Annotated in this window: 229 protein-coding genes, 4 tRNA genes and 2 pseudogenes (1 of these 235 running past the window's edge); 170 read left to right on the forward strand and 65 right to left on the reverse strand. The window is 71.9% G+C overall.

Going from position 1 to position 223,211, the window contains the following annotated elements; genetic code table 11:
- The first annotated feature begins 107 nt into the window (after positions 1-107).
- The 8 genes from ACZ7LK_RS05875 to ACZ7LK_RS05910 all read left to right on the forward strand — a co-directional run bounded on the left by ACZ7LK_RS05875 (position 108) and on the right by ACZ7LK_RS05910 (position 6,998).
- On the forward strand, positions 108-752 hold the full coding sequence (locus ACZ7LK_RS05875; protein ID WP_392272659.1) for an HAD family hydrolase: 645 nt from the start codon (positions 108-110) through the stop codon (positions 750-752).
- Positions 753-796: 44 nt separating this feature from the next.
- Positions 797-1,963: an MFS transporter gene (locus ACZ7LK_RS05880; RefSeq protein ID WP_469464089.1), complete on the forward strand. Its 1,167-nt coding sequence runs from the start codon at positions 797-799 to the stop codon at positions 1,961-1,963.
- Complete coding sequence (locus tag ACZ7LK_RS05885) at positions 1,932-3,107, forward strand: acetoin utilization protein AcuC (protein ID WP_392272657.1); 1,176 nt, start codon at positions 1,932-1,934, stop codon at positions 3,105-3,107. Before ACZ7LK_RS05880 ends, ACZ7LK_RS05885 begins: the two co-directional genes overlap by 32 nt.
- A 135-nt stretch (positions 3,108-3,242) precedes the next feature.
- Complete coding sequence (locus ACZ7LK_RS05890; RefSeq protein ID WP_469464088.1) at positions 3,243-4,058, forward strand: phosphatase; 816 nt, start codon at positions 3,243-3,245, stop codon at positions 4,056-4,058.
- Between the two features lie 128 nt (positions 4,059-4,186).
- Positions 4,187-4,399, forward strand: a complete 213-nt coding sequence (locus ACZ7LK_RS05895) for a helix-turn-helix domain-containing protein (RefSeq protein WP_064070100.1) — start codon at positions 4,187-4,189, stop codon at positions 4,397-4,399.
- A gap of 152 nt (positions 4,400-4,551) precedes the next feature.
- A complete protein-coding gene (locus ACZ7LK_RS05900) occupies positions 4,552-4,650 on the forward strand; it encodes a 30S ribosomal protein bS22 (RefSeq protein ID WP_003948845.1) in 99 nt (32 codons plus the stop codon).
- Between the two features lie 168 nt (positions 4,651-4,818).
- Positions 4,819-5,895, forward strand: coding sequence for an NAD-dependent epimerase/dehydratase family protein (locus ACZ7LK_RS05905; RefSeq protein ID WP_469464087.1), 1,077 nt, complete (start codon positions 4,819-4,821; stop codon positions 5,893-5,895).
- 17 nt (positions 5,896-5,912) lie between these two features.
- Positions 5,913-6,998 (forward strand): lysophospholipid acyltransferase family protein, encoded by a 1,086-nt coding sequence (locus ACZ7LK_RS05910; protein ID WP_471138649.1) that lies wholly within the window; start codon positions 5,913-5,915, stop codon positions 6,996-6,998.
- 73 nt (positions 6,999-7,071) lie between these two features.
- Here the strand turns inward: ACZ7LK_RS05910 and ACZ7LK_RS05915 are convergent, their stop codons facing one another.
- From ACZ7LK_RS05915 to ACZ7LK_RS05925, 3 genes are all read right to left on the reverse strand, one after another.
- Complete coding sequence (locus ACZ7LK_RS05915) at positions 7,072-8,268, reverse strand: DUF5667 domain-containing protein (protein ID WP_469464085.1); 1,197 nt, start codon at positions 8,266-8,268, stop codon at positions 7,072-7,074.
- A 224-nt stretch (positions 8,269-8,492) separates the two neighbouring features.
- Positions 8,493-9,272 carry an ECF subfamily RNA polymerase sigma factor, BldN family gene (locus ACZ7LK_RS05920; protein ID WP_392272652.1) on the reverse strand — a complete coding sequence of 260 codons (780 nt, stop codon included), beginning with the start codon at positions 9,270-9,272 and terminating at the stop codon, positions 8,493-8,495.
- 343 nt (positions 9,273-9,615) lie between these two features.
- On the reverse strand, positions 9,616-10,521 hold the full coding sequence (locus ACZ7LK_RS05925; RefSeq protein ID WP_392272651.1) for an HAD family hydrolase: 906 nt from the start codon (positions 10,519-10,521) through the stop codon (positions 9,616-9,618).
- A 95-nt stretch (positions 10,522-10,616) separates the two neighbouring features.
- On the opposite strand from ACZ7LK_RS05925, the gene ACZ7LK_RS05930 reads away from it, so the two are divergent.
- From ACZ7LK_RS05930 to ACZ7LK_RS05950, 5 genes are all read left to right on the forward strand, one after another.
- Positions 10,617-10,892, forward strand: a complete 276-nt coding sequence (locus ACZ7LK_RS05930) for a glutaredoxin family protein (protein WP_392272650.1) — start codon at positions 10,617-10,619, stop codon at positions 10,890-10,892.
- A gap of 288 nt (positions 10,893-11,180) precedes the next feature.
- Positions 11,181-11,972 carry a redox-sensing transcriptional repressor Rex gene (locus tag ACZ7LK_RS05935; RefSeq protein WP_469464084.1) on the forward strand — a complete coding sequence of 264 codons (792 nt, stop codon included), beginning with the start codon at positions 11,181-11,183 and terminating at the stop codon, positions 11,970-11,972.
- Positions 11,969-13,324 carry a glutamyl-tRNA reductase gene (locus ACZ7LK_RS05940; RefSeq protein ID WP_471138653.1) on the forward strand — a complete coding sequence of 452 codons (1,356 nt, stop codon included), beginning with the start codon at positions 11,969-11,971 and terminating at the stop codon, positions 13,322-13,324. The genes ACZ7LK_RS05935 and ACZ7LK_RS05940 overlap by 4 nt, the downstream gene beginning before the upstream one ends.
- Positions 13,321-14,334, forward strand: a complete 1,014-nt coding sequence (hemC, locus tag ACZ7LK_RS05945) for a hydroxymethylbilane synthase (RefSeq protein WP_392272647.1) — start codon at positions 13,321-13,323, stop codon at positions 14,332-14,334. Before ACZ7LK_RS05940 ends, hemC begins: the two co-directional genes overlap by 4 nt.
- Entirely contained in the window at positions 14,331-15,995 is a 1,665-nt protein-coding gene (locus ACZ7LK_RS05950) for a bifunctional uroporphyrinogen-III C-methyltransferase/uroporphyrinogen-III synthase (RefSeq protein ID WP_392272646.1), read from the forward strand. Before hemC ends, ACZ7LK_RS05950 begins: the two co-directional genes overlap by 4 nt.
- Positions 15,996-16,167: 172 nt before the next feature.
- Here the strand turns inward: ACZ7LK_RS05950 and ACZ7LK_RS05955 are convergent, their stop codons facing one another.
- Both ACZ7LK_RS05955 and ACZ7LK_RS05960 read right to left on the reverse strand, forming a co-directional pair.
- A complete protein-coding gene (locus ACZ7LK_RS05955; RefSeq protein WP_392272645.1) occupies positions 16,168-16,425 on the reverse strand; it encodes a DUF397 domain-containing protein in 258 nt (85 codons plus the stop codon).
- Positions 16,422-16,517, reverse strand: a pseudogene (locus ACZ7LK_RS05960) (transcriptional regulator); the annotation flags it as partial. The gene ACZ7LK_RS05955 and the pseudogene ACZ7LK_RS05960, both read right to left, overlap by 4 nt.
- Positions 16,518-16,598: 81 nt before the next feature.
- On the opposite strand from ACZ7LK_RS05960, the gene hemB reads away from it, so the two are divergent.
- Entirely contained in the window at positions 16,599-17,597 is a 999-nt protein-coding gene (gene hemB, locus ACZ7LK_RS05965; protein WP_392272644.1) for a porphobilinogen synthase, read from the forward strand.
- A 3-nt stretch (positions 17,598-17,600) separates the two neighbouring features.
- Here the strand turns inward: hemB and ACZ7LK_RS05970 are convergent, their stop codons facing one another.
- From ACZ7LK_RS05970 to ACZ7LK_RS05980, 3 genes are all read right to left on the reverse strand, one after another.
- The gene (locus ACZ7LK_RS05970) at positions 17,601-18,329 is read right to left on the reverse strand and encodes a DUF4253 domain-containing protein (RefSeq protein ID WP_392272643.1); all 729 of its coding nucleotides are present in this window, start codon (positions 18,327-18,329) and stop codon (positions 17,601-17,603) included.
- 32 nt (positions 18,330-18,361) lie between these two features.
- Positions 18,362-19,141: a hypothetical protein gene (locus tag ACZ7LK_RS05975; protein ID WP_471138656.1), complete on the reverse strand. Its 780-nt coding sequence runs from the start codon at positions 19,139-19,141 to the stop codon at positions 18,362-18,364.
- 124 nt (positions 19,142-19,265) lie between these two features.
- Positions 19,266-19,988 carry a DUF4232 domain-containing protein gene (locus ACZ7LK_RS05980; protein WP_471138658.1) on the reverse strand — a complete coding sequence of 241 codons (723 nt, stop codon included), beginning with the start codon at positions 19,986-19,988 and terminating at the stop codon, positions 19,266-19,268.
- A 299-nt stretch (positions 19,989-20,287) separates the two neighbouring features.
- On the opposite strand from ACZ7LK_RS05980, the gene ACZ7LK_RS05985 reads away from it, so the two are divergent.
- The gene (locus ACZ7LK_RS05985; RefSeq protein WP_469464081.1) at positions 20,288-21,652 is read left to right on the forward strand and encodes a helix-turn-helix domain-containing protein; all 1,365 of its coding nucleotides are present in this window, start codon (positions 20,288-20,290) and stop codon (positions 21,650-21,652) included.
- A 57-nt stretch (positions 21,653-21,709) separates the two neighbouring features.
- Here the strand turns inward: ACZ7LK_RS05985 and argS are convergent, their stop codons facing one another.
- Positions 21,710-23,467 (reverse strand): arginine--tRNA ligase, encoded by a 1,758-nt coding sequence (gene argS / locus ACZ7LK_RS05990; RefSeq protein WP_392272639.1) that lies wholly within the window; start codon positions 23,465-23,467, stop codon positions 21,710-21,712.
- A gap of 172 nt (positions 23,468-23,639) precedes the next feature.
- Here argS and lysS point away from each other — a divergent pair, with 172 nt between their 5' ends.
- Positions 23,640-25,382: a lysine--tRNA ligase gene (lysS, locus tag ACZ7LK_RS05995; protein ID WP_392272638.1), complete on the forward strand. Its 1,743-nt coding sequence runs from the start codon at positions 23,640-23,642 to the stop codon at positions 25,380-25,382.
- A 145-nt stretch (positions 25,383-25,527) separates the two neighbouring features.
- The gene (locus ACZ7LK_RS06000) at positions 25,528-25,719 is read left to right on the forward strand and encodes a hypothetical protein (protein WP_469464079.1); all 192 of its coding nucleotides are present in this window, start codon (positions 25,528-25,530) and stop codon (positions 25,717-25,719) included.
- Between the two features lie 86 nt (positions 25,720-25,805).
- Here ACZ7LK_RS06000 and ACZ7LK_RS06005 read toward each other — a convergent pair whose 3' ends face one another.
- From ACZ7LK_RS06005 to ACZ7LK_RS06015, 3 genes are all read right to left on the reverse strand, one after another.
- Positions 25,806-27,248 (reverse strand): DUF2637 domain-containing protein, encoded by a 1,443-nt coding sequence (locus ACZ7LK_RS06005; protein WP_471138661.1) that lies wholly within the window; start codon positions 27,246-27,248, stop codon positions 25,806-25,808.
- A 109-nt stretch (positions 27,249-27,357) separates the two neighbouring features.
- The gene (locus tag ACZ7LK_RS06010) at positions 27,358-28,092 is read right to left on the reverse strand and encodes a DUF3558 domain-containing protein (RefSeq protein WP_392272635.1); all 735 of its coding nucleotides are present in this window, start codon (positions 28,090-28,092) and stop codon (positions 27,358-27,360) included.
- A 153-nt stretch (positions 28,093-28,245) separates the two neighbouring features.
- The gene (locus ACZ7LK_RS06015) at positions 28,246-29,103 is read right to left on the reverse strand and encodes a DUF3558 domain-containing protein (RefSeq protein ID WP_471138663.1); all 858 of its coding nucleotides are present in this window, start codon (positions 29,101-29,103) and stop codon (positions 28,246-28,248) included.
- 231 nt (positions 29,104-29,334) lie between these two features.
- Here ACZ7LK_RS06015 and ACZ7LK_RS06020 point away from each other — a divergent pair, with 231 nt between their 5' ends.
- Complete coding sequence (locus ACZ7LK_RS06020) at positions 29,335-30,528, forward strand: RtcB family protein (RefSeq protein ID WP_392272633.1); 1,194 nt, start codon at positions 29,335-29,337, stop codon at positions 30,526-30,528.
- Between the two features lie 65 nt (positions 30,529-30,593).
- On the opposite strand, the gene ACZ7LK_RS06025 is transcribed toward ACZ7LK_RS06020, so the two are convergent.
- Complete coding sequence (locus ACZ7LK_RS06025) at positions 30,594-31,406, reverse strand: SDR family NAD(P)-dependent oxidoreductase (protein WP_471138666.1); 813 nt, start codon at positions 31,404-31,406, stop codon at positions 30,594-30,596.
- A 123-nt stretch (positions 31,407-31,529) separates the two neighbouring features.
- Between ACZ7LK_RS06025 and ACZ7LK_RS06030 the strand changes: the two genes are divergently transcribed.
- Together ACZ7LK_RS06030 and ACZ7LK_RS06035 are read left to right on the forward strand one after the other, a co-directional pair.
- Positions 31,530-32,003, forward strand: a complete 474-nt coding sequence (locus ACZ7LK_RS06030) for a hypothetical protein (RefSeq protein ID WP_471138668.1) — start codon at positions 31,530-31,532, stop codon at positions 32,001-32,003.
- Between the two features lie 99 nt (positions 32,004-32,102).
- The gene (locus ACZ7LK_RS06035; RefSeq protein WP_392272630.1) at positions 32,103-32,570 is read left to right on the forward strand and encodes a MarR family winged helix-turn-helix transcriptional regulator; all 468 of its coding nucleotides are present in this window, start codon (positions 32,103-32,105) and stop codon (positions 32,568-32,570) included.
- On the opposite strand, the gene ACZ7LK_RS06040 is transcribed toward ACZ7LK_RS06035, so the two are convergent.
- From ACZ7LK_RS06040 to ACZ7LK_RS06055, 4 genes are all read right to left on the reverse strand, one after another.
- Entirely contained in the window at positions 32,527-33,306 is a 780-nt protein-coding gene (locus tag ACZ7LK_RS06040; RefSeq protein WP_392272629.1) for a Mut7-C RNAse domain-containing protein, read from the reverse strand. The two genes, ACZ7LK_RS06035 and ACZ7LK_RS06040, sit on opposite strands and share 44 nt — an antisense overlap.
- Before the next feature lie 186 nt (positions 33,307-33,492).
- Positions 33,493-34,344 carry an NAD(P)H-binding protein gene (locus tag ACZ7LK_RS06045; RefSeq protein ID WP_471138671.1) on the reverse strand — a complete coding sequence of 284 codons (852 nt, stop codon included), beginning with the start codon at positions 34,342-34,344 and terminating at the stop codon, positions 33,493-33,495.
- Positions 34,345-34,509: 165 nt separating this feature from the next.
- On the reverse strand, positions 34,510-35,034 hold the full coding sequence (locus ACZ7LK_RS06050) for a GNAT family N-acetyltransferase (protein WP_392272627.1): 525 nt from the start codon (positions 35,032-35,034) through the stop codon (positions 34,510-34,512).
- A gap of 58 nt (positions 35,035-35,092) precedes the next feature.
- Entirely contained in the window at positions 35,093-35,674 is a 582-nt protein-coding gene (locus ACZ7LK_RS06055; RefSeq protein ID WP_392272626.1) for a hypothetical protein, read from the reverse strand.
- A gap of 301 nt (positions 35,675-35,975) precedes the next feature.
- On the opposite strand from ACZ7LK_RS06055, the gene hemL reads away from it, so the two are divergent.
- The 8 genes from hemL to ACZ7LK_RS06095 all read left to right on the forward strand — a co-directional run bounded on the left by hemL (position 35,976) and on the right by ACZ7LK_RS06095 (position 44,264).
- A complete protein-coding gene (gene hemL, locus ACZ7LK_RS06060; RefSeq protein WP_392272625.1) occupies positions 35,976-37,283 on the forward strand; it encodes a glutamate-1-semialdehyde 2,1-aminomutase in 1,308 nt (435 codons plus the stop codon).
- Complete coding sequence (locus tag ACZ7LK_RS06065; RefSeq protein ID WP_392272624.1) at positions 37,280-37,963, forward strand: histidine phosphatase family protein; 684 nt, start codon at positions 37,280-37,282, stop codon at positions 37,961-37,963. Before hemL ends, ACZ7LK_RS06065 begins: the two co-directional genes overlap by 4 nt.
- Positions 37,964-38,249: 286 nt before the next feature.
- Positions 38,250-39,494 carry a polysaccharide deacetylase family protein gene (locus tag ACZ7LK_RS06070; protein ID WP_392272623.1) on the forward strand — a complete coding sequence of 415 codons (1,245 nt, stop codon included), beginning with the start codon at positions 38,250-38,252 and terminating at the stop codon, positions 39,492-39,494.
- A gap of 67 nt (positions 39,495-39,561) precedes the next feature.
- The gene (locus tag ACZ7LK_RS06075) at positions 39,562-40,179 is read left to right on the forward strand and encodes a TlpA family protein disulfide reductase (RefSeq protein ID WP_392272622.1); all 618 of its coding nucleotides are present in this window, start codon (positions 39,562-39,564) and stop codon (positions 40,177-40,179) included.
- Positions 40,180-40,182: 3 nt separating this feature from the next.
- Positions 40,183-40,923 carry a cytochrome c biogenesis CcdA family protein gene (locus ACZ7LK_RS06080; RefSeq protein ID WP_392272621.1) on the forward strand — a complete coding sequence of 247 codons (741 nt, stop codon included), beginning with the start codon at positions 40,183-40,185 and terminating at the stop codon, positions 40,921-40,923.
- Positions 40,924-40,927: 4 nt separating this feature from the next.
- Positions 40,928-42,607, forward strand: a complete 1,680-nt coding sequence (gene resB / locus ACZ7LK_RS06085; RefSeq protein ID WP_471138676.1) for a cytochrome c biogenesis protein ResB — start codon at positions 40,928-40,930, stop codon at positions 42,605-42,607.
- Positions 42,604-43,680, forward strand: coding sequence for a c-type cytochrome biogenesis protein CcsB (ccsB, locus tag ACZ7LK_RS06090; protein ID WP_471138678.1), 1,077 nt, complete (start codon positions 42,604-42,606; stop codon positions 43,678-43,680). Before resB ends, ccsB begins: the two co-directional genes overlap by 4 nt.
- Before the next feature lie 65 nt (positions 43,681-43,745).
- The gene (locus ACZ7LK_RS06095; protein WP_471138680.1) at positions 43,746-44,264 is read left to right on the forward strand and encodes an SRPBCC family protein; all 519 of its coding nucleotides are present in this window, start codon (positions 43,746-43,748) and stop codon (positions 44,262-44,264) included.
- A gap of 30 nt (positions 44,265-44,294) precedes the next feature.
- Here ACZ7LK_RS06095 and ACZ7LK_RS06100 read toward each other — a convergent pair whose 3' ends face one another.
- The 4 genes from ACZ7LK_RS06100 to ACZ7LK_RS06115 all read right to left on the reverse strand — a co-directional run bounded on the left by ACZ7LK_RS06100 (position 44,295) and on the right by ACZ7LK_RS06115 (position 49,416).
- Positions 44,295-45,842, reverse strand: coding sequence for a type 1 periplasmic-binding domain-containing protein (locus ACZ7LK_RS06100; protein WP_392272617.1), 1,548 nt, complete (start codon positions 45,840-45,842; stop codon positions 44,295-44,297).
- Position 45,843: 1 nt separating this feature from the next.
- Positions 45,844-47,916, reverse strand: coding sequence for a hypothetical protein (locus ACZ7LK_RS06105; RefSeq protein WP_471138682.1), 2,073 nt, complete (start codon positions 47,914-47,916; stop codon positions 45,844-45,846).
- Between the two features lie 69 nt (positions 47,917-47,985).
- Entirely contained in the window at positions 47,986-48,939 is a 954-nt protein-coding gene (locus ACZ7LK_RS06110) for an isopenicillin N synthase family dioxygenase (RefSeq protein WP_392272615.1), read from the reverse strand.
- Positions 48,940-48,984: 45 nt separating this feature from the next.
- The gene (locus ACZ7LK_RS06115) at positions 48,985-49,416 is read right to left on the reverse strand and encodes a PLD nuclease N-terminal domain-containing protein (RefSeq protein WP_469464074.1); all 432 of its coding nucleotides are present in this window, start codon (positions 49,414-49,416) and stop codon (positions 48,985-48,987) included.
- 89 nt (positions 49,417-49,505) lie between these two features.
- Here ACZ7LK_RS06115 and ACZ7LK_RS06120 point away from each other — a divergent pair, with 89 nt between their 5' ends.
- The 3 genes from ACZ7LK_RS06120 to mqnP are packed head-to-tail and all read left to right on the forward strand — an operon-like array spanning position 49,506 to position 52,344.
- A complete protein-coding gene (locus tag ACZ7LK_RS06120) occupies positions 49,506-50,957 on the forward strand; it encodes a menaquinone biosynthesis decarboxylase (protein ID WP_392272613.1) in 1,452 nt (483 codons plus the stop codon).
- Positions 50,954-51,424 carry a hypothetical protein gene (locus ACZ7LK_RS06125; RefSeq protein WP_392272612.1) on the forward strand — a complete coding sequence of 157 codons (471 nt, stop codon included), beginning with the start codon at positions 50,954-50,956 and terminating at the stop codon, positions 51,422-51,424. The genes ACZ7LK_RS06120 and ACZ7LK_RS06125 overlap by 4 nt, the downstream gene beginning before the upstream one ends.
- A complete protein-coding gene (mqnP, locus tag ACZ7LK_RS06130; RefSeq protein WP_392272699.1) occupies positions 51,424-52,344 on the forward strand; it encodes a menaquinone biosynthesis prenyltransferase MqnP in 921 nt (306 codons plus the stop codon). Before ACZ7LK_RS06125 ends, mqnP begins: the two co-directional genes overlap by 1 nt.
- Here mqnP and ACZ7LK_RS06135 read toward each other — a convergent pair.
- Positions 52,334-52,909, reverse strand: a complete 576-nt coding sequence (locus tag ACZ7LK_RS06135) for a rhomboid family intramembrane serine protease (RefSeq protein ID WP_471139545.1) — start codon at positions 52,907-52,909, stop codon at positions 52,334-52,336. The two genes, mqnP and ACZ7LK_RS06135, sit on opposite strands and share 11 nt — an antisense overlap.
- A gap of 197 nt (positions 52,910-53,106) precedes the next feature.
- Here ACZ7LK_RS06135 and ACZ7LK_RS06140 point away from each other — a divergent pair, with 197 nt between their 5' ends.
- On the forward strand, positions 53,107-53,799 hold the full coding sequence (locus tag ACZ7LK_RS06140) for a UbiX family flavin prenyltransferase (protein WP_392272611.1): 693 nt from the start codon (positions 53,107-53,109) through the stop codon (positions 53,797-53,799).
- Positions 53,800-53,887: 88 nt separating this feature from the next.
- Here the strand turns inward: ACZ7LK_RS06140 and ACZ7LK_RS06145 are convergent, their stop codons facing one another.
- Positions 53,888-54,040 carry a hypothetical protein gene (locus ACZ7LK_RS06145; RefSeq protein WP_392272610.1) on the reverse strand — a complete coding sequence of 51 codons (153 nt, stop codon included), beginning with the start codon at positions 54,038-54,040 and terminating at the stop codon, positions 53,888-53,890.
- A gap of 114 nt (positions 54,041-54,154) precedes the next feature.
- Between ACZ7LK_RS06145 and ACZ7LK_RS06150 the strand changes: the two genes are divergently transcribed.
- From ACZ7LK_RS06150 to ACZ7LK_RS06175, 6 genes are all read left to right on the forward strand, one after another.
- Positions 54,155-54,610, forward strand: a complete 456-nt coding sequence (locus ACZ7LK_RS06150) for an Lrp/AsnC family transcriptional regulator (RefSeq protein WP_030495192.1) — start codon at positions 54,155-54,157, stop codon at positions 54,608-54,610.
- A gap of 70 nt (positions 54,611-54,680) precedes the next feature.
- Complete coding sequence (mqnE, locus tag ACZ7LK_RS06155; protein WP_392272609.1) at positions 54,681-55,844, forward strand: aminofutalosine synthase MqnE; 1,164 nt, start codon at positions 54,681-54,683, stop codon at positions 55,842-55,844.
- Positions 55,845-55,896: 52 nt separating this feature from the next.
- Positions 55,897-56,568: a UdgX family uracil-DNA binding protein gene (locus tag ACZ7LK_RS06160; RefSeq protein WP_392272608.1), complete on the forward strand. Its 672-nt coding sequence runs from the start codon at positions 55,897-55,899 to the stop codon at positions 56,566-56,568.
- Positions 56,569-56,587: 19 nt separating this feature from the next.
- Entirely contained in the window at positions 56,588-57,121 is a 534-nt protein-coding gene (locus ACZ7LK_RS06165; protein WP_392272607.1) for a GNAT family N-acetyltransferase, read from the forward strand.
- Between the two features lie 72 nt (positions 57,122-57,193).
- On the forward strand, positions 57,194-57,490 hold the full coding sequence (locus tag ACZ7LK_RS06170) for a DUF4229 domain-containing protein (protein WP_392272606.1): 297 nt from the start codon (positions 57,194-57,196) through the stop codon (positions 57,488-57,490).
- Between the two features lie 329 nt (positions 57,491-57,819).
- Positions 57,820-59,175, forward strand: coding sequence for a dicarboxylate/amino acid:cation symporter (locus ACZ7LK_RS06175; RefSeq protein ID WP_392272605.1), 1,356 nt, complete (start codon positions 57,820-57,822; stop codon positions 59,173-59,175).
- Positions 59,176-59,237: 62 nt separating this feature from the next.
- Here ACZ7LK_RS06175 and ACZ7LK_RS06180 read toward each other — a convergent pair whose 3' ends face one another.
- Positions 59,238-60,455 (reverse strand): S8 family peptidase, encoded by a 1,218-nt coding sequence (locus tag ACZ7LK_RS06180; protein ID WP_471138688.1) that lies wholly within the window; start codon positions 60,453-60,455, stop codon positions 59,238-59,240.
- Positions 60,456-60,688: 233 nt separating this feature from the next.
- On the opposite strand from ACZ7LK_RS06180, the gene ACZ7LK_RS06185 reads away from it, so the two are divergent.
- Positions 60,689-61,321, forward strand: a complete 633-nt coding sequence (locus ACZ7LK_RS06185) for a TetR/AcrR family transcriptional regulator (RefSeq protein WP_392272697.1) — start codon at positions 60,689-60,691, stop codon at positions 61,319-61,321.
- Positions 61,322-61,417: 96 nt separating this feature from the next.
- Positions 61,418-62,032, forward strand: a complete 615-nt coding sequence (locus ACZ7LK_RS06190; RefSeq protein WP_469464070.1) for an antibiotic biosynthesis monooxygenase — start codon at positions 61,418-61,420, stop codon at positions 62,030-62,032.
- 105 nt (positions 62,033-62,137) lie between these two features.
- On the opposite strand, the gene ACZ7LK_RS06195 is transcribed toward ACZ7LK_RS06190, so the two are convergent.
- Entirely contained in the window at positions 62,138-62,944 is an 807-nt protein-coding gene (locus ACZ7LK_RS06195; RefSeq protein WP_469464069.1) for a maleylpyruvate isomerase family mycothiol-dependent enzyme, read from the reverse strand.
- Between the two features lie 141 nt (positions 62,945-63,085).
- Here ACZ7LK_RS06195 and ACZ7LK_RS06200 point away from each other — a divergent pair, with 141 nt between their 5' ends.
- On the forward strand, positions 63,086-64,267 hold the full coding sequence (locus ACZ7LK_RS06200; protein ID WP_471138691.1) for an MFS transporter: 1,182 nt from the start codon (positions 63,086-63,088) through the stop codon (positions 64,265-64,267).
- Positions 64,268-64,333: 66 nt separating this feature from the next.
- Here ACZ7LK_RS06200 and ACZ7LK_RS06205 read toward each other — a convergent pair whose 3' ends face one another.
- Positions 64,334-64,747 carry a DnaJ family domain-containing protein gene (locus ACZ7LK_RS06205; RefSeq protein WP_392272600.1) on the reverse strand — a complete coding sequence of 138 codons (414 nt, stop codon included), beginning with the start codon at positions 64,745-64,747 and terminating at the stop codon, positions 64,334-64,336.
- Positions 64,748-64,892: 145 nt separating this feature from the next.
- Entirely contained in the window at positions 64,893-65,096 is a 204-nt protein-coding gene (locus tag ACZ7LK_RS06210) for a cold-shock protein (protein ID WP_003967102.1), read from the reverse strand.
- 261 nt (positions 65,097-65,357) lie between these two features.
- On the opposite strand from ACZ7LK_RS06210, the gene ACZ7LK_RS06215 reads away from it, so the two are divergent.
- The 6 genes from ACZ7LK_RS06215 to ACZ7LK_RS06240 all read left to right on the forward strand — a co-directional run bounded on the left by ACZ7LK_RS06215 (position 65,358) and on the right by ACZ7LK_RS06240 (position 71,749).
- Positions 65,358-66,224: a menaquinone biosynthetic enzyme MqnA/MqnD family protein gene (locus ACZ7LK_RS06215; protein ID WP_392272599.1), complete on the forward strand. Its 867-nt coding sequence runs from the start codon at positions 65,358-65,360 to the stop codon at positions 66,222-66,224.
- A gap of 115 nt (positions 66,225-66,339) precedes the next feature.
- A complete protein-coding gene (locus tag ACZ7LK_RS06220; RefSeq protein WP_469464067.1) occupies positions 66,340-68,052 on the forward strand; it encodes a serine/threonine-protein kinase in 1,713 nt (570 codons plus the stop codon).
- Between the two features lie 101 nt (positions 68,053-68,153).
- Positions 68,154-69,365, forward strand: a complete 1,212-nt coding sequence (mqnC, locus tag ACZ7LK_RS06225) for a cyclic dehypoxanthinyl futalosine synthase (RefSeq protein WP_392272597.1) — start codon at positions 68,154-68,156, stop codon at positions 69,363-69,365.
- Between the two features lie 7 nt (positions 69,366-69,372).
- Positions 69,373-69,972: an imidazolonepropionase-like domain-containing protein gene (locus tag ACZ7LK_RS06230; protein ID WP_392272596.1), complete on the forward strand. Its 600-nt coding sequence runs from the start codon at positions 69,373-69,375 to the stop codon at positions 69,970-69,972.
- A 31-nt stretch (positions 69,973-70,003) separates the two neighbouring features.
- A complete protein-coding gene (locus ACZ7LK_RS06235; protein WP_392272595.1) occupies positions 70,004-70,699 on the forward strand; it encodes a demethylmenaquinone methyltransferase in 696 nt (231 codons plus the stop codon).
- Positions 70,700-70,774: 75 nt separating this feature from the next.
- Positions 70,775-71,749, forward strand: a complete 975-nt coding sequence (locus ACZ7LK_RS06240; protein ID WP_392272594.1) for a zinc-ribbon domain-containing protein — start codon at positions 70,775-70,777, stop codon at positions 71,747-71,749.
- A gap of 34 nt (positions 71,750-71,783) precedes the next feature.
- Here ACZ7LK_RS06240 and ACZ7LK_RS06245 read toward each other — a convergent pair whose 3' ends face one another.
- A complete protein-coding gene (locus ACZ7LK_RS06245) occupies positions 71,784-72,350 on the reverse strand; it encodes a GNAT family N-acetyltransferase (protein WP_469464065.1) in 567 nt (188 codons plus the stop codon).
- A gap of 98 nt (positions 72,351-72,448) precedes the next feature.
- On the opposite strand from ACZ7LK_RS06245, the gene ACZ7LK_RS06250 reads away from it, so the two are divergent.
- Positions 72,449-73,741, forward strand: coding sequence for a geranylgeranyl reductase family protein (locus tag ACZ7LK_RS06250; protein WP_392272592.1), 1,293 nt, complete (start codon positions 72,449-72,451; stop codon positions 73,739-73,741).
- On the opposite strand, the gene ACZ7LK_RS06255 is transcribed toward ACZ7LK_RS06250, so the two are convergent.
- Positions 73,707-74,708 carry a GlxA family transcriptional regulator gene (locus tag ACZ7LK_RS06255; RefSeq protein ID WP_392272591.1) on the reverse strand — a complete coding sequence of 334 codons (1,002 nt, stop codon included), beginning with the start codon at positions 74,706-74,708 and terminating at the stop codon, positions 73,707-73,709. The genes ACZ7LK_RS06250 and ACZ7LK_RS06255 overlap by 35 nt on opposite strands.
- 105 nt (positions 74,709-74,813) lie before the next feature.
- Between ACZ7LK_RS06255 and ACZ7LK_RS06260 the strand changes: the two genes are divergently transcribed.
- Together ACZ7LK_RS06260 and ACZ7LK_RS06265 are read left to right on the forward strand one after the other, a co-directional pair.
- On the forward strand, positions 74,814-75,704 hold the full coding sequence (locus ACZ7LK_RS06260) for an NAD(P)-dependent oxidoreductase (RefSeq protein WP_392272590.1): 891 nt from the start codon (positions 74,814-74,816) through the stop codon (positions 75,702-75,704).
- 22 nt (positions 75,705-75,726) lie between these two features.
- On the forward strand, positions 75,727-77,013 hold the full coding sequence (locus ACZ7LK_RS06265) for a benzoate/H(+) symporter BenE family transporter (RefSeq protein WP_392272589.1): 1,287 nt from the start codon (positions 75,727-75,729) through the stop codon (positions 77,011-77,013).
- On the opposite strand, the gene ACZ7LK_RS06270 is transcribed toward ACZ7LK_RS06265, so the two are convergent.
- Positions 76,977-77,813 (reverse strand): C40 family peptidase, encoded by an 837-nt coding sequence (locus ACZ7LK_RS06270; protein WP_392272588.1) that lies wholly within the window; start codon positions 77,811-77,813, stop codon positions 76,977-76,979. The genes ACZ7LK_RS06265 and ACZ7LK_RS06270 overlap by 37 nt on opposite strands.
- A gap of 692 nt (positions 77,814-78,505) precedes the next feature.
- Between ACZ7LK_RS06270 and ACZ7LK_RS06275 the strand changes: the two genes are divergently transcribed.
- The 16 genes from ACZ7LK_RS06275 to ACZ7LK_RS06350 all read left to right on the forward strand — a co-directional run bounded on the left by ACZ7LK_RS06275 (position 78,506) and on the right by ACZ7LK_RS06350 (position 96,446).
- Entirely contained in the window at positions 78,506-78,865 is a 360-nt protein-coding gene (locus tag ACZ7LK_RS06275; protein ID WP_392272587.1) for an NADH-quinone oxidoreductase subunit A, read from the forward strand.
- 18 nt (positions 78,866-78,883) lie between these two features.
- A complete protein-coding gene (locus tag ACZ7LK_RS06280; protein ID WP_126885586.1) occupies positions 78,884-79,438 on the forward strand; it encodes a NuoB/complex I 20 kDa subunit family protein in 555 nt (184 codons plus the stop codon).
- Positions 79,435-80,163, forward strand: coding sequence for an NADH-quinone oxidoreductase subunit C (locus ACZ7LK_RS06285; protein WP_392272586.1), 729 nt, complete (start codon positions 79,435-79,437; stop codon positions 80,161-80,163). Before ACZ7LK_RS06280 ends, ACZ7LK_RS06285 begins: the two co-directional genes overlap by 4 nt.
- Positions 80,160-81,482 (forward strand): NADH-quinone oxidoreductase subunit D, encoded by a 1,323-nt coding sequence (locus ACZ7LK_RS06290; protein ID WP_392272585.1) that lies wholly within the window; start codon positions 80,160-80,162, stop codon positions 81,480-81,482. Before ACZ7LK_RS06285 ends, ACZ7LK_RS06290 begins: the two co-directional genes overlap by 4 nt.
- A gap of 20 nt (positions 81,483-81,502) precedes the next feature.
- Positions 81,503-82,318: an NADH-quinone oxidoreductase subunit NuoE gene (nuoE, locus tag ACZ7LK_RS06295; RefSeq protein ID WP_392272696.1), complete on the forward strand. Its 816-nt coding sequence runs from the start codon at positions 81,503-81,505 to the stop codon at positions 82,316-82,318.
- Entirely contained in the window at positions 82,318-83,661 is a 1,344-nt protein-coding gene (nuoF, locus tag ACZ7LK_RS06300) for an NADH-quinone oxidoreductase subunit NuoF (RefSeq protein WP_392272584.1), read from the forward strand. Before nuoE ends, nuoF begins: the two co-directional genes overlap by 1 nt.
- On the forward strand, positions 83,658-86,156 hold the full coding sequence (locus ACZ7LK_RS06305) for an NADH-quinone oxidoreductase subunit G (RefSeq protein ID WP_471138699.1): 2,499 nt from the start codon (positions 83,658-83,660) through the stop codon (positions 86,154-86,156). The genes nuoF and ACZ7LK_RS06305 overlap by 4 nt, the downstream gene beginning before the upstream one ends.
- Complete coding sequence (nuoH, locus tag ACZ7LK_RS06310; RefSeq protein ID WP_471138701.1) at positions 86,153-87,511, forward strand: NADH-quinone oxidoreductase subunit NuoH; 1,359 nt, start codon at positions 86,153-86,155, stop codon at positions 87,509-87,511. The genes ACZ7LK_RS06305 and nuoH overlap by 4 nt, the downstream gene beginning before the upstream one ends.
- A complete protein-coding gene (gene nuoI, locus ACZ7LK_RS06315; RefSeq protein WP_392272581.1) occupies positions 87,504-88,139 on the forward strand; it encodes an NADH-quinone oxidoreductase subunit NuoI in 636 nt (211 codons plus the stop codon). The genes nuoH and nuoI overlap by 8 nt, the downstream gene beginning before the upstream one ends.
- Positions 88,136-88,981, forward strand: coding sequence for an NADH-quinone oxidoreductase subunit J (locus tag ACZ7LK_RS06320; RefSeq protein WP_392272580.1), 846 nt, complete (start codon positions 88,136-88,138; stop codon positions 88,979-88,981). The genes nuoI and ACZ7LK_RS06320 overlap by 4 nt, the downstream gene beginning before the upstream one ends.
- Positions 88,978-89,277 (forward strand): NADH-quinone oxidoreductase subunit NuoK, encoded by a 300-nt coding sequence (gene nuoK, locus ACZ7LK_RS06325; protein WP_069927518.1) that lies wholly within the window; start codon positions 88,978-88,980, stop codon positions 89,275-89,277. Before ACZ7LK_RS06320 ends, nuoK (ACZ7LK_RS06325) begins: the two co-directional genes overlap by 4 nt.
- A gap of 11 nt (positions 89,278-89,288) precedes the next feature.
- Positions 89,289-91,229 carry an NADH-quinone oxidoreductase subunit L gene (nuoL, locus tag ACZ7LK_RS06330; RefSeq protein ID WP_471138704.1) on the forward strand — a complete coding sequence of 647 codons (1,941 nt, stop codon included), beginning with the start codon at positions 89,289-89,291 and terminating at the stop codon, positions 91,227-91,229.
- 4 nt (positions 91,230-91,233) lie between these two features.
- Complete coding sequence (locus ACZ7LK_RS06335; RefSeq protein ID WP_469464061.1) at positions 91,234-92,862, forward strand: NADH-quinone oxidoreductase subunit M; 1,629 nt, start codon at positions 91,234-91,236, stop codon at positions 92,860-92,862.
- Positions 92,859-94,523: an NADH-quinone oxidoreductase subunit NuoN gene (gene nuoN / locus ACZ7LK_RS06340; protein WP_392272577.1), complete on the forward strand. Its 1,665-nt coding sequence runs from the start codon at positions 92,859-92,861 to the stop codon at positions 94,521-94,523. Before ACZ7LK_RS06335 ends, nuoN begins: the two co-directional genes overlap by 4 nt.
- A 119-nt stretch (positions 94,524-94,642) precedes the next feature.
- Positions 94,643-95,587, forward strand: coding sequence for a helix-turn-helix transcriptional regulator (locus tag ACZ7LK_RS06345; RefSeq protein ID WP_392272576.1), 945 nt, complete (start codon positions 94,643-94,645; stop codon positions 95,585-95,587).
- A 43-nt stretch (positions 95,588-95,630) separates the two neighbouring features.
- Positions 95,631-96,446 carry a dioxygenase family protein gene (locus ACZ7LK_RS06350; protein WP_471138706.1) on the forward strand — a complete coding sequence of 272 codons (816 nt, stop codon included), beginning with the start codon at positions 95,631-95,633 and terminating at the stop codon, positions 96,444-96,446.
- Between the two features lie 207 nt (positions 96,447-96,653).
- On the opposite strand, the gene fahA is transcribed toward ACZ7LK_RS06350, so the two are convergent.
- Positions 96,654-97,880 carry a fumarylacetoacetase gene (gene fahA / locus ACZ7LK_RS06355; RefSeq protein ID WP_392272574.1) on the reverse strand — a complete coding sequence of 409 codons (1,227 nt, stop codon included), beginning with the start codon at positions 97,878-97,880 and terminating at the stop codon, positions 96,654-96,656.
- A gap of 43 nt (positions 97,881-97,923) precedes the next feature.
- Positions 97,924-99,885 carry a CocE/NonD family hydrolase gene (locus ACZ7LK_RS06360; protein WP_471138708.1) on the reverse strand — a complete coding sequence of 654 codons (1,962 nt, stop codon included), beginning with the start codon at positions 99,883-99,885 and terminating at the stop codon, positions 97,924-97,926.
- Positions 99,886-100,134: 249 nt separating this feature from the next.
- On the opposite strand from ACZ7LK_RS06360, the gene ACZ7LK_RS06365 reads away from it, so the two are divergent.
- Together ACZ7LK_RS06365 and ACZ7LK_RS06370 are read left to right on the forward strand one after the other, a co-directional pair.
- The gene (locus ACZ7LK_RS06365; protein WP_392272572.1) at positions 100,135-101,145 is read left to right on the forward strand and encodes a polyprenyl synthetase family protein; all 1,011 of its coding nucleotides are present in this window, start codon (positions 100,135-100,137) and stop codon (positions 101,143-101,145) included.
- 130 nt (positions 101,146-101,275) lie between these two features.
- Positions 101,276-102,481, forward strand: a complete 1,206-nt coding sequence (locus tag ACZ7LK_RS06370) for a LolA family protein (protein ID WP_471138710.1) — start codon at positions 101,276-101,278, stop codon at positions 102,479-102,481.
- A 75-nt stretch (positions 102,482-102,556) separates the two neighbouring features.
- Here ACZ7LK_RS06370 and ACZ7LK_RS06375 read toward each other — a convergent pair whose 3' ends face one another.
- Both ACZ7LK_RS06375 and ACZ7LK_RS06380 read right to left on the reverse strand, forming a co-directional pair.
- Complete coding sequence (locus ACZ7LK_RS06375) at positions 102,557-103,936, reverse strand: M28 family peptidase (RefSeq protein WP_392272570.1); 1,380 nt, start codon at positions 103,934-103,936, stop codon at positions 102,557-102,559.
- Between the two features lie 247 nt (positions 103,937-104,183).
- Entirely contained in the window at positions 104,184-104,636 is a 453-nt protein-coding gene (locus ACZ7LK_RS06380) for a VOC family protein (RefSeq protein ID WP_392272569.1), read from the reverse strand.
- Between the two features lie 21 nt (positions 104,637-104,657).
- On the opposite strand from ACZ7LK_RS06380, the gene ACZ7LK_RS06385 reads away from it, so the two are divergent.
- A complete protein-coding gene (locus ACZ7LK_RS06385; RefSeq protein WP_392272568.1) occupies positions 104,658-105,275 on the forward strand; it encodes a CGNR zinc finger domain-containing protein in 618 nt (205 codons plus the stop codon).
- A gap of 78 nt (positions 105,276-105,353) precedes the next feature.
- Here the strand turns inward: ACZ7LK_RS06385 and rarD are convergent, their stop codons facing one another.
- The 6 genes from rarD to ACZ7LK_RS06415 form a co-directional block, all read right to left on the reverse strand.
- Complete coding sequence (gene rarD / locus ACZ7LK_RS06390; protein WP_392272695.1) at positions 105,354-106,409, reverse strand: EamA family transporter RarD; 1,056 nt, start codon at positions 106,407-106,409, stop codon at positions 105,354-105,356.
- A gap of 319 nt (positions 106,410-106,728) precedes the next feature.
- The gene (locus ACZ7LK_RS06395; protein WP_471138713.1) at positions 106,729-107,778 is read right to left on the reverse strand and encodes a 2-oxoacid:ferredoxin oxidoreductase subunit beta; all 1,050 of its coding nucleotides are present in this window, start codon (positions 107,776-107,778) and stop codon (positions 106,729-106,731) included.
- A complete protein-coding gene (locus ACZ7LK_RS06400; protein WP_392272566.1) occupies positions 107,771-109,744 on the reverse strand; it encodes a 2-oxoacid:acceptor oxidoreductase subunit alpha in 1,974 nt (657 codons plus the stop codon). Before ACZ7LK_RS06400 ends, ACZ7LK_RS06395 begins: the two co-directional genes overlap by 8 nt.
- Positions 109,745-110,031: 287 nt before the next feature.
- Positions 110,032-110,703: a response regulator transcription factor gene (locus ACZ7LK_RS06405; RefSeq protein WP_392272694.1), complete on the reverse strand. Its 672-nt coding sequence runs from the start codon at positions 110,701-110,703 to the stop codon at positions 110,032-110,034.
- Positions 110,704-110,984: 281 nt separating this feature from the next.
- A complete protein-coding gene (locus ACZ7LK_RS06410) occupies positions 110,985-112,298 on the reverse strand; it encodes a sensor histidine kinase (RefSeq protein WP_471138715.1) in 1,314 nt (437 codons plus the stop codon).
- Between the two features lie 169 nt (positions 112,299-112,467).
- The gene (locus ACZ7LK_RS06415; RefSeq protein ID WP_471138716.1) at positions 112,468-113,634 is read right to left on the reverse strand and encodes a sensor histidine kinase; all 1,167 of its coding nucleotides are present in this window, start codon (positions 113,632-113,634) and stop codon (positions 112,468-112,470) included.
- A 181-nt stretch (positions 113,635-113,815) separates the two neighbouring features.
- Here ACZ7LK_RS06415 and ACZ7LK_RS06420 point away from each other — a divergent pair, with 181 nt between their 5' ends.
- The 13 genes from ACZ7LK_RS06420 to ACZ7LK_RS06480 all read left to right on the forward strand — a co-directional run bounded on the left by ACZ7LK_RS06420 (position 113,816) and on the right by ACZ7LK_RS06480 (position 125,681).
- The gene (locus ACZ7LK_RS06420; RefSeq protein WP_392272563.1) at positions 113,816-114,226 is read left to right on the forward strand and encodes an NADH-quinone oxidoreductase subunit A; all 411 of its coding nucleotides are present in this window, start codon (positions 113,816-113,818) and stop codon (positions 114,224-114,226) included.
- On the forward strand, positions 114,217-114,795 hold the full coding sequence (locus ACZ7LK_RS06425; RefSeq protein ID WP_392272562.1) for an NADH-quinone oxidoreductase subunit B: 579 nt from the start codon (positions 114,217-114,219) through the stop codon (positions 114,793-114,795). The genes ACZ7LK_RS06420 and ACZ7LK_RS06425 overlap by 10 nt, the downstream gene beginning before the upstream one ends.
- Positions 114,792-116,114, forward strand: a complete 1,323-nt coding sequence (locus tag ACZ7LK_RS06430) for an NADH-quinone oxidoreductase subunit C (protein WP_471138717.1) — start codon at positions 114,792-114,794, stop codon at positions 116,112-116,114. Before ACZ7LK_RS06425 ends, ACZ7LK_RS06430 begins: the two co-directional genes overlap by 4 nt.
- The gene (locus tag ACZ7LK_RS06435; RefSeq protein WP_392272560.1) at positions 116,111-117,079 is read left to right on the forward strand and encodes a complex I subunit 1/NuoH family protein; all 969 of its coding nucleotides are present in this window, start codon (positions 116,111-116,113) and stop codon (positions 117,077-117,079) included. Before ACZ7LK_RS06430 ends, ACZ7LK_RS06435 begins: the two co-directional genes overlap by 4 nt.
- On the forward strand, positions 117,079-117,747 hold the full coding sequence (locus ACZ7LK_RS06440; protein WP_392272559.1) for a NuoI/complex I 23 kDa subunit family protein: 669 nt from the start codon (positions 117,079-117,081) through the stop codon (positions 117,745-117,747). Before ACZ7LK_RS06435 ends, ACZ7LK_RS06440 begins: the two co-directional genes overlap by 1 nt.
- Positions 117,744-118,313 carry an NADH-quinone oxidoreductase subunit J family protein gene (locus ACZ7LK_RS06445; protein ID WP_469464321.1) on the forward strand — a complete coding sequence of 190 codons (570 nt, stop codon included), beginning with the start codon at positions 117,744-117,746 and terminating at the stop codon, positions 118,311-118,313. The genes ACZ7LK_RS06440 and ACZ7LK_RS06445 overlap by 4 nt, the downstream gene beginning before the upstream one ends.
- On the forward strand, positions 118,313-118,687 hold the full coding sequence (gene nuoK / locus ACZ7LK_RS06450) for an NADH-quinone oxidoreductase subunit NuoK (protein ID WP_392272557.1): 375 nt from the start codon (positions 118,313-118,315) through the stop codon (positions 118,685-118,687). The genes ACZ7LK_RS06445 and nuoK (ACZ7LK_RS06450) overlap by 1 nt, the downstream gene beginning before the upstream one ends.
- Entirely contained in the window at positions 118,684-120,684 is a 2,001-nt protein-coding gene (locus ACZ7LK_RS06455) for an NADH-quinone oxidoreductase subunit 5 family protein (RefSeq protein WP_471138718.1), read from the forward strand. The genes nuoK (ACZ7LK_RS06450) and ACZ7LK_RS06455 overlap by 4 nt, the downstream gene beginning before the upstream one ends.
- Before the next feature lie 3 nt (positions 120,685-120,687).
- Positions 120,688-122,265, forward strand: a complete 1,578-nt coding sequence (locus ACZ7LK_RS06460; protein WP_392272555.1) for an NADH-quinone oxidoreductase subunit M — start codon at positions 120,688-120,690, stop codon at positions 122,263-122,265.
- Positions 122,262-123,791, forward strand: a complete 1,530-nt coding sequence (locus tag ACZ7LK_RS06465) for an NADH-quinone oxidoreductase subunit N (RefSeq protein ID WP_392272554.1) — start codon at positions 122,262-122,264, stop codon at positions 123,789-123,791. Before ACZ7LK_RS06460 ends, ACZ7LK_RS06465 begins: the two co-directional genes overlap by 4 nt.
- A gap of 35 nt (positions 123,792-123,826) precedes the next feature.
- A complete protein-coding gene (gene mscL, locus ACZ7LK_RS06470; protein ID WP_392272553.1) occupies positions 123,827-124,282 on the forward strand; it encodes a large conductance mechanosensitive channel protein MscL in 456 nt (151 codons plus the stop codon).
- Positions 124,283-124,428: 146 nt separating this feature from the next.
- Positions 124,429-125,292: a zinc metalloprotease HtpX gene (htpX, locus tag ACZ7LK_RS06475; protein WP_392272552.1), complete on the forward strand. Its 864-nt coding sequence runs from the start codon at positions 124,429-124,431 to the stop codon at positions 125,290-125,292.
- On the forward strand, positions 125,289-125,681 hold the full coding sequence (locus ACZ7LK_RS06480) for a YccF domain-containing protein (protein WP_392272551.1): 393 nt from the start codon (positions 125,289-125,291) through the stop codon (positions 125,679-125,681). The genes htpX and ACZ7LK_RS06480 overlap by 4 nt, the downstream gene beginning before the upstream one ends.
- A gap of 6 nt (positions 125,682-125,687) precedes the next feature.
- On the opposite strand, the pseudogene ACZ7LK_RS06485 reads toward ACZ7LK_RS06480, so the two are convergent.
- Positions 125,688-125,837: pseudogene (locus tag ACZ7LK_RS06485) on the reverse strand (DUF5701 family protein); the annotation flags it as partial.
- A gap of 27 nt (positions 125,838-125,864) precedes the next feature.
- Positions 125,865-127,079: an APC family permease gene (locus ACZ7LK_RS06490; RefSeq protein ID WP_392272550.1), complete on the reverse strand. Its 1,215-nt coding sequence runs from the start codon at positions 127,077-127,079 to the stop codon at positions 125,865-125,867.
- Between the two features lie 86 nt (positions 127,080-127,165).
- Between ACZ7LK_RS06490 and ACZ7LK_RS06495 the strand changes: the two genes are divergently transcribed.
- On the forward strand, positions 127,166-127,435 hold the full coding sequence (locus ACZ7LK_RS06495) for a GlsB/YeaQ/YmgE family stress response membrane protein (RefSeq protein WP_392272549.1): 270 nt from the start codon (positions 127,166-127,168) through the stop codon (positions 127,433-127,435).
- A gap of 46 nt (positions 127,436-127,481) precedes the next feature.
- Here the strand turns inward: ACZ7LK_RS06495 and ACZ7LK_RS06500 are convergent, their stop codons facing one another.
- The 3 genes from ACZ7LK_RS06500 to ACZ7LK_RS06510 all read right to left on the reverse strand — a co-directional run bounded on the left by ACZ7LK_RS06500 (position 127,482) and on the right by ACZ7LK_RS06510 (position 129,355).
- Positions 127,482-128,105: an alpha-ketoglutarate-dependent dioxygenase AlkB family protein gene (locus ACZ7LK_RS06500; protein ID WP_471139550.1), complete on the reverse strand. Its 624-nt coding sequence runs from the start codon at positions 128,103-128,105 to the stop codon at positions 127,482-127,484.
- Between the two features lie 80 nt (positions 128,106-128,185).
- Complete coding sequence (locus tag ACZ7LK_RS06505) at positions 128,186-128,686, reverse strand: methylated-DNA--[protein]-cysteine S-methyltransferase (RefSeq protein WP_471138721.1); 501 nt, start codon at positions 128,684-128,686, stop codon at positions 128,186-128,188.
- Between the two features lie 180 nt (positions 128,687-128,866).
- On the reverse strand, positions 128,867-129,355 hold the full coding sequence (locus tag ACZ7LK_RS06510; RefSeq protein ID WP_471138723.1) for a YajQ family cyclic di-GMP-binding protein: 489 nt from the start codon (positions 129,353-129,355) through the stop codon (positions 128,867-128,869).
- 204 nt (positions 129,356-129,559) lie between these two features.
- Here ACZ7LK_RS06510 and ACZ7LK_RS06515 point away from each other — a divergent pair.
- Positions 129,560-129,641: transfer RNA gene (locus ACZ7LK_RS06515), tRNA-Tyr, on the forward strand.
- Between the two features lie 81 nt (positions 129,642-129,722).
- On the opposite strand, the gene ACZ7LK_RS06520 is transcribed toward ACZ7LK_RS06515, so the two are convergent.
- The 3 genes from ACZ7LK_RS06520 to ACZ7LK_RS06530 are packed head-to-tail and all read right to left on the reverse strand — an operon-like array spanning position 129,723 to position 132,143.
- Positions 129,723-130,223, reverse strand: a complete 501-nt coding sequence (locus ACZ7LK_RS06520) for a GyrI-like domain-containing protein (RefSeq protein ID WP_392272547.1) — start codon at positions 130,221-130,223, stop codon at positions 129,723-129,725.
- Entirely contained in the window at positions 130,220-130,876 is a 657-nt protein-coding gene (locus ACZ7LK_RS06525; protein ID WP_392272546.1) for an SDR family oxidoreductase, read from the reverse strand. Before ACZ7LK_RS06525 ends, ACZ7LK_RS06520 begins: the two co-directional genes overlap by 4 nt.
- Positions 130,877-130,910: 34 nt before the next feature.
- Entirely contained in the window at positions 130,911-132,143 is a 1,233-nt protein-coding gene (locus tag ACZ7LK_RS06530) for an amidohydrolase family protein (RefSeq protein WP_392272545.1), read from the reverse strand.
- A 359-nt stretch (positions 132,144-132,502) separates the two neighbouring features.
- Between ACZ7LK_RS06530 and ACZ7LK_RS06535 the strand changes: the two genes are divergently transcribed.
- The 6 genes from ACZ7LK_RS06535 (at position 132,503) to ACZ7LK_RS06560 (ending at position 135,085) form a co-directional block, all read left to right on the forward strand.
- Positions 132,503-132,575 (forward strand) — tRNA-Thr (locus ACZ7LK_RS06535).
- A gap of 44 nt (positions 132,576-132,619) precedes the next feature.
- Positions 132,620-132,692, forward strand: a tRNA-Met gene (locus ACZ7LK_RS06540).
- An 88-nt stretch (positions 132,693-132,780) separates the two neighbouring features.
- On the forward strand, positions 132,781-132,945 hold the full coding sequence (rpmG, locus tag ACZ7LK_RS06545; RefSeq protein ID WP_003948671.1) for a 50S ribosomal protein L33: 165 nt from the start codon (positions 132,781-132,783) through the stop codon (positions 132,943-132,945).
- A gap of 85 nt (positions 132,946-133,030) precedes the next feature.
- On the forward strand, positions 133,031-133,486 hold the full coding sequence (locus tag ACZ7LK_RS06550) for an FAS1-like dehydratase domain-containing protein (protein ID WP_392272544.1): 456 nt from the start codon (positions 133,031-133,033) through the stop codon (positions 133,484-133,486).
- Positions 133,487-133,490: 4 nt separating this feature from the next.
- A complete protein-coding gene (locus ACZ7LK_RS06555; RefSeq protein WP_392272543.1) occupies positions 133,491-133,919 on the forward strand; it encodes a MaoC family dehydratase in 429 nt (142 codons plus the stop codon).
- 110 nt (positions 133,920-134,029) lie between these two features.
- Positions 134,030-135,085, forward strand: a complete 1,056-nt coding sequence (locus ACZ7LK_RS06560) for a UDP-N-acetylmuramate dehydrogenase (protein ID WP_392272542.1) — start codon at positions 134,030-134,032, stop codon at positions 135,083-135,085.
- 25 nt (positions 135,086-135,110) lie between these two features.
- Here the strand turns inward: ACZ7LK_RS06560 and ACZ7LK_RS06565 are convergent, their stop codons facing one another.
- On the reverse strand, positions 135,111-136,142 hold the full coding sequence (locus tag ACZ7LK_RS06565) for an adenosine deaminase (RefSeq protein WP_392272541.1): 1,032 nt from the start codon (positions 136,140-136,142) through the stop codon (positions 135,111-135,113).
- A gap of 122 nt (positions 136,143-136,264) precedes the next feature.
- Positions 136,265-137,491: a pyridoxal phosphate-dependent aminotransferase gene (locus ACZ7LK_RS06570; RefSeq protein ID WP_392272540.1), complete on the reverse strand. Its 1,227-nt coding sequence runs from the start codon at positions 137,489-137,491 to the stop codon at positions 136,265-136,267.
- 194 nt (positions 137,492-137,685) lie between these two features.
- Between ACZ7LK_RS06570 and ACZ7LK_RS06575 the strand changes: the two genes are divergently transcribed.
- The 13 genes from ACZ7LK_RS06575 (at position 137,686) to tuf (ending at position 155,045) form a co-directional block, all read left to right on the forward strand.
- Positions 137,686-137,758, forward strand: a tRNA-Trp gene (locus ACZ7LK_RS06575).
- Positions 137,759-137,860: 102 nt separating this feature from the next.
- On the forward strand, positions 137,861-138,148 hold the full coding sequence (secE, locus tag ACZ7LK_RS06580) for a preprotein translocase subunit SecE (RefSeq protein ID WP_392272539.1): 288 nt from the start codon (positions 137,861-137,863) through the stop codon (positions 138,146-138,148).
- A 76-nt stretch (positions 138,149-138,224) separates the two neighbouring features.
- The gene (gene nusG / locus ACZ7LK_RS06585) at positions 138,225-139,124 is read left to right on the forward strand and encodes a transcription termination/antitermination protein NusG (RefSeq protein WP_471138729.1); all 900 of its coding nucleotides are present in this window, start codon (positions 138,225-138,227) and stop codon (positions 139,122-139,124) included.
- Positions 139,125-139,283: 159 nt separating this feature from the next.
- Positions 139,284-139,718, forward strand: a complete 435-nt coding sequence (rplK, locus tag ACZ7LK_RS06590; protein ID WP_392272537.1) for a 50S ribosomal protein L11 — start codon at positions 139,284-139,286, stop codon at positions 139,716-139,718.
- Between the two features lie 80 nt (positions 139,719-139,798).
- Positions 139,799-140,527, forward strand: coding sequence for a 50S ribosomal protein L1 (gene rplA, locus ACZ7LK_RS06595; protein ID WP_392272536.1), 729 nt, complete (start codon positions 139,799-139,801; stop codon positions 140,525-140,527).
- Positions 140,528-141,095: 568 nt separating this feature from the next.
- Positions 141,096-141,626: a 50S ribosomal protein L10 gene (gene rplJ, locus ACZ7LK_RS06600; protein WP_064069963.1), complete on the forward strand. Its 531-nt coding sequence runs from the start codon at positions 141,096-141,098 to the stop codon at positions 141,624-141,626.
- Between the two features lie 114 nt (positions 141,627-141,740).
- Positions 141,741-142,127 carry a 50S ribosomal protein L7/L12 gene (rplL, locus tag ACZ7LK_RS06605; protein WP_064069962.1) on the forward strand — a complete coding sequence of 129 codons (387 nt, stop codon included), beginning with the start codon at positions 141,741-141,743 and terminating at the stop codon, positions 142,125-142,127.
- Between the two features lie 538 nt (positions 142,128-142,665).
- Positions 142,666-146,151, forward strand: a complete 3,486-nt coding sequence (rpoB, locus tag ACZ7LK_RS06610) for a DNA-directed RNA polymerase subunit beta (RefSeq protein ID WP_392272535.1) — start codon at positions 142,666-142,668, stop codon at positions 146,149-146,151.
- 96 nt (positions 146,152-146,247) lie between these two features.
- Positions 146,248-150,147, forward strand: a complete 3,900-nt coding sequence (locus ACZ7LK_RS06615) for a DNA-directed RNA polymerase subunit beta' (RefSeq protein ID WP_392272534.1) — start codon at positions 146,248-146,250, stop codon at positions 150,145-150,147.
- Between the two features lie 544 nt (positions 150,148-150,691).
- Positions 150,692-151,063: a 30S ribosomal protein S12 gene (gene rpsL / locus ACZ7LK_RS06620; protein WP_003948652.1), complete on the forward strand. Its 372-nt coding sequence runs from the start codon at positions 150,692-150,694 to the stop codon at positions 151,061-151,063.
- Positions 151,064-151,065: 2 nt separating this feature from the next.
- Positions 151,066-151,536, forward strand: a complete 471-nt coding sequence (rpsG, locus tag ACZ7LK_RS06625) for a 30S ribosomal protein S7 (protein ID WP_031076642.1) — start codon at positions 151,066-151,068, stop codon at positions 151,534-151,536.
- A 39-nt stretch (positions 151,537-151,575) separates the two neighbouring features.
- Positions 151,576-153,702 (forward strand): elongation factor G, encoded by a 2,127-nt coding sequence (gene fusA / locus ACZ7LK_RS06630; RefSeq protein ID WP_392272533.1) that lies wholly within the window; start codon positions 151,576-151,578, stop codon positions 153,700-153,702.
- Positions 153,703-153,851: 149 nt separating this feature from the next.
- Positions 153,852-155,045 (forward strand): elongation factor Tu, encoded by a 1,194-nt coding sequence (gene tuf / locus ACZ7LK_RS06635; protein ID WP_064069958.1) that lies wholly within the window; start codon positions 153,852-153,854, stop codon positions 155,043-155,045.
- 198 nt (positions 155,046-155,243) lie between these two features.
- On the opposite strand, the gene ACZ7LK_RS06640 is transcribed toward tuf, so the two are convergent.
- From ACZ7LK_RS06640 to ACZ7LK_RS06655, 4 genes are all read right to left on the reverse strand, one after another.
- Complete coding sequence (locus ACZ7LK_RS06640) at positions 155,244-157,295, reverse strand: PIG-L family deacetylase (protein ID WP_469464328.1); 2,052 nt, start codon at positions 157,293-157,295, stop codon at positions 155,244-155,246.
- Positions 157,296-157,437: 142 nt separating this feature from the next.
- A complete protein-coding gene (locus ACZ7LK_RS06645; RefSeq protein WP_471138737.1) occupies positions 157,438-157,896 on the reverse strand; it encodes a hypothetical protein in 459 nt (152 codons plus the stop codon).
- A gap of 43 nt (positions 157,897-157,939) precedes the next feature.
- Entirely contained in the window at positions 157,940-158,746 is an 807-nt protein-coding gene (locus tag ACZ7LK_RS06650) for a bleomycin resistance protein (protein WP_471138739.1), read from the reverse strand.
- A 32-nt stretch (positions 158,747-158,778) separates the two neighbouring features.
- Entirely contained in the window at positions 158,779-159,882 is a 1,104-nt protein-coding gene (locus tag ACZ7LK_RS06655; protein WP_471138741.1) for an FAD-dependent monooxygenase, read from the reverse strand.
- 199 nt (positions 159,883-160,081) lie between these two features.
- On the opposite strand from ACZ7LK_RS06655, the gene ACZ7LK_RS06660 reads away from it, so the two are divergent.
- From ACZ7LK_RS06660 to truA, 37 genes are all read left to right on the forward strand, one after another.
- Entirely contained in the window at positions 160,082-161,050 is a 969-nt protein-coding gene (locus ACZ7LK_RS06660) for a TetR/AcrR family transcriptional regulator C-terminal domain-containing protein (protein ID WP_471138743.1), read from the forward strand.
- 439 nt (positions 161,051-161,489) lie between these two features.
- Entirely contained in the window at positions 161,490-161,798 is a 309-nt protein-coding gene (gene rpsJ / locus ACZ7LK_RS06665) for a 30S ribosomal protein S10 (RefSeq protein ID WP_003948644.1), read from the forward strand.
- A gap of 13 nt (positions 161,799-161,811) precedes the next feature.
- On the forward strand, positions 161,812-162,456 hold the full coding sequence (rplC, locus tag ACZ7LK_RS06670; RefSeq protein ID WP_064070111.1) for a 50S ribosomal protein L3: 645 nt from the start codon (positions 161,812-161,814) through the stop codon (positions 162,454-162,456).
- Positions 162,457-162,463: 7 nt separating this feature from the next.
- Positions 162,464-163,114, forward strand: a complete 651-nt coding sequence (gene rplD / locus ACZ7LK_RS06675; protein ID WP_392272529.1) for a 50S ribosomal protein L4 — start codon at positions 162,464-162,466, stop codon at positions 163,112-163,114.
- Positions 163,114-163,431: a 50S ribosomal protein L23 gene (rplW, locus tag ACZ7LK_RS06680; protein WP_064069950.1), complete on the forward strand. Its 318-nt coding sequence runs from the start codon at positions 163,114-163,116 to the stop codon at positions 163,429-163,431. The genes rplD and rplW overlap by 1 nt, the downstream gene beginning before the upstream one ends.
- Positions 163,432-163,472: 41 nt before the next feature.
- Positions 163,473-164,309, forward strand: coding sequence for a 50S ribosomal protein L2 (rplB, locus tag ACZ7LK_RS06685; protein WP_344363073.1), 837 nt, complete (start codon positions 163,473-163,475; stop codon positions 164,307-164,309).
- A 12-nt stretch (positions 164,310-164,321) separates the two neighbouring features.
- Positions 164,322-164,603, forward strand: a complete 282-nt coding sequence (gene rpsS / locus ACZ7LK_RS06690) for a 30S ribosomal protein S19 (protein WP_003974263.1) — start codon at positions 164,322-164,324, stop codon at positions 164,601-164,603.
- 49 nt (positions 164,604-164,652) lie between these two features.
- Positions 164,653-165,000: a 50S ribosomal protein L22 gene (rplV, locus tag ACZ7LK_RS06695; RefSeq protein ID WP_030685471.1), complete on the forward strand. Its 348-nt coding sequence runs from the start codon at positions 164,653-164,655 to the stop codon at positions 164,998-165,000.
- A complete protein-coding gene (gene rpsC, locus ACZ7LK_RS06700; RefSeq protein WP_392272528.1) occupies positions 165,000-165,827 on the forward strand; it encodes a 30S ribosomal protein S3 in 828 nt (275 codons plus the stop codon). Before rplV ends, rpsC begins: the two co-directional genes overlap by 1 nt.
- A 5-nt stretch (positions 165,828-165,832) precedes the next feature.
- Positions 165,833-166,252 (forward strand): 50S ribosomal protein L16, encoded by a 420-nt coding sequence (rplP, locus tag ACZ7LK_RS06705; protein WP_005313579.1) that lies wholly within the window; start codon positions 165,833-165,835, stop codon positions 166,250-166,252.
- Positions 166,252-166,476: a 50S ribosomal protein L29 gene (gene rpmC / locus ACZ7LK_RS06710; protein ID WP_031076670.1), complete on the forward strand. Its 225-nt coding sequence runs from the start codon at positions 166,252-166,254 to the stop codon at positions 166,474-166,476. The genes rplP and rpmC overlap by 1 nt, the downstream gene beginning before the upstream one ends.
- The gene (gene rpsQ / locus ACZ7LK_RS06715; protein WP_039656223.1) at positions 166,476-166,760 is read left to right on the forward strand and encodes a 30S ribosomal protein S17; all 285 of its coding nucleotides are present in this window, start codon (positions 166,476-166,478) and stop codon (positions 166,758-166,760) included. The genes rpmC and rpsQ overlap by 1 nt, the downstream gene beginning before the upstream one ends.
- A 150-nt stretch (positions 166,761-166,910) precedes the next feature.
- A complete protein-coding gene (rplN, locus tag ACZ7LK_RS06720) occupies positions 166,911-167,279 on the forward strand; it encodes a 50S ribosomal protein L14 (RefSeq protein WP_003956455.1) in 369 nt (122 codons plus the stop codon).
- Between the two features lie 2 nt (positions 167,280-167,281).
- On the forward strand, positions 167,282-167,605 hold the full coding sequence (gene rplX / locus ACZ7LK_RS06725) for a 50S ribosomal protein L24 (RefSeq protein ID WP_019888758.1): 324 nt from the start codon (positions 167,282-167,284) through the stop codon (positions 167,603-167,605).
- The gene (gene rplE / locus ACZ7LK_RS06730) at positions 167,605-168,162 is read left to right on the forward strand and encodes a 50S ribosomal protein L5 (protein WP_064069947.1); all 558 of its coding nucleotides are present in this window, start codon (positions 167,605-167,607) and stop codon (positions 168,160-168,162) included. Before rplX ends, rplE begins: the two co-directional genes overlap by 1 nt.
- 5 nt (positions 168,163-168,167) lie before the next feature.
- Positions 168,168-168,353: a type Z 30S ribosomal protein S14 gene (locus tag ACZ7LK_RS06735; RefSeq protein ID WP_003956452.1), complete on the forward strand. Its 186-nt coding sequence runs from the start codon at positions 168,168-168,170 to the stop codon at positions 168,351-168,353.
- 208 nt (positions 168,354-168,561) lie between these two features.
- Complete coding sequence (gene rpsH / locus ACZ7LK_RS06740; RefSeq protein WP_084897853.1) at positions 168,562-168,960, forward strand: 30S ribosomal protein S8; 399 nt, start codon at positions 168,562-168,564, stop codon at positions 168,958-168,960.
- Positions 168,961-168,981: 21 nt separating this feature from the next.
- Positions 168,982-169,521 (forward strand): 50S ribosomal protein L6, encoded by a 540-nt coding sequence (gene rplF, locus ACZ7LK_RS06745; protein ID WP_064069946.1) that lies wholly within the window; start codon positions 168,982-168,984, stop codon positions 169,519-169,521.
- 3 nt (positions 169,522-169,524) lie between these two features.
- Positions 169,525-169,908 (forward strand): 50S ribosomal protein L18, encoded by a 384-nt coding sequence (rplR, locus tag ACZ7LK_RS06750; protein WP_031076680.1) that lies wholly within the window; start codon positions 169,525-169,527, stop codon positions 169,906-169,908.
- Positions 169,909-169,951: 43 nt separating this feature from the next.
- A complete protein-coding gene (gene rpsE / locus ACZ7LK_RS06755) occupies positions 169,952-170,557 on the forward strand; it encodes a 30S ribosomal protein S5 (protein ID WP_006376045.1) in 606 nt (201 codons plus the stop codon).
- Positions 170,557-170,739, forward strand: a complete 183-nt coding sequence (gene rpmD / locus ACZ7LK_RS06760) for a 50S ribosomal protein L30 (protein ID WP_041130781.1) — start codon at positions 170,557-170,559, stop codon at positions 170,737-170,739. Before rpsE ends, rpmD begins: the two co-directional genes overlap by 1 nt.
- A 1-nt stretch (position 170,740) precedes the next feature.
- Entirely contained in the window at positions 170,741-171,196 is a 456-nt protein-coding gene (gene rplO, locus ACZ7LK_RS06765; RefSeq protein ID WP_392272527.1) for a 50S ribosomal protein L15, read from the forward strand.
- A gap of 440 nt (positions 171,197-171,636) precedes the next feature.
- Positions 171,637-171,903 carry a hypothetical protein gene (locus ACZ7LK_RS06770; RefSeq protein ID WP_469464307.1) on the forward strand — a complete coding sequence of 89 codons (267 nt, stop codon included), beginning with the start codon at positions 171,637-171,639 and terminating at the stop codon, positions 171,901-171,903.
- A 115-nt stretch (positions 171,904-172,018) separates the two neighbouring features.
- Positions 172,019-172,912: a hypothetical protein gene (locus tag ACZ7LK_RS06775; protein ID WP_392272525.1), complete on the forward strand. Its 894-nt coding sequence runs from the start codon at positions 172,019-172,021 to the stop codon at positions 172,910-172,912.
- Positions 172,909-173,931, forward strand: coding sequence for an alpha/beta fold hydrolase (locus tag ACZ7LK_RS06780; protein ID WP_471138754.1), 1,023 nt, complete (start codon positions 172,909-172,911; stop codon positions 173,929-173,931). The genes ACZ7LK_RS06775 and ACZ7LK_RS06780 overlap by 4 nt, the downstream gene beginning before the upstream one ends.
- Positions 173,928-174,458 (forward strand): hypothetical protein, encoded by a 531-nt coding sequence (locus ACZ7LK_RS06785; protein ID WP_392272523.1) that lies wholly within the window; start codon positions 173,928-173,930, stop codon positions 174,456-174,458. Before ACZ7LK_RS06780 ends, ACZ7LK_RS06785 begins: the two co-directional genes overlap by 4 nt.
- 20 nt (positions 174,459-174,478) lie before the next feature.
- A complete protein-coding gene (locus ACZ7LK_RS06790) occupies positions 174,479-175,240 on the forward strand; it encodes a class I SAM-dependent methyltransferase (protein WP_392272522.1) in 762 nt (253 codons plus the stop codon).
- 275 nt (positions 175,241-175,515) lie between these two features.
- Positions 175,516-176,835, forward strand: coding sequence for a preprotein translocase subunit SecY (gene secY / locus ACZ7LK_RS06795; RefSeq protein WP_392272521.1), 1,320 nt, complete (start codon positions 175,516-175,518; stop codon positions 176,833-176,835).
- Positions 176,835-177,494: an adenylate kinase gene (locus ACZ7LK_RS06800; RefSeq protein WP_469464306.1), complete on the forward strand. Its 660-nt coding sequence runs from the start codon at positions 176,835-176,837 to the stop codon at positions 177,492-177,494. Before secY ends, ACZ7LK_RS06800 begins: the two co-directional genes overlap by 1 nt.
- 117 nt (positions 177,495-177,611) lie before the next feature.
- On the forward strand, positions 177,612-178,463 hold the full coding sequence (map, locus tag ACZ7LK_RS06805; RefSeq protein WP_392272519.1) for a type I methionyl aminopeptidase: 852 nt from the start codon (positions 177,612-177,614) through the stop codon (positions 178,461-178,463).
- 188 nt (positions 178,464-178,651) lie between these two features.
- Entirely contained in the window at positions 178,652-178,873 is a 222-nt protein-coding gene (gene infA, locus ACZ7LK_RS06810; protein WP_003956442.1) for a translation initiation factor IF-1, read from the forward strand.
- Between the two features lie 58 nt (positions 178,874-178,931).
- A complete protein-coding gene (gene rpmJ / locus ACZ7LK_RS06815) occupies positions 178,932-179,045 on the forward strand; it encodes a 50S ribosomal protein L36 (protein ID WP_003956441.1) in 114 nt (37 codons plus the stop codon).
- Positions 179,046-179,247: 202 nt separating this feature from the next.
- The gene (gene rpsM, locus ACZ7LK_RS06820) at positions 179,248-179,628 is read left to right on the forward strand and encodes a 30S ribosomal protein S13 (protein WP_064069941.1); all 381 of its coding nucleotides are present in this window, start codon (positions 179,248-179,250) and stop codon (positions 179,626-179,628) included.
- Between the two features lie 64 nt (positions 179,629-179,692).
- On the forward strand, positions 179,693-180,097 hold the full coding sequence (gene rpsK, locus ACZ7LK_RS06825; RefSeq protein WP_003956432.1) for a 30S ribosomal protein S11: 405 nt from the start codon (positions 179,693-179,695) through the stop codon (positions 180,095-180,097).
- 139 nt (positions 180,098-180,236) lie between these two features.
- Complete coding sequence (locus ACZ7LK_RS06830) at positions 180,237-181,259, forward strand: DNA-directed RNA polymerase subunit alpha (RefSeq protein WP_003956430.1); 1,023 nt, start codon at positions 180,237-180,239, stop codon at positions 181,257-181,259.
- A gap of 80 nt (positions 181,260-181,339) precedes the next feature.
- On the forward strand, positions 181,340-181,828 hold the full coding sequence (gene rplQ, locus ACZ7LK_RS06835) for a 50S ribosomal protein L17 (RefSeq protein ID WP_392272518.1): 489 nt from the start codon (positions 181,340-181,342) through the stop codon (positions 181,826-181,828).
- A gap of 90 nt (positions 181,829-181,918) precedes the next feature.
- Positions 181,919-182,782, forward strand: coding sequence for a tRNA pseudouridine(38-40) synthase TruA (gene truA, locus ACZ7LK_RS06840; protein ID WP_469464305.1), 864 nt, complete (start codon positions 181,919-181,921; stop codon positions 182,780-182,782).
- Here truA and ACZ7LK_RS06845 read toward each other — a convergent pair.
- Complete coding sequence (locus ACZ7LK_RS06845; protein WP_471138762.1) at positions 182,747-183,670, reverse strand: hypothetical protein; 924 nt, start codon at positions 183,668-183,670, stop codon at positions 182,747-182,749. The genes truA and ACZ7LK_RS06845 overlap by 36 nt on opposite strands.
- 55 nt (positions 183,671-183,725) lie before the next feature.
- Here ACZ7LK_RS06845 and ACZ7LK_RS06850 point away from each other — a divergent pair, with 55 nt between their 5' ends.
- The 5 genes from ACZ7LK_RS06850 (at position 183,726) to glmM (ending at position 189,669) form a co-directional block, all read left to right on the forward strand.
- Entirely contained in the window at positions 183,726-185,348 is a 1,623-nt protein-coding gene (locus tag ACZ7LK_RS06850) for an ATP-binding cassette domain-containing protein (protein ID WP_469464304.1), read from the forward strand.
- A 50-nt stretch (positions 185,349-185,398) separates the two neighbouring features.
- Positions 185,399-186,946, forward strand: coding sequence for a serine/threonine-protein kinase (locus ACZ7LK_RS06855; RefSeq protein ID WP_392272514.1), 1,548 nt, complete (start codon positions 185,399-185,401; stop codon positions 186,944-186,946).
- A 248-nt stretch (positions 186,947-187,194) separates the two neighbouring features.
- Positions 187,195-187,638, forward strand: a complete 444-nt coding sequence (rplM, locus tag ACZ7LK_RS06860; protein ID WP_189550658.1) for a 50S ribosomal protein L13 — start codon at positions 187,195-187,197, stop codon at positions 187,636-187,638.
- A gap of 44 nt (positions 187,639-187,682) precedes the next feature.
- Entirely contained in the window at positions 187,683-188,201 is a 519-nt protein-coding gene (gene rpsI / locus ACZ7LK_RS06865; RefSeq protein ID WP_359653965.1) for a 30S ribosomal protein S9, read from the forward strand.
- 109 nt (positions 188,202-188,310) lie between these two features.
- The gene (gene glmM, locus ACZ7LK_RS06870) at positions 188,311-189,669 is read left to right on the forward strand and encodes a phosphoglucosamine mutase (RefSeq protein ID WP_392272513.1); all 1,359 of its coding nucleotides are present in this window, start codon (positions 188,311-188,313) and stop codon (positions 189,667-189,669) included.
- 76 nt (positions 189,670-189,745) lie between these two features.
- Here the strand turns inward: glmM and ACZ7LK_RS06875 are convergent, their stop codons facing one another.
- Together ACZ7LK_RS06875 and coaA are read right to left on the reverse strand one after the other, a co-directional pair.
- Positions 189,746-190,687 carry a DUF389 domain-containing protein gene (locus ACZ7LK_RS06875; RefSeq protein ID WP_392272512.1) on the reverse strand — a complete coding sequence of 314 codons (942 nt, stop codon included), beginning with the start codon at positions 190,685-190,687 and terminating at the stop codon, positions 189,746-189,748.
- 30 nt (positions 190,688-190,717) lie between these two features.
- Positions 190,718-191,701 (reverse strand): type I pantothenate kinase, encoded by a 984-nt coding sequence (coaA, locus tag ACZ7LK_RS06880; protein ID WP_392272511.1) that lies wholly within the window; start codon positions 191,699-191,701, stop codon positions 190,718-190,720.
- Positions 191,702-191,858: 157 nt separating this feature from the next.
- On the opposite strand from coaA, the gene ACZ7LK_RS06885 reads away from it, so the two are divergent.
- The 9 genes from ACZ7LK_RS06885 (at position 191,859) to ACZ7LK_RS06925 (ending at position 200,746) form a co-directional block, all read left to right on the forward strand.
- Complete coding sequence (locus tag ACZ7LK_RS06885; protein ID WP_471138770.1) at positions 191,859-192,881, forward strand: ATP-binding cassette domain-containing protein; 1,023 nt, start codon at positions 191,859-191,861, stop codon at positions 192,879-192,881.
- Positions 192,878-193,690, forward strand: a complete 813-nt coding sequence (locus ACZ7LK_RS06890) for an ABC transporter permease (protein ID WP_392272509.1) — start codon at positions 192,878-192,880, stop codon at positions 193,688-193,690. Before ACZ7LK_RS06885 ends, ACZ7LK_RS06890 begins: the two co-directional genes overlap by 4 nt.
- An 80-nt stretch (positions 193,691-193,770) precedes the next feature.
- The gene (gene glmS / locus ACZ7LK_RS06895; protein ID WP_471138773.1) at positions 193,771-195,618 is read left to right on the forward strand and encodes a glutamine--fructose-6-phosphate transaminase (isomerizing); all 1,848 of its coding nucleotides are present in this window, start codon (positions 193,771-193,773) and stop codon (positions 195,616-195,618) included.
- Positions 195,615-195,983, forward strand: a complete 369-nt coding sequence (locus ACZ7LK_RS06900) for a holo-ACP synthase (protein WP_392272507.1) — start codon at positions 195,615-195,617, stop codon at positions 195,981-195,983. The genes glmS and ACZ7LK_RS06900 overlap by 4 nt, the downstream gene beginning before the upstream one ends.
- A 4-nt stretch (positions 195,984-195,987) precedes the next feature.
- On the forward strand, positions 195,988-197,406 hold the full coding sequence (locus ACZ7LK_RS06905) for an NAD(P)H-hydrate dehydratase (RefSeq protein WP_471138776.1): 1,419 nt from the start codon (positions 195,988-195,990) through the stop codon (positions 197,404-197,406).
- Between the two features lie 114 nt (positions 197,407-197,520).
- Entirely contained in the window at positions 197,521-198,666 is a 1,146-nt protein-coding gene (gene alr, locus ACZ7LK_RS06910; RefSeq protein WP_471138779.1) for an alanine racemase, read from the forward strand.
- A 24-nt stretch (positions 198,667-198,690) separates the two neighbouring features.
- A complete protein-coding gene (locus tag ACZ7LK_RS06915; protein WP_469463647.1) occupies positions 198,691-199,926 on the forward strand; it encodes an alpha/beta fold hydrolase in 1,236 nt (411 codons plus the stop codon).
- Positions 199,898-200,413: a tRNA (adenosine(37)-N6)-threonylcarbamoyltransferase complex ATPase subunit type 1 TsaE gene (tsaE, locus tag ACZ7LK_RS06920; RefSeq protein WP_392272503.1), complete on the forward strand. Its 516-nt coding sequence runs from the start codon at positions 199,898-199,900 to the stop codon at positions 200,411-200,413. Before ACZ7LK_RS06915 ends, tsaE begins: the two co-directional genes overlap by 29 nt.
- A gap of 153 nt (positions 200,414-200,566) precedes the next feature.
- Positions 200,567-200,746, forward strand: coding sequence for a hypothetical protein (locus tag ACZ7LK_RS06925; protein ID WP_469463649.1), 180 nt, complete (start codon positions 200,567-200,569; stop codon positions 200,744-200,746).
- 203 nt (positions 200,747-200,949) lie between these two features.
- Here the strand turns inward: ACZ7LK_RS06925 and ACZ7LK_RS06930 are convergent, their stop codons facing one another.
- Positions 200,950-201,510, reverse strand: coding sequence for a hypothetical protein (locus ACZ7LK_RS06930; RefSeq protein ID WP_392272501.1), 561 nt, complete (start codon positions 201,508-201,510; stop codon positions 200,950-200,952).
- A gap of 105 nt (positions 201,511-201,615) precedes the next feature.
- Here ACZ7LK_RS06930 and tsaB point away from each other — a divergent pair, with 105 nt between their 5' ends.
- The 6 genes from tsaB (at position 201,616) to ACZ7LK_RS06960 (ending at position 205,910) form a co-directional block, all read left to right on the forward strand.
- Entirely contained in the window at positions 201,616-202,272 is a 657-nt protein-coding gene (gene tsaB, locus ACZ7LK_RS06935) for a tRNA (adenosine(37)-N6)-threonylcarbamoyltransferase complex dimerization subunit type 1 TsaB (RefSeq protein WP_471138784.1), read from the forward strand.
- Positions 202,273-202,307: 35 nt separating this feature from the next.
- A complete protein-coding gene (rimI, locus tag ACZ7LK_RS06940) occupies positions 202,308-202,829 on the forward strand; it encodes a ribosomal protein S18-alanine N-acetyltransferase (RefSeq protein ID WP_392272691.1) in 522 nt (173 codons plus the stop codon).
- Positions 202,822-203,922 carry a tRNA (adenosine(37)-N6)-threonylcarbamoyltransferase complex transferase subunit TsaD gene (gene tsaD, locus ACZ7LK_RS06945; protein WP_392272499.1) on the forward strand — a complete coding sequence of 367 codons (1,101 nt, stop codon included), beginning with the start codon at positions 202,822-202,824 and terminating at the stop codon, positions 203,920-203,922. The genes rimI and tsaD overlap by 8 nt, the downstream gene beginning before the upstream one ends.
- Positions 203,919-204,176, forward strand: a complete 258-nt coding sequence (locus ACZ7LK_RS06950; RefSeq protein WP_469463651.1) for a hypothetical protein — start codon at positions 203,919-203,921, stop codon at positions 204,174-204,176. Before tsaD ends, ACZ7LK_RS06950 begins: the two co-directional genes overlap by 4 nt.
- Before the next feature lie 70 nt (positions 204,177-204,246).
- Positions 204,247-205,095, forward strand: a complete 849-nt coding sequence (locus ACZ7LK_RS06955; RefSeq protein WP_471138788.1) for a polysaccharide deacetylase family protein — start codon at positions 204,247-204,249, stop codon at positions 205,093-205,095.
- 140 nt (positions 205,096-205,235) lie between these two features.
- Positions 205,236-205,910, forward strand: coding sequence for a hypothetical protein (locus tag ACZ7LK_RS06960; protein ID WP_392272496.1), 675 nt, complete (start codon positions 205,236-205,238; stop codon positions 205,908-205,910).
- Positions 205,911-205,919: 9 nt separating this feature from the next.
- Here ACZ7LK_RS06960 and ACZ7LK_RS06965 read toward each other — a convergent pair whose 3' ends face one another.
- Complete coding sequence (locus ACZ7LK_RS06965) at positions 205,920-207,104, reverse strand: THUMP-like domain-containing protein (RefSeq protein ID WP_469463692.1); 1,185 nt, start codon at positions 207,102-207,104, stop codon at positions 205,920-205,922.
- Between the two features lie 82 nt (positions 207,105-207,186).
- On the opposite strand from ACZ7LK_RS06965, the gene ACZ7LK_RS06970 reads away from it, so the two are divergent.
- From ACZ7LK_RS06970 to groL, 4 genes are all read left to right on the forward strand, one after another.
- Positions 207,187-208,167 carry a polysaccharide deacetylase family protein gene (locus tag ACZ7LK_RS06970; protein WP_392272495.1) on the forward strand — a complete coding sequence of 327 codons (981 nt, stop codon included), beginning with the start codon at positions 207,187-207,189 and terminating at the stop codon, positions 208,165-208,167.
- Positions 208,164-208,478 carry a hypothetical protein gene (locus ACZ7LK_RS06975; RefSeq protein ID WP_469463653.1) on the forward strand — a complete coding sequence of 105 codons (315 nt, stop codon included), beginning with the start codon at positions 208,164-208,166 and terminating at the stop codon, positions 208,476-208,478. The genes ACZ7LK_RS06970 and ACZ7LK_RS06975 overlap by 4 nt, the downstream gene beginning before the upstream one ends.
- A 157-nt stretch (positions 208,479-208,635) precedes the next feature.
- Complete coding sequence (groES, locus tag ACZ7LK_RS06980) at positions 208,636-208,944, forward strand: co-chaperone GroES (RefSeq protein ID WP_010471835.1); 309 nt, start codon at positions 208,636-208,638, stop codon at positions 208,942-208,944.
- A gap of 119 nt (positions 208,945-209,063) precedes the next feature.
- The gene (gene groL / locus ACZ7LK_RS06985) at positions 209,064-210,692 is read left to right on the forward strand and encodes a chaperonin GroEL (RefSeq protein WP_392272493.1); all 1,629 of its coding nucleotides are present in this window, start codon (positions 209,064-209,066) and stop codon (positions 210,690-210,692) included.
- A gap of 99 nt (positions 210,693-210,791) precedes the next feature.
- Here groL and ACZ7LK_RS06990 read toward each other — a convergent pair whose 3' ends face one another.
- The 3 genes from ACZ7LK_RS06990 to ACZ7LK_RS07000 all read right to left on the reverse strand — a co-directional run bounded on the left by ACZ7LK_RS06990 (position 210,792) and on the right by ACZ7LK_RS07000 (position 213,571).
- Positions 210,792-211,832, reverse strand: coding sequence for a hydroxyacid dehydrogenase (locus ACZ7LK_RS06990; protein WP_471138793.1), 1,041 nt, complete (start codon positions 211,830-211,832; stop codon positions 210,792-210,794).
- 173 nt (positions 211,833-212,005) lie between these two features.
- Entirely contained in the window at positions 212,006-212,779 is a 774-nt protein-coding gene (locus tag ACZ7LK_RS06995; protein WP_392272491.1) for an SDR family NAD(P)-dependent oxidoreductase, read from the reverse strand.
- A gap of 123 nt (positions 212,780-212,902) precedes the next feature.
- Positions 212,903-213,571, reverse strand: coding sequence for an MOSC domain-containing protein (locus ACZ7LK_RS07000; RefSeq protein WP_392272490.1), 669 nt, complete (start codon positions 213,569-213,571; stop codon positions 212,903-212,905).
- A gap of 80 nt (positions 213,572-213,651) precedes the next feature.
- Here ACZ7LK_RS07000 and ACZ7LK_RS07005 point away from each other — a divergent pair, with 80 nt between their 5' ends.
- The gene (locus ACZ7LK_RS07005; protein ID WP_392272489.1) at positions 213,652-214,545 is read left to right on the forward strand and encodes a LysR family transcriptional regulator; all 894 of its coding nucleotides are present in this window, start codon (positions 213,652-213,654) and stop codon (positions 214,543-214,545) included.
- Positions 214,546-214,652: 107 nt separating this feature from the next.
- Here ACZ7LK_RS07005 and ACZ7LK_RS07010 read toward each other — a convergent pair whose 3' ends face one another.
- Positions 214,653-214,973 (reverse strand): WhiB family transcriptional regulator, encoded by a 321-nt coding sequence (locus tag ACZ7LK_RS07010; RefSeq protein ID WP_392272488.1) that lies wholly within the window; start codon positions 214,971-214,973, stop codon positions 214,653-214,655.
- Between the two features lie 390 nt (positions 214,974-215,363).
- Here ACZ7LK_RS07010 and ACZ7LK_RS07015 point away from each other — a divergent pair, with 390 nt between their 5' ends.
- The 4 genes from ACZ7LK_RS07015 (at position 215,364) to ACZ7LK_RS07030 (ending at position 219,691) form a co-directional block, all read left to right on the forward strand.
- Positions 215,364-215,975, forward strand: a complete 612-nt coding sequence (locus ACZ7LK_RS07015; protein ID WP_003948568.1) for a response regulator transcription factor — start codon at positions 215,364-215,366, stop codon at positions 215,973-215,975.
- Positions 215,976-216,208: 233 nt separating this feature from the next.
- Positions 216,209-216,796: a sigma-70 family RNA polymerase sigma factor gene (locus tag ACZ7LK_RS07020; RefSeq protein ID WP_392272487.1), complete on the forward strand. Its 588-nt coding sequence runs from the start codon at positions 216,209-216,211 to the stop codon at positions 216,794-216,796.
- 161 nt (positions 216,797-216,957) lie between these two features.
- Positions 216,958-218,460 (forward strand): IMP dehydrogenase, encoded by a 1,503-nt coding sequence (gene guaB, locus ACZ7LK_RS07025; protein ID WP_392272486.1) that lies wholly within the window; start codon positions 216,958-216,960, stop codon positions 218,458-218,460.
- 106 nt (positions 218,461-218,566) lie between these two features.
- The gene (locus ACZ7LK_RS07030; RefSeq protein WP_392272485.1) at positions 218,567-219,691 is read left to right on the forward strand and encodes a GuaB3 family IMP dehydrogenase-related protein; all 1,125 of its coding nucleotides are present in this window, start codon (positions 218,567-218,569) and stop codon (positions 219,689-219,691) included.
- Between the two features lie 61 nt (positions 219,692-219,752).
- Here ACZ7LK_RS07030 and ACZ7LK_RS07035 read toward each other — a convergent pair whose 3' ends face one another.
- On the reverse strand, positions 219,753-220,235 hold the full coding sequence (locus ACZ7LK_RS07035) for a hypothetical protein (RefSeq protein ID WP_392272484.1): 483 nt from the start codon (positions 220,233-220,235) through the stop codon (positions 219,753-219,755).
- 150 nt (positions 220,236-220,385) lie between these two features.
- The gene (locus ACZ7LK_RS07040; RefSeq protein ID WP_392272483.1) at positions 220,386-221,627 is read right to left on the reverse strand and encodes a nucleotide sugar dehydrogenase; all 1,242 of its coding nucleotides are present in this window, start codon (positions 221,625-221,627) and stop codon (positions 220,386-220,388) included.
- Positions 221,628-222,021: 394 nt separating this feature from the next.
- Here ACZ7LK_RS07040 and ACZ7LK_RS07045 point away from each other — a divergent pair, with 394 nt between their 5' ends.
- Positions 222,022-223,211, forward strand: the 5' portion of a protein-coding gene (locus ACZ7LK_RS07045) for a glycerol-3-phosphate dehydrogenase/oxidase (RefSeq protein ID WP_392272482.1). The gene runs 517 nt beyond the window's last position; 1,190 of the gene's 1,707 nt are visible here — the first part of the coding sequence; it begins with the start codon at positions 222,022-222,024; the stop codon falls past the right edge of the window.

Raw genomic sequence — 223,211 nt, forward strand, 5'->3', positions numbered from 1 at the left:
GGTACTGCAGGGGGGACCCTGTGGGAGAGTAGGACGCCGCCGAACAATTATTGTGGGAAAGCCCCGCACCTTCTGGTGCGGGGCTTTTCTGCGTTTACAGTCAGGGCATGCGCTATGAACTGGTCATCTTCGACAACGACGGTGTACTCGTCGACAGCGAGCCGCTGTCCAACGCCATCCTGGCCGCGTACCTGACCGAGCTCGGGCATCCCACCTCGTACGAGGACTCCCTCCGGGACTACATGGGGGGTGCCGTGCACCGGGTGCACGACCTGGTGGCGGAGCGGACCGGGCAGCGGTTGCCGGACGACTTCGACGAGGTCTTCCACGCACGGGTGTTCGCCGCTTTCGCGCGGGAGCTGGACGTGGTGGCCGGCGTACCGGAGGTGCTGGAGAAGCTCACCGCCGACGGGGTGCCGTACTGCGTGGCGTCCTCGGGGAGCCATGAGCGGATCCGGGTGGGGCACCGGAAGACCGGGCTGGACCGCTGGTTCCCGGCGGGCGCGGTCTTCAGCGCGGAGGACGTGGGAAGGGGGAAGCCGGCGCCGGACCTCTTCCTGCACGCCGCCGAGAAGATGGGCGTGGCGCCCGAGCGGTGCGTGGTCGTCGAGGACAGCCCGCTCGGCGTACGGGCGGCCCGGGCGGCCGGGATGGACGTGTACGGGTTCACGGCGATGACGCCGGCCGGGAACCTGGCCGGGGTGAACGGCTCCTTCGACGACATGGGCGAGTTGCTCGGTCTGCTCGCGTGAGTGATCTGTCCAGGGGTGGGTGAGCGCCCCTACGCTGTGCCGCCATGACGGATGCGCGGTTGAGGCGTGGGCGGGGTTCGCTGGCGGTCTCCTTCTTCGTGCAGGGGGTGACCTTCGCGGTCCTGGTGACACGCATCCCGGCCGTCCAGGACCGGTACGGGATGTCCGACGCGCTGCTGCCGGTGTTCCTGGCGGCCGTTCCGGTGCTCGCCGGCGTGGGGAGCGTGCTCGCCGGGAAGCTGGTGCGGCGGCTGGCGCCGGGCGTGGTGCTCCGGTGGGCGCAGCCGGTGGTGCTGCTGGCCCTCCTAGGGGTGGGGGCGGGGGAGCGGCTGTGGCACGTGGCCGTGGCGCTGGGCGTGTTCGGTCTGGCCGTGGGGGCGCTCGATGCCTCGATGAACATGCTGGGGGTGAGCCTCCAGCGCGCGTACGGACGCAGCATCATGCTCGGGTTCCACGCCGCGTACAGCCTGGGCGGGATCGTCGGGGCGTCGCTCGCGTGGGCGGCGGTGCACTGGCGGGTGGGGCTGGGGTGGTCGTACCTGTCGGTGGTCGTGGTGGTGCTGCCGGCGGCGCTGCTGGCGAGCCGGTGGTACGTGGCGGGCCCCCAGGGCGTCGAAGGGGGCTCCAGGGGCCGTTCGACGGGGCTGCTGATGCCGCTGTGCCTGGTGATGACCTTCGCGTACATCGGCGACTCCACGGTGTCGAACTGGAGCGCGAAGTACCTGACGGATGTGCTGGGCGGGTCGGAGGAGCTGGCGACCGTTCCGTACAACGCCTATATGGTCACGACCCTGTTGGGGCGGACCGTGGGGGACCTCGGGGTGCGGCGGTTCGGGGCGGGGGCCGTGGTGCGGGGCGGGGCGGTGCTGGCGGCTGCCGGGTTCGGGGTGGTGGCCGGGGCGCCGGGGGCGTGGGCCGGGGTGGCGGGCTTCACCGTGCTGGGGCTCGGGCTGAGCGTGCTGGTGCCGCAGACGTTCGCGGCGGCGCGGGGTGACGCGGAGGTCGCGCGGCTGAACGTCTTCAACTACGTCGGGTTCCTGGTCGGCTCGCCACTGGTGGGCGCGCTCGGGGACGCGTGGAGCTACCGCGGGGCGATGCTGGTGCCGATGGTCCTGGTGCTGGTGACGCTGCGGTACGCCCGGTCGTTCAGCGCTGAACCGGACCGATACGGTGGCGGGCATGAGCGGCCGCGCACTGTTGATGTGGGATGACGCACTGACCGGGTACGACTTCGGGGCCGGGCACCCGATGGACCCGGTGCGCCTGGCACTGACCATGGGGTTGGTGCGGGCGTACGGGCTGGATCGGTCCGTCGAGGTGACCGCCGCCAAGCCGGCCGGGGACTCGACGCTGCGGCTGGTGCACCGCGAGGACTACGTGGCGGCCGTGCGGGCGGCGTCGGCGGATCCGCGGGCGGCGGACCAGGCGTACGGGCTGGGCACGATGGACGACCCGGCGTTCGCGGGGATGCACGAGGCGTCGGCGCTGATCGCGGGGCAGTCCGTGGGCGCCGCGGAGGCGGTGTGGCGCGGCGAGGCCGCGCACGCGGTGAACTTCGCGGGCGGGCTGCACCACGCGATGCCCGGCTCGGCGGCGGGTTTCTGCATCTACAACGACGCCTCGCTGGCGATCGCCCGGCTGCTGGAGCTGGGCGCCGAGCGGGTGGCGTACGTGGACGTGGACGTGCACCACGGGGACGGTGTGCAGGCGGCGTTCTGGGAGGACCCGCGGGTGCTGACCGTCTCGCTGCACGAGCACCCGCGCACGCTGTTCCCGGGGACCGGGTGGCCGGAGGAGACGGGCGCGCCGGGGCCGGCCGAGGGCGGCGCGGTGAACGTGGCACTGCCGGCGGGTACCGGGGACGCGGGCTGGCTGCGGGCGTTCCACGCGGTGGTGCCCGAACTGCTGGCGGACTTCCGGCCCCAGGTGCTGGTGACGCAGCACGGGGCGGACACGCACTTCGAGGACCCGCTGGCCCATCTGGCGGTGTCGCTGGACGCCCAGCGGGCGGTCCAGGCGGCCTGTCACGACCTGGCGCACACGTACGCGGAGGGGCGGTGGGTGGCCCTGGGCGGCGGCGGTTACGCGGTGGTCGACGTCGTACCGCGGTCGTGGACGCACCTGGTGGGCATCGCGGCGGGTGCGCCGGTGGAGCCGGAGTCGGTGGTGCCGTCGTCGTGGCGGGACGAGGTGTACGCGCGGACGCGGCAGCTCGCGCCGGGGCGGATGACCGACGGGCGGTGGCCGGTGTCGTGGCGCGGCTGGGACGAGGGGTACGACCCGGCGGACCGGCTGGACCAGGCGGTGCTGGCGGCGCGCCGGGCGGCGTTCCCGCTGCGGGGGCTGCTGCCATAAGGGGTGTCTCGCCGATCAGGCGAGACACCCCCCAGCGAACCGCCCGGCCGGCTCCGTTGGGCGCGGTTACGCCAACTGTGGGGTGTCCGCCCCGTTCCGGCTCCCCGGGGGGCGGGCTGCGGCAGCATCGGCAGGGTGTTGAGTACCGGTGCGCTGCGCGCGCATTTGCTGGCGGCCGGGCTGGCCGGGCCGGTCGCCACGTCGCGCGAGGCCAGTCTGCGGAGCTATCGCCTGTTCGCGGTCCGGGACCCCCGGGTGACGCTCGGGCTCGATCCCCGGTGGGCGTGGGACGAGCGGGACCTGTTACGGCTGATGGCGGCCAAGTGCGGGGTGTCCGGCGACCCCGCGTACCGCTCGGGACCGGACGCCATCGACCCGGAACGGACGCTGAGCGCGCTGGGCGCGTTCGCCGCGCGGCTGGGCGAGGCGGCCCGGCGGCGGGCCCCGGTGCTGCTCGGGACCGGGCATCCGCACCGGCTGCTCGGCTTCTACGCCGGGCTCGCAGACGCTTTGTCGGCGGCCGGATGTCTCGTTCTCACACCCGCGAAGGGGCGATGTGTCGACATAACGACCCGGTTCGGCGTACGTACGTACAGTCTCGACTACGTACGGGGAGTCGCGTTGGTGCGGGAACCAGGACGTGAAGGCGCCGGTTGTGAGACCGGCGCACACACCCATTCACCCCTCCCGGTGAGGGCCGCCCTGGAGGGTCTCGCGGAGGTCGGCGGGCCGCTCCCGGAGCTCGTCGTGGGGGACCACGGATGGGTCTGCGGAGCAGGTCAGCTCGGTATCGAGGCCGTCGGCCTCGCCGACACGGACGACCCCGCGCTGTTCGTCGGGGAGGCCGAGGGACGGGTGTCCGTGGCCGTCCCGATCGATGACGCTGTGCGGTCCGATTACTACCGACCGCTTACTCGCTATGTACTCAATCGGGCGTGTCTGTCACAGTAGGCGGCCGGTGGTAGCTCCTCTTCCCCACTCGTATCACCCGCCCCTAGTCTGGTGAGTGAGCGCACCGCGACGAAGAGTCACCGGAGGGGAAGCCGGTGGGCGTTGTGGGCGGAAGGTACAGGTGGGTCATGGCTGCTGCTGGCGAGAGGCCTCTCAACGAGGTCAAGTTCCTGACCGTGGCGGAAGTCGCCTCGGTGATGCGAGTGTCGAAGATGACCGTGTACCGCTTGGTGCACAGCGGTCATCTGCCGGCGATCCGGGTGGGCAGGTCGTTCCGGGTTCCGGAGCAAGCGGTTCACGAGTACCTCCGGGAGTCCTTCGTGGGGGTGGAGACCGCCTAGCGGTCCCCGACGGGGTCCCACGTACCCCTCGGATTACAAGCTCGGCGCTCCGGCCGGTAGGCTAGGCCGACGTAGGTCGTGTGGGCCCAGACGCCCCGCACCGAGATCCCCGCTCATAGCGGGGGTGTTCCGAGAAGTGAGCGAGGGTAGTCGTGGGCTCTGTTATCAAGAAGCGGCGCAAGCGGATGGCCAAGAAGAAGCACCGCAAGCTGCTCAAGCGCACCCGCGTGCAGCGTCGCAACAAGAAGTAAGCGGCGGCTGTACGTGCGCAGATCGTGGCCCTCCCACCGGTTTCCGGCGGGAGGGCCACGGTGTTTCCCGGGCACCCGCGCCGCCTCCAGGGGTGCGGCGGTCATTACAGCGCATCATTCACCCGCTACGGTGGCGCAGAGGCGAGGACCGAACGGAAGGCGCTGATCTTGGGGAAGGTCGTGCTCGTCACCGGCGTGGCCCGGCGGCTGGGCGGCAGGTTCGTCCGCCGTGTCCAGCGCGATCCCGGCGTGGAGCGGGTGATCGGCGTGGACGCCGTTCCGCCCCCGCACGGGCTGGGTGACGCGGAGTTCGTCCGTGCCGACATCCGGCAGCCCGCCATAGGGCGGGTCCTGGCGGAGTACGGGGTCGACACGGTCGTCCACATGGACGTCACCGGGACCCCGCTGGGCAGCGGCGGCCGGACGGCGGTCAAGGAGACCAACGTCATCGGCACCATGCAGCTCCTCGGGGCGTGCCAGAAGTCTCCGACGGTCAGCCGCCTGGTGGTGAAGTCCAGTACGAGCGTCTACGGCTCGGCGCCCCGCGACCCGGCCGTCTTCCTGGAGACCACCCCGCCCAAGTCCCTGCCGAGCGGAGGCTTCGCCAAGGACGCCGTCGAGGTGGAGGGGTACGTCCGTGGCTTCGCGCGCCGCAGGCCCGATGTGGCCGTGTGCGTGCTGCGGTTCGCCAACATCCTGGGACCCACCGCGGACTCGCCGCTCGCCGAGTACCTGTCGCTGCCCGTACTGCCGACGGTGTTCGGCTACGACCCGCGGCTCCAGTTCGTGCACGAGGACGACGTGGTCGAGGTGCTGCGGATCGCCGCGCGGGAGCCGCGGCGCGGCACTCTCAACAGCGGCACCTTCAACGTGGCCGGGGACGGGGTGCTGACGCTCTCCCAGTGCTCGCGGCGGCTGGGGCGGCCCACGGTGCCGGTACTGCTGCCGGCGGTCACCTGGGTCGGCACGGCCTTGCGCACGCTCGGTGTGACGGACTTCTCACCCGAGCAGATCCGGCTCCTGACGCACGGTCGGGTGGTCAGCACCGTGCAGATGCGCGAGACGCTCGGGTTCGAGCCGGCATACACGACCGCCGGGGCCTTCGCGGATTTCGCCCGGAGCCGCGGGCCCGGCCTGCTGCCGCCGGAGGTCCTCGCGGGGGCGGTCGACCGGGTCGCCGCGTCCCGGCTGCCGCTCGCGGCCCCCGGCGGCGGCGCGGCGAAGACGACTCACAGCGCCGGATGAGGGAGCGCGATTCAGCGATGGCGGACGCCAAGGTCATTCCGTTCGACGACGACCGGTCACGCGGTGGCGCGGCCACCCCCCGGCCGGGACGCCGGCGGCCCCTCCTGGGCGGCACGCGGCGGCGGAACGGCGAGGGGGCCGTGAGCCCGCTGCCGGCCCCCCAGGCGGCCGGGACGGCCTCCGCAGCGGCCCCGGACGGCCCGGAGGAGGCGCGCGGGGAGACGGCCGGCGTGAGGGGCGGGGAGAGCGGCGGCGCGGCACGCGGCGACTGGGAGCGGCGGATCGCGGGCGGGCTGGCGTTCCTGCGGCGGCGGGTCACCGGCGAGTACGAGGTCGACGAGTTCGGCTACGACGAGGAGCTGACCGACCAGGTCCTGATGTCGCTGCTGCGGCCGCTGTACGAGAACTACTTCCGCGTCGAGGTGAAGGGCATCGAGAACATCCCGTCCGAGGGCGGGGCGCTGGTGGTGGCGAACCACTCGGGCGTGCTGCCGCTGGACGGGCTGATGATGCAGGTCGCCGTGCACGACAACCACCCGGCCGGGCGGCACCTGCGGCTGCTGGCCGCGGACCTCGTGTTCATGCTGCCGGTCGTCAACGAGCTGGCCCGCAAGGCGGGGCACACGCTGGCGTGCGCGGAGGACGCGGAGCGGCTGCTCCAGCGCGGCGAGGTCGTCGGGGTGATGCCGGAGGGCTTCAAGGGCATCGGGAAGCCGTTCAGCGAGCGCTACAAGCTCCAGCGGTTCGGCCGGGGCGGGTTCGTGTCGACCGCGCTGCGGGCCGGCGTGCCGATCGTGCCGTGCTCGATCGTGGGGGCCGAGGAGATCTACCCGATGATCGGCAACCTGAAGACCCTCGCGCGGGTGCTGGGGATCCCGTACTTCCCCGTCACTCCGACGTTCCCCTGGCTGGGGCCGCTCGGGGCGCTGCCGCTGCCGACGAAGTGGACCATCCAGTTCGGTGAGCCCATTCCGACGGACGGGTTCCCGCCGGAGGCGGCGGAGGATCCGATGCTGATGTTCAACCTGACGGACCAGGTGCGGGAGCAGATCCAGCACACGCTGTACAAGCTGCTGGTGCAGCGGCGGTCGGTCTTCTTCTGACAGTGCCGCGCCGGCGGCCGCCGTGGGGACAGGTGGGTGCCCTTCGGAGAGGGGCGCCCACCCGTCCCGCTGTCTAGCCGGCGTCTTCCTCGTCGATGCCCAGGCCCGGGATGATGCCCGGGAGGATCGGCGGGATGGTGACGTCCGGGGCCGGCGACTGCGTCGGCTGGCCGCCGCCACCGCTGCCGGTGGCCGGCGGGGGCGTCGTCGGGTCCGGTTCGAGCAGGCCGCCGGTGTTGCCGCCGAGCAGGCCGTCGTCCTTCGCCGTGCCGCTCCCGGAGCCGGAGGGGCCGGGTTTGCCGCTGCTGCCGGAGGGCCGGCTCTCCGGGCTGGACGGGGCCTGGTGGGACGGCCCGGTGCCGGAGGAGTCCTTGGTGGCGCCGGGGCGGCCGGATCCCCGGCCGTCGCTCCGCTCCGGGGGCTGCGGTAGCTGGGAGCGGAGCGGTCCGACCTCTTCGTCTATGGCGTCGAAGACGTCGCTCACCTCGTCCCGTACGTCGGTGAGCTGGACGGGCAGCCGGTCGCGCAGCCCGTTCCAGGCCTCGCGGTGGCTGCGGGCGAACGAGTTGAGCGTGGCCATCGGGGCGATGGCGCCGTCCCGCTCGTACGCCAGGCGGAGCAGCCGGTGGCCCTCGGCGGCGTCGTGCTTCATACCGTTGAGCGCCCGCCGGATTTCGCCCAGGGACTCGTGGTCCAGTGCCCCGGATCTCCCGCGCTCCATGAGGCGGCGGGCCTCGCTGAGCCGGGTGGAGGCCTGGTCGAGGTAGATCCCGCCCCGGTCGGCGTCGTCGTCGGCCATACCGAGCTTGAGGTCTTCCATCCCGCGCTTCAGCCCGTACAGCGAGTCACCGGGGAGGGCGTCGGAACTGGCAGCGGCCACTCCGCTGAACGCGCCCGCCGCCACCCCGACCGTGAGCCCGCCGGCGGCGAGCCCCTTCGACCAGCGGGAGCGGGGCCGCAACTTCCGGAGCGCGGTGGCGCGGTGGGCGCCCCGCCCGGTCGCCGCCCGCTGCTCCGGCACCGTAGGGCCCGCGGACGCGCTCCCCTCGGCGAACATCGCCTCCATGGCGGCGACGAGCTGCGCTCGCTGCACCACCTTCACCTCGGGGTCCAACTCCGGCTTCGGCAGATCGGCGAGACCGTTCGCCAGGGCCAACAGCCGGCCCTGCTCGGTCGGTTCGACCGATGCCTCGGGCTGCTCGGCCGCCTGCTCTTCCAGGGCCTGGGCGAAGGCGTTCGCCCGCCGGTGCGCCGATACGTTCGCGATCACTGGCGGCACCTCCTCTCGTCATGACGGTCGACTCCCCGGGGGGTCCGGAAGGTTGCACACCTTGAGCACATCCACCCGAATGAGTGAGTGGCTGGGGCCAGGGTGCGACCACAGGGAGCCTGCATCCCGCACAACGAGCGGCTCGGCACTTGGGTTACGCACGAAAGATGATCGGACCAGCGCGTCATCGAGGCGTCACCGACGGTGAGTTGAGGTGGACAGGGTCAGCGGGCGTCTTCGGGGAGCAGACGCGCCAGGGTGCGGACCGCCCGGTACTGGAGGGTCTTGATCGCACCTTCGTTCTTGCCCATGACGCGGGCGGTCTCCGCGACGGACAGGCCCTGGAGGAAGCGCAGGGTCACGCACTCCTGCTGCTGGGGGTTGAGCTTGCGGACCGCCTCCAGCAGGGCCGCGTTGGAGAGGGACTCCAGGACCGAGTCCTCCGGGCTGCGCTCCACCTCGTTGGCGTCGAGCATTTCGCCGGTGGTCACTTCCAGTCGGAACCGGCTCGATTTGAAGTGGTCGGCGACCAGGTTGCGAGCGATGGTGACCAGCCAGGCGCCGAAGTCGCGCCCCTGCCAGGTGAAGGTGGAGATGCGGCGCAGGGCGCGCAGGAACGTCTCACTGGTCAGGTCCTCGGCCGTCGCCTTCCCGCCGACGCGGTAGTAGATGTAGCGGTAGACGGTGTCGCTGTACTGGTCGTACAGACGGCCGAAGGCGTCGGCCTCGCCGGCCTGGGCCCGCTCGACCAGCTCCATCATGCGCGCGCTGTCGCTGTCGGCGGAGGGCCGGCGGGCGGTGGTCGAGGTACCCGAACCGCTCCGGCCGCCGCGTCTCCCGACGGCTGCACCGCCGTCGGCGAGGGCATAGCAAGGACCGGCGGGTGCCGGTGAGGCGAAGGCCGGGACGGCGTACGCGGTGGGGACGAAGCCGCGCAGATGGTCGATGACCGTCGCGCGGAGCGTAGCCAGGCCCGAGGCGTCAACCCCGACGTGTGGGTACACGGGACTCCCAGAGGCAGAGCTTCCATCACGTGCAGTACGGAACCTTTCACCCGTCGTAGCGACGGACGGGGGTCTCGTATGCGTCTGAGGAGAATAACGCTTAGTGCAGGGAGCGCTACGCCGAGTTGCTCAAATCATCGATTCAGTCGCTTCTCTTGCGTCTACGCGGCTGATCAAGTCGCACTTGGTGATCAGGTATTGATCGGATTACTTCGAGAAGTGTTTGGCTGCGGGATCTCTTGTGGCCGAGTGCGCGCGGGGCGACTGGCGCGCGCCGAAGGGGGGTAAGAGGCCCGGTTCGGGCGTGCCGGGGCGGCGGCCGGGCCCGGGGGTGTGCCGTGGGTCAGCGGCGGCGGCGGTGGAGGGCCACCGCGGCGGCCGTGCCGCCGGCCAGGGCGCCGACGCCCGCGGCGGCCGGGATGCCGACCTTGGCGGCCTTGCGGCCGGTGCGGTAGTCGCGCAGCCGCCATTCCCGGTCGCGCGCGTACCTGCGGAGCTTGGCGTCCGGGTTGATGGCGTACGGGTGGCCCACCAGGGACAGCATGGGGATGTCGTTGTGGCTGTCGCTGTAGGCGGCGCAGCGCGACAGGTCCAGGCCCTCGGCGGCGGCCAGCGCGCGGACCGCCTCGGCCTTGGCCGGGCCGTGCAGGGGCTCGCCGACGAGCTTGCCGGTGTAGACGCCGTCCACCGACTCGGCCACCGTGCCGAGCGCCCCGGTCAGGCCCAGGCGGCGGGCGATGATGGTGGCCGTCTCGACGGGGGCGGCGGTGACGAGCCAGACCCGCTGGCCGGCGTCGAGGTGGGCCTGGGCGAGGGCGCGGGTGCCGGGCCAGATGCGGTCGGCCATGTACTCGTCGTAGATCTCCTCGCCGATGGTCATCAGCTCGGACACGCGGTGGCCCTTGACGATGGACAGGGCGCTGTCGCGGGCGTCCTGCATGTGCTCGGGGTCCTCGACGCCGGCGAGCCGGAACCAGGCCTGCTGCCAGGCGAACCGGGCGAGTTCGCGGCGCTGGAAGAACTTCCTCTTGTACAGCCCGCGGCCGAAGTGGAAGATCGCCGCGCCCTGCATCACGGTGTTGTCGAGGTCGAAGAACGCGGCGGCGTGCTCGTCGCCGTGGACGGGGAACTGGGGTTCGGGTGCCGGCTGCGAGGTCTTGCGGGCGGCCTCGGCCGACGCTTCGCCCGCCAGCACGCTGCGCGCGGTGGCGGAACGCCTGTGAGGAGTGAGCCATCCCGGTGCGGCCATGCCGTGAGCATAGCCACTGTGTTCGGTCCTCCCCGACCCGTGGGGGGACGCCATGGCGTGAACTTCATGGGGCGCTCGAGTGACGCGGGCGCAGAATGGGGTGCATGTTCGGACGTACGAAGAAGAAGGCCGGTCCGCGGACGGTGACCCTCATCGGGAAGCCCGGGTGCCACCTGTGCGACGACGCGCGGGCGGTGGTCGAGGAGGTCTGCGCGCAGACGGGCGCGCGGTGGGAGGAGAAGGACATCCTCCAGGACGAGGAACTGCACCGGGCGTACTGGGAGCAGGTCCCGGTGGTCCTGGTGGACGGGGAGCAGCACACGTTCTGGAAGGTGGACGCGGGGCGGCTGCGGCGGGCCCTGGAGGGCTGAGCCGGGTGGGGTGACCGGGAAAGGCGGTTACCATCGTGAGCGTTTTGTTGCGCTTCGGGGGCGTGGTCATGAGGAGTGTGTACCGCTTTGTCCCCTTCGGCACGTGAACGGACCGAGGCGCGCCCCGGTTCCGGGATGGCGCGATCGGTTCGCGTGAGCCCGGTCACTTTGCCCGGACAAAATGGACACCATCTTTGTGCACGCGTTCACAAAGACATAGCCTGCTGTCGACGGGGCGGTCTTGGTACGTATGGCCGCCTACAGCCCCGCTCATCCCGCAGGAGCACCGTGGCAACTGGCCGAACACACCGACCGGCGACCCGTAGCCGAGGAATCCCCGAGGCCACCGTCGCCAGGCTTCCGCTGTACCTGCGGGCGCTCACCGCACTGTCGGAGCGCTCCGTACCCACGGTCTCCTCCGAGGAGCTCGCGGCAGCGGCGGGGGTCAACTCCGCGAAGCTGCGCAAGGACTTCTCGTACCTCGGCTCGTACGGGACCCGTGGCGTGGGCTACGACGTCGAGTACCTCGTCTACCAGATCTCCCGCGAGCTCGGGCTCACCCAGGACTGGCCGATCGTGATGGTCGGCATCGGTAACCTCGGCGCCGCCCTCGCCAACTACGGCGGGTTCGCCTCCCGGGGCTTCCGTGTCGCCGCGCTGATCGACGCCGACCCCTCGATGGTCGGCAGGCCGGTCGCCGGCATGCCCGTCCAGTTCATCGACGACCTCGAGAAGATCGTCGACGAGAACGGCGTCTCCATCGGTGTCATCGCCACGCCCGCCGGCGCCGCCCAGCAGGTCTGCGACCGGCTCGTGGCCGCGGGCGTCACCTCCATCCTGAACTTCGCGCCCACCGTGCTCTCCGTCCCGGACGGCGTGGACGTGCGCAAGGTCGACCTCTCCATCGAGCTCCAGATCCTCGCCTTCCACGAGCAGCGCAAGGCCGGCGAGGAACCCGGCGCGGGCGCCGAGGCGGTCCTGCCGCCCGCCGTGCGCGACGCCGCCGCGGCGGCCGCCGCCGCCGAGGCCGAGAGCCGGAAGGGACCTGACGGGGACATGCCCGCCGTGATGCCGGCATGAGCCTCCTCGTCGTCGGTCTCAGCCACCGCAGCGCCCCCGTCAGCGTGCTGGAGCGGGCCTCCCTCGACGCCGACACGCGCGCCAAGCTGCTCCAGGACACCCTCGCCGCCGAACCGGCCACCGAGGCCGCCGTCCTGGCCACCTGCAACCGCATCGAGCTGTACGCCGACGTGGACAAGTTCCACGCGGGCGTCGCCGAGCTGTCCACCCTGCTCGCCCAGCACAGCGGGGTCGGGCTCGAGGAGCTCACCCCCTACCTGTACGTGCACTACGAGGACCGCGCCGTCCACCACCTGTTCTCGGTGGCCTGCGGGCTCGACTCCATGGTTGTCGGCGAGGGCCAGATCCTCGGGCAGATCAAGGACGCCCTCGCGCGCGGCCAGGAGCTCCACACCGCCGGGCGGCTGCTGAACGACCTCTTCCAGCAGGCGCTGCGGGTCGGCAAGCGGGCCCACACCGAGACCGGGATCGACCGGGCCGGCCAGTCGCTCGTCACCTTCGGGCTGGAGCAGCTCGCCGCCGGCGGCGACGTCGCCGCCTGGGCCGAGGGCAAGCGGGCGCTCGTCATCGGCGCCGGCTCGATGTCCTCGCTGGCGGCCGCCACGCTCGCGCGGGCCGGGGTCGGCGAGATCGTCGTCGCCAACCGGACCCCGGAGCGCGCCGAACGGCTCGTACAGATCCTCACCGAGCCCGGCGGCACCGGCGTGGCCGCGAGCGCGGTGTCCATGACCGCCGTCAGCGAAGAACTGACACGTGCGGACATGGTCGTGTCCTGCACCGGCGCCACCGGGCTGGTCCTGACGGGCGTCGCCGTCGAGAGCGCGATGGCCGGCCGCACCGCGCCGCTGGCGCTGCTCGACCTCGCCATGCCCCGCGACATCGACGCCGCCGCGCACCGGATCGCCGGCGTCCGGCTCGTCGACATCGAGTCGCTCGCCGACGCCTCGGCCGACGCGCCGATGGCCGCCGACGTGGACCAGGTGCGCGGCATCGTCGCCGACGAGGTCGCCGCCTTCGGCGCCGCCCAGCGCGCCGCGCACATCACCCCCACCGTCGTCGCGCTGCGCACCATGGCCGCCGACGTCGTCGCGGGGGAGATGACCCGGCTCGAAGGGCGGCTGCCCGGCCTCGACGACAAGCAGCGCGCCGAGATCACCCAGACCGTGCGCCGCGTCGTGGACAAGCTCCTCCACGCGCCGACTGTACGGGTCAAGCAGCTCGCCAGCGAGCCCGGCGGCGCCGGGTACGCGGACGCGCTGCGCACACTCTTCGACCTCGACCCGGAGACGGTCGCCTCCGTCAGCCGGGCCGACGTGAACGACGCCGATCACAAGAACCGAGGGCGAGTATGACCGAGAGGGCCCAGCAGACCGAGAGGGCTTTGCGGCTCGGGACCAGGCGCAGCAAGCTCGCCATGGCCCAGTCCGGGCACGTCGCCGACGCGGTCGGGCGGCTGACCGGGCGCCCCGTGGAGCTCGTGGAGATCACCACGTACGGTGACACCTCCCGCGAGAACCTCGCGCAGATCGGCGGCACCGGCGTCTTCGTCACGGCGCTGCGCGACGCGCTGCTCGCCGGCGAGGTCGACTTCGCGGTGCACTCGCTGAAGGACCTGCCCACCGCGCAGCCCGACGACCTCGTGCTCGCCGCCATCCCGCGGCGCGAGGACCCGCGCGACGTGCTCGTCGCCCGGGACGGCCTGCGGTTCGAAGAGCTTCCGGCCGGAGCCCGCGTGGGCACCGGCTCGCCGCGGCGCATGGCGCAGCTCAACGCGTACGCCCGCGCCCACGGCATGGAGATCGAGTGCGTCGCCATCCGGGGGAACGTCGACACGCGCATCGGCTACGTCCGCAACGGGGAGCTCGACGCGGTGGTACTCGCCGCCGCCGGGCTCAACCGCATCGGACGGGGTGACGAGGTCACCGACTTCCTGTCGGTCGACACCGTTCTGCCCGCTCCCGGCCAGGGAGCCCTGGCGGTCGAGTGCACGGCGGCCGACGCCGGCCTCGCCGCCGCGCTCGCCGAGCTCGACGACCCGTACACCCGGGCCGCCGTGACCGCCGAGCGGTCCCTGCTCGCCGCCCTGGAGGCCGGCTGCAGCGCACCCGTGGGTGCCCTGGCCGACCTTCTCCCACTCTCGGCTCCGCTCGAGTGGGGGGACCCCCAGGCCGATGGGCAGGTTGTTCATGAGATGCGCCTGCGGGGCGTCGTCGGCACGACCGACGGCTCCACGCTGGTGCAGTTGTCCACCACCGGTCCCGTACCCACGTCGCACGGCGACGCTGTCGCGCTCGGTCGCGAGCTCGCGTCCGAGATGCTCGCCAAGGGTGCGGCCGGTCTTATGGGGGAGCGAGCACTTTGAGCCCCATCACTGCATCCAAGGCTTCCTCCGCGTTCTCCGCGTGCGGGCACGTCACGTTCCTGGGCGCGGGGCCCGGAGATCCGGGGCTGCTGACACTGCGCGCCGTCGAGGCCCTGTCGGGCGCTGACGTCCTCATCGCCGAGCCGCATGTGCTCGACGTCGTACGCGGCCATGCCCGGGCGGGCGTGAGCACGCCGGAGCTGGCGGTCGTTGACGAGGCGTCAATGGCCGCCGGGGTCCCCGTGTTGAGGGATGCGACCAATCTTGTCATGGAGGCCGCGCGGGGCGGCAAGCGGGTCGTCCGTGCGGTCAGCGGCGACCCCGGGCTCGACGGCGACGCGGGCGCCGAGATGCTCGCCTGCGCCGCCGAGGGCATCCCCTTCGAGGTCGTCCCCGGTGTCGCCGCCGCCGTCGGCGTGCCCGCCTACGCGGGTGTGCCGCTGCGGGACGCGCAGGGCGCGGACGTGCGCTTCGTGGACGCGCGGACCGCGAGTGAGCGGTGCTGGGCGGAGGTGGGGGCGTCGGACGGCACGGTGGTCGTGTCGACGTCGCTGGACTCCGTGGCCGCCGCGGCCGGTGAGCTGGTGTCGGCGGGCCGTAAGCCCGACACCCCGCTGACCGTGACGGTGGCCGGCACGACGACCCGGCAGCGTACGTGGTCCGCGACGCTCGGCTCCATCGCGCAGGTGCTCAAGCAGGCGAAGGTGCTGCCGTCGCCGGACGGTCACCAGCCCGTCATAGCCGTGGTCGGTGAGCGCAGTGCCGCCGCCCAGCGCGACCAGCTCGCGTGGTTCGAGTCCAAGCCGCTGTTCGGCTGGAAGGTCCTCGTACCGCGCACCAAGGAGCAGGCGGCGTCGCTCTCCGACCAGCTCCGCTCCTACGGCGCCGTGCCGAGCGAGGTCCCCACCATCGCCGTCGAGCCGCCGCGCACGCCGCAGCAGATGGAGCGGGCCGTCAAGGGGCTCGTCACCGGGCGGTACGAGTGGATCGCCTTCACCTCGGTCAACGCGGTCAAGGCGGTGCGGGAGAAGTTCGAGGAGTACGGGCTCGACGCCCGCGCCTTCGCCGGGATCAAGGTCGCCGCGGTGGGCGAGCAGACCGCCGCCGCGCTGGTCGAGTTCGGTGTGAAGCCGGACCTCGTGCCGAGCGGCGAGCAGTCGGCGGCCGGACTGCTGGAGGACTGGCCCCCGTACGACCCCGTCTTCGACCCGATCGACCGGGTCTTCCTGCCGCGGGCCGACATCGCCACCGAGACGCTGGTGGCCGGTCTCATCGAGCTCGGGTGGGAGGTCGACGACGTCACCGCCTACCGGACCGTGCGCGCGTCGCCGCCGCCGGCCGAGACGCGGGAGGCCATCAAGGGCGGTGGCTTCGACGCCGTGCTGTTCACGTCGTCGTCGACCGTGCGGAACCTGGTGGGCATCGCCGGCAAGCCGCACAACGTGACCGTCATCGCCTGCATCGGGCCCGCCACCGCCAAGACGGCGGAGGAGCACGGGCTGCGGGTGGACGTGCTGTCGCCCGAACCGTCCGTGCACAAGCTCGCGGAGGCGCTCGCCGAGTTCGGGCTCCGGCGCCGGGCGGCCGCCCTGGAGGCCGGTGACCCGGTCACCCGGCCGAGCGAGCGGCGCCCGGGCGCGCGGCGGAGGCGTACGACCTGACCGGATCCTCGTCGGCTCCTGATCGGTTTCGGGGTGGAGGGCATCCAAATGGGTGCGCTCCACCCCGTCGGCGTGTGCCGGAGGCGGTCGGAGACCGCCCCCGTCACCGACTGAACGCGGACTCGGCCCGCACCCCGATCAGCCGGGGGCGGCCGCGGGCGTGCGGAGTGCGTCAGCGCCCGGACGCGTACGGCAGGAAGGCCGCCCAGGCGGTGGGCGCGAGGGTGAGGCGGGGGCCGGTGGGGTTCTTGCAGTCGCGGACGAGGATCCGGTCCGTCATGGCCGCGACCTCGACGCAGTCGGGGCCGTCGTCGGTGCTGTAGCTGCTCTTGATCCAGGCCACTTCGATGCAGTCGGGGCCATCAGCCGTGCTGTAGCTGCTCTTTATCCACTCCGCTGCGGCCCTGGCCTTGGACGGCTTGAGCGTCATGTCCTTGTCTCTCCCAGTACTTTCTCGATGAAGACCAACGACTCCCGTGGGCTGAGAGCCTGCGCGCGGATGGCTCCGTAACGGATGTCGAGGGCTGTTGTTTCCGAAGTGGCGGTGCGCGCTCCGGCAGGGTGTCGGCAAGAGCAGGGGTGGGGCGGGCGTAGCGTGGGCGTATGACTTCGTACGGATCCTTCCCCGGTTCGCGGCCGCGGCGGCTGCGGACGACGCCCGTGATGCGGCGGATGGTCGCGGAGACGCGGCTGCACCCGGCCGACCTGATCCTGCCCGCGTTCGTGCGGGAGGGCGTGAGCGAGCCGGTGCCGATCTCGGCGATGCCCGGCGTGGTGCAGCACACCCGGGACACCCTGCGGAAGGCCGCCGTGGAGGCGGTCGAGGCCGGGGTCTCCGGGATCATGCTCTTCGGGGTGCCGGAGGACGCGAAGAAGGACGCGGCCGGTACGGCCGGGACCGATCCGGACGGCATTCTCCAGGTGGCCATCCGGGACGTGCGGGCCGAAGTCGGCGATGAGCTCGTCGTCATGTCCGATCTGTGCCTCGACGAGTACACCGATCACGGGCACTGCGGTGTGCTGGACGCCGAGGGGCGCGTCGACAACGACGCCACCCTGGAGCGGTACGCCGAGATGGCGCAGGTCCAGGCCGACGCGGGCGTCCATGTGGTGGGCCCCAGCGGGATGATGGACGGCCAGGTCGGGGTGATCCGGGACGCCCTGGACACCATCGGCAAGGAGGACGTGGCGGTGCTCGCCTACACGGCGAAGTACGCCTCGGCGTTCTACGGCCCCTTCCGCGAGGCGGTCGGCTCGTCGCTGAAGGGCGACCGCAAGACGTACCAGCAGGACGCGGCCAACCAGCGGGAGTCGATGCGGGAGCTGGCGCTCGACCTGGAGGAGGGCGCCGACATGGTGATGGTCAAGCCGGCCGGGCCCTACCTGGACGTGCTGGCGAAGGTCGCGGACGCGGTGGACGTGCCGGTCGCGGCGTACCAGATCAGTGGTGAGTACGCGATGATCGAGGCCGCCGCGGAGAAGGGCTGGATCGAGCGGGACAAGGCGATCCTGGAGTCCCTGACCGGCATCAAGCGGGCGGGCGCGCAGATGATCCTCACCTACTGGGCGACCGAGGTCGCCCAGCGGCTCGGAAGGGTCTAGTACCTAGTCCCACCAGAAGGTCCAGTCCTGGCGGTCGAGCACCTCCTCGGCGGCGTAGGCGCGCAGGGTTTCGTAGCCGTCCCAGACGTTGTCGGGGCAGAGCGCGTAGTGCTCCGCGGCCACGGCCAGGGCGTCGGACAGGGTGCGGGGCGGGGCGGCGACCGAGACGGTGAGCAGGTCGTGGCCCAGGCCGACCAGCCGTATGCCGAACCGGTCCTCCCAGGAGCGCAGGACGGTGGAGAGCTGGACGGCGTCCGCGTGGTTGGAGGCGCCGCCCCAGCCGAGGACGGCCGGGACGTCCGCGCCGCGGCGGGCCGGGACCAGGGCGCCGCGCGGGCCCTCCAGCCAGTCGTCGGCGCCGGTGAGCTCGGCGGTGACGCGGGCGGCGGTGTCGTCCGGGTCGGTGCCGCCCTCGCCGGGCGGGGCCAGCCCGGGCCAGGTGGTGGAGAAGGGCGCGAGGGCGGCGAGGTCCTCGTCGTCCTCGGACAGCTCGTGCCACAGGTCGGTCAGGGTCGTGGCGGGGTCGTGGTCGTCGGGGTCGGCCACCTGGCTCGCGTGGAAGTACTGGGTGTCGGTGAGCAGCACCGGTTGCAGGCCGGCGGCTTCCCGGGCGGGCAGGAGACGGGCCCAGGTGTCGGGCGTGGCGGGCTCGTCCGCGTACCAGAGCGACGGCTGGACGCGCAGGGTGCCGGGCGGCAGGTCCAGGCCCAGCGCGTTCGGGTTGATGACCATGGAACGACCTTAGGCGCCGCCACTGACAATGCTCAGGGACGGGACTCGTACAGGACGGCGTGGTAACGGCCGTCCGTTTCCCGGCCGGTGGGGTCCGCACCCGCGAGGCGTACGGCGGAGACGGCGGCGCGCCGCTCCTGGGCGCCGGTGAAGAGACGCTGCGGATAGGTGCGTTCGGGGTCGGAGCGGGTGGTGAGGCCGAAGTCCGCCAGGCAGGACGCGATGGGGGCGTACGGCATCGTGCGGAGGATGAAGGCGCTCACCCACACCGGCTGTCCGGCGCATTCGAGCAGCGCGGTGAAGGTGCGGCGACTGAGGAAGGTCCCGCCGCCGGTGAGCGTGATGAGTCCGACGTCCGCCATCGCCGCCGCCAGGGCCGGGGAGGGGGCGTGCTCCTCCAGGTTGTCGGGGTGGACGGCGTCGAGGAGGCCGACCGACCGGGCGTAGTCGAGGGCGCCGCAGGCGATGTCGAGGCCGACCACGCGGACGGCGTCGGGGCGGCGCCTGGCGGCGTAGAACTCCTTGTCGTGTTCGATGAGTTCGGCGGTCGTCAGGTGCCTGACCCCGGCGCTCGTGTAGTGCGCGTAGAGGTCGGCCAGGGACAGGTCGTGGTTGAGCAGCGCGGCGTTGATGCCGTACGAGCAGCACAGGTCGAGCACGGTGAGGCCGGGGTCGGCGCGTTCAGCGACGGTGCGGCGGAAGACGGCCTGGGCGTGGTGGGGGATCTCGTACGCCAGGGGCGCGAGGCGGGTGAAGTAGGCGCGCGGGTCGGGGCGGTCGTAGATGTCGTCGAAGCCGGTCATGCCCTGCATGCGGTCCTCCTGCCGGACGGGTGGGCGCAGGGCATCCTGTCCCGCCCGGCGCCCCCGGCGCTGGGTGCGAACGGGGGCGCATGGGGGCAGGGGGGTTACAGGTGGCTCATTGCGGTGGGGTGGTTCAGTACATGAGCGCGTCGTCCATGGAGTGCTGCCAGTAGGTGACGTTGGTGGAGCTGTCGGTGTACGTGCCGGAGGGCAGCGCGATCACGGCCGGGGCGGCGTCCGTGGAGCCTTCGCCGCTGCGCGGGGCGAAGTGCACCCTCAGCTCGTGGGCCGTTCGCCCCTCGGCGCCGCTCCCGTCGGCGGCGGCGAGCGTGATCGAGGCGTAGGCGGACTTGCCGGGGGCGAGGGTGACGACCGCCTGCGGCTTGCTGCCCTCGTTGACGGTGGTGACGGACTGCCCGTCGTCGAAGCGGAGCAGTGGCGCGTGGTACGCGTCGCACGGCCGGGAGCCGGTGTTGGTCAGCGTGAGCAGCGCGTGGTTCAGGGGACGGCTCACGGGGGTGTACATGACCTTGACGGCGGTCCCGCACGGCTCGGTGACCGGGGCGTCGCCGGACGGGCCCGTGGTGCCCGCACCCTGCTGTCCGCCGGTGGAGGAGCCCTTCCCGGGGCTCTTGGCGGGCGACCGGGCCGGGTCCGGCGCGGTGCCGGTGGGGTGGGCGGTGGGCGTGCCGGCGGTGCCGCCACCGGCCGGCCGGTCGGGGGTCGCGGTCGCCGGTGCGGCGGAGGACGCGGGGGCGGGGGTGGCGGTGGGGCCGTCGTTCTGGCAGGCGGTGAGCGACAGCGCGGCCAGGAGGGCGGTCGCGGCGGCGGTGGTGCGGGTGCGGAAGGTGCGCATGGTGGTTCGGTCTCCCCCGTAGGCGTGGGTCAGTGACGGTCGATCAGGACGATGACGACGGCCGTGCAGGCGATGAGTACGCCGAGGGCACAGGCGTCGACGAGGTGGAGGCGGCGGTGGGGCCGCATCGGCGCTCCCCTCTCCGGTGGTGCCGGACACACCGTGCCGGGCGGCGTGATCCAGGGGCAATCGGCACGGGACAATGAGGGAAGCTGGAATGCTGAAACGGCTCTGACCAGTGGGTATGTGAGGCGCCTGGAACGCGGTTCCGGGACGGGGTGCGGTGGAGGGACGGCTGGGTGGGGACCGAGACGGAAGGCTTCGCGGAGGTGTTGCGCGGGCTGAAGGAGCGCTCCGGGCTCAGTTACGGCGCGCTCGCCAAGCGGGCGCACCTGAGCACCTCGACGCTGCACCGCTACTGCAACGGGGACGCCGTGCCCACCGAGTTCGCCCCCGTGGAGCGGCTCGCCCGGCTGTGCGGGGCGACCCGGGACGAGACGGTGGCGCTGCACCGGCGCTGGATCGTCGCCGATGACGCCCGCCGCCGGGGGCGGGCCCCGGCGGCGGGCGAGTCGGCGGCCGGGGCCGCGGCGGTGCCGGGGGACGGGCCGGGGGAGAAGAAGGCGGGGGACGGTACGGAGGAGGGGCCCGGTGAGGGTCGGGGCGCCGAGCCGGAGGCCGTGCTCCCGCCCCCGGCCGCCGAGGAGGTACGCAGCCGCCGCTCCCGGCGACGGGTCCGGCTGGTGGGCGCGGCGGCGGCGGTCGTCGTGCTGGCCGCGTCCACCGCGCTCGCCATCGGCCGCGACCCCGAGGCCCCGAAGGACGGCGACGCCGCGGCGGGCCCGGCCGGCCGTCCCGCGGCGACCGTGCCCGCCCGCCACCCGTCCGGCTCCGCGAGCCCATCCGTGAGCCAGGGCACCGGTCCGCGCCCGGGCGCCTCCGCGGTGCCGTCGCCCTCCGCCCCGGCCGCCGGCACGGCCGCGCCGCCGGTGGCCGCGTCCCCGGGGGCGGCCACGCCCGCACGGCGGTCCGGTGCCGTACCGCTGAGCGTCGACGTACGCCCGTACACCTGGCTCGACCCGTGCGGTCAGGTGTACGTGGTGGACCGCCCGCCCACGCAGGTCCCGCCGCCGCCCTCGGAGCAGGACGCCCGGGGCTGGGTGACCGCCCTGGGCGGCGCGCCCGGCGGCGACATGCTGATGGAACTGGCCTTCCAGGGGACCGGAGAGGAGGCGGTGGTGCTCCACGACCTGCACGTCCGGGTGGTCGGGAAGGAGGAGCCGCTGCCCTGGAACGCGTACACCATGGGCGTCGGGTGCGGCGGCGACATGACCCCGCAGAGCTTCGACGTCAACCTGGACGTGGCCCGCCCGCGGGCCGTGCCCGTCGCGGGGCGGCAGGGCGACCGGGAGATCCCGGCGGGGGACTTCCCGTACAAGGTGAGCGCGAGCGATCCCCAACTGCTGCGGGTCACCGCGCACACGGCGGCGCACGCCGTGCGCTGGTACCTGGAGCTGGAGTGGAGCAGCGGGGGCCGGCGGGGCACGCTGCGGATCGACGACAACGGCCGGCCGTTCGCCACGAGCGCCGTCACCGGGCGGCCGGTCTACGACTACCCGCTGGGCGGCAGCGGGTGGCTCCCGCACGTCCCCGACGAGGGCTGAGGGGCCCGGCCGTCGCGGTCGCCGCGCCGTGGGGCGCGGCGACCGGTCGCGGGCCGGTCAGAGGCGCTCGGGGGTGCGGATGCCGAGCAGCGCCATGCCCTGGTGGAGCGTGCGGGCCGTGAGGTCGCACAGGAACAGACGGTTCTCGACCTGCTCGGCGGTGTCCGCCTTGAGGACCGGGCACTCCGAGTAGAAGGCCGTGTAGTGCGAGGCGAGCTGGTACAGGTACGCGGCCAGCTTGTGCGGCTCGTAGGAGGCGGCCACCTCGGCCAGCGTCTCGGCGAACTGGTCCAGGTGCAGGCCCAGCGCGCGCTCGGCCGGGGCCAGGGCGACCTCCGGGTGGGCGGCGGGCCGGGCGTCGCCGGCCTTGCGGAGGATCGACCTGATCCGGGCGTACGCGTACTGGAGGTACACCGAGGTGTCGCCGTTGAGGGACACCATCTGGTCCAGGTCGAACTTGTAGTCGCGGGACGCGGACGTGGACAGGTCCGCGTACTTGATGGCGCCGATGCCGACCTGGGCCGCGCGCTCGGCGATCTCGTCCTCGGTCAGGTCCTGGGCCTTCTCGCGCACCACGGTCGCCGCCCGGTCGATCGCCTCGTCCAGCAGGTCGACCAGCCGGACCGTCTCGCCCTCACGGGTCTTGAACGGCTTGCCGTCCTTGCCGAGGACCGTGCCGAAGGCGAGCTGCACGGCGTGCACCCGGTCGTTCAGCCAGCCGGCCCGGCGGGCGGTCTCGAAGACCATCTTGAAGTGCAGCGACTGGCGGGCGTCCACGACGTACACCAGGGTGTCGGCGCCCAGCTTCTGGACGCGGTCGCGGATCGCGGACAGGTCGGTGGCCGCGTAGCCGTAACCGCCGTTGGACTTCTTGACGATCAGCGGGACCGGGTTGCCGTCCGGGCCCTTGACGTCGTCGAAGAAGACGCACAGGGCGCCCTCCGAGCGCACCGCGACGCCGGACTCCTCCAGCAGGCGGCACGTCTCGTCGAGCATGTCGTTGTACCCGGACTCGCCGACCACGTCCGGGTCGTCGATGTCCATGTCCAGCTTGTTGAAGACCGAGTAGAAGTAGATCTTCGACTCGTCGACGAACCGCTGCCACAGCGCGAGGGTCTCCTCGTCGCCGGACTGGAGGGCCACCACGCGGTCGCGGGAGCGGGCCTTGAACTCCTCGTCGGAGTCGAAGAGCGCGCGGGCCGCCTTGTAGAGGCGGTTGAGGTTGCTCATCGCCTCCTCGCCGGAGACGTCGGCGTCCTTGTGGTCCAGCTCGTGCGGGTGCTCCATCAGGTACTGGATGAGCATGCCGAACTGGGTGCCCCAGTCGCCGATGTGGTGGCGGCGGATCACCTTCTCGCCCGCGAACTCCAAGATCTTCACCATGGCGTCGCCGATGACGGCGGACCGGAGGTGGCCGACGTGCATCTCCTTCGCCACGTTCGGCTGGGCGTAGTCGATGACCGTCGTGCCGGCGCTCGCGGCGAACGGGACGCCCAGGCGGTCGTCCGCGGCGCGGGCGGCGAGGGTCTCGGTGATCGCCCGGTCGGTGACGGTGATGTTGAGGAAGCCGGGGCCGGAGACCTCGATGTCCTGGAGGAGGTCCTCGGTGGGGAGGGCCTCGACGACCTTGGCGGCCAGCTCGCGCGGGTTGCCCTTGAGCTTCTTGGCCAGCGCCAGGATGCCGTTGGCCTGGAAGTCGGCCCGGTCGCTTCGTCGCAGCAGCGGGTCGGCGGAGCCGGCCTCCGGCAGGGCTGCCGAGAGGGCGTCCGCGAGGCGCTGCTGCACGGTCGAAGCGAGGGAAGGGACCGAGGCCATGAGCTTCCGTTCCTGTCGTGGTGGTGAATGCCTATTCCGGTTGTCAAGTGTCCCACGGGTCCGCAAGCTCTTTGTCGGGGCTTTGCCCGGCCTGTGGACAACCTCGGGGGACGTTGTTCCGTCTGGGAGAATGTCTTACGCCAGCCTTCGAGAATCCCAAGCAATCAAGGACGTGCCGATCGTGGCTCAGAGCAGCACCGAGACCGACTGGGTCTCCCGTTTCGCGGACGAGGTCATCGCCGAATCGGAGCGACGTGCGCCTGGGAAACCGGTCGTGGTCGCCTCCGGCCTGTCGCCCTCCGGCCCCATCCACCTGGGCAACCTCCGTGAGGTCATGACCCCGCACCTGGTCGCCGACGAGATCCGGCGCCGGGGGCACGAGTGCCGTCACCTGATCTCCTGGGACGACTACGACCGCTACCGCAAGGTGCCGGCCGGTATCCCGGGCGTGGACGAGTCCTGGGGCGAGCACATCGGCAAGCCGCTGACCTCCGTCCCCGCCCCGGCCGGTTCCGCGCACCCGAACTGGGCGGAGCACTTCAAGGCCGGGATGATCGAGTCGCTGGCCGAGCTGGGCGTCGAGTACGACGGCATCAGCCAGACCGAGCAGTACACCTCCGGCGCGTACCGCGAGCAGATCCTGCACGCGATGCGGCACCGGGGGGCGATCGACGCGGTCCTCGACCGGTACCGGACCAAGGACAAGGCGACCGGCAAGCCGAAGAAGCAGCAGCAGAAGCCGGTCGACGAGGCCGAGCTGGAGGCCGCCGAGGGCTCCGGCGCGGCGAGCGAGGACGACGGCTCCGGCGGCGCCGGGGGCTACTTCCCGTACAAGCCCTACTGCGGGCAGTGCGGCAAGGACCTGACCACGGTCACCTCGTACGACGACGAGACGACCGAGATGGCCTACGGCTGCGCCTGCGGCTTCGCCGAGACGGTGAAGCTGAGCGAGTTCAACCGCGGCAAGCTGGTCTGGAAGGTCGACTGGCCGATGCGCTGGGCGTACGAGGGCGTGATCTTCGAGCCCAGCGGTGTGGACCACTCCTCGCCCGGCTCGTCGTTCGTCGTGGGTGGGCAGATCGTGCGCGAGGTGTTCGACGGCGTCCAGCCGATCGGCCCGATGTACGCGTTCGTCGGCATCTCCGGCATGGCGAAGATGTCGTCCTCCAAGGGCGGCGTGCCGACCCCGGCCGACGCGCTCCAGATCATGGAGGCGCCGCTGCTGCGCTGGCTGTACGCGCGCCGCAAGCCCAACCAGGCCTTCAAGATCGCCTTCGACCAGGAGATCCAGCGGCTGTACGACGAGTGGGACAAGCTGGAGGCCAAGGTCGCCGACGGCAGCGTGCTGCCGGCCGACGCCGCCGCGCACTCCCGCGCGGTGCGCACCGCCGCCGGTGAGCTGCCGCGCACGCCGCGCCCGCTGCCGTACCGGACGCTCGCCTCGGTCGTCGACATCACCGCGGGGCACGACGAGCAGACGCTGCGCATCCTCAGCGAGCTGGACCCGGCGAACCCGCTGTCCTCCCTCGACGAGGCCCGGCCGCGGCTGGACCGCGCCGAGAACTGGATCTCCACCCAGGTCCCGGCCGAGCAGCGCACCATCGTCCGCTCCGAGCCCGACACCGAGCTGCTGGGCTCGCTGGACGACGAGGGGCGCGAGTCGCTGCGCCTGCTGCTGGAGGGCCTGGACAGCCACTGGTCGCTGGACGGGCTGACCACGCTGGTCTACGGCGTGCCGAAGGTGATGGCCGGGCTCGCCCCGGAGGCGAAGCCGACGCCGGAGCTGAAGGTCGCCCAGCGCACCTTCTTCGCCCTGCTCTACCGGCTGCTGGTGGGCCGGGACACCGGCCCGCGACTGCCCACGCTGCTGCTGGCGGTGGGCGCCGACCGGGTGCGCAAGCTGCTCGGCGCGTAACCGCGCCGCGGAACCGACGGAGGGCTCCCACCCGCGGGTGGGAGCCCTCCGGGCGTTTCTGCACCCTTCGGACGACCCCCGTCTCCACCGGACGCAGGACGATTCCGGGCGGCGGGCGCGGGACCGTGGAGCCATGAGGGAGATCGTGGCAATCATCGGTTGGGTGGCCGGCATCCAGGGCGTGCTCGGGTTCGCGGGAGGGACCTTCGGGGACGAGCCGTGGGGACTGCTCCACCAGTGGTGGGAGATCCCCACGGCCGGGTACGCGGTGATCGCCGTCCTCGGCGCGGTCCTCGCGGTGTACGGGGAGACGGCGAAGGGCGGCGCCGGGCGCTGAGCCCGGCGCCGGCGGGTGGGCGCGGGCCGCGGCGCAGGCCCCGGCGCGGGCCGCCGGGGCGGGTGCGGGCGGCCGGGCCGGGTGGGTCAGGCGATGTGGTCGGCGGCGAGCTCCGCCTGGTAGTGGTCCTTGAAGTCGGGCAGCAGACGGCGCAGCAGGACCGCGCTGAGCGGGTGGCGGATGCCGTAGGCGTCGGCGAGGTGGATGTCGAGGGCCTCCACGCTCGGCCAGTCGCTGTTCTCGTCGACGTACTGCTTGAACACCGGGTACGCGAGGCGGCTGAACTCCTCGGCCTCCGGGTCGGCGAACGGGGCGGGCGGTGCCTGCTCGGCGGCCCCGGGACCGTACCCGGCCGGAAGGGGGGCCGGCGCGGGCCGCCCGCCGTGGCCGTCGGTGTCCCCGTGACCGCCGTCGCTGCCGTTGCCGTCGGCGGCACCGCTGCCGGCGGGTTCGTCCCGGCCCTCGGCGAAGGCGGGAGCGGGGGCGGGGCCGTAGGCGCGTCCGTGGGCGTCCTGCGGGAGCTGCGGCGCGGCGAACCAGGGGCTCTCGTGGTTGCCGGGGAGCGGGGGCTCCGGCTCCGGGGCCGGTTCCGGGGACGGCTGGGGCCCGGGCTGCGGCTGGGGTACGGGCGCCGGTGCGGGCCCGGGCCGGGGCTCGGGGTCCGGGGCCGGCGTCCCGGCGCCGGGGCGGGGGCCGGGCTCGGGCCGGGTGTCCACGGCGGGCCCCGGGTGGTCGTGGGCGGGCGGCTGGTCCCGCTCGTCGGCCGCGCCGTTCTGGGGCAGCTCCAGCTCGGGCGTGCCCTTCGCCTGCTCGACGACCGGGCGGGGCGGCAGCAGGACCGGCTCGATGCCCGCCGCCGCCAGGCCCGCCGGGGCCGTCTCGGCGAGCGGCACGCCGTACCGGGCCAGCCGCAGCGGCATCAGCGCCTCCACCGGGGCCTTGCGGCGCCAGGCGCGGCCGAAGCGGGCCTGGAGGCGCGCCTGGTAGATCAGCCGGTCCTGCTCCAGCTTGATGACCTGCTCGTAGGAGCGCAGCTCCCACAGCTTCATCCGGCGCCAGAGCCGGAAGGTGGGCACCGGGGACAGCAGCCACCGGGTGAGGCGTACGCCCTCCATGTGCTTGTCGGCCGTGATGTCGGCGATCCGGCCGATCGCGTGCCGCGCGGCCTCCACCGCCACCACGAACAGCACCGGGATCACGGCGTGCATGCCGACGCCGAGCGGATCCGGCCAGGAGGCCGCGCCGTTGAAGGCGATCGTCGCGGCGGTCAGCAGCCACGCCGTCTGGCGCAGCAGGGGGAACGGGATGCGCAGCCACGTCAGCAGCAGGTCCAGGGCGAGCAGGACGCAGATGCCGGCGTCGATGCCGATGGGGAACACGAGCGAGAAGTCGCCGAAGCCCTTCTTGACGGCGAGCTCGCGCACCGCCGCGTACGAACCGGCGAAACCGATACCGGCGATGATCACCGCACCGGTGATGACGACGCCGATGAGTATGCGGTGGGTGCGTGTCAGTTGCATCGCGGCCACCCGCGATCCCCTCCCCTTGATGTGTTCGAGCGGGGAAAGCCTGGCACACGCGTTCGGAGCCCGGACCTCGGGGGAGGTCCGGGCTCCGTGAGCCGCGCGGGGACGAGGGCTACTTGTTGGCCGCCGCGACCGCGGCCACCGCCTCCTTGGAGGCCTTGACCGCGTCCTCCATCAGGTCCGACGGGGTGGGGGTCGTGGCGCCCGCGTAACCGGCGCCGTTGTAGGAGACGGTGATGAGGACGTTCTCCGTACGGGTCACGATCGCCGCGTACTTGAAGTCCTCCCCCGTCTTCTTCAGGCCGTAGCTGACGGCCGTCGACTCGTTGCCGACGCCCGCGGCCGGGGAGGTCTTGACGGCGGTGGCGCCCTGGGTCGCCTTCACCTTGGCGACCTCCTTGGTGTAGTTCGCCTGGGCGCGCTGCTCACCGCTGCCGAGCGTCGGGTCGGACTCGTACCGCAGCAGCGAGATGTCCAGCCAGCGGTACTGCGAGCCCTTGACGCCCTTGTCGTCCAGGCCGTTCCACGCGCAGCTCCCCCGGCTGTCGGTGTCGCTGGACTTGCCGGGCGTGCCCTTCTCGTTCTTCACCTCCGGCACGAGGTCCTCGACGGTCTTCCCGGTGATCGCCTTGCAGGCGTCGGGCAGCGTCGTGTACTTCGGCGGCGCGACGCTCGGCTTGGGCTTCGCGGCGGCCTGCGGCGAGGAGGCGGCGGACGGCGACTGCGCGGTCGTGCCGCCCGTGCCGCCCTTGCTGTCGGAGTCCGACGAGCAACCGGCGACGACGAGCATCACCGGTACGGCTGCGCAGGCGAGTATGCGGGTGAGTCGCGGGGCTGATCGGTGCATGGTTCCTTCAGTCGCTTGTCGTACGGTCCGGCGGTGCTGCGGTCTGCGGTGCTGCGGTCCCGACACGGTAGCCCGATTCGGTGCGTGCGCGGGGGTGTCCGGCCGCGGCGGAGGGCCGGCCGACGGGTGGCCCGGGGACCCGCCGCGGGCCGGCTACTCCTCGAAGCTCTCGGCGAGGTTCCGGGCCAGACCCTGGGCTTTCTCCTGGAGTTCCTTGCTGTCCGGCACCTCGGTGACGCGAGCGGGCTGCTCGCCGTACCGGATGGTCACGATGACGTTCGATGTGCGGAACACCACGCTCACGGTGCGGTGCTGGGCAGTCGAACCGGCGCGGGTGAGCACGTCGTCGAGGAACGCCGCGTCGGCCAGGTCGGCCAGCACGCGCGGTTCCAGGCCCTCGGCCGCGGGGCTCCCGGTGGCGGTGGGCGCGGCGGCGGACGGGCGGGCCGTCGTCTTCGGGGCCGGGACGGCGGTGGCGCCGGGGGCGGCGGTGGCGGGCGGGGTCCGCCGGGCCGTGCCGGCGGCGGGCGCGGCGGAGAGCGTGGCGGAGGGCGCGGCGAGACCGGCGGCGGCCTCCTTGCCCACGTACACCTGCTGGGCGCGGTCGTCGTCGCTGACGGTCGGGTCGTAGGAGACGACGCGCTCGAAGTCGACGGTGAGCTGGTGGGAGGCGTCCGGGCCGTCGGTCTTCCAACTGCACCCGGCGCGGCGGTCGGTGTCATACGTGACGGCGGCGGTGCCGCGGTAGGCCCGCTCGCGCTGCTCCTCGGGCAACTGGGCGGCGCCGGGCAGCAGGTCCTTGAGCGTGGCGCGCTGGACGGAGCCGCACGGTTCGAGGAGGGTGCGGTACTTGCCCGGCCGGACGGGGCCGCCGGAGGAGCCGCCCGCCTTGGAGTCGGGGGTGGAGCCGTCCGGCCCGGAGCCGGCGCTGCATCCGGTCAGGCCGGTGACGCCGGCGGTGAGCGCCGCGAGGAGTGCGGCCACACCGGATACGTACGCCCTTCGCTGCACGGTCCCGGGCTCCTTTCGCTCTGCTGCCCTGTCCTGCGCGTCCCGGTACGTCCCCGCACGTCAGCGCGGGTCCGTACCGGCCCGAGCGGGGAAAACGGGTTGCCGCTCGCCGCCGGTCGATGGACACAATGTGTATCGCACGCGCCGCCGTCGATGCCGGTCCGCTGTCTCTTTCGCGGACCTTGGAGCCGGTTTTTGCGCTTTCGGAGTTTTCGGGGGAATTGAGGAATCATGTCGTACGTAGAGGTGCCCGGGGCGCAGGTCCCGATCCGGATGTGGACCGATCCTTCGACGGTGGAGGACGGGGCCATGCGCCAGCTGCACAACGTCGCCACCCTGCCGTGGATCAAGGGCCTGGCCGTGATGCCGGACGTGCACTACGGCAAGGGCGCGACGGTCGGCTCGGTGATCGCGATGCACGGGGCGGTCTGCCCGGCGGCGGTCGGGGTGGACATCGGCTGCGGCATGTCGGCGGTGAAGACGTCGCTGACGGCCAACGACCTGCCCGGTGACCTCTCGCGGCTGCGCTCGAAGATCGAGCAGGCCATCCCCGTCGGGCGCGGCATGCACGACGACATGGTCGACCCCGGCCGGCTGCACGGCTTCCCGACGGCGGGCTGGGACGACTTCTGGTCGCGGTTCGACAACGTGGCGGACGCGGTGCGGTTCCGCCGGGACCGGGCGGCGAAGCAGATGGGTTCGCTGGGCTCGGGGAACCACTTCATCGAGGTCTGTGTCGACGAGTCGGGAGCCGTCTGGCTGATGCTGCACTCGGGGTCCCGGAACATCGGCAAGGAGCTGGCCGAGTACCACATCGGCGAGGCGCGGAAGCTGCCGCACAACCAGGGGCTGGTCGATCGTGACCTCGCGGTCTTCGTCGCCGACACCCCGCAGATGGCGGCGTACCGCAACGACCTGTTCTGGGCGCAGGAGTACGCGAAGTACAACCGCGCCATCATGATGGCGCTCTTCCAGGACGTCATCCGCAAGGAGTTCAAGAAGGCGAGGGTGACCTTCGACCGGGTCATCTCCTGCCACCACAACTACGTGGCGGAGGAGCGGTACGACGGGATGGACCTGCTGGTCACACGCAAGGGCGCGATCCGGGCGGGCTCCGGTGACTTCGGGATCATCCCGGGCTCGATGGGCACCGGCTCGTACATCGTCAAGGGCCTCGGCAACGCGGCGTCGTTCAACTCGGCCTCGCACGGCGCGGGCCGGAAGATGAGCCGCAGCGCGGCGAAGCGGCGGTTCTCGACGCGGGACCTGGAGGACCAGACACGGGGCGTGGAGTGCCGGAAGGACTCCGGCGTGGTGGACGAGATCCCGGGCGCGTACAAGCCGATCGAGAAGGTCATCGAGCAGCAGCGCGACCTGGTGGAGGTCGTGGCGAAGCTCAAGCAGGTGGTGTGCGTGAAGGGCTGACGCGCGCCCGGACGCGGAGGGCCCCGGCGGGTTGGCGCCGAGGCCCTCCGTCGTGCCGGCGGTGCTCAGGCCTCGCGGTGGACCTTGGTGTTGGAGGCCTGGGCGCGGGGGCGGACGACCAGGAGGTCGATGTTGACGTGCGGGGGGCGGGTGACCGCCCAGGTGATGGTGTCGGCGACGTCGTCGGCGGACAGCGGGTCGGGGACGCCGGCGTAGACCTTGGCGGCCTTCTCGGTGTCGCCGCGGAAGCGGGTGGTGGCGAACTCGTCGGTCTTGACCATGCCGGGCGCGACCTCGATGACGCGGACCGGGGTGCCGACGATTTCGAGGCGGAGGGTCTCGGCGAGGACGCGCGCGCCGTTCTTGGCGGCCACGTAGCCGGCGCCGCCCTCGTAGGTGCCGTGGCCGGCGGTGGAGGAGACGACGACCACCGTGCCGGCGCCGCTCGCGGTGAGGGCGGGGAGCAGGGCCTGCGTCATGTGCAGGGTGCCGATCACGTTGACCTCGTACATCCGGCGCCAGTCGGCGGGGTCGCCGGTGGCCACCGGGTCGGCGCCGAGGGCGCCGCCCGCGTTGTTGACGAGGACGTCGACGGAGGGGAAGCGGCCGAGGGCCGCCGCGAAGGCGTCCACGGCCGGGCGGTCGGTGACGTCGAGGGCGTACGCCGTGGCCCGGTGGCCGGCCGCGGTGAGCTCGGCGGCGAGGGCCTGGACCCGGTCCTCGCGACGGGCGGTCAGCACCACGTGGTGACCGGCCTCGGCGAGCCGGCGTGCCGTGGCGGCGCCGATCCCGCTGCTCGCCCCGGTGACGACGGCGACGGGGAGGGCGCCCTCGGGGTCGGCGGGGCCGGGTGCGGCGGGCGTGTCGGCGGCGGTCATGTGCGGTGCTCCTCGCGCGGGTGATCGAACGGCCGGTACGCGGTCAGCATAGGCGGGCGCGAAGATGCCGCCCCGGCGGCGGGGGAGGCGAAGGTAATCCGGTCATATAGGTATGTTCAGGGCATGTTGGTGATGCGCAGGGGTCTGCTGGTGATGTCCGTCGCCCTGGCGGCGGCCGTGGGCACGGTCGGCGGTGCGGCGGGGACGACGGCCCCGGAGGCGGACGTGGCGCACCACGGCCACGTCTCGCTCTGGGAGGGGCGGCTCGACGTGGTGCTGCTGAGTGAGAACCGCGGGCCGTCCGTGCTGGAGGACTCGACCGTGCGGCTGGTCTTCTCCGCGCCGCTGGCCGCGGGGCACCCGCTGCCGTCCGGGTGCGTATGGGGCGGTGAGCGGGAGGTGCTGTGCGCCACCGGGCCGCTGCGGGCGGACGGCACCCGGCGCGAGACGGTGCTGAGCTTGCGGACGGCCGGTACGCCGGAGGAGCTGACCGCACGGGTGGCGACCGCGTGGAACGGTGGCGCCACCGACCGGAACCCCGCCGACAACGACCACCGGGTGCTGGTCCTGGCGACCGGGGACCCGTACGTGTTCTGAGGCCGGGCGTAGGCGTTCCGAGGCCGGGCGTACGCGCGGGGCGTACGCGTTCCGGCGTGCGGCGACCGGGAGCCGGTCCCTGTTTCGTACACTCTCTGCATGGTGCAGAGGAACCGGCTGATGGCCGAGATGTCGGGCGAGGCCCGCCGCTACATGGCCGCGTACGCGCTGTTCAACCAGGCCCTCGCCGACCATCTGGGGCTGCACCCCACGGACGTGCAGTGCCTGAGCCTGCTCGGACTGGAGACCGGGCCCGTCACCACCGGGCGGGTCGCCGAGCTGACCGGGCTCACCACGGGGTCCGCGACCCGGCTGGTCGACCGGCTGGAACGGGCCGGGTACCTCACCCGCGAGCGGGACGTCCACGACCGGCGGCGGGTGCTGGTGACCACCGTGCCCGAGCGGATGGCCGAGCTGGGCGCGGTGTGGGAGCGGCTGAACGCACCCTGGGCGGCGATGTTCGACGACTACACCGACGAGCAACTGGCCTTTCTGGCCGCGTACATGCGGCGCACCACCGAGTTCAGTGTCGCCCAGATCCGGCGTCTGCGCGCGGAGACGGACTGACCCGGGCGTCCGCGTCGCCGAACTCGCGGAGGGCGTCCTCGACGATCGCCTCCAGCCGGGCGTGGTGCGCGCCGCGCCAGTACACCCGCTCGCACTCGGTGCACTGCGCGAAGACGTCGTACGTACGCTGCGTGCCCTGCTCCAGCCGGCCGCGCACCGCGTCCTTGTCGGCCTCCGTCAGCGGCCCGTTGCAGGCGGTGCACCGCGTCCAGGGCGCCAGCGGCGGAGCGAACCGCTCCAGCACGTCCCGCACCTGCTCGTCCGGGCGGTCGCTGTAGACGTACGCCCCGGCCCACAGCTCCCGGCGCCGCAGCAGGCCCCGGTCGCGGGACAGCAGCACGCGCCGCTCCCGCGCCGACCACGCGGCCAGCGCCGGGTCGCCGATGTCCTCGCTCTCGTACGCCGCGTCCACGCCGAGCAGCCGCAACCGGCGCGCCAGCGTGCCCAGGTGTACGTCGAGGAGGAACCGCAGTGGCGCGCCCGGTACCGGCTGCGGGCGTTCGACGCCCAGCACCCGGACGTCCTCGCCGGCCGCCGGGACGTGCGCGGGCGTGACCGGCCGGCCGTCGACCAGCAGCCCGCCCGCCTCGGTGAGCGGCACGCCGAGCGACTCGACGACGTGGCCGAGCGTCGAGGCGCCGTCGGTGACGACGGCGGAGCGGCCGTCACGGCGCGCCGGGGCGACGAACAGGCCCAGGCCGGGCGCGAAACTGATGTGGATCTCCGGTCCGTTCACGTCGTCAGCATGCCACCGGGCGCGCCGGACCAGCCAGGCCATTTCCGCCGGGCCGTCCCCGCCGCGCCGCCGCCGGGTCCGCGCCGCCGTCGGGTCCGCACCCCCGGCCGTACGCGCCCCCCGTGACGCGCCCCCGGCCGTGTCGCGCCCCCCGTGACGCGCCCCCGGCCGTGACGCGCCCCGCGCTCAGCCGGTGAACGCGTCGGCGTGGTCGGCCGCCCAGCGGGCGAAGGTGCGGGCCGGCCGCCCGGTCACCTCCTCGACCGTCCGGGTCAGCGCCACGGGCCCGGTCGTGCACGCGCTCCAGTGGTCCAGCAGCGCGTCGGCGAACTCCGCCGGGACGTACTGGGCGACCGACGCCTTCCACTCCTCCGGCGGCACGGGACGGACGGTGATCCCGCGTCCCGTGACCCGCCCGAGGACCTCCAACTGCTCGGTGAACGTGAGCGCCTCGGGCCCGGTCAGGACGAGGGTGGAGCCGCGCAGCCGGTCGTCCGTGAGGGCGGCGTACGCCACCTCGGCCACGTCCTCCTCGTGGATCGGGTCGCCCACGGCCTCCGGGTGGGGCAGGTCCACGACGCCGGTCGACGTGATCGCCGGGGCCCACTGGAGGGCGTTGGTCGCGAACGCGCCCGGCCGGAGGAACGTCACGTCGAACGCGCCGCCGGCGGCTGCGGCTGCCAGGGCGCGCTCGGCCGCGAGGTGCGAGGCGCCGATGGGGTTCACCTCGGCGTCGGGGGACAGGACCGCGCTGGAGGAGAGCAGGACGACGTGCCGGACGCCGGCGGCGCGGGCCTCGGCTGCGAAGGCCTCCGCATGGCTCGGTTCGGCGTACAGGAAGACGGAGTCGACCCCGTCGAGCGCAGCGGGGAACGTCGCCGGGTCGCGGAGGTCGCACCGCACGGCCGCCACGCCGGCGGGGAGGACGAGGCCGGCCGGGCCGGCCGAGGCGGCCCGCACCGGGACGCCCCGGTCGTGCAGCAGCGTGAGGAGGGTGGAGCCGACGCGGCCGCGGCTTCCGGTGACGAGGACGGTCATGGGGGAGGTGCCTTCCAAAGGGGCGCGGTGCCGTGGGCACGGCGCACGAGGGGCTGGACAAAGGAACTGTATAGCGCAGCATCTGCGTGACGCAGATAAATATGCGCAGGGAGGCGCCGCCCCGTCAAACCCTTTGCCCGGCCGCGGCCCCGCAGCCGCTCGCGGTCAGGCGGCTTCGAGGTCGAACCGCCAGTCGCAGGTGCGCAGCGGACGACCGGGCGGGTACTCGAAGTCGCGCTCGCCCAGCAGCTCGAATCCGGCCTTCCGGCACACGGCGTTCGACGCGCCGTTGTCCACGGACGGGAAGGCGTGGAGGTACCGGTGCTTGCGCGCCGCGCGGGCCCGCTCCACCACGGCCGACGTCGCCGCCGTCGCGACGCCCCGCCCCTGGAAGCCCCCCAGCACGGTCCAGCCGGTCTCGTACACCCGCGTCCCGTCCCAGGTCTGCTCCCAGAAGCCGATGACGCCGACCGGGATGCCCTCCGGCTCCAGCACGATCCGGAACATCCGGCCCGCCCCGGTCCGGTCCGCGCTCAGGTCCACGTACCGCTGGTGCCGGGTGACCAGCTTCTCCTCGGACTCGGGCCCGCCGAGGTGGTCCATCAGCTCCGGCGCGTTGACGGCCCGCAGCAGGTCGAGGTCCCGCTCCGTCCACGCCTCGATCCGCACCGGCGATCCGTGACCGGTCATACCGCGGCTCCCCGCCGGGGCTCCGGCGGTGCGTCCCGGTCGCCCGGCGGGATCCGGGTCAGGGCCACACCAGGCAGTACGGCTGGTGCCCGGCCTCGTGCAGCCGTACCGAGAAGTCCTGCCACTCGTGCAGCAACTGGTACACGTTGAAGGCGTCCCGGGGGCCGCCGCGGTCGGGGACGGTCGACCAGATGAAGGCCGCCGCGCCCACGGACTCCTCACCGACGCCGCGCAGCGGGTCGACGACCGTCATGGGCAGCTTGACCACCGCGTAGTCGGGGTGCAGCACCACCAGCTCCAGCGGCGGCACCTTGTGCAGCGGCATCCCCTGGATGCCGGTGAGCACCATGGCGGCTATGGTCTCCGGCTTGATCTTGGTGAACATGCCGCCCATGCCCAGTTCGTCGCCGCCGAGCTCCTCGGGCCGCATCGAGATCGGGACGCGGGCGGCGGTGGCGCCGTTGGGCGCGCCGAAGTACTTGTAGGTCACCCCCATGCCCCGGCCACCCCCGCTTCCGCTCCCGACCGGGCCGACCGGGCCCAGGGCGGCTCTGTCCTGCTCGCGCCGGTGCTTCCCCCGCCGGGCACGCTCAGGACCCAGGTCGTCGGTCCCCTCGCCCAGTCCGCCACCGCGATGCATATCTCCACCCGACTGCTTTTTCGGTAGCACAGCCCCCGCCGCGCAACCCGATCATCGTGACAGTGACCTCCCCCACGAACGTGTGGTGAAACACCTGTCCGCAAGAACGTCGGGGCCTCTGACACCATGGATTCCGTGAGCATTCCCTATGACGCCCCAGTTTCGCAGACACGGAGGTCCGGCGCCTCGTCGTAAACAACGTCGCGGACAGGCGGGCCGTTCAAGGAGGGCCCACTCCCTCGCCCGGCCGCCATGCCCGAGCATTGCTGCCGTCAACTCGTTCTCGCAGGTCAGGACCAACGTGCCGTATTCATACGAAGCCCCAGTCTCACAGACGCTGTTCGACCGCGCGTCCCTCGTGACGCCCGGCGGCGTGAACTCTCCCGTGCGTGCCTTCCGGGCCGTGGGCGGTACGCCCCGGTTCATGGTGTCCGGTACGGGTCCGTACCTCAAGGACGCGGACGGGCGCGAGTACGTCGACCTCGTCTGCTCGTGGGGGCCGATGATCCTCGGCCACGCCCACCCCGAGGTGATCGCCGCCGTCCAGGAGGCGGTCTCCCGCGGCACCTCCTTCGGTACGCCCGGTGAGGGCGAGGTGGCGCTCGCCGAGGAGATCGTGGCCCGGATCGCCCCGGTGGAGCAGGTCCGGCTGGTGTCGTCCGGCACCGAGGCGACGATGTCCGCGATCCGCCTGGCCCGCGGCTTCACCGGCCGCGCCAAGGTGGTCAAGTTCGCCGGCTGCTACCACGGGCACGTGGACGCGCTGCTCGCCGCCGCCGGCTCCGGTGTCGCCACCTTCGGGCTGCCCGACACGCCGGGCGTCACCGGCGCCCAGGCCGGCGACACGATCGTCCTGCCGTACAACGACCTCGACGCCGTGCGCCGGGCCTTCGCCGCGCACCCCGGCGAGATCGCCTGCGTGATCACCGAGGCGTCGCCCGGCAACATGGGCGTGGTCCCCCCGCGCGACGGGTTCAACCAGGGGCTGAAGGACCTGTGCGCCGAGAACGGCGCGCTGTACGTCTCCGACGAGGTGATGACCGGCTTCCGCACGTCGAAGGCCGGCTGGTACGGCGTCGACGGCGTCGCGCCCGACCTGATGACCTTCGGCAAGGTCATGGGCGGCGGCTTCCCGGCCGCCGCGTTCGGCGGCCGCGCCGACGTCATGGCGCACCTGGCCCCGGCCGGCCCCGTCTACCAGGCGGGCACCCTCTCCGGCAATCCCGTCGCCACCGCCGCCGGCCTCGCGCAGCTCCGGCTGCTGGACGACGCCGCGTACGAGAAGGTGGACGCCGTCTCGCGCGAGATCCAGGGGCTGGTGACCACCGCGCTGGCCAAGGAGGGCGTGGCGCACCGCCTCCAGACGGCGAGCAACATGTTCTCCGTCTTCTTCACCGACGCCGAGGTCCTGGACTACGACGACGCGAAGAAGCAGGAGGCGTTCCGCTTCACCGCGTTCTTCCACTCCATGCTGGCGCAGGGCGTCTACCTGCCGCCGTCCGCCTTCGAGTCCTGGTTCGTGTCGACCGCGCACGACGAGCGGGCCCTGGAGCGGATCGCCGCCGCGCTGCCGGCCGCCGCCCGTGCCGCCGCGGAGGCGACCGCATGAGCGCCGGGAACGAGATCACCGTCGTCCACCTGATGCGCCACGGCGAGGTGCACAACCCCGACGGCGTCCTCTACGGACGCCGGGCCGGCTACCACCTGTCCGAGCTGGGCCGGCAGATGGCCGACCGGGTCGCCGAGCACCTGGCGGGCCGGGACGTCACGCACGTGGTGGCGTCGCCGCTGGAGCGCGCGCAGGAGACCGCCGAGCCCATCGCCGCGGCGCACGGGCTGGACCTCGGCACCGACGAGCGGCTGATCGAGGCGGGCAACGTCTTCGAGGGCAAGACCTTCGGGGTCGGCGACGGGGCGCTGCGCCGGCCGTCCAACTGGCGGCACCTGACCAACCCGTTCCGGCCGTCCTGGGGCGAGCCGTACATCGACCAGGTCGTCCGGATGATGGGCGCGCTGAACGCGGCCCGGGACGCGGCCCGCGGGCACGAGGCGGTCTGCGTCAGCCACCAGCTCCCGATCTGGATCGTCCGCAGCTTCGTCGAGCGGCGGCGGCTGTGGCACGACCCGCGGCGCCGGCAGTGCACGCTGGCGTCCCTGACGACGTTCACCTACCGGGGCGACAAGATCGTCTCGGTCGGCTACAGCGAGCCCGCCCGCGACCTCGTCCCGGCGCACCTGCTCGCCGGGGCCAAGCCGGTGAAGGGCGGGTCCAAGGCCTTCGGCGCCTGAACGCGCCCGGGGCCGGCCCGCGTCGGCCCCCGCGCCGCCTCGTCCCCGCCGTGACGCCGGACCGCCGTCCCGCCGGACCCGCGCCCGCCGGGAGCCCCAGGGCCCCCGGCGGGCGCGCGGTCCGCGCGCGGCCGCCCGAAGGGGCCTTGTAGCGGTCCGGTGTAGCGGTCTTGTCACGGAGGGGATTATCCGGTGACCCCGGGAACCGCCCCCTTGCTCCGTCCCTCTCACCCATTGCCGGTTTTGACCGTATGTCCGGCAACGAACGAGCGCGGATGGGGACGATATGCGCGGGATCAGTCGAAGGGGCCTGCTGGGAGCCGGAGTCGGGGCCGCGGCCGCGATCGGGGTCGCCGGCTGCGGGCCGGCCGGGGGGACCGACGACACCGGGAGCCGGCCCGGTAAGGGCGGCGGGAACGGCAAGGGCGATCCGGGCCCCGGAAAGGTGGAGGGGCGCCTCATAGGCGACGGTTCCACGTCCGACACCGGAAAGCAGCCCAACCAGCCCGACAAGCCCGTTCCCCTGGAGCCGGGACAGACCCCGCCGCAGTTCGTGATCTTCTCGTGGGACGGCGCCGGCGAGGTCGGCAACGGCCTCTTCCCGCGCTTTCTGGAACTCGCCAAGAACCATGACGCGGGGATGACCTTCTTCCTCTCCGGGCTCTATCTGCTGCCCGAATCGAAGAAGACGCTCTACCGCCCGCCGAACAACCGCACCGGCGCCTCCGACATCGGTTACCTCACCGACGACCACATCAAGCAGACGCTGAAGTACGTCCGGCAGGCGTGGCTCGACGGGCACGAGATAGGCACCCACTTCAACGGCCACTTCTGCGCCGGCTCCGGATCGGTCGAGAAGTGGACCCCGGCCGACTGGCAGAACGAAATCGACCAGGCGGTGAAATTCGTCACCGAATGGAAGACCATCACCGGCTGGACCGACCTCGACCCGCTGCCCTTCGACTACCGCAAGGAACTCGTCGGCGCCCGCACCCCCTGCCTGCTCGGCCAGGACAATCTGCTGCCCACCGCCAAGAAGCTCGGCTGGCGCTACGACGCCAGCTCGCCCGGCGGACACCAGAAGTGGCCCGTCAAGCGCCGCGGTATCTGGGACCTGCCGCTCCAGCAGATGCCTTTCCCGGGGCACTCCTTCGAAGTCCTGTCCATGGACTACAACATCCTCGCCAATCAGTCGCAGAACACGACCAAGGGCATGCCGTCGCGCTATCCCGGCTGGAAGAAGCAGGCGACCGAGGCCTACCTCGCCGGCTTCAAGCGCGCCTACGAAACGAATCGCGCGCCCTTCTTCATCGGCAACCACTTCGAGCAGTGGAACGGCGGCATCTACATGGACGCCGTCGAAGAGGCGCTCAAGGGCATGGCCGGCAAGAAGGACGTACGGCTGGTGTCGTTCCGGCAGTTCACCGACTGGCTGGACGTCCAGGACCCGCGGATCCTCGACAAGCTCCGTACGCTCGAGGTCGGCCAATCGCCCGCGGGCGGCTGGAACGCCTTCCTTAAGCCCGCCTGACATCGGGCTTTACGGGCACGCAGGGGGGCGCGCAAGATCCCCGAAACGTACATGCGAAACTTTTCACATGAGCCTTAGCCGCGCCCCCCGAGGCATCCTGCTCACCGCCGGCGCCCTGGCGGCCGCGCTCACGCTGACCGCGTGCAGCGGCGACTCCAACGGCACGTCCGGCGGTGGCGGCAACACCAACTTCGTCACCAACACCGGCGGTGTCGACACCGTCGCCAAGGGCGAGCGCAAGGCACCCGGCAAGCTCGCCGGCGAGACCCTGGACGGCGAGCGGCTCGACGTCGCCGACCTCAAGGGCAAGGTCGTCGTGCTGAACGTCTGGGGCTCCTGGTGCGGCCCCTGCCGCGCCGAGGCCAAGCACTTCGCCAAGGCCGCCGGCGACCTCGACGGCAAGGGCGTGGAGTTCGTCGGGATCAACACCCGGGACCACAACAAGCAGCCCGCCCTCGCCTTCGAGAAGGACTACAAGGTCCCATACCCGAGCCTGTACGACCCGGACGGCGAGCTGGTGCTCTACGGCTTCCCGAAGGGCACCCTCAACCCCCAGGGCATCCCCTCCACCGTCGTCCTCGACCGCGACGGGAAGATCGCCGCGCGCTCGCTCACCGCGCTGGACGAGACCCGGCTGCGCAAGATGATCGACCCCCTGGTGGCCGAGAAGGCTTCGGGGAACTAGCCGATGTACAACGAGACGGTCTCCAGCGGGGCCCTTCTGCTAGCCCTGCCCCTCGCTGTACTGGGCGGGCTGGTCTCCTTCTTCTCCCCCTGCGTCCTGCCGCTGGTGCCGGGCTACCTCTCCTACGTGACCGGCGTCACCGGTACCGACCTGGCCGAGGCCCGGCGGGGCAGGATGACCGCCGGGGCCGCCCTCTTCGTCCTCGGCTTCTCCGCCGTCTTCGTCTCCGGCGGCGCCCTGTTCGGCTACTTCGGCTGGACCCTCCAGGCCCACCGCGAGACGCTCACCACCGTCCTCGGCGTCCTGATGGTCCTGATGGGCGTCTTCTTCCTGGGCCTCATGCCCTGGTTCACCCAGCGCGAGTTCCGCCTCCACAAGCGGCCGGTGTCCGGGCTGGCCGGGGCGCCGCTGCTGGGCGCGCTCTTCGGCATCGGCTGGACGCCGTGCATCGGACCGACGCTCGCGTCCGTGCAGGCCCTCGCCGCCAACGAGGCCAGCGCGGGCCGCGGAGCGCTGCTGACCGTCGCGTACTGCCTCGGACTCGGCGTACCGTTCGTGCTCGCCGCGGTCGCGTTCCGCAAGGCGCTCGGCGCGTTCTCCTGGGTCAAGCGGCACTACGCCTGGGTGATGCGGATCGGCGGCGGCATGATGATCCTGACCGGCCTGCTCCTCCTCACGGGGGCGTGGGACACCCTGGTGCAGGAGATGCAAGGGTGGTCCGCAGGCTTCCAGGTGGGGATCTAGATCCATGAGCAAGACCGAAACGACCGAGCAGGACCTGGCGGAGGCGGGCGAGCAGCTCTCCACCGCCCCCAGGGAGGAGTCCGCCCACGGCGGCGGCCCCACGCTCGGGCCCATCGGCTGGATCCGCTGGTTCTGGCGGCAGCTCACGTCCATGCGGGTCGCGCTGATCCTGCTCTTCCTGCTCTCGCTGGGCGCGATCCCCGGCTCGCTGATCCCGCAGAACAGCGTGGACGACCTGAAGGTCCGCTCCTTCAAGGAGCAGCACGACGTCCTGGCCCCGATCTACGACCGGCTCCAGCTCTTCGACGTCTACAGCTCGGTGTGGTTCTCCGCGATCTACATCCTGCTGTTCGTCTCCCTCATCGGCTGCATCGTGCCGCGCACCTGGCAGTTCGCCGGCCAGCTCCGCGGCCGCCCGCCGGCCGCGCCCAAGCGGCTGACCCGGCTGCCCGCGTACGCCACCTGGCGCACCGAGGCCACGCCCGAGGAGGTGCGCGAGGCGGCGCTCGGCATGCTCAGGAAGCGGCGCTTCCGGGCCCATGGGACGGGCGACGCCGTCGCCGCCGAGAAGGGGTACCTGCGCGAGGTCGGCAACCTGCTCTTCCACGTCTCGCTGATCGTGATGCTGGTGGCGTTCGCCGCGGGCCAGTTGTTCAAGTCCGAGGGCGGCAAGCTGATCATCGAGGGCGGGGGCTTCGCCAACACGCTCACCCAGTACGACGACTTCTCGTCCGGGTCGCTGTTCTCCACCGACGAGCTGGCGCCCTTCAGCTTCCGGATGAACCAGTTCACCGGCACGTACGAGACCGGCGGGCCGCAGCGCGGCACGCCCCGCACCTTCGAGGCGGACGTCACGTACTCCGAGAACGGCGGCGACCGGAAGCGGAGCGTCATCCGGGTCAACGAGCCGCTGGAGGTCGGCGGCTCCAAGGTCTACCTGATCTCCCACGGGTACGCGCCCGTCGTCACCGTCAAGGACGGCAAGGGCGCCGTCGTCTTCAAGGGCGCCGTGCCGCTGCTGCCGATCGACAACAACATCACCTCCACCGGTGTGATCAAGGTGATGGACGGCTACCGCGACAGCACCGGCAAGAAGGTGCAGCTCGGCTTCCCGGCCTTCTTCGTGCCGACCTACGCGGGCAAGGGCAGCGGGATGATGTTCAGCAAGTTCCCCGGACTGGCCTTCCCCGCGCTGAACCTCAGCGCCTACCACGGCGACCTGCGCGTGGACGGCGGGCTGCCGCAGAACGTGTACCAGCTCGACACCAGCAAGATGAAGCCCTTCAAGGGACCGAACGGCGACATCCTCAAGCAGACGCTGCTGCCGGGCGAAACGATGAAGCTGCCGGACGGGGCGGGCTCGATCACCTTCGAGAAGGAGATCAAGGAGTGGGCCAGCTTCAAGATCTCCCAGCAGCCGGGCAACGGCCTCGCCCTCGGTGGTGCCGTCGCCGCGATCGCCGGACTCGCCGGGTCGCTGTTCATCCAGCGCCGCCGGGTCTGGGTGCGTGCCGTACGAGGGGACGCCTCCACCGGGGGGCTGACCGTCGTCGAGATGGCGGGGCTGGGGCGGAGCGAGTCCGCGAAGCTCCCTGAGGAACTGGCCGACCTCGCGGCCGTGCTCCACTCCGTGGCGCCGACCGCGCCCGAGGCCGACGAAGCCGATGAAAGGGCTGAGAAGTGAATCTCGCCGCCGCGACCAACGAGAGCCTGGCGCAGACGAGCAACGTGCTCGTCTACTCGTCCATGGCCGTCTACACGCTGGCCTTCCTCGCGCATATCGCCGAGTGGGTCCTCGGCAGCCGCAGCAAGGTCGGCCGGACGGCGGCGGCCCTGACCACCCCGGCGGCACCGGGGGTCCGGGTGCGGACGGCGGGGCAGGGCGGGGGCACCGCCGTGCTGGACCGGCCGCGGGTCGTCACCCGCTCCGCGTCCGGCGCGCGGGACGTGCCGGACGGGCCCGGCGCGGCCGGCGGGGACGAGAAGGGCGACCTGTACGGGCGCATCGCCGTCTCGCTGACCACCCTGGCCTTCCTGGTGGAGGCCGCGGGCGTGGTCGCCCGGGCGCTGTCCGTGCAGCGGGCCCCCTGGGGCAACATGTACGAGTTCTCCCTGACCTTCTCCACGGTGGCGGTCGGCGCGTACCTGGCCTTCCTGGCGGCCGGCCGCAGCGTCCGCTGGATGGGCCTGCTCCTGGTCACCACCGTCCTGCTGGACCTGGGCGTCGCCACCACCTGGCTGTACACCGAGAGCGACCAGCTCGTGCCGGCCCTGCACTCGTACTGGCTGTGGATCCACGTCTCCACCGCGATCTTCTGCGGCGCCGTGTTCTACCTGGGCGCGGTCGCCACGCTGCTGTACCTCTTCCGGGACGCGTACGAGAACAAGGTCGCGTCCGGCGGCACGCCGAGCGGCTTCGCCCGCTCGGTGCTGGAGCGGCTGCCGGCCGCGGCGACCCTGGACAAGTTCGCCTACCGGGTGAACGCGGCGGTCTTCCCGCTGTGGACCTTCACGATCATCGCCGGTGCCATCTGGGCCGGTGACGCGTGGGGCCGCTACTGGGGCTGGGACGCCAAGGAGGTCTGGTCGTTCATCACCTGGGTCGCCTACGCGGCGTACCTGCACGCCCGGGCGACGGCCGGCTGGAAGGGCCGCAAGGCGGCGTACGTGGCGCTGATCGCCTTCGCCTGCTGGCTCTTCAACTACTACGGGGTCAACATCTTCGTGAACAGCCTGCACTCCTACGCGGGAGTCTGAGGCGCGCTCGCCGGTGCCCGGCGCCTGAGGTAGCGCCGGGCAGGGGACCGCGCGACGCTGGATGCATGGCCGATCAGATCCCTCCCGGCATCAGCGACAGCCACGGCGACACCCACACCCTGCGGTTCGTGGTCCCCCTGCCCCACCCCGCCGAACGGGTCTGGCTCGCCCTGACCACCCCCGGCGGCCTGCGGGGCTGGCTCGCCGAGGCCGAGATCCTCCAGTGCCGGCTCGGCGGCGACGTCACGCTGCGCTGGCTCACCACGGAGCCGGCGACCGAGGTGTCGGGGACGGTCACCGCCTGGGACCCGGAGCGGATCGTCGAGTACACCGTGGAGGTGTACGGGCGGATGCGGTTCCACCTGGATCCGGGCGGCGGACGCGGCGGGACCGCGCTGCGGTTCACCGGCGAGCTGCGCGGGACGGACGACTTCCGGCTGGACCGCCTGGCCGGCTGGCACGACCACTTCCTGTACCTCGCCGACTCCCTGGACGGCCACCCGGCCTCCTGGCCCGCCTGGTCCCGCGACCGCTGGCAGGAGCTGCGGGACCAGTACGAGGCCCGCGACTTCGACGCCACGTAGGGCGTGCACCGGGGCCGAGGGGCCCGGACGCTACGGGGTGCGCGGGGGCATGCAGTCGGCGGCCGGCGGCCGGCCGTCCGGCCAGGCGATGGCGACGAACCGGGGCTTGTCGCGGGTGAGCTCCACCACCGGGACCGCCTTGTTGTACGGGTTGCCGTGGTTGTCCAGGCAGATCCAGCCGCTCGCGCCCCGTACCCCCAGGTCCCCGGTCATCTGGGGCCACTGGAGCCCCACGTCCTTCAGGGCCGGCAGCCGCTTGCCCTGCACCGTGGCCCGCCGGACGGCCTGCACGGCGACCGTCATCGCGTCGTACGCGATGATCGCCTGCCCGTCCGAGAGCTCGACCTGCCCGACGGGGCCCGCCTCCGGACCCGACACCGCCTCCGTCATCGCGCGGAACCGCGCGTACGCCTCCGCCGAGCCGCCCGGCGTGGGGGCCTTCCCGCCACGGGGCGGAAGCCATGCGTCGGGGTGTGCCAGGGCCGCGTAGCGGACGGTCAGGCCGGCGCCCAGCGCGCCGCGGTCGAGCTCCCCGTCGGCGCCCAGGTACGAGCCCTCGTCACCGGTCAGCACCGTGAACTTCCGGTGCGTGCAGCCGCGTGACCCCAGCGCGTTGATGAACTGCCGTAGCTGGGTGTGGCGCCCGGCGAAGAACACGGTGTCGGCGCGGGTGGTGCACAGCAGATGGGCGATCTGCTGGAAGGTGTTGGCGGTGGTGCCCTCGTCGTTCGGGTCCTCGGGCGAGGTGAAGAGCTGCGGCTGGTACGGCGACTTCGCCAGCAGCTTCGAGAAGGCGCCCTTCAGGGTGTCCGTGTAGTGGTCGCCGTCCCGGGCGTCGTGCACCAGGATCGCCTTCGCCGCCTCCACCCGGCCGAAGTGGGCGAGGGCGTCCGCCTCGTCGCTGTTGGTGGGGGACACCCGCGCGAGCCCCGGGAACGGCTTCCGGCGGGGGCCGTTGGTCAGGTCGTCGGCGGTGATGGTGGTGCCCACCACCGCGATGTCCGCGGCGGTCAGCTCGGCCACCGCCTGCCGGACGGGGGTGCTGCTGGTCGCTATGCCGGACACCGCCCGCAGGTGGTGGGGCGCGCCGGTCATGCCCTTCAGGGCGGCGACGGTGGTGCGCCAGTGGGCGTTGCCGTTGCCGGTGTTGGCCAGGACCAGCCGGATCTTGGGGACCTGGTTGTTGGACTCGTTGTTGGCCTCGTATTGCTGGGCGAAGGCGCCCTGCACCTCGTGCAGGACCTTGATCCTCATCCCCGGGCTGGTGGAGGTCAGCGGCAGCAGCAGCGCCACCGTGGCGTACTCGCCCGCCTTCAGGCCCGCGTTCTCCCGGGCGATGGCCCGGGAGACGTCCCGCAGGGACGCCACCCCGAAGTCGAAGCCGTCGCCGGAGACGCCGACGCACTCGTCACTGCCCGCCGGGCGGGCGACCCCCGGGGCGCAGGAGCGGTCCTCCGGGGTGGTCAGCCGGCCGACGGCCCAGACGGTGCCCCAGGTGAGCAGCGCGAGCACCAGCGCACTGGTGACGATCTTCTGCCGGGTGGTGTAGAAGACCCGGTAGCGCAGTGGATGGGGCACGTCAGACTCCGTCCTCCCGCCCCGGCGGAACCGTGGGGCTCCGCCAGGCACGGATGTCCTTCGGCCAGTGGGTGGCCGCGTCCCACAGCGTGCTGGTGCCGGTCAGGTGCCGGCCGGACAACTGGCGCAGCTCGTGCACCAGCTTGTCGATCACGTCGTCGTCGGGCAGCGCCAGCGGGTCGGTCAGCAGCCACACCGCGTGCAGCAGCCGCCGCAGCCCCAGGTGCAGTGCCGTCCCGTCGGCGTCCAGGCCCTCCGGCAGCGGGCCGCCCGGGTCCTCGCCCAGCGCCGTCGCCCGGCGCGGGTCGGGCCCGGTGCGCCCCTTCTCCCGGGGGTACGGGGCGGAGGCGATCAGCCGCAGCCGGGCCAGCCAGCCCAGCACGTCCGGGCCGGGGAACTCCAGCCGCAGCGTGGTGACCGCCTCCTCGGTCCGGCCGAGCGCCAGCTCCTGGCGGAGCCGGTACGGGGTGGGCCCGGGGCCGTGGTGGCGGTGCAGCGTCTCGTGGACGGCGCGCCAGGCGGCGTACGCGGGCGCGTCGTCGTCGTGGAAGCGCAGCCGGTGCAGCAGCAGGGCCCGCAGCAGCGGGTCGGCGACGAAGTGCCCGCCGCCCTCGGGCCAGCCGTCCGCCCGCAGCGCGTCGCGCACCAGCAGCGCCATGTCGCCCTCCACCGACGCCCCGCGCAGCCGGGTGCGGGCCAGCACGCGGGCCGACTCCTCGTCGTGGGCGGCGGCCAGCACGGCGGCGGCGTCCGGGCGCAGCCCGGGCGGCAGCAGCTCGCCCAGCAGGGTGTCGGCGACCGGGACGGCGGGGGCGTCCTCGCGCAGCTCCACCGTCAGGTCCAGCAGCGCGCCCGGCGTGAGCGCCCCGCGCCCGGCCGCCGGCACCTCGCCCGCCGCCCGCCCGAGCAGCGCCACGCCCAGCGGCCGTCCGGCCGTCAGCCGGTGGACCGCCCGCGACAGGTCGGCCGGCGCGCGGCCCGCCAGGTCATACCGGTCGAACACCGCCCGCGCGTGCGCGGCGCTCAGCGGGGTGAGCTCCACGGCGAGGATGCCCGAGGTGATGTCCGGGCCCCGGGGGCAGGGCGCCCGGTGCGCGACCTCCGGCAACCGGGCGCGGGTCGCCCGCCGCAGCCCCTCGTGGTCGCGCTCCCGGGACGAGGCGACGAGCACGAGCTGGTCGCGGCGCCCCGCGCTGCGGTCCCGCAGGATCGGCTCGATCAGCCGCCGGCCCAGCGGCAGGTGGGCGTTGTCCAGCAGGACGAGCGGCCGGCCGCGCCGGGTCCCGCGCCGGGTGAGGCCCGTGTAGGCGCGGCGCACGTCCTCCACGAGCGCGCCGACCAGGAACCCCTCGGCCTCCTCCCGGCGCCGTCCGCCCAGCTCGAAGTCGACGGCGAGCTGGTGCAGGCCCAGTTCACCGCGCCCGCCCGCGTTGCGGTACATGCCGTACCAGGCCTTGGACTTGCGCTGGTAGCGGCCGAACACCTCCTCCAGGACGGTCTCCACCGTGGCCTCGGCGAGCAGTCCGGCCACCGGCGCGGTCGTCTCGGCGGCCGTCGCGGCCAGTTTGGCCAGCACCTTGGAGACCCACGTACCGGCCGCGCCCTTGGCCTCGTCGACGGTGGCGAGGACCGGCCCGAGGCGCTGGAGGTCGCGCCGGGCCCGGTCGTCGTCGTCCTGTGACCAGCCGGTGACCGCGACGGCGGCCAGGCCCAGGGCGAGGCGCGGGAACTCCACCGGGCGCGCCGAGTGGATCCTCGGCGACAGTTGCACGGCCAGCTCGGCGAGGGCGCCGGTCAGCGGGTTCCAGCCGGGCCCGTGGTCGAGCGGCGGCTCGATGTGCGCGCAGTCCAGCAGCGCGAGCGGGGTGCCGCCCCGGTAGGCGTTGCGGACCTGTTTGAGCAGGGCGGTCTTGCCCATGCCCCGGCCGCCGGTGAAGACGGTCACGGGCGGGTCGTCGCCGTGCTCGTACCCGGCGGAGGCGAAGCCGTACGGCGTGAGTCCGGTCAGCCGCGCGGCGAGGCCCGACTCGTCCAGGACCGCCTCGCGGCCGTACAGCTCTCTGTCCACCGCCACCCCCCGTGACTCAGCGTCAAGTCAAGGTTACTTTCGAACCGTTGGCTGCGTGGGGGGTCGGGCGAACCGTCATTCAGTCGTGATCGCGTCAAGCTGCGCGCGCAGGTACGCGTGCGAGTCGACGCCCCGGACGTCGGTGCCGGGATCGCACTCGTAGAAGTACACCAGCGACATCAGTTCCTCGGAGGGGACGTCGGCGGGCGGCGGCAGCACCCGGTGTCGGCCCGAGCGCCAGCGCCCGTCCGTCCAGAAGGCCATCAGGTCCCCGATGTTGATGGTGAGGGCGTCCGGGTCGTACGGGGCGTCCTCCCAGCCGCGCCGGTCGGTGAACACCTGGAGCCCGCCCTTCCCGGCCTGCCGGTCGAGCACCGTCACCGTCCCGAAGTCGGTGTGCGCCCCGATGCGGAACTGGCCCGGCTCCGGATCGCCCAGCACGTCCCGCCCCGGGTACCAGTTGATGTTGAAACCCCAGGTCGGCCGGGCGGTGTGCCGCGTGAAGAAGTCCTCGTCCTCGCCCAGGGCCGTGCCCAGCAGCTCCAGCAGCCGGTCCGACAGCTCCCGCATCCGCGCCAGGTACTCCTCGGCCGCCGGCCGCAGTCCCGGCACCTCGGCCGGCCAGGTGTTGGGCAGGAACCACTCCGCGTCCACCGCCGGGTCGCCGGACGGCTCGTCGGCGGCGAACGACAGCGACTCCTTCAGGTCCGGCGGGCCGGCCGCCCCCTCCGCGGACGCGTTGGCCTCCGCGCCCGGGCCGAGCCACCCGCGTCCGCCGACCTTCACGGCGTACCGCCGCTTCAGCCGCGCGTCCAGGTGGAAGAACCGCCGCGCCTCGCGCCGGACCGCCGCCCGCAGTTCCGGCTCCACTCCGTGTCCGGTCACCAGCAGGAACCCGGCGGCGCGCAGCGCCCGGTCCACGGTACGCGCGGTCGCGGCGCGGGCGGCGCGGTCACCCGACAGCCAGGACGCCAGGTCGACGACGGGGATCGTGGGGTCGGGCGGGGTGGCCCGCCGGTCGAGGTCCATGGCGGTACTCTTCCCCGCCCGGGGCCCGCCGGAGCGGAGGCGGGGTCAGGACTTCTCGGGACCCTTGTCCCCGCCGTCCTGCTGCTCGTCCCGCTCGCCGTCCTTGAGGTCCTCGCGGTCCTTGAGCTCCTCCTCGCGGCGGCGCAGGTCGGCCTCCCAGTCCTTGAGCAGCGCCTCGTCCTTCTCGTTCTCCGCGCGCAGCGACTTCAGGAACTCGGGGTTGTCGTCGGGCGCGACCCACTCGGTGCGCGGTGCGCGGCCCGTCGAGAAGGGCGAGGGACGGCCACCGGCCGGGGCGTGGCGCAGCTTGCCGGCGGCCAGCCAGACGATCGGGCCGACGATCCAGAAGAGCAGGATGATGAAGATCCAGGCGACCTTCGGCAGGTGCCGGGTCTCGTCCTCGGGGGTGTTCAGGCAGTCGATGAAGGCGAAGATCGTCAGCGCCAGCGGCAGGATGTACAGCAGTGCCCTGAGCATGTGGGACAGCCCCCTGGAAGCAGCGGCGGAGCGCGTTTCGCCCGCCCCGGTGACAGCTCCAGCCTAGCCGGTGGCCGATACTGGGCCCCATGGCTCACGACGATCTCCGCTCGCTGCTCAGGGCGCTGGAGCGCGAAGGCGACCTCAAGCGCATCAAGGCCGAAGTCGACCCGTATCTGGAGGTCGGGGAGATCGTCGACCGGGTCCAGAAGTCCGGCGGACCGGCGCTCCTCTTCGAGAACGTGCGCGGGTCGTCGATGCCGCTGGCGATGAACGTCTTCGGTACGGACCGGCGGCTGCTGAAGGCCCTGGGGCTGCGGTCGTACGACGAGATCGGCGCCAAGGTGGGCGGGCTGCTGAAGCCCGAGCTGCCGCACGGCTTCGTGGGGGTGCGGGAGGCGTTCGGCAAGCTGGGCGCGATGACCCACGTACCGCCGAAGAAGGTGAAGGACGCCCCGGTGCAGGAGGTCGTCCTCACCGGCGACGACGTGGACCTGGAGCAGCTCCCGGCCCTCTTCACCTGGCCCAAGGACGGCGGCTCGTTCTTCAACCTGGGGCTCACCCACACCCGGCACCCCGAGAACGGCATCCGCAACCTCGGTCTGTACCGGCTCCAGCGCCACGACCGGCGCACCATCGGCATGCACTGGCAGATCCACAAGGACAGCCGCAACCACTACCAGGTCGCCGCCCGGCGCGGGGAGCGGCTGCCGGTCGCGATCGCCTTCGGAGCGCCGCCGGCCGTGACGTACGCCTCCACGGCACCGCTGCCGGAGGACATCGACGAGTACCTGTTCGCGGGCTTCCTCCAGGGCAAGCGGATCGAGATGGTCGACTGCAAGACCGTGCCGCTCCAGGTCCCGGCGCAGGCCGAGGTGGTGCTGGAGGGCTGGCTGGAGCCGGGCGAGATGCTGCCCGAGGGGCCGTTCGGCGACCACACGGGCTTCTACACCCCGCAGGAGCCGTTCCCGGCGCTGACCATCGACTGCGTGACGATGCGGCGGCGGCCGCTGCTCCAGTCGATCGTGGTGGGCCGCCCGCCGACCGAGGACGGTCCGCTGGGCCGGGCGACGGAACGCTTCTTCCTGCCCCTGCTCAAGATCATCGTGCCGGACATCGTGGACTACCACCTGCCGGAGTCGGGCGGCTTCCACAACTGCGCGATCGTCTCGATCGACAAGAAGTACCCCAAGCACGCCCAGAAGGTCATGCACGCCATCTGGGGCGCGCACATGATGTCGCTGACCAAGCTGATCGTGATCGTCGACGCCGACTGCGACGTCCGCAACCTGCACGAGGTGTCCTGGCGGGCGCTGGGCAACACCGACTACGCCCGCGACCTGACGGTCGTCGAGGGCCCGGTCGACCACCTGGACCACGCGTCGTACCAGCAGTTCTGGGGCGGCAAGGCGGGCATCGACGCCACCCGCAAGTGGCCCGAGGAGGGCTACACCCGCGACGGCGGCTGGCCGGACATGGTCGAGTCCGACCCCGCGACGGCGGCCCTGGTGGACCGCCGCTGGAAGGAGTACGGCCTGTGAGCCCCATCGCCGTGGGCGGCCCGGCCCTCTTCATCGGCACCGACACCGACTACGTCGCGCTGGTGCGCCCGGAGCTCGACCCGGACCAGCCGGGGGTGCGGGCGGCCGCCGCCGAGGCGGGCGTGACCCCGGAGGAGTTCGCCGGCCCCGGGGACCTCTGGGCGGTCATGACCGAGACCGGCGGTGAGGGCGACGGCTTCGAGCTGCCCGGTGTGCGCGACGTGGAGCCCGCCCATTTCGCCGAGCGGCTGCGCGACGGGCTGGCGGCGGCGTCCGGGCCGTTCACCGTCGACGGCGGCGCCGTGCTGGTCCTGGACGCCCGCCCGGCGGGCGCGGACGCGTACGCCTTCACGGCCCGTGTCACCCCGCCGGACGACCCCGGCACGACCTGGACGGTGGAGACGGGCCCGGTGCCCGTCGCCGGCCTGCTGGCCGACATCGACGCGTTCCTCGGGAGCCTCGCATGATGACGACCGCCGACGGGGTGGTGGATTCCGGCCCGGCGCCGCGGCCGGGCGGGAAGGTGAAGGCCTTCCTGCGGCTGGTGCTCATCGAGCACTCGGTCTTCGCGCTGCCCTTCGCGTACATCGCCTCGCTCACCGCGATGTACCAGGAGGACCGGACCGTCCACTGGGTGGAGCTGCTGCTGGTCACGGTCGCGATGGTGGGGCTGCGCACCTTCGCGATGGCGTGCAACCGGATCATCGACCGGGAGATCGACGCCCGGAACCCGCGCACGGCCGGCCGGGAGCTGGTCACCGGGGCGGTGTCGGTCCGCTCGGCCTGGACCGGGGCGCTGGTGGCGCTGGCGGCCTTCCTTGGCGCGGCCGCGCTGCTGAACCCGCTGTGCCTGGCGCTCGCGCCGGTCGCCGTCGTCCCGATGGTGGTCTATCCGTACGGGAAGCGGTTCACGAACTTCCCGCACGCGATCCTGGGGCTGGCGCAGGCGATGGGCCCGGTCGGCGCGTGGATCGCGGTCACCGGCGCCTGGTCGTGGGACGCGGTGGTGCTGGGCCTGGCGGTGGGCGTCTGGATCGGCGGCTTCGACCTGATCTTCGCCTGCCAGGACGTCCGGGCCGACCGCGCGCACGGGGTGAAGTCCGTGCCGGCCCGCTTCGGCATCCCGGCGGCGCTGCACGGGGCCCGCGCCGCGCACGTCGTCACCACCGGCCTCCTCGTCTGGTACGCGCTGGCCACCGGCGCCGGGCTGTTCTTCTGGGCCGGCCTGGTGGTCGTCGCCGCCGCGTTCGTCTACGAGCACACGATCGTGCGCCCGCACGACCTGTCGCGCCTGAACCGGGCGTTCTTCACCACCAACGGCTTCATCGGCGTGGCGTTGTTCGTGTGCGCGCTGGCCGACCTGGTGGTGCGCGGCCTCACCCCGTGACGGCGGCCGCCCTGTCCGCGGACGGACGGCGGCGGCGGAAGACGAAGGCCGCGGCCACGCCGGCGAGCAGCCCGAACAGGTGGCCCTGCCAGCTCACGCCCGACTGCGCGGGGGACACGCCCAGCAGGACCGTGCCGCCCCAGACGGCGCCGACCAGCAGGCCGACGGCGACGTCCAGCGGCCTGCGGTCCACGAAGCCGCGTGCCGCCAGGTAGCCGAAGAGGCCGAAGACCAGGCCGGACGCGCCCGCCGTGACGCTGTGCGCGGGCGACACCAGCCACACCCCCAGGCCGTCGAGGACCACGATCAGCGCCGCGACGGCCAGGAAGCGCCGGATGCCGCCGAGCGCGGCGAGGAAGCCGAGGACCAGCAGGGGCACGGTGTTGGCCGCCAGATGCCCGGCGCCGAAGTGCAGGAACGCCGCCGGGACGAGGTCGCGCAGTTCGCCGGCCTCCCGGGGGGAGATGCCGTAGGTGTCGAGGGCGTGGCCGCTCAGCAGGTCGACGGCCTCCAGCAGCCACAGCAGCGCCACCCAGGCGCCCATCAGCGCGGCGGCCGCCGTCATCCGGCCGGCCGCGGTCCCGCCGGCTCCGGTGCGGGCGGTGGCGCCGCCCCTCGTCGTCCTCGCCATGGCGGCCCCCTGTGTGTCGCGCGTCCCGGTCCGCGCGCCCGTGCGCGCGTCCGTCCCGGAAACGTCCGGGGCGCCCGGCCCGGTTCCGTACCGGCCGGTTCGGTACGGGAGTGGCCGGATAGGCTCAGCGCGTGGAGCCGGTACAAGCGCAGCGTCGTCCGTGGGTCGTCGGGGTGTCGGGGGCGTCAGGGACCCCGTACGCCGCCGCCGTGCTGCGAGGTCTGCTCGCCGCCGGGGAGAGCGTCGATCTGGTGGTGTCCCGGGCGTCGCGGCTGACGCTGCTCGACGAGACCGGGATCGGTTTCCGGGACGCCCACTGGCGCGAGGACCTCGCCGAGTGGCTGTCGCGGGGCGCGGACGGGAAGCCCGGGACGTACCGGGTGGACGTGTCGGACGTGCGGCACTGGGCGGCGGGCGACCTCGCGGCCGGGCCGTCGTCGGGGTCGTACCCCGTCAAGGGGATGCTGATCGTGCCCGCGTCCACCGCGTGCGTGGCGGGGGTGGCGCTGGGGCTGTCGAAGGACCTGTTGCAGCGGGCGGCGAGCGTGACGCTGAAGGAGCGGCGGCCGCTGGTCGTGGCCGTCCGGGAGACCCCGCTGAACGGCCAGACCCTCCGGCACCTGGTGGCGCTGGACGAGGCGGGCGCGGTGGTGCTGCCCGCCTCTCCGGCGTTCTACGCGGGTGCGACGCACATCCAGGACCTGGTCGACTTCGTCGCCGGCCGGGTGCTGGACGCCGCGGGCGTGCCCCACGGGCTGTACCGCCGCTGGAAGGGGGAGCTCGGCGGGGGCGCCCCCGGCAGGGCCGAGGGGGAGCTCGGTTGAGGACCCGCGGCCGGCAGGGGCGGTCTTGTCGATCGGGCCGGGTCGGGGGCCGGGCGTCGTGAGCCGGACCCGATCGGCGAGAGGCTTCTCAGCGCTTCCCGGTACGGCGCGGACGAGGCGGCGACACGCGGTCGACCCGGCGCGCGGCGGCCGGCTGGTGGGCACGCGAGCGGTTGGCCAGCTCCTGCAGCGCGCGCATGTGGGCGTAGGCCATCTCGATCGTGTACACGATGAGTGTCATCTCCTGACGGATCGTCTTTGATCTTCTGAAAGATTCACAGGGCGTTGGCTCTGTGTGCCTTTGATTCTACAATCAAAAACGCTGTGTTGCTGAACAATGGAAGGCTTCAGGTATATGGACGCCGTGGATAGGCAGCTCATCCAGGCCCTTCGCGAGAACGGCAGGGCCTCGTACGCCGAGCTCGGCCGGCTCGTCGGGCTCTCCGGGCCCTCCGTGACCGACCGCATCAACCGGCTGGAAGCGGCGGGCGTCATCACCGGCTACCGCGCCACGGTGGACGCCGCCTCCCTCGGCCTCGGCGTCACGGCGCTGATCGGCATCTCCCTCTCCGACGCCGCCGACCACGAGGACGTGGCGCGCCGGCTGAAGGACCTGGCCGAGATCGAGGACTGCTGGTTCATCGCCGGTGACGACTCCTTCATGCTCAAGGTGCGCGCCAGCGACGTCGACGGCCTGGAGAAGACGATCCGCCGGCTGTCCGGGACCAAGGGCGTCTCCCGCACCCGCACCACCATCGTGCTGTCGACGAAGTGGGAGAACCGGGTCGGCGACCTGCCGGAGGAGGGCTGACGGCACCGCGTGTTTCCGGGGGAGTACGGTGGTGGAGCCCGATTGACGCACGTATGGGAGGCGGCCTGCTATGGACGCGGGGCTCAAGCGCGAGCTCGAGGAGAAGGTCCGTTCCGGGGAGCGGCTGACCCGCGAGGACGGCATCGCCCTCTACGAGTCGGACGACCTGGCCTGGCTCGGCGGTCTCGCCCACGAGGTGCGCACGCGCAAGAACGGTGACGTCGTCCACTTCAACGTCAACCGGCACCTGAACATGACGAACGTGTGCACCGCGTCGTGCGCCTACTGCTCGTTCCAGCGCAAGCCGGGCGAGAAGGACGCGTACACCATGCGCATCGAGGAGGCCGTCCGCCTCGCCAAGGCGATGGAGAACGACAACCTCACCGAGCTGCACATCGTCAACGGGCTCCACCCCAACCTGCCGTGGCGCTACTACCCCCGCTCGCTGAGCGAGCTGAAGAAGGCGCTGCCGCACGTCTCCCTGAAGGCCTTCACGGCCACGGAGATCCACCACTTCGAGACGATCTCCGGACTGTCCGCCTCCGAGATCCTCGACGAGCTGATCGAGGCCGGTCTGGAGTCGCTCACCGGTGGCGGCGCGGAGATCTTCGACTGGGAGGTCCGGCAGCACATCGTGGACCACCGCACCCACTGGGAGGACTGGTCCCGCATCCACCGCCTCGCGCACGAGAAGGGTCTGCGGACCCCGTGCACGATGCTGTACGGGCACATCGAGGAGCCCCGCCACCGCGTCGACCACGTGCTGCGGCTGCGTGAGCTCCAGGACGAGACCGGCGGCTTCCAGGTCTTCATCCCGCTGCGCTACCAGCACGACTTCGTGGACATGCGGGACGGCAAGGTCCGCAACCGGCTCCAGGCGCGCACCACGATGGCCACCGGCGCCGAGGCCCTGAAGACCTTCGCGGTCTCCCGGCTGCTCTTCGACAACATCCAGCACGTCAAGGTCTTCTGGGTCATGCACGGCGTCCAGACCGCCCAGCTCGCCCTCCAGCACGGCGCGGACGACATGGACGGCTCGGTCGTCGAGTACAAGATCACGCACGACGCGGACAACTACGGCACGCCCAGCAAGCTGGGCCGCGAGGACCTGCTGGAGCTGATCCGGGACGCCGGCTTCCGCCCCGTGGAGCGCAACACGCGGTACGAGATCATCCGCGAGTACCCGGGCCCCGACGCGGACCGCCGCGAATCGCCCCAGCCCATGCGGGTCTGACCCGCCGGGCCCGGGCGCGTTCGGCCCCGCCCCCGCCGGGTACCCGGGGCGCGTGACCGGCCACGCCGCCGCCCGGGGCGCCGCCCCCGAGGACGCCTACGACGCCGCGCCCTTCGTACCGGAGGGCGCCGGCATCGAGGCGCTGCGCGAGGCGGCCGCCGGGTGCCGGGGCTGCCCGCTGCACCGGGACGCCACACGGACCGTCTTCGGCGCCGGGAACGCCCACGGGCGGGTCCTGCTGGTGGGCGAGCAGCCCGGCGACCAGGAGGACCGGCAGGGCGCGCCGTTCGTCGGGCCGGCCGGCCAGGTGCTCACCCGGGCGCTGGACGAGGCCGGGATCGAGCCGGACGACACGTACGTCACCAACGCCGTCAAGCACTTCAAGTTCACGGTCGTGCCCGAGCGGGGCAAGCGCCGCATCCACAAGTCGCCGAGCCTCCGCGAGGCGGCCGCCTGCCGGCCGTGGCTGGAGGCGGAACTGCGGCTGGTCGCCCCCGAGGTGGTCGTCGCCCTGGGCGCGACCGCCGGGAAGGCCCTGCTCGGTCCGTCGTTCCGGGTCACCGAGCAGCGGGGCACCCTGCTGCCGCTGCCCGGCCACGAGGAACTCGGCGCGTGCCTGGTCGCGACCGTCCACCCCTCCGCCGTGCTGCGCTCCCGCGACCGCGAGGCCCTCTACGCGGGCCTGGTGTCCGACCTGCGGATGGCGGCGCGGGCCCTCGGCTGAGCCGTTTATCGTCGCTCGCATGCCGTTGACCTTCGCACTGGACCCGCCGGTCGGTCCCGCTCTGCGCGACGGCGTCCTCACCCTGTGGGCGGACGTCTCCAACGCGGGCGGCTCCGTCGGCTTCGTCCCGCCCGTCACCCCCGACGACATCCGCCCCGAGTGGGTCAAGCACCTCGCCGCCATGACCGAGGGCCGCACCCGGCTGCTGGTCGGCCACGACGAGGACGGCGCCGTCGCCGCCACCGCCTTCATCACGCACAACACCCACCGCCTGATGCGGCACTGGGTGTGGCTCTACACCGTGATGGTCCACCCCCGTCACCAGGGCAAGGGGTACGGGCGCGACCTGATGGCCGCCACGGAGCGGGCGGTGCGCGGCCTCGACGGCATCGAGGCCGTCCGGCTCACCTGCCGCGGCGGCACCGGCGTCGACCGGTTCTACGCCTCGTGCGGCTACAAGGAGGTCGGCCGGGTCCCGGACGCCATCCGGGTGGCCGACGGCGACGACCGGGACGACATCATCATGCATCTGCCGCTCCACCCCCTGAACTGATCGAATCGGCACGTGCTTCACTGGACGGGCAGGAACGCCGTACCAAGGAATACGAAGGAAGAAGGCCCCGCCGTGTCCGCTGCCCGCACGAGCGCCACGATCCGGTACTCCCTCATGCGCCTGGGCGTCTTCGCCGGCTGCTTCCTCGCCCTGTGGGGGCTGGTGTACGTCGGCGCGCTGCCGCGCGGCCTCGGGGACTCCAACCTGCTGTGGGTGCTCCTCCTGTCCATCGTGATCTCGGCGCCCCTGAGCTTCGTCCTGCTGCGCAAGCAGCGCGACGCGATGTCCGCGCAGATCGTCGAGAAGGTCGACACCGCCAAGGCCCGCCTTGAGGCCAACCGGTCCCGGGAGGACCGGGCCGCCCGGTGAGCTGAGTCACGTACCCCCGCGCACCCCCGTGCCGAAGCAGCGCTTCGCACGGGGGTGTTGGCGTTCTTGGCCCGGCGGACCCAAAGAAGTGCTTTGAGGTCCTCAAAGTTCAAGTGTTAACGTGTTCGACGTGACGACAGCAGTGCGCCCCGAAGCCGACGCCATGAGCATCCCGCTCGTGGCGCGCCTGCACGTCGACCTCTGCCGCTGTATGTCCGCGGTCTGTTGCCGCGAAGTCTGACCCGGCATCATGCAGCGGCGCCGCCGTAAGGCGCGTGCGCCGCACCCCTCGTCCCGTATTCCCCGATACGCCTCACTGGAGTGTGTCCGTGTCCGCGTCCGCGAGCACCGCGAACCCCGATACCCCGCCCGTCCGCCGCATACCGAAGGTGCCCTTCTGGGCCCAGATCGTCGCCGGTCTCGTCCTCGGCGTGGTCCTCGGCTGGGTCACCCGCACCTATGACGTGCAGTGGCTGCACACCACCCTGGACAAGGTCGGCCACATCTTCGTCCAACTGCTGAAGCTGGCCGTCGCGCCGCTCGTCTTCTTCGCGATCCTGGTGTCCATCACCAACCTGCGCAAGGTCAACAACGCCGCCCGGCTGGCCACCCGCACCCTGCTCTGGTTCATGATCACGTCGCTGATCGCCGTCGCCATCGGCCTCGCGATCGGCCTGGTCACCAACCCGGGCGCCGGCACCGGCCTCACGCCCAAGGACGGCGAGAAGCCCGAGAACGCCGGTAGCTGGCTGGACTTCCTCACCGGCATCGTCCCCACGGACGTCATCACGCCGTTCACCGAGCTGAACGTCCTCCAGATCGTCTTCATGGCCGCCGTCGCCGGCATCGCCGCGCTGAAGCTCGGCGAGAAGGCCCAGCCGATCCTCACCCTCAGCGAGTCGGTGCTGGAACTGCTCCAGAAGGCGCTGTGGTGGGTCATCCGCCTGGCCCCGCTCGGCACCGTCGGCCTCATCGGCTACGCCATCGCCGACTACGGCTGGGACCTCATCGGCAAGTACGCCACCTTCACCGCCGACGTCTACATCGGCTGCGCGCTGGTCCTGTTCGGCGTGTACCCGCTGCTGCTGGCGGTCGTCGCCAAGGTCAACCCGGTCCAGTTCTTCAAGGGTGCCTGGCCCGCCATCCAGCTTGCCTTCGTCTCCCGCTCCTCCGTCGGCACCATGCCGGTCACCGTCAAGGTCACCGAGCGCCTCGGCGTGCCGAAGGAGTACACCTCCTTCGCCGTCCCGTTCGGCGCGACCACCAAGATGGACGGCTGCGCCGCGATCTACCCGGCGCTCGCCGCGATCTTCATCGCCCAGATCTTCGACGTCCAGTTGGGTATCGGCGACTACCTGCTGATCGCCTTCGTCTCGGTGATCGGCTCCGCCGCCACGGCCGGCCTGACCGGCGCGACGGTCATGCTGACGCTGACCCTGTCCACGCTGGGCCTGCCGCTGGAGGGCGTCGGCCTGCTGATGGCCATCGACCCGATCCTGGACATGATGCGCACGGCGACCAACGTCGCCGGCCAGGCGCTGGTCCCGGTCGTCGTCGCCGCCCGCGAGAAGATCCTGGACCACGACGCGTACAACGCCGCCTCGGCGTCCCCGATCGACGGCGACGGCGACGCGTACGGCGTGCGCGAGGCCGAGCGGAAGGTGACCGTCCCGGCCACCGCCTGACACCCCCGCACGAACGCGCCCCCACCGGCCGACGGCCGGCGGGGGCGCCTTCGCGCGGGCGGTCAGAGTCCGGCGGTCTGGAGCAGCCGGTTGGGCGAGGACTTCGTCACCGTGAGGATGTCCTTCACCGACTGCTCGACGAGCCAGGTGTACACCTGTGCGGGTGTCGCCGCGGGGTAGCGCGCCTTGAGCAGGGCGGCCACACCCGCGACGTGCGGGCCGGCCATGGAGGTGCCGTTCAGCGCCACGCTCCCGCCGCCGAGCCGGGCGGAGAGGATGGCCGCCCCGGGGGCGTAGAGGTCCAGGCACGCGCCGAAGTTGGAGAAGTCGGTCTCCCGGTCCAGGTAATCGGTGGCCCCGACGGTCAGGACCCGCGCCGCGCTCGCCGGCGAGACGGTGCAGGCGTCGACCGAGTCGTTCCCGGCGGCGACCACCGGCAGGACGCCCTTGTCGGACAGCGCGGTGGCGGCCTGGTTGAGGGCGTCGCTCCGCGGGCCGCCGAGCGAGCCGTTGAGCACCGCGGGCTGCTTGGCGTTCCTCGCCACCCAGTCCATGCCGGCGATCATCCCGGCGTACGAGCCCCTGCCGTCGCAGCCGAGGACCCGCACGCTCACCAGGGTGGCCTGCCGGGCGACACCGAAGGTCGCCCCGCCGACGGTCCCCGCGACGTGCGTGCCGTGGCCGTTGCAGTCCTGGCCGTTGCGGCCGTCGCCCATGGCGTCGAAGCCCGGCACGGCACGGCCGCCGAACTCCGGGTGGTGGTAGTCGATGCCGGTGTCCAGGACGTAGGCCGTCGCGCCGGCCCCGGAGCTGTTGACGTTGAACTGCTGGTTGAGCGGGAGGTAGGGCTGGTCGATGCGGTCCAGGCCCCAACTGGCGGCGTACGCGAGCGGGTTCGGTCCGGCGGGCACGGGGTCGGCGGTGACCACCGCGTCCTGCTCGACGGCCGCCACGTCCGGCAGGCCGCGCACGGTCGTGAGTTGCGAGGCGCTCAGTCCGGCCGTGAAGCCGCGCAGCACGTGCGTGTACTCGTACAGCGGGGTGACGCCGAGCTGCTGGGTGATCCGGACGGCGGACGCCGTGCCGGGCTTCAGGGTGACGATGTACCGGCCGGGCATCGGATCGGCCGTGGTCCGCAGCGGTGCGGGGGTCTCGGCGGCCACCGCGGTGACGGTGGCGGCGACGGGTGCGGCGGTGGCGGTGGCGGCGGTGGCCGGGGTCGCGGCGAGGGGGAGCAGGAGGAGCATCGCGATACGCGAACGGCGGGCGAACAGCCTCATGCAGAACTCCGATCGGGAGTGTCCGAGAAAGGGCGACGTCTGTAGGGAAGCAGTCGCCGGGCTCCAGGCGGCATCACTCACTGGAGTGATGCGGATACTTTGCGTGGCGAACGGCGCACATGACAACGGGCTATGTGCGCGGCACGCGCCCTGCCGACGGGTCGTAGGCTTACCGACTACCCAGGAGTAGGAGGACGGTTGACGTGAAGAGCACGGGCGCGAAGGCCAAGCGCATGCCCCGGGCCGTGCGCGAACAGCAGATGCTGGACGCGGCCGTGCACACCTTCGGACAGCGGGGCTACCGGGCCGCGTCGATGGACGAGATCGCCGAACTGGCCGGTGTGTCCAAGCCGTTGGTGTACCTGTACCTCAACTCCAAGGAAGAGCTGTTCACCGCCTGCATCCGGCGCGAGGCCGCCGCGCTGATCGCCGCCGTCCGCGGCGCGGTGGAGCGGGACGCCACCGAGCCCGGGCCGCCGGCCGACCGGCAGCTCTGGGCGGGCCTCACCGCGTTCTTCGCGCACACCGCCGAGCACCCGGACGGATGGGCGGTGCTGCACCAGCAGGCCCGTACGCACGGCGAGCCGTTCGCCGCCGAAGTGGCGGCCATGCGCGACGAGATGGCGGCCTTCGTGACCGTCCTGATAGGCGCGGCGGCCCGGGACGCGCACCAGGACCCCGCGTTCGCCGACCGGGACGTGTCCGGGCTCGCCCGGGCCCTGGTGGGCGCGGCCGAGTCACTGGCGCAGTGGGCCAACGAGACGCCGGGGGTGTCCGCCAAGGAGGCGGCCGCGACCCTGATGAACTTCGCCTGGACGGGCCTGGGCGGCCTCATGGACGGCCGGCGCTGGTCGCCCTCCCGGTGACCCCGCCCGCTCACCCGAACGCCGGGGCCGCCTTGCCGCCGGGTGGCGGGGCGCGTCGTATGGACAGGGACATCCGGTCCGGCGCGAGAGGTAGCCATGTTCGTACGTACGACCTATGCCACGGGTGAACCCGCGAAGCTCGACGGGGCCGTGGGCGCCCTCACCACCGAGGGCAGGCAGCAGCTCGCGCAGGAGCCGGGGTATCGCGGTGCGGGCGTGTTCGTGGACCGCGAGGTCGGCAAGCTGGTGATCGGCACCTGGTGGGAGGACGAGGAGGCCCTGCGGGCCAGCGCCGACCGCATGAGCGAGGTGCGCGCCCGGATGCTGGCGGGGTTCGCGGCCACGGTGACGGTCGACTCCTGGGAGGCGGCGGTGGTCACCCGGCCGGAGTCGGCCGGTGAGGGCGCCCGGTTCCGGATGGTCCGGATGGAGGTGGCCCCGTCCGACGCCGACTCCCTGGTCGACTCCTACGAGCACGGCGCCCTGCCCAGGCTCCGGGCGATGCCGGGCTTCCTCGGCGGATCGCTGCTGCTCGACCGCGTCGGCGGGCGGGCCACGGTCGGCGCGCTCTACGCGGACCAGGAGAGCCTGGCGGCGTCCCGCGGCCCGGTCGCCGCCGTGCGCGGCGAAGCGACGGCCCGGGCGCGGACGACCGTGCGGTCGCTGGAGGAGTTCGAGGTCGTCATGGTGGAGGCCCGGCCCCCGTCCTGACCCGGCGCCGGTCCTGCCCTCGTCCTGACCCGGCCCCTGTCCCTCACCCGTCCTGACCCGGCGCCGGTCCTGACCCCGGCGCGGTGTGACGCGGGCGCGCGGGGGTCAGAACGGCACCCGGGCCGCGTCCACGGCCGCGGTGGCGGCGGGGTCCCCCTCGCACTCGATGCTGCCGACCGGCGGGCGGCCCGACAGGTGCCGCATCAGCGTCACGGCGTCCGTCTGCACCACCACGGCCGGTGCGCCGCGCCCCAGCGTCCAGCGGCCCCCGGCCGGTCCCGACAGGTCCAGGAACACCGGCGGTCCGCTCCAGCCCAGCGCGAGGTCCAGCAGCACCTGTCCGACGACCTCCTTGTCGTGCTCGCGCAGGACGAGGTCGCGCTCGGTGGCGTCGCAGATGTCCACCCGGTGCATCCAGGTGTCACGGGAGACCAGCACCCTGGCCAGGAAGTCCATGGAGTCCTCGGCCAGCTCCCTGGACTCCGGGAACAGCGGGCTCAGCGGGATCCTGCGCCGCATCCCGGCCGGCACCCGCTCCACCGCCCGCACCCCGCGCGGGCCGAGCCGGGTCAGCAGCCCGATCAGCTCCTGGGGCGGCGCGGAACGCCGGGCCTCGACCTGGCACTGGTTGTGCGCGTGCAGCGGCGACAGTCCCGGGTGGCGCCGGCGGCCCAGCACCGCCCGGCCGACCAGCAGCCAGGGCCGGGCGAGCTCCTCGTACTGCGCCACCACATGGGCCGTCATGTCCCGCACGGTCCAGCCCTCGCACGCCGTGCCGCGCGACCAGTCGCCGGGCGCCAGCCCGTGCAGCAGGGCGAGCATCGCCCGCACCTCGGCGGCGTTCACCGCCCGGGCCCGGAGCGGGTGCGTACGGGGGATGTCGCCGGCGGAGGGCGGGGTGGTGGTGACCATGGCGTCTCCCTGGGCGAGGACGTACTCCCCGAGACACGATTCACGCTACGCCGGTCGCGACGGATTTTCCCGCCGCCGCGTGCCCCCACCCCGGCGCCAAAACGTTTGTGCGAAGGAGGGGTGGGCCGTGATCATGGGGCGGTGCCGACCCGAACCGAGCTCAGCCGCCCGATGGTGCTGCTCCTGGCCGTCGCCTGCGGCGTGGCGGTCGGCAACATCTACTTCCCCCAGGCCGTCAGCCCGCTCGTCGCCACCGGTCTGCGCGTCTCCCCCGACGCGGCCGCCCTGATCGTCACCGCCGCTCAGTTCGGGTACGCGGCCGGGGTCTTCCTCCTCGTACCGCTCGGGGACCGCTTCGCGCACCGCCCGCTCATCGTCACCCTGCTGTCCGTCACCGGCGCCGTCCTGGTCGCGGCGAGCGCCGCGCCCGGTCTGCCGCCGCTCGTCGCGGCCGGCGCGCTGACCGGCCTGACCACGGTGATCGCCCCCCTGGTGGCCCCCATGGCGGCCGGTCTGGTGGCCGACGACCGGCGCGGGGCCGTCACCGGCACCCTGCTGGCCGGGTCCCTCGGCGGCATGCTGCTGTCCCGGGCCGCCGGCGGCACGCTCGGCGAGTGGCTCGGCTGGCGGGCGCCGTACCTGCTGGCGGCGTCGGCCTCCCTGCTGACGGCGGCCGTACTGGCCCGGACGCTGCCGGCGACCACCCCGCCGGCGGCCCAGCCGTACCGGGCGCTGCTCGCCGCCCCGCTGCGGTTGCTGCGCACCGAGCCCGAACTGCGCCGCTCGTGCTTCTACCAGGCGACGGTGTTCGGCGCCTTCACCGCCGTGTGGACCGGCGCCGCCCTCCTGCTGACCGGTCCGGCGTACGGGCTCGGTGCCCAGGCGGTGGGGGCGCTGGCGCTGGTGAACGCCGGCACCATGCTCGCCACCCCGGCCGCCGGCCGGCTCGTCGACCGCCGGGGCCCGGACGCGGTCAACCTCGTCTGTTTTCTCGTGGTCATCGCCTCGGCCATGGTCCTCGCGCTCGGCGGCAGCGGCGGCGTGGCGGGCCTGACCGCCCTGGTGCTGGGCACGCTGCTGCTCGACGTCGCGATGCAGACCGGCATGATCGCCAACCAGGTACGGATCTGGGCGCTGTCCGCCGACGCGCGAAGCCGCCTCAACACCGCGTACATGACCTGTGCGTTCATCGGCGGAGGCATCGGGTCGTGGGCCGCCACGGCCGCGTACGGCCGCTTCGGCTGGCCGGGCGTGTGCGGGCTGATCGCCGCCCTCGCCGCCCTGGCCCTGACCCGCCACGCGGCACGCCCGCGCGGGGTCTGAGGGGCCGGGCCGAGTAGGCGCACACAGCGCGGCGCACCACGCGGTGGCCGGGCCGCTCGCCGTCGCTCAGCCGCCGTCCACGCCGCGCCGCGACCGCCACCGCCGCACCAGCTCGTCCGCGTCCAGCGGCGCGAGGCGCAGCGGCGGGCCGGCCGGCGGACGGCGCAGCGCTTCGGTGATCTTCTCGTTGACCGCGGCGACGATCCGGCGGACCTCCGCCTCGCTCGCCGCCCGCTCCACCGCCTCGAGCGCGTCCTCCGCCTCCTTGCGGAGGGCGAGCGCCGGAGGCAGGACGGGGGCGATGCCCTCGCGGTGCATCTTGCCCTTGACCCACCACGTTTCGTCGTACGGGGCCGAGTCGTCCGCCAGCGGCTTGCCGAACCCCGGCAGGTCCCGGAAGTCACCGCGTTCCGTCGCCTCGCGGATCTGCTTGTCGACGAACGATTCGAAGTCCACGCCGGGCGGTTTGCGTTCGGTCATGCCTTCGAGCGTACGGCCGGTCGCCCTTCGGTGAAGGGAAAAGGCAGGAGCCCTTTCCGTACGGCCGTGCGACCGGACGGAAAAGGCTCCTTGGGTACTGCTCAATCGGGTACTGAAAGTCGTGCGCGATCGCCGACCCGGGCAACTAGGCCGGGGTGACGTTCTCCGCCTGCGGGCCCTTCGGGCCCTGGGTGACGTCGAAGTTCACGACCTGGTTCTCCTCGAGGGAGCGGAAACCAGACGCGTTGATCGCGGAGTAGTGGACGAAGACATCCGGGCCGCCGCCGTCCTGGGCGATGAAGCCGAAGCCCTTTTCAGCGTTGAACCACTTGACGGTTCCGGTAGCCATAAGCCCTCCTATGGGCCAAAGGGTTGCCCTGCTCCAGAACCTGCCAAACAAGTCTGAAAACTACAAAAGCCTGCGGGTCACATGCTCCGCAGGCTCTGTACTGCAAGGGAAACCAAACTGCAACTTGCGTTGAGCCTAGCACGCTGTGTGTGCGCATGGGTAGAGGGAAAGATCACGTCACCCGGATGTTTGACGGAGTTCATCCGCGCTGACGGTGGACCCGGCGATGCCCGCCTTCCAGGACGGGGCTAGCCTCGCGATGTGGACAATTCAACCGACGACCCCCACCCGCTGCGGAGCCGGCCCCGCGTCGGACACATCCAGTTCCTGAACTGCCTCCCCCTTTACTGGGGCCTCGCCCGCACCGGCACGCTCCTCGACCTCGAGCTCACCAAGGACACCCCCGACAAGCTCAGTGAGCAGCTCGTCCGCGGTGATCTCGACATCGCTCCCGTCACCCTCGTCGAGTACCTCCGCAACGCCGACCGGCTCGTCGCCTTCCCCGACCTCGCGGTCGGCTGCGACGGCCCCGTCATGTCCTGCGTGATCGTCTCCCAGCAGCCGCTGGAGCGGCTGGACGGGCAGCGCGTCGCCCTCGGCTCCACCTCCCGCACCTCCGTGCGCCTGGCGCAGCTCCTGCTCGCCGAGCGGTACGGGGTGGCCCCCGACTACTACACCTGCCCGCCCGACCTCGGCGTGATGATGCAGGAGGCCCAGGCGGCGGTCCTGATCGGCGACGCCGCGCTGCGCGCCTCGCTGCACGACGCGCCCCGGCTGGGCCTGGAGGTCCACGACCTGGGCCAGATGTGGAAGGAGTGGACCGGGCTGCCGTTCGTCTTCGCGGTGTGGGCGGTCCGCAAGGACTACCTGGCGCGCGAGCCGCGTGTCGTGCGCCAGGTGCACGAGGCGTTCCTGGCCTCCCGCGACGTGTCGCTGGAGGAGGTCGCCAAGGTCGCCGAGCAGGCGGCGCGCTGGGAGGCGTTCGACGCGGTCGTCCTGGAGAAGTACTTCACCACGCTGGACTTCCGCTTCGGCGCGGACCAGCTCGCCGGGGTACGCGAGTTCGCCCGGCGCACCGGGCCGACGACCGGCTTCCCGGAGGACGTGACGGTCGAACTGCTCGCCTGACGCCCGCCGGCGTCCGGCCGCCGCCCTCCGGGACACCGGTCCGGTCTCCGTCCGGCGGAGCGCGTGGCGCTCGCGGGTCTTCTACGCTGCGGACACGACCTAGGGGGGAAGGCGCATGCAGCCGCTGGAGGGTGACGATCCGCGGGCCGTCGGGCCGTACCGGTTGCTCGGCCGGCTCGGGGCGGGCGGCATGGGCCGGGTCTACCTCGCCCGCAGCGAGGGCGGCCGGACCGTCGCGGTGAAGGTGGTGCACCCGCACTTCGCGCGGGACGAGGAGTTCCGGGCCCGGTTCCGGCGGGAGGTCGAGTCGGCGCGGCGGGTCGGCGGGCGGTGGACGGCCCCGGTGCTCGACGCCGACCCGGGCGCACCGGTCCCATGGGTCGCGACCGGATACGTCACGGGGCCGCCGCTCGCCGCCGCCGTCACCGAGCACGGTCCGCTGCCGGAGCACACGGTACGGGCGCTGGGCGCCGGACTGGCCGAGTCGCTGGCCGCCGTCCACGGGCTCGGACTCGTCCACCGGGACGTCAAGCCGTCGAACGTCCTGCTGGCCCTGGACGGGCCCCGGCTCATCGACTTCGGGATCGCCCGCGCCACGGACGGCACCGCCTCGCTGACGTCCACCGGTGTGTCGGTCGGTTCGCCCGGCTACATGGCGCCCGAGCAGATCCTCGGCACGGGCGTGACCGGCGCCGCCGACGTCTTCTCGCTGGGCGCCGTCCTCGTGTACGCGGCGACCGGCGCGGCGCCCTTCCCCGGTGACTCCTCGGCGGCGCTCCTCTACAAGGTGGTCCACGAGGAGCCGGAGCTGGGCGGTGCCCTGACCGGCGAGCTGCGGGACCTGGTCGCCGCGTGCCTGGCCAAGGACCCGGCCGCCCGCCCCGAACCCGCCGGGGTGGCCGGGCGGCTGGCCCCGGACGGCACGGCCGCGCTGGTGTCGGGCGGCTGGCTGCCGGGCCCCCTGGTGCAGCGGGTCGGCCGGGAGGCGGTCCGGCTCCTGGACCTGGAGCCGGCGTCGGCGACCCCGCCCACCAGCGGCCCGGTCCCGTTCACCACCCCCGCGGTCGTCCCGCCCGCCCCGCCCGGGGGCTTCGGGGCGCCGGGGGTGTTCGGGCCGCCCGTCGAGCCGGGCGGGAGCGACGGGCCGCCCGTCGGAACCGCCGGGACCGGGCCGGGCGGCGCCGCCGCGAGCCCGCCGCGGACGCCCCTGTCGCTGTCCCTCACCACGTCCGCCGAGCCCAGCGGCGCCCGGGGCCGCCGCCTGAGCTGCACCGTCGCCCTCGCCGTGGCGGGCGCCCTGGCCGCGGTGACCGTGGGCGGCGGGTCCCTGCTCGGCCTGTTCGACCGCGGAGGCCACGACGACACGGCCGGACACCGGCCGCCGACGGGGACCGGCAGCAGCTCCCCAAGCCCGGCGGCGCCGGGCACGGGCGGCCCGGACGCCGGGGCGCCCGTCACCTCCGTACCGAAGGAGTTCCTCGGCACCTGGCGAGGCCCGGTCCAGGAGGCGAGCGGCCTGCCGCACGGCGACCTGACGGCCGTCTTCACCCGGGGCACGACGGGGCAGGACGTGGTCAGGATGACGACGACCCTCTCCGCGCTCGGCACCACCGTCGAGTGCCACAGCGTCGGCAGGCTCACCGGGGCCGGGCCGCGCGTGCTGCGGGTCACCGACCGCACCGACCCCACCAAACCCGGCTCGCCCGGCCTGTGCACCGGCGGGTCCGCCGCCCTCACGTTCACCCTGGCCGGGGACGGCACCCTGCGCTACGAGTCCCGGGAGGCCGCGGCGGGCACCCCGAGCGGAACGCTGCGGAGGACCGGGTGAGCCGGGTGCGGCGGCCGGTGCGGAGGGTGCGCCCGAGGGCGGCCGGAACGCTGGCGTAGGCTGGTTCGGTCCGTCCACCACCCTGCCGAAAGGGACACCCGGTGACCGAGAAGGCCGACCTCGTTCCTGATGTCACAGCCGTGCTCGACCGCGCAGCCGAGGGTGGGCGGATCAGCCCCGAGGAGGCGCTGACCCTGTACCGGTCGGCCCCCCTGCACGCGCTGGGCGCGGCGGCGGACGCGGCGCGCCGACGGCGTTACGCCGGTACCGAGCACATCGCGACGTACATCATCGAGCGCAACATCAACTACACCAACGTCTGCGTCACGGCCTGCAAGTTCTGCGCCTTCTACGCCCCGCCCAAGGACACCGCCAAGGGCTGGACCCGGGACCTGGACGACATCCTGCGCCGCTGCGCCGAGACCGTCGAGCTGGGCGGCACGCAGATCATGTTCCAGGGCGGCCACCACCCGGACTTCGGCGTGGAGTACTACGAGAAGCACTTCGCCGCCATCAAGAAGGAGTTCCCCCAGCTCGTCATCCACTCCCTCGGCGCCTCCGAGGTCGAGCACATGGCCCGCATCTCGGGCGTCTCCGTCGAGGAGGCGATCTCCCGCATCCACGCCGCCGGTCTGGACTCCTTCGCGGGCGCCGGTGCCGAGCTGCTCCCCGAGCGGCCGCGCAAGGCCATCGCCCCGCTCAAGGAGTCCGGCGAGCGCTGGCTGGAGATCATGGAGACCGCGCACCGGATGGGCGTCGAGTCGACGTCCACCATGCTGATGGGCACCGGCGAGACCAACGCCGAGCGCATCGAGCACATGCGCATGATCCGTGACGTCCAGGACCGCACGGGCGGCTTCCGCGCCTTCATCCCGTACACGTACCAGCCGGAGAACAACCATCTGAAGGGCCGCACCCAGGCCACCATCTTCGAGTATCTGCGCGTGATCGCCGTCGCGCGGCTGTTCTTCGACAACATCGCCCACATCCAGGGCTCCTGGCTCACCACGGGCAAGGAGATCGGGCAGCTCACCCTGCACTACGGCGCCGACGACCTCGGCTCGATCATGCTGGAGGAGAACGTCGTCTCCTCGGCGGGCGCGAAGCACCGCTCCAACCTGCGCGAGATGATCGACATGATCCGCACCGCCGACCGCGTCCCGGCGCAGCGCACCACGACCTACGAGCACATCGTCGTCCACGACGACCCGGCGAACGACCCGGTCGACGAGCGCGTCGCCTCCCACATCTCCTCCACGGCCATCGAGGGCGGCACCGCCCACCCCGAACTCAAGCTGCTCCCCACCACCTGAGCCGGCCGTGCTGACGATCCACACCGCCGAGGCCTCGCCCGAGGCCGCGGTCCTCGTCGACGGCGCCTCGCTCGCCGCGATCGGCCCGTACGACGACCTGGCCGCCGCGCACCCCACCGCCCGGGTGCGCCGGTGGCCCGGCATCCTCACCCCCGGGCTGCTCAACCCGTACGGACCCGAACTGCTGGAGCAGGCCTACCACCCCGATCCGCGCGAGGCCGACCGGTTCGGCACCGAGCCGATCACCGGGGAGCGGGCGCGGGCCCTCTTCCGCGCCGACCCCGCGCGGCAGGGCGCGAGTGCCCGGCGCGGTGTGCAGCGCATGCTGGCGCACGGCACGGTCGCCGTCGCCGGTGAACTGCGCGGCCGGGCCGCCCTGGACGCGGTCCGCCGGGCCGGGCTCGCCGTCGGGCAGCGCCCGCCGAACCTGCCGGGACCGGCGTCGTTCTCCCCGCGGCCGCTCGTCCTGCTGCCGGGCCTCACGGTCGGCGGGCCGGCCCGGTTCGCGGTGTTCGACGTGCCCGACCGGGCGGCCCTCGTGCGGCTCGGCGCGTCGACGTGCGTGGCCACCGTGCTGGGCGGACGCCTGGTGCACAGGCGGGCGTAGGCGGCCGGGGTCCGCCTGCCACAATGGGCGCGTGACGCGAGCAAACCTGGACAAGCAGCCGCATGAAGTCGCCTCGATGTTCGACGACGTCGCCGCGAACTACGACCTCACCAACGACGTGCTCTCGCTCGGCCAGGACCGGCGGTGGCGCAAGGAGGTCGCCCGGGCGGTCGGCGCGCGGCCGGGGGAGAAGGTCCTCGACCTGGCCGCCGGTACCGGCACCTCGTCGCTGCCGTTCGCGCGGGCCGGGGCGTACGTCGTGCCGTGCGACTTCTCGCTCGGCATGCTCCGCGAGGGCAAGAAGCGTCACCCCTGGCTGCCGCTGACGGCGGGCGACGCGACCCGGCTGCCCTTCCGGGACGGGGCCTTCGACGCGGTGACGATCTCCTTCGGACTGCGCAACGTCCACGACACGGACGCCGCGCTGCGCGAGCTGTACCGGGTGACCCGGCCCGGTGGACGCGTCGTGATCTGCGAGTTCTCGCACCCCACCTGGGCGCCGTTCCGCACCGTGTACGAGGAGTACCTGATGCGCGCGCTGCCGCCGGTCGCGCGCGCCGTGTCGTCCAACCCCGACGCGTACGTGTACCTCGCCGAGTCGATCCAGAGCTGGCCCGACCAGCCGGCGCTCGCCGGGCTGCTCCAGAAGGCCGGCTGGTCCGCGGTGGCGTGGCGGAACCTGACCGGCGGCGTGGTGGCCCTGCACCGGGGGACGAAAGCGGCATAACGCCATTCGGGTTGACGGGGAACGACCACCCGGCAGGATGTGACCGTCCCTCACTTCCCGTCATCCGGAGCATCCATGGCGTCGAACTGCCCGCACTGCGCGACCTCGGCCCCCGAGGGAGCGCGCTTCTGCATGACGTGCGGGCGGGAGATCGACCCGGTGGCACCGCCCGCCTGGGCCACTCCCGCGCCCCCGGCGCCCGCCGTCCCCTCCCCGCCCCCGCCCCCGGCGCCGTACGTGCTCGGGCCCCCGCCGCCCGCGGGACCCGAGTCGCCCGCCGACGCCGCCGACGCCCGGCAGGGGACGCGGGGCGCACTCTTCTGGGGACTCGTCATGGTGGCCGCCGCCGTCCTCGGGGGCGGCGGAACCGCCGGGGTGCTCCTGCTCACGGACCGCGACGAGGCGCCCGCCCCGTCCGCCGGCGGCAGGCCGGCCGTCGTCGTCGCGCCGAGCACCCCCTCCGGCGGCGCCGCCCCGTCGCCGTCCACCGGCTCCGCCCGCAAACCGCCGTCCACCGGGCCGGCCGCGGACGCCACCCCGGGGCCGAGCGCCGCGCCGGACGCCGGCCCGGGCGCGTCCGCCCCGGCGGAACCGGCCGTGCCCGAGGGGTACCGGATGGTCGCCGACCCGGCCGGGTTCTCCTTCGCCGTCCCGTCGGTCTGGCGGCGGGTCGGGGAGGAACCGGCGGGACAGATCACCTACGCCGGGTCCACCGGCATGTCCCACCTGCTCGTCGGCGTCGTCCACGACGCCCCGTACACCTCCCTGGGCAACCTCACCGCCCTGGAGGCCAACTCCCGCGAGAAGAACCCGGACTACCGGCGCGTCCGGCTGGAGGCCAACACCTTCCAGGGCCGGCCCGGAGCCGTCTGGGAGTACACCTACACCGACCGGGCGGGCCGGCTGATCCACGCGATCGACCAGTCGTACGTCGCCCGGGACGGCACCGAGTACGCCGTCTACTTCACCGTGCAGGACGACAGCTGGGACGTCGCCCGCGAGACCTTCGACGTGGCCCTGTCCACGTGGAGGCCGCACGACGCCGGCTAGGACGCAGGAGGCCGGGCGGATCCGGCCGGGCGGATCAGGGCGTCAGGTCCAGGCGGAAGCAGTGCCCTTCCTGCCCGCCGCTGCCGGGGATGGCGTACGTCTCCGCCCGGGTCATCCCGAGCCGCCGCGTCACCGCCACCGACCGCTCGTTGCGGGTGTTCACCATGGCGACCACCCGCTCCACCCCCGCCGCCCGCAGCCGCTCCAGCGTGACCCGGGCGGCGGCCGTGGCGTACCCCTTGCCCCACGCGGACCGGGCCAGCCGCCAGCCGATCTCCACCTCGCCGGCCGGTCCCCAGGCGTGCGGCCACGGCTGCGCGCCCGTGAAGCCGATGACCTCGCCGTCCTCGTCCAGCAGTGTCCACAGACAGAAGCCCAGCTCGGCGTCGTGCCGGCGCTGACGGGCGGTGAACTCGTGGTAGACGGACAGTTCGGCCGGGCCGCCCTGGAAGAACTCCATGACCTCCGGGTCGGCGAAGACCCGGTGCCAGGCGTACGCGTCCTCGTGCGTCGGGACACGCAGCCGGACGACGGGCTGGACGACGGGCCCGACGACGGGCTGGACGACGGGCTGGACGGCGGCGGGGAGCAGCTCGGTCATCGGGGTGGCCCTTCCGGTCGGTGATCGGTACGTCCCCATAGACTGCACACGTCCTGTGCCGTCCGGTACGCAGTTTCGAGTATTCGGGAGACCCCGCCGTGACCGAGCAGCAGCCCCTCTCCGAACACACCGCGGATGTGATCGTCGTCGGGGCCGGTCCGGCCGGTTCGACGACCGCGTACTACCTCGCCAAGGCCGGCCTGGACGTCCTGCTCCTGGAGAAGACCGCGTTCCCGCGCGAGAAGGTCTGCGGCGACGGTCTGACCCCGCGCGCCACCAAGCAGCTCGTGGCGATGGGTATCGACGTCTCCGAGGAGGCGGGCTGGCTGCGCAACAAGGGGCTGCGCATCATCGGCGGCGGGGTGCGCCTCCAGCTCGACTGGCCGGACCTGGCCAGCTACCCGGACTACGGTCTGGTGCGCAAGCGCGACGACTTCGACGAGCAGCTCGCCCGGCAGGCCCAGAAGGCCGGGGCGCGGCTGTACGAGCGGTGCAACGTGGGCGCCCCGGTCGTCGACGACCGCACCGGCCGCATCACCGGCGTGCACGCCAGGCTGGGCGAGGACAAGACGCCCGTCACCTTCCGCGCCCCGCTCGTCGTCGCCGCCGACGGCAACTCCACGCGCCTGTCCCTCGCGATGGGCCTGCACCGGCGCGAGGACCGGCCGATGGGCGTGGCCGTGCGGACGTACTTCACCAGCCCCCGGCACGACGACGACTACCTGGAGTCCTGGCTGGAGCTGTGGGACCGGCGCGGGCCGGGCGAGGACCGGCTGCTGCCCGGCTACGGCTGGATCTTCGGCATGGGCGACGGCACGTCCAACGTCGGTCTCGGCGTCCTCAACACCTCCGGCTCCTTCAAGGAGCTGGACTGGCGCGAGGTGCTCAAGGCCTGGTGCGCCTCGATGCCGGAGGACTGGGGGTACGTCCCCGAGAACATGACCGGCCCGATCCGCGGCGCCGCCCTGCCCATGGCGTTCAACCGCCAGCCGCACTACACGCGCGGGCTGCTGCTGGTCGGCGACGCGGGCGGCCTGGTCAACCCGTTCAACGGCGAGGGCATCGCGTACGCCATGGAGTCCGGGCAGCTCGCCGCCGACGTCATCGTCCAGGCGCACGCCCGCGCGACCCCCGCACAGCGGGAACTGGCCCTGCACAACTACCCGAAGGTCCTCAAGGACACCTACGGCGGCTACTACACGCTGGGCCGCGCCTTCGTGAAACTGATCGGCAACCCGAAGGTCATGAAGATCGCGACCCAGCGCGGTCTGACCCACCCGCTGCTGATGAAGTTCACGCTGAAGATGCTGGCCAACCTGACCGACCCCACGGGCGGGGACGCGATGGACCGCATCATCAACGGCCTGTCGAAGGTGGCCCCGAAGGCCTGAACGCCTTCCGGTAGGCGGTCGGCGGGACGCCGACCGTCCGGGTGAAGTGGCGGCGCAGGTTCGCCGCCGTGCCGAGCCCGCTGCTCTCGCCGATCCGCTCGACGGACAGGCCGGTGGTCTCCAGCAGGAGCTGGGCGTGCGCGATGCGCTGCTGGAGCAGCCACTTCAGGGGCGTGGTCCCGGTGGCCTCCAGCAGGCGCCGGTGAAAGCTGCGCGGGCTCATCCGGGCGCGGCGCGCCAGGTCGTCGACGGTCAGCGGGTCGGCGAGGTGCTCGACGGCCCACTGGAGCACCGGTCCGAGGCCGTCGCCGCCGTCGGCGGGCGGCACCGGCGCGTCGATGAACTGGGCCTGGCCGCCCGCCCGGTGGGCGTGCACCACCAGACGGCGGGCGAGCTGGTTCGCCACCCGCGCGCCGAGGTCGCGCCGGACCAGGTGCAGGCACAGGTCGAGGGCCGCCGTGGCGCCCGCGCTGGTCAGGACGGTGCCCTCGTCGGTGTAGAGGACGGAGTCGTCGACGATGACGGCCGGGTGGCGCTTGGCCAGCGCGGCGGTGTGCTGCCAGTGCGCGGTGGCGCGGCGGCCGTCGAGCAGCCCGGCCGCGGCGAGGGCGAAGGAGCCGGTGCACAGCGACACCATGCGCGCCCCGGCTGCGCCCGCCGCCCGCAGCGCCTCCACCAGGTCGGCGGGAACGTCCTCGCCGTCGTCGACGACCCGTTCGGGGACGGACGGCACGATGACGGTGTCCGCGCCGGCGAGGGCGTCGAGGCCGTGGTCGGTGCGCAGCGCCCAGGGGCCCGCCGTGGTGTCGCCGGTGCCGCACAGGCGCAGCTCGTACCAGGGGGCGGCCAGGTCGTCGTGCGGGATCCCGAAGACCGCCAGGGCGATCGACAGTTCGTACATCTCCCAGGGTGAGATGCCCAGTCGCGTGTCCGGTACGACGGCGATGGCGACGGTCCCGGGGCTCATGGGACCGAGCGTAACCGCGCCCCGCCGGGCGCGCGGCAGGAATTTTGCGGAGCCCGGCAGTCCTGCCGCTGTCGGCGGCGCCGGCGCCCTGCGAGATTGACGATCATGAGCAACGCATTTGTCACCCACACCGAAGCACCGCACGTCACCGTCCTGGGCCTGGGCCGGATGGGCTCGGCCCTGGCCGCCGCCTTCCTCGCCGCGGGCCACCCCACCACTGTCTGGAACCGCACCCCCGCCAAGGCCGACGCCCTCGTCGCGGAGGGCGCGGTCCGCGCGGACACCGTCGCCGACGCCGTCACCGCGAGCGGCCTCGTCGTGGTCTGCGTCCTGGACTACGCGTCCGTGACCGCCCTGCTGGAGCCGGTCGCCGGGTCGCTCGCCGGGCGCACCCTGGTCAACCTGACCTCCGGATCCCCCGAGCAGGCCCGTGAGATGGCCGCCTGGGCCGCCGGCCACGGCGCCGGCTACCTGGACGGCGGGATCATGACGACGCCGGAGGGCGTGGGCCACCGGACCAGCATGATCCTCTACAGCGGTGCGCCCGAGGTGTTCGCCGCCCACCGCGACACCCTCGCCGTCCTCGGCGACCCGATCGACCTGGGCGCCGACGCCGGGCTGGCCTCGCTGTACGACGCGGGACTGCTGGGGCTGATGTGGTCGGTGTTCGGCGGCTGGCTGCACGCCACCGCGCTGGTCGGCGCGGACGGGGTGGCGGCGGGCGCCTTCACCCCGGTCGCGATCCGCTGGCTGACCACGGTGGGCGTCTTCATGGACCGGTACGCCGGCCAGATCGACGCCGGCCACTACCCGGGCGACGACGCCACCATCGACGTCCAACTGGCCGCCGTCGAGCACCTGCTGCACGCCGGCCGGGAGCGCGGCATCGACGGCCGGCTGCCCGAACTGCACCGCGAGCTGATGGCGAAGGCCGTCGCCGAGGGCCACGGCGGCGACAGCTACGCCCGCCTGGTGGACGCCTTCCGCCGGCCCTGAACCGGTACGGCACGATGAGCGCATGACCGATGGATCGCGTGGACCGATACGCACCGGCGGGGCGTTGCCCCTGACCGCGGTGACCGCCGGGACGGTCGCCATGGTCGTCTCCTACGCCGGGCCGCTCGCCCTCGTCCTGGCCGCCGCCTCGGCGGCCGGGCTGTCGGAGGCGGAGGCGTCGTCGTGGGTGTGGGCCGTCTCCGTCGGCGCGGGCGTCACCTGCGTCGGGCTGAGCTGGTGGAGCCGGGCCCCGGTCATCACCGCGTTCTCCACGCCCGGTGCGGCGATCCTGGTCACCGCCCTGCCCCAGCACGGTTACGCCGAGGCCGTCGGCGCGTTCCTCGCGGCGGGCGTGGCGGCCACGGCGCTGACGGCGACCGGGGTCTTCGCGCGGGTGATGGCCCGCATCCCGGCGGGCGTGGTCGCGGCGATGCTCGCCGGGACGCTGTTCTCCTTCGGTACGGCCGTCTTCACCTCGGTGCGGTCCGCCCCGCTGCTCGCCGGCGCCATGCTGCTGGGGTACCTCGTGGCGCGGCGCCTGGTGCCGACGTACGCCGTGGTGTGCGCGCTGGCGGCCGGGCTGGCGGTGGCGGGGGCGACCGGCGGCCTGGCGGTGGACCTGCCGGGGCTGGGCCTGGCCGTCCCGCACCTGACAGTGCCGCGCTTCTCGGTGGGGGCGCTCGTCGGGATCGGTGTGCCGCTGCTGGTGGCGACGCTGGCGGGGCAGTACGCGCCCGGCATGGCGGTGCTGAACGCGGCCGGGTACCGGCCGGACAGCCGGGTGGTGTGCGGGACGACGGGCCTGGTGTCGGTGCTGCTGGCGCCCTTCGGGTCGCACGCCGTCAACCCGGCGGCCATCACGGCGGCGATCTGCACCGGGCCCGACGCGCACCGGGACCCGGCCAAGCGCTGGATCGCCGGGGTGACGTGCGGGGTGGGGTACCTGGTGGTCGGGTGCTTCGGCTCCACGCTGGTCGCCCTGTTCACCGGGCTGCCGAAGGCACTGGTCGCCACGCTGGCCGGGGTGGCGCTGCTCGGCTCGATCGCGGGCAGCCTGGCCCGTACCGTCGCCGACGAACGCGACCGGGAGGCCTCCGTCATCACGTTCCTGGCGACCGCGTCGGGCGTCACGATCGCCGGGATCGGCTCACCGTTCTGGGGCCTGATCGCCGGTGTGGCCGCCCACGTCCTGCTGGGCGGGGGCACGCCGAAGGGCCGTCGCTCCCACCCCGAGCGGGGGAGCGACGGCCCCACGGGCGTCGTGCGGACGCCTCAGAGCACGCGGACCGCGCCGGACGGCGGGTCGTAGTCGAGCGACCGCTCGACGACACCGGTGCCGGGGTTCTGCGCGCCGACGAACATGCCACCGCCCACGTAGATCGCGACGTGGTACGAGTTGCTCCTGCTGCCCCAGTAGAGGATGTCGCCCGGCTGGAGGTTGTCCAGCGAGACGGAGGTGCCGCGGCTCGACTGGTCGCCGGAGACGCGCGGCAGATCGATGCCGGCCTGGCGGTAGGCGGCCTGGACCAGTCCGGAGCAGTCCCAGGAGTTGGGGCCGGTGCTGCCCATGACGTACGCGTCACCGACCTGGGCACGGGCGAAGGCCACGACCGCGGCGGCGGAACCGGTCGCCTGGCCGGCGTCGACGGAGGAGCCGCCGTCGTCGGAGGAGTCGGCGGACGCGGAGAGCGTGGTGCGCTCGGAGGAGCGGGAGGCGCGCTCGGCGGCCTCGGCCTGGGCCTTCGCCTCGGCCTTGCGCTGGGCCTCCTCGGCCTCGGCCTTGCGCTCCGCCTCGGCCTTGGCCTTCTTGGCGTCCTTGGAGGCCTTGAGGGCCGCCGCGTCCTCCTGGGCCTGGAGTTCCTGGTCGAGCGCGATCCGCTGGGTCGTCTCGGCGGAGGCCGCGACGGCGCTCGACAGGTCCGCGGAGAGGTCCGCGTTGAGGGTGGGCATCTCGATGGTCTCGGTCACCGGCTCGGCGTTCGCCGGCCCGGCAGCACCGGCCACCGCGATGGTGCTGAGGACGCCACCGGCAACTCCGGCCCGCAGCGCGAGCTTCGAGGCGCTCCGGCGGGGCTTCCGGTGGCTGGGTATGTGAGCGGTGTGGGACATGAGTACAACCGCTATCAGGGCCACACGGTTCCCTTCAAGAAACGTGTGTTGCGCCACAGTTGCGCGCGGATCGGTTGAATCCGCTTCCGTGTGCTCCTTATTGACGCCGTAACGGACAATGCGGACTCGGGTGATCACGGCCGTGATCATGGGTTTTCCGTGAAACGTCCGAATTGCCGTGCGCTTACCACTCCTTCACGCCGGTGGCCAAGCCCGCTTTTCCCGGCCCCCTCCCGGAGTGACGCACGTCACGAAGAGGTCGCCGACGGGGATGCCCGGAAGATCGTGAAAGCGCGCACGTGTCCACTTCCGTACCTCCGGGCCCCTCGCGTGAGTGAAGCGAGGTCCTTTATCACTCGTGCGAGTCCAGGGCGAATTTGCCCGCAGCGGCCGTAGCTTGATAGGGCGCACCCCTCTTGACCAGCTCCGACCGCAGGAAATGTCACGTCTTGTGAGTGTCTGGACACGGGCGGTATGAAGATCACCTCTGCCGGTGATTCATGATCCTTCGTCGGGTGGTGGAGATCACAAAGGCGTTGCTGTACCCCGTGTCGCAGATCACAGATCGACGGGCATAGGATGCGAAGCAGTCGGGCTTGTGAACTGCCTCACATATGCACGATCTTCGCGAGGCGGCGAGGCGGTGCCCGGTGCGGTCCATCGGTCAAGGACGACTGGAAGGAGCGAGGAGCGTGAATGCCTACGCGCCCATCCTCGTGCTCGGCGCCCTCGGGGCAGGGTTTGCGATCTTTTCCGTGGTCATGGCCACGCTTATCGGCCCAAAGAGGTACAACCGGGCGAAGCTTCAGGCATACGAGTGCGGCATCGAGCCGACCCCCACTCCGGCCGGAGGGGGCCGCTTCCCCATCAAGTACTACCTGACGGCGATGCTCTTCATCGTCTTCGACATCGAGATCGTCTTCCTCTACCCCTGGGCCGTCACCTTCGACGCCCTGGGGCTTTTCGGGCTCGTGGAGATGTTGCTCTTCGTGCTCACCGTCTTCGTCGCCTACGCGTACGTGTGGCGGCGCGGCGGCCTGGAATGGGACTGAGGGGCTGAGGGGCACCACATGGGACTCGAAGAGAAGCTGCCGAGCGGTTTTCTGCTGACGACCGTCGAACAGGCCGCGGGCTGGGTGCGCAAGGCGTCCGTCTTCCCCGCGACCTTCGGCCTCGCCTGCTGCGCCATCGAGATGATGACGACCGGGGCCGGGCGGTACGACCTGGCCCGCTTCGGCATGGAGGTCTTCCGCGGCTCGCCGCGCCAGGCCGACCTGATGATCGTGGCCGGCCGGGTGAGCCAGAAGATGGCACCCGTCCTGCGCCAGGTCTACGACCAGATGCCGAACCCCAAGTGGGTCATCTCCATGGGGGTTTGTGCCTCGTCGGGCGGAATGTTCAACAATTACGCGATCGTCCAGGGCGTGGACCACATCGTCCCCGTCGACATCTACCTGCCGGGCTGCCCGCCGCGTCCGGAGATGCTCATGGACGCGATCCTCAAGCTCCACCAGAAGATCCAGAGCTCCAAGCTCGGCGTCAACGCCCGGGAAGCGGCCCGCGAGGCGGAGGAGGCCGCGCTCAAGGCGCTGCCCACGATCGAGATGAAGGGGCTGCTGCGATGACCGACCGGCCGAACCCCGACCAGGACCCCGGCGCGCAGAACCTGCCCGGGCAGCGCGGGGACAGCGGCGAGGAGGTCCGCGTCCAGCGCGGCATGTTCGGCGCGAACAACGGCGGCGACACCTCCGGCTACGGCGGCCTCGTCCGCTCCGTCCGCCTCCCCGGCCCGGCCACCCGCCCCTACGGCGGATGGTTCGACGAGGTGGCGGACGAGCTGGAGGGCGCCCTGGAGGAGCAGGGCCTCCTGCCTTCGAGCGCCATCGAGAAGACGGTCGTCGACCGCGGCGAGCTGACCTTCCACATCGCCCGCGAGCATCTGGTGCGCGTCGCCCGCACCCTGCGCGACGACCCCGCCCTGCGGTTCGAGCTCTGCACGGGGGTCAGCGGCGTCCACTACCTCGGGGACAAGGGCCGTGAGCTGCACGCCGTGTACCACCTGCGCTCGCTCACCCACGGCCGGCTGATCCGGCTGGAGGTCTCCGCCCCGGACACCGATCCGCACGTCCCCTCGCTCGTCGCGGTCTACCCCACCAACGACTGGCACGAGCGCGAGACGTACGACTTCTTCGGCCTGGTCTTCGACGGCCACCCCGCCCTCACCCGGATCATGATGCCGGACGACTGGCAGGGCTTCCCGCAGCGCAAGGACTACCCCCTCGGCGGCATCCCCGTCGAGTACAAGGGCGCCCAGATCCCGGCTCCGGACCAGCGGAGGTCGTACTCGTGACCACTCCACCTGCCAGCCCCCGCGAGACCACCGAGGGCACCGTCTACACGGTCACCGGCGGCGACTGGGACGAGGTCGCCCGGTCCGCGGCCAAGGCCGACGACGAGCGGATCGTCGTCAACATGGGGCCGCAGCACCCGTCCACCCATGGAGTGCTCCGGCTCATCCTGGAGATCGACGGCGAGACGGTCACCGAGGCCCGCTGCGGCATCGGCTACCTCCACACAGGCATCGAGAAGAACCTCGAGTACCGCACCTGGACGCAGGGCACCACCTTCGTCACGCGCATGGACTACCTGACGCCGTTCTTCAACGAGGCGGCGTACTGCCTGGGGGTGGAGAAGCTCCTCGGCATCGAGGAACAGATCCCCGACCGGGCGACGATCATCCGTGTCCTGCTCATGGAGCTCAACCGGCTCTCCTCCCACCTGGTGTGCATCGCCACCGGCGGGATGGAGCTGGGCGCCACCACGATCATGATCTACGGGTTCCGGGACCGCGAGATGATCCTGGACCTGTACGAACTGATCACCGGACTCCGGATGAACCACGCGTTCATCCGCCCCGGCGGCCTCGCCCAGGACCTGCCGCCCGGCGCCGTCGACCAGCTCCGCGAGTTCGTGAAGACGATGAAGAAGAACATGCCGGAGTACGACAAGCTCGCCACCGGCAACCCCATCTTCAAGGCCCGCATGCAGGACATCGGCTACCTGGACCTGTCCGGCTGCATGGCCCTCGGCGCCACCGGCCCGATCCTCCGCTCCGCCGGCCTGCCGCACGACCTGCGCAAGACCGACCCGTACTGCGGCTACGAGACGTACGACTTCGACGTCCCCACCGCCGACACCTGCGACGCCTACGGCCGCTTCCTCATCCGCCTGGAGGAGATGCGCCAGTCGCTGCGGATCATCGAGCAGTGCCTGGAGCGGCTGGAACCCGGCCCGGTCATGGTCGCCGACAAGAAGATCGCCTGGCCCGCGCAGCTCGCCCTCGGCCCGGACGGGCTCGGCAACTCCCTGGACCACATCAAGAAGATCATGGGCACCTCCATGGAGGCCCTGATCCACCACTTCAAGCTGGTCACCGAGGGCTTCCGGGTCCCGCCCGGCCAGACCTACACGGCGGTCGAGTCGCCCAAGGGCGAACTGGGCGTCCACGTCGTCAGCGACGGCGGCACCCGCCCCTACCGGGTCCACTTCCGCGACCCCTCGTTCACCAACCTTCAGGCCATGGCGGCGATGTGCGAGGGCGGCCAGGTCGCCGACGTCATCGTCGCCGTCGCGTCCATCGACCCCGTGATGGGAGGCGTCGACCGGTAATGACAGACGTCAGCTTGGGGATGCCGCAGCTCCCCGCCCCCGACTATCCGGCCGATGTACGCGCCCGGCTCGAAGCGGACGCCCGACAGGTCGTCGCCCGCTACCCGGACAGCCGGTCCGCGCTGCTCCCGCTGCTGCACCTGGTGCAGTCGGAGGAGGGGTACGTGACCCGCACCGGCATGCGGTTCTGCGCCGAGATGCTCGGCCTGACCACCGCCGAGGTCACCGCCGTCGCGACCTTCTACACCATGTACCGGCGCGAGCCGTCCGGCGACTACCAGGTCGGGGTGTGCACCAACACCCTGTGCGCGGTGATGGGCGGCGACGCGATCTTCGAGGAGCTCCAGGAGCACCTCGGCGTCGGCAACAACGGGACCACGCCCGACGGCAAGGTCACCCTCGAACACATCGAGTGCAACGCCGCCTGCGACTTCGCCCCCGTGGTGATGGTCAACTGGGAGTTCTTCGACAACCAGACGCCCGACTCCGCCAAGCGGCTCGTCGACGACCTCCGCGCCGGGCGCCCCGTCGCACCCACCCGCGGCGCGCCTCTGTGCACGTACAAGGAGACCGCCCGCATCCTGGCCGGCTTTCCCGACGAGCGCCCCGGCGCGGTCGAGGCGACCGGCGGCGCCGGACCCGCCTCCCTGATCGGCCTGAAGCTCGCCAAGGGCGAGGCCGCGCCCGGCGCCCGCGTGGTCCACCCGCGCGGCGAGGCGAAGCGGGACGAGCCCACGCCCGGCTCCGGGCACCTCAGCTCGCACGACGCCCCGCAGCCGACGTCGGCCTCGGACCCCGACCACCCGTCCGGCCCGGTTGCCGAGGAGGGGGAGTGATGACGTTGGCACCCGAGACCACCAGCCCCGAGAAGCTGCTCTCGCCGGTCCTGTCCGCGTTCTGGGACCAGCCGGACTCCTGGACGCTGGACACCTACAAGCGGCACGACGGGTACGAGGGGCTCAAGAAGGCCCTCGCCATGACGCCCGACGACCTCATCGCCTACGTCAAGGACTCCGGCCTGCGCGGCCGCGGCGGCGCCGGCTTCCCCACCGGGATGAAGTGGCAGTTCATCCCCCAGGGCGACGGCAAGCCGCACTACCTCGTCGTCAACGCCGACGAATCGGAACCCGGCACCTGCAAGGACATCCCGCTCCTGTTCGCCAACCCGCACTCCCTCATCGAGGGGATCGTGATCGCCTGCTACGCGATCCGGTCCAGCCACGCCTTCATCTACCTGCGCGGCGAGGTCGTGCCCGTGCTGCGCAGGCTCCACGAGGCCGTCCGCGAGGCCTACGCGGCGGGCTACCTCGGCAAGGACATCCTCGGCAGCGGACTCGACCTCGAACTCACCGTGCACGCCGGCGCCGGCGCGTACATCTGCGGTGAGGAGACCGCGCTGCTCGACTCCCTCGAAGGCCGCCGCGGCCAGCCCCGGCTGCGTCCCCCCTTCCCCGCGGTCGCCGGTCTGTACGCGTGCCCCACCGTGGTGAACAACGTCGAGTCGATCGCCTCGGTTCCCGCGATCCTGCACCGGGGCAAGGACTGGTTCCGGTCGATGGGCAGCGAGAAGTCCCCCGGCTTCACGCTCTACTCGCTCAGCGGCCACGTCGCCTCCCCCGGCCAGTACGAGGCGCCGCTCGGCATCACGCTGCGCCAGCTCCTCGACATGAGCGGCGGGATGCGGCCCGGCCACCGGCTGAAGTTCTGGACCCCCGGCGGCTCGTCCACCCCGATGTTCACCGACGAGCACCTCGACGTCCCCCTCGACTACGAGGGCGTCGGCGCGGCCGGCTCGATGCTCGGCACCAAGGCCCTCCAGTGCTTCGACGAGACGACGTGCGTGGTGCGGGCGGTCACCCGGTGGACCGAGTTCTACGCCCACGAGTCCTGCGGCAAGTGCACGCCCTGCCGGGAGGGCACCTACTGGCTCGTCCAGCTACTGCGCGACATCGAGAGCGGGTCCGGCACCCTCGGCGACCTCGACAAGCTGAACGACATCGCCGACAACATCAACGGCAAGTCGTTCTGCGCCCTCGGCGACGGTGCCGCCTCGCCGATCTTCTCGTCGCTGAAGTACTTCCGCGGCGAGTACGAGCAGCACATCACGGGCAAGGGCTGCCCCTTCGACCCGGCCAGGTCGACCGCCTGGGCGGACAACCACGTGGAGGTGACGGCGTGACCGTCATGGCATCCGGCCCCGCCCAGGGCGGCGGCGCGGCCGTCCCACCCGAAGACCTGGTCACCCTGACCATCGACGGGATCGAGATCTCCGTCCCCAAGGGGACGCTGGTGATCCGCGCCGCCGAACAGCTCGGCATCGAGATCCCCCGGTTCTGCGACCACCCCCTCCTCGACCCGGCCGGCGCCTGCCGGCAGTGCATCGTCGAGGTCGAGGGCCAGCGCAAGCCGATGGCGTCCTGCACCATCACCTGCACCGACGGCATGGTCGTCAAGTCGCAGCTCACCTCGCCCGTCGCCGAGAAGGCCCAGGTGGGGGTGATGGAGCTGCTGCTCATCAACCACCCGCTGGACTGCCCGGTCTGCGACAAGGGCGGGGAGTGCCCGCTCCAGAACCAGGCCGTGTCCCACGGGCAGGCCGAGTCCCGCTTCGACGGGCGCAAGCGGACCTACGAGAAGCCCGTGCCGATCTCCACCCAGGTGCTCCTGGACCGCGAGCGGTGCGTGCTGTGCGCCCGCTGCACCCGCTTCTCCAACCAGGTCGCGGGCGACCCGATGATCGAGCTGATCGAGCGCGGCGCCCTCCAGCAGGTCGGCACCGGCGAGGGCGACCCGTTCGCGTCGTACTTCTCCGGCAACACCATCCAGATCTGCCCGGTCGGCGCGCTGACCTCGGCGGCGTACCGGTTCCGCTCCCGCCCCTTCGACCTGGTCTCCAGCCCGTCGGTCTGCGAGCACTGCGCGGGCGGCTGCGCCACCCGCACCGACCACCGGCGCGGCAAGGTCATGCGCCGGCTCGCCGCCAACGACCCGGAGGTCAACGAGGAGTGGCTGTGCGACAAGGGACGCTTCGCGTTCCGGTACGCGCAAGCGCGCGACCGGCTCACCACGCCGCTGGTGCGGAACGCCGCGACCGGTGAGCTGGAGCCCGCGTCCTGGCCGGAGGCCCTGGAGGCGGCGGCCCGCGGCCTGGTGCGGGGCCGCACCGGTGTCCTCACCGGCGGGCGGCTGACGGTGGAGGACGCCTACGCGTACGCCAAGTTCGCCCGGGTCGCCCTCGACACCAACGACATCGACTTCCGGGCGCGCGTGCACAGCGGCGAGGAGGCCGACTTCCTGGCCGCCCGGATCGCCGGCCACGGCAAGGACCTGGACGGACAGGGGGTCACGTACACCTCCCTGGAGCAGGCGCCGGCCGTGCTGCTGGTCGGCCTGGAGGCGGAGGAGGAGGCGCCGGGCGTCTTCCTGCGGCTGCGCAAGGCGTGGCGCAAGAAGGGGCAGCGGACCTACGCGCTGGCGCCGTACGCGACCCGGGGCCTGGAGAAGGCGGGCGGCACCCTGCTGCCGGCCGCGCCCGGCACGGAGCCCGAGTGGCTGGACGCGCTGACCTCCGGGACGGGCCTGGACGCGGACGGCTCCGCCGCCTCCCGGGCGCTGCGGGAGCCCGGCGCGGTCATCCTGGCCGGTGAGCGGCTGGCGGGAGTGCCGGGCGCGCTGACCGCGGCCGTGCGCGCCGCGGCGGCGACCGGGGCGGAGCTGGTGTGGATCCCGCGCCGGGCCGGTGAGCGGGGCGCGGTGTGGGCGGGCGCGATCCCGTCGCTGCTGCCGGGCGGACGGCCCGCGACCGATCCGCGCGCGCGGGACGAGGTCGCCGCCGCGTGGGGCGTGCGCGAGCTGCCGCACCGGTACGGGCGGGACACCGGCCAGATCCTGGAGGCCGCGGCCACCGGCGAGCTGGGCGCCCTGCTGGTCGCCGGTGTCGAGGTCGCCGACCTGCCGGACGCGGCGCGGGCGCGGGAAGCGCTGGACGCGGCGTTCGTGGTGTCGCTGGAGCTGCGGCCGGGCGAGGTCACCGAGCGGGCTGACGTGGTCCTCCCGGTGGCCGCGGTCGCCGAGAAGTCCGGCACCTTCCTCGACTGGGAGGGCAGGGCCCGGATGTTCGAGGCCGCGCTGAAGCCGGAGCACATGACCCGGACGCTCGCCCCGACGGACGCGCGGGTGCTGCACATGCTGGCCGACACCATGGACACGCACTTCGCCCTGCCGGACGTCAACGCCGTGCGGCGCGAGCTGGACCGGCTCGGCGCCTGGGACGGCACCCGGGCGGGCGACCCCGTGGAGTCCGCCGCGCCCCTGCCCCGCGCGGGCGAGGGCGAGGCGGTGCTGGCCGGCCACCGGATGCTGCTGGACCTGGGCCTCCTCCAGGAGGGCGACGAGGCCCTGGCCGGCACCCGGCACGCCTCGGTGGCCCGGCTGTCGGCGGCCACGGCGGCGGAGACGGGCGTCAAGGACGGCGACCCGCTGACGGTGACGGGCCCGGCCGGGTCCGTCGAACTGCCCCTGGAAGTGACCGTGATGCCCGACCGGGTGGTCTGGCTGCCGCTGCACTCGACCCCCGGCGGCGCCCTGTCCGCCCTGGGTACCGTGCCCGGCCGGCTGGTCCGCCTCGCCCCGACGACCCCGCGCTCCGCGGCCCGCACGGAGGTGGAGGCATGATCCCCTACACCCTGGCGGCGGAGGACCTGTCCCTGTTCGGCCGCGACCCCTGGTGGCTCGTGGCGGTCAAGGCGGTCTTCTGCTTCGCCTTCCTGATGATCACCGTGCTCTTCTCCATCGTGTGGGAGCGCAAGGTCGTCGCCTGGATGCAGTTGCGCATCGGCCCCAACCGGCACGGCCCCTGGGGCCTCCTCCAGTCCCTCGCGGACGGCGTCAAGCTGATGCTGAAGGAGGACGTGATCGTCAAGCGGGCCGACAAGGTCGTCTACGTCCTCGCCCCGGTGATCGCCGCCATCCCCGCCTTCATGGCGATCGCGGTGATCCCCTTCGGCCCGGCCGGCAACGAGGTCTCGATCTTCGGCCAGCGCACCACGATGCAGCTCACCGACCTGCCGATCGCGATGCTCTACGTCCTCGCGGTCGCCTCGGTCGGCATCTACGGCATCGTGCTGGCCGGCTGGTCCTCCGGCTCCACGTACCCGCTGCTGGGCGGTCTGCGCTCGTGCGCGCAGATGATCTCCTACGAGATCGCGATGGGTGCCGCGTTCGCCTCCGTCTTCCTCTACTCCGGGTCGATGTCGACGTCGGCGATCGTCGAGGCGCAGGCGGACCGCTGGTACATCATCCTGCTGCCGGTCTCCTTCATCATCTACATCGTCACGATGGTCGGCGAGACCAACCGCGCCCCGTTCGACATGCCCGAGTCCGAGGGCGACCTGGTCGGCGGCTTCAACACCGAGTACAGCTCCATCAAGTTCGCGATGTTCATGCTCGCCGAGTACGTGAACATGGTGACCGTATCGGCGGTGTCGGTGACGCTCTTCCTGGGCGGCTGGCGGGCCCCGTACCCGGTCTCCACCTTCTGGGAGGGCGCGAACCACGGCTGGTGGCCGATGCTCTGGTTCGTCATCAAGGTGCAGCTACTGCTGTTCTTCTTCATCTGGCTGCGCGGCACCCTGCCCCGCGTCCGCTACGACCAGCTCATGAAGCTCGGCTGGAAGGTCCTCATCCCCGTCTCGGTCGTCTGGCTGATGCTCGTGGCGACGGTGCGGGCGCTGCGCAACGAGAACTACGACTTCCAGGAGATCGTGCTGTACGTGGCGGGCGCGGTCATCGCGGTCCTGCTGCTCTCCTTCGTGGCCGACGTCTTCCGCGGCAGGAAGGCCGGTGACGAGACGGGGACGGGCGCGCCGCCCGCCGAGTTCGACCCGATGGCCGGCGGGTTCCCCGTGCCCCCGCTGCCCGGCCAGACCCTGCCGCCGGTGCCCCGCAGGCGGCCGCGTTCCCAGCGCGAGCTGATCGTCAGTGGCGGCGCCGAAACCGAACGTGACGGAAAGGAGGCCGACGGTGTCTGAGGGCAACTTCCAGAATCCGGTCGCCGGCTTCGGCGTGACCTTCAAGGCCATGTTCAAGAAGCGGCTGACCGAGCAGTACCCGGAGCAGCCGAAGACCACGGCACCCCGCTTCCACGGCCGGCACCAGCTCAACCGGCACCCGGACGGCCTGGAGAAGTGCGTCGGCTGCGAACTGTGCGCGTGGGCCTGCCCGGCCGACGCCATCTACGTGGAGGGCGCGGACAACACCGACGAGGAGCGGTACTCGCCGGGCGAGCGGTACGGCCGCGTCTACCAGATCAACTACGCCCGCTGCATCCTGTGCGGACTGTGCATCGAGGCCTGCCCCACCCGGGCGCTGACGATGACGAACGAGTTCGAACTGGCCGACAGCTCCCGCGAGAACCTGATCTACACCAAGGAGCAGCTCCTCGCGGGTCTGGAGGAGGGCATGGTCGACGCGCCGCACGCGATCTTCCCCGGCATGACCGAACAGGACTACTACCGGGGCCTGGTCACCGAGGCCGCCCCCGGCACGGTCCCGCAGGCGGCCGTGAGCAAGGGCGAGGGCGGGGACGGGAAGCCGCAGGAGGGCGCGTCGGACTTCGGTGACGACGAGCCCGCGTCGAAGAAGGTGATCGGCGCATGAGCGCGCTCGCCGCCGCGGCCTCCACCGGTGAGGCCGTGCAGTTCTGGGTGCTCGGCACCGTCGCCGTCGTCGGCGCGCTGGGCACGATCCTGATGAAGAAGGCCGTCCACAGCGCGCTGAGCCTGGCCGCCACCATGATCATCCTGGCGGTCTTCTACCTCGCCAACGGGGCGTACTTCCTGGGCGTCGTGCAGATCATCGTCTACACCGGCGCGATCATGATGCTGTTCCTCTTCGTCGTCATGCTCGTCGGCGTCACCGCCGCCGACTCGCTGAAGGAGACCCTCAAGGGCCAGCGCTGGCTGGCCGCCGGCTGCGGACTCGGCTTCGGCATCCTGCTGGTCACCGGCATCGGCCGGGCCTCGCTGGACACCTTCGAGGGCCTCGGCACGGCGAACGCCGGCGGCAACGTCGAGGGCCTCGCCGCCCTGATCTTCACCACGTACGTCTTCGCCTTCGAGATCACCGGCGCGCTCCTGATCACCGCCACCGTCGGCGCGATGCTGCTGACGCACCGGGAGCGCACGGAGCCGGCCCGCACCCAGCGGGAGCTCTCCGAGCAGCGGGTGCGGGAGGGCAAGCACCTGCCGCCGCTCCCGGCGCCCGGCGTCTACGCCCGGCACAACGCCGTGGACATCGCCGGCCTGCTCCCCGACGGCACCCCGTCCGACCTCACCGTCAGCAGGACGCTGCGGGATCGCGGCCAGATCCGCGACGTCTCCCGGCAGGCGCTGGAGGACCTCAAGGCGCTGGAGCAGCGCGCGGAGGAGCGCCTGGGCCGCGGCCCGTCGGAGCCCCAGGCGTCGAGGCCGCAGGACCGCAAGGAGGAGAACGCGCAGTGAATCCGGTCAACTACCTGTACCTGGCCGCCCTGTTGTTCACCATCGGCGCGGCCGGGGTGCTGATCCGGCGGAACGCGATCGTCGTGTTCATGTGCGTGGAGCTGATGCTCAACGCCTGCAACCTGGCGTTCGTCGCCTTCTCCCGTATGCACGGCAATCTCGACGGCCAGATCATCGCCTTCTTCACGATGGTCGTCGCCGCCGCGGAGGTCGTGGTCGGCCTCGCGATCATCGTGTCGCTGTTCCGTTCCCGCCACTCGGCCTCGGTCGACGACGCCAGCCTGATGAAGCTGTGAGGGGCTGAATCGTGGAGAATCTGATCGCGCTGCTCGTCGCGGCGCCCCTGCTGGGAGCGGCCGTCCTGTTGTGCGGCGGCCGCCGGCTCGACCGGGCCGGGCACTGGCTCGGCACCCTGCTCGCCGCCGCCTCCTTCGTCATCGGGGCGGTGCTCTTCTTCGACATGCTGGGCAGGGGCGCCGAGGACCGGGCACTGCACCAGTACCTGTTCAGCTGGGTGCCGGTGGAGAGCTTCCGCGCGGACATCGCCTTCCGGCTCGACCAGTTGTCGATGACGTTCGTCCTGCTCATCACCGGCGTCGGCACGCTCATCCATGTGTACTCGATCGGGTACATGGCCCATGACGAGCGCCGGCGCCGCTTCTTCGGCTACCTGAACCTGTTCCTGGCGGCGATGCTGCTGCTGGTCCTCGCCGACAACTACCTGCTGCTGTACTTCGGCTGGGAGGGCGTCGGCCTCGCCTCGTACCTCCTGATCGGCTTCTGGCAGCACAAGCCCAGCGCGGCCACCGCCGCGAAGAAGGCCTTCCTGGTCAACCGGGTCGGCGACATCGGGCTGTCCATCGCCATCATGCTGATGTTCACCACCTTCGGGACGTTCGCCTTCGGCCCGGTGCTGTCGGCGGCGGACGGGGCGGGCGAGGGCGTGCTGACGGCCATCGGGCTGATGCTGCTGCTCGCCGCGTGCGGCAAGTCCGCGCAGGTGCCGCTCCAGTCCTGGCTCGGGGACGCGATGGAGGGCCCGACCCCCGTCTCGGCCCTCATCCACGCGGCCACGATGGTGACCGCCGGCGTCTACCTGATCACCAGGTCGGGCGCCATCTTCAACGCCGCCCCGGACGCGCAAGCGGCGGTCGTGGTGGTCGGCGCGGTCACGCTTCTCTTCGGTGCGATCGTCGGTTGTGCCAAGGACGACATCAAGAAGGCGCTCGCCGGTTCGACGATGTCGCAGATCGGCTACATGATCCTGGCGGCCGGACTCGGCCCGATCGGGTACGCCTTCGCGATCATGCACCTGGTGACGCACGGCTTCTTCAAGGCCGGGCTGTTCCTCGGCGCCGGTTCGGTCATGCACGGCATGAACGACGAGGTCGACATGCGGAAGTACGGCGGCCTCAGGAAGTACATGCCGGTCACCTTCGTCACTTTCGGACTCGGCTACCTGGCGATCATCGGCTTCCCGGGGCTGTCCGGCTTCTGGTCCAAGGACAAGATCATCGAGGCGGCCTTCGCCAAGGGGGGCACCGAGGGCTGGATCCTCGGCGCGGTCACCCTGCTGGGCGCCGGCATCACCGCGTACTACATGACCCGGGTGATGCTCATGACCTTCTTCGGCGAGAAGCGCTGGCAGCCCGCCCCCGACGCCGACGCGGTGCCCAGCGCCGAACCGGCCGCCGAGGGCCACGCCGGCCGGATGCCGCACCCGCACGAGTCCCCGAAGTCCATGACCGTCCCGATGATCGTGCTGGCCTTCGGTTCGGTCTTCGCGGGCGGTCTCTTCTCCCTCAACAGCGCCTTCGTCGACTGGCTGAAGCCGGTGACCGAGTTCGAGCACGGACACCCGCCGATCGGCGCGGGCGCGGTGACCGCCTCCACGGTCGTCGTCCTGCTGATCGGCGTCGGCATCGCGTACGCGCAGTACGGCCGCCGGCCCGTCCCGGTCGTCGCCCCGCGCGGCTCGCTGCTCACCCGCGCCGCCCGGCGCGACCTGCTCCAGGACGACTTCAACCACATCGTCCTGGTGCGCGGCGGCGAGCACCTCACCCGCTCGCTGGTCTACCTGGACCACACCGTGGTCGACGGGGTGGTCAACGGCACCGCCGCGTCGGTCGGCGGACTGTCCGGCCGGCTGCGCAGGATGCAGAACGGCTTCGCCCGCTCCTACGCGGTCTCGATGTTCGGAGGTACGGCGGTGCTGATCGCCGCGACCCTGCTGATGAGGGGGGTGTGACGCCATGTCGTTCCCGCTCCTGACGCTGACGGCGGCCGTCCCGGCCGCCGGCGCGATCCTCACCGCCGCCGTCCCGGCCGAGCGCCGCACGGCCGCCAAGTGGCTGGCCCTGCTGGTCTCGCTGGCCACGCTGGGCCTGGCCGCGGCCGTGGCCGTCCGGTTCGAACCGGGCGGCGCGCGCTACCAGCTCACCGAGTCCCACTCCTGGATCGCGGACTTCGGCGTCCGGTACGAACTGGGTGTGGACGGCATCGGGGTGGCGCTGATCGCGCTCACCGCGCTGCTGATCCCGTTCATCATCCTGGCGGGCTGGCACGACGCCGACCCTTCCCCGAGCTCTCGGCTCCGCTCGAGCGGGGGAGGCCCCGAGGAGACCCGGTCCCCTCTTCACTGGCGTCCGACCCAGGGCTTCTTCGCCCTGATCCTCATGGTCGAGGCGATGGTGATCCTCTCCTTCGAGGCCACCGACGTCTTCCTCTTCTACATCCTCTTCGAAGCCATGCTCATCCCGATGTACTTCCTCATCGGCGGCTTCGGGGACCGCGCCCACACGGGCACGGACGAGAACGCGGCGGCCCAGCGGTCCTACGCCGCCGTCAAGTTCCTGCTCTACAACCTGGTCGGCGGACTGATCATGCTGGCCGCCGTCATCGGGCTGTACGTGGTCGCCGGGAGCTTCTCCCTCACGGAGATCGCCGAGGCCCGGGCGAGCGGGTCGCTGGAGATGGCCACCACCACCGAGCGGCTGCTCTTCCTCGGGTTCTTCTTCGCCTTCGCGGTGAAGGCCCCGCTGTGGCCGCTGCACACCTGGCTGCCCAACGCGATGGGCGAGGCGACCGCGCCGGTGGCGGTGCTCATCACCGCCGTCGTCGACAAGGTCGGCACCTTCGCGATGCTCCGCTTCTGCCTCCAGCTCTTCCCCGAGGCGTCGAAGTGGGCCACCCCGGCGATCATCGTGCTGGCGCTGATCAGCATCGTCTACGGGGCGCTGCTCGCGGTCGGCCAGCGGGACATCAAGCGGCTGGTCGCCTACGCGTCGATCTCCCACTTCGGCTTCATCATCATGGGCATCTTCGCGATGACCAGCCAGGGCCAGTCCGGGGCGACGCTGTACATGGTCAACCACGGGATCTCGACGGCCGCGCTGATGCTGGTGGCCGGCTTCCTGATCACCCGGCGCGGGTCGCGGCTCATCGCGGACTACGGCGGGGTGCAGAAGGTGGCGCCGGTCCTGGCCGGGACGTTCCTCATCGGCGGCCTGGCCACGCTCTCGCTCCCCGGCCTCGCCCCCTTTGTCTCCGAATTCCTGGTGCTGGTCGGCACGTTCGCCCGGTACCCGGTGGCGGGCGTCATCGCCACCACCGGCATCGTGCTCGCCGCGCTCTACACGCTGGTGCTCTACCAGCGCACGATGACGGGCCCGGTGAAGGAGGAGGTGCGGGCGATGCCCGACCTCAAGGCGCGGGAACTGGTGGTGGTCGCCCCGCTGATCGCCCTGCTGCTGCTCCTGGGCGTGTACCCGAAGCCGCTGACCGAGATCGTCGACCCGGCCGTCCGGCACACCATGTCCGACGTGCACCAGAAGGACCCGGAACCGACCGTACCTGCTGAAGATGTGGAGGCGGCCAAGTGAGCGCAACAGCCGCAGCCGCTGTCCACAGCCTGTGGACAGCGGCGGCCGAACCGGCCGCCGCCGACAAGATCGGCGCACCGGCCATCGAGTACGCCCAGCTCGCACCCACGCTGATCGTGGTGGGCGCCGCCGTGGTGGGCGTGCTGCTGGAGGCCTTCGTGCCGCGCCGGGTCCGCTACCACGCCCAGGTGTTCCTCACCGTCGTGGCGCTCGCCGCCTCCTTCGCGGCGGTCGTCGCCCTGGCGGCCGGCGGGCACGCCACCACCAAGGCCGGCATCGTCGCGATGGGCGCCATCGCGGTCGACGGGCCCGCGCTGTTCCTCCAGGGCACCATCCTGCTGGCCTCGCTGGTCGCCGTCTTCACCTTCGCCGAGCGGCGGCTCGACCCCGCCCACCACGGGCACCGGGTCGACTCGTTCGCCGCCGAGGCGGCCGCCGTGCCCGGCAGCGACCACGAGAAGGCCGCCGTCAAGGCCGGGTTCACCACCAGCGAGGTCTTCCCGCTGGTGCTGTTCGCCGTGGGCGGGATGCTCGTCTTCCCGGCGGCCAACGACCTGCTGACGCTGTTCATCGCGCTGGAGGTCTTCTCCCTGCCGCTGTACCTGCTGTGCGCCGTCGCCCGCCGCAAGCGGCTGATGTCGCAGGAGGCCGCGGTCAAGTACTTCCTGCTGGGCGCCTTCTCCTCGGCCTTCCTGCTGTTCGGCATCGCCCTGCTGTACGGCTACGCGGGCTCCGTGTCGTACGCCCGCATCGCCGATGTGGTGGACGGCTCGGTCGGCGACATCACCCCGGCGCTCGCCCAGACCATGGGCAATGACGTCCTGCTGCTCATCGGCTTCGCCATGGTGCTGATGGGGCTGCTGTTCAAGGTCGGCGCGGTGCCGTTCCACATGTGGACCCCGGACGTCTACCAGGGCGCCCCCACACCGGTCACCGGCTTCATGGCGGCCGCGACGAAGGTCGCCGCGTTCGGCGCGATGCTGCGCCTGCTGTACGTGGTCCTCCCCGGGCTCCGCTGGGACTGGCGGCCCGTCATGTGGGGCGTCGCCATCGTCACCATGCTGGGCGGCGCGGTCGTCGCCATCACCCAGACCGACATCAAGCGGCTGCTCGCCTACTCGTCCATCGCCCACGCCGGGTTCATCCTCGCCGGTGTCATCGCGGCCACGCCCGACGGGGTGTCGTCCGTGCTGTTCTACCTGGGCGCCTACTCCTTCGTGACGGTCGGCGCCTTCGCCGTCGTCACCCTGGTGCGGGACGCGGGCGGCGAGGCCACACACCTGTCCAAGTGGGCCGGGCTCGGGCGGCGTTCGCCACTCGTCGCGGCCGTGTTCGCGGTGTTCCTGCTCGCCTTCGCCGGCATCCCGCTCACCTCCGGGTTCTCCGGCAAGTTCGCCGTCTTCAAGGCGGCGGCCGAGGGCGGCGCGGGGACGCTGGTGGTGGTCGGCGTCATCTCGTCGGCGATCGCCGCGTTCTTCTACATCAGGGTCATCGTGCTGATGTTCTTCAGTGAGCCCAAGCCGGAGGGGCCGACGGTCGCCGTGCCGTCGCCGCTGACCATGACGACCATCGCCGTCGGCGTCGCCGTCACGCTGGTGCTGGGCGTCGCACCGCAGTACTTCCTCGATCTGGCCGGCCAGGCGGGCGTCTTCGTCCGCTGAGGTCCGGCCGGCAGGCCGTCGCGCAGGGCCCGGTACCCGAGTGGGGGTGCCGGGCCCTGCGTACGCGTGCCATCGTGACACCACCGGATTGGTCTGGACCATGTGAAGGGGAGCGAACGATGCGCGGCACCACCGTGTTACCCGGCACGCCCTGCACCGCACCCGAGGAGGGCGTCCTGCCCATGCACCGCCTCGAAGTGCCCATGCCCAACGCCCTGCCGTTCGCGATCGGCACCTTCGACACCATCGGGCCGATGTCGAGGGCCGACTTCCCGCACCGGCACACCTTCTACGAGATCGTCCACATCACCGCCGGAACCGGCGCGCACGTGCTGGACCTCGCCCGGTTCGAACTGGACCCGCCCCACCTGTGCGTGATCGCACCGGGGCAGGTCCACCACTGGGAGGACGCGAGGGGGCTCGACGGAACCGTGGTGCTCTTCACCGAGGACTTCCTGCTCGATCACCCCGGCGACCGGGACGTGCTGCGGGGCTTCGCCGAACGCCCCTGGCTGACGCTCGACGACCACGAGCACGACCGGATCGCCCGTCTGACGGCCGACCTCCACGACGAGTACCGGCGCGGGGCCGAGGGGTTCCCCAGCGTCCTGCGGGCCCTGCTGCACGTCCTGGTCGTCCGGGCCGCCCGGCTACCCGGCCCCGCCGTCGGCACCGCCCCCGGCACCACCCGCCCCGGGGCGGTCGCCGACGCCTTCGCCCGGCTCCTCGCCCGCACCGATCCCGGGCTGTGGTCGGTACGCGCCTGCGCCGACCGCATCGGCGTCACGACCGGCTACCTCACCGAGACGGTCAAGGCCGCCACCGGCCGGACCCCCGGGCAACTGGTCCGGGAGGCCCGCACCCACGAGGCCAAACGACTGCTGGCGCACACCGGGCTGACGGTGCGGCAGGTCGCGGCCCGCGTCGGCTTCGCCGATCCGGCGTACTTCTGCCGCTTCTTCCGGCGCGAGACCGGCCTGAGCCCCGGCGCGTTCCGGCGCGGCGGCGATATTCACCACGACCACCGGATCGAGTCCATCGCCCGCCCGGGACCGGCTGCGTAGGTTCGGTGCCGATCCCCGACGCCCCCCTTCACGAGGAGCTGGCATGGACGGACACCCCAGCCGCAAGACCGTGCTGCGCGCCGCGCTCGCCGCCGGAGTCACCGCGCCCGCCGCGCTGATGGGCGTACCGGCGCTGGCCCGTACGGCCCTGGCCGGCACCACCGCGACCGGCACCGCGCCCGCGCCCACCCCGGCCTGCGACGACGGCGACGACCCCACCCCGCCGCAGATGGAAGGCCCCTACTTCAAGCCCCACTCGCCCCGGCGCACCTCCCTGCTGGAGCCCGGCGCACCGGGCACCCGCCTCACCGTCAGCGGCTACGTCTTCGGACTCGCCTGCCGCCCGCTGAGCGGGGTGCTGCTGGACTTCTGGCAGGCCGACGCCAACGGGGCGTACGACAACACGGGCTTCCGCTTCCGTGGCCACCAGTTCACCGGCGAGGGCGGGGCGTTCACCCTGACCACCATCGTGCCGGGGCTGTACCCGGGCCGGACCAGGCACCTGCACGTCAAGCTCCAGGCGCCCGGCCGCCCGGTGCTGACGACCCAGCTTTACTTCCCCGGGGAGCCCCGCAACAACACCGACGCGCTGTTCGACCCCCGGCTGCTGATGACCGTGCGGGACGCGGGGGGCGGCCGGGAGGCGGCGTTCGACTACGTCCTGGAGGTGCCGCAGACCCCCGGGCCCGGCCCGGACCCGACCCCGCCGCCCGGTGGCTCCACCTGGGCGGCGGGCACCACGTACCGGCCGGGTGACCGCGTCACGTACGGGGGCCTGGCCTACGGGTGCCTCCAGGGCCACACCGCGCAGCCGGGCTGGGAGCCGCCGAAGGCGCCGGCCCTGTGGCGGGCCGGCTGACCGGCCGGCCACGAGCGGGCGGGGGAACGGGCGGGGGACCCGTGCCGCCGCTCCGGTGGTGCGGGGCCGCGGCGGGCTCCCCCCACGGCCCGCCCGCCGGCCCGCACCGCCGTCCTCCGGCGGCGCCGCCGGGCGGGCCGTCCGGCCGGCGCCCGGCGGCGGGTGGCCGGTTGCGGCCCGCGCCCGGCGGCGGGTGGCCGGTGCGGGTCAGCGCGCGGCGGTGATCCGGCCGGCGACCTCGCCGAGACCCACCTTCGTGCCGTCCGGGCCCGGGGCCCAGGCGGTCAGCACGACCTCGTCGCCGTCCTCCAGGAACGTCCGCTTGCCGGTGGACAGTTCGACCGGCTCCTGGCCGTTCCAGGTCAGCTCCAGGAGCGAGCCGCGCTGGTGCACCTCCGGGCCGCTGACCGTGCCGGAGCCGAACAGGTCGCCGGTACGGAGCGAGGCGCCGTTGACCGTCATGTGCGCGAGCTGCTGCGCGGCCGTCCAGTACATGGTCGAGAAGGGCGGCTCGGAGACCGTCTCGCCGTTGATGCGCACGGTGATGTGCAGGTCGAAGCCGCCCGGCTCGTCGTCGGTGGCGTCGTCCAGGTAGGGGAGCAGCGGGAAGTCCCGGGCGGGCGGCGCCACCCGGGCGGCGTCCAGCGCCTCCAGGGGGGTCACCCAGGCGGACACGGAGGTCGCGAAGGACTTGCCCAGGAAGGGGCCGAGGGGGACGTACTCCCACGCCTGGATGTCGCGGGCCGACCAGTCGTTGAGGAGCGTCAGGCCGAAGACGTGGTCCCGGAAGGACGCGAGGGGCACGGGCCGGCCGAGCTCGGAGGGGGTGCCGACCAGGAAGCCGACCTCCGCCTCGATGTCCAGCTTGACGGACGGGCCGAAGACCGGCGCCGGGTCCGCGGGCGCCTTGCGCTGCCCGGCAGGGCGGACGATGTCCGTACCGGAGACGACGACCGTGCCGGACCGGCCGTGGTAGCCGATCGGCAGGTGCTTCCAGTTCGGGGTGAGGGGCTCCCCGTCCGGGCGGAAGATCCTGCCGACGTTGGTGGCGTGGTGCTCGGAGGCGTAGAAGTCGACGTAGTCGGCGACCTCGTACGGCAGGTGGAGCGTCACGCCGGCGAGGGGGTGCAGCAGCGGCTCTATGTCGGGGCGGTGCGCCGGGACCGTCAGCCAGGCGGTGAGCGCGCGGCGGACGTCGCGCCAGGCCGTACGGCCGGCGGCGAGCAGCGGGTTGAGACTCGGCTGGGCCAGCAGGGCCGCGTACGGCGAGCCCAGCGCGTGCGCGGCCGCCCCCGCGTCCAGGACGTGGTCGCCGATGCGGACGCCGAGCCGGCGGCGGCCGGGCTCGTCGGCGGTGGTGAAGACGCCGTACGGAAGGTTGTGCGGGCCGAAGGGGTCGCCTTCGGTCAGGTCGAGCGGGCTCTGCTCGGGCATCGGTGCTTGCCTCGCTTTCCACGTGTGTGGGGGACACGTTAGATCAGCCGGGCGTACGGGCAACGCGCTTCTCCCAGGTGTGGTGGAACACCACCTCGGAGCCTTCCGTGCAGATCACCTCGTCGGAGGTGAGGAAATGGGTGGCGTCGCAGCGCACCTCGGAGCGGGTGTCGACGGTGACGTTCCAGGGCAGGTCGGGGCGATGCAGACGGATCTTCCACTCCGAGCGGGTCCGCGCGGACAGGGGGTCCCGCTCCGTGATCGTCCACGTCTCCAGGGCGCTCTCGGTGATCTCCAGCCCGTCGGGGTAGGCGCGGGTTCCGCCGGGGCGGGGCGCGTCCTCCAGACGCCACAGGCCCTCATCGACGTCCCGGACGATCCGGCGCGCGGGCGGCCGGGTCCGCGTCTCGTCGAGGGTGGCCGGGACGGTGACGCCGAGGGGCGGGGCCTGTTCGGGTCCGCCGAAGGCGGGGGCGGCTGCCGGGCCGTCGGCGCCGGGGGCGCGGACCGGCAGCCGGAGGGCGCCGGCGCCGGGGTCGACGGTGAAACCGGCGGTGTGCGGGCCGGGCCAGAGGCAGGGCCAGTACGCGGAGGAGACCGCGAGCCGGACACGGTGGCCGGGCGCGAAGGCGTACCCCGTGCCGTCCAGGTCGACGACCACCTCCACCGGGCCGGCGGGCCGGCCGGAGAAGCCCAGGGAGCCCCGGGTGACGAGGGTGGACGAGCCGTCGGGCGCGACGTCGCAGAGGCGCACGGTGACCTGCCCGGTGGGGGCGTCGGTGCGCAGCGCCAGGGTGACGCGGGGGCGGCCGAGGATCTCGACGGGCGCCCCGCCCGGCGGGACGGGGAAGTCGAAGCACGCCGAGTGGGCGTCCTCGGCCCGCTGGTCGGGCGGTGGGCCGGAGTCGTCGCCGGACGGGACGGGGCGGCCGGCGTCCAGGCCCGTCTGCTGCGGGGAGCGCACCAGCACGGGCGGTCCCAGGAGGGCGTACGTGACCGGCGTGACGTCCGGCGAGGGCCAGGCGCCGTCGGCCACCCAGCGGCCGGGCCGCCCGGCCCCGGAGATCCAGGAGCGGAGGAGGGGCTCGGCCATGACGCCGGTGGGCCGGTCCTTCAGGTGGTGGTCCCACCAGCGGAGCGTCTCCTGGAGGAAGCCGATCGCCGGCCCGGGCTCCCCCTCCCGGTCCGGGTACCGGTGCCCCCAGGGCCCGATGATCCCCCGCACCCGCCCGGCCGGCAGCCGCTCGACGAGCCGGAGGACGGTGTCGCGGTACGGGTCGCTCCACCCGCCCACGGCCAGGACGGCCACGCCCCCGGGGCCGGGTTCGGCGGGGGCCGGGGCGGGCTCGTCCGGGGCCTCCGGCTCCGCCGGCCGGGCGGGGACGGGTGGCTCCAGCGCTTCCAGGCGCGTCAGCCACATGTCGCGCCAGGCGTCCCCCACGTACCGCGGGTCAGGCGGACGGGCGGCGTAGGCGAGCAGCGTGGCCGCCCGTGCGGGTGACCCGTCGGCGACGGCCGCGCCGCCCAGGTGGCGGTCCCCGGAGCCCTCCTCCCGCCCGTCGGGGCAGCAAACCGCGACGACCGCCCGGAGCGGCCCCGGGGCCCCGGCGGCCAGCCGCAGCGCGAGGGAGCCGCCCCGGCCGATGCCGAACATCCCCACCCGGCCCGCGCACCACGGCCGGGCGGCCAGCCAGGCGACCACCTCCGCGCCGTCGGCGAGCGCGGCCCCGGACCACGGGTCGTGCGGCAGGCCCTCGCTGTTGCCGTGCCCGCGCGCGTCGACCCGTACCGAGGCGTAGCCGTGGCCCGCGTACCAGGGATGGCGCTGCGCGTCGCGGGGCGCGGTCCAGTCGGTCAGCCGGTCCGGCTGGTACTCGAGGAGGGCCGGGACGGGCTCGTCGGTGAGCGGGCGCCAGACCCGGGCGTACAGCAGGGTGCCGTCCGCGAGCGGCACGCGGACGTCCTCGTGGACCGTTTCGTACGGGAAGGCGGTGCGGATCTTCATGGGGCCTCGGGACCCGTCTCGTCGGTGTTCCTGGCGGCTGCCCCGCCGGTGCCTCGGCGGCCTCCTCCCGGTGGCCTCGGCGGTACGGGACAAAGCGGTCTCTTTTGATCATATGAGCTGTTCTTGAACATACCGGGGGAGGGTGGAAGGCGCCCACGGTGATCAGAAGGGGACCGGATACGCTGACTTGAGTGAATCCAGCGACACATCGACAATCCGTGTGATCGTCAGCAGACAGGAGACCCCCTCGTGACCGCAGTCGGGCCGTTCGGGCTGAGCGTGCGGGACCAGGCTCTTGAGGCCGATGTCCAGACCGGATTGGCGGCCGTCGAGGCAGGGCTCCTCGATGCCACCAAGAGCGAGGTGCCGTTCATCACGGAGGCGGCACAGCACCTGGTACGGGCGGGCGGCAAGCGCTTCCGTCCGCTGCTGGTGATGCTCTCCGCCCAGTTCGGCGATCCGCACGCGCCGGGCGTCGTGCCCTCCGCCGTCGTCGTCGAGCTCACCCACCTGGCGACCCTGTACCACGACGACGTCATGGACGAGGCCGACGTACGCCGTGGGGTGGACAGCGCCAACGCCCGCTGGGGCAACTCGGTGGCCGTCCTGACGGGTGACTTTCTCTTCGCGCGCGCCTCGCACATCCTGGCGGACCTCGGCCCGGAGGCGGTACGCGTCCAGGCCGAGGCGTTCGAACGCCTGGTCACCGGGCAGATCCTGGAGACGGCCGGTCCGCGCGACGGACGCGACCCGGTCGACCACTACCTCGACGTGATCGCCGGCAAGACCGGCTCGCTGATCGCCGTCTCGGGCCGTTTCGGCGCGATGATGTCGGGCGCGGACGAGCGGGTCGTGGACATCCTCACGCAGTACGGCGAGCGGCTCGGCGTCGCCTTCCAGCTCGCCGACGACGTCCTGGACATCGCCTCCGACTCCCACGAGTCGGGCAAGACCCCGGGCACCGACCTGCGGGAGGGCATCCCCACCCTGCCCGTGCTGCTCCTGCGCGCCCGTGCGGCCGCGGGTGGCGCGGCGGAGGACCGGGAGCTGGTCGCGCTGCTGGACGGCGACCTCACGGACGACGCCCGGCACGCGGAGGCGCTGCGCCGGCTGCGCGTCCACCCGGCGCTGGAGCAGGCGCGGCGGGACACCGTCCGGTACGCCCAGGAGGCGCGGGCGACGCTGGCCCCGCTGCCGGACTGCTACGCGAAGTCCGCGCTGGAGGAGCTGTGCGACCTGGTGGTGCACCGCGCGGGCTAACCCGGTTTCCTCGGGGTCGTTGTCATCCCTGAGCAGTACGGAAGTCCAGCCCGGGGTCTGACGCCCCGGGGGGTGCCCGCTTGGTCAGATGGATCCAGGATGGATCGCTGACCTGTGGAGGTAGGCACACATGGCACCGAACGACAGCGCCGGACGCCGGAGGACGGCACGGTACGCGGTCCCGGTCGCGGTGGCGGGGGTGGCGGCGGCGACGATCGGGCTGGTCCCGGCGCTCGCGGCGTCCGGCGACCCCGATCTGCCGGGGATCACGGCACAGCAACTGGTGGAGAAAATCGCCGCGTCGGACGTGCAGCAGTTGTCCGGCACGGTGAAGGTGACGACCGACCTGGGGCTCCCGTCGCTGGCCGGGCTGGGCGGCGCGGGAGGCCCGGGCGGCGCCGAGACGGGCAAGCTGATGGAGCTGGCGTCCGGCACGCACACCCTGCGGGTGGCGGCGGACGGCCCCGACAAGCAGCGGCTGGACTTCGTGGACGGAGCGTCCGCCCAGTACAGCCTGGTGCACGACGGGAAGGACGCCTGGATCTACGACGGCGCGTCGAAGGAGGCCGTGCACTCGTCCGACGCCGGTCCGGCGGGCGGCGCGGAGGACCGTGAGCCGCGGCTCCCGGCCACCCCCAAGGACTTGGTGGACGAGGCGCTGAAGGCCGTCGACGCCACGACGTCGGTGACGGTGGACGGCACGGCGCGGATCGCCGGGCGGGACGCGTACCAGCTGGTGATCAAGCCCAAGCAGAGCGGCTCGACGATCGGGTCGATCAAGGTCGCGGTCGACGCGGCCAACGGCGTACCGCTGAAGTTCACGCTCACCCCGAGCGGGGGCGGCAAGGCCGCGATCGACGCGGGCTTCACCACGGTGGACTTCGCCCGCCCGGACGCCTCGGCGTTCACCTTCACGCCTCCGAAGGGCACGAAGGTGACGGAGGAGCCCGAGGGCCCCGCGCCGGCCCCCGGCAAGGGCCCCGAGGGCGGCAAGGTGCCCGGGGACGGCAAGGGGCTGCCGGCCGTCCCGGAGGAGTTCGCGGGCGGGGAGGGCTTCGACGTCATCGGCCGGGGCTGGACGTCGGTCGCCCGGCTCGCCGGCCCGGGCGGCGGCCTTCCCGCCGGTGCCCCGTCGGACGCCCCGTCGGACGTGCCGGCGGAGGCGCAGGGGTTCCTGGACGCGCTGGGGGACAAGGTGACCGGCAAGTTCGGCTCCGGCACGGTCTTCAAGACCCGTCTGGTCAACGCCCTGATGACCGACGACGGCAGGGTCTACGTGGGCGCGGTGAGCCCCGGGACGCTGGTCGCCGCGGCGAACGGCGACGCCACGAAGTAGCGGTGTCATGGTGGTGCCCCGCCCGGGTGGACTCCCGGGCGGGGCACTGCCGCTTCAGGTCCGGAACGGCTGGGTTCAGAACGTGAGGCGGAAGGCGTTGATGTAGCCGGTGTCCTGTGCGGCCACGTCCTGGACGCGCAGCTTCCACGCCCCGTTGGCCGCCTCGCCCGACGCGTCGACCGTGTAGGTGGTCTGGACGTTGTCGGCCGAGTCGCTGCTGCTGGAGTTCTTCAGGCGGTACGCCGTCCCGTCGGGCGCCAGCAGGTCGACGACCAGGTCGCCGCGCCACGTGTGGACGATGTCGACGCCCGCCTTGAGCGCCGCCGGGGCGTTGCCGGTACGGCCCGAGACGGTGACCGTCGAGGTCACGGCCGTGCCGTTGTCCGGGATGGCGACGTCGGCGGTGTTCTCGTAGGTGTCGCCCGTCGGCGGTTCGGTCGTCCCGGCCGACAGGGTCCAGATGGCGTGGGCGACCGCGTCGCTGTTCCGGTCGAGCGCGGTGTCGTTGATGTTGGACGTGCTGTCGCACGAGGAGTGGTAGCAGCGGTCGAAGGCCTGCCCGGCCGTGCCGCCCCACTTCTGCGCCTGGGCGCTGGTCTTCGTACGGCTCGCGCCGGTGAACAGGCCGCCGACCGGGATGCCCACGTTCTTGAACGAGGCGTGGTCGGAGCGGCCGTCGCCCTCGGTCTCGATCTCGGTCGGGACGCCGAGGCCGGCGAAGTAGTCCTTGAAGGTCTTCTCGATGGTGGGGTCGTCGTCGTAGACGAAGTAGCCGGGGTTGGGCGACCCGATCATGTCGAAGTTGAGGTAGCCGGAGACCTTGGCGCGCTCGGTGGCGGGCAGGTTGTTGACGTAGTGCTTCGAGCCGACCAGGCCGAGTTCCTCGGCGCCCCACCAGCCGAAGCGGAGGTGCTTGGCGGGCTGGAGCTGGGCGCGGGAGACGGCGAGCGCGGTCTCCAGCACGGCGGCGGAACCGGAGCCGTTGTCGTTGATGCCGGCTCCGGAGGAGACCGAGTCGAGGTGGGCGCCGGCCATGACGACCTGGTTGGCGTCGCCGCCGGGCCAGTCGGCGATGAGGTTGTAGCCGGTGGTGCCGTTGTACGTGAACTGCTGGACGGTGGTGGTGAATCCGGCGGCGTCCAGCTTGCCCTTCACGTAGTCGATCGAGGCCTTGTAGCCGGTGCGGCCGTGGGCGCGGTTGCCGCCGTTGGCGCCGGCTATGGACTGGAGCTGGGCGAGGTGCGCCTTGACGTTGGCGACGGGGATGTCGGGCGCGGCCACCGCGGCGGTGGCGGTGGCGGCGGCCGTGGTGGCCGCCGGGGCCGAGGGCGCGGTGGTGCGTGCCGAGGTGGCCGCCGTGGCCGCCGGTGCGGCGGTGGACAGGAGGCCGGCGACCGCGAGCGCGGCGATGGCGGCGGTGCGTCTGGGTATGTGGTGGTGGGCGGAGAGGCTCATGTGGGGGCTCCGGATTCCGTACGGGGATGGGACGGAACGTGCGAGACGCCCCGGGCCGGGATCGGCGCGGGGCGTTGGAGCTGGTGAAGCTGATGGAGCTACTGGTGCGATGTGCGTGCTGAATGTTCAGCGAGAGTTTGACCTACCGTCAAGGGCGTAATCCGGTCACGGGCGTTCGCATATCGGACCGTTCTTGCTCCCGAACGGTCGCGGAACGCACACCACCACAGGCCCCCCGCGCCGGCGGCTACTGGACGCAGAACTCGTTGCCCTCCGGGTCCGCCATCACGGTCCACTCGCCGCCCGGCTCCTTGACGTGGCGCAGCACGGACGCGCCCAGCGCCTCCAGCCGGGACACCTCCGCGTCCCGCCGGCCGGGAGCGGCGTGCACATCGAGGTGCAGGCGGTTCTTCCCGGTCTTCGGTTCCGGTACGCGCTGGAAGAGCAGCCGCCTGCCCAGTCCGGTGCCGGTCGTCTCGTCGTACGGATCGTCCGGATGCCGGACGGCGGCCAGATCCCGGAACGCCCGGCGGTCGCCGACGAGGACGGTGTCGGTCTCCGTCACGTACCCCAGCCCCATCAGCCGGTCGATGTGGGCGCTGTTGTCCTCGGCCAGGTACCCGAGGGCCCCGGCCCAGAAGGCGGTCTGCGCGTGCGGGTCGGTGGCGTCGATCACGAGCTTCCAGTGGAGCGGTGTCATGTAACTACTTATAGTGGTTACGTGAGTGAGTCCGCAACGGGTCTGACCCTGTACACGCCGGAGGGCCGCCCCTTCCGCTTCGACCCGGGTGCCCTGTGCCTGGAGCTGCTGCCCACGGGCGGCCCCGGGCCCCTCGCCCGGTACGAGGTCCTCGACACGCCGGCCGGGCTGGCGGAGTGGGTGGCGGCGAGCCGCCTCGACCCGCCGGGCCTGCCCCTGCCACCCGTCGGGGAGCCGGACCTGGCGGCGGTCCGGGAGCTGCGCGACGCGCTGCACGTGCTCACCGCCGCCCGGGCGCACGGCCGCCCGCTCGACGCCGCCGCGCTGGCGGTGGTGAACGGCGCGGCCGCCGCCCCGCCGCCGGCCGTGCGGATGACGGCGGACGGCCGGCGGGAGTGGGTGCCCGGCGCGGGCGTGGCCGGGCTGCTGTCGATGGTCGCCCGGGACGCGATCGACCTGTTCACCGGAGCCTGGGCGGCGGCGGGCCGGATCCGCGAGTGCGGCGCCCACGACTGCTCGCTGCTCTTCGTCGACACCTCCCGGCCCGGCCGCCGCCGCTGGTGCGCGATGGAGCGGTGCGGCAACCGCCAGAAGGTGCGGGCCCACCGGGCCCGCGGCCATCCGGAAGGAGAAGCGTGATGCCCACCGGACCGACCCGCGACGCGGGCTGGGAGATCGGCGTGTTCTCCGCGGCCGGGCCAGGCAAGGCCGTGCTCCTTAGGGCGTGCGCTCCGCGGACGCGGCCCCCGGCCGGGAGGCGCCGGCGCGGCCCCGGGTCGCCGGGGCGTCCTCGGCGAGCCGGTCCGCCCGGCGGCCCGGCTCGCTGTCGTCCGGGCGGGCGGCGGGAACGGTAACCGGCCGGTCCGCCGGACGGGCCGCCTCCCCGTCCGCCTCGGCCCCGGCCGCCGCCGCTGCCGCGCGCCGCAGGGCCGCCGCCTCCGCCCTCGTACGCCGCGAGGTCCGCAGCGCGTCCCAGGTCAGGATCGTCAGGGCCAGCCAGACCAGCGAGAAGCCCGCCCACCGCTCCGGCGGCATCTCCTCGTGGAAGTACACGACGCCGAGCAGGAACTGGAACACCGGCGCCAGGTATTGCAGGAGCCCCAGCGTGGACAGCGGCACCCGGATCGCCGCCGCGCCGAAACAGACCAGCGGCACGGCGGTGACCACGCCGGTCGCGGCGAGCAGGGCCGCGTGGCCGGCGCCCTCGGTGCCGAAGTGCGCCGAGCCCCGGGAGCCCAGCCACAGCAGGAAGGCCAGCGCGGGCAGGAACTGGATCGCGGTCTCCGCCGCCAGTGACTCCAGGCCCCCGATGTTGACCTTCTTCTTCACCAGCCCGTAGATGGCGAAGGAGAACGCCAGGATGAGGGAGATCCACGGCGGCCGCCCGTAGCCCACCGCCAGCACCACCACCGCCGCGAAGCCCGTGCCGACCGCCGCCCACTGCGCCGGGCGGAGCCGCTCCTTGAGCAGCAGGACCCCCATCGCGATGGTGACCAGCGGGTTGATGAAGTAGCCGAGCGAGGCCTCGACGACCTGCCCGGCGTTCACGGCCCAGATGTACAGGCCCCAGTTGACGGTGATCACCGAGGCGGCTATCGCGATGAGTCCGAGCTTGCGGGGCCGGCGCAGCAGCTCGCGCACCCAGCCCCAGCGGCGCAGGGCAAGGAGGGCCACGCCGACGACGGCCAGGGACCAGACCATGCGGTGGGCCAGGATCTCGATGGCCCCGGCAGGCTTCAGCAGCGGCCAGAAGAGCGGCACGAGCCCCCACATGCCGTAGGCGCTGATGCCGTAGAGGAGTCCTGCCCGCTGCTCGCCGCCGTTCTTCGCCACCACTGGCCGCCCCGTCCTTCCCGCCGTGCCCCGCGCTACGCCCTGCCGTCGACGGTAGCGCCGGGCGAGGGCGGCTGTCATGCCCGTACCGGCATACGGTCATGACAGCTCCGTCACAGTGCGCGTCACGGCCGGCGGAGGGGACCGCCGGCCGGCACTCGGCGGCGTCCGGCGGGCGTACGGTGCCGACGACGAGGCCCGGGCCTCCTGAGGAGGACCCGGGCCTTCGAGCGGTGGCGGCGACGCCCGCCGCGGAACGTCAGCCGACGACCGTCCAGGTGTCCTTGCCCGCGAGCAGCGCGGCGAGGTCGCCCTTGCCGTTCAGCTCGACGGCCGCGTCGAGCTGGTCGGCCATCTGCGTGTCGTACACGGGACGTTCGACGGACCGGAACACCCCGATGGGCGTGTGGTGCAGAGTGTCCGGGTCCGCGAGCCGGGACAGCGCGAACGCCGTGGTGGGGCTCGCGCTGTGGGCGTCGTGGACCAGGATCCGGTCCTCGTTCTCCGGAGTCACCACGACGACCTTCAGATCACCGGTGGCCGGGTCCCGCACGACACCCTTGGCGCCGTCCGGGCCGAAGCGGATCGGCTGCCCGTGCTCCAGGCGGATCACCGCCTCCTCCGCCTGCTCCTTGTCCTTCAGTGCCTCGAAGGCGCCGTCGTTGAAGATGTTGCAGTTCTGGTAGATCTCCACCAGCGCCGTGCCGGGGTGGTCGGCGGCCTGCCGCAGCACCTCGGTGAGGTGCTTGCGGTCCGAGTCGACGGTCCGCGCCACGAACGACGCCTCCGCGCCGATCGCCAGCGACACCGGGTTGAACGGCGCGTCGAGCGAGCCCATCGGCGTCGACTTGGTGACCTTGCCGACCTCGGACGTCGGGGAGTACTGCCCCTTGGTGAGCCCGTAGATCCGGTTGTTGAACAGCAGGATCTTGAGGTTGACGTTGCGCCGCAGGGCGTGGATCAGGTGGTTGCCGCCGATGGACAGCGCGTCGCCGTCGCCCGTGACGACCCATACGGACAGATCGGTGCGGGAGGAGGCCAGACCGGTCGCGATCGCGGGCGCACGGCCGTGGATCGAGTGCATCCCGTAGGTGTTCATGTAGTACGGGAAACGGGAGGAGCAGCCGATCCCGGAGACGAAGACGATGTTCTCCTTCGCCAGGCCGAGCTCGGGCATGAAGCCCTGCACGGCGGCGAGGATCGCGTAGTCACCGCAACCGGGGCACCAGCGCACTTCCTGGTCGGACTTGAAGTCCTTCATGGACTGCTTGGCCTCGGCCTTGGGCACCAGCTTCAGCGCCTCAGTCATGGATGGCCTCCTTGAGAGCCGTGGCGAGCTGCTCGGCCTTGAACGGCATGCCGTTCACCTGGTTGTAGCTGTGTGCGTCGACCAGATATTTCGCCCTGATGAGAGTGGCGAGCTGGCCCAGGTTCATCTCCGGCACGACGACCTTGTCGTACCGCCGGAGCACGACCCCGAGGTTCTTCGGGAAGGGGTTGAGGTGGCGCAGGTGGGCCTGGGCGATGGACTCGCCGGCCGACCGCAGCCGCCGCACCGCCGCCGTGATCGGCCCGTACGTCGAGCCCCAGCCCAGCACCAGGGTGCGGGCGGCGGAACCCGGGTCGTCGACCTCCAGCTCCGGCACGTCGATGCCGTCGATCTTGGCCTGCCGGGTGCGGACCATGAAGTCGTGGTTGGCCGGGTCGTAGGAGATGTTGCCCGTGCCGTCCTGCTTCTCGATGCCGCCGATGCGGTGCTCCAGCCCGGGCGTGCCGGGCAGCGCCCACGGGCGGGCCAGCGTCTCGGGGTCGCGCTTGTACGGCCAGAAGACCTCGGTGCCGTCGGGCAGGGTGTGGTTGGGCCCGGTGGCGAACCGGACGCCCAGGTCGGGCAGCTCCTCCAGGTCCGGGATGCGCCACGGCTCCGAGCCGTTGGCCAGGTAACCGTCGGAGAGCAGGAACACCGGGGTCCGGTAGGTCAGCGCGATACGCGCCGCCTCCAGGGCCGCGTCGAAGCAGTCCGCCGGGGTCCTCGGTGCCACGACCGGTACCGGGGCCTCGCCGTTGCGCCCGTACATCGCCTGGAGCAGGTCGGCCTGCTCGGTCTTGGTCGGCAGACCGGTGGACGGGCCGCCGCGCTGGATGTCCACGATCAGTAGCGGCAGCTCCAGCGAGACCGCGAGCCCGATGGTCTCCGACTTCAGCGCCACACCGGGGCCCGACGTGGTGGTGACCGCCAGCGACCCGCCGAAGGCCGCGCCCAGGGCGGCACCGATGCCGGCGATCTCGTCCTCCGCCTGGAAGGTGCGGACGCCGAAGTTCTTGTGCTTGGACAGCTCGTGCAGGATGTCCGAGGCCGGGGTGATCGGGTACGACCCCAGGTACAGCGGCAGGTCGGCCTGCCGGGACGCGGCGATCAGGCCGTAGGACAGCGCCAGGTTCCCGGAGATGTTGCGGTAGGTGCCGGTGGGGAACGCCTTGGTGGCCGGGCCCACCTCGTAGGAGACGGCGAAGTCCTCGGTCGTCTCGCCGAAGTTCCAGCCCGCCCGGAACGCGGCCACATTGGCCTCGGCGATCTCCGGCTTCCTGGCGAACTTCTGCCGCAGGAACTTCTCGGTGCCCTCGGTCGGCCGGTGGTACATCCAGCTGAGCAGCCCGAGCGCGAACATGTTCTTGGAACGCTCGGCCTCCTTGCGGGACAGGCCGAACTCCTTGAGCGCCTCGATCGTCAGGGTCGTCAGCGGTACCGGGTGGACCCGGTACCCGTCCAGGGACCCGTCCTCCAGGGGCGAGGTCTCGTAACCGACCTTCGCCATGGCGCGCTTGGCGAACTCGTCGGTGTTGACGATGATCTCGCCGCCGCGCGGCACGTCGCCGATGTTCGCCTTCAGCGCGGCGGGGTTCATCGCGACCAGGACGTTCGGCGCGTCACCCGGGGTGAGGATGTCGTGGTCGGCGAAGTGCAGCTGGAAGGACGAGACGCCCGGCAGGGTGCCGGCGGGGGCGCGGATCTCGGCCGGGAAGTTCGGCAGGGTCGACAGGTCGTTGCCGAACGACGCCGTCTCCGACGTGAACCGGTCACCCGTGAGCTGCATACCGTCGCCCGAGTCACCCGCGAAGCGGATGATCACCCGGTCCAGACGGCGTACTTCCTTCTCCGCACCGTTGCGGCCGGGGCCGCCACGCTGTTCCCCGACGACGGCCTCGCCGGCCGCCTCGCCGGCTCCGCCGGACCCGTCGGCCTGCTCGGCTGGGCTACTGACCTGGCTGGTCACTGAACTGGACCTCCCTCGAGACAAGGGGCCACCCCGCCGTCGGCGGGGGAACGCTCGGGAGACAGCCGGCCCACCGGCCGTCCCAAGGCCCACCCTACGTCCGTAAGGGTCGCCTTCCCTGGACCGCTCACATGATGGACGTCTCTCTGAGACATCCTTACGCCCTGGATCATCATGCTTCGTCTCCCCCCGCGCCGTTCGGTAACGACGCTCCCGACTCATCCTTCGGTACCGGGCCCTGCGGCAGGCTCAGTGGCCGGTGGAGCCGGCTGCGCGGGCGCCGCACGTCAGCCGTTCAGATAGGTCAGCACCGCGAGCACCCGCCGGTGGTCACCGTCGCTCGGCGACAGCCCGAGCTTCAGGAAGATGCTGCTCACGTGCTTCTCCACCGCGCCTTCGCTCACCCGCATCTCACGGGCGATCGCGGAGTTCGTCCTGCCCTCCGCCATCAGACCGAGGACCTCCCGCTCGCGCGGCGTCAGCGCCGCCAGCACGTCCTGCTTGCGGCTGCGGCCCAGCAACTGGGCCACCACCTCCGGATCCAGCGCGGTGCCGCCCCGGGCCACCCGCACCACCGCGTCCACGAACTCCCGGACGTCGGCGACCCGGTCCTTCAGCAGATAGCCCACGCCCCGGCTGCTCCCGGCCAGCAGCTCCGTGGCGTACCGCTCCTCCACGTACTGCGACAGCACCAGCACGCCGATGCCCGGGTGCTCCTTCCGGAGCCGCACCGCCGCCCGCACCCCCTCGTCGGTGTGGGTCGGCGGCATCCGCACGTCGGCGACCACCACGTCCGGCAGCGCGTCCTCGACCGCCAGCGCGTCCACCGTCTTGACCAGCGCCTCGCCGTCCCCGACACCGGCGACGACATCGTGCCCCCGGTCGGTCAGCAGCCGGGTCAGTCCCTCCCGGAGCAGTACGGAATCCTCCGCGATGACCACCCGAACCCTGTCCTCCACCACGAGCCGCATCCCCCATGAATCGATGTCCACGACGCGGTTCCCGCGTCTGGGACCCAGCATCCCAGCCGCCGGTCGCCGACGGGCCGGCCTGTGGACAACTGGCCGGCCGACGGCGGGGAAGCGGCCACCGGGACGGGGGAGGGGACGCGCCGGGAAGCGGTCACCGGGGCGGGGGAGGGGACGCGCCGGGAGGCGGACACCGCGGGGACGCCGCGGTCGCCGCCCCCGCCCGGGAGGGCGGGGGCACGGCAGCCGGACCGGCGCAGCGGCCGGGGGTGTCAGCCCCTCCAGGGCAGCTCGGCGGTGACCGTCGTCGGCCCCCCGGCCGGCGACTGCACGGCGAGGATGCCGTCCACCGCGTCCAGCCGCTCCGTCAGCCCCGCGAGGCCCCTGCCCCCGGTCACGTCCGCGCCGCCACAGCCGTCGTCCGTCACCTGGAGCATCAGCCTGTCGTTCACTCGCCATACGTCGACCGTGGCACGCGTGGCTCGTGAGTGCTTCGAGACGTTCTGGAGGAGCTCCGAGACGGTGAAGTAGGCGATCCCCTCGATCGCCGCCGCCGGCCGCGTCGGCAGATCCACCTCCACCCGCACCGGCACGGTGCAGCGGGAGGCCACCGCGGACAGGGCGGCGTCCAGTCCGCGGTCGGTGAGGACGGCGGGGTGGATGCCCCGGGCCAGGTCGCGCAGCTCCTGGAGGGCGAGCTTCACCTCGCCGTGCGCCTCGTCGACCATGGCGGCCGCCGTCCGCGGGTCCTCCAGCAGCTTCTCCTTCGCCAGACCCAGATCCATGGCGAGGGCCACCAGCCGGGCCTGGGCGCCGTCGTGCAGGTCCCGCTCGATACGGCGCAGGTCGGCGGCGGCCGTGTCGACGACCACCCCCCGGTCCGACTCCAGCTCCACCACGCGGGTCGCCAGCCGCGACGGACTCAGCAGCCCGGTCACCATCAGCCGGTCCACCGTCGCCAGCGCCCGGATCACCCACGGTGTGACCAGCACGAACAGCAGCCCCACCAGGCTGGTCGCCGCTATCTCCAGCGGGGAGTCCAGGTAGAAGTCGTGCGTCCCGTCGCCGTACAGCTGAAGACCGCCCACCCCCGCGTACACCGGGAAGACCCACCGCCACAGCGGGTACGTCAGGAAGCCCCAGCCGTATGTCCAGAAGACCACCGCGACCGTGAAGGCGAAGATCGCCCACGGCATGTGCACCACCGAGTAGAGGAAGTGGCGCCAGGACTCGCCGCTCTTGAGGACGCCGCCCACCCAGCCCATCAGCCCGCCCCCGGACCGGCCCCGCACGGGCGACGGAGCGGCGATCTTCAACCCCAGCAGGCGCCGCGCCCGCGCCCGCTCCACCGCGCCGAAACCACGGCACATGACCAGGGCGGCGGCGAGCAGCGGAATGCCGAGGAAGGTGACGACCAGGCCGGCGCCGAGCGACACCATGGCTATGGACGAGGCGAAGAAGAAGATGCTCAGCGGCAGTCCGGTCAGCAGATACCCGAACTCGCGCCACGTCCGGGCCTCGAAGGGTGCCCGCAACGCCGCGGGAAGGCGGTGCTGCCCGGTCTCCGGTCCATAAGCCAGGGCCATCGGAAAGTCCGTCCGTTTCTCGTCGTCGCCCACGGGCGCGATGCGCGTCAGAGGGGGTGCGGCGGGGTACGCCGCGTTCCGTACGTCAAGCCTGCTGGTTCGGGCCGGCCGGCACCATGAGGCCCGTATCCGTCTTCGACCGGGGGTTATCCCCCCTAGGTCGGGTCCGCTAGCGGGTGGTGGCGGTGGCGGTGGAGGGGGAGGGGGGCACCTCACGGCGGCGCCAGGGCAGCTCGGCGGTGACCGCCGTCGGCCCGCCGGCCGGGGACTCCAGGAGAAACAGGCCGTCCACCGCCCCGAGCCGCTCCGCCAGGCCCGCCAGGCCCGTGCCCCCGTCGAGCCGGGCGCCCCCGTGCCCGTCGTCGCTGACCTGGATCAGCATCCGGTCGTCCGCCCGCCATATGTCGACCGCGGCCGAGCGCGCCCGGGAGTGCTTCGAGACGTTCTGGAGGAGCTCCGAGACGGTGAAGTAGGCGATCCCCTCGATCGCCTCGGCCGGCCGCTCCGCCAGGTCGACGGTCACCGTGACCGGCACGGTGCAGCGGGACGCGATCGCGGACAGGGCGGCGTCCAGTCCGCGGTCGGTGAGGACGGCGGGGTGGATGCCCCGGGCCAGGTCGCGCAGCTCCTGGAGGGCGAGCTTCACCTCGCCGTGCGCCTCGTCGACCATGGCGGCCGCGGCCTCGGGGTCCTCCAGCAGCTTCTCCTTCGCCAGGCCGAGCCCCATGGCGAGGGCCACCAGCCGGGCCTGGGCGCCGTCGTGCAGGTCCCGCTCGATACGGCGCAGGTCGGCGGCGGCCGTGTCGACGACCACCCCCCGGTCCGACTCCAGCTCCGCCACGCGCCGCTCCAGCTCGTCGGACGGCGCCAGCAGCCCGCGCACCATCGCCCGGTCGGCGTTGGCCAGCCCCCGGACGACGTACGGCAGCACCGGCCACAGCACGATCAGCCCCACCAGGGTCACGGCGAACGTCAGCACGCCCCAGGGCAGCCGGACGAAGTGGTACAGCACCGTCCGCCACGCCACCGGATCCTTGAGCGCCGTCCACAGCCAGCGGCCCAGATCACCGCGCGGCCAGTACGGCAGCGTGCTCGGCTCGTCGATCCGCAGGCCGAGGAGCAGCCTCGCCCGCACCCGCTCCGCCCGGCCCAGCAGCCGCGCTCCCGCCAGACCGGCGGCCAGCAGCGGCAGGCCGACCACGGTCACCGACAGCCCGGCCCCGACGGCCACCATGGTCACCACGTAGACGAACCCGGTCAGGGCCATCGGGAAGTTGGCCAGGAGGTGGGCGACCTCCTTCCAGACGTGCCGGTCGAATGCGATGCGTGCGGTCATGCGGCCCAGCCTGCCGGGCCGCACCGGCGCACGCCATGGGGTTCGTGGGGGGACGTGACGTAGGGGTAGCCCCACCTGAAGTGCGGCACGGCTGATTACCGGCGCTTTGCCAGGGCCTAGACTCCCGTGCGTACAGATCGCATAAGCATCGCCGCGAGGGCAGGGAGCGAGGGACACGGACGTGCCGGAACCGACCGTGCGGACCGTACCGACCGTACTCGCCGCCGACTATTTCCAGAGCTATTCGGTCGTCGGCCTGCTCGCCGTGATCGGCGTGCTGTTCGTGGCGGTCGCCTTCGCGGCCGGCCGGCTGCTGCGGCCCGTGGTGCCGACGCCGGAGAAGCTGCTGACGTACGAATGCGGCGTCGACCCGGTGGGGGAGGGCTGGGCCCACACCCAGGTCCGCTACTACGTCTACGCTTTTCTGTACGTCGTCTTCGCGGTGGACTCGATCTTCCTCTTCCCCTGGGCGACCGTCTTCGCCGCACCCGGTTACGGCGCCACCACGCTGGTCGAGATGTTCATCTTCCTCGGCTTCCTGGCCGTGGGACTGCTCTACGCGTACAAGAAGGGCGTCCTGACATGGACGTGACCCCTGTCGATCTTCCCGAGCCGAAGAGGCTCGGAGCCCTCGCCCGGCTCGCGCCCGAGCCGATGAAGGTGGTCCTGAACTGGGGCCGCCGGTACAGCCTGTGGGTCTTCAACTTCGGGCTCGCCTGCTGCGCGATCGAATTCATCGCCGCGTCGATGGCACGCCACGACTTCATCCGGCTCGGCGTGATCCCCTTCGCCCCCGGACCGCGCCAGGCCGACCTGATGGTCGTGTCCGGCACCGTCACGGACAAGATGGCACCCGCCGTGCGCCGGCTGTACGAGCAGATGCCCGAGCCCAAGTACGTGATCTCCTTCGGGGCCTGCTCCAACTGCGGCGGGCCGTACTGGGACTCGTACTCCGTCACCAAGGGCGTCGACCAGATCATCCCGGTCGACGTGTACGTGCCCGGCTGCCCGCCCCGGCCCGAAGCGCTGCTCCAGGGCATCCTCAAGCTCCAGGAGAAGATCGCCCGGGAGTCGCTGGCCGAGCGCTACGGCCACGGACGCCCGTCGTCGGTCGGCCAGCTCCGCAGCGGCCTGGTGCCCCCGCCGGGAGGTACGGCGTGAACGCGTACGACCGGCTCCCGGAAGCGGTGACCGAGGTCTTCGGCGACGAGGCCACGGCCGAGCGCGCGTACGAGCTGCTCACGGTCGACGTCCCCGCCGGTGCCTGGACCGCCGCCCTGGAGACCGCCCGGGACGAGCTGGGCTGCACCTACTTCGACTGGCTGAGCGCGGTCGACGAGCCGGCCACCGGCTTCCGCGTCTGCGCCCATGTCGTCGCCCTGGAGGGCGGCCGGGTGCGGCGGCTCCTGCTGCGCACGACCGTGCCGCACGACGCCCCCGCCCTTCCCAGCGCCGTGGACGTCTACGCGGGCGCCGCCTGGCACGAGCGCGAGACGCACGAGATGTTCGGCGTCACCTTCACCGGCCACCCGCACCTGGTGCCGCTGCTGCTGCCGGAGGGCTTCGAGGGCCACCCGCTGCGCAAGGACTTCGTGCTGGCCGCGCGCGTGGCCAAGGCGTGGCCGGGCGCCAAGGAGCCGGGCGAGCCCGCGGCGGGCGCGGCGCACGGCGGACCCAAGCGGCGCCAGATGCTGCCGCCGGGCGTTCCCGACCCGAACGACTGGGGCCCCCTCAAGGGCCAGCTCCCGCCCGCCCCGGCGCGCCCCGCCCGTGCCGCCCGCCCGGCCGGTGACCGCCCGGTCCGCCGTACCCGCACCGCGGGCGAGGGCTCCGTCGGCCAGACGGCCCCCGAAGCGACGGCCCCTGAAGCGACGGCTCCCGGGGCGACGGCTCCCGGGGCGACCGCCCCGGAGGCGCCCGCCACGACGCGCCCGCGCCGTACGCGCAGCGCCTCGGACGGCTCGGCGAGCCAGTCCGCCGCCCCGGCGACCCCCGGGGGGCGGACGGAGACGGCACCGGGAACCGCCCCGGCGCCCCCGCCCCGTACCCGCAGCGCGGACGCCCCCTGGAACAACCCGCGCCCCGCCTTCGACGACACCCCGCCGGCCCCGGAGCCCGCGCCCGCCCCGGAGGCCCCGGCACCCGAGCCGGACGCCCCCGCCCCGGACGCGCCCGCCCCGGGGGCCCCGGCACCCGAGCCGGACGCCCCCGCCCCGGACGCACCACAGCAGCCCCGGCAGACCGAGCGACCCGAGCGACCCGAGCGACCCGAGCGACCCGAAGAGCCCGGCCGGCCCGGGCAACGAGAAGACCCCGCGCAGCCCGCGCAGTCCGAGCAACGAGAAGCCCCCGAACCGCCCGAAGACCCCGAACAGCCGGCACAGTCCGGTGAGCCCGGCCGGCCCGAGCGGCAGGACACGTCCGCCGCTCCGGGCCCCGACGACACCGCACCACGACGCACGACCGGAGGAGACGCGTGAACGACGTACTCGACGTCGCCGTCCGGCTGCTCGTCGTCTTCGCCGTGTTCCTGGTCCTGCCCCTGGTCATCGGCCAGACGGAGCACAAGGTCATGGCCCACATGCAGGGCCGTCTCGGCCCCATGTACGCCGGCGGCTTCCACGGCTGGGCCCAGCTCGTCGCGGACGGGGTGAAGTTCGCGCAGAAGGAGGACGTGGTCCCGGCCGACGCCGACCGCCGCGTCTTCCAGCTCGCCCCCGCCGTCGCGCTCCTCCCGTACCTCCTCGTCCTGGTCGCCATCCCGATCGGCCCCGGGGCCGGGGCCGTCGGTGAGGTCGTCGACGCGGGTGTCTTCTTCGTGCTCGCCGTCATGGGTGTCGGCGTGCTCGGCTCCCTGATGGCGGGCTGGGCGTCCGCCAACAAGTTCTCCCTCCTCGGCGGACTGCGCACCGCCGCCCAGCTCCTCGCGTACGAGCTGCCCATGCTCCTCGCCGCCGCCTCCGTCGCCATGGCGGCCGGCACGGTGTCGCTGCCCGGCATCCTCGACGCCTTCGAGTGGTGGTGGCTGCCCTGGCAGATCGTCGGCGCGCTCGTCTTCTTCGTCGCCGGTCTCGCCGAACTCCAGCGCCCGCCGTTCGACATGCCGGTCGCCGACTCCGAGATCATCTTCGGCGCGTACACCGAGTACACCGGTCTGCGCTTCGCGCTGTTCCTGCTGGCCGAGTACGCCGGCATCGTCGTGCTGTGCGGTCTGACCACCGTCCTGTTCCTCGGCGGCTGGCACGGGCCCTTCGGCGCCGAGGGCCTCGGCTGGGTGTGGACCCTGCTCAAGACGGCCGTGCTCGCCTTCATCGTGATCTGGCTGCGCGTGAGCTACCCGCGGCTGCGCGAGGACCAGCTCCAGAAGCTCGCCTGGACCACGCTGATCCCGCTCGCCCTCGCCCAGATCGCCCTCACCGGCGTCATCAAGGTGGTGATCCAGTAATGGCTCCGATCCCCGGGTCCGGCCTAGCCAAGGGCCTGGCCGTCACCCTCCGCACGATGACGCGGAAGAGCCACACCGCGCAGTACCCCGACGCCCAGCCCGAGCTGCCGCCCCGCACCCGCGGGGTCATCGGACTGTTCGAGGAGAACTGCACGGTCTGCATGCTCTGCGCCCGTGAGTGCCCGGACTGGTGCATCTACATCGACTCCCACAAGGAGACGGTCCCCGCCGCCGCCCCCGGCGGCCGCGAGCGCAGCCGCAACGTCCTCGACCGGTTCGCCATCGACTTCGCGCTCTGCATGTACTGCGGGATCTGCATCGAGGTCTGTCCCTTCGACGCGCTGTTCTGGTCGCCGGAGTTCGAGTACGCGGAAACCGACATCCACGAGCTCACCCACGAACGGGACAAGCTGCGCGAGTGGATGTGGACGGTCCCGGAACCGCCCGCCCTGGACCCCGGCGCGGAGGAGCCCAAGGAGATCGCCGCCGCCCGCAAGGCCGCGGAGAAGCTGGCCGCCGCCCAAGCCGCCGCCGCAGCCGAAGCCGCCCAAGCCGCCGAAACTCCCGCAGCCGAAGCCGCCCCAGCCGCCGAAGCCCCCGAGGCCGGCTCGGGCCGGGCGGCCACCGGAACCCCCGACACACCCCCCGCCGAAGGAGGCACCGCGTGACGCTCGCCGCCGCGAACGCCCACGGCTTCCTCTCCCCGACCGGCGTCGAGATCGCCTTCCTGCTCGTCGGCGTCGTCACCCTCGGCGCGGCCGTCGTCACGGTCACCACCAGGCAGCTGGTGCACGCCGCCCTCTGGCTGGTCGTGACCCTCGGCGGCCTCGCCGTCGAGTACCTGCTCCTCACGGCCGAGTTCATCGCCTGGGTCCAGGTCCTGATCTACGTCGGTTCCGTCGTCGTCCTCCTCCTCTTCGGGCTGATGCTCACCCGGGCACCCATCGGCCGCTCCCCGGACGCCGACTCCGGCAACCGCCCGGCCGCCCTGGCCGTGGCCGTCGCCGCCGCGGCGGCCCTCCTCTGGGTCGTCGTCGACGCCTTCCGGACCACCTGGATCGACCTCGACGGGCCCGCCCAGGGCTCCACCGCGGTCTCCGGGTCCATCCTCTTCCGGCACTGGGTGCTGCCCTTCGAGGCGCTCTCCGTCCTCCTGCTGGCCGCCCTCGTCGGTGCCATCGTCCTGTCCCGCAAGGACCCCGAGCCGGTCCGGACCCGGAAGGGCGGGAACTGATGCACCTCGCCTACCCGGCGGTCCTCGCCGTCCTGCTGTTCTGCACCGGCCTCTACGGGGTGCTCGCCCGGCGCAACGCGATCCTGGTCCTGATGTCCGTCGAGCTGATGCTCAACGCCGTCAACCTCAACCTGGTCGCCTTCGACGTCTGGCTGCGCGACGCCCTGCACGCCGGACAGGCGCTGACCCTGTTCACCATCGCCATCGCCGCCGCCGAGATCGGCATCGGCCTGGCGATCGTCCTCATGGTCCACCGCAACCGCGGCACCTCGGACATCGACCGGCTCCGCGACAACGCCGAGACCGCCGGCGCGGACGACGCCGGAGCGGACGACACCACGGGCCCCGACGAGAAGGCTGAGGCCGCCGCGTGACCACCACGACCCTCGCCGTCCTCGTCCCCCTCCTCCCCTTCCTCGGCGCCGCCGCCGGACTCCTCCTCGGCCGCACCGCTCCCGGCTTCGTGCGCCCGCTGGCCGTCCTGCCGACGCTCGCCGCCCTCGTGCTCGCCGTCCTCGTCGCCGTACGCCAGGGCGGCGGCGAGGCGATCGACGCGGCGACCCGGCTCACCCCGACCGGTTCGGTGCCGATCGACCTCGCCCTGCACGTGGACGGCTTCGCGGCCCTGACCGCCGTCCTCGTCGGCCTGGTCGCCTCCTGCGTGCAGCTCTACTCGACGGGCTACCTCCGCGACGACCCGCGCTACCCCTCCTACGCGGCGCTCGTCTCCCTGTTCACCTCCGCCATGCTGCTCGTCGTCTACTCCGGCGACCTGATGGTGCTGCTGGTCGGCTGGGAGATCATGGGCATCTGCTCGTACTTCCTCGTCGGCCACTACTGGGAGACGCCCGAGGCCCGGGCCGCCTCCCTCAAGGCCTTCCTCGTCACCAAACTCGGTGACGTCCCCTTCCTGATCGGCCTGTTCGCGCTGGCCACCGACGCCGGCACGTTCCGGATCACCGGGATCCTCGGGACCGTCGCCTCGGGCGGCCTCGACCACCCCACCCTGGTGGCCCTGCTCCTGCTCGCCGGCGTGGCCGGCAAGTCCGCGCAGTTCCCGCTGCACACCTGGCTCCCGGACGCCATGGCCGGTCCGACGCCGGTCTCCGCGCTCATCCACGCGGCGACGATGGTCGCCGCCGGCGTGTACTTCGTGGCGCGGCTCCTGCCCGTCTTCGCCGCCTCCGCGGCCGCCATGACCGTGCTCGCCGTGATGGCGGCGGTCACCATGGTCGGGTCCGGGCTCGCCGCCCTCGCCCAGGACGACATCAAGCGGGTCCTCGCCTACTCGACCATCGGCCAGCTCGGCTACATGGCGGGCGCCCTGGCCGTCGGCGACCGCGGCGCGGCCGTCTTCCACCTCCTGTCGCACGGTGCCTTCAAGGCGCTGCTGTTCCTCGCCGCCGGTGTGGTCATCCACGCCGCCGGAACGAACTCGCTGGCCGCGATGTCCCGCATGCGGGGGCTCGCCGCCCGCGTCCCCGACGCGTACTGGACGATGACCGTCGCCCTGCTCGCGCTGGCCGCGATCCCGCCCTTCGCCGGCTTCTTCTCCAAGGAGGCCGTCCTCGTGGCCGCCGAGCACACCGCCCTCGGCGACCGGACCGTCGCCCCGGCCGGGGCCGGCTGGATCGTCCTCGTCTCCGGTCTGATCACCGCCCTCCTCACCGCCGCGTACGCCACCCGCCTGTGGCTGCTGGCCTTCCGCGGGCGGGGCACCGAGGCCCCCGACCACGGGCGGCAGCCGGCCGTCATGAACGCCGTCCTGTGGGTGCTCGCCGTGCCCTCCCTCGCCTTCGGCCTGACCGTGGGCGTCCTCGACGACTGGTTCGACGGCCACGCCCTGACCCCGACCGTCACCACGGCCGTGCTGGGCACCGGCATCGCCCTCGTCGGCGGACTCGTCACCTACGCCACCTGGCGGCACACCACCGCCCTCGCCGCCCGCCGGCCGATCGGCGCCGTCGCCGCCCACCCCGAGGCCGACCCCGCCGTCTCCGAGGCCGAGGCGATCGCCACGCACACCCCCGCCTACGGGGACATCGCCTCGGCGCCCGACCCCGCCGACCCCGGACGCCTGCTGCTCGGCCCGCTGCACGCCTCCGCCGCGGCCGGGTTCCGGCTGGACGCCGTCTACTCCGCCCTCTTCGTACGCCCGGTCAGGGCGGCCGCCTCCCTGGTCGCCTTCCTCGACCGCGAGGTCGTCGAGACCTACGTACGCGGGGCGGGCGGCGGCACCAACCTGCTGGGACGGGCCGTCCGCCGCGCCCAGACGGGCAACGTGCAGACCTACCTCGGCGCCCTGATCGCCGGTTCCGTCGTCCTGGCGATCGCCGCCGTCGCCCTTGCCAACGTCAACGCCGGATCGTGAGCCGTGATCGATATCAGCGCATCCGTGATGCAGTTCCTCCTCGCGTTCATCGTCGTCGGCCCGCTCGTCGGCGCGGTGGCGGCCCTCCTGCCCGCCCCGCCCGGGCTGAAGGGGAAGTCCCCCGACCAGGCCGTGCTCCGCCACGGCGTGACCGTCACCGGCGTCGTCCTCGCCGCCGCGATCGTCCTCGCGCTGGGCTTCGACCACGACCAGCCGTCGAGGATGCAGGCCACGACGGACATCAGCTGGATCCCGGCCCTGGACGTACGGATCCACCTCGGCACCGACGGCATCTCCCTCCCCCTCCTGGTCCTGACCGCGCTGCTGACCTTCCTCTGCGCGCTGTACGGCTACTTCTCGATGCCCGCGGGCCCGTCCCCCCGTGCCTTCGTCGCCCTGCTGCTCGTCCTGGAGTCCGGCACGCTGGCCACCTTCGCCGTCCTCGACCTGCTGCTGTTCTTCCTGGCCTTCGAGATGGTGCTCATCCCGATGTACTTCCTCATCGCCCGCTGGGGCGGCGAGGGACGCCGGGCGGCCGCCTGGCGCTTCATCCTCTACACCCTGCTCGGTTCCGTCGTCATGCTGCTCGGCCTGCTCCTCATCGGGCTCAAGGCCGGCACCTTCGACATGGTGGCACTCGCCACTGACAACGGCCGCGACATCACCACGTCCGTGCAGGTCATCGCCGTCCTCGCGATCGGCCTCGGCCTCGCCGTCAAGACCCCGATGTGGCCGCTGCACAGCTGGCTGCCGGACGCCCACACCGCGGCCCCCACCGTCGGCTCCGTCCTCCTCGCCGGCGTCCTGCTGAAGATGGGCACGTACGGCTTCGTCCGGATCGCCCTGCCGATCACCCCCGACGGCATGCACGTCCTCGCGCCCTACCTCGCCGCGTTCGCCGCCGCGGGCATCGTCTACGGATCCCTCGCCTGCCTGTCCCTCGCGCGCACCGGCGCCAAGGGCGACCTCAAACGCCTGATCGCCTACTCCTCGGTGGGCCACATGGGCTTCGTGCTGCTGGGCATCGCCACCATGACGCCCACCGGCGTCAACGGCGCGCTCTTCGCCAACGTCGCCCACGGGCTCATCACCGGCCTGCTGTTCTTCCTGGTCGGCGCGATCAAGGACCGGTTCGGCACCGCCGACCTGGACACCCTGGCCGGAGCCACCGGCGCGGCGCTCTACGGCCGCGCGCCCCGCCTCGGCGGCCTACTGGCCTTCGCCGCCGTCGCCTCCCTCGGCCTGCCCGGCCTGGCCGGGTTCTGGGGCGAGATGCTCGCGCTGTTCGGCGCGTTCCGGCCGGCCGAGGGCCTCAGCCGTCCCGCGTTCCTCACCTTCATGGCCGTCGGCGCGTTCGGCACGCTGCTCACCGCCGCGTACCTCCTCGTCGTCGTCCGGCGCGTCTGCATGGGCGCCGCGCCCAGCGCCGACCGGCCGGCGCTCCCCGACATCCGGCGGTACGAGCTCGCCGCGTGGTCGCCGCTGGCCGTGCTCACCGTCGTCGCCGGCCTCTGGCCCGCGGTCCTCCTCGGTCTGACCGACCCGGCCGTGCAGAAGCTCCTCGCAGGAGGCAAGTCGTGACCCTCGCCGCCCCGAGCGCTCCGGGCGCGGGCGACCTCGTCCAGTCCGTCGACTGGGCCGCCGTCGCGCCGCCCACCATCGCCGCCGCGGTCGCCCTGGCCGTCCTCGTCGCCGACCTTTTCGTCCCGGGGGACCGCAAGCAGCTCCTCGGCTGGGGAGCCGTCACCGGCCTCGTCGCCGCACTCCTGGCCCTGGTACCGCTGCGGGCGGGCGACCGCAGCACCTTCTGCCTGACCACCGACGCCGGCGCGTGCAGCTACACCGCCGACCACTTCGCCCTGGTCATCCAGTTCCTCGTGCTGGGCGGGGCGCTCCTGACGGCCCTGCTGTCGCTGCACGACACCAGGGAGAAGCTGCCGGCGGGCGAGTTCTGGTTCCTGCTGCTGTCCTCGGCGGCCGGGGCCGCGCTGCTGCCCGCCTCCCGGGACCTGGCCACCCTGGTCGTCGCCCTGGAGGTGGCGTCGCTGCCCGCGTTCGCGCTCGTCGGCCTCAAGCGCGGTGACCGCATGTCCGGCGAGGCGGCGCTGAAGTTCTTCCTGTCGTCCGTCACGGCCACCGCCGTGATGCTCCTGGGCGTCAGCTTCGTGTACGCCGCGACCGGCACCCTGCACCTCACCGAGATCGCCCACCTGCTGGACGACGTGCCGGCGGGGCTGGAAACCCTCGCCAAGGCGGGCGTCGCGCTCACCCTGGTCGGCTTCGCCTTCAAGACGGCCGCCGTGCCCTTCCACTTCTGGGTCCCCGACACCTACGTGGGGGCGCCGCTGCCCATCGCCGCCTACCTCTCCGTCGTGGGCAAGGCGGTCGGCTTCACCGGCCTCATCCTGGTGACCGTCGTCGCCTTCCCGACGTACGCGGACGTCTGGGGGCCCGCCCTCGCCGTGCTGGCCGCCCTCACCATGACCGCCGGGAACGTCGCCGCCCTCCGGCAGGTCCCCACGCGCGCGTGGAGCGCGGTACGGCTGCTGGCCTGGTCGTCGGTGGCCCAGGCCGGGTACCTGCTGGTGCCGATCGCGGCCGCCGCGTACTCCGGTGACGACCAGATCGGCGCCACCGTCGCGTACGCCCTGATGTACGCGGTCGTGAACCTCGGCGCCTTCGCCGTCGCGGCCCTGGTCGCCCGTACGCACCCGCTGAACCGGATCTCCGACTACCGGGGCCTGTACGCCACCCGGCCCGCCGCCGCGCTCGTCCTGGCGTTCTTCCTGCTCTGCCTGGCGGGCCTGCCCCCGGGCATCATCGGCCTCTTCGCGAAGGTCACCGTCTTCTCGGCGGCGGTCGACGCGGGCCTGGGCTGGCTGGCGGTCGTGATGGGCGTCAACGTCGTCATCGCCCTCTACTACTACCTCCAGTGGACGGCGGTCCTGTTCCGCGCGCCCGAGGGCGCCCCCGCGGAGCCGGCCGCCGCGCGGCAGGCCGTTCCGGCGCCGCTCACCCTGGCGATCGTCGTGACGGCCGTCGCGGGCGTGGTGCTGTCCGGCTACCCCCAGCTCGTCCTGCGCTTCGCCGCGACCACCCTCTTCTGACCCCGTCGACCCACGCACCATCGAGGAGCACGGCCGTGCTGAACGGTTTCAAGGACTTCATCCTTCGTGGAAACATCATTTCCATGGCGATCGGCCTGGCCGTCGGCGCGGCCTTCACGGCGGTCGTCACCGCCTTCAGCAACGCCTTCATCACCCCGCTCATCGGCATGGCGACGGGCACCGTCGGCGACTTCAGCCACTCCTACTTCACGATCCGGGACGCCAAGTTCCCCTACGGCCTGTTCATCAGCGCCGCCCTGGCGTTCCTGATCACCGCGGCGGTGCTCTACTTCTGCGTCGTCGTCCCGATGATGAAGATCCAGACCCGCTTCAAGCGCGACGAGCCCGTCGACATCAAGGCGGCGGTCCGCGACTGCCCGCGCTGCTTCTCCGCCATCCCGGCCGTCGCCAGCCGCTGCGCCCACTGCACCAGCGAGGTCGAGCCCGTCCGCGAGGCGTTGGAGAAGGCCGGGCTGCCCGCCCAGCGCTGAGTCACCCGAACGGCCCGCCCCCCGCCCCCGGCGCGCCAGGGAACCCGCCATGCCCGCCTGGCGTTGACCAGTACGGGAGGTTCCACTGAACAGTGGACCAGCACCAGGCAAAGGGTCCCCCTGCCGCACCACTTGGAGGGCGTACCGTGCACCGCCGGCACAACGGGCTGAAGACCGCCGTACTCCTCGGGGGGCTGTCCGCACTCATCATCCTGATCGGCAGCCTCTTCGGCCGTACGGGGCTGGTCGTCGCGCTCCTCGTGGCCGTCGGCACCAACGCGTACGCGTACTGGAACAGCGACAAGCTCGCGCTGCGCGCCATGCGCGCCCGCCCGGTGAGCGAGTTCCAGGCACCCGAGCTGTACCGGATGGTCCGGGAGCTCTCCACCCAGGCCCGCCAGCCGATGCCCCGCCTCTACATCTCGCCGACCCAGGCCCCCAACGCCTTCGCCACCGGCCGCAACCCCCGCAACGCCGCCGTGTGCTGCACCGAGGGCATCCTCCAGATCCTGGACGAACGCGAGCTGCGCGGAGTCATCGGCCATGAGCTGAGCCACGTCTACAACCGGGACATCCTGATCTCCTCGGTGGCCGGAGCGCTCGCCTCCGTGATCATGTTCCTGGTCAACTTCGCCTGGCTCGTACCGGTCGGCCGCTCCGACGACGACGACGGCCCCGGACTGCTCGGCATGCTGCTGATCATGATTCTGGGGCCGCTCGCGGCATCGGTGATCCAGCTCGCCATCAGCCGCTCCCGGGAGTACGAGGCGGACGCCTCCGGCGCCCAGCTCACCGGCGACCCGCTCGCCCTGGCCGGCGCGCTGCGCAAGCTGGAGGCCGGCACCAAGCAACTGCCGCTGCCCCCGGAGCCGAGGATCGAGACCGCGAGCCACATGATGATCGCGAACCCGTTCCGTCCCGGCCAGGGATTCGCCAGGATGTTCTCGACACACCCGCCGATGGCGGAACGCATCGCCCGACTCGAACAGATGGCAGGTCACCGCCCGTGAAAGCAATCCTGAACGTCATATGGCTCATCCTGGGCGGCTTCTGGATGTTCCTCGGCTACATGCTCGCGGGCCTGCTGCTCTGCGTCACCGTCATCGGCATCCCCTTCGGCCTGGCGGCCTTCCGCATCGGCCTCTACGCGCTGTGGCCGTTCGGCCAGACCGTCGTCGACCGCCGGGACGCGGGAGCCCCGTCCTGCGTCGGCAACGTCCTGTGGCTGGTCCTCGCCGGCTGGTGGCTGGCGCTCGGCCACGTCGCCACGGGCCTCGCCCTGTGCCTCACCGTCATCGGGATCCCGCTGGGCATCGCGAACTTCAAGCTGATCCCCGTCTCCCTGCTGCCGCTGGGCAAGGAGATCGTCCCCAGCGACCGGCCCTTCGCCACCCGGTGACGCCGGGTCGGTGACGACGAATCCGGGCTTGCCGTCATGGCGCAGCAGCGGCGCCAGCGCGGAGGCGGGGACACGGTCCGGACGGTCGGCGAGCAGCGCGCCGCCGTCCTCCGCGCCGGCACCCCCGGCGAACGCGCGCACGCCGGCGGCGGACAGGCCACGTTCCGCCCGCCGCGCCCCGGATCAGTCGCGCCGGACGGCGTACAGCACCGCGCCCGCCGCCAGGACCGCCAGCCCCGCCAGAACCGAGGTGATGGGCAGCGCGAAGGCGAGCGCCAGGCAGCCCGCCAGGCCGGCCGCCGCCAGGACACGCCCCGAACCGAGCGTCCACGACGAGGCGTTGGCGATCGCGTAGTACACCAGCACCCCGAACGACGAGAAGCCGATCGCGCCCCGCACGTCCGCCGTCGCCGCCACCACCGCCACGACCAGCCCCACCGCGAGCTCCGCGTGGTGCGGCACCTGGAAGCGCGGGTGCACGGCCGCCAGCGTGCGCGGCAGATGACCGTCGCGCGCCATCGCCAGCGTCGTACGGGACACCCCCAGGATCAGCGCCAGCAGCGCACCCAGGGCGGCCACCGCCGCGCCCACCCGGACCACCGGGACCAGCCAGGCCGCCCCCGCCGCCCGCGCCGCGTCCGCGAGCGGGGCCGCCGACCCGGCCAGCTCGCGGGCGCCCAGCACCGACAGGACGGCCACCGCGACCGCCGCGTACACCACCAGCGCGATGCCCAGCGCCAGCGGGACCGCCCGCGGGATGGTCCGCGCCGGATCCCGCACCTCCTCGCCGAGCGTGGCGATCCGGGCGTACCCGGCGAACGCGAAGAACAGCAGCCCCGCCGCCTGGAGCACCCCGCCCGCGGACGCGTCCCCGGCCGGTTCCAGCCGCGCGGGGTCCACCGCGTCCGACGCGAGGCAGGAGACGACCACCGCCACCAGGACCGCCAGCACCGCCGCCACGACCACCCGGGTGACGAGCGCCGACTTCCGGACGCCCGCGTAGTTCACGGCGGTCAGCGCCACCACCGCCGCGACCGCCACCGCGTGCGCCTGCCCCGGCCACACGTACGCCCCGACCGTCAGCGCCATCGCCGCGCACGACGCCGTCTTGCCGACCACGAACCCCCAGCCGGCGAGGTAGCCCCAGAAGGGACCCAGCCGTTCGCGCCCGTACACGTACGTCCCGCCGGAGGCCGGGTAGCGGGCGGCCAGCCGGGCCGAGGCCGTCGCGTTGCAGTAGGCCACCGCCCCGGCCAGCGCCAGTCCCGGGAGCAGGCCGCTCCCGGCGGCGCCGGCCGCCGGGCCGAGGGCCACGAAGATCCCGGCCCCCACCATCGCCCCCAGCCCGATGACGACCGCGTCGAGGACGCCCAGTGACCGCCGCAGCTCCTGTGCCATGTGCCGCACCCTACTGACCGTCGCAACCACGGGCCGCCCCCCGGGCGTCCTCGGGGACAACACCGCACGAAAGGCAGGTTCACGGCATGGACATCCTGAGCTGGATCATCCTGGGGCTGCTCGCCGGCGTCATCGCCAAGGTGCTGCTCCCCGGCCGTGACCCCGGCGGGCTGATCGGCACGACGCTCATCGGCATCGCGGGCGCGTTCGTCGGCGGCTGGCTCTCGGCCCGCTACCTGGACCGGCCCATCAGCAACGAGTTCTACGACGGCCCCACCTGGCTGGCCGCCATCGGCGGCTCACTGGTCCTGCTGATCGCCTACCGCATCCTGTTCGGCCATTCCCGCTCGCGCTGACCGCCGTTGACGTCCGGTCACTCCCGCCCGCGCCCGGGGACGGCGGTCAGTCCGCGAGCCCCGTCTCCCGCAGCGTGATGTTCAGCCGGCCCGACCGCAGCCCGCTCGCCGGGTCGGCCGTACCGGGCAGGACCCGCGGCACCCCGTGGAACGCGAACCGCGACGGCCCGCCGAAGACGAACAGGTCGCCCGACACCAACTCCACGTCCCGGTACGGGCGGTTCCGCGACCCGGTGTTCCCGAACCGGAAGACGCAGGTGTCCCCGATGCTCAGCGACACCACCGGCGCGCCGGACCGTTCCTCCTTGTCCTGGTGCATGCCCATCCGGGCCGCCCCGTCGTAGAAGTTGACCAGCGCCGCGTCCGGGGCGTAGCCGTCCGCCGCCCCGTCCCCGTACGCCGCCACCAGCGCCGCCCGCCCCAGCTCCGCCAGCAGGCCGGGGAACGGGGCCACCCGGGCGCCGTTCACGTCACCGGCCGTCCGCGCGTACCGGTACGGCTGCCAGTGCCACCCCAGGCACACCGTCCGCACCGACATCACGCCCCCGCCCGGCAGCACCGTGCGGCGCATCGGCACCGGCCCCCGCGCCCACTCCCGGCACGCCCCGACCAGTTCCCACCGGCGCTCCACCGGCAGCCAGCCCGGCACGTGCACCGCGCCGGGGGCGATCTCCGCCCGCTCGCGCTCCCGGGGGTGCCCCGCCGGCCCCGCCGGGCTCTCGACGTCTCCCAGGGCGAACAGTCCGTCCGTCACCGTACGAGCGCGCCTTCCAGCCCCAGCAGCCGCTCCTTGCGCTCCAGACCCCCGGCGTACCCGCGCAGCGCCCCGTCCGCGCCGATCACCCGGTGGCAGGGCCGCACCACCAGCAGCGGGTTGCGCCCGATCGCGGTCCCCACCGCCCGCACGCCCACGCCCGGCGACCCGACGCGCGCCGCGATCTCGCCGTACGTCACGGTCGTGCCGTACGGGACCTCCTCCAGCGCCCGCCACACCCGCCGCTGGAACGGGGTGCCGGCGTCGGCGTACACCAGGTCGAAGCGGGTCAGCCCGCCCGCGAAATAGGCCCGTAGCTGCTCCGCCACGTCCTCGAACGCCCCGGGCGCGTGCCGCCAGCCCTCGCGCACGACGGCCCCGCCCTTCTGACCGGGCAGGGAGAGCGAGGCGAGCGCGGTCCGGCCGCCGTCCGCGGACTCCTCGCCGGTCAGCAGCATCTCGCCCAGCGGGCCGTCGACGTACGCGTACAGCGTCATGATCCGTTCCCTTCCCTCGCGTCCCCGCCACCAGTCTGGGTCCGCCCCGCCCCCGGGGCTGGCGGGATTCGGACACGACGGTGCGCCGGCCCGCCGGCCCCGCACAGGGGCGGGGGCGGACCGGCCGCAGCCGCGTCCGCCCCCGATCCGCCCGCTGTCCGGGCCGCCGGCGCCCCGGTCCTACCGGTAGTTCACGAACTGGAGGGCGAAGTCGAAGTCCTGCCCCTTCAGCAGCGCGATCACGGCCTGGAGGTCGTCCCGGCTCTTGGAGCTGACCCGCAGCTCGTCGCCCTGCACCTGCGCCTTGACGCCCTTGGGGCCCTCGTCGCGGATGATCTTCGCCACCTTCTTGGCGTTCTCCTGGGAGATGCCCTCCTCGATCGAGGCGAAGATCTTGTACTCCTTGCCGGAGAGCTGCGGCTCACCGGCGGCCAGCGACTTCAGCGAGATACCGCGCTTGATCAGCTTGGACTCGAACACGTCGAGGATGGCCTTCACCCGCTCCTCGGAGTTCGCCTGCATCAGGATCTTCTCGCCGGACCAGGCGATGGAGGCCCCGACGTTCTTGAAGTCGTAGCGCTGCGAGATCTCCTTCGCCGCCTGGTTGAGGGCGTTGTCGACCTCCTGCCGCTCGACCTTCGAGACGATGTCGAAACTGGAGTCGGCCATGTCCTGTGGCTCCTTGGGTCGCGTGCGTAGGGGTGCGTAGAGGTACGTCCGGGCTCGCCGGACCGCCACCGCAAAGCCTAGCCATGCCACCCGCCACGAGTGCTGATCAATCCGGTGGCGGAGCACCCCCGGGCATCAGGTATCGTTTACGTCGTTGCCGAGGAGCACCGCCGAAAAGCGGTCACGCCCCTCGCGACATCCCATGGCGGTGTGCCCGAGTGGCCAATGGGAGCGGACTGTAAATCCGTCGGCTTAGCCTACCCAGGTTCGAATCCTGGCGCCGCCACGCGATGAACGGCCCCTGATCTGCGGAAACGCGATCAGGGGCCGTTCTCGTACGCGCGGAACGCCTCCGACGTCCGGCGGTTCAGTCGGCCAGCCGGAAGGCCAGCTCGATCTCCCACTTCGACGGGTCCGGCTCCACGCGCGGGTCCGTGCGGTAGGACTCGGTCCGGCAGCCCCAGCGCTCGACGCCGTCCACCACCCGCATGTCCCACTCCAGCCCCCGCTCGCCGGCCCACTGGCGCAGCGCGGCCGCCGCGGCGGGCAGCCCGTCGGGATGGCCGGTGCGGGTGAGCGTGGCGTAGCGGCCGGCCGGGAGCAGCGCCACACCGATGTCGCCCTCCGGATCGGGCACCGGCGGCACGACCGGAACGCCGGCCTCGACGACGGTCTCGCCCGCCGGGTCCACCGTCGTGAAGCGGAAGAAGGGCGCGCCCGCGCGCTCGATGCCCCGGGCCGCCAGCCACCCCACCAGCTCCGGCAGCCGGTCGGCGATCTCCGCGAACCCCTCCGCCGTCACGGACCGGCGCATGAAGACGTACGGCCGCTCGGGCCGTTCCACCACGACCGGTTCGGGGAACATCATTCGCCCGCGACGGCCTTCACCGCGACCGAGACCGGCACCGACCCGCTGACCAGCTCCAGCGTCAGCCCCGCCGTCGCCGGCGTCTCCACCAGCTCGGCCAGCACCGCCGCCACGTCGTCGCGCGGCACCGGCCCGCGCCCGGTCGACGCCTCCAGCCGGACCAGCCCGGTGCCCGCGTCGTTCGTCAGCATGCCGGGCCTGAGGATCGTCCAGTCCAGACCCCGCTTGGCCCGTACGTGGTCGTCCGCCGCGCCCTTCGCCCGCAGGTACGCGTCGAAGACCTCGTCCCCGGCGCGGTCCGCGTCGGCGCCCATCGACGACACCACCACGTAGCGCCGCGCTCCCGCCCGCTCCGCCGCGTCCGCGCACAGGACCGCCGCGCCCCGGTCCACGGTGGCCTTGCGCTCGACGCCGCTGCCCGGGCCGGCGCCCGCCGCGAAGACCACCGCGTCGGCGCCCGACAGGGCCCCCGCGACCGCCTCCACGGTCACGGACTCCAGGTCCATCACGACCGGTTCCGCCCCCGCATCGCGCAGGGCGTCCGCCTGTTCCGGGTTGCGGATGATGCCCGCGACCTCGTGCCCGCCCGCCGAGAGCAGCCGCTCCAGCCGCAGGGCGATCTGACCGTGTCCTCCAGCGATGACAATGCGCATGCTCCCGACCGTACGACGCCGGGCCGCAAAGCGCTCACGGACGGGCGTCCGGCCGTCCCTGGCGCGGCAGTTCGAGTGCCGCCGCCGAGTCGCAGTACTCCCGCACCGCGCTGGTCCGCGCCACCACCCGGCCGCGGTGCACCACGATCCGGCTGTACGCCAGCGACAGTACGCCCGACAGCCGCTCCCCGCGCACCGCCAGCAGCTCCGCCGGGAACCCCGCCTCCACCCGCACCGCGGGCAGCCCCATCGCCTCCCGCGCGGCTCCGCTCACCGCCCGGTACGCCTCCGTCGGGCCCAACCCGCCCTGGGAGGCCAGCAGGTACGCCGCCTCCAGCGGATCGCCCCGCCCCACCGGGTTGGCCACGTCCCGCAGCGCCCCGCTCCCGGCCGCCACCCGCACCCCGGCCGCCCGCAGCAGCCGCACCGGCGCCACGCCCCTGACCTCCGTACCGCCGCAGCCGCCCTGCGGCAGGCACACCACCGCCACCCCGGCCGCCGCGAGCTGGTCGGCCGCCCGCCCCGCGGCGTCCCCCGGGAGGCGCCCCAGCGCCCCGCACGGGCCGATGGTGACCCCCGGCCGCAGCCCGCCCGCCATGGCCGCCAGCCGCGCGAGGCGCGCCGGGTCGTCCCCGTCGGTGTGCAGGTCGACCGCGCAGCCGTGCTCGGCCGCCACCTCCAGCACGGCCTCCGCGTACCCGGCCGGGTCCGGGTCCAGGTCCGGGCGGCCGCCCACCACGCCGGCGCCCATCTTCACCGCGTCGCGCAGCATCGCCAGCCCGTCCGCCCCCGCGACCCCGGTCAGCAGCCGCGGCACGGCCACCGCCGTCAGGTCCGCCAGTCCGCGCAGCGACCGCCGTGCCTGGAGGACCGCCTCCAGCGGGCCGAGCCCCTGGACGTCGCCGATGCGCACATGGGCGCGCAGCGCGGTGGCGCCGTGCCCGACCTGGAGCAGCGCGGCCTCGGTGGCGCGCCGCTGGACGTCCTCGGTGGCGTACGACACGGGGCCGGGGCCGTCGGCGCTGAGCGCGGTGTCGGCGTGTCCGTGCGGCTCGGCGGGGGCGGGCAGCAGCAGGTAGCCGGCCAGGTCGACGCGGGCTCCGTGGGCGGGCAGGCTGCCCGCGGTGCCCACGGCTTCGATGCGCCCGCCGGCGAGCCGTACGTCGACGGTCCGGCCGTCGGTGAGACGGGCGCCGCACAGCAGCAGGGCGGTGGTGTCGGCGGTGGCGCCCTCGGGCGGCTGCGGCTGCTGGCTGTCGGAGGACATCGGGCTCCTGACGGGCTCGGGGGCTCGGTGGCTCGGGCGCGGTCCGTGGCGGGGCTGCCGGGCCTGGGGGCGTGCGGATGTACTGGTGCGATCACACAGCGTGAGGCGAGCCTAGGGGCGGTCCGACCGGGCATCGAGGAGGAGCCGAATAGTCGTACCGGCGCGGGGCACGCGTGGCGCGTGTGACGTGGATGCCGGTGTGGACGGCGAGACGTCAGGACCCCCTTCCCGGAAGGCCTCCCGGCCCCCCGGGAAGGGGGTCCGGGGTGGGTCCGGGGTGGGTCCGGGACGGGGCCGGGCAGCCGCCGGGAATCGGATTTGGGCGAACGGCGGCCGACCGTGTAATGTCTTCATCGCTCGCCCCAATAGCTCAGTCGGCAGAGCGTCTCCATGGTAAGGAGAAGGTCTACGGTTCGATTCCGTATTGGGGCTCTGGTGCGGTAGCCCTCACCTTCGGGTGAGGGACTCCGTATCAAAGCGGTGTAGCTCAGTCGGTAGAGCAAGCGGCTCATAATCGCTGTGTCACCGGTTCAAGTCCGGTCACCGCTACACACAGTAGCCGATTGTGGGGTCGGTCCTTCGATCGGCTACTCTTTTATGCGTTCATCCGTCCAACGTCCGTCCAAGGAGCACTCACGTGGCTGCCACCGACGTCCGCCCGAAGATCACGCTGGCCTGCGTGGAGTGCAAGGAGCGGAACTACATCACCAAGAAGAACCGGCGTAACAACCCGGACCGTCTTGAGATGAAGAAGCACTGCCCGCGCTGCAACGCGCACACCGCGCACCGCGAAACGCGCTGAATCAGGCTCGTACACGAGGCCGTCCCCGTCAGGGGGCGGCCTCGTGTCGTTTGTTCGAAGACCCATCCAGGGAGGTAGCGAGTTCATGGCGCTCGATCAGTCCTTCGTGGGGCGGACCTATCCGCCCACCGCGCCGTACGAGGTCGGCCGGGAGAAGATCCGCGAATTCGCCGAGGCGGTCGGGGACGCGAATCCGGCGTACACCGACACCGAGGCCGCCAAGGCGCTCGGCCACCCGGACGTGATCGCGCCGCCGACCTTCGTGTTCGCCATCACGTTCAAGGCCGCGGGCGAGGTGATCGCCGACCCGCAGCTCGGGCTGGACTACAGCCGGGTGGTGCACGGCGACCAGAAGTTCGCCTACACCCGGCCGGTACGGGCGGGGGACCGGCTGACGGTCACCTCGACCATCGAGGCGATCAAGTCCCTCGCCGGCAACGACATCCTGGACGTCCGCGGCGAGGTCCACGACGAGGCCGGCGAGCACGTGGTGACCGCCTGGACCAAGCTCGTCGCCCGCGCCGTCGCAGAGGAGGCCTGAGACCATGACCGCGAAGATCGCGTACGACGAGGTCGAGGTCGGCACCGAGCTGCCGGCGCAGAGCTTCCCCGTGACGCGCGCCACGCTGGTGCGCTACGCGGGTGCCTCCGGGGACTTCAACCCGATCCACTGGAACGAGAAGTTCGCCAAGGAGGTCGGGCTGCCGGACGTCATCGCACACGGCATGTTCACCATGGCCGAGGCGATCCGCGTGGTGACCGACTGGACCGGCGACCCGGCGGCCGTCGTCGAGTACGGGGTCCGGTTCACCAAGCCGGTCGTCGTGCCCAACGACGACACGGGCGCGCTGATCGAGGTCAGCGGCAAGGTCGCCGCCAAGCTGGACGACAACCGGGTGCGCGTCGACCTGACCGCCATGAGCGCCGGCCAGAAGGTGCTGGGCATGTCCCGCGCGGTCGTACGGCTCGCCTGACCGGACACCCGGGGTGCCGCGGTGGCCCCGCCGCCGCGGCCCCCGGCGCACCGCGCCCCCCGCACCCGCTGCCGCCGGGGGCGGCGGCACCGCACCGTAGGCTTGGGCGCGTGCAGGAACTTCATGACGCCCCCCTCGCCCCGTTGACCACCTTCCGGCTCGGCGGCCCCGCCGTGCGGCTCGTCACGGCCACGACCGACGACGAGGTCGTCGCCGTCGTGCGCGAGGCGGACCGGACCGGGACCCCGCTGCTGCTCATCGGCGGCGGGTCCAACCTGGTGATCGGCGACAAGGGCTTCGACGGCACCGCCCTGCGCATCGCCACCCGGGGCTTCGTCCTGGACGGCACGCGACTGGAGCTGGCGGCCGGCGAGGTCTGGACGGACGCCGTGGCCCGCACGGTGGAGGCCGGACTGGCCGGCATCGAGTGCCTGGCCGGGATCCCCGGCTCGGCCGGCGCCACCCCGATCCAGAACGTGGGGGCGTACGGCCAGGAGGTCTCGTCCACCATCACGGAGGTCGTGGCCTACGACCGCCGCGCCGGCGAGACGGTGACCCTCCCGAACGCCGCGTGCGACTTCTCGTACCGCCACAGCCGCTTCAAGGCCGAACCCGACCGGTTCGTCGTGCTCCGCGTCCGCTTCGAGCTGGAGGACGCCCAGGGCCTGAGCGCCCCCGTCCGGTACGCCGAGACGGCCCGCGTCCTCGGCGTGGAGCCCGGCGACCGCGTCCCGGCCGCCACCGCCCGCGAGACGGTGCTCGGCCTCCGCGCCGGCAAGGGCATGGTCCTGGACCCCGAGGACCACGACACCTGGTCGGCCGGCTCCTTCTTCACCAACCCGATCCTGGAGCAGCGGCAGTACGAGGAGTTCCTCGGCCGCGTCCACGACCGCCTCGGCCCGGACGTCACCCCGCCCGCCTTCCCGGCCGCCGACGGCAGGGTCAAGACCTCGGCGGCCTGGCTGATCGACCGGGCGGGCTTCACCAAGGGCTACGGCACCGGCCCCGCCCGCATCTCCACCAAGCACACCCTGGCCCTGACCAACCGCGGCGACGCCACCACCGAGGACCTCCTGGCCCTCGCCCGCGAAGTCGTCGCCGGTGTGCGCGACGCCTTCGGCATCACCCTCGTCAACGAACCGGTCATGGTCGGCGTCTCCCTCTGACCCGGCGGACGCCCCCCCGGGCGGCTCAGGCGCCCGGGACGTCCGCCAGCCAGTCGTCGACGCCCGCCAGCAGCTTCGCCCTGACGCCCTCGGGGGCGGCCGAGCCGCGGATGGACTGGCGGGCCAGCTCCGCCAGTTCGCCGTCGGTGAACGCGTGGTGCACGCGCGCGATCTCGTACTGCGCCGCCAGCCGCGACCCGAAGAGCAGCGGGTCGTCCGCGCCCAGGGCCATCGGCACCCCCGCCTCGAAGAGCGTGCGCAGCGGCACGTCCCCGTGCTTCTCGTAGACCCCCAGCGCCACGTTCGACGCCGGGCACACCTCGCACGTCACGCCCTTCTCGGCCAGCCGGCGCAGCAGCCGCGGGTCCTCCGCCGCCCGCACCCCGTGCCCGACGCGCGCCGCCCGCAGGTCGTCCAGGCAGTCCCGCACGGACGCCGGACCCGTCAGCTCGCCCCCGTGCGGGACGGCCAGCAGCCCGCCCTCCCGCGCGATCGCGAACGCCCGGTCGAAGTCCCGCGCCATCCCGCGCCGCTCGTCGTTGGACAGCCCGAACCCCACCACGCCCCGGTCCGCGTAACGCACCGCGAGCCGGGCGAGCGTACGGGCGTCCAGCGGGTGCTTCATCCGGTTCGCGGCCACCAGGACCCGCATCCCGAGCCCCGTCTCCCGGGAGGCGCTCTCCACCGCGTCCAGGATGATCTCCAGCGCCGGGATCAGACCCCCCAGACGAGGGGCGTACGAGGTCGGGTCCACCTGGATCTCCAGCCACCCCGACCCGTCCCTGACGTCCTCCTCGGCCGTCTCGCGCACCAGCCGCCGGATGTCCTCGGGCTCCCGGAGGCAGGACCGGGCGATGTCGTACAGCCGCTGGAAGCGGAACCAGCCCCGCTCGTCGGTGGCCCGTAGCTGCGGCGGCTCGCCGCCGGTCAGCGCCTCGGGCAGATGGACGCCGTACTTGTCGGCGAGCTCCAGCAGGGTCCCGGGCCGCATCGACCCGGTGAAGTGCAGGTGCAGATGGGCTTTGGGCAACAGCCGCAGGTCTCGTACGTGCTCCATTGAGGGATCTTGCCAAAACCGCCGCCCGCGCGGGAGACCCTTTCACCGATCGGGTGCCCCGGGGAACGGAAAAGCGGGCCCCGGTGAGTCCGGAGCCCGCTTCGCCTTCGTGCCCGTACGCCTCAGTCGCGCGCTTCCGCCAGCAGCTTCTGCATCCGCGACACACCCTCGACCAGATCCTGGTCGCCCAGCGCGTACGACAGCCGCAGGTAGCCCGGCGTGCCGAACGCCTCGCCCGGGACGACCGCCACCTCGGCCTCGTCCAGGATCAGCGCGGCCAGCTCCACGGACGTCCGCGGACGCTTGCCGCGGATCTCCTTGCCCAGCAGCCCCTTCACGGACGGGTACGCGTAGAAGGCGCCCTCCGGGGTCGGGCAGTAGACGCCCTCGATCTCGTTGAGCATCCGCACCATGGTCTGGCGGCGGCGGTCGAACGCGGCCCGCATCCGAGCCACCGCGTCCAGGCTGCCCGAGACGGCGGCCAGCGCGGCGGCCTGTGCGACGTTCGACACGTTGGAGGTGGCGTGCGACTGGAGGTTCGTCGCGGCCTTCACCACGTCCTTCGGGCCGATGATCCACCCCACGCGCCAGCCGGTCATGGCGTACGTCTTGGCGACGCCGTTGACCACGACGCACTTGTCCCGCAGCTCCGGCAGGATCGCCGGCAGCGAGGTGAACGTGGCGTCGCCGTACACCAGGTGCTCGTAGATCTCGTCGGTCATCACCCACAGGCCGTGCTCCACGGCCCAGCGGCCGATGGCCTCGGCGTCGGCCTCGGTGTAGACCGCGCCGGTCGGGTTGGACGGCGAGACGAACAGGACCACCTTCGTCCGCTCGGTGCGGGCCGCCTCGAGCTGCTCCACGGACACCCGGTAGCCGGTGGTCTCGTCGGCGACCACCTCCACCGGGACGCCGCCCGCGAGCCGGATCGACTCGGGGTACGTCGTCCAGTACGGGGCCGGGACGATGACCTCGTCGCCCGGGTCCAGGATGGCGGCGAACGCCTCGTAGATCGCCTGCTTGCCGCCGTTGGTCACCAGCACCTGGGAGGCGTCGACCTCGTAACCGGAGTCCCGCAGCGTCTTGGCCGCGATGGCGGCCTTCAGCTCGGGCAGGCCCCCGGCCGGCGTGTAGCGGTGGTACTTCGGGTTGCGGCAGGCCTCGACCGCGGCCTCGACGATGTAGTCGGGGGTCGGGAAGTCGGGCTCACCCGCGCCGAAGCCGATCACCGGACGCCCGGCGGCCTTGAGGGCCTTGGCCTTGGCGTCCACGGCGAGGGTCGCGGACTCGGAGATCGCGCCGACTCGGGCGGAGACCCGGCGCTCGGTGGGAGGGGTTGCAGCGCTCATGCGGCCCATGGTCCCAGACCCGTAAAGGGCGCGGCACGCGCGTTCCGGCGTGCGGACGGCGGGACGGAAGCGGGGTGCGCGGGCCGTGTCAGGAGCTTTCTGTTCGACGCGGCGCCGCTGACCACGTACACTCTCTGCTCGTTGGCCCTCACCGACCACCTCCTGGGATGCGGTAGGTTGGGGGAGAACGACAGAGGGTCGTAGCTCAATTGGTAGAGCACCGGTCTCCAAAACCGGCGGTTGGGGGTTCAAGTCCCTCCGGCCCTGCTACACACACCGCCAGGTTGTGTGCGCAGGTATGTACTTCATTGCACCGCCGTGCGGCTCCACCCGGGCGCGGCACGGCCGACCCGGAATCAGGTGAGAGACGTGACGGATGCCGTAGGCTCCATCGACATGCCTGATGCCGAGGACGAAGCACAGGAGTCGAAGAAGAAGGGCCGCAAGGGCGGCAAGCGCGGAAAGAAGGGCCCGCTGGGCCGTCTCGCGCTCTTCTACCGGCAGATCGTCGCCGAGCTGCGCAAGGTCGTGTGGCCGACTCGCGGCCAGCTGACGACGTACACGACCGTCGTCATCGTCTTCGTCGTGATCATGATCGGTCTGGTGACCGTGATTGACTTCGGCTTCCAGGAAGCAGTCAAGTACGTCTTCGGCTGATCCCGCGGAGGGCGCCCACCCCGGCGCCCCTTTTCGCATGTTCCACCCCATCTGTATCCAGGAAGAAGCAGCCACCGTGTCTGACCCGAACCTGAACGAGTCCGCCCAGGACGAGCTCGACGTCGTCGAGGCGGCCGACGAGGACCAGGCGGAAGCTGCGGACGCCGCTGTCGGCGAGGCCGCCGAAGAGGCCGCGCTCCGCCTCGAGGCCGAGGGCGCGGACGAGGAGCCCCTCGAGGCCGACCTGACCGTCGAGGAGGGCGAGCCCGCCGAGGCCGACGCCGCCACGGACGAGGTCGAGGCCGAGGTCGAGGACGAGGACGAGGACGGCGGGGCCGAGGAGGAGCCGGCGGCTCCGGTCGACCCGGTCGCCGCGCTCCGCGACGAGCTGCGCGGTCTGCCCGGCGAGTGGTACGTCATCCACACCTACGCGGGCTACGAGAAGCGCGTGAAGGCCAACCTGGAGCAGCGTGCCGTCTCGCTGAACGTCGAGGACTTCATCTACCAGGCCGAGGTCCCCGAGGAAGAGATCGTCCAGATCAAGAACGGCGAGCGCAAGAACGTCCGGCAGAACAAGCTGCCCGGTTACGTGCTCGTCCGCATGGACCTGACGAACGAGTCCTGGGGCGTCGTCCGCAACACCCCCGGTGTCACCGGCTTCGTGGGCAACGCCTACGACCCGTACCCGCTGACGCTGGACGAGATCGTCAAGATGCTCGCCCCCGAGGCCGAGGAGAAGGCCGCCCGCGAGGCCGCCGAGGCCGAGGGCAAGCCGGCTCCGGCCCGCAAGGTCGAGGTCCAGGTGCTGGACTTCGAGGTCGGCGACTCGGTCACCGTCACGGACGGCCCGTTCGCCACCCTCCAGGCCACGATCAACGAGATCAACGCCGACTCGAAGAAGGTCAAGGGCCTCGTCGAGATCTTCGGCCGCGAGACCCCGGTCGAGCTGAGCTTCGACCAGATCCAGAAGAACTGATCCCATAGGTTTCCGAACAGGTCAGACCGGGCTTGACGCCCGTTCTGACCTGCTCGGTTTTTGGCCGCGCATGGATACCCGTTATCGTTGTGCGGTATGCCTCCATCCGGATGACGTCGGATGGCGGCTGAAAACTCTCACTAGGACCCGGAGAGAGCAATGCCTCCCAAGAAGAAGAAGGTCACGGGGCTTATCAAGCTCCAGATCCAGGCCGGCGCGGCCAACCCGGCTCCGCCGGTCGGCCCCGCCCTGGGTCAGCACGGCGTCAACATCATGGAGTTCTGCAAGGCCTACAACGCCGCGACCGAGTCGCAGCGTGGCATGGTCGTGCCGGTGGAGATCACGGTCTACGAGGACCGTTCCTTCACCTTCATCACCAAGACTCCGCCGGCCGCCAAGCTGATCCTCAAGGCCGCGGGTGTGGACAAGGGCTCCGGCGAGCCGCACAAGACCAAGGTCGCCAAGCTCACGAGCGCCCAGGTCCGCGAGATCGCCTCGGTCAAGCTGCCCGACCTCAACGCCAACGACCTGGACGCCGCCGCGAAGATCATCGCCGGCACCGCCCGCTCCATGGGCATCACGGTCGAGGGCTGAGCAGCCCCCGTACGACCTGTGGGAGGGCCACGCGCTGGCCCGGACCACGACTCCACACCTGAACCACACCAGGAGAAGCAGTGAAGCGCAGCAAGGCACTCCGCGGCGCGGACGCCAAGGTCGACCGGGAGCGTAACTACGCTCCCCTCGAGGCCGTCCGTCTCGCCAAGGACACCGCCGCCACCAAGTTCGACGGCACCGTCGAGGTCGCCTTCCGCCTGGGCGTTGACCCGCGCAAGGCCGACCAGATGGTCCGTGGCACCGTGAACCTTCCGCACGGCACCGGTAAGACCGCCCGGGTCCTGGTCTTCGCGACCGGTGACCGTGCTGCGGCCGCGGAAGCCGCGGGCGCCGACATCGTCGGCTCCGACGAACTGATCGACGAGATCTCCAAGGGCAACCGCCTGAACGAGTTCGACGCGGTCGTCGCCACCCCGGACCTCATGGGCAAGGTCGGCCGCCTCGGCCGCGTCCTCGGCCCGCGTGGTCTGATGCCGAACCCGAAGACCGGCACCGTCACCATGGATGTCGCGAAGGCCGTCAACGAGATCAAGGGCGGCAAGATCGAGTTCCGCGTCGACAAGCACTCGAACCTGCACTTCATCATCGGCAAGGTTTCCTTCGACGAGACGAAGCTGGTCGAGAACTACGCGGCGGCGCTGGAGGAGATCCTCCGTCTGAAGCCGTCCGCCGCGAAGGGCCGCTACATCAAGAAGGCGACCCTCACCACGACGATGGGCCCCGGCATCCCGCTGGACGCCAACCGCACCCGCAACCTCCTCGTCGAGGAGGACCCGGCCGCCGTCTGAACCTGACGGCAGTCGCGGGTCTCGCGTGCTGAAGCCGGCCCCCGCAGCTCTCCGGAGCGGCGGGGGCCGGCCGCGTTCCCGCACCCCGGCTCGGCCCCTCCGAGGCCCCCGCCGCTGTCTCGCGGGCCCGGGACGTGCCTCCGGGCGCCTGCTCGGACCCGGACGGGCCTCCGGGTGCCTTTGTCGGCCCCTCCCCGGCCCCGGCCGGGCCCTGAGGGGTCCCGAGGGCCCGGCCGGGGCCTTGCGGAGCCCTGGCCGGCTCCCGGGGGCGGGGCGCGGGGGCGGTCGGGCGGAGCCGATTTGCTTGACGTCCGGGAGGTCCCGTACTCTTCCACAGAAGCCAAAGACCGCTGGTCGTTGCTGCGCTCGTCAGAGTCGCGGCGGCCGAAGGATCCGCTAGCTGCGGACGACCCGCGCAGGTGACTGTGGATGAACTCCCGACATCGCTCCGCAAGGAGCCCGGTCGGTCGAGTCACGCCCCGTGCGCCTGCGCCGGGGCGTTTCGTTTTGCCCAGTCTCCTTCCTTCAGCCCATGCGGTCCGAATCACCCGGAAGGAGGCCGAGGCTCATGGCGAGGCCCGACAAGTCTGCTGCGGTTGCCGAGCTGACGGACAAGTTCCGCAGCTCGAACGCCGCCGTGCTGACCGAGTACCGCGGTCTCACCGTGGCACAGCTCAAGCAGCTGCGCCGTTCGCTCGGTGAGAACGCCCAGTACGCCGTGGTGAAGAACACGCTGACCAAGATTGCGGCCAACGAGGCCGGGATCACCTCGCTCGACGACCAGTTCGCTGGTCCGACGGCGGTTGCCTTCATCACCGGTGACCCGGTGACGTCGGCGAAGGGTCTTCGTGACTTCGCCAAGGAGAACCCCAACCTGATCATCAAGGGCGGTGTCCTTGACGGCAAGGCGCTGTCCGCCGATGAGATCAAGAAGCTTGCGGACCTCGAGTCCCGCGAGGTTCTGCTCGCCAAGCTGGCGGGCGCCATGAAGGGCAAGCAGTCCCAGGCTGCCGCGCTCTTCCAGGCGCTTCCCTCGAAGCTCGTCCGCACCGTGGACGCGCTCCGTGCCAAGCAGGCCGAGCAGGGCGGTGCCGAGTAATTCGGCTCGCGCATTGATCGTGGCCCCCTAGGGGCGACGGTCGCAGCGGGCCCAACGTACGCCCGCCTCACATGTACACCCGGCACCAGCCGAATTAGTGGAAGGACCGCCATCATGGCGAAGCTGTCTCAGGAAGACCTGCTCGCGCAGTTCGAGGAGATGACCCTCATCGAGCTCGCCGCGTTCGTTTCGGCGTTCGAGGAGAAGTTCGACGTCACCGCCGCCGCCCCCGTGGCCGTTGCCGCCGCCGGTGGCGCCGGTGCCGGTGCCGCCGAGGCCGTCGAGGAGAAGGACGAGTTCGACGTCATCCTCACCGGCGCCGGTGACAAGAAGATCCAGGTCATCAAGGTCGTGCGTGAGCTGACCTCCCTGGGCCTGAAGGAGGCCAAGGACCTCGTCGACGGCACCCCGAAGCCCGTCCTCGAGAAGGTCGCCAAGGACGCCGCCGAGAAGGCCGCCGAGTCCCTCAAGGCCGCCGGCGCCTCCGTCGAGGTCAAGTAACACCTCGCGAGTCTCCTGACTCGCTCAGCGCCCCTCACAGGGCGCTCAGAAGGGCGATCACCCATCCGGGTGGTCGCCCTTCGGCGTTGCCGGAACGCCTGCCTTGCGCTGAGCCCAGCGCGGAGTATGGTGATCTTCGCCGTGCGCCCCTCGGGGCCCCACTCGGCCGGGGGCCTTGACGAACGCCACGTCGCGCGCAATTCTCAGGACGCGCCGTCAACGATCCGGATCCGAGGCATGGATCGACGGCCGAACGGGCAGTATCGATGTGCGCCAACGGCGCGAGGTGCCGCGGAGTTGAGAACAACGAGGGTCGCGAATTACTCGCCCTGGACATCAGTGGGCCAAGTGGCTACACTGACCCTTTGCGCTGCCTGTTAGCTGCCCCCTGCCCGTCACCAGGGGCATACCCTCGCAAGAGCACAGTTGACCGAGCCTCCTGACCTGGCCTTTTGGCTGACATCAGGAAGTCTGTCTCCGTGTCCGGCGTGGGACCGGTACGCGCGTAGTGAGTCCGAGCCCTCGGAAGGACCCCCTCTTGGCCGCCTCGCGCAACGCCTCGACCGCGAATACGAACAACGGCGCAAGCACCGCCCCGCTGCGCATCTCCTTTGCAAAGATCAAGGAGCCCCTCGAGGTTCCGAACCTCCTCGCGCTGCAGACCGAGAGCTTTGACTGGCTGCTCGGCAACGCCGCGTGGAAGGCTCGTGTCGAGGCGGCTCTGGAATCCGGACAGGACGTTCCCACCAAGTCCGGTCTGGAGGAGATCTTCGAGGAGATCTCGCCGATCGAGGACTTCTCCGGGTCGATGTCGCTGACTTTCCGCGACCACCGCTTCGAGCCCCCCAAGAACTCGATCGACGAGTGCAAGGAGCGCGACTTCACGTACGCCGCGCCGCTCTTCGTCACGGCCGAGTTCACCAACAACGAGACCGGCGAGATCAAGTCCCAGACGGTCTTCATGGGCGACTTCCCGCTCATGACCAACAAGGGCACCTTCGTCATCAACGGCACCGAGCGTGTCGTGGTGTCGCAGCTCGTCCGCTCGCCGGGTGTCTACTTCGACTCCTCCATCGACAAGACGTCCGACAAGGACATCTTCTCCGCCAAGATCATCCCGTCCCGGGGTGCCTGGCTGGAGATGGAGATCGACAAGCGCGACATGGTCGGTGTCCGCATCGACCGCAAGCGCAAGCAGTCCGTCACCGTCCTCCTCAAGGCGCTCGGCTGGACCACCGAGCAGATCCTCCAGGAGTTCGGCGAGTACGAGTCCATGCGCGCCACCCTGGAGAAGGACCACACCCAGGGCCAGGACGACGCGCTGCTCGACATCTACCGCAAGCTGCGCCCGGGTGAGCCGCCGACGCGCGAGGCCGCTCAGACGCTGCTCGAGAATCTCTACTTCAACCCCAAGCGCTACGACCTCGCCAAGGTCGGCCGCTACAAGGTGAACAAGAAGCTCGGCGCCGACGAGCCGCTGGACGCCGGTGTCCTGACCACCGACGACATCATCGCCACCATCAAGTACCTGGTGAAGCTCCACGCGGGCGAGACCGAGACGGTCGGCGAGAACGGCACGCAGATCGTCGTCGAGACCGACGACATCGACCACTTCGGCAACCGTCGTCTGCGCAACGTCGGCGAGCTCATCCAGAACCAGGTCCGCACGGGTCTGGCCCGGATGGAGCGCGTCGTCCGCGAGCGCATGACGACCCAGGACGTCGAGGCGATCACGCCGCAGACCCTGATCAACATCCGGCCGGTCGTCGCCTCCATCAAGGAGTTCTTCGGCACCAGCCAGCTGTCGCAGTTCATGGACCAGAACAACCCGCTGTCCGGGCTGACGCACAAGCGTCGTCTGTCCGCGCTCGGCCCGGGTGGTCTGTCCCGTGAGCGGGCCGGCTTCGAGGTCCGAGACGTGCACCCGTCCCACTACGGACGCATGTGCCCGATCGAGACCCCCGAAGGCCCGAACATCGGTCTGATCGGTTCGCTCGCCTCGTACGGCCGCGTCAACGCGTTCGGCTTCGTCGAGACGCCGTACCGCAAGGTCGTCGAGGGTCAGGTCACCGACGAGGTGGACTACCTGACCGCCGACGAGGAGGACCGCTTCGTCATCGCCCAGGCCAACGCGCCGCTGACCGACGAGCTCCGGTTCGCCGAGGCCCGCGTGCTGGTCCGCCGCCGTGGCGGCGAGGTCGACTACGTCGCGCCCGACGACGTGGACTACATGGACGTCTCGCCGCGCCAGATGGTGTCGGTCGCGACCGCCATGATCCCGTTCCTCGAGCACGACGACGCCAACCGTGCCCTCATGGGCGCGAACATGATGCGCCAGGCCGTTCCGCTCATCAAGGCGGAGGCGCCGCTGGTCGGCACCGGCATGGAGTACCGCTGTGCCACCGACGCCGGCGACGTCATCAAGGCCGAGAAGGACGGTGTGATCCAGGAGGTCTCGGCCGACTACATCACCGTCGCCAACGACGACGGCACGTACACCACGTACCGCGTCGCCAAGTTCTCCCGCTCCAACCAGGGCACCTCGGTCAACCAGAAGGTCGTCGTCTCCGAGGGCGACCGGGTGATCGAGGGCCAGGTCCTCGCCGACGGCCCCGCCACCGAGAACGGTGAGATGGCGCTCGGCAAGAACCTGCTGGTCGCGTTCATGCCGTGGGAGGGTCACAACTACGAGGACGCGATCATCCTGTCGCAGCGCCTCGTGCAGGACGACGTCCTCTCCTCGATCCACATCGAGGAGCACGAGGTCGACGCCCGTGACACCAAGCTCGGCCCGGAGGAGATCACCCGGGACATCCCGAACGTCTCCGAGGAGGTCCTCGCCGACCTCGACGAGCGCGGCATCATCCGTATCGGTGCCGAGGTCGTCGCCGGCGACATCCTCGTCGGCAAGGTCACGCCCAAGGGTGAGACCGAGCTGACGCCGGAGGAGCGCCTGCTCCGCGCGATCTTCGGTGAGAAGGCCCGTGAGGTCCGTGACACCTCGCTGAAGGTGCCGCACGGCGAGACCGGCAAGGTCATCGGCGTCCGCGTCTTCGACCGCGAGGAGGGCGACGAGCTTCCCCCTGGTGTGAACCAGCTCGTGCGCGTGTACGTCGCGCAGAAGCGCAAGATCACCGACGGTGACAAGCTCGCCGGCCGTCACGGCAACAAGGGTGTCATCTCCAAGATCCTGCCGATCGAGGACATGCCGTTCCTGGAGGACGGCACCCCGGTCGACATCATCCTCAACCCGCTGGGTGTCCCGTCCCGAATGAACCCGGGACAGGTCCTGGAGATCCACCTCGGCTGGCTCGCCAGCCGCGGCTGGGACGTCTCCGGCCTCGCGGAAGAGTGGGCGCAGCGTCTCCAGGTGATCGGCGCCGACAAGGTGGAGCCCGGTACCAACGTCGCCACCCCCGTCTTCGACGGTGCGCGTGAGGACGAGCTGGCCGGCCTGCTCCAGCACACCATCCCGAACCGCGACGGGGACCGCATGGTCCTCCCGACCGGTAAGGCGCGCCTGTTCGACGGCCGCTCCGGTGAGCCGTTCCCGGACCCGATCTCGGTCGGGTACATGTACATCCTCAAGCTCCACCACCTGGTCGACGACAAGCTGCACGCGCGTTCGACCGGTCCGTACTCGATGATCACCCAGCAGCCGCTGGGTGGTAAGGCTCAGTTCGGTGGCCAGCGCTTCGGTGAGATGGAGGTGTGGGCGCTGGAGGCTTACGGCGCCGCATACGCCCTCCAGGAGCTGCTGACCATCAAGTCCGACGACGTCACCGGCCGCGTGAAGGTCTACGAGGCCATCGTCAAGGGCGAGAACATCCCCGAGCCCGGCATCCCCGAGTCCTTCAAGGTGCTCATCAAGGAGATGCAGTCCCTGTGCCTCAACGTGGAGGTGCTGTCCTCGGACGGCATGTCCATCGAGATGCGCGACACCGACGAGGACGTCTTCCGCGCTGCGGAAGAGCTCGGTATCGACCTGTCCCGGCGCGAGCCGAGCAGCGTCGAAGAGGTCTGACGGGTCTGGCCGGGGCCTCCTCGTGAGGCCCCGGCCCTGCCCCGGACCCGTACAGACCATGATTGAGACTCAAACCCTGAGAGGGATTGACGCATAGTGCTCGACGTCAACTTCTTCGACGAGCTGCGGATCGGCCTGGCCACCGCGGACGACATCCGTCAGTGGTCCCACGGCGAGGTCAAGAAGCCGGAGACCATCAACTACCGCACCCTCAAGCCCGAGAAGGACGGCCTCTTCTGCGAGAAGATCTTCGGCCCGACCCGGGACTGGGAGTGCTACTGCGGCAAGTACAAGCGCGTCCGCTTCAAGGGCATCATCTGTGAGCGGTGTGGCGTCGAGGTCACCCGCGCCAAGGTGCGCCGTGAGCGGATGGGCCACATCGAGCTGGCCGCTCCCGTCACCCACATCTGGTACTTCAAGGGCGTCCCGTCCCGGCTGGGCTACCTGCTGGACCTCGCCCCGAAGGACCTGGAGAAGGTCATCTACTTCGCGGCGTACATGATCACGTACGTCGACGAGGAGCGCCGCACCCGCGACCTGCCCTCGCTGGAGGCCCACGTCTCCGTCGAGCGCCAGCAGATCGAGAACCGCCGCGACGCCGACCTCGAGGCCCGCGCCAAGAAGCTCGAGACCGACCTGGCCGAGCTGGAGGCCGAGGGCGCCAAGGCCGACGTGCGCCGCAAGGTGCGCGAGGGCGCCGAGCGCGAGATGAAGCAGCTCCGTGACCGCGCCCAGCGCGAGATCGACCGTCTCGACGAGGTGTGGAACCGCTTCAAGAACCTCAAGGTCCAGGACCTCGAGGGCGACGAGCTGCTCTACCGCGAGCTCCGCGACCGCTTCGGCACGTACTTCGACGGGTCGATGGGTGCCGCGGCGCTGCAGAAGCGCCTGGAGTCCTTCGACCTCGACGAGGAGGCCGAGAAGCTCCGCGAGATCATCCGTACGGGCAAGGGCCAGAAGAAGACCCGCGCCCTGAAGCGGCTGAAGGTCGTCTCGGCGTTCCTCCAGACCAGCAACAGCCCCAAGGGCATGGTCCTGGACTGCGTCCCGGTCATCCCGCCGGACCTGCGTCCGATGGTGCAGCTCGACGGTGGCCGCTTCGCGACCTCCGACCTGAACGACCTGTACCGCCGTGTGATCAACCGCAACAACCGTCTGAAGCGTCTGCTCGACCTCGGTGCCCCCGAGATCATCGTGAACAACGAGAAGCGGATGCTCCAGGAGGCCGTCGACGCGCTGTTCGACAACGGCCGCCGCGGTCGCCCGGTCACCGGTCCCGGCAACCGCCCGCTGAAGTCCCTCAGCGACATGCTGAAGGGCAAGCAGGGCCGTTTCCGTCAGAACCTGCTCGGTAAGCGAGTCGACTACTCGGCGCGTTCCGTCATCGTCGTCGGCCCGCAGCTGAAGCTGCACCAGTGCGGTCTGCCCAAGGCCATGGCGCTGGAGCTCTTCAAGCCGTTCGTGATGAAGCGCCTGGTCGACCTGAACCACGCGCAGAACATCAAGTCGGCCAAGCGCATGGTCGAGCGCGGCCGCACCGTGGTGTACGACGTCCTCGAAGAGGTCATCGCCGAGCACCCGGTGCTGCTGAACCGTGCGCCCACGCTGCACCGCCTCGGCATCCAGGCCTTCGAGCCGCAGCTCGTCGAGGGCAAGGCCATCCAGATCCACCCGCTCGTCTGCACCGCGTTCAACGCGGACTTCGACGGTGACCAGATGGCCGTGCACCTGCCGCTCTCCGCGGAGGCGCAGGCCGAGGCCCGCATCCTGATGCTGTCCTCGAACAACATCCTCAAGCCGGCCGACGGCCGTCCCGTCACCATGCCGACCCAGGACATGGTGCTGGGCCTCTTCTTCCTCACCACGGACGAGGAGGAGCGCGAGGTCAAGGGCGAGGGCCGCGCCTTCAACTCCAGCGCCGAAGCGATCATGGCGTTCGACATGGGCGAGCTCTCGCTCCAGGCGAAGGTCGACATCCGCTTCCCGATCGGCACCGTCCCGCCGCGTGGCTGGACCCCGCCGGTCGCCGAAGAGGGCGAGCCGGAGTGGCAGCAGGGTGACTCGTTCCGCCTGCGGACGACCCTGGGCCGCGCGCTCTTCAACGAGCTGCTGCCCGAGGACTACCCGTTCGTCGACTACTCGGTCGGCAAGAAGCAGCTCTCCGAGATCGTCAACGACCTCGCCGAGCGCTACCCCAAGGTCATCGTGGCGGCGACGCTCGACAACCTGAAGGCGGCCGGCTTCTACTGGGCGACCCGTTCCGGTGTCACCGTGGCCATCTCCGACGTCGTCGTTCCCGAGGCGAAGAAGGAGATCGTCCGCGGCTACGAGGCCCAGGACGAGAAGGTCCAGAAGCAGTACGAGCGCGGTCTGATCACCAAGGAAGAGCGCACGCAGGAGCTCATCGCGATCTGGACCAAGGCGACCAACGAGGTCGCCGAGGCGATGAACGCGAACTTCCCCAAGACGAACCCCATCTTCATGATGGTTGACTCGGGTGCCCGAGGAAACATGATGCAGATGCGGCAGATCGCCGGTATGCGTGGTCTGGTGTCGAACGCCAAGAACGAGACCATCCCGCGTCCCATCAAGGCCTCGTTCCGTGAGGGCCTGTCCGTGCTGGAGTACTTCATCTCCACGCACGGTGCGCGTAAGGGTCTCGCCGACACCGCCCTGCGTACCGCCGACTCGGGTTACCTGACCCGTCGTCTGGTGGACGTCTCGCAGGACGTGATCATCCGCGAGGAGGACTGCGGCACCGAGCGCGGTCTGAAGCTGCGGATCGCGGCCAAGGACGAGTCGGGCGTGCTCCGCAAGGCGGACGACGTCGAGACGTCCGTGTACGCGCGGATGCTCGCCGAGGACGTCGTCGTCGACGGCAAGGTCATCGCGCCGGCCAACGTCGACCTGGGTGACGTGCTCATCGACGCCCTGGTCAACGCGGGTGTCGAGGAGGTCAAGACCCGCTCGGTCCTGACCTGTGAGTCCGCGGTCGGCACCTGTGCCTTCTGCTACGGCCGTTCGCTCGCCACCGGCAAGCTGGTCGACATCGGTGAGGCGGTCGGCATCATCGCCGCCCAGTCCATCGGTGAGCCCGGTACCCAGCTCACGATGCGTACCTTCCACACCGGTGGTGTGGCCGGTGACGACATCACCCAGGGTCTGCCCCGTGTCGTCGAGCTCTTCGAGGCCCGTACGCCGAAGGGTGTCGCCCCGATCTCCGAGGCCTCCGGCCGCGTGCGGATCGAGGAGACCGAGAAGACCAAGAAGATCGTCGTCACCCCGGACGACGGCAGCGACGAGACGGCCTACCCGATCTCGAAGCGCGCCAAGGTCCTGGTGCACGAGGGCGACCACGTCGAGGTGGGCCAGAAGCTCACCGCGGGTGCCACCAACCCGCACGACGTGCTGCGCATCCTCGGCCAGCGTGCCGTCCAGGTCCACCTGGTCGGCGAAGTCCAGAAGGTCTACAACTCGCAGGGCGTGTCGATCCACGACAAGCACATCGAGATCATCATCCGGCAGATGCTGCGCCGCGTGACGATCATCGAGTCCGGCGACGCGGAGCTCCTGCCGGGCGAGCTGGTCGAGCGGTCGAAGTTCGAGTCCGAGAACCGTCGTGTGGTCACCGAGGGCGGTCACCCCGCCTCCGGCCGTCCGCAGCTGATGGGTATCACCAAGGCGTCGCTGGCGACGGAGTCGTGGCTGTCCGCGGCCTCCTTCCAGGAGACGACCAGGGTCCTGACGGACGCGGCGATCAACGCCAAGTCCGACTCCCTGATCGGCCTCAAGGAGAACGTCATCATCGGTAAGCTCATCCCGGCCGGTACGGGCCTGTCCCGCTACCGCAACATCCGGGTCGAGCCGACCGAGGAGGCCAAGGCCGCCATGTACTCGGCCGTCGGCTACGACGACATCGACTACTCGCCGTTCGGCACCGGCTCCGGCCAGGCCGTTCCGCTGGAGGACTACGACTACGGTCCGTACAACCAGTAAGCGAGTCGCTTGACCGACCGGAGGGCGGTCACCCCGTTGCGCACGGGGTGGCCGCCCTCCGGCGTACGGGCCGGCGGTCTTCCGTACGGTCCCTCGTCCGCCTCCGGGCGGCGGGGCGCCCTCCCGGGCGGGTGGAGGCGGCGGAGGGCGTGGGCGGGCGTCACACGGCGCGGGGGAGGCCCTCAGGGCGGTGGTGGGGCCGGCGGGAACGGCCCGGGGTGCGGACGTTCCGGCCGCGGGGACCCGAATGAGCAGATCGGGCCACGATCGGTCGTATCCGGGATGATCGAATCCGGCGTGTCGCTGCCGTCCGCATTTGTTTTGACCGAAGTCCGTGAGGTAGGTACGCTCAGACCTTGTGCCTGGGGTGTGCCTGGGCTCCTGTGCGTGTCCTCAACCGCACGGCGAGTCGAGCATCGGCCACCGCAATCTGCGCCCATTCCGTCGTGCGGCGGAAGTTCGCAGCATTCGACACACCCGACCGCGTGGGTCGGCGACGTTCCAGGTTAGCTTTACTACACGGCACACAGAAACCGGAGAAGTAGTGCCTACGATCCAGCAGCTGGTCCGGAAGGGCCGGCAGGACAAGGTCGAGAAGAACAAGACGCCCGCACTCGAGGGTTCCCCTCAGCGCCGCGGCGTCTGCACGCGTGTGTTCACGACCACCCCGAAGAAGCCGAACTCGGCCCTGCGTAAGGTCGCGCGTGTGCGTCTGACCAGCGGGATCGAGGTCACCGCTTACATCCCGGGTGAGGGACACAACCTGCAGGAGCACTCCATCGTGCTCGTGCGTGGTGGCCGTGTGAAGGACCTGCCGGGTGTTCGTTACAAGATCATCCGCGGCTCGCTCGACACCCAGGGTGTCAAGAACCGCAAGCAGGCCCGCAGCCGCTACGGCGCCAAGAAGGAGAAGTAAGAATGCCTCGTAAGGGCCCCGCCCCGAAGCGCCCGGTCATCATCGACCCGGTCTACGGCTCTCCTCTGGTGACCTCGCTCATCAACAAGATCCTGCTGAACGGCAAGCGCTCCACCGCCGAGCGGATCGTGTACGGCGCCATGGAAGGCCTCCGCGAGAAGACCGGCAACGACCCGGTCATCACGCTGAAGCGCGCCCTCGAGAACGTGAAGCCGTCTCTCGAGGTCAAGTCCCGCCGTGTCGGTGGCGCCACCTACCAGGTGCCGATCGAGGTCAAGCCCGGTCGCGCCTCCACGCTCGCGCTGCGCTGGCTCGTGGGTTACTCCCGCGCCCGTCGCGAGAAGACCATGACCGAGCGCCTCATGAACGAGCTCCTCGACGCCTCCAACGGCCTCGGTGCTTCGGTCAAGAAGCGTGAGGACACGCACAAGATGGCCGAGTCCAACAAGGCCTTCGCGCACTACCGCTGGTAGTCGCAACCCACATCGAGACCGAGAGAAGACTGAAGCCTTATGGCTACCACTTCGCTTGACCTGGCCAAGGTCCGCAACATCGGGATCATGGCCCACATCGACGCGGGCAAGACGACCACCACCGAGCGGATCCTGTTCTACACCGGCGTGTCGTACAAGATCGGTGAGGTCCACGACGGCGCCGCCACGATGGACTGGATGGAGCAGGAGCAGGAGCGCGGCATCACGATCACGTCCGCCGCGACGACCTGCCACTGGTCGCTCGAGGACGTCGACCACACCATCAACATCATCGACACCCCGGGTCACGTCGACTTCACCGTCGAGGTGGAGCGTTCGCTCCGCGTCCTCGACGGCGCCGTGACGGTGTTCGACGGTGTGGCCGGTGTGGAGCCGCAGTCCGAGACCGTTTGGCGTCAGGCGGACCGCTACGGCGTGCCGCGCATCTGCTTCGTCAACAAGCTCGACCGGACCGGCGCCGAGTTCCACCGCTGTGTCGACATGATCAGCGACCGCCTGGGCGCGCAGCCGATCGTCATGCAGCTCCCGATCGGCGCCGAGGCCGACTTCAAGGGCGTCATCGACCTCGTTCGGATGAAGGCTCTGGTCTGGTCCGCCGAGGCCGCCAAGGGCGAGATGTACGACATCGTCGACATCCCGGACACCCACACCGAGGCTGCCGAGGAGTACCGCGGCAAGCTGCTCGAGGCCGTGGCCGAGAACGACGAAGAGATCATGGAGCTGTACCTGGAGGGCCAGGAGCCGTCCGAGGAGCAGCTGTACGCCGCGATCCGTCGTATCACCATCGCCTCCGGCAAGGGCACCGGCACCACGGTGACCCCGGTGTTCTGCGGCACCGCGTTCAAGAACAAGGGCGTCCAGCCCCTGCTCGACGCGGTCGTGCGCTACCTGCCGTCGCCCGTCGACATCGAGGCCATCGAGGGCCACGACGTCAAGGACGCGGAGACGGTCGTCAAGCGCAGGCCGTCGGACGACGAGCCGCTGTCGGCGCTGGCGTTCAAGATCATGAGCGACCCGCACCTCGGCAAGCTCACCTTCGTCCGGATCTACTCCGGTCGCCTGGAGTCCGGCACCTCGGTGCTGAACTCGGTCAAGGGCAAGAAGGAGCGCATCGGCAAGATCTACCGCATGCACGCGAACAAGCGTGAGGAGATCGAGTCGGTGGGCGCCGGCGACATCATCGCCGTCATGGGTCTCAAGCAGACCACGACCGGTGAGACGCTGTGCGACGAGAAGAACCCGGTGATCCTGGAGTCCATGGACTTCCCGGCGCCGGTCATCGAGGTCGCCATCGAGCCCAAGTCCAAGGGTGACCAGGAGAAGCTGGGTGTCGCCATCCAGCGTCTCGCGGAGGAGGACCCCTCCTTCCAGGTGCACACCAACGAGGAGACCGGCCAGACCGTCATCGGCGGTATGGGCGAGCTTCACCTCGAGGTGCTCGTCGACCGCATGAAGCGCGAGTTCAAGGTCGAGGCCAACGTCGGTAAGCCTCAGGTCGCGTACCGTGAGACGATCCGCAAGGCCGTCGAGCGCGTGGACTACACCCACAAGAAGCAGACCGGTGGTACCGGTCAGTTCGCCAAGGTGCAGATCGCGGTCGAGCCGATCGAGGGCGGCGACGCCTCGTACGAGTTCGTCAACAAGGTCACCGGTGGCCGCATCCCGAAGGAATACATTCCTTCCGTGGACGCCGGCTGCCAGGAGGCCATGCAGTTCGGCATCCTCGCGGGCTACGAGATGACGGGCGTTCGCGTCACGCTTCTCGACGGTGCCTACCACGAGGTCGACTCCTCCGAGCTCGCGTTCAAGATCGCCGGTTCGCAGGCCTTCAAGGAGGCCGCGCGGAAGGCGTCCCCCGTGCTCCTGGAGCCGATGATGGCCGTCGAGGTCACCACGCCCGAGGACTACATGGGCGATGTCATCGGTGACATCAACTCCCGCCGTGGCCAGATCCAGGCCATGGAGGAGAGGGCGGGTGCCCGGGTCGTCAAGGGCCTGGTTCCGCTCTCGGAGATGTTCGGCTACGTCGGCGACCTCCGCAGCAAGACCTCGGGTCGCGCAAGCTACTCGATGCAGTTCGACTCCTACGCCGAGGTTCCGCGGAACGTCGCCGAGGAGATCATCGCGAAGGCCAAGGGCGAGTAACTCTCCCGGTTTCACGCTTTAGGCTTGACACCATCCGCCGGGGCTTCGGCCCCGAAACCCGAGGCAGGGCCCCGGCGGGTGGCCACCCAGCAAAGATCACCTGGCGCCGATGAGTAAGGCGTACCAGAACCACTCTCAGGAGGACCCCAGTGGCGAAGGCGAAGTTCGAGCGGACTAAGCCGCACGTCAACATCGGCACCATCGGTCACATTGACCACGGTAAGACGACCCTCACGGCCGCCATTACCAAGGTGCTGCACGACGCGTTCCCGGACCTGAACGAGGCCTCGGCGTTCGACCAGATCGACAAGGCTCCTGAGGAGCGCCAGCGCGGTATCACCATCTCCATCGCGCACGTCGAGTACCAGACCGAGTCGCGTCACTACGCCCACGTCGACTGCCCCGGTCACGCGGACTACATCAAGAACATGATCACCGGTGCTGCCCAGATGGACGGCGCCATCCTCGTGGTCGCCGCCACCGACGGCCCGATGCCGCAGACCAAGGAGCACGTGCTCCTGGCCCGCCAGGTCGGCGTTCCGTACATCGTCGTCGCCCTGAACAAGGCCGACATGGTGGACGACGAGGAGATCCTGGAGCTCGTCGAGCTCGAGGTTCGTGAGCTGCTCACCGAGTACGAGTTCCCGGGCGACGACGTTCCGGTCGTCAAGGTCTCGGCGCTCAAGGCGCTCGAGGGCGACAAGGAGTGGGGCCAGTCGGTCCTGAACCTGATGGCCGCCGTCGACGAGTCGATCCCGCAGCCCGAGCGCGACGTCGACAAGCCGTTCCTGATGCCGATCGAGGACGTCTTCACCATCACCGGTCGCGGTACGGTCGTCACCGGCCGCATCGAGCGTGGTGTCCTCAAGGTCAACGAGACCGTCGACATCATCGGCATCAAGACCGAGAAGACCACCACCACGGTCACCGGCATCGAGATGTTCCGCAAGCTGCTCGACGAGGGCCAGGCCGGTGAGAACGTCGGTCTGCTCCTCCGTGGCATCAAGCGCGAGGACGTCGAGCGCGGCCAGTGCATCATCAAGCCGGGCTCGGTCACCCCGCACACCGAGTTCGAGGCGCAGGCCTACATCCTGTCCAAGGACGAGGGTGGCCGCCACACGCCGTTCTTCAACAACTACCGCCCGCAGTTCTACTTCCGTACCACGGACGTGACCGGCGTCGTGACCCTCCCCGAGGGCACCGAGATGGTCATGCCGGGCGACAACACCACCATGTCCGTCCAGCTGATCCAGCCGGTCGCCATGGAGGAGGGCCTGAAGTTCGCCATCCGTGAGGGTGGCCGGACCGTCGGCGCCGGCCAGGTCACCAAGATCACGAAGTAATTCTGATCCGACCTGGTAGCTCTCCACCGAGCTGCAAGAAGGGCCCCGCACCGTGAGGTGCGGGGCCCTTCGCGTTCGTGCGGGCTCTTCGGGTTGGACTGTTCGGGCTCGTGCGGACCGTTCGGGCTCGTGCGGGCTCCGCGGGGCCCTTCGCCTCTTTCCCGCTCGCGGTTCTCCGGCCCGTCCGGCTCGCGGTGCTCAGCCCTGGGTACGCGGTTCCGGCGTCCAGGTCCAGGGGTGGGCGTCCGCGCCCAGGCCCACGGCCAGGAGGCCGTGCCGGGGGTGCGGGACGAGGGCGGCCCGCCCCAGCGGGACGACGCCTCCCGTGCGGGTGGCGAGCCGGCCGGCCGGGCCGGGCGTGCGGATGCGGACGCGGCCGCGGAGGTCCCTGCCGAGGAAGGCCGGCCCCCGGGGCGTGGCCGTCACCGTCACGGGGCCGTAGCCGTCGAGGGCGGCCTTCGGCGCGGGGGTGCCGTCCGGGCGTACCGCCGTCACGTCCGCGCGGGCGGGCCCGCGGTAGTACAGCACCAGACCGCCGTCCCCGGCCGGGGCCACCGCCACCGGACCGCCCGGGACGGGGAGCGCGCCGCCGGGGCGGAACGAGACCGGCCCGCCCAGCGTGTCCTGCGTCCAGTGGTGGACGTGCTCGCGGCCCGCCGCGAACAGGTGCACCCGCCCCGAGCCGTCCACCGCGGCCGACAGCCCGTCCTGGACCTCCGCACCGCCCAGGTCCCGCCACGGGCCCCACGTGCCGCCGGGCTCCCGGACGCGGCCGCTGACGCCCTTGTCCGCGTTGCGCACGAAGAGGTGCACCCGCCCGTCGGGGCCGGCCACCGCCACCGGCACGCCGAGCCGCCGCCCGCGGTCGTCGCCGCGCTCCGGGTTGCCGAGCCCGGTCCACGCGAGGAACGGCCCGCCCGGACGGCGCTGCTCCAGCAGCACCACCTCGCGCGCGTTCGGCCCGCCGTGCCCGCCGAGGGCGGCGAACCGGAGCCCGAACAGCAACTGGCGGCCGTCCGCCAGGGTCACCCCGCCGAGGCCCGGCGCCAGCGGTCCGCCGCCCAGGTCGCCCGGCTCGCCCCACTCCCCGCTGCCGGGGTGCGTCTCGCGCCAGCGCACCGCGCGCAGACCCAGCACCCCGTACACGGCCAGCCGCCCGTCCGGCTCGGTGGACACCACGGGGCCGGCGTCCGGGTAGCGGTAATGGGTGGCCCGTACCCAGCCCTTCTTGTTGGTGAGCGGCCGGTCACCCCCAACGTTGTAGTCGCCGCAGCCGCCGCTGTTGCCGCACGCCCAGGAGGGGTCGCCGCCGTAGGGCACGAGCTGGGCGGCCTTCTCCTTCAATACCGGAGCGGGGAGGTTCTTGGGCCAGTGCCGGTTGTAGTACCCGCGGAAGGACGTCGCCACGAACGCGGGCAGGGAGCCCCCGTCCCTGGTCGCGTCGGCCGCCCAGCGGACCATGGCGGCCCAGGAGAAGGACGCGACGGCGGTGTGGTCGGCGTGGTCCGAGTAGCCGGGCTGCTCGGAGTCCTTCTTCCGGGTCTTCTCGTCGCTGTGCTGGATGTCCGGGTCCGGGTCCAGCGTGTGGATCACGGTCGGCCGGTAGCGCTCCATGAGCCCGACCAGCACCTCGACGAGCGCGTCGTAGTCGTACGTGTCCGCCTTGCGTACCGGCGAGTCGTCGGCCACCACGGTCCGCAGGCCCAGCGCGCGGTCCTTCCACAGGCTCGGCAGGGCGGACCAGCGGCGTGGGGCGTGCATGGAGAGGTTGAGGAACACCAGCTCCACGCGGCGGTTGCCGTGGGTGAGGGTGTTGATCTCGGCGCGGCGGTCCCCCCGGAGGGTGATCACGCCCTTCTGCCAGGTGGTGAACGTGCCGAGCCCCAGCATGGTCGCGTACGCCTGGCGCAGGCCCTGGTGGCGGGCGGAGGAGTAGGCAGCCTTGTCGGCCGGGACGCCCGGCCGGCCGGGTATGTGGTTCTTCCCGTCGTGCTCGCCGGCGGTGACGTACACGGAGACGAGCGGGACGCCGGCGTCCAGCATCCGCCGGCCGTCGGGGTTCATGAAGTACAGGTCGTCGTCCGGGTGCGCCGCGATCTGCATGAGCTGCGCGCGCCGCGAGCTGGTGATCGGGATTCCCGGTGCCGGATCGGCCGTGGGCCCGCCGCGCCGGGGCGCGGGCACCGAGCACCCGGTGACGGCGGCCACCGCCGCGGCCCCCGCGGACGCGAGGAGACCCCGGCGCCGCACACCCGCGGGGCCCGGCCCCGCCCCCCGTATGTCGTCCACGTCCCGCTTCCCCCGTCGGCCCAACCACCCGCGTTCTGCGGTCGGTTAGACGGAAAATCGGGGTATCGGGTTGCCCTGCCGTCGCGCGGCGTTCAGCGGCCGATCACTTCAGCGTGTACTCGCACATGCTCGAACCGGGGTTCTTGTCGTCGGCGCCCGCGTTGTCCGCGACCTTCTTGCCGTCGACGGTGATCACGCAGGGCGCCGCCTTGAGCATGCCATTCCCGTCCGTCACGGACCCGGGTACGACGGACACCACGGTGCCGGCCTTCTTCTCGGCCTCGGTGGTGAGGGTGATGGTGGCCGTCTTCTTCCAGGGCAGCGTCACCTGCTCACCCTTGTTGGTCTCCAGGTTGTAGTACACGAGCGTGGAGCCCGTGCCCCGCACTTCGAGGGTGACCTGGTGGCTGACGGGCCCGTCGCCGCCGGCCGCCCCGGGTGCCCCGGCCGCCGCGGACGGCTTCCCGGCGGGCTTCGGACTGTCCTCGCTCCCGCTGCCGCCACATCCCGTCAGCAGGGCGGCGGTCAGGACGAGTGCGGTGGTGGTGACCGTTCGGCGCATGTTTCCCCCATGATCGAATGCAAACGGTCCGATCATAGTGTCGTCATGCGCCGGCGGAACGGTCCCCGCCGGCGGAACGGTCCCCGTCGGCGGGGGGACCGGCGGGCGTCCCGGCCCGGCCGGCCCGCCCGGTCCGGCTCCCGCCCGCCCGTTCCGTCAGATCCGCGAGGCGCCGCAGGTCGTCGTGCACCGACTGCCGTTCCTCCTCGGTCAGGTCGACCGCCTCGGCGCGGGCGAGGGAGGACGCCGCCGTCCCGTGGTCGCCGAGGCGGACGGCGACATCCGCGCGGAGGGCGAGGAGGCGCAGCAACTGGGCCGGGGTGGGCCGCTCGTCCTCCAGGCGCAGGACCCGGTCGAGGATCTTCGCGGCTCCCGCCGGGTCGTCCCGGGAGTCGGCGAACAGCGCGGCGAGGTGCAGGGCCCGGGCGAAGGTCTCCCGAGGAGCGGGCCGGTGATGCCGGTCGGGGTGCGTCGGGCGGCCTACGCGGACGCAGTTGCCGCCCGGGTCGGTCAGGAGGAACTGCCGCATCCCGTGGGACGTGTCGGACACCGCTCCGATGCGCGGCAGACCGCGGGTCGGGACCTTGCCGTACGCGGCCTTGAGGCCGGCGCGGAAGGCGTCGTGGAGCCCGTCGACGTCGTCGGTGACGACGTAACACGTGCTGTACGACGCGGTCGGCTCGTAGCGCTTCATCCCGAAGAAATGGAGCTGGATGTCGCCCCGTTCGACGACCGCGTAGGGATTGGGGCTCGTCTGCTGGAAGGTCACCTCGAAGCCGAGGGCCGTGTAGAAGTCGAGGACGGGCCGGAGGGTCCGGCAGGGCAGGATCGGAATCGTCTTCTCGCTCACCCTTTCCACTCTAATCAAATTTGACTACTCCGTCACGCGTCCAGCGTGATCGAGTTCTTCGCGCGTTCGAGGGACTCCTCCGACGCGGGCCCGCCCGGGTTCTCCGTCGCGAGCGCCTGGTTCACGGTGACGAACGGCCGCATGCGCGACTCGTACGCGGCGAAGGCCGCCCGGTGGTCGCCGGCGCTCCGCGCCAGCTCGTCCGCCAGGACGTGGGCCCCCACCAGGGCCAGGCTGGTGCCCTGTCCGGAGAGGGGGGAGGGACAGTAACCGGCGTCGCCGAGCAGGACCGTACGGCCCCGGGACCAGCGGTCCATGTGGATCTGGGCCATCGCGTCGCAGTAGAAATCGGGCGCCTCCCGCGCGGCCTTCGCCAGCCGGTCGCCCTCCCAGCGGACGGTGGCGAGCCGGTCGGTGACCAGCGAGGCGAGGTCGGTGTCGCGGGGGAGCGGCGGGGACTCGAACCCGAACGCGATCCGCAGCTCGCGGTTGTTCCGTACGGGCATGATCCCGAAGCCGGCGTCGCCGTCGCGCATCCACACCTGCCAGTGGTCCAGGCCGAGGAAGTTGTCCGCGCCGAACACGGACAGGTAGCTGCCCAGGTGCCGGATGAAGTCCTCCTCGGGGCCGAACGCCAGCCGCCGGACCGTCGAGTGCAGCCCGTCCGCGCCGACCACCAGGTCGAAGCGGCGCGACGGACCGTGCGTGAAGTCCGCCGCGACCCCGTGGGCGTCCTCGGTCAGCGCGGTGAGGCCGTCGCCGAAGACGTACTCCACACCGCCGTCCTCGCACGCCCGCTCGTGCAGCAGCCGCGCCAGGTCGTCGCGCAGCACCTCGATGTCGTCGTTGTCGAGCCGGCCGCTGCTGAGCGCGTACTCGGTCGAGCGGTCGATCTCCGTGCCCTCGGCGTCCAGGACCGACATGCCGCGCGTGCGGGTCCGGAGCTCCCGGGCCCGTTCCAGTACGCCGATGCGGTCCACCACCTCCAGGGCCACGCCCCGGACGTCGATCGCCTGCCCGCCGGCGCGCGGCTCCGGGGCCCGCTCGACGACGGTGACGGCGAACCCCCGGCGGTGGAGGAGGTGGGCGAGCGCGGATCCGGCGATGCCGGCGCCGGAAATGAGGACGGACTGCATGGGGGAGCTCCCTTCGGTACGGTGTACGCGACTGAATGTACGGCGTACACACAGGCCTGCCAACAGGCATAAAGGAGCTGCTGTACTAGTTCACAGGGCCCGGAAACCGCCATCCGCGCTGCTAGGCTCTGCCCTAGTACAGGGCGGACAGCCGGCGAAAAAGCCGACAAGAAAAATCCGGGAAGAGAGGTGGCGCCGCATGGGCGACCAGCCCCCCTACCTCCGTATCGCCGCCGACATCCGGCGGCGCGTCGCCGACGGGGACCTCCGCCCCGGGGACCGCGTGCCCTCCACCCGGCAGATCGCCCAGCGGTGGGGCGTCGCCCTCGCCACGGCCACCAAGGCACTGACCACGCTGCGCCTGGAGGGCGTGGTCGAGGCCCGGCCCCGGGTGGGCACCGTCGTCGCCGGGCCCAGCACCCCCGCCGCGCCCCCGCAGCCCCGGCGCGCCGCGGACCCGGACCTCACACGGGACCGCGTGGTACGGGCCGCCATGGAGATCGCCGACGCCGAGGGCCTGGCCGCGCTGTCGATGCGCGGGGTCGCCGCCCGCCTCGGAGTGGCCGCGATGTCCCCGTACCGCCACGTCGGCAGCAAGGACGAGCTCGTCGCCCTGATGACCGACGCCGCCTACGGGGAGGTCACCCACCCCGCCGTACCGCCCGAGGGCTGGCGCGCCCGGCTGGAGACGGGGGCGCGCGCCATGTGGGAGGTGTGCCGCCGGCACCCGTGGGTCGCCCAGATCGGTCCGCTCAGCCGCCCGCTCGTCCTGCCGAACCTGATGGCGCACGGCGAATGGGTGCTCGCCGCACTGGAGGCGAGCGGCCTCGACGCCAGGACCCGGTTCGACATCCACCTGCTCGTCTACAACTACGTCCAGGGACTCGCCGTCAACCTGGAGCGCGAGGTCCAGGCCCAGGCCTCCACCGGCCTCACCGAGGACGAGTGGATGGACGGCCAGGAGGCCGCCATGCGCGCCATCCTCACCTCCGGCCGCTTCCCGGCCCTCACCCGCACGATCACCGGCTTCGACGGCGGCTACGACCTCGACCTCGACGCCCTGTTCACCTTCGGCCTCACGCCCCTGCTGGACGGCATCGCGCTGATCGTCGAGGGCTCGCGGGAGTGCTCGCGGGAGGGCTCGGGAAAGGGCTCACGGAAGGGGTGACGCGTATCTCGTCGTGCCGTGGGGTAATCTCTTCGGCTCGATTGGCGTGGGCTCCGCCCGGTATGGCAGACTGTCGGGGTTGCTCGGTTGAGTGCCGATGCTGCGCGCCTCCCGCCGGGAGGACCGGAAGCGAGTCCCACAGTACTCGTCGCCCCTGATCAGGGGCGGACGTACGGGAATCTTCCGGGAAGTGTCAGCGGGGCGCCGACCAGGCACCCGGTGGGTGTTCCACCCCCGACGCTCTTGATTGAGCACAGCGCGGTCCTCGGGCCCGCACCCCCTCGGTTGGGAAATCCTTCGGGAGATCTACGTAGAGGGGATGCGACACGCCCGACCGCGTGGGTCGGAGGAGGGGCTGTGATTCCCAGGCGGTGACGCCAAGGGGGAAGCGGCCCACCAGGTTCCAGAGCGTTACGAGAGACAGGACTACTGAGTAGCCATGGCGGGACAGAAGATCCGCATCCGGCTCAAGGCCTACGACCACGAGGTCATCGACTCGTCGGCGAAGAAGATCGTCGAGACGGTGACGCGCACTGGTGCGTCGGTCGCGGGCCCGGTGCCGCTGCCCACTGAGAAGAACGTGTACTGCGTCATCAAGTCGCCGCACAAGTACAAGGACTCGCGCGAGCACTTCGAGATGCGCACGCACAAGCGCCTCATCGACATCCTCGACCCCACGCCGAAGACGGTTGACTCGCTGATGCGTCTCGACCTGCCGGCCGGCGTCGACATCGAGATCAAGCTCTGAGGTGACGCGCGAGATGGCTAAGAACATTAAGGGCGTCCTGGGCGAGAAGCTCGGCATGACCCAGGTCTGGGACGAGAACAACCGCGTCGTCCCGGTGACCGTCGTCAAGGCCGGGCCCTGCGTCGTCACCCAGGTCCGCAGCAACGACACCGACGGCTACGAGTCGGTCCAGATCGCCTTCGGCGAGATCGACCCGCGCAAGGTGAACAAGCCCCTCAAGGGTCACTTCGCCAAGGCCGACGTCACCCCGCGCCGCCACCTGGTGGAGATCCGCACCGCTGACGCCTCCGAGTACACGCTCGGCCAGGAGATCACCGCTGAGGTCTTCGAGGCGGGCGTCAAGGTCGACGTCACCGGCAAGAGCAAGGGCAAGGGCTTCGCCGGTGTCATGAAGCGCCACAACTTCCGTGGCCTGGGCGCCGGACACGGTACCCAGCGCAAGCACCGCTCGCCCGGTTCCATCGGTGGCTGCGCCACCCCGGGCCGTGTGTTCAAGGGCCTCCGCATGGCGGGCCGCATGGGCAACGAGCGGGTCACCACCCAGAACCTGACCGTCCACGCCGTTGACGCGGAGAAGGGTCTGCTCCTGATCAAGGGTGCGGTTCCTGGTCCGAACGGCGGCCTCGTCCTGGTCCGTACCGCGGCCAAGGGGGCCTGAGGTAACGATGAGCACCATTGACATCCTTTCGCCGGCAGGCGACAAGGCCGGTACCGTCGAGCTCCCCGCGGAGATCTTCGACGCGAAGACCAGCGTTCCGCTGATCCACCAGGTCGTCGTCGCACAGCTGGCCGCTGCCCGTCAGGGCACGCACAAGACCAAGACCCGTGGCGAAGTCCGCGGTGGTGGCAAGAAGCCTTACCGCCAGAAGGGCACCGGCCGCGCCCGTCAGGGTTCGACCCGCGCCCCGCAGTTCGCCGGCGGTGGCGTCGTCCACGGCCCCGTGCCGCGTGACTACTCGCAGCGCACCCCGAAGAAGATGAAGGCCGCCGCCCTGCGCGGTGCCCTCTCGGACCGGGCGCGTCACTCCCGCATCCACGTCGTCACCGGCGTGGTCGAGGGCGAGGTCTCCACCAAGGCCGCCAAGACGCTGTTCGGCAAGATCTCGGAGCGCAAGAACCTGCTCCTGGTCGTCGACCGCGCCGACGAGGCCGCGTGGCTCTCCGCCCGCAACCTGCCCCAGGTTCACATCCTGGAGCCGGGCCAGCTGAACACGTACGACGTGATCGTCTCCGACGACGTGGTCTTCACCAAGGCCGCCTTCGAGTCCTTCGTGTCTGGCCCCAAGGCCGATGACAACGAGGGGAGCGAGGCCTGATGGCCGAGATCACCAGCAAGACCTTCTCCGACCCGCGTGACGTTCTCGTCAAGCCGGTTGTCTCCGAGAAGAGCTACGCGCTGCTCGACGAGAACAAGTACACGTTCATCGTGGCGCCCACCGCGAACAAGACCCAGATCAAGCAGGCCGTCGAGGCGGTCTTCTCGGTCAAGGTCACGTCGGTGAACACGATCAACCGCCAGGGCAAGCGCAAGCGCACCCGCACCGGTTTCGGTAAGCGCGCGAACACCAAGCGCGCCATCGTGACCCTTGCTGAGGGCAACCGTATCGACATCTTCGGCGGTCCGACCGCCTAAGGGCGGTCTGGATCGTCCGAATATCGGACGAGGACTGAGAAATGGGTATCCGCAAGTACAAGCCGACGACTCCGGGCCGTCGTGGCTCCAGCGTCGCCGACTTTGTCGAGATCACGCGGTCCACGCCGGAGAAGTCGCTGGTCCGCCCCCTGCACAGCAAGGGCGGCCGTAACAACACCGGTCGTGTGACCGTCCGTCACCAGGGCGGTGGCCACAAGCGCGCCTACCGCGTGATCGACTTCCGTCGTCACGACAAGGACGGCGTGCCGGCCAAGGTCGCTCACATCGAGTACGACCCGAACCGCACCGCGCGCATCGCGCTCCTCCACTACGTGGACGGCGAGAAGCGCTACATCATCGCTCCGCGTGGCCTGAACCAGGGCGACCGGATCGAGAACGGCCCCGGCGCCGACATCAAGCCCGGCAACAACCTGGCCCTCCGCAACATCCCGGTCGGTACCACGATCCACGCGATCGAGCTCCGTCCCGGCGGTGGCGCCAAGTTCGCCCGCTCCGCGGGTGCCTCCGTGCAGCTGCTCGCGAAGGAGGGCCAGATGGCCCACCTGCGCATGCCTTCCGGTGAGATCCGCCTGGTCGACGTCCGCTGCCGCGCCACGATCGGCGAGGTCGGCAACGCCGAGCAGTCGAACATCAACTGGGGCAAGGCCGGCCGCAAGCGCTGGCTGGGCGTTCGCCCGACCGTCCGTGGTGTCGCCATGAACCCGGTCGACCACCCGCACGGTGGTGGTGAGGGCAAGACCTCCGGTGGTCGCCACCCGGTCTCCCCCTGGGGTCAGAAGGAGGGTCGTACTCGTTCTCCCAAGAAGGCGAGCAACAAGTACATCGTCCGCCGCCGCAAGACGAACAAGAAGCGCTAGGAGCGGGTTTAGATGCCGCGTAGTCTCAAGAAGGGGCCCTTCGTCGACGACCACCTGATCAAGAAGGTGGACACTCAGAACGAAGCCGGCACCAAGAACGTCATCAAGACCTGGTCCCGTCGCTCGATGATCGTCCCGGCCATGCTCGGCCACACGATCGCGGTGCACAACGGCAAGACCCACATCCCGGTGTTCGTCACCGAGTCGATGGTCGGCCACAAGCTCGGCGAGTTCTCGCCGACTCGCACCTTCCGCGGCCACGTCAAGGACGACCGGAAGTCGAAGCGCCGCTAACGCGGGGTGACAGACCATGACGAACGTGTCAGACACTGAAGGGACAACCATGGAAGCCAGGGCCCAGGCGCGGTACATCCGCGTCACGCCCATGAAGGCCCGCCGCGTGGTGGACCTCATCCGTGGCATGGACGCCACGGAGGCTCAGGCGGTCCTGCGTTTCGCCCCGCAGGCCGCGAGCGTGCCGGTGGGCAAGGTGCTGGACAGCGCCATTGCCAACGCCGCGCACAACTACGACCACACGGACGCCTCTTCGCTGTACATCAGCGAGGCGTACGTCGACGAGGGCCCGACCCTGAAGCGGTTCCGTCCGCGTGCTCAGGGCCGTGCCTACCGGATCCGCAAGCGGACCAGCCACATCACCGTGGTCGTCAGCAGCAAGGAAGGAACCCGGTAATGGGCCAGAAGGTAAACCCGCACGGGTTCCGGCTCGGCATCACCACCGACTTCAAGTCGCGTTGGTACGCCGACAAGCTGTACAAGGACTACGTCAAGGAAGACGTCGCCATCCGTCGGATGATGACGTCCGGCATGGAGCGCGCCGGCATCTCGAAGGTGGAGATCGAGCGCACCCGTGACCGCGTGCGGGTGGACATCCACACCGCTCGTCCCGGCATCGTCATCGGCCGCCGTGGCGCCGAGGCCGACCGCATCCGCGGTGACCTCGAGAAGCTCACGGGCAAGCAGGTCCAGCTGAACATCCTCGAGGTCAAGAACCCCGAGGTCGACGCTCAGCTCGTGGCCCAGGCCGTTGCCGAGCAGCTGTCCTCCCGCGTCTCCTTCCGCCGCGCCATGCGTAAGAGCATGCAGTCGGCCATGAAGGCGGGCGCCAAGGGCATCAAGATCCAGTGTGGTGGCCGTCTCGGCGGCGCCGAGATGTCCCGCTCGGAGTTCTACCGCGAGGGCCGTGTGCCGCTGCACACGCTCCGCGCGAACGTCGAGTACGGCTTCTTCGAGGCCAAGACGACCTTCGGCCGCATCGGCGTGAAGGTCTGGATCTACAAGGGCGACGTCAAGAACATCGCCGAGGTCCGCGCCGAGAACGCTGCTGCCCGCGCCGGCAACCGCCCGGCCCGTGGTGGCGCCGACCGCCCGGCCCGTGGTGGCCGCGGTGGCGAGCGTGGCGGTCGCGGTCGCAAGCCGCAGCAGGCTGCCGGCGCCGAGGCCCCCAAGGCCGAGGCCGCCGCCGCCGCTCCGGCTGAGAGCACCGGAACGGAGGCCTGACCGACATGCTGATCCCCCGTAGGGTCAAGCACCGCAAGCAGCACCACCCCAAGCGCCGCGGTATGGCCAAGGGTGGTACGACGGTTGCGTTCGGCGAGTACGGCATCCAGGCCATGACTCCGGCGTACGTGACCAACCGCCAGATCGAGGCGGCTCGTATCGCGATGACCCGCCACATCAAGCGTGGCGGCAAGGTCTGGATCAACATCTACCCGGACCGCCCGCTGACGAAGAAGCCTGCCGAGACCCGCATGGGTTCCGGTAAGGGTTCCCCGGAGTGGTGGGTCGCGAACGTGCACCCGGGCCGGGTCATGTTCGAGCTGTCCTACCCGAACGAGAAGATCGCACGTGAGGCTCTGACTCGCGCGGCCCACAAGCTGCCGATGAAGTGCCGGATCGTCAAGCGCGAGGCAGGTGAAGCGTGATGTCGGCCGGTACCAAGGCGTCCGAGCTGCGCGAGCTGGGCAACGAGGAGCTTGTTGCCAAGCTCCGCGAGGCCAAGGAAGAGCTGTTCAACCTCCGCTTCCAGGCGGCGACGGGTCAGCTCGAGAACCACGGTCGGCTCAAGTCCGTCCGTAAGGACATCGCCCGGATCTACACCCTGATGCGTGAGCGCGAGCTGGGCATCGAAACGGTGGAGAGCGCCTGATGAGCGAGAGCAACGTGACTGAGAACAAGGAAGCGCGCGGATTCCGCAAGACCCGTGAGGGTCTGGTCGTCAGCGACAAGATGGACAAGACCGTCGTCGTCGCCGTCGAGGACCGCGTCAAGCACGCGCTGTACGGCAAGGTCATCCGCCGTACGAACAAGCTCAAGGCGCACGACGAGCAGAACGCCGCGGGCGTCGGCGACCGCGTCCTCCTCATGGAGACCCGGCCGCTGTCCGCGACGAAGCGCTGGCGCGTCGTCGAGATCCTCGAGAAGGCCAAGTAATTTTGCGGGGTCCCCTCCCTGACGGGAGGGGTCCCGCATGCCCCCCGCTGAGGCGTCACTGCCCCAGCACTTAGTTCCGCCAGGCTCGGCAGGGGCTCCCCGTGAAAAGGCAGCCCCTGCCGGGAACCGGCAGACGATCAGGAGATAGACGTGATCCAGCAGGAGTCGCGACTGCGTGTCGCCGACAACACTGGTGCCAAGGAGATCCTTTGCATCCGTGTTCTCGGTGGTTCCGGTCGCCGCTACGCGGGCATCGGTGACGTCATCGTCGCCACCGTCAAGGACGCGATCCCCGGTGGCAACGTGAAGAAGGGTGACGTCGTCAAGGCGGTCATCGTTCGCACCGTCAAGGAGCGCCGCCGCCAGGACGGCTCGTACATCCGCTTCGACGAGAACGCCGCCGTCATTCTGAAGAACGACGGCGACCCTCGCGGCACCCGTATCTTCGGCCCCGTGGGCCGTGAGCTGCGCGAGAAGAAGTTCATGAAGATCATCTCGCTCGCGCCGGAGGTGCTGTAAGCATGAAGATCAAGAAGGGCGACCTGGTCCAGGTCATCACCGGTAAGGACAAGGGCAAGCAGGGCAAGGTCATCGCGGCCTTCCCCCGCGAGGACCGTGTCCTGGTCGAGGGTGTCAACCGGGTCAAGAAGCACACCAAGGCCGGTCAGACCGCTCGCGGTTCGCAGACCGGTGGCATCGTCACGACCGAGGCCCCGATCCACGTGAGCAACGTTCAGCTCGTGGTGGAGAAGGACGGCAACAAGGTCGTCACGCGCGTCGGTTACCGCTTCGACGACGAGGGCAACAAGATCCGCGTTGCCAAGCGGACGGGTGAGGACATCTGATGGCTACCACCACCACTCCGCGTCTCAAGACGAAGTACCGCGAGGAGATCGCGGGCAAGCTGCGTGAGGAGTTCTCGTACGAGAACGTCATGCAGGTTCCCGGCCTCGTGAAGATCGTGGTCAACATGGGTGTGGGCGACGCCGCCCGCGACTCCAAGCTGATCGACGGGGCCATCAAGGACCTCACCACGATCACCGGCCAGAAGCCGGCCGTCACCAAGGCCCGCAAGTCCATCGCGCAGTTCAAGCTGCGTGAGGGCCAGCCCATCGGCGCTCACGTCACCCTGCGTGGCGACCGCATGTGGGAGTTCCTGGACCGCACCCTGTCGCTGGCGCTCCCGCGCATCCGCGACTTCCGCGGCCTGTCCCCCAAGCAGTTCGACGGCCGGGGCAACTACACCTTCGGTCTCACGGAGCAGGTCATGTTCCACGAGATCGACCAGGACAAGATCGACCGTGTCCGGGGTATGGACATCACCGTGGTGACCACGGCGACCAACGACGAAGAGGGCCGTGCGCTCCTCCGTCACCTCGGCTTCCCGTTCAAGGAGGCGTAAGCGAGATGGCGAAGAAGGCTCTCATCGCGAAGGCTGCCCGCAAGCCCAAGTTCGGCGTGCGCGCGTACACCCGCTGCCAGCGCTGCGGTCGTCCGCACTCCGTCTACCGCAAGTTCGGCCTGTGCCGCGTGTGCCTCCGTGAGATGGCTCACCGTGGCGAGCTGCCGGGCGTGACCAAGAGCTCCTGGTAACAGCCCTTTCGGGTTGATCCAGGACTCTCGGTAAGCATCTGGTCGGCAGGAGCCCCGCCCCGCATGTCGTAGGCTTGTGGGGTTGGGCGCCTGCCGCCCGTACGACTTACTACGCCGTAGGTCCCCGCACCGCACCCGTCCCGCCCATGAGCGGGGAGAGGGATGGCGCATACAGGAAACCCCGGCGAGAGAGGCCGAAGGCCAATTCATGACCATGACTGATCCGATCGCAGACATGCTTACGCGTCTGCGGAACGCGAACTCGGCGTACCACGACTCCGTGACGATGCCGCACAGCAAGATCAAGTCTCACATCGCGGAAATCCTCCAGCAGGAGGGCTTCATCACGGGCTGGCGCGTCGAGGACGCCGAGGTTGGCAAGAACCTCGTCCTCGAGCTCAAGTTCGGTCCGAACCGTGAGCGCTCCATCGCGGGCATCAAGCGGATCTCGAAGCCCGGTCTGCGGGTTTACGCGAAGTCCACCAACCTGCCGAAGGTCCTCGGCGGTCTGGGCGTGGCGATCATCTCCACGTCCCACGGCCTCCTGACCGGCCAGCAGGCGCAGAAGAAGGGCGTGGGTGGGGAAGTCCTCGCCTACGTCTGGTAGTCGGGAACGGAGGAAAAGCTAATGTCGCGTATTGGCAAGCTCCCCATCACGGTTCCCGCCGGCGTGGACGTCACCATCGAGGGCCGCACGGTCACGGTGAAGGGTTCCAAGGGCACCCTGAGCCACACCGTCGCCGCGCCGATCGAGATCGTTAAGGGCGAGGACGGCGTTCTGAACGTCACCCGTCCGAACGACGAGCGTCAGAACAAGGCCCTTCACGGCCTGTCCCGCACGCTGGTGGCCAACATGATCACCGGTGTGACCCAGGGGTACACGAAGGCGCTCGAGATCAGCGGTGTCGGTTACCGCGTGGCCGCGAAGGGCTCCAACCTGGAGTTCCAGCTCGGCTACAGCCACCCGATCCTGGTGGAGGCCCCCGAGGGCATCTCCTTCAAGGTCGAGTCGCCGACCAAGTTCTCGGTCGAGGGCATCGACAAGCAGAAGGTCGGCGAGGTCGCCGCGAACATCCGCAAGCTTCGCAAGCCCGACCCCTACAAGGCCAAGGGCGTGAAGTACGCGGGTGAGGTCATCCGCCGCAAGGTCGGAAAGGCTGGTAAGTAAGCCATGGCATACGGCGTGAAGATTGCCAAGGGCAAGGCCTACAAGGGCGCTGCTCTGAAGCGTCGCCACATCCGCATCCGCAAGAAGATCGCGGGTACGACCGAGCGTCCGCGCCTGGTCGTCACGCGCTCCAACCGCGGGATCACCGCTCAGGTCATCGACGACATCGCGGGTCACACCCTCGCGTCGGCGTCCACCCTGGACGCGTCCATCCGCGGCGGCGAAGGCGACAAGTCGGCGAAGGCGAAGCAGGTCGGCCAGCTCGTGGCCGAGCGTGCCAAGGCCGCCGGCATCGAGGCTGTCGTGTTCGACCGTGGCGGCAACCAGTACGCCGGGCGCATCGCCGCCCTGGCGGACGCCGCCCGCGAAGCCGGGCTCAAGTTCTGAGCCGGTTCCGTAGCTCAGCGGAAAACGAAGAGAGGTAATTCCAATGGCTGGACCCCAGCGCCGCGGAAGCGGTGCCGGTGGCGGCGAGCGGCGGGACCGGAAGGGCCGTGACGGCGGCGCTGCTGCCGCCGAGAAGACCGCGTACGTTGAGCGCGTCGTCGCGATCAACCGCGTCGCCAAGGTTGTGAAGGGTGGTCGTCGCTTCAGCTTCACCGCGCTGGTCGTGGTGGGCGACGGTGACGGCACCGTGGGTGTCGGTTACGGCAAGGCCAAGGAGGTGCCGGCCGCCATCGCCAAGGGTGTTGAGGAGGCCAAGAAGCACTTCTTCAAGGTCCCCCGTATCCAGGGCACCATCCCGCACCCGATCACGGGCGAGAAGGCCGCGGGCGTCGTCCTGCTCAAGCCTGCTTCCCCCGGTACCGGCGTTATCGCCGGTGGCCCGGTGCGTGCGGTGCTCGAGTGCGCCGGCGTCCACGACATCCTGTCGAAGTCGCTCGGCTCGTCCAACGCGATCAACATCGTGCACGCGACCGTGGCGGCCCTCAAGGGCCTGCAGCGTCCCGAGGAGATCGCGGCTCGCCGTGGTCTGCCCCTCGAGGACGTCGCCCCCGCGGCTCTCCTCCGTGCGCGTGCAGGGGCGGGTGCGTAATGGCTCGCCTCAAGGTCACGCAGACGAAGTCGTACATCGGCAGCAAGCAGAACCACCGCGACACCCTGCGTTCCCTGGGCCTCAAGCGCCTGGGTGACGTGGTCGTCAAGGAGGACCGCCCCGAGTTCCGCGGAATGGTGCACACCGTCCGCCACCTCGTGACGGTCGAGGAGGTCGACTGACATGGCGGAGCAGAACCCGCTGAAGGTCCACAACCTCCGTCCCGCCCCCGGTGCCAAGACCGCGAAGACCCGTGTCGGTCGTGGTGAGGCGTCGAAGGGTAAGACGGCCGGTCGTGGTACCAAGGGCACCAAGGCCCGTTACCAGGTTCCGGAGCGCTTCGAGGGTGGGCAGATGCCCCTCCACATGCGTCTCCCGAAGCTCAAGGGCTTCAAGAACCCGTTCCGCACCGAGTACCAGGTCGTGAACCTGGACAAGCTCGCCTCGCTCTACCCCGAGGGTGGCGAGGTCACGGTGGCCGACCTGGTCGCCAAGGGCGCGGTGCGCAAGAACAGCCTCGTCAAGGTCCTGGGCCAGGGCGAGATCTCCGTGGCGCTGCAGGTGTCGGTGGACGCCGTCTCCGGCTCCGCCAAGGAGAAGATCACCAACGCCGGTGGCACGGTGACCGAGCTCGTCTGAGCCTCGGCCGCCAGCCGCTCCGGCTGAGCAACGGCCCGGGTCGTCCCTCATCGAGGGATGACCCGGGCCGTTGTCGTTCGTGCGGGTCCGGGACGGCCGCCGACGCTGGCGATCAGACGCGATCGTAAGTGATCGATTTCGGTCGTCATCCTGGCGTGACCGCCGCCACAAACGCCTCCCTCGCGTCCTGGCGGAGCGGCTCTACGAAGGCGATCCCCCCGCCCGCCGGCCGGTGCCCCGGGAACGGACGGCGAAAAGATCGAGCCAGGTGGCGAACCGGCTCCGCCCTTTTTCCCTTGCCGCCCTTCTCGGCGTCCGCCTACGATCCTCGTGACCATTTCATTTGATTGCGCATGACATTCGCGCGGGGGATCGACCGGGGAATTCACCCCCTGTTTTCGCCTGCCTGAAAAGCATGCGCATAAACGGGAGGGAAAAAGATGTCGCTGCGTGCTGATGTCACTGCCCTGGCGAATTCCACGGTCGACTCCGACGCCCGTGGCGTGGTTGCCGCCGCCGTCGGCGGCCCGGTGCTCGCGACGCCGGCCACGGTGCTCGTCGCGACGGCCATCCCGGCCGTCACCGCCACCCCGACGATCACCCGGCTCGGCGGCTACCAGCCCGACGGTGAGGCCGACGTGCCGAGCTTCTCGGTCGAGAGCGGCCTCTCGGCGGACCGGCTGATCGACGCGCGTCTCTCCGCCTGACCCCTCGGGGGCCCGCCTTCGAGGCGGCAGGTGAGAAACAACCGGTGGCCGTCGCCCGCTCGTCGGGCGGCGGCCACCGGCCCGTCGTGCAGGAGCCGTGCGTGGAGTCCCTTTGATGAGCAAGAGCAAGCGATTCGTCCAGCAGATCGCCTCCCGGAGAATGCCGGGCGCGGCCTCGGGCAGTGATCTGGACACCGTTGTCCGGCAGATCGAGCGCATTACGTCCGTCGGTGCCCTGCTGGCCGCCCTGGAACAACTCAGCAGGACCGGCAGCAAAAACAATTCCGACCTGCTTCCCTGGACCATCGCCCGGGTCCGGTTCCCCTTCCTCGACCGTCCCGCGGGCCGGGTCGTCTCCAAGGCGATCGCCCCGCCCGCCGACCAGGCCCTCCCGGTCGTCCGGCTGCTGGCGGCCGCGCGGCTGCTGCTGGGCAACCCGGGCCGCGCCGAACGGGCCGCCCTGCTGGCGCTGCTGGCCGGCACCAGCGCCGCCTCCACGGTCCGCACCGGCGGGCTCGGGATGGACGGATCCGACCAGCTGGCGCTCATCAACTTCGTCGTCGCCGGGCTGGAGAAGCTGTCCGGCTCCGACAGCCGGGCCCGCGCCGCCTGCGCCCACTACCTCACGGCCCAGAGCGCGCTGTCGTACCTCACCTCCGGGCTGGTCAAGCTGGCGTCCCCGACCTGGCGCAGCGGCGCGGCCATCCCCGGGGTGCTGCGGACCCGGACGTACGGCGACCGGAACTTCTACGAGTACGTCAAGGACCGCCCCGAGCTGGCCAGGCTCCTCGCCTGGGCGGTCATCGCCGGCGAGACGCTGTTCCCGCTGCTGCTGGTGGCGCCCAAGCCGGTGGCGAGGGCCGGAGTGGCGGCCGGTGCGGTGTTCCACCTGGCCAACGGCCGGTACATGGGCCTCAACCGTTTCCTGTGGTCCTTCACCGGCACCTACCCGGCGGTCGAGTACACCCGCCGGGAGCTGCGCGCCAGGCTCGGGCTCGGCGGCTCATGAGCGGCACCCGGGCCGGCGCGGTGGCCGCGGGGCTCGCCGCGGGCGCGGCCGCCGTGACCACCGCGGCGGTCGTCGGGGGCCGCGCCCTGGCACGGCGCCGGGAGCCGGGGCGGGAAGCGCCCGGTGAGCTGGTCGCCCTGCCGGGCGGCGGGCGGATGCACGCGCTGTGGCGCAGGCCGCCGGAGCCGGGGGAGTCCGGGGAGCCGCACGGGCCGGTCGTGGTGTTCGAGAACGCGCTGCTGTCCGCCGCGACCGAGTGGCTGTGGGTCGTCGAGCACCTCGGCCCCTCGGTGCCGTACCTCGCCTACGACCGGGCCGGCACCGGCTGGACGCCCCGGCTGCCCGGCGGCCTCGGGCCGGACGCGCAGGCCCACCGGCTGCGCTCGCTGCTCGACGCGCTGGAGCTGCCGCCGCCGTACGTGCTCGTGGGGCACTCCGTCGGCGGGCTGCTGATCCGGAGCTTCGCGGCCCGGTACCCGGAGGCCGTGGCGGGGCTGGTCTTCGTGGACGCCTCGCACCCGGACCAGTTCGAGCGGTCGCGGGTCCAGCGGGAGGCGCTGCCCGCCTTCCGGCAGAACCTCCGGGTCGGCGCGGCCCGCGCGGCGTTCGGCAACATGTACGGGGCGCTCGCCGTGAGCGACGTCGGCCGGCTGCCCGGCGGGGCCGCCGAGGCCACCCGCCGCCGGCTGTCCCGTCCCGGCCCGTGGGCCGGCGCGGCGGCCGAACTCCGCGAGTGCCTGCGCACCTGGAACGCCGGCGCACGGGGGCTGACCACCCTCTCCGGGCGCCCGGTGGCCGTGGTGACGGCGGGCGGGACGGTACGCGGGGACGCCGTGCACGGGCGTCTCCAGGAAGAGCTGGCCGGGCTGTCCCCGGCCGGCGAGCACGAGGTCGTGCCCGACGCGGGACACGAGTCCCTCGTCATGGACCGCGTCCACGCCCGCAGGGTGGCGGACGCGATCGTACGGGTCAGGGAACGAGCCGCGGCCACGGCCGGCGGCGAAGGGGGAGAACAGTGAAGCAGGCGCTGAGGACGGGGCGGCGGGTGCTGCTCTACGGGGCGCTCGGCTCGTGGTGGGCGATCAGCGCCCTCAACCAGCTCCAGAAGGCGGGGCCCGTCCAGCGGCGGGTCGACCCGTTGCAGATCTTCATCCCGAGCTGGCGGTTTTTCGGGCCGCACCCCGGGATGCACGACACCCACCTGCTGTACCGGGACGAACTGGCGGACGGCACGCTCACCGAATGGCGGGAGAAGGTGATCGTCGAGGAGCGGCGCGGTCACCACATCGTGTGGAATCCCAACCGCCGCCGGGAGAAGGTCGTCTTCGACGCCGTCGAGGAACTGAAGATCTTCGTCCGGCGCGAGGAGCCGCTCGAGCGGCTCCAGCTCACCCTGCCCTACCTGGTCCTCCTGAACTACGTGTCCAAGCAGTGCGACCACCACGCGGACGCCAAGCGCACGCAGTTCCTGATCGCGCTGTCGCCCGGTTACGACGAGACCGTGCCCCCCGAGATGTTCTTCGCCTCGGACGTGCACAGCCTGTGACGAAGGGGAGGGAGGGCGCCGTGACGGAGCCCCGGACCGAGGCGGCGGACGGTACGGACGCGGCGGAGTACGGCAACGGGATCGGCCGTTTCCACGACCTGCTGTACCCGTTCCACGACCTGCCGAGCGCCGTGGCCAGGGTCGCCTCGGTGACCGAACCGCCCGCCCGGGTGGTGGACTTCGGCGCGGGCAGCGGACGGCTGGCCCTGGCCCTGGCCGAGCGGGGCTACCGCGTGGACGCGGTCGACAACTCGCCCGCCATGCTCGACCAGCTACGGGCCCGGGATGAGAAGGGCCTGGTCGGGCGGCATGTGGCCGACATCGCGACGGCCGATGTCGGCACCGGCTTCGACCTGTGCCTGATCACCAACAGCACCCTGTTCATGCTGCCGTCCCAGGACGCGCAGCGGGCCGCGCTCGGGCGCGCCGCCGCCCATCTCGGGGACGGCGGGCACCTGCTCGTGGAGGTCTACGAGCCCAGCTTCTTCCACCGGCTGGAAGGGGCGCACACCCAGTCGAGCGTCCTGGCGGACGGCACCCTGCTGGTGGACTCGATGACCAACGACCCGGTCGAGCAGCTCCTGGTGCTGCTCCGCACCTTCGTCTCCGACGGCAGGGTCCGTACCTTCCCGGAGGTGAGCCGCTACACCTGGCCCGCCGAACTCGACCTGATGGCCGCGACGGAGGGGTTCGCCAAGGTGGCCCGGTGGAGCGACTGGGAGGGCTCGCCCTTCACCCGGGGCGCCGCCCGCCATGTCTCGCTCTACCGCAAAACCGGCTGAACGGGCCGAACCGGGCAGGGGGTGCCGGGTCGCGGGGCCCACGATCGGCGGGGTTTCGGGCATACCCAGGCTGGATGGTTGTTCCAGGAGGGGCGGTCGCCGGTAAGGTGGCGTGCACTGTCGTTTTACTAGTGGAGGTCATGGACAGTAGCGGCGAACCCGCTGACCTCCGGACCAGCCGCCCGGTACCCCCGGGCGGTTCTGACTGATACGTATTCGTCGATCCTCAAGACCGTCACCCTCTGACGCATAGCGCGGGGGTCGCAGGAGGCACCGTGCTCACCGCGTTCGCCCGGGCGTTCAAGACGCCCGACCTGCGCAAGAAGCTGCTCTTCACGCTGGGCATCATCGTGATCTACCGGCTCGGGGCGCACATCCCCGTCCCCGGTGTCGACTACCAGTCCGTCCAGCAGTGCGTGGACGAGGCCAGCAGGGGCGGCAACGGCCTGCTCGGCCTGGTGAACCTGTTCAGCGGCGGGGCGCTTCTGCAGATCACCATCTTCGCGCTCGGCATCATGCCGTACATCACGGCGAGCATCATCCTTCAGCTGCTGACCGTCGTCATCCCGCGCCTCGAAGCCCTCAAGAAGGAGGGCCAGTCGGGCACCGCGAAGATCACGCAGTACACGCGTTACCTGACCATGGCCCTCGCGATCCTCCAGGGCACCGGCGTCGTCGCCGCCGCCCGCGGTGGCGGCCTCTTCAGCGGCTGCACGGTGGCCAGCCAGGTCGTTCCCGACCGGTCGATCTTCACCACGGCCGTCATGGTCATCACCATGACCGCCGGCACCGCGGTGGTCATGTGGCTCGGTGAGCTCGTCACCGACCGCGGCATCGGCAACGGCATGTCGATCCTGATGTTCATCTCGATCGCCGCCGGCTTCCCGGGCGCCCTGTGGGCCATCAAGGTCAGCGGCAAGCTCGCCCAGGGCTGGATCGAGTTCGGCACCGTCATCCTGATCGGCTTCGTGATGGTGGCCCTCGTCGTCTTCGTCGAGCAGGCCCAGCGCCGCATCCCGGTGCAGTACGCGAAGCGCATGATCGGCCGCAGGTCCTACGGCGGTACGTCCACTTACATCCCGCTCAAGGTGAACCAGGCGGGTGTGATTCCTGTCATCTTCGCCTCGTCGCTGCTCTACATCCCGGCCTTGATCGCCCAGTTCTCGGACTCGACCGCCGGCTGGAAGACCTGGATCGAAGCGCACTTCGTCAAGGGTGACCACCCCTACTACATCACCGCGTACTTCCTGTTGATCGTGTTCTTCGCCTTCTTCTACGTGGCGATCTCGTTCAACCCCGAGGAAGTCGCGGACAACATGAAGAAGTATGGTGGCTTCATCCCGGGTATCCGGGCTGGTCGACCTACTGCCGAGTACCTGAGCTACGTGCTCAACAGGATCACCTGGCCGGGCTCGCTGTACCTGGGTCTGATCGCTCTTGTGCCGACGATGGCGTTGGCAGGCTTCGGTGGCGCCAATGCCAACTTCCCGTTCGGCGGGACGAGCATCCTCATCATCGTGGGTGTGGGGCTGGAGACCGTGAAGCAGATCGAGAGCCAGCTCCAGCAGCGCAATTACGAAGGGTTCCTCCGCTGATGCGAATCGTCCTCGTCGGACCGCCCGGTGCGGGCAAGGGAACGCAGGCCGCGTTCCTTGCCAAGAACCTGTCGATTCCGCACATCTCCACGGGCGACCTGTTCCGCGCCAACATCAGTCAGGGCACGGAGCTGGGCAAGAAGGCCAAGGCGTACATGGACGCCGGCAACCTCGTACCCGACGAGGTCACCATCGGTATGGCCAAGGACCGCATGGAGCAGCCGGACGCCGTGAACGGCTTCCTCCTGGACGGATTCCCGCGGAACGTGGCCCAGGCCGAGGCGCTGGACGCCATGCTCGACGGCGAGGCCATGAAGCTGGACGCCGTCCTCGACCTGGAGGTCGAGGAGGACGAGGTCGTCAAGCGGATCGCGGGCCGCCGCATCTGCCGCAACGACAGCGCCCACGTCTTCCACGTGACGTACGCGCCGCCGAAGACCGAGGGCGTCTGCGACGCCTGCGGCGGTGAGCTCTACCAGCGCGACGACGACTCCGAGGAGACCGTCCGCACGCGGCTGGAGGTCTACCACACGCAGACCGAGCCGATCATCGACTACTACAAGGCCCAGGGCCTGGTGGTCACCATCTCGGCGCTCGGCAAGGTCGAGGACGTCACCGAGCGTGCGATGACCGCGCTGCGCGGGGAGAAGGCCGCGTAGCCCTCCCCTCACGTACCGTACGGCGGCCGCGGTGCCCTTCGGGGCGCCGCGGCCGCTGTCGTGCGGCCGTATCGTTGTGTGGTCACCCGTTCTCCGTTTGGAAAGGCGTCAGCCGTCATGGTGCAGATCAAGACTCCCGAGCAGATCGCGAAGATGCGCGAGGCGGGGCTGGTCGTCGCCGCCATCCACGCGGCGACGCGCGAGGCGGCCGTGCCGGGCGCGACGACCAAGGACCTGGACGAGGTCGCGCGCAAGGTCATCGCCGACCACGGGGCCAAGTCGAACTTCCTCGGATACGGCGGGTTCCCCGCGACCATCTGCACCTCGGTGAACGAGGTCGTCGTCCACGGCATCCCGAGCGACGACGTGGTCCTCAAGGACGGCGACATCATCTCCATCGACTGCGGGGCGATCGTCGACGGCTGGCACGGTGACGCCGCGTACACCGCCTTCGTGGGCTCGGGCCACGCCCCGGAGCTGATCGAGCTGTCGCGGGTGACCGAGGAGTCCATGTGGGCCGGCATCGCCGCGATGAGGAACGGCAACCGGCTGCTGGACATCTCCAAGGCGATCGAGTCCTACATCCGCCGCCAGCCCCGCCCGTCGACGGGTGAGCACAGCCTGGGCAAGTTCGGGATCATCGAGGACTACGGGGGCCACGGCATCGGCACCGAGATGCACATGGACCCGCACCTGCTGAACTACGTCTCCCGCAAGCGCGGCAAGGGCCCCAAGCTGGTGCCCGGCTTCTGCCTGGCGATCGAGCCGATGGTCTCCCTCGGTACGCCGCGCACGGAGGTCCTCGAGGACGACTGGACCGTCATCACCACCGACGGCACCTGGTCCTCTCACTGGGAGCACTCGGTCGCCCTCACGGAGGAGGGCCCGCTGGTCCTCACCGCCCCGGACGGCGGCAAGGCCAAGCTCGCCGAGCTGGGCGTCACGGCCGCCCCGGACCCGCTGGGCTGATTCCGGCAGCGGCCGGGCGCCACCGAGCGCCGTGGGGAGCGGGGGTAACGATCACCGGCGATGGGCAAGCTCTCCGGATTCGTTTTTTCCACAGGGCTGACGTAGACTGATGCGTCGGCTCTCGTGTACCCGTGTGTCCTCACACGGCGACGAGAGTCGATCAAGGTAGCCGATTCGAAGGGCGAAGCGTGGCCAAGAAGCAAGGTGCCATCGAAATTGAGGGCACCGTGATCGAGTCCCTGCCGAACGCCATGTTCAAGGTGGAGCTCCAGAACGGTCACAAGGTCCTCGCGCACATCTCCGGCAAGATGCGGATGCACTACATCCGTATCCTCCCGGACGACCGGGTCGTCGTGGAGCTGTCTCCGTACGACCTGACGCGTGGGCGGATCGTCTACCGATACAAGTAGATCTTGTCGCGTCCCCTCCGCGGGGGCGGTGGCACTGACCCGGAGAACCTCACATCCCATGAAGGTCAAGCCGAGCGTCAAGAAGATCTGCGACAAGTGCAAGGTGATCCGCCGTCACGGCCGGGTCATGGTCATCTGCGACAACCTGCGCCACAAGCAGCGCCAGGGCTGACGCACGCCGACCTGCACCTCCGCAGTTCTTCGCGCGACGCAAGCAAATTCGTACATACGCAGTGCCCGTCCACGCCCCGAAAGGGCTGACGACACCTCCGGCGGGGGCCGGGGACCTGGACGTACCACTCCTTTTGATCAAAAGGGGTCGGCGGCCACGGAGCGGCACTGCGGAAGACCCCCGAACACACAGGAGCCATTGAATGGCACGCGTTTCCGGTGTTGACATCCCGCGCGACAAGCGTGTGGAGGTCGCACTCACCTACGTCTTCGGTATCGGCCGCACCCTGGCGAAGGAGACCCTCGCCTCCACCGGTGTGAACCCGAACACCCGCGTTCGTGACCTGTCCGAAGAGGACCTGGTCAAGATCCGCGAGTACGTGGACGCCAACCTCAAGACCGAGGGTGACCTCCGTCGCGAGATCCAGGCCGACATCCGCCGCAAGGTCGAGATCGGCTGCTACCAGGGTCTGCGCCACCGTCGCGGTCTGCCGGTCCACGGCCAGCGCACCAGCACGAACGCTCGTACCCGCAAGGGCCCGCGTCGCGCCATCGCCGGCAAGAAGAAGCCGGGCAAGAAGTAGTCCGCAGCGGACGACTGTCCACGGTCTTCGCTGTAGGACCGACCACCTCCCGTAGGAGTAAGACATGCCCCCCAAGGGTCGTCAGGGCGCTGCCAAGAAGGTGCGCCGCAAGGAAAAGAAGAACGTCGCTCACGGCCACGCGCACATCAAGAGCACGTTCAACAACACCATCGTTTCGATCACCGACCCCTCGGGCAACGTGATCTCCTGGGCCTCCGCCGGCCACGTCGGCTTCAAGGGCTCGCGCAAGTCCACCCCCTTCGCCGCGCAGATGGCCGCCGAGTCGGCCGCCCGCCGCGCGCAGGAGCACGGCATGCGCAAGGTCGACGTCTTCGTCAAGGGTCCCGGCTCCGGCCGTGAGACCGCGATCCGCTCCCTCCAGGCCACCGGCCTCGAGGTCGGCTCGATCCAGGACGTCACCCCCACGCCGCACAACGGCTGCCGTCCGCCGAAGCGCCGCCGCGTCTGACGCAGCGCCGCAGCGGCCGCCACGCGGCCGCTTGGCTTGGGATTCCGGGCGGTACGGCTCTTCGGGGGCGTGCCGCCCGTACCCTTGCAGTACCAGAGGACGTCAAATAGCGGGCGTCCACGACTGAAGGAAACACACCATGCTTATCGCTCAGCGTCCCTCGCTGACCGAAGAGGTCGTCGACGAGTACCGCTCGCGGTTCGTCATCGAGCCGCTGGAGCCGGGCTTCGGCTACACGCTCGGCAACTCGCTCCGCCGTACGCTCCTCTCCTCGATCCCGGGTGCGGCCGTCACGTCCATCCGCATCGACGGTGTCCTGCACGAGTTCACCACCGTGCCGGGCGTCAAGGAGGACGTCACCGACCTCATCCTCAACATCAAGCAGCTGGTCGTGTCCAGCGAGCACGACGAGCCGGTCGTGATGTACCTGCGCAAGCAGGGCCCGGGCCTCGTGACCGCGGCCGACATCGCCCCGCCGGCCGGTGTCGAGGTGCACAACCCCGACCTGGTGCTCGCCACGCTGAACGGCAAGGGCAAGCTGGAGATGGAGCTGACCGTCGAGCGCGGTCGCGGCTACGTCTCCGCCGTCCAGAACAAGCAGGTGGGCCAGGAGATCGGCCGCATCCCGGTCGACTCGATCTACTCGCCGGTCCTCAAGGTCACCTACAAGGTCGAGGCCACGCGTGTCGAGCAGCGCACCGACTTCGACAAGCTGATCGTGGACGTCGAGACCAAGCAGGCCATGCGTCCGCGTGACGCCATGGCGTCGGCCGGCAAGACCCTGGTCGAGCTGTTCGGTCTGGCCCGCGAGCTCAACATCGACGCCGAGGGCATCGACATGGGCCCGTCCCCGACGGACGCCGCCCTGGCCGCCGACCTGGCGCTGCCGATCGAGGAGCTCGAGCTCACCGTTCGTTCGTACAACTGCCTCAAGCGCGAGGGCATCCACTCCGTGGGTGAGCTCGTGGCGCGCTCCGAGGCCGACCTGCTCGACATCCGCAACTTCGGTGCGAAGTCGATCGACGAGGTCAAGGCGAAGCTGGCCGGCATGGGCCTGGCCCTCAAGGACAGCCCGCCCGGATTCGACCCGACCGCCGCCGCCGACGCCTTCGGCGCCGACGACGACGCGGACGCGGGCTTCGTCGAGACCGAGCAGTACTGATCGCTGCCCGCGGGCGACCGCCCGCGGGGCCCTGACCCCGGTACCTGATACGGCCGGGGCAGATCACAAGGAGAAACACCATGCCGCGTCCCACCAAGGGCGCCCGCCTCGGCGGCTCCGCCGCGCACGAGAAGCTGCTCCTCGCCAACCTGGCGAAGTCGCTCTTCGAGCACGGCCGCATCACCACGACCGAGGCCAAGGCCCGCCGCCTGCGTCCGGTCGCCGAGCGCCTGATCACCAAGGCGAAGAAGGGCGACATCCACAACCGTCGCCTGGTGCTGCAGACGATCACCGACAAGGGCATCGTCCACACCCTCTTCACCGAGATCGCGCCCCGCTACGCCGAGCGCCCGGGTGGCTACACCCGCATCACCAAGATCGGCAACCGTCGTGGCGACAACGCCCCGATGGCCGTGATCGAGCTGGTCGAGGGCGAGATCGCCAAGAAGGCGACCGTCGCCGAGGCCGAGGCCGCCACCAAGCGCGCCGTCAAGGAGTCCGACGAGGCCGCCAAGGCCGAGGACACCAAGGCCGACGAGGCTCCGGCCGAGGAGTCCAAGGACGCCTGAACCGCGTTCTGACGGCTTTTCCCAAGGCTGACGGACGGGCCCGTCCCCCTCGCGGGGGGCGGGCCCGTTCGGCTTGAGAGGATGGATCGCGTGAGCGATGAGGTGAAGCCCGGGTTCGTACGGGTGCGGCTGGACCTGTCGTACGACGGCAAGGACTTCCACGGCTGGGCCAAGCAGGCCGGCGGGCAGCGGACCGTGCAGGGCGAGATCGAGGACGCGCTGCGCACGGTGACGCGGTCGTCCGAGACGTACGAGCTGACCGTCGCCGGGCGGACGGACGCCGGGGTGCACGCGCGCGGGCAGGTGGCCCACGTCGACCTGCCGGAGGGCGTGTGGGCCGAGCACCGGGACAAGCTGCTGCGGCGGCTGGCCGGGCGCCTGGGGCACGACGTGCGGGTGTGGCGGGTCGAGGAGGCGCCGGCCGGGTTCAACGCGCGGTTCTCGGCGATCTGGCGGCGGTACGCGTACCGGGTGACCGACACCCCCGGGGGCGTCGACCCGCTGCTGCGCGGGCACATCCTGTGGCACGACTGGCCGCTGGACGTCGACGCCATGAACGCGGCCGCCGAGCGGCTGGTGGGCGAGCACGACTTCGCCGCCTACTGCAAGAAGCGCGACGGGGCGACCACGATCCGCACGCTCCAGGAGCTGCGCTGGGAGCGGCTGCCCTCCGGGGTCCTGGAGGCCACCGTCAAGGCGGACGCCTTCTGCCACAACATGGTCCGCTCGCTGGTGGGCGCCCTGCTGTTCGTCGGCGACGGGCACCGGCCGGTGGACTGGCCGGGCAAGGTGCTGGCCGCGGGGGTGCGCGACTCGGCCGTCCACGTCGTACGGCCGCACGGGCTCACCCTGGAGGAGGTCGGTTACCCGGCCGACGAGCTGCTGGCCGCCAGGAACCTGGAGGCCCGCAACAAGCGGTCACTGGTTCGTGGCGGGAGCGGTGGCTGCTGCTGAGGCCTGGGCGCGGCCGCGCGCGTAGACCTGGTTGAAGGTGAAGGTTCCGAGGTCGTCGCTGGTCTTGAAGACCGGTCCGTCGGCCTTGGTGACCTTCTTGCCGCTGGTGAAGCCCGCCTGGGTGAAGTAGGCGTAGCGGCCGAGCGCGTTGGCGCGGCGCAGGCACACCGTCTGCGCCCGGCAGAAGCCGTCGACACCCGCCCCGGCGAGCGGGGTGACACCGCCGACCGCCTGCTCCTTGGCCTTCAGCGCGGCCGCCTTGGTGTCGAAGAGGGCCACGCCGACCGTGACCGCGACGCCGTCCCGCTCGTAGGTGGCCCGGATGACGCGCTCGCAGCCGTTGCGCTCCAGGACCGCGCCGAGGCCGTCCTCCGCGGCCGCCCCGCAGCTCGTGGTGGAGGCGGTGGCGCCCTTCCGGTAGACGCGGTCGCCCATGGTGAGCTTCGTGCCGGGGAAGAGCGACTCCGCGCTCAGCGGGGCCTTGTCCTTCCCGGCGCTGGAGATGAAGTCCATCGGGTCCGGCGGCGGCGGGGGAGCGACCGAGGAGAACGACGGCTGCGGTTTGGCGGTGTCGGTGGGGAGCTCCGGGGCGGCGCTGGTGGTGTCCGCCAGGTTGGCGCCGTCGTCGTCCGCCGTGTTGCCGGACACGATCGCCACCGCGATCAGGGTGCCCACGAGGCCGGTGGCGAGCGCGGCACCGCCGATGAGCAGCAGGCGCCTACGGCGCGTGCGGGCGGCCGAGGCCTCGGCGAGGGCGCTCCAGTCCGGCGTCGCGGCCGTGAACGGCTGGTCCTGCCGGTACGGGTCCTGGTGCGGATCCTGCCGGAACGGGTCCTGCCGGTACGGGTCTTGCGGCTGCTGCGGCCACTGCGGTCCCCCAAAGCTCATGCCGCGCATCCTAAACCGGTTGGGGCGGGGGGCGGCCCCCGGAGACAATGCGGCCATGGGACATGTAGAGGCCGCGCATCTGGAGTACTACCTGCCGGACGGACGGGTGCTGCTCGGTGACGCGTCGTTCCGCGTGGGCGACGGCGCGGTGGTGGCGCTGGTCGGCGCGAACGGGGCCGGCAAGACCACGCTGCTGCGGCTGGTCTCGGGGGAGCTCCAGCCGCACGGCGGGACGGTGACCGTGTCGGGCGGGCTGGGCGTGATGCCGCAGTTCGTCGGCTCGGTGCGGGACGAGCGGACCGTACGGGACCTGCTGGTGTCGGTCTCACCGGAGCGGATCCGCCAGGCGGCGGCCGCGGTGGACGCGGCCGAGCACCTGATCCTCACGGTCGACGACGAGGCCGCGCAGATGGCGTACGCGCAGGCACTGAGCGACTGGGCCGAGGCGCGCGGGTACGAGGCCGAGACCGTCTGGGACATGTGCACCGTGGCGGCGCTGGGGGTGCCGTACGAGAAGGCGCAGTTCCGGGAGGTCCGGACCCTGTCGGGCGGCGAGCAGAAGCGGCTGGTGCTGGAGGCGCTGCTGCGCGGGCCCGAGGAGGTCCTGCTGCTGGACGAGCCGGACAACTATCTGGACGTCCCGGGGAAGCGCTGGCTGGAGGAGCGGCTGGCCGAGACCCGCAAGACGGTGCTGTTCGTCTCGCACGACCGGGAGCTGCTGGCGAAGGCCGCCGAGAAGATCGTGGCCGTCGAGCCGGGGCCGGCCGGGTCGGACGTCTGGGTGCACGGCGGCGGCTTCGGGACGTTCCACGAGGCGCGGCGGGAGCGGTTCGCCCGGTTCGAGGAGCTGAAGCGCCGGTGGGAGGAGAAGCACGCCCAGCTCAAGCGGCTGGTCGTCACCCTCCGCCAGGCGGCGTCGGTCAGCCATGAGATGGCGTCGCGGTACGCGGCGGCCCAGACGCGGCTGCGGAAGTTCGAGGAGGCCGGGCCGCCCCCGGAGCCCCCGCGCGAGCAGGACATCCGGATGCGGCTGCGGGGCGGGCGCACCGGGGTGCGGGCGGTGACCTGCGCCGGGCTGGAACTGGTGGGGCTGATGAAGCCCTTCGACCTGGAGGTCTTCTACGGGGAGCGGGTCGCGGTGCTCGGGTCGAACGGCTCGGGCAAGTCGCACTTCCTGCGGCTGCTGGCGGGGGACCCGACGGTGGAGCACCGGGGCTCCTTCAAGCTCGGCGCCCGGGTGGTGCCGGGCCACTTCGCCCAGACCCACGCCCATCCGGAGCTCGCCGGCCGGACGCTGGTCGACATCCTGTGGACCGAGCACGCCAAGGACCGGGGCGGGGCGATGTCCGTACTGCGGCGCTATGAGCTGGAACGGCAGGGCGACCAGATCTTCGAGCGGCTGTCGGGCGGCCAGCAGGCGCGGTTCCAGATCCTGCTGCTGGAGCTGGCGGGCACCACGGCGCTGCTGCTGGACGAGCCGACGGACAACCTGGACCTGGAGTCGGCGGAGGCGCTCCAGCTCGGGCTGGAGGCGTACGAGGGGACGGTGCTGGCGGTGACGCACGACCGCTGGTTCGCCCGCTCCTTCGACCGCTACCTGGTCTTCGGCTCGGACGGTGTGGTGCGCGAGACGCCGGAGCCGGTGTGGGACGAGCGGCGGGTCGAGCGTCCCCGATAGCCGCGTGCGGCGGGCCGGTCGCGGGTATCGTCCCGGCCGGGGGTGGGGCCATGCAGGCGGGGCACAGATTCGGTCCGTTCACCGTGCTCACCGAGCTCGCCAGCGGCGGGATGGGGCGGATCCATCTCGCCCGGTCGCCGGGCGGGCGGCTGGTGGCGGTCAAGACGCTGCTCAACGTCGGGGAGGACGACCGGCGGCGGTTCGCCCGGGAGGTGGGCCTCGCCCAGCGGGTGAGGGGCGTCTACACCGCGAGCGTGGTGGACGCGGACGCCGCCGCCGAGGTGCCGTGGATGGCCACCGAGTACGTTCCCGCGCCCTCGCTCAAGGACCTCGTGGAGACGTGCGGGCCGCTCGCCCCGCGCGCCCTGTACTGGGTCGCGGCGGGCATGGCGGAGGCGCTGGTCTCGCTGCACACGGCGGGCCTGGTGCACCGGGACGTCAAACCGTCCAACGTCCTGCTGCCGCTCGACGGCCCCCGGGTGATCGATTTCGGCATCTCACAGGCCCATGACGTGACCCGGACCGAGGTGGCCCTGGGCACCGTCGCCTACGCGGCGCCCGAGCAGGCGCGCGGTGAGTCGACGACCACGGCCTCGGACGTGTTCTCGCTGGGCGCGACCCTGTTCCACCTGGCCGTCGGGCGGGCGCCCTACCGCGACGGTGGCGCGGGCCCGGCGCTGGAGCAGCTCGTGCGGGCCGCCACCGGCGACCTGGACGTGACGGGGCTGCCGGGCGAGCTGGAGCCCCTGGTGCTGCCGTGCCTGGCCCTGGACCCGGCCGACCGGCCCGCCCCGGCCGACGTCCTGGCGTACTGCTCGGCCCGGCTGGAGGGCGGGGCGGACGCGCGCCGCGAGTGGCTGAGCCCCGCATGGACGGCCGAGATCGAGCGCCACCGGCGGGAGCGGCTGCGGGTGGCCGAGGAGGCCCGGCGCCGGGTCGACCCGGACGCACCGACCGGACCTGTGGCAGCGCCGGTGCGGACGGCGCACCTGGCGGGTGCGGGTGCCGGCGACACCCGGTCCGGCCCGTGGGCGGCGCGCGCCCGGCTGCCGTGGGCGGTCGCGGCCGCGGTGGTGGCCGTGACGGGGGCGCTGCTCGCGGTCGTACGGCCCTGGGAGGCGGACGCCCGGACGATCGGCGCGCCGGACCAGCCGCTGCGGATCCTGGAGGTGGAGAGCGAGCGGCGGGGGGTGTGCTTCCCGGACAGGACGGGCGCACAGCTCCCGGTGGGCGAGTCGCCGCCTCCCGAGGGGCGCTCCTTCAGCTCGGACAACCGCGACAAGTGCGTGGTGGCGAAGAGCACGGGCGGGATGAGCGTCGAGCGCTTCGAGGACGTGCGGACCGTGGAGTCGGAGACGGGTGGCTGGAAGATCGCCGTCACCTTCCGGGAGGCCGACCGGCTCGCCTTCGCCGAGCTGACGGAGCAGGTGGCGGGGCGGGCCGCGCCGGAGAACAAGGTGGCCATCGTGCTGGGCGAGGACAGGCTGGTCAGCGACCTGGTCGTGCAGGAGCCGCTCAGCGGGAAGAACGCCGAGATCACCGGAGGGTTCAACCGGAACCAGGCCGAGGCGCTCGCCCGTGCCCTGGGCGCGCCGTGACCGGTTCCGGCCGGTCCGCGCCGTGCGGGACGGACCGGTTTTGACCCGTCGGGGGCGGCGCGGGTACTGTTGCGGTTTGTTATGCGTATTGGCTTCGTCGTTCTTACGCGAAGAGCCCTTACGCAAGTTCCCTGGAGCAGTTACCAGTGGCTCGCATACGGGCGGTGTTCCCGGCAGTGTGGGCCCCAGCTGCATGATCGCTTCAGGTGTGTCTGGACTCCATCCACTGAAGAAGCGAAGGCTACGAAGTGCGTACGTACAGCCCCAAGCCCGGCGATGTCACTCGCCAGTGGCACATCATCGACGCGCAGGACGTTGTCCTGGGCCGTCTGGCGACCACGGCTGCGAACCTCCTCCGAGGCAAGCACAAGCCCGTGTACGCCCCCCACATGGACATGGGCGACTTCGTCATCATCATCAACGCTGACAAGGTCCACCTGTCCGGCAACAAGAAGACCCAGAAGCTGGCCTACCGCCACTCCGGCTTCCCGGGCGGTCTGCGCTCGATCCGTTACGACGAGCTGCTGGACAAGAACCCGGAGAAGGCCGTCGAGAAGGCCATCAAGGGCATGATCCCCAAGAACTCCCTCGGCCGTCAGATGCTCTCGAAGCTGAAGGTCTACGCGGGCGAGAACCACCCGCACGCTGCCCAGCAGCCGGTCCCGTTCGAGATCACCCAGGTCGCGCAGTAGTTCCGGCCACACCCCCTAAGAACGAAAGAAATCTGAGGAGCATCGTGGCCGAGACCACTGTTGAGAACCCCATCGAGGGCGAGGAGACCTACGCCGAGGTCACCACCTTCGAGTCCGAGGTCCCCGTCGAGGGCGAGTACACCTCGGAGTCCCTCGCGTCCCGCTTCGGCGAGCCGCAGCCGGCCGCCGGCCTGGGCCGCCGCAAGAACGCCATCGCCCGCGTCCGGATCGTCCCGGGCACCGGCAAGTGGAAGATCAACGGGCGTACGCTCGAGGACTACTTCCCGAACAAGGTCCACCAGCAGGAAGTCAACGAGCCCTTCAAGGTGCTCGAGCTGGACAACCGCTACGACGTCATCGCCCGCATCTCGGGTGGCGGCGTCTCCGGCCAGGCCGGCGCCCTGCGCCTCGGCGTGGCCCGCGCCCTGAACGAGGCGGACGTGGACAACAACCGCGCCCCGCTGAAGAAGGCCGGCTTCCTGAGCCGCGACGACCGTGCCGTCGAGCGCAAGAAGGCCGGTCTCAAGAAGGCCCGTAAGGCCCCGCAGTACAGCAAGCGCTAATCACGCCTGCTCGGTCTGCTCGACGTACGCCCCGGCGGCACCTCCGTGCTGCCGGGGCGTACGTCTATACGCTTCACCTTGCTTTTTCGGAGTAACTCGGAGGACAGCTGTGGGACGACTCTTCGGCACGGACGGTGTGCGCGGTGTCGCCAACGCGGATCTGACGGCGGAGCTGGCGCTCGGTCTGTCGGTCGCGGCGGCGCACGTGCTCGCCGAGGCGGGGACCTTTGAAGGACATCGGCCGACCGCCGTGGTCGGGCGTGACCCCCGTGCGTCGGGAGAGTTCCTGGAGGCCGCCGTCGTGGCGGGCCTCGCGAGCGCCGGTGTGGACGTCATGCGGGTCGGTGTGCTGCCGACGCCTGCCGTGGCGTTCCTGACGGGCGCGCTCGGTGCCGACCTGGGCGTGATGCTCTCCGCCAGCCACAACGCCATGCCGGACAACGGCATCAAGTTCTTCGCGCGCGGCGGCCACAAGCTGGCCGACGAACTGGAGGACCGCATCGAGGCCGTGTACGACCAGCACCGCACCGGTGAGCCGTGGGACCGGCCGACCGGCGCGGGCGTCGGCCGGATCGCCGACTACCACGAGGGCTTCGACCAGTACGTCGCCCACCTGCTGGGCGTCCTGCCCAACCGGCTCGACGGCCTCAAGATCGTCCTGGACGAGGCGCACGGCGCCGCGTCCGGTGTCTCGCCCGCCGCGTTCCAGCAGGCCGGGGCCGAGGTCATCACGATCGGCGCCACGCCCGACGGGCTGAACATCAACGACGGCTGCGGCTCCACGCACCTGGAGATGCTGAAGGCCGCCGTCGTCGAGCACGGCGCCGACCTGGGCATCGCCCACGACGGCGACGCCGACCGCTGCCTGGCCGTGGACCACACCGGCGCCGAGGTCGACGGCGACCAGATCCTGGCCGTGCTCGCCCTCGCCATGCGCGAGGCGGGGACGCTGCGCGGGAACGCCGTCGTCGCGACCGTCATGTCCAACCTGGGCTTCAAGCTCGCCATGGAGCGCGAGGGCCTCCAGCTCGTCCAGACGGCGGTCGGCGACCGCTACGTGCTGGAGTCGATGAAGGAGCACGGCTACGCCCTCGGCGGCGAGCAGTCCGGGCACGTCATCGTGCTGGACCACGCCACCACCGGCGACGGCACCCTCACCGGCCTGATGCTCGCCGCGCGCGTCGCGGCGACCGGGCGGTCGCTGGCCGACCTGGCCGGGGTCATGGAGCGGCTGCCGCAGGTCCTCATCAACGTCAAGGACGTCGACAAGACGCGCGTGAAGACCTCCCCGGAGCTGAGCAACGCCGTCGCCGACGCCGAGCGCCGGCTGGGCAGCACCGGGCGCGTCCTGCTGCGCCCCTCGGGCACCGAGCCGCTGGTCCGCGTCATGGTCGAGGCCGCGGACATCGAGCAGGCCCGCTCGGTCGCCGGTGAGCTCGCCGACGTGGTGAAGTCCGCGCTGGGCTGATCAGCCGGTACGCCATGGAAGGGGCGCCCCGCCGTGACGGCGGGGCGCCCCTTCCGCGTACGCCGGGTGCCCGGCGTCAGGCGGCCTTCCGGGTGCGCCGGCGCTGCCGCGACCAGAAGAACTTCTGCGCCAGCAGGGTCAGGGTGCCGGCGAGCACGATCGCCAGCAGGTTCAGCGCGAGCTGTTCCAGGGAGCCCCTGGTCTGCCCGAGGTCGCCGTACCCCAGGGCCACCGCCGCGTTGGCCGCCGCCGGGACGGTGGTGACCGAGATGGCCACCCCGACCAGCGCCCCCGACTTCGCCGACGTCAGCGACAGGGTGCCCGCGGCGCCCGCGAGGAGGCCGACGACGAACGAGAACCAGTCGGGCGCGTAGATGAATCCGGTGTTGGGGCGCTCGGCCTCCAGGCGCGCCTCGCTGAACAGGCCCGTCGCGTCCATGCCCACGCTGAACAGCACCGTCAGCGCGATGGCCGCCAGGAAGCCCACGGTGAGGGCCACCAGCGACCGCACCGCCAGGCGCGGGCGGCGCTGCACCAGCGCGGTGCAGATGCCGGCCAGCGGGCCGAACTCGGGCCCCACCGCCATCGCGCCCACGATCAGGATGGCGTTGTCCAGGACCACGCCGCAGGCCGCGATCATCGTGGCGAGCGTCAGGAACGCCACGTAGGTGACGCTGAGGGTCGACTCCTCGTGCGTGGCGTCCTGGAGGTGCTCCCACAGCACCGCGTCCGCGCCCTCGCCCGGGGCGTCCTCCTCGGCCCGCTCCGCGCGCTCCGACAGGGACAGGCCGATGTCGTCGACGGCGATGGAACCGGTCCGGTCGATGCCCAGCGCGCGCAGGCCGGCGATCAGGTCGTCGCCCGCCTCGCGCGCCACGTCGCACAGGACGAGGTCACCGGCCGGGTCGCGGGCCGCGCCGGGGATGACGGCGAGGTGGGTCGTGCCGACCGTCTTCTGGATGGTGCCGACCACGTCCTCGGTGCGGTCGGCCGGGACGATCAGGCGCAGGTGCAGCACGGCCGCGGTCCCTTCAGGGCTTCGGAGGGGTCAGAGCTTGCGCAGCGAGAGCCGCTGGACCTTGTGGTCCGGCCCCTTGCGTACGACGAGGGTGGCACGTCCGCGGGTCGGTGCCACGTTCTCCAGCAGGTTCACCTTGTTGATGGTCCGCCACATGGTGCGGGCGTACTCCAGCGCCTCCTCCTCGCTGACCTGGGTGTACTTCTGGAAGTACGAGGAGGGGTTCTGGAACGCGGTCGCGCGCAGCTTGCGGAAACGATTCAGGTACCAGGCCTCGATGTCCTCGGGGCGGGCGTCGACGTACACCGAGAAGTCGAAGTAGTCCGCGAGCCCGACGCGGGTGCGGCCGTCCTTGCCGGGCAGGGCGGGCTGGAGGACGTTGAGCCCTTCGACGATCAGGATGTCCGGGCGCCGGACCGTGAGGCGCTGGCCGGGGACGATGTCGTAGATCAGGTGGGAGTAGACGGGGGCGGTGACCTCGTCCTTGCCCGCCTTGATGTCGGCGACGAACCGGGTCAGGGCGCGCCGGTCGTACGACTCGGGGAAGCCCTTCCGGGACATCAGGCCGCGCTCCTTGAGCTCCTTCATGGGGAGCAGGAACCCGTCGGTGGTGACCAGCTCGACGCGCGGGTGCTCGGGCCAGCGGGCCAGCAGCGCCTGGAGGAGCCGGGCGACGGTGGACTTGCCGACGGCCACGGAGCCGGCGACCCCTATGACGAAGGGCGTGCCCCGCTGGGCGCTCTTCTCGCCGAGGAACGTGTTGAGCGCGCCCCGCAGGTTGGCGGTGGCGCCCACGTACAGGTTGAGCAGGCGGGAGAGCGGGAGGTAGATGTCGCGGACCTCGTCGAGGTCGATGACGTCGCCGAGACCGCGCAGCCGCTCGACCTCGTCGGCGGTGAGGGGGAGCGGTGTCTTGTCGCGCAGCGCGCTCCACTCCGCACGGGTGAGGTCGACGTACGGAGTGGCCTCCGCACGGCGGTGGGCGGCGGTGCTTCGTGGCGGCGAAGTGATCACACAGGCCATTGTCGTGCTTGACGGGGGGTTGTGGGTGGTGTGCTCGGTCACCCCGGGCCGCCAGGAATGTCAGTGGCGTGCGTCACAGTTGTGGGGAAGGTGGGCGTCGGTGCTCCGGCGTTCGCGTGGTACGACCCGAGCCGAGGGGACCGGTCCCATGACGTACGCGATCCAGGCGGAAGGCCTGGCCAAACGGTTCAAGGACACCCGGGCGCTGGCCGGTGTGGACCTCGCCGCCCGCACCGGCACGGTGCTGGGGCTGCTGGGGCCCAACGGGGCGGGGAAGACCACGGCCGTCCGGATCTTCGCCACCCTGCTGGCGCCGGACGGGGGCCGGGCCCTGGTCGCCGGGCACGACGTGGTGCGGGAGGCCGGGGTGGTGCGCTCGCTCGTGGGCCTCACCGGGCAGTACGCGGCGGTCGACGACAACCTGACGGGCACGGAGAACCTGCTGCTGATCGGGCGCCTGCTGGGGATACCCCGCCGGGAGGCCAGGGCCCGGGCGGCGGAGCTGCTGGACCGGTTCCAGCTCGGTGACGCGGCGGGCCGCGCGGTGAAGACGTACTCGGGCGGCATGCGGCGCCGGCTGGACCTGGCGGCGAGCCTGGTGGGACGGCCGCGGATCCTGTTCCTCGACGAGCCGACCACCGGCCTGGACCCGCGCAGCCGGGGCGAGCTGTGGGACATGCTGCGCGGCCTGGTCGCCGAGGGCGTCACCGCCCTGCTGACCACGCAGTACCTGAACGAGGCGGACGTGCTCGCCGACGACATCGTGGTGATCGACAAGGGCCGCGTGATCGCCGAAGGCACCCCCGACGAGCTGAAGTCCCAGGTGGGCGGCCAGGTGCTCCAGGTGCGGCCGGTGCGGGCGGACGACCTGGCGGGGGCTCACGCGCTGGTCGCCGAGGCGGCCGGCCGGCAGACGCAGATCGAGGGTGACGTGGTCACCGCCCCGGTGAACGACCCGGAGCTGATGCCCGCCGTCGTCCGGCGGCTGGACGGGGCCGGTATCGCGGTGGGCGAGCTGACCTTGCGGCGCTCGTCGCTGGACGAGGTCTTCCTGGCGCTCACCGGGCACCGGGCCGAACCCGGCGACGGCGACGGCGACGGCGACGGGCGCGGGGACGGGGGCGCGCGGCCCGACGACAGCGACATCGAGAAGGTGGTGAGTTCGGCATGACCGCCACGACGATCGACGGCGCGCCCCTGACCGGGAGCGGCCGTGTGCGGCCCGCCGCGGGCCTGCGGCAGACCGCCACCATGGCGTGGCGCAGCCTGGTGGCCGTCAAGCACAATCCGCTGGAGCTGGTCGACTACAGCATCACGCCGATCATGTTCGTGCTGCTGTTCACCTACGTCATGGGCGGGCAGATGGCCGGGTCGCCCGACGCGTACCTGAAGTACGCGCTGCCGGGGATCATCGTCCAGAACACCCTGTTCATGACCATCTACACGGCGATGGCCCTCAACACCGACCTCACCAAGGGTGTCTTCGACCGGCTCCGCAGCCTGCCGATCGCCCGCTCGGCGCCCCTCTTCGGCCGGATCGCCGCCGACCTGGTCAAGCACCTGTGGGCGATCGTCCTGATGATCGCGCTCGGGCTGGCGCTGGGGTTCCGGATCACCGGCGGCTTCGGCGGGTTCCTCCTCGGGGTGCTGCTGGTCCTGGTGTTCGCGGCGGCCGTGTCGTGGTGCGCGGTGCTCATCGGGATGCTGGCCGGCGACGCGGAGAAGGTGCAGGCGTTCGGCTTCACCCTGATCTTCCCGATCACGTTCACCAGCAGTGCCTTCGTCGTGGTCGACACGATGCCCGGCTGGCTCCAGGCCTGGGTGAACGTGAACCCGGTGACCCACCTGTCGGACGCCTTCCGCGGCCTGCTGCTGGGCGGCGAGGTCGGCCGGCCGGTGCTGTGGTCGCTCGTCTGGGCGGCGGGGATAGCCATGGTGTTCTACCCGCTGGCCGTACGGGCCTACCGGGCGAAGGCCTGACCCGGCGGGCGGCGCCCGGAGCCGGACGGACCGGGCAGTCCTCGCGGCCTGAGAGGGCGGGCGGCCCTAGGCTGATCGTCATGTGCGGAATCGTGGGTTACGTCGGCGGGCAGTCGGCGCTTGATGTGGTGATCGCGGGCCTCAAGCGGCTCGAGTACCGGGGCTACGACTCGGCCGGTGTCGCGGTGCTCGCCGACGGGTCGATGGCCGCGTCCAAGAAGGCGGGCAAGCTCGTCAATCTGGAGAAGGAGCTGCACGCGCGGCCGCTGCCGACCGGCGCCGCCGGCATCGGGCACACCCGGTGGGCGACGCACGGCGCGCCCACCGACGCGAACGCGCACCCGCACCTCGACAACGCGGGGCGGGTCGCCGTCGTCCACAACGGCATCATCGAGAACTTCGCGCCGCTGCGCGCCGAACTGGCCGGCCGGGGCCACACGCTGGAGTCCGAGACGGACACGGAGGTGGTCTCGCATCTGCTGGCCGAGGAGTTCTCCTCGTGCGGCGACCTCGCGGAGGCCATGCGCCTGGTGTGCCGGCGGCTGGCGGGGGCCTTCACCCTGGTCGCGGTGCACGCCGACCAGCCGGACGTGGTCGTCGGCGCGCGGCGCAACTCGCCGCTGGTGGTCGGGGTCGGTGAGGGCGAGGCGTTCCTCGCCTCCGACGTGGCCGCGTTCATCGCCCACACCCGGTCGGCCATCGAGCTCGGCCAGGACCAGGTGGTGGAGCTGCGCAGGGACGGGGTGACGGTCACCGACTTCGACGGGGCGCCCGCCGACGTGCGCACGTACCACGTGGACTGGGACGCCTCGGCGGCCGAGAAGGGCGGCTACGACTACTTCATGCTCAAGGAGATCGCCGAGCAGCCGAAGGCGGTCGCCGACACCCTGCTGGGCCGTGTCGACGCCGGCGGGTCGCTGACGCTGGACGAGCTGCGGATCCCCGACGCGGTGCTGCGCGAGGCGCACAAGGTGGTCGTGGTGGCGTGCGGTACGGCCTTCCACGCCGGGCTCATCGCCAAGTACGCCATCGAGCACTGGACCCGCGTCCCCTGCGAGGTGGAACTGGCCAGCGAGTTCCGCTACCGGGACCCGATCCTGGACGAGCGGACGCTGGTCATCGCGATCTCCCAGTCCGGGGAGACCATGGACACCCTGATGGCGCTGCGGCACGCCCGGGCGCAGGGGGCGCGGGTGCTGGCGATCTGCAACACCAACGGGTCCACGATCCCCCGCGAGTCGGACGGGGTGCTGTACACGCACGCGGGCCCCGAGGTGGCGGTCGCGTCCACCAAGGCGTTCCTGACGCAGCTCGTCGCCGTCTACCTGCTCGCCCTGTACCTGGGCCAGTTGCGGGGGACGAAGTGGGGCGACGAGATCCGGGCGGTGGTCAAGGACCTGGCCCGGATCGCGGACGACGTCGACCGGGTGCTGGAGACCATGGAGCCGGTGCGGGAGCTGGCACGGTCCCTGGCCGGCAAGGACACCGTGCTGTTCCTCGGCCGGCACGTGGGCTACCCGGTGGCCCTGGAGGGCGCGCTGAAGCTCAAGGAGCTCGCCTACATGCACGCGGAGGGCTTCGCGGCCGGTGAGCTGAAGCACGGTCCGATCGCGCTGATCGAGGAGGACCTGCCGGTCGTCGTCGTGGTCCCCTCGCCGCGCGGGCGGTCCGTGCTGCACGACAAGATCGTGTCCAACATCCAGGAGATCCGGGCGCGCGGCGCCCGCACCATCGTGATCGCGGAGGAGGGCGACGAGGCGGTGACGCCCTACGCCGACCACCTGATCCGCATCCCCGCCACCCCCACCCTGCTCCAGCCCATGGTGTCGACCGTGCCGCTCCAGGTCTTCGCCTGCGAACTGGCGACGGCCCGGGGCAACGAGGTCGACCAGCCGCGCAACCTGGCGAAGTCGGTCACCGTCGAATGATCATCGGGGTGGGGATCGACGTGGCGGAGATCGACCGGTTCGCGGCGGCGATGGAGCGCACGCCGCACATGGCCGAGCGGCTGTTCGTCGAGAGCGAGCTGCTGCTGCCGAGCGGGGAGCGGCGCGGGATCGCCTCGCTCGCGGCACGGTTCGCGGCGAAGGAGGCCATCGCCAAGGCGCTCGGCGCGCCGGCCGGACTCCAGTGGACGGACGCCGAGGTGTACGTCGAGGACAGCGGCCAGCCCCGGCTGCGGGTGCGCGGCACGGTCGAGGCCAGGGCCGCGGAACTGGGCGTACGGCACTGGCACGTGTCGCTCAGCCATGACGCGGGGGTGGCGTCGGCGGTGGTGATCGCGGAGGGTTGACCCCATGCGTACCGCTTACCGCGTGGAGACCGTACGGGCCGCCGAGGCCGAGTCGATGGCGAGGCTGCCGGAGGGCGCGCTGATGCGGCGGGCCGCGGCGGGGCTGGCCGCCGCGTGCGCCGGGCTGCTGGGCCGGGTGTCCGGGGCCCGGGTGGTGCTGCTCGTCGGCAGCGGCGACAACGGGGGCGACGCGCTGTACGCGGGCGCCCGGCTGGCGCGCCGCGGCGCGGGCGTGTCGGCCGTCCTGCTGGGGTCGCGCGCCCACGGCGCCGGGCTGGCCGCGCTGACGGCCGCCGGGGGCCGGGTGGTGGAGGACGCCCCGGAGGCGCTGGCGCGCGCCGACCTCGTGGTGGACGGCATCACCGGGATCGGCGGGCGCGGCGGGCTGCGGCCCGGGGCGGTGGACGTGGTCCGGGCGGCGCGCGAGTCGGGCGCCGTGCTGGTCGCCGTCGACCTGCCGAGCGGGGTGGACGCCGACACCGGGGAGGTGGCCGGGGAGGCGGTACGGGCGGACGCCACGGTGACGTTCGGGGCGTACAAGCCGGGACTGCTGATCGACCCGGCGCGGGAGTACGCGGGGGCGCTGCGGCTGGTCGACATCGGGCTCGCCCTGCCACCCGTGCCGGACGCCGAGGCCCTCCAGCACGAGGACGTGGCGCGGCTGCTGCCCGTCCCGGCGGGGGAGAGCGACAAGTACCGGCGGGGCGTGGTCGGGGTGGTCGCCGGGTCGGCGCGCTACCCCGGCGCCGCCGTCCTGGCGGTGTCCGGCGCGCTGCGCGGCGGCGCCGGGGCGGTGCGGTACGTGGGACCGGCCGGCGACGCGGTGCTGGCCCGCCACCCCGAGACCCTGGTCCATGCCGGGCCGCCCGCCAAGGCGGGCCGCGTCCAGGCGTGGGTGATCGGCCCGGGCCTGGGCGACACGCCGGGCGTGGACGACGTCCTGGGCTCCGACGTGCCGGTCCTGGTGGACGCCGACGGGCTGCGCGACCTCGACCCGGCCGCCCTCCGCGCGCGTCCCGCCCCCACCGTCCTGACCCCGCACGCGGGTGAGGCCGCGGCCCTGCTCGGCACCGCCCGCCAGGACGTGGAGTCCCGGCGGCTGGAGGCGGTACGCGAGCTGGCGGAGCGATACGGGGCGACCGTGCTGCTCAAGGGCTCGACCACCCTGGTCGCCCCGGCCGGCGGGGGGCCGGTGCGCGTCAACCCGACGGGTACGCCCTGGCTCGCCACCGCCGGCAGCGGGGACGTCCTCTCCGGCCTGGCCGGCTCACTGCTGGCGGCCGGCCTCGCCCCCCTGGACGCCGCCTCGGCCGCCGCCTACCTGCACGGCCTGGCCGCACGCCACGCCTCCCGGGGCGCCCCGGTCGCGGCCTGCGACGTGGCCGAGGCCCTCCCCGCCGCCTGGCGCGACGTCCAGCCCTGACCGTCCCGCCCGCCCACTCGGAGCCGCCGCCCCGAGCCGCCCGGCCCGGGCGTGTCGGGAGGGGTGGGCGGGGACACGGGGGAGGCGGGGCGCGCACCTGAGAGACTGGGCGCGATGAGTGAGACAGCACAGACCCTTCGCGCCCGCGCCGAGATCGACCTCGGGGCGCTGCGCGCCAATGTGCGTGCCCTGCGCGGGCGCGTGGGGCCGGACGTTCAGGTCATGGGCGTCGTGAAGGCCGACGCGTACGGGCACGGTGCCGTGCCCTGCGCGCGGGCGGCGCTGGAGGCGGGGGCCACCTGGCTCGGGACCGCCACGCCGCACGAGGCGCTCGCGCTGCGGGCCGCCGGGATCGACGCGCCCGTCCTGTGCTGGCTGTGGACGCCCGGCGACCCCTGGGACGACGGCATCCGCGCCGGCCTGGACATGACCGTGAGCGGCCTGTGGGCCCTGCGGGAGGTCACCGAGGCGGCGCGCAGGACCGCACAGCCGGCGCGCGTGCAGCTCAAGGCGGACACCGGCCTCGGGCGCAACGGCTGCCAGCCCGCCGACTGGCAGCGGCTCGTCGGCGAGGCGCTCGCCGCGCGGGCCGCCGGCCTCGTGGAGGTCACCGGCGTCTGGTCGCACTTCGCGTGCGCCGACGAGCCCGGCCACCCGTCGATCGGCGCCCAGCTTGAGACGTTCCAGGAGATGCTCGGGTACGCCGAGAAGGCGGGCGTGGAGCCCGAGGTGCGGCACATGGCCAACTCACCGGCCACGCTCACCCTTCCGGAGACCCATTTCGACCTCGTACGGCCCGGCATCGCGATGTACGGCGTGTCGCCGAGCCCGGAGGTCGGCACGCCCGCCGACTTCGGGCTGCGGCCCGTCATGCGGCTGGTCGGCAGCGTCGCGCTCGTCAAGGACGTGCCCGCCGGCCACGGCGTCAGCTACGGGCACCACTACGTCACCGAGCGCGCCACCTCCCTCGGCCTGGTGCCCCTGGGGTACGCCGACGGCGTGCCGCGCCACGCGTCGGGCCGCGGTCCGGTGCTGGTCGGCGGCAAGGTGAGGACCGTGGCCGGACGGGTCGCCATGGACCAGTTCGTCGTCGACCTCGAAGGGGACGATGTCGAACCGGGTGCACAAGCGGTGCTGTTCGGGGCAGGTGATCACGGTGAGCCGACCGCCGAGGACTGGGCGCGCGCCGCGGACACGATCGCGTACGAGATCGTGACGCGCATCGGTTCGCGGGTACCGCGCGTCTACCTGAACGAGTAGCCGGAGCCTGGAGGAGCAGCCGTGGTGAGTGAGACCGGTCCGGTGGACGCCGCGGTGGAAGCGGCGTCGGCCGCCTCCGCCGCGGCGGCCGGCAATTGGCGCCGCGCCGGTTTCGCCGGCGCCGCGATAGGGGTGGTCGCCGCCGGCGCCGCGGCCGGCGTCGCCCTCGAACGGCTCACCGTCGGCCGGGGCATGCGCCGCAAGGCGCGTCTCGCGCTGGACGCCGCCGGGCCGTACGGCGCGCTGCGCGGCACCCCCGCGCGGGCCCGGGCCGACGACGGCACCGAGCTGTACTACGAGGTCGACGAGGTGGAGGCGGACGGCAGCGCCCCGCGCCGCCGCCGGCTCTTCGGGCGCCGGACGCCCGTGCCCGTCACCGTGGTCTTCAGCCACGGCTACTGCCTCAACCAGGACTCCTGGCACTTCCAGCGCGCCGCCCTGCGGGGCCTGGTGCGCACCGTCCACTGGGACCAGCGCAGCCACGGCCGCTCCGGGCGGGGCGCCGCCCAGCAGGGCCCGGACCGGGTGCCGGTCTCCATCGACCAGCTCGGCCGCGATCTGAAGGCGGTCGTCGACGCCGCCGCCCCCGAGGGGCCCCTGGTGCTGGTGGGGCACTCGATGGGCGGGATGACGGTGATGGCGCTGGCCGAGCAGTACCCGGAGCTGATCCGCGAGCGGGTCGTCGGCGTCGCCTTCGTCGGCACCTCGTGCGGCAACCTCGGCGAGGTCAACTACGGGCTGCCGGTCGCGGGCGTGAACGCGGTGCGCAAGGTGCTGCCGGGGATACTGCGGGCGCTCGGCTCGCAGGCGGAGCTGGTGGAGCGCGGCCGGCGGGCCACCGCCGACCTGTTCGCGGGGCTCATCAAGCGCTACTCGTTCTCGTCCAGGGACGTGGATCCGGCGGTCGCCCGGTTCGCGGAACGGATGATCGAGGGCACGCCCATCGACGTGGTCGCCGAGTTCTACCCGGCCTTCACCGAGCACGACAAGGCCGAGGCGCTGGGCGTCTTCGCCGAGGTGCCGGTCCTGGCCCTCGCCGGTGACCAGGACCTGGTCACGCCCAGCTCCCACACCGAGGCGATCGCCGGCCTGCTCCCGGACGCCGAGCTGGTGATCGTGCCCGACGGCGGGCACCTGGTGATGCTGGAGCACCCGGAGACGGTCACCGACCGGCTCGCGGACCTGCTGGTACGGGTGGGGGCGGTACCGGCACCGACTAACGTTGGCTCGTATGGAAGCACCGCACAGCCCGGCCCCTGAGGGGGCCACGGCCATCGCCCGACTCACCCTCCACGCCCCCGAGCAGACGCAGGAGCTGGGCCGCACGCTCGCCAAGCTGCTGCGCCCCGGCGACCTCGTGATGCTCACCGGCGAGCTCGGCGCCGGCAAGACGACCCTGACGCGCGGGCTCGGCGAGGGCCTCGGGGTGCGCGGCGCGGTGACGTCCCCGACGTTCGTCATCGCCCGCGTCCACCCGTCGCTGGTGGGCGGTCCCGCCCTCGTGCACGTCGACGCCTACCGCCTGGGCGGCGGGCTCGACGAGATGGAGGACCTCGACCTGGACGTCTCGCTGCCGGACTCGGTGGTGGTCGTGGAGTGGGGCGAGGGCAAGGTCGAGGACCTCACGGAGGACCGGCTGCACGTCGTCATCCACCGGGTCGTCGGTTCCACCGACGACGAGCGCCGGGTCGTGACGCTGACCGGGCACGGGGAGCGCTGGGCGGGCGTGGAGCTGGCGCTCGGATGACGGGGCGGCGGCCGGGCGCCGTACTTTCCGACAAGACGTCGGCATAATGTTGCGTCGTACCTCCGAGGCGTGGTCACATGGGTACCAGGACCTGGTTAGGTCTACCTAACCGCGCCTGGCCACGCAGCCGCCACGCAGCCCCGGGAGGCGATCATGCCGACGTCGAAGCAGGATGTGTCGATGCGCGACCTGCTGGCGTCGTGCGCGGCGGCGAACGCCGTCTCCACGCCGCCCCGGGCCGCGGACACCGACGAGGACCCCGCGGCGCCCGACGCCGCCCGGGACGTCCCCGCGCCCGCGGAGCAGACCCCGGAGCGCCGCCGGGCGGCCTGAGCCGCACCGCGCGTCCTTGAGCCGAGCCTGAGCCGAGCCGCGCCGCGCGAAGGCCCCGCGGAGCCGCGCGCCGGCCCCGAGTCACGCCGCGCGAGGTGCCCGGGGAGGGGCGCTCGGAGAAAGGTGCGCGCCGGTGGGAGCGCCGTGGGCGCCGTGCGCCGCGGCGTACGGGGACCGCGGGGTACCGCTCGACCGAGGCCCCGTCAGGGGACGACGACGACCTTCGAGTTGACCGTCGCGAACGTCCACATGGCGTCGCCGTCCGCCCGCTTCATCCGGATGCCGCCCGTCCGGCGCGTCGGATCGGGGCTGGCCATCGAGCCGTCGACCGCCGCGCTGAAGCCCACCGTCACGCCCTCGACGTTCGTGAACCGCACGACGTGCTCGATCCGCACCCCGTCGGAACCGGCCACGCTGCCCGAACGGGACGTCACCGCGTACGTGCCCGGAGCCGGGTTGACCGTGCTCGGCATCACCGCGAAGGTGCGCGTCACCGCGTTCTTCTCGCCCACCAGCCAGACCCGCCGCGCCCCCAGCGCGTACACCACCCGCACGCCCGACCCCGACTGCTTCGGCAGCGCGAGCACCGGGTCGGCCGGCCGCTCGGGGGCGCCGCCGGGCGCGGGGGCCGACACCGAGGCGGCGGGTGCGGGGGCCGCCAGGTCGGCGGGCACGGTGGCCGACGCCTGATAGGCGAGGAAGCCGACGGCGGCGAGAGCCGCCACGGTGAGCCCGGCCACGAATCCCGAGCTGCTCCTTGCCACGTTGCTGCCCACCTCTCCCACGTACGTATGCGGTGTGACCGTAGCAGGATCATGCCCGCGACCCGGGGCTCCGTGCCCGCCGCCACGGAGCCGTAGGCTGTTCGCGTGCTCTTGCTCGCCATGGATACCGCCACACCCGCCGTCACCGTCGCCCTCCACGACGGGGACGCGGTCGTCGCCACCTCGACCCAGGTGGACGCGCGCCGCCACGGGGAACTGCTGCTGCCCGCCGTCCACCGGGTGCTCGGGGAGGCCGGGCTGAAGCTCGACGCCGTGACCGGCATCGTCGTCGGCGTCGGCCCCGGCCCCTACACGGGGCTGCGCGTCGGCCTCGTGACCGCCGCGACCTTCGCCTCGGCGCTCGGCGGCGTCCCGGTGCACGGGCTGTGCACGCTGGACGGACTCGCCTACGCCTCCGGGCTCCGGGAGCCGTTCGTCGTCGCGACCGACGCCCGCCGCAAGGAGGTCTACTGGGCGCGCTACGACGACTGCCGTACGCGCGTGACCGACCCCGCCGTCGACCGGCCCGCCGACATCGCCGAGCGGGTCGCCGGCCTCCCGGGGGTGGGCGCGGGCGCGCGGCTGTACGGGGAGGTGTTCCCGGACGCCCGCGACCCCGAGCACCAGTCGGCGGCCGCGCTGGCGGCGCTGGCGGCCGAGCGGCTGGCGGCCGGCGAGGACTTCCTGGAGCCCCGGCCGCTGTACCTGCGGCGCCCCGACGCCCAGGTGCCGAAGAACTACAAGGTGGTCACCCCGAAGTGACCGGAGTGACCGGAGCCGGCGCGGTCCTGCGCGAGATGCGCTGGTGGGACATCGCGCCGGTGCTGGAGCTGGAGCGGGAGCTGTTCCCCGACGACGCCTGGTCGGAGGGCATGTTCTGGTCCGAGCTCGCCCATGCGCGGGGCCCGCACGCCACCCGCCGCTACGTCGTGGCGGAGGCGGACGGCCGGCTGGTGGGGTACGCGGGGCTCGCGGCGGCCGGCGGTCTCGGCGACGTCCAGACGATCGCCGTCGCCCGCGACCAGTGGGGCACCGGGCTCGGCGCCCGGCTGCTGACGGACCTCCTCCAGCACGCCACCGCCTTCGAGTGCGACGAGGTCCTGCTCGAAGTGCGCGTGGACAACACCCGCGCCCAGAAGCTCTACGAGCGCTTCGGCTTCGAACCGATCGGCTTCCGCCGCGGCTACTACCAGCCGGGCAACATCGACGCGCTCGTCATGCGGCTGCGCGTACAAGACGCACCGGACGCGGCGGACGCCCAGGGCGTGCCCGACGCATCCCACGCATCCGACGTACAAGGAACTGAGAGTCATGGCTGACGAACCCCTCGTCCTCGGCATCGAGACCTCCTGCGACGAGACCGGCGTCGGCATCGTCCGCGGCACGACCCTGCTCGCGGACGCCGTCGCGTCGAGCGTGGACACGCATGCCCGGTTCGGCGGCGTGGTCCCCGAGATCGCCTCCCGCGCGCACCTGGAGGCGATGGTCCCCACCATCGAGCGCGCGCTGGCGCAGGCCGGGGTCTCGGCCCGCGACCTGGACGGCATCGCCGTCACCGCCGGTCCCGGCCTCGCCGGCGCGCTCCTGGTCGGTGTCTCGGCGGCGAAGGCGTACGCGTTCGCCCTGGACAAGCCGCTGTACGGGGTGAACCACCTGGCCTCCCACATCTGCGTCGACCAGCTTGAGCACGGCCCGCTCCCGGAGCCGACGATGGCCCTGCTGGTGTCCGGCGGCCACTCCTCGCTGCTGCTGGCGCCGGACATCACCTCCGACGTCCGTCCCATGGGCGCGACGATCGACGACGCCGCGGGCGAGGCGTTCGACAAGATCGCCCGCGTGCTGGACCTGGGCTTCCCCGGCGGGCCGGTCATCGACCGGCTGGCCAAGGAGGGGGACCCGGCCGCGATCGCGTTCCCGCGCGGTCTGAGCGGGCCCAGGGACCCCGCGTACGACTTCTCCTTCTCGGGCCTGAAGACGGCCGTGGCCCGCTGGATCGAGGCCAAGCGGGCGGCGGGCGAGGAGGTGCCGGTGCGGGACGTGGCGGCGTCCTTCCAGGAGGCGGTCGTCGACGTGCTGACCCGCAAGGCCGTACGGGCCTGCAAGGACCAGGGCGTCGACCACCTGATGATCGGCGGCGGGGTGGCCGCCAACTCCCGGCTGCGGGCGCTGGCGGAGGAGCGGTGCGAGCGGGCCGGGATCCGGCTGCGCGTGCCGCGCCCGGGGCTGTGCACCGACAACGGCGCGATGGTCGCGGCCCTCGGCGCCGAGATGGTCGCCCGCAACCGGCCGGCCTCCGACCTGGAGCTGTCGGCGGACTCGTCCCTCCCGGTCACCGACCCGCACGTGCCGGGGAACCACGGCCACGACCACGACCACGTGCACGAGGTCAGCAAGGACAACCTCTACTCATGACCGTGGTCACCCTGATGTGGGAGGCCCGCGCGGCGGAGGGCCGGGGCGCCGAGCTCCTGGAGTGGGCGCGGGCGCGGCGGCTGCCGGCCGAGCCGGTCCGCCGCGAGACGTTCACCGCCCCCGGCGACCGGGTGCTCGTCCTCACCTGGTGGGACGCCCCCTACGACGCGGACCTCCCCGAACTCCCGGAGCCCGACCCCGGCCTGGTCACCCGCCCGGTGCACCGCTGGCGGTTCGAGTCGCACGGGACCTGAGGCAACCCGCCCCCCGGATCCTCCGTCAAGCAGTACGCACTGAACAGGCGTACGAAGACGGGGTTCCAGGGTGGGGAAGAACATCGTGGGCGCGGCGGTCCTGACCGTCGCCGCCCTGCTCATGGCGGGCTGTACGTCGCCGGGCGGCCCGGCCCCCCGGCCCGCGCCGACCACCGTCGCCGCCGCACCCCCCAAGGAACAGGACAAGGCCGCGGGCGAGGCCGCGCGCGCCGAGGCGTCCGCGTACGCGAAGTGGGGGCTCAAGCCCTTCGCCGCACCGCCCGCGCCGCCCGCCGTCAAGCCCGTGCAGCCGTCCCGGAAGGGCGGCGGGGTGCCCGTCATCAGCGAGATACCCACCAAGGACAAGGTCGTCTTCCTCACCTTCGACGACGGGGCCGAGAAGGACCCGGAGTTCGTCGCGATGATGCGCGACCTGAAGGTGCCCTTCACCATGTTCCTCACGGACTCCGCCATCAGCCAGGACTACGGCTACTTCACGCCGCTGGCCGCCCTCGGGGCCGGCGTCGCCAACCACACCCTCACGCACCCCGACCTCCGCACCCTCGGCGCCGCGGCCCAGAAGCGGGAGATCTGCGGCCAGCAGGAGAAGCTGGAGCGGACCTACGGCACCGCCCCGCGCCTGTTCCGGCCGCCCTACGGCAACTGGAACGAGGACACCCGGACCGCCGCCGGGCAGTGCGGCGTCGAGGCGATCGTGCTGTGGCGGGAGTCCATGCAGATCACCGACATGCAGTACCAGCGCGCCGACCGCAAGCTGCGCCCCGGCGACATCGTCCTGGCCCACTTCCGCGGGCCGCGTGACCTCAAGGGCACCACGATGACCGCGATGACGGCCGCCATGCTGCGCCGGATCCAGGAGCAGGGCTTCACCGTCGCCCGGCTCGAGGACTACGTCTGAGGACCGCGTCCCACGGCGGCCCGGGGCCGCTCGACGCGGGCCCGGGCGGTTGCCCCGGGGCGTACGACGGGCATCCGCTCCTCGCCGTGAGGCCGGGCCCGGCAGAGGCTCGCGGCACGGCCACGCCCTACCCTCGGACCATGCCCGACCGTGCGCTTCTCCCCCCGCCCCCGCCGCCCGTCCCGCTCCGTTCCTGGCCGGGGCGGCAGGCGCTGCTGGCCGACCGGACCATGGCGATCCGGGAGCTGGGCCGGCGGATGGTGGGCGGCCGGCGGCTGACGCTCTCCCTGCTCACCCTGGCCGGCCTGGAGGCGGGGTGGGCGCTCGTCGGCGCCGCGATCCGCTCGCTCGACGGACCGTCGGACCCGCTGACGGCGACGTTCGCCGCCGGTGTCGCCTGTCTCGGGCTGGCCGTCATGGCCCCGCTGGTGGTCGTCGTGGTGCTGGGCGTCCGCCGGGACCGCGCGCTGCGGGCCCGGCTGCTGGAGTGGGCGGCCCTGGACCCCGCCCCGGTGCGTGACGCCCGGTTCAGGGCGCCGGGGCTGAGCGTGGCGTGGCTGCTGCTGTCGTTCGCGCAGGGCGCGGCCGGCCTGTGGCTCTCGTTCGCCGTCCCGGCCGCGGCCCGACCCGGCGCCACGACCTATGCCGAGGTCGCGTACGCCATGGGCGCGGGCCTCGTCCTGTGGGTCCACGGGCTGACCGGCGCGGTGAAGGCGTTCGGGCACCGCCGCCTGGCGCTGCGCCTGGGGAGTGTCCGGAAAGTATCGGCGTCCGCCCGGAGGGCGGGCGGACACGACCTAGGGCTGCCGGCCTGACCCGGCGGGTCAGACGGGCCGGCCGACCAGCATGGCCGGCGCCCCGGCCACGCGGGTGAGGAACACGGTGGCCGCGTGCGGCCCCTTCGGCTTGAGCTTGCGGCGCAGTTCCTCCGGTTCGACCGCCGAGCCCCGCTTCTTCACGGTGAGGGTGCCCACCTCGCGCTCCCGGAGCAGGGCCTTCAGCTTCTTGAGGTTGAAGGGCAGCTCGTCGGTGATCTCGTAGGCGGTGGCGTACGGGGTGGGGCGCGGCTCGTCCGCCGTGACGTAGGCGATCGTCGGGTCGATCAGGCCGCCGCCGAGGTCCTCGGCGACCTCGGCGACCAGGTGCGCCCGGATGACGGCGCCGTCCGGCTCGTACAGGTAGCGGCCCACGGGGCGGACCGGCGGGTCGGGCAGGCCCCGGCCGGTGAGGGTGTGCCCGCCCGGCAGCAGGGTCGCGCTGACCGTCCCGGGGCGGGTGCCGAACCACAGCACGGCCTCCTTGACGTCACCGCCGTCCGAGACCCACTCGGCCGCCGCCTCCGCGGGGACCGTCTCGTGCGGGATGCCCGGGGCGATCTTCAGCGCCGCGTGCGGGGCCTTCCGGGCCGCCTCGACGGCCCAGGAGAGGGGCGGCGAGTACGCCTCCGGGTCGAAGATCCGGCCCCCGCCCCTGCCGCCGCGCCGCGCCGGGTCGACGAAGACCGCGTCGTACGGGGAGGTGTCGACCTCCGTGACGTCGGCGCAGCGCACCTCGATCAGCCCGGCCAGGTCCAGCGCGGCGGCGTTGGCGCGGGCGGCCTCGGCGGTCAGCGGGTCGCGGTCGACGGCGAGGACCCGGATCCCGGCGCGGGCCAGCGCGATCGCGTCGCCGCCGATGCCGCCGCACAGGTCGGCGACGCTGCGCACGCCGAGGCGGGCGAAGGAGGCGGCGCGGTGCTCGGCGACCGCCTTGCGGGTGGACTGCTCGACGCCGCCGGGCGTGAAGTACATCCGGTGGGCGTCCCGCTCGCCGAACTTGGCCACCGCCCGCTGCCGCAGCCGCGCCTGTCCGATCGCGGCGGTGACCAGGGCCGCCGGGTGCTCGCGGCGCAGCCGGGAGGCGACGGCCAGTTCCTGGGCGGGCGTGTGGTCGCGCAGGGTGCTGAGCAGGGCCTGGCCCTCGTCGGTGAGGAGCGCGGAGAAGGCGGCGAGATCGGTCACCCGGCCCATTGTGGGCCAGCCGGGGGATGGTGCGCGCCAGGCGGCGGTGTCGGCCGGTGGTCCGTGCGGTGCGCTGACAGGATGCGGCGCCATGCAGCTAGTACGACAAAAAGGTCAAAGGGTAAGTGTGCGGGCACGTGTGCTGCTCGCCGCGCTGCTGATCGCGGCGCTCGGCTCGGCCTGCACGGCGGAGACCGGGCCCGGGGGCACCGGCTTCGGAGGGGGGCCGGGGATGGTGCCCGGGACGGGCCCGGACGTGGCCGGGGGCGGCCGGGCGGGCCCCGCCGCCGGGCAGCGGCCCCCCGACGCCTCCTCCGCCCTCACCGCCTACGTCGAGCGGGTCCGGCGCGCCCAGGCGGCCCGTACCCTCGCCGCCAGGAAATGGGGCCTCAGGGCGGCCCCCCTGGTCGCGCCCCCGCCCCCGGCGGCCGGCGACAAGCCGCACATCACCTTCCGCAAGGGCTTCGGCGTCGGCGACCCGGCCCTGCCGCCCGTCTTCACCACCGTCCCCACCACGGAGCGGATCGTGTTCCTCACGATCGACGACGGCGCGGAGAAGGACCCCGAGCTGCTGCGGATGATGGACGAACTCGACATCCCTTACAGCGCCTTCCTCAGCGACTACCTGGTCAAGGAGGACTACGGCTACTTCAAGCGGATGCAGGAGCGGGGCGTGGCCCTGCACAACCACACCCTGAACCACCGCTACATGCCGGCCCTGTCGTACGCGGAGCAGAAGCGCGAGATCTGCGGGCAGCAGGACACCATCGAGAAGCGGTACGGCAAGCGGCCCCCGCTCTTCCGGCCGCCCTACGGCAACTACGACGCCGACACCCTGCGCGCCGCCCGGTCCTGCGGCATCCGGGCCGTACCGCTGTGGGCGGCCGAGGCCTTCCCCGACCACATGGAGTGGCGCGAGTGGGACCGGGACCTGCACCCCGGCGACATCATCCTCACCCACTTCCGGGGGAGGGGGGATTGGAACGGCACCATGGCGGACATGATCCGGCAGGTGATGAACGTCGTCACGGCCAAGGGGTACGCGGTGGCCCGGCTGGAGGACTACGTATGAGCCGCCCGCCCCGGCCGGTGCGGGGGCTCCCGTCGCCGCCCGTCCGGCCGGTGCCGGCGGTCCGGCGGGCGCCGCTGGTGCGACCGGTCCTGGTGGGACTCGTCCTCGCCGCCGCGGCCGGCTGCGCGCCCCCGTCCGTGGCGCCGGCCGTCGACCCGATCGAGCGGCTGGGGCGCAAGGCGGCCCGGCAGGTGTCGGCCCCGTCGCCCGGCGCTCCCGGCCGGGGCCCCACCGCCGGCGACGGGTCGGTGGACGGCCGCCATAGGGCCGTCCGGCGCCACGACCGGGCGGTGAATTGGCACTCCGCTTGACCGAGTGCTAATCGCGGTCATAGTCTCGGCTCTGGCACTCCCCACCGGAGAGTGCCAACACAGCGACGGGCAGGTCCGGCACCCGCGACGACGGATCCACCTGGTCGCCACCTCAGACAGTTAACCCCGTGAGATCTCCGAAGGGGGAGGTCGGATCGTGACGACCACCAGCTCCAAGGTTGCCATCAAGCCGCTCGAGGACCGCATCGTGGTCCAGCCGCTCGACGCCGAGCAGACCACCGCCTCTGGCCTGGTCATCCCGGACACCGCCAAGGAGAAGCCCCAGGAGGGCGTCGTCCTGGCCGTGGGCCCGGGCCGCTTCGAGAACGGCGAGCGCCTGCCGCTCGACGTCAAGACCGGCGACATCGTGCTGTACAGCAAGTACGGCGGCACCGAGGTGAAGTACAGCGGCGAGGAGTACCTCGTCCTCTCGGCTCGCGACGTGCTCGCGATCGTCGAGAAGTAATTCATCCGAGCAGAAATGCTTTTGTGAACCGCGCCCCTGGCCCCCGCTGATGACACATTGCCGGGCGGCGAGGGGCGCGGTTCGTCAACCAGAGTTTCCGAGAGGGCTGAATCGCTCCCATGGCGAAGATCCTGAAGTTCGACGAGGACGCCCGTCGCGCCCTTGAGCGCGGCGTCAACAAGCTTGCCGACACGGTCAAGGTGACGATCGGTCCCAAGGGCCGCAACGTCGTCATCGACAAGAAGTTCGGCGCGCCGACCATCACCAACGACGGTGTGACGATCGCCCGCGAGGTCGAGGTCGAGGACCCGTACGAGAACCTCGGCGCCCAGCTGGTGAAGGAGGTGGCGACCAAGACCAACGACATCGCGGGTGACGGCACCACCACCGCCACCGTCCTGGCCCAGGCGCTGGTCCGCGAGGGTCTGCGCAACGTGGCCGCGGGTGCCTCCCCGGCCGCCCTGAAGAAGGGCATCGACGCCGCGGTCAAGGCCGTCTCCGACGAGCTGCTCGCTTCGGCCCGTCCGATCGACGACAAGGCCGACATCGCCGCGGTGGCCGCGCTCTCCGCGCAGGACCAGCAGGTCGGCGAGCTCATCGCCGAGGCCATGGACAAGGTCGGCAAGGACGGTGTCATCACCGTCGAGGAGTCCAACACCTTCGGCCTGGAGCTCGACTTCACCGAGGGCATGGCCTTCGACAAGGGCTACCTGTCCCCGTACATGGTCAGCGACCAGGAGCGTATGGAGGCCGTCCTCGACGACCCGTACATCCTGATCCACCAGGGCAAGATCTCCGCGATCACGGACCTGCTCCCGCTGCTGGAGAAGGTCATCCAGGCCGGCTCCTCCAAGCCGCTCCTGATCATCGCCGAGGACGTCGAGGGCGAGGCCCTGTCGACCCTGGTCGTCAACAAGATCCGCGGCACGTTCAACGCCGTCGCGGTCAAGGCCCCCGGCTTCGGCGACCGCCGCAAGGCGATGCTCGGCGACATGGCCGCCCTCACCGGCGCCACCGTCATCGCCGAGGAGGTCGGCCTCAAGCTCGACCAGGCCGGTCTGGAGGTGCTCGGCACCGCCCGCCGCGTCACCGTCACCAAGGACGACACCACGATCGTCGACGGCGGCGGCAACAGCGACGACGTGCTCGGCCGGGTCAACCAGATCAAGGCCGAGATCGAGACCACGGACTCCGACTGGGACCGCGAGAAGCTCCAGGAGCGCCTCGCGAAGCTGGCCGGCGGCGTGTGCGTCATCAAGGTCGGCGCCGCCACCGAGGTGGAGCTGAAGGAGAAGAAGCACCGTCTGGAGGACGCGATCTCCGCGACCCGCGCCGCGGTCGAGGAGGGCATCGTCTCCGGTGGTGGCTCCGCGCTGGTCCACGCCGTCAAGGTGCTGGACGGCAACCTCGGCAAGGAGGGCGACGAGGCCACCGGTGTGGCGGTCGTCCGCCGCGCCGCCGTCGAGCCGCTGCGCTGGATCGCCGAGAACGCGGGCCTCGAGGGCTACGTCATCACCTCCAAGGTCTCCGAGCTCGACAAGGGCCAGGGCTTCAACGCCGCCACCGGCGAGTACGGCGACCTGATCAAGGCCGGCGTCATCGACCCGGTCAAGGTCACCCGCTCGGCCCTGGAGAACGCCGCCTCCATCGCCTCCCTGCTGCTCACGACCGAGACCCTGGTCGTCGAGAAGAAGGAAGAGGAGCCGGCGGACGCGGGCCACGGCCACGGTCACGGCCACTCCCACTGACGCCTGCCGAGCGTCACCGAGGCCCGGTGCCCCCGTCGCGGGGGCACCGGGCCTCGGTGTTTTCGCCGCGGGACACCGGGTCCCGTGTTCCCCGCGCCGTCATGCCGAGCGGTCCAGCTCCGACGGGCGCACCGGGTCGGCGAACGGCACCCCCTTCGTGTACCGCTCCAGCTCGTCCAGCGCCCGGTCCGCCATGCGGTGCAGCTCGTTGCCGAGCGAGCCCGCGACGTGCGGGGTGAGCAGCACGTTCGGCAGGGAGTAGAGGGGGGAGTCCTGGGGCGGCGGCTCGGGGTCGGTGACATCGAGGACGGCGTCGAGCCGGCCCGCGGTGAGGTGCGGGAGCAGGGCGGCCCCGTCGACCAGGGAGCCGCGCGAGGTGTTGACGAGCGTCGCGCCGTCCCGCATCAGGGCGAGCTGCGGAGCGCCGATCATATGGCGGGTGGCCGGCAGTTGCGGGGCGTGCACGGACACGATGTCCGCCCGGGCGCACAGCTCGTCCAGACCGGCCGGGAGGACACCGAGCGCGGCGGCCTCGCCGGGCGTGACGTACGGGTCGTACAGCAGCACCTGGAGGTCGAAGGGGCGCAGCAGCTCGATCACCCGGCGGCCGATGCGGGACGCCCCCACGATGCCGACCGTCCGGCGGTGGTTGCCGCTGTCGGCGAGTTCGCTCAGCCAGTCGTGCTCGGCGCGCAGCTCCGCGTACCGCCGCGCGGCGCGCAGCACGCGCTTGCCGGCCAGCAGGATGACGGCCAGCGTGTACTCGGCGACGGGCAGGGTGTTGGCCGCGGCCGCCGAGGCGACCGTGATGCCGCGTTCCCAGCAGGCCCCGGTGACATGGTGCTTGACCGACCCGGCGGCGTGGACGACGGCACGCAGGCGCGGGGCCCGGTCCAGGACGGCCGCGGTGAGCGGCGTGGCGCCCCAGCAGGTGAACAGCACCTCCGCCTCGGCGAGCGCGGCCGCGACCGGGGGCGTGGGGGCGGCCAGGTCGTGGGCGACCAGCCGCGGGTCGGTGCGCGCCAGCGCGGTGAGGCGGGCGCGGTGGGCGTCGGTGAGCAGGCGCCCGGCGATGCCGGGGCCCATGGCGAGCAGCAGCGCGGGGCGCCGGGGGGACCGGTCGCCGGGGACGGGGTGCATCGGGGGCGTGCTCCTCTCGTACGGCCTGGGGCCGGCCGGTGGCGCTGGAGCGAGACGGTAACGAAACCCGGCCCCGGCACGGGAGTACCCCGCCGCCGGTTCCCCCTCCCCGCGCCGCCCTGGCGCCGGGCGCGGCGGACGCCCGGGGGCGGCGGCGTCGACGGGCCGGCGGCCTACCGCGGCCCGTACTTGCGGCCCGCGCGGGAGCTCACGCCGCCGAGCAGGCCGCGCGGCGCCAGTTTCACCACGCCCATCAGGGCCTTGTAGCGCGGGTCGGGCACCGACAGGGTCCTGCCCCGGGCCAGATCGGCCAGCGCCGAGGCGACGAGCTTGTCCGCGTCGAGCCACATCCAGCCCGGGATGTTGTCCGTGCCCATCCCGGCCCGCTCGTGGAACTCCGTGCGCACGAAGCCCGGGCACAGCGCCATCAGCCGCACCCCGCTGCCCGCCAGGTCGCGCGCGGCGCCCTGGGTGAACTGCACGACCCACGCCTTCGACGCCCCGTACGTACCGCGCGGCACGAACGCGGCCACCGACGCGACGTTCACCACGCCGCCCCGGCCCCGGTCCCGCATCGACGCCGTCGCGGCCGACGTCAGCCGCAGCACCGCCTCGCAGTGCACCTTCAGCATCCTCAGCTCGTCGGCCATGGACACCTCCAGGAACCGGCCCTTGTTGCCGAAGCCGGCGTTGTTGATGAGCAGGTCCACCGGTCGCTTGCGGTCGGACAGCCTCGCCTCCACCGCGGCGATGCCGTCCTCCTCGGCCAGGTCGGCGGCCAGGACCTCGGCCTCGATCCCATGCCGGTCGTGCAGCTCGGTCGCCTGCTCCCGCAGCCGCTTCACGTCCCGGGCCACCAGCACCACGTCGCGGCCGTCCGCCGCCAGCCGCCGCGCGAAGGCGGCCCCGATCCCCGCCGTCGCGCCCGTAATCAGTGCAGTCGTCATACGCGGCACGTTAGTGCCCCGCGGCCACACCGGGGCGCCCGGTCCCACGGGGCTGTGGACGAAGCCGCCCGCCATATACGGAGTGTCAGGATCCGCCCGGGCGTAGGCGTCCGGCGCCGCCGGCTACGAGGCGTGCCGCGCGGCGTACTTCAGGGCGGCCTCGCGCACCTCGGGGTCCAGCGCGCCGCCCGCCGCGAGCGTGCGCGGCAGCAGCGCCCGCTCGATGGTGAACGCCCGGAAGGCCAGAGCGACCGTCACGTCGTGGTCCGGCCGGTGCACCACCTCGATCGGGTCCCCCGCCCGTATCTCGCCCGGCTCGACGACCCGCAGGTACGGTCCCGGCGCGGCGCGCAGCGTGAACCGCCGCACCCAGCCCTTCTCGCCCAGCCAGCTCGCGAACGTCCGGCACGGCACCCGGCCGGACGCCACCTCCAGGACCGCCGTCCCGCCGACCCGCCAACGCTCCCCTATGAGCGCGGCGTTCACGTCGAACCCCTCGGTGGTGAGGTTCTCCCCGAAGGCGCCGTTGGCGAGGGGCCGCCCCAACTCGCCCTGCCAGTGGTCCAGGTCCTCGCGCGCGAACGCGTACACCGCCTGGTGGGTCCCCCCGTGGTGCCGCAGGTCGCAGACCGTGTCCCCGGCCACCCCGCTCGCGCCCGCGCCCTTGGGCCCCGGATCGGCCACCCGTACCGGACCCTCGGCCGGCCGCTTGTCGATGCCCGTGGTGCCGCTCGGCGCATCGGTGTAGTCCACGGCCTTGGGCCGCCCCACGTTGACGGTCAGAACTCTCATGGCGACACGCTAATGCGGGCCTACTCAAAGCGGCCAGCGGATATTTCGCGTGCGACCCAAGCAAGGCTTATATTCGAGGGGTGATCGAAGCTCGACACCTGCGCGTCCTCCGCGCCGTCGCCGGCACCGGCTCCTTCTCCGCGGCCGCGCGCGAACTGGGGTGCACCCAGCCCGCCGTCAGCCAGCAGATGAAGGCGCTCGAGTCCTCGGCGGGCACCCCCCTGCTGGTCCGTACGGGCCGGGAGATGCGCCTCACCCAGGCCGGCGAGGCGCTCGTCCGCCACGCCTCCGGCATCCTGGCGGGCCTGACCGCGGCCGAGGAGGAGATCGCCGCCATCGCGGGGCTGCGCGCCGGGCGTGTCCGGCTGGTCTCGTTCTCCAGCGGCAGCTCGACCCTGGTCCCCACCGCCCTCGCCGAGCTCCGCGCCGCCCATCCCGGCACCCAGGTGTCCCTGGTCGAGGCCGAGCCGCCCCGGTCGGTCGAGATGCTCCGCGACGGCGACTGCGACGTGGCGCTCGCCTTCCGCTACCGCCCGGCCGTCTCGGAGTGGGACGACCTGGTCGTCCGCCCGCTCCTCGCCGACCGCCTGGTCGGCCTCGTCCCGGAGGGGCACCGGCTGGCCGACGCGGAGGCCGTGGCGATCGGGGAGCTGGCCGAGGAGTCGTGGATCGCGGGCTGCCCGCGATGCCGCCGCCAGCTCGTCGAGGTGTGCGAGGGCGCCGGTTTCACCCCGCGCATCGACTTCGCGACGGACGACTACCCGGCGGTAATCGGCCTGGTCGGCGCGGGCCTCGGGGTCGCGGTCCTGCCCGAGCTGGCCCTCCGCTCGGTCCGCCCCCGGGGTGCCCGGACGGTCGCGGTGGAACCGCCCGTCGAGCGGGAGATCGTCGCCCTCACCCTCCCGGACCTCGCCAAGGTCCCCGCCGTCGCGGCCACCCTCGACCGGCTCACCCGCGCGGCCGCCCTCGTCTGAGGCACCGGGCCCGGGCCCGTACCGGAGGGGGGCCCGGGGCGGCCGCCCCGCGGTGCCGTGCGGGGGGCGCCCCGCCGCCCGTGTCCGGTAAATGCAGAAACGTTCCTTCAGGCGCGTGCCGGGCTTCCCGGCGATGTCGTGACGAGACGGTTGCGGGCTCGTCCCATGAGTTCCTCGCGCTCGTCCTCGGTGAGGCCGCCCCATACGCCGTAGGGCTCCCGCACGGCCAGCGCGTGGGCCGCGCACTCCGCGCGGACCGGGCACCGCATGCAGACCTCTTTCGCCGAGTTCTCGCGCGCACTCCGCGCCGCGCCGCGCTCCCCCTCGGGGTGGAAGAAGAGCGAACTGTCGACCCCCCGGCAGGCCGCGAGGAGCTGCCAGTCCCACAGGTCGGCGTTGGGTCCGGGAAGGCGGGAGAAATCTGCCATAGCGCATGTCCCCTTGGTTCCGGTACTGAGCGGGTGAGTGGGCTGATACAGCCACGACCGTACAACTACTGTCTTAGTAGATGTAAATATGACTCATTGCGAATCTAGCCACAGACACCAACAAAGTGAAGGAAAAGCCGCTAAATGGGGCATAGCTCTGGGTGAACCCACGGTGACCTGCGTCGCTCTCCTCCGTACGCGCTCCCTCACGTAGAGTGCCGAAGGGGGAGGGCGGACCCGTAACTCTTTCGAGTGACCGTCGTTGAGAGTGCGGAGGCGGTTGAAAGAACAAGCGCTCGGGCGGATGTCCGGGGGCGTCAACCGCACAGGTGACGATACGTAACCAGCCTGGAGGCTCAAGGTGACGCGCATCAGCTGCGGAGGACGGCCATGACATCCGTCCTCGTCTGCGACGACTCCCCGCTTGCCCGAGAAGCGCTCCGCCGCGCCGTCGCGACGGTGCCCGGCGTCGAGCGCGTGACGACCGCGGCCAACGGCGAGGAAGTCCTCCGCCGCTGGGGCGCGGACCGCTCGGACCTGATTCTGATGGACGTACGCATGCCCGGTCTGGGCGGTGTGGAGACCGTCCGCCGGCTGCTCTCCGCGGACCCCGGCGCCCGCATCATCATGCTCACCGTCGCCGAGGACCTGGACGGCGTGGCGCTCGCCGTCGCCGCCGGTGCCCGTGGCTACCTGCACAAGGACGCCTCGCGTGCCGAGCTGCGGGCCACGGTCACCCAGGCCCTCGCCGACCCGACCTGGCGGCTCGCCCCGCGCCGGCTGCGCTCCGCCGAGATGGGCGCCGCGCCCACCCTCACCGCACGCGAGATCCAGGTGCTGGAGGGCATGAGCCACGGCCGCTCCAACGCCGAGATCGGCCGTGAGCTCTTCCTTTCCGAGGACACGGTGAAGACGCACGCCAGGAGGCTCTTCAAGAAGCTGGGCGCATCGGACCGGGCGCACGCCGTCGCGCTCGGCTTCCGCTGGGGCCTGGTGCGCTAGCGCGTGACCGTATCGATCCCCGTCCGCCGCCCGGCGGACGGGGCGGCGGAGGTCGGATATCCGTTTCCGGGCCGATGCCGCATCCTTGAAGGGTGGAGTTCCTCGGGGACGAGTCGATCGAGCGGGAGGGGAGGGCGCAGGAGATGACGTCCGGCGCACCTGCTCATAACGCTTCGGTGCACAACAGTGGACGCGGTGCCACGGACGGGCGACCGCCAAGGCACCATGGACCGATGCGCGACGACGAGGCGGCCCAGGCCCACGGGGCCATCGGTGCACTCGTACACCGTGCGGTCGACGGCGACGAGCAGGCCACGCACGACCTCCTGGCCCATGTCCACCCCCTTGCCCTGCGCTACTGCCGTACACGGCTCAACCGCCTGCCCGGTGACGCCCGCCACTTCGTCGAGGACCTCGCCCAGGAGGTCTGCGTCGCGGTGCTGATGGCGCTGCCGCGCTACAAGGACACCGGACGGCCCTTCGAGGCCTTCGTCTTCGCCATCGCCGGTCACAAGGTCGCCGACCTCCAGCGGGCCGCCATGCGCCACCCGGGCTCCACCGCCGTTCCCTCCGACGAGATGCCGGAGCGGCCCGACGACTCCCTGGGGCCTGAGGAGCGCGCGCTGCTCAGCGACGACGCCGAGTGGGCCAAGCGCCTGCTCGCCAACCTCCCGGAGAACCAGCGCGAGCTGCTGGTGCTGCGGGTCGCGGTCGGCCTGACCGCCGAGGAGACCGGCCAGATGCTCGGGATGTCGCCGGGCGCGGTCCGGGTCGCCCAGCACCGCGCGCTCAGCCGTCTGCGGGCGCTCGCCGAGCAGTGAGCCGTCCGGGCCGCACCGCTCCCGGAGGGCCGCCACGCGCGCGTGCGGCCGTACGTGTGAACGTACGAACCTTCCGGGTGATCTTGCTCGTGGAATGAGACACGGCCGCGGGCCGTTAGCATGGACATCCGCACCGATCAAGGCCATTTGGGGAAGGTGTCATGACTGCCAACGTCGACGGAGTGCCCGAGAAATTCGCGACACTCGGGCTGACCTACGACGACGTGCTGCTGCTGCCGGGCGCGTCCGACATGGCGCCCGACCAGATCGACACTGCCTCGTACATCTCCAAGAACGTACGGGTGAACATCCCGCTGCTGTCCGCGGCCATGGACAAGGTCACCGAGGCCCGGATGGCCATCGCCATGGCCCGCCAGGGCGGCGTCGGCGTGCTGCACCGCAACCTGTCCATCGCCGACCAGGCCAACCAGGTCGACCTGGTCAAGCGCTCCGAGTCCGGCATGGTGACCGACCCGATCACCGTCCACCCGGACGCCACGCTCGCCGAGGCCGACGCCATCTGCGGCAAGTTCCGCATCAGCGGCGTCCCCGTCACCGACCAGGCGGGCAAGCTCCTCGGCATCGTGACCAACCGCGACATGGCCTTCGAGACCGACCGCACCCAGCAGGTGCGCGACGTCATGACGCCCATGCCGCTGGTCACCGGCAAGGTCGGCATCTCCGGCGTCGACGCCATGGAGCTGCTGCGCCGCCACAAGATCGAGAAGCTGCCGCTCGTCGACGACGCCGGCCTCCTCAAGGGCCTCATCACCGTCAAGGACTTCGTCAAGGCGGAGAAGTACCCGAACGCGGCGAAGGACAAGGAGGGCCGGCTGCTGGTCGGCGCCGCCGTCGGTGTCGCGGGCGACGCCTTCGAGCGCGCCCAGGCGCTGATCGAGGCGGGCGTCGACTTCATCGTCGTCGACACCGCGCACGGCCACTCCCGCCTCGTCGGCGAGATGGTCGCCAAGATCAAGTCGAACTCCTCGGTGGACGTCATCGGCGGCAACGTCGCCACCCGCGACGGCGCCCAGGCGCTGATCGACGCCGGTGTCGACGGCATCAAGGTCGGTGTCGGCCCCGGCTCCATCTGCACCACCCGCGTGGTCGCCGGTATCGGCGTCCCGCAGGTCACCGCCATCTACGAGGCCTCCCTCGCCGCCAAGGCGGCCGGCGTCCCGGTCATCGGCGACGGCGGCCTCCAGTACTCCGGCGACATCGCCAAGGCGCTGGTCGCCGGCGCCGACACGGTGATGCTCGGCTCGCTGCTCGCGGGCTGCGAGGAGTCGCCGGGCGAGCTGATGTTCATCAACGGCAAGCAGTTCAAGTCGTACCGCGGCATGGGTTCCCTCGGCGCCATGCAGTCCCGCGGCGAGCAGCGGTCCTTCTCCAAGGACCGGTACTTCCAGGAGGGCGTCGCCTCCGACGAGAAGCTGGTGCCCGAGGGCATCGAGGGCCAGGTGCCCTTCCGCGGCCCGCTCTCCGCGGTCGTCCACCAGCTCGTCGGCGGCCTGCGCCAGTCGATGTTCTACGTCGGCGGCCGCACCGTTCCGGAGCTCCAGGAGCGCGGCCGGTTCGTCCGGATCACGTCGGCGGGCCTCAAGGAGAGCCACCCGCACGACATCCAGATGACGGTCGAGGCGCCGAACTACAGCAGGAAGTAGTCCACGCGCGCGTGAGGGGGCGGTTCCGGCATGCGGCCGGAACCGCCCCCCGCGCGTGTGTCGGGGATACTGGTAGGCGCAGACGTAGAGGGAAAGGCCACACATCGTGACTGAGATCGAGATCGGGCGCGGCAAGCGCGGCCGCAGGGCGTACGCGTTCGACGACATCGCCGTCGTACCGAGCCGGCGCACCCGGGACCCGAAGGAGGTCTCGATCGCCTGGCAGATCGACGCCTACCGGTTCGAGCTGCCCTTCCTGGCCGCTCCGATGGACTCGGTGGTCTCCCCGCAGACCGCGATCCGCATCGGGCAGCTCGGCGGCCTGGGCGTGCTGAACCTCGAGGGCCTGTGGACCCGGTACGAGGACCCGCAGCCGCTGCTCGACGAGATCGCCGAGCTGGACGAGGCGAACGCCACCCGCCGTCTGCAGGAGATCTACGCGGCGCCGATCCAGGAGGAGCTGATCGGGCGGCGCATCAAGGAGGTGCGCGACTCGGGCGTGGTCACCGCCGCCGCGCTCTCCCCGCAGCGCACCGCCCAGTTCTCCAAGGCCGTCGTGGACGCCGGGGTGGACATCTTCGTCATCCGCGGTACGACGGTCTCCGCCGAGCACGTGTCGGGCGCCGCCGAGCCGCTGAACCTGAAGCAGTTCATCTACGAGCTCGACGTCCCCGTCATCGTCGGCGGCTGTGCCACCTACACCGCCGCCCTGCACCTGATGCGCACCGGCGCGGCCGGCGTCCTGGTGGGCTTCGGCGGCGGCGCCGCGCACACCACCCGTAACGTGCTGGGTATCCAGGTCCCGATGGCGACCGCCGTCGCGGACGTGGCGGCCGCGCGCCGGGACTACATGGACGAGTCCGGCGGCCGGTACGTCCACGTCATCGCGGACGGCGGTGTGGGCTGGTCGGGCGACCTGCCCAAGGCGATCGCGTGCGGCGCGGACTCGGTGATGATCGGCTCCCCGCTCGCGCGGGCGACCGACGCGCCGGGCAAGGGCCACCACTGGGGCATGGAGGCCGTCCACGAGGACGTGCCGCGCGGCAAGCTGGTCGACCTCGGCATCGTCGGGACGACCGAGGAGATCCTGTCCGGTCCCTCGCACTCGCCGGACGGGTCGGCGAACTTCTTCGGCGCCCTGCGCCGCGCGATGGCGACGACGGGCTACAGCGAGCTCAAGGAGTTCCAGCGCGTCGAGGTCACGGTCGCGGACGCGCAGCACAAGCGCTGAGACCGACGGAAAGGGCCCGCACCGATCCCGGTGCGGGCCCTTACGCGTGCGTGGCGGCCGCTCAGTCGTTGGCCTTCTTGGCGCCACCGAAGGCGGCGACGGCGCCGATGGCGAGGAAGACGTACGACATGGCGTCGGCGTTCTCCTTCCACAGGTCGGCCAGCGAACCGAAGTCCTCCATGAGGATCTCGGGCGCGGACCCTCCGAGGGTGTTGCTGATGACGACCGCGACGGCGACCAGCTGGCCGAGGTAGACGGCGCCGATCGACAGGATCGCGGCGATCACCGGCAGGGCCGGGTTGCGGCCGCCGACCTTGGCGGCGACGAAGCCGACCAGGAAGCCGACGCCCAGCGCGGCGTACCCGATCTCGCGCTCGATGGCGCCGCCTATCGCGCCGTACGCGACAGCGGCGACCACGGCCGCGACGAGCGCGGCGACCAGGCCGAGCGCGACGTTGTTCCGCGCGGGGGCCGGGGCGGGCGCGGTCGGGTACGGGGTCTGGCCGGCGAACGGGTTGCCGGGCGGCGGTACGGGCTGGCTCATGCTGGGAAATCCCCCCTGAAAGCGGCACAGTACCTATGCGCACCTGGGCACATAAGGTCTGTGTTAAGTAGAGGCCCGGAGACTAACAGGCCGCTGTGACAGCCGCGCGCCCGTATCCGTTCCCCTGTTCGGCCGACGCCCGGACGGGTGTCACAGGCGGTGGGCCGCGCCCGCCGGGGTGACGCCCCGGGTGTCCAGGAGCAACTGGGCCTTCACGGCGAGTCCTTGCAGGTCGTACGTGCGGTGGTGCTGGAGAAGCACCGTCAGGTCGGCCGCGGCGGCGGCCTCGTACAGGGAGTCCGCGCGGGGGACCGGGACGTCGCGGACGCGCCAGTCGGCGACGTAGGGGTCGTGGTAGCTGACCACAGCGCCCATGTCCATCAGGCGGCGGCCGATCTCGGCCGCGGGTGAACCCTCCTGGTCGGCCAGGTCCGGTTTGTAGGTGACGCCCAGCAGCAGGACGCGGGCGCCGCGGGCGGACTTGCCGTGCTCGTTGAGGAGCGTGGCGCAGCGCCGGATGACGTACTGCGGCATGCGTTCGTTGACCTGGCCCGCCAGCTCCACCAGGCGCAGCGGGCGGTGGGCGCCGATGGTGTCCACCGGGACGCCGTGACCGCCGACGCCGGGGCCGGGCCGGAAGGCCTGGAACCCGAAGGGCTTGGTCTCGGCGCACCGGATGACGTCCCACAGGTCGACGCCGAGTTCGTGGCAGAGCACCGCCATCTCGTTGACCAGGGCGATGTTGACGTGGCGGAAGTTGGTTTCCAGCACCTTCACGGTCTCGGCCTCGCGGGTGCCGCGGGCCCGGACGACCTTGTCGGTGAGGCGGCCGTAGAAGGCGGCGGCCGATTCGGTGCAGGCGGGCGTGAGGCCGCCGATGACCTTGGGGGTATGGGCGACGCCGTGGGCGCGGTTGCCCGGGTCCAGTCGTCCGGGGGAGTACGCCAGGTGGAAGTCGCGGCCGGCCCTGAGGCCCGAGCCGGCTTCCAGCAGGGGGCGCAGCACGTCCTCGGTGGTGCCGGGGTGGACGGGCGACTCCAGCAGGACGGTGGTGTTGGGGCGCAGCCGGGCCGCCAGCGCGCGCGCCGCCCCGGCCACGGCGGTCAGGTCGGGTGTGCGGTCGGGGCCGAGGGGGGTGGGGGCGCAGATGACCGCGGTACGGACCCGGCCCAGCTCCGTGGGGTTGGTGGTCGGCCGGAAGCCCCCCGAGAGCATCCGGCGGATCTCCGAGGCGGTCAGCGAGCCGTCGACCGGGGGTCGCCCCGCCGCCAGCTCCGCCACGGGGCGGGGGTCGGTGTCGTAGCCGATGGTGTCGATCCCGGCGGCTGTGGCGGCTTGGGCGAGGGGCAGTCCGAGGTGGCCGAGGCCGATGACGGCGAGGTCTGCGGGCATGGGTGATGCCGTCCTTCCCAGTAGCCGGAGTGGACGAGACGCGCAAGTCCTGTGGACAGAACGAGCGCAACGCAATGTCAGACTAGGCGTAAATATGACCGTTATGCGGCATTGCGGGCCGCAGTTCCGCCGAGTGTTGTCCACAGGCGGTGGCTGAAGTCGGAGGGGCGGGACAGAATCGAGTCGTGGGCCCGGCCGCACGGCGGGCGCACGGGCCGGACCGGCCGCACGGCGGGCACGGAGGAGAGGCGAAGGGCCGCACGGACCGCACGGACGCCCGTGCCCCGGCCGACGGGGCCGGGGCAGGACCGCACGACCGCACGACCGCACGAGGCCCGCGGGGGCCGACGAGGACCACGCGGGGCACCACACCCGGGGGCGATGGGAGGCAGCGGTGAGGACAGCGACACTGGGACCCGCCGAGCGCGCGGAGGCGCTGGCGGCCATGGCCGATCGCGAACTGGACGTGCTGGTCGTGGGCGCCGGGGTGGTGGGGGCCGGCACGGCACTCGACGCGGCGACACGCGGGCTGGCGACCGGGCTGGTGGAGGCGCGCGACTGGGCGTCGGGCACCTCCAGCCGGTCCAGCAAGCTGATCCACGGCGGGCTGCGCTATCTGGAGATGCTCGACTTCGCGCTCGTACGGGAGGCGCTGAAGGAGCGCGGGCTGCTGCTGGGGCGGCTGGCCCCGCACCTGGTGAAGCCGGTGCCGTTCCTCTACCCGCTCCAGCACAAGGGCTGGGAGCGGTTCTACGCCGGGTCGGGCGTCGCGCTGTACGACGCGATGTCCGTCTCGTCGGGGCACGGACGCGGACTGCCCGTGCACCGGCACCTGACGCGGCGGCAGGCGCTGCGGGTGGCGCCCGCGCTGCGGAAGGACGCCCTGGTCGGGGCGTTGCAGTACTACGACGCCCAGATGGACGACGCGCGGTTCGTCACGACGCTGGTGCGCACGGCGGCGAGCTACGGCGCGCACGCGGCCAACCGGGCGCGGGTCGTCGGCTTCCTCCGCGAGGGGGAGCGCGTGGTCGGTGCCCGGGTGCGGGACGTGGAGGCGGGCGGCGAGTACGAGGTGCGCGCCAAACAGGTCGTCAACGCCACCGGTGTGTGGACGGACGACACCCAGGCCCTCATCGGGGAGCGGGGCCAGTTCCACGTACGGGCCTCGAAGGGCATCCACCTGGTCGTCCCCAAGGACCGGATCCACTCCACCACCGGTCTGATCCTGCGCACCGAGAAGTCGGTTCTGTTCGTCATCCCGTGGGGACGCCACTGGATCGTCGGGACCACCGACACCGACTGGGACCTGGACAAGGCCCATCCGGCGGCGTCCAGCGCGGACATCGACTACCTGCTGGAGCACGTCAACAGCGTGCTGGCGGTGCCGCTCACCCGGGACGACGTGCAGGGTGTGTACGCGGGGCTGCGGCCGCTGCTGGCCGGCGAGTCCGACGCGACCAGCAAGCTGTCGCGCGAGCACACCGTGGCCCACCCGGTGCCCGGCCTGGTGGTCGTGGCGGGCGGCAAGTACACCACCTACCGGGTGATGGCCAAGGACGCGGTCGACGCGGCGGTGCACGGTCT

The sequence above is a fragment of the Streptomyces sp. NPDC039423 genome (assembly GCF_055598725.1).

Coding starts and splice junctions, on each gene's coding strand:
- ACZ7LK_RS06645 (WP_471138737.1), bottom strand. CDS start 157,896: ATGCGCCGAACGGTCACCACCACCGCACTCGTCCTGACCGCCGCCCTG.
- rpsC (WP_392272528.1), top strand. CDS start 165,000: ATGGGCCAGAAGGTAAACCCGCACGGGTTCCGGCTCGGCATCACCACC.
- ACZ7LK_RS06565 (WP_392272541.1), bottom strand. CDS start 136,142: ATGGAGCACGTACGAGACCTGCGGCTGTTGCCCAAAGCCCATCTGCAC.
- ACZ7LK_RS06395 (WP_471138713.1), bottom strand. CDS start 107,778: ATGACTGAGGCGCTGAAGCTGGTGCCCAAGGCCGAGGCCAAGCAGTCC.
- ACZ7LK_RS06530 (WP_392272545.1), bottom strand. CDS start 132,143: ATGTCCTCCGACAGCCAGCAGCCGCAGCCGCCCGAGGGCGCCACCGCC.
- ACZ7LK_RS06845 (WP_471138762.1), bottom strand. CDS start 183,670: ATGAGCTTTGGGGGACCGCAGTGGCCGCAGCAGCCGCAAGACCCGTAC.
- ACZ7LK_RS06265 (WP_392272589.1), top strand. CDS start 75,727: ATGACCGATGGATCGCGTGGACCGATACGCACCGGCGGGGCGTTGCCC.
- nuoF (WP_392272584.1), top strand. CDS start 82,318: ATGACGTTGGCACCCGAGACCACCAGCCCCGAGAAGCTGCTCTCGCCG.
- ACZ7LK_RS06505 (WP_471138721.1), bottom strand. CDS start 128,686: ATGACGCTGTACGCGTACGTCGACGGCCCGCTGGGCGAGATGCTGCTG.
- rplR (WP_031076680.1), top strand. CDS start 169,525: ATGGCATACGGCGTGAAGATTGCCAAGGGCAAGGCCTACAAGGGCGCT.
- ACZ7LK_RS06890 (WP_392272509.1), top strand. CDS start 192,878: ATGACCGCCACGACGATCGACGGCGCGCCCCTGACCGGGAGCGGCCGT.
- rarD (WP_392272695.1), bottom strand. CDS start 106,409: ATGTGGGGGCTCGTGCCGCTCTTCTGGCCGCTGCTGAAGCCTGCCGGG.
- ACZ7LK_RS06260 (WP_392272590.1), top strand. CDS start 74,814: ATGAGCAACGCATTTGTCACCCACACCGAAGCACCGCACGTCACCGTC.
- ACZ7LK_RS06950 (WP_469463651.1), top strand. CDS start 203,919: ATGACCGTGGTCACCCTGATGTGGGAGGCCCGCGCGGCGGAGGGCCGG.
- rplJ (WP_064069963.1), top strand. CDS start 141,096: ATGGCGAGGCCCGACAAGTCTGCTGCGGTTGCCGAGCTGACGGACAAG.
- rplP (WP_005313579.1), top strand. CDS start 165,833: ATGCTGATCCCCCGTAGGGTCAAGCACCGCAAGCAGCACCACCCCAAG.
- ACZ7LK_RS05930 (WP_392272650.1), top strand. CDS start 10,617: ATGGGGTGCATGTTCGGACGTACGAAGAAGAAGGCCGGTCCGCGGACG.
- ACZ7LK_RS06030 (WP_471138668.1), top strand. CDS start 31,530: ATGTTGGTGATGCGCAGGGGTCTGCTGGTGATGTCCGTCGCCCTGGCG.
- rpsK (WP_003956432.1), top strand. CDS start 179,693: ATGCCCCCCAAGGGTCGTCAGGGCGCTGCCAAGAAGGTGCGCCGCAAG.
- rplL (WP_064069962.1), top strand. CDS start 141,741: ATGGCGAAGCTGTCTCAGGAAGACCTGCTCGCGCAGTTCGAGGAGATG.
- rpsJ (WP_003948644.1), top strand. CDS start 161,490: ATGGCGGGACAGAAGATCCGCATCCGGCTCAAGGCCTACGACCACGAG.
- ACZ7LK_RS06280 (WP_126885586.1), top strand. CDS start 78,884: ATGGGACTCGAAGAGAAGCTGCCGAGCGGTTTTCTGCTGACGACCGTC.
- ACZ7LK_RS06110 (WP_392272615.1), bottom strand. CDS start 48,939: ATGGACCTCGACCGGCGGGCCACCCCGCCCGACCCCACGATCCCCGTC.
- ACZ7LK_RS06010 (WP_392272635.1), bottom strand. CDS start 28,092: ATGCACCGATCAGCCCCGCGACTCACCCGCATACTCGCCTGCGCAGCC.
- ACZ7LK_RS06345 (WP_392272576.1), top strand. CDS start 94,643: ATGCGCGGCACCACCGTGTTACCCGGCACGCCCTGCACCGCACCCGAG.
- ACZ7LK_RS06555 (WP_392272543.1), top strand. CDS start 133,491: ATGACCGCGAAGATCGCGTACGACGAGGTCGAGGTCGGCACCGAGCTG.
- rpmJ (WP_003956441.1), top strand. CDS start 178,932: ATGAAGGTCAAGCCGAGCGTCAAGAAGATCTGCGACAAGTGCAAGGTG.
- ACZ7LK_RS06195 (WP_469464069.1), bottom strand. CDS start 62,944: ATGGTCACCACCACCCCGCCCTCCGCCGGCGACATCCCCCGTACGCAC.
- ACZ7LK_RS06975 (WP_469463653.1), top strand. CDS start 208,164: ATGAGCCGCCCGCCCCGGCCGGTGCGGGGGCTCCCGTCGCCGCCCGTC.
- ACZ7LK_RS06775 (WP_392272525.1), top strand. CDS start 172,019: ATGAGCAAGAGCAAGCGATTCGTCCAGCAGATCGCCTCCCGGAGAATG.
- fahA (WP_392272574.1), bottom strand. CDS start 97,880: ATGCCCGAGCAGAGCCCGCTCGACCTGACCGAAGGCGACCCCTTCGGC.
- ACZ7LK_RS06780 (WP_471138754.1), top strand. CDS start 172,909: ATGAGCGGCACCCGGGCCGGCGCGGTGGCCGCGGGGCTCGCCGCGGGC.
- ACZ7LK_RS06360 (WP_471138708.1), bottom strand. CDS start 99,885: ATGAAGATCCGCACCGCCTTCCCGTACGAAACGGTCCACGAGGACGTC.
- ACZ7LK_RS06190 (WP_469464070.1), top strand. CDS start 61,418: ATGTTCGTACGTACGACCTATGCCACGGGTGAACCCGCGAAGCTCGAC.
- guaB (WP_392272486.1), top strand. CDS start 216,958: ATGACTGCCAACGTCGACGGAGTGCCCGAGAAATTCGCGACACTCGGG.
- nuoK (WP_392272557.1), top strand. CDS start 118,313: ATGCACCTCGCCTACCCGGCGGTCCTCGCCGTCCTGCTGTTCTGCACC.
- ACZ7LK_RS06285 (WP_392272586.1), top strand. CDS start 79,435: ATGACCGACCGGCCGAACCCCGACCAGGACCCCGGCGCGCAGAACCTG.
- argS (WP_392272639.1), bottom strand. CDS start 23,467: ATGGCCTCGGTCCCTTCCCTCGCTTCGACCGTGCAGCAGCGCCTCGCG.
- ACZ7LK_RS05875 (WP_392272659.1), top strand. CDS start 108: ATGCGCTATGAACTGGTCATCTTCGACAACGACGGTGTACTCGTCGAC.
- ACZ7LK_RS05970 (WP_392272643.1), bottom strand. CDS start 18,329: ATGGTCATCAACCCGAACGCGCTGGGCCTGGACCTGCCGCCCGGCACC.
- ACZ7LK_RS06995 (WP_392272491.1), bottom strand. CDS start 212,779: ATGACGACTGCACTGATTACGGGCGCGACGGCGGGGATCGGGGCCGCC.
- alr (WP_471138779.1), top strand. CDS start 197,521: ATGAGTGAGACAGCACAGACCCTTCGCGCCCGCGCCGAGATCGACCTC.
- ACZ7LK_RS05880 (WP_469464089.1), top strand. CDS start 797: ATGACGGATGCGCGGTTGAGGCGTGGGCGGGGTTCGCTGGCGGTCTCC.
- rplB (WP_344363073.1), top strand. CDS start 163,473: ATGGGTATCCGCAAGTACAAGCCGACGACTCCGGGCCGTCGTGGCTCC.
- rplF (WP_064069946.1), top strand. CDS start 168,982: ATGTCGCGTATTGGCAAGCTCCCCATCACGGTTCCCGCCGGCGTGGAC.
- ACZ7LK_RS07015 (WP_003948568.1), top strand. CDS start 215,364: ATGACATCCGTCCTCGTCTGCGACGACTCCCCGCTTGCCCGAGAAGCG.
- ACZ7LK_RS06075 (WP_392272622.1), top strand. CDS start 39,562: ATGAGCCTTAGCCGCGCCCCCCGAGGCATCCTGCTCACCGCCGGCGCC.
- tsaD (WP_392272499.1), top strand. CDS start 202,822: ATGGCTGACGAACCCCTCGTCCTCGGCATCGAGACCTCCTGCGACGAG.
- rpsE (WP_006376045.1), top strand. CDS start 169,952: ATGGCTGGACCCCAGCGCCGCGGAAGCGGTGCCGGTGGCGGCGAGCGG.
- ACZ7LK_RS06050 (WP_392272627.1), bottom strand. CDS start 35,034: ATGACCGGTCACGGATCGCCGGTGCGGATCGAGGCGTGGACGGAGCGG.
- ACZ7LK_RS06145 (WP_392272610.1), bottom strand. CDS start 54,040: ATGACACTCATCGTGTACACGATCGAGATGGCCTACGCCCACATGCGC.
- ACZ7LK_RS06020 (WP_392272633.1), top strand. CDS start 29,335: ATGTCGTACGTAGAGGTGCCCGGGGCGCAGGTCCCGATCCGGATGTGG.
- ACZ7LK_RS06660 (WP_471138743.1), top strand. CDS start 160,082: ATGGGCGACCAGCCCCCCTACCTCCGTATCGCCGCCGACATCCGGCGG.
- ACZ7LK_RS06800 (WP_469464306.1), top strand. CDS start 176,835: ATGCGAATCGTCCTCGTCGGACCGCCCGGTGCGGGCAAGGGAACGCAG.
- ACZ7LK_RS06120 (WP_392272613.1), top strand. CDS start 49,506: ATGGCTCACGACGATCTCCGCTCGCTGCTCAGGGCGCTGGAGCGCGAA.
- rplK (WP_392272537.1), top strand. CDS start 139,284: ATGCCTCCCAAGAAGAAGAAGGTCACGGGGCTTATCAAGCTCCAGATC.
- ACZ7LK_RS06510 (WP_471138723.1), bottom strand. CDS start 129,355: ATGGCCGACTCCAGTTTCGACATCGTCTCGAAGGTCGAGCGGCAGGAG.
- ACZ7LK_RS06495 (WP_392272549.1), top strand. CDS start 127,166: ATGGACATCCTGAGCTGGATCATCCTGGGGCTGCTCGCCGGCGTCATC.
- ACZ7LK_RS06855 (WP_392272514.1), top strand. CDS start 185,399: ATGCAGGCGGGGCACAGATTCGGTCCGTTCACCGTGCTCACCGAGCTC.
- rplC (WP_064070111.1), top strand. CDS start 161,812: ATGGCTAAGAACATTAAGGGCGTCCTGGGCGAGAAGCTCGGCATGACC.
- ACZ7LK_RS06150 (WP_030495192.1), top strand. CDS start 54,155: ATGGACGCCGTGGATAGGCAGCTCATCCAGGCCCTTCGCGAGAACGGC.
- ACZ7LK_RS06830 (WP_003956430.1), top strand. CDS start 180,237: ATGCTTATCGCTCAGCGTCCCTCGCTGACCGAAGAGGTCGTCGACGAG.
- ACZ7LK_RS06210 (WP_003967102.1), bottom strand. CDS start 65,096: ATGGCTACCGGAACCGTCAAGTGGTTCAACGCTGAAAAGGGCTTCGGC.
- ACZ7LK_RS06045 (WP_471138671.1), bottom strand. CDS start 34,344: ATGACCGTCCTCGTCACCGGAAGCCGCGGCCGCGTCGGCTCCACCCTC.
- ACZ7LK_RS06440 (WP_392272559.1), top strand. CDS start 117,079: ATGGCTCCGATCCCCGGGTCCGGCCTAGCCAAGGGCCTGGCCGTCACC.
- ACZ7LK_RS06410 (WP_471138715.1), bottom strand. CDS start 112,298: ATGGCCCTGGCTTATGGACCGGAGACCGGGCAGCACCGCCTTCCCGCG.
- ACZ7LK_RS06415 (WP_471138716.1), bottom strand. CDS start 113,634: ATGACCGCACGCATCGCATTCGACCGGCACGTCTGGAAGGAGGTCGCC.
- ACZ7LK_RS06035 (WP_392272630.1), top strand. CDS start 32,103: ATGGTGCAGAGGAACCGGCTGATGGCCGAGATGTCGGGCGAGGCCCGC.
- ACZ7LK_RS06885 (WP_471138770.1), top strand. CDS start 191,859: ATGACGTACGCGATCCAGGCGGAAGGCCTGGCCAAACGGTTCAAGGAC.
- nuoE (WP_392272696.1), top strand. CDS start 81,503: ATGCCGCAGCTCCCCGCCCCCGACTATCCGGCCGATGTACGCGCCCGG.
- hemC (WP_392272647.1), top strand. CDS start 13,321: ATGACCGAGAGGGCCCAGCAGACCGAGAGGGCTTTGCGGCTCGGGACC.
- ACZ7LK_RS06550 (WP_392272544.1), top strand. CDS start 133,031: ATGGCGCTCGATCAGTCCTTCGTGGGGCGGACCTATCCGCCCACCGCG.
- ACZ7LK_RS06380 (WP_392272569.1), bottom strand. CDS start 104,636: ATGACACCGCTCCACTGGAAGCTCGTGATCGACGCCACCGACCCGCAC.
- ACZ7LK_RS07000 (WP_392272490.1), bottom strand. CDS start 213,571: ATGAGAGTTCTGACCGTCAACGTGGGGCGGCCCAAGGCCGTGGACTAC.
- fusA (WP_392272533.1), top strand. CDS start 151,576: ATGGCTACCACTTCGCTTGACCTGGCCAAGGTCCGCAACATCGGGATC.
- ACZ7LK_RS06905 (WP_471138776.1), top strand. CDS start 195,988: ATGCGTACCGCTTACCGCGTGGAGACCGTACGGGCCGCCGAGGCCGAG.
- ACZ7LK_RS06240 (WP_392272594.1), top strand. CDS start 70,775: ATGGCGTCGAACTGCCCGCACTGCGCGACCTCGGCCCCCGAGGGAGCG.
- rplE (WP_064069947.1), top strand. CDS start 167,605: ATGGCTACCACCACCACTCCGCGTCTCAAGACGAAGTACCGCGAGGAG.
- mqnP (WP_392272699.1), top strand. CDS start 51,424: ATGACGACCGCCGACGGGGTGGTGGATTCCGGCCCGGCGCCGCGGCCG.
- ACZ7LK_RS06970 (WP_392272495.1), top strand. CDS start 207,187: ATGCAGCTAGTACGACAAAAAGGTCAAAGGGTAAGTGTGCGGGCACGT.
- rplD (WP_392272529.1), top strand. CDS start 162,464: ATGAGCACCATTGACATCCTTTCGCCGGCAGGCGACAAGGCCGGTACC.
- ACZ7LK_RS06255 (WP_392272591.1), bottom strand. CDS start 74,708: ATGAGCCCCGGGACCGTCGCCATCGCCGTCGTACCGGACACGCGACTG.
- rplX (WP_019888758.1), top strand. CDS start 167,282: ATGAAGATCAAGAAGGGCGACCTGGTCCAGGTCATCACCGGTAAGGAC.
- ACZ7LK_RS06375 (WP_392272570.1), bottom strand. CDS start 103,936: ATGAGCCTCTCCGCCCACCACCACATACCCAGACGCACCGCCGCCATC.
- nuoH (WP_471138701.1), top strand. CDS start 86,153: ATGATCCCCTACACCCTGGCGGCGGAGGACCTGTCCCTGTTCGGCCGC.
- rimI (WP_392272691.1), top strand. CDS start 202,308: ATGCGCTGGTGGGACATCGCGCCGGTGCTGGAGCTGGAGCGGGAGCTG.
- ACZ7LK_RS06065 (WP_392272624.1), top strand. CDS start 37,280: ATGAGCGCCGGGAACGAGATCACCGTCGTCCACCTGATGCGCCACGGC.
- ACZ7LK_RS06350 (WP_471138706.1), top strand. CDS start 95,631: ATGGACGGACACCCCAGCCGCAAGACCGTGCTGCGCGCCGCGCTCGCC.
- ACZ7LK_RS06095 (WP_471138680.1), top strand. CDS start 43,746: ATGGCCGATCAGATCCCTCCCGGCATCAGCGACAGCCACGGCGACACC.
- ACZ7LK_RS06220 (WP_469464067.1), top strand. CDS start 66,340: ATGCAGCCGCTGGAGGGTGACGATCCGCGGGCCGTCGGGCCGTACCGG.
- ACZ7LK_RS05955 (WP_392272645.1), bottom strand. CDS start 16,425: ATGACGCTCAAGCCGTCCAAGGCCAGGGCCGCAGCGGAGTGGATAAAG.
- ACZ7LK_RS05895 (WP_064070100.1), top strand. CDS start 4,187: ATGGCTGCTGCTGGCGAGAGGCCTCTCAACGAGGTCAAGTTCCTGACC.
- ACZ7LK_RS06080 (WP_392272621.1), top strand. CDS start 40,183: ATGTACAACGAGACGGTCTCCAGCGGGGCCCTTCTGCTAGCCCTGCCC.
- ACZ7LK_RS06185 (WP_392272697.1), top strand. CDS start 60,689: ATGCCCCGGGCCGTGCGCGAACAGCAGATGCTGGACGCGGCCGTGCAC.
- resB (WP_471138676.1), top strand. CDS start 40,928: ATGAGCAAGACCGAAACGACCGAGCAGGACCTGGCGGAGGCGGGCGAG.
- ACZ7LK_RS05925 (WP_392272651.1), bottom strand. CDS start 10,521: ATGGCCGCACCGGGATGGCTCACTCCTCACAGGCGTTCCGCCACCGCG.
- ACZ7LK_RS06055 (WP_392272626.1), bottom strand. CDS start 35,674: ATGCATCGCGGTGGCGGACTGGGCGAGGGGACCGACGACCTGGGTCCT.
- ACZ7LK_RS07010 (WP_392272488.1), bottom strand. CDS start 214,973: ATGGCAGATTTCTCCCGCCTTCCCGGACCCAACGCCGACCTGTGGGAC.
- ACZ7LK_RS06655 (WP_471138741.1), bottom strand. CDS start 159,882: ATGCAGTCCGTCCTCATTTCCGGCGCCGGCATCGCCGGATCCGCGCTC.
- ACZ7LK_RS06425 (WP_392272562.1), top strand. CDS start 114,217: ATGGACGTGACCCCTGTCGATCTTCCCGAGCCGAAGAGGCTCGGAGCC.
- ACZ7LK_RS06165 (WP_392272607.1), top strand. CDS start 56,588: ATGCCGTTGACCTTCGCACTGGACCCGCCGGTCGGTCCCGCTCTGCGC.
- ACZ7LK_RS05885 (WP_392272657.1), top strand. CDS start 1,932: ATGAGCGGCCGCGCACTGTTGATGTGGGATGACGCACTGACCGGGTAC.
- rpsS (WP_003974263.1), top strand. CDS start 164,322: ATGCCGCGTAGTCTCAAGAAGGGGCCCTTCGTCGACGACCACCTGATC.
- ACZ7LK_RS07035 (WP_392272484.1), bottom strand. CDS start 220,235: ATGAGCCAGCCCGTACCGCCGCCCGGCAACCCGTTCGCCGGCCAGACC.
- rpmC (WP_031076670.1), top strand. CDS start 166,252: ATGTCGGCCGGTACCAAGGCGTCCGAGCTGCGCGAGCTGGGCAACGAG.
- ACZ7LK_RS06135 (WP_471139545.1), bottom strand. CDS start 52,909: ATGACGGCGGCCGCCGCGCTGATGGGCGCCTGGGTGGCGCTGCTGTGG.
- ACZ7LK_RS06270 (WP_392272588.1), bottom strand. CDS start 77,813: ATGTCCCACACCGCTCACATACCCAGCCACCGGAAGCCCCGCCGGAGC.
- ACZ7LK_RS06245 (WP_469464065.1), bottom strand. CDS start 72,350: ATGACCGAGCTGCTCCCCGCCGCCGTCCAGCCCGTCGTCCAGCCCGTC.
- ACZ7LK_RS05975 (WP_471138656.1), bottom strand. CDS start 19,141: ATGCAGGGCATGACCGGCTTCGACGACATCTACGACCGCCCCGACCCG.
- groL (WP_392272493.1), top strand. CDS start 209,064: ATGGCGAAGATCCTGAAGTTCGACGAGGACGCCCGTCGCGCCCTTGAG.
- ACZ7LK_RS06070 (WP_392272623.1), top strand. CDS start 38,250: ATGCGCGGGATCAGTCGAAGGGGCCTGCTGGGAGCCGGAGTCGGGGCC.
- ACZ7LK_RS06960 (WP_392272496.1), top strand. CDS start 205,236: ATGCCCGACCGTGCGCTTCTCCCCCCGCCCCCGCCGCCCGTCCCGCTC.
- ACZ7LK_RS05980 (WP_471138658.1), bottom strand. CDS start 19,988: ATGCGCACCTTCCGCACCCGCACCACCGCCGCCGCGACCGCCCTCCTG.
- ACZ7LK_RS06025 (WP_471138666.1), bottom strand. CDS start 31,406: ATGACCGCCGCCGACACGCCCGCCGCACCCGGCCCCGCCGACCCCGAG.
- tsaE (WP_392272503.1), top strand. CDS start 199,898: ATGGAAGCACCGCACAGCCCGGCCCCTGAGGGGGCCACGGCCATCGCC.
- ACZ7LK_RS06205 (WP_392272600.1), bottom strand. CDS start 64,747: ATGACCGAACGCAAACCGCCCGGCGTGGACTTCGAATCGTTCGTCGAC.
- ACZ7LK_RS06180 (WP_471138688.1), bottom strand. CDS start 60,455: ATGAGGCTGTTCGCCCGCCGTTCGCGTATCGCGATGCTCCTCCTGCTC.
- ACZ7LK_RS05940 (WP_471138653.1), top strand. CDS start 11,969: ATGAGCCTCCTCGTCGTCGGTCTCAGCCACCGCAGCGCCCCCGTCAGC.
- ACZ7LK_RS06990 (WP_471138793.1), bottom strand. CDS start 211,832: ATGCACCCCGTCCCCGGCGACCGGTCCCCCCGGCGCCCCGCGCTGCTG.
- ACZ7LK_RS06370 (WP_471138710.1), top strand. CDS start 101,276: ATGGCACCGAACGACAGCGCCGGACGCCGGAGGACGGCACGGTACGCG.
- glmS (WP_471138773.1), top strand. CDS start 193,771: ATGTGCGGAATCGTGGGTTACGTCGGCGGGCAGTCGGCGCTTGATGTG.
- ACZ7LK_RS06735 (WP_003956452.1), top strand. CDS start 168,168: ATGGCGAAGAAGGCTCTCATCGCGAAGGCTGCCCGCAAGCCCAAGTTC.
- ACZ7LK_RS06570 (WP_392272540.1), bottom strand. CDS start 137,491: ATGAGCGCTGCAACCCCTCCCACCGAGCGCCGGGTCTCCGCCCGAGTC.
- rplO (WP_392272527.1), top strand. CDS start 170,741: ATGGCGGAGCAGAACCCGCTGAAGGTCCACAACCTCCGTCCCGCCCCC.
- ACZ7LK_RS06115 (WP_469464074.1), bottom strand. CDS start 49,416: ATGCTCAGGGCACTGCTGTACATCCTGCCGCTGGCGCTGACGATCTTC.
- ACZ7LK_RS06320 (WP_392272580.1), top strand. CDS start 88,136: ATGAGCGCGCTCGCCGCCGCGGCCTCCACCGGTGAGGCCGTGCAGTTC.
- ACZ7LK_RS06965 (WP_469463692.1), bottom strand. CDS start 207,104: ATGGGCCGGGTGACCGATCTCGCCGCCTTCTCCGCGCTCCTCACCGAC.
- ACZ7LK_RS07040 (WP_392272483.1), bottom strand. CDS start 221,627: ATGCCCGCAGACCTCGCCGTCATCGGCCTCGGCCACCTCGGACTGCCC.
- rplW (WP_064069950.1), top strand. CDS start 163,114: ATGGCCGAGATCACCAGCAAGACCTTCTCCGACCCGCGTGACGTTCTC.
- ACZ7LK_RS05910 (WP_471138649.1), top strand. CDS start 5,913: ATGGCGGACGCCAAGGTCATTCCGTTCGACGACGACCGGTCACGCGGT.
- ACZ7LK_RS06925 (WP_469463649.1), top strand. CDS start 200,567: ATGCCGACGTCGAAGCAGGATGTGTCGATGCGCGACCTGCTGGCGTCG.
- ACZ7LK_RS06770 (WP_469464307.1), top strand. CDS start 171,637: ATGTCGCTGCGTGCTGATGTCACTGCCCTGGCGAATTCCACGGTCGAC.
- rpsQ (WP_039656223.1), top strand. CDS start 166,476: ATGAGCGAGAGCAACGTGACTGAGAACAAGGAAGCGCGCGGATTCCGC.
- ACZ7LK_RS06490 (WP_392272550.1), bottom strand. CDS start 127,079: ATGGCACAGGAGCTGCGGCGGTCACTGGGCGTCCTCGACGCGGTCGTC.
- ACZ7LK_RS06900 (WP_392272507.1), top strand. CDS start 195,615: ATGATCATCGGGGTGGGGATCGACGTGGCGGAGATCGACCGGTTCGCG.
- ACZ7LK_RS06520 (WP_392272547.1), bottom strand. CDS start 130,223: ATGATGTTCCCCGAACCGGTCGTGGTGGAACGGCCCGAGCGGCCGTAC.
- ACZ7LK_RS06335 (WP_469464061.1), top strand. CDS start 91,234: ATGTCGTTCCCGCTCCTGACGCTGACGGCGGCCGTCCCGGCCGCCGGC.
- rplQ (WP_392272518.1), top strand. CDS start 181,340: ATGCCGCGTCCCACCAAGGGCGCCCGCCTCGGCGGCTCCGCCGCGCAC.
- rpsM (WP_064069941.1), top strand. CDS start 179,248: ATGGCACGCGTTTCCGGTGTTGACATCCCGCGCGACAAGCGTGTGGAG.
- mqnE (WP_392272609.1), top strand. CDS start 54,681: ATGGACGCGGGGCTCAAGCGCGAGCTCGAGGAGAAGGTCCGTTCCGGG.
- ACZ7LK_RS06850 (WP_469464304.1), top strand. CDS start 183,726: ATGGGACATGTAGAGGCCGCGCATCTGGAGTACTACCTGCCGGACGGA.
- rpsG (WP_031076642.1), top strand. CDS start 151,066: ATGCCTCGTAAGGGCCCCGCCCCGAAGCGCCCGGTCATCATCGACCCG.
- hemB (WP_392272644.1), top strand. CDS start 16,599: ATGACTTCGTACGGATCCTTCCCCGGTTCGCGGCCGCGGCGGCTGCGG.
- rpsH (WP_084897853.1), top strand. CDS start 168,562: ATGACCATGACTGATCCGATCGCAGACATGCTTACGCGTCTGCGGAAC.
- ACZ7LK_RS07020 (WP_392272487.1), top strand. CDS start 216,209: ATGCGCGACGACGAGGCGGCCCAGGCCCACGGGGCCATCGGTGCACTC.
- rpmD (WP_041130781.1), top strand. CDS start 170,557: ATGGCTCGCCTCAAGGTCACGCAGACGAAGTCGTACATCGGCAGCAAG.
- rplV (WP_030685471.1), top strand. CDS start 164,653: ATGGAAGCCAGGGCCCAGGCGCGGTACATCCGCGTCACGCCCATGAAG.
- map (WP_392272519.1), top strand. CDS start 177,612: ATGGTGCAGATCAAGACTCCCGAGCAGATCGCGAAGATGCGCGAGGCG.
- ACZ7LK_RS06525 (WP_392272546.1), bottom strand. CDS start 130,876: ATGCGCATTGTCATCGCTGGAGGACACGGTCAGATCGCCCTGCGGCTG.